This is a genomic window from Sphingomonas japonica (assembly GCF_006346325.1).
Classification (GTDB): Bacteria; Pseudomonadota; Alphaproteobacteria; order Sphingomonadales; family Sphingomonadaceae; genus Sphingomonas; species Sphingomonas japonica.
Map to the genome: position 1 here is coordinate 1 of NZ_VDYR01000001.1, position 222,022 is coordinate 222,022.

The 222,022-nt window shown below is 66.4% G+C and carries 233 protein-coding genes and 1 other annotated feature (1 of these 234 cut by a window edge); of the genes, 127 read left to right on the forward strand and 106 right to left on the reverse strand.

Annotation, left to right across the window (positions count from 1 at the left end; genetic code table 11):
* Window positions 1–90 precede the first annotated feature (90 nt).
* From FHY50_RS00005 to sucD (FHY50_RS00015), 3 genes are read left to right on the forward strand one after another with little or no spacing between them, the layout of a single operon-like run.
* Window positions 91–1,026, forward strand: a complete 936-nt coding sequence (locus tag FHY50_RS00005) for an electron transfer flavoprotein subunit alpha/FixB family protein (RefSeq protein WP_140046326.1) — start codon at window positions 91–93, stop codon at window positions 1,024–1,026.
* Window positions 1,023–2,219 (forward strand): ADP-forming succinate--CoA ligase subunit beta, encoded by a 1,197-nt coding sequence (gene sucC, locus FHY50_RS00010; protein WP_140046327.1) that lies wholly within the window; start codon window positions 1,023–1,025, stop codon window positions 2,217–2,219. Before FHY50_RS00005 ends, sucC begins: the two co-directional genes overlap by 4 nt.
* A complete protein-coding gene (gene sucD / locus FHY50_RS00015) occupies window positions 2,219–3,103 on the forward strand; it encodes a succinate--CoA ligase subunit alpha (protein ID WP_140046328.1) in 885 nt (294 codons plus the stop codon). The genes sucC and sucD (FHY50_RS00015) overlap by 1 nt, the downstream gene beginning before the upstream one ends.
* A gap of 29 nt (window positions 3,104–3,132) precedes the next feature.
* Here sucD (FHY50_RS00015) and FHY50_RS00020 read toward each other — a convergent pair whose 3' ends face one another.
* The gene (locus tag FHY50_RS00020) at window positions 3,133–3,744 is read right to left on the reverse strand and encodes an ankyrin repeat domain-containing protein (protein ID WP_140046329.1); all 612 of its coding nucleotides are present in this window, start codon (window positions 3,742–3,744) and stop codon (window positions 3,133–3,135) included.
* Window positions 3,745–3,815: 71 nt separating this feature from the next.
* Here FHY50_RS00020 and FHY50_RS00025 point away from each other — a divergent pair, with 71 nt between their 5' ends.
* From FHY50_RS00025 to FHY50_RS00035, 3 genes are read left to right on the forward strand one after another with little or no spacing between them, the layout of a single operon-like run.
* A complete protein-coding gene (locus FHY50_RS00025) occupies window positions 3,816–4,406 on the forward strand; it encodes an SCO family protein (protein ID WP_244935266.1) in 591 nt (196 codons plus the stop codon).
* The gene (locus tag FHY50_RS00030; RefSeq protein ID WP_140046331.1) at window positions 4,394–4,837 is read left to right on the forward strand and encodes a YcgN family cysteine cluster protein; all 444 of its coding nucleotides are present in this window, start codon (window positions 4,394–4,396) and stop codon (window positions 4,835–4,837) included. Before FHY50_RS00025 ends, FHY50_RS00030 begins: the two co-directional genes overlap by 13 nt.
* Window positions 4,834–5,508: a M48 family metallopeptidase gene (locus tag FHY50_RS00035; RefSeq protein ID WP_140046332.1), complete on the forward strand. Its 675-nt coding sequence runs from the start codon at window positions 4,834–4,836 to the stop codon at window positions 5,506–5,508. Before FHY50_RS00030 ends, FHY50_RS00035 begins: the two co-directional genes overlap by 4 nt.
* On the opposite strand, the gene FHY50_RS00040 is transcribed toward FHY50_RS00035, so the two are convergent.
* From FHY50_RS00040 to FHY50_RS00065, 6 genes are read right to left on the reverse strand one after another with little or no spacing between them, the layout of a single operon-like run.
* The gene (locus FHY50_RS00040) at window positions 5,484–7,622 is read right to left on the reverse strand and encodes a transglycosylase domain-containing protein (RefSeq protein WP_140046333.1); all 2,139 of its coding nucleotides are present in this window, start codon (window positions 7,620–7,622) and stop codon (window positions 5,484–5,486) included. The genes FHY50_RS00035 and FHY50_RS00040 overlap by 25 nt on opposite strands.
* Window positions 7,623–7,666: 44 nt before the next feature.
* Complete coding sequence (gene msrB, locus FHY50_RS00045) at window positions 7,667–8,080, reverse strand: peptide-methionine (R)-S-oxide reductase MsrB (RefSeq protein ID WP_140046334.1); 414 nt, start codon at window positions 8,078–8,080, stop codon at window positions 7,667–7,669.
* A 4-nt stretch (window positions 8,081–8,084) separates the two neighbouring features.
* Window positions 8,085–9,215, reverse strand: a complete 1,131-nt coding sequence (locus FHY50_RS00050; RefSeq protein WP_140046335.1) for an NAD(P)/FAD-dependent oxidoreductase — start codon at window positions 9,213–9,215, stop codon at window positions 8,085–8,087.
* Complete coding sequence (locus tag FHY50_RS00055) at window positions 9,194–9,886, reverse strand: methyltransferase domain-containing protein (RefSeq protein ID WP_140046336.1); 693 nt, start codon at window positions 9,884–9,886, stop codon at window positions 9,194–9,196. Before FHY50_RS00055 ends, FHY50_RS00050 begins: the two co-directional genes overlap by 22 nt.
* Window positions 9,883–10,953: a type III polyketide synthase gene (locus FHY50_RS00060; protein WP_140046337.1), complete on the reverse strand. Its 1,071-nt coding sequence runs from the start codon at window positions 10,951–10,953 to the stop codon at window positions 9,883–9,885. The genes FHY50_RS00055 and FHY50_RS00060 overlap by 4 nt, the downstream gene beginning before the upstream one ends.
* 52 nt (window positions 10,954–11,005) lie before the next feature.
* Complete coding sequence (locus FHY50_RS00065; protein WP_140046338.1) at window positions 11,006–11,626, reverse strand: class I SAM-dependent methyltransferase; 621 nt, start codon at window positions 11,624–11,626, stop codon at window positions 11,006–11,008.
* A 220-nt stretch (window positions 11,627–11,846) separates the two neighbouring features.
* Between FHY50_RS00065 and FHY50_RS00070 the strand changes: the two genes are divergently transcribed.
* On the forward strand, window positions 11,847–13,148 hold the full coding sequence (locus FHY50_RS00070) for an MFS transporter (protein ID WP_140046339.1): 1,302 nt from the start codon (window positions 11,847–11,849) through the stop codon (window positions 13,146–13,148).
* On the opposite strand, the gene FHY50_RS00075 is transcribed toward FHY50_RS00070, so the two are convergent.
* Entirely contained in the window at window positions 13,099–15,393 is a 2,295-nt protein-coding gene (locus FHY50_RS00075; protein ID WP_140046340.1) for a CDC48 family AAA ATPase, read from the reverse strand. The genes FHY50_RS00070 and FHY50_RS00075 overlap by 50 nt on opposite strands.
* 324 nt (window positions 15,394–15,717) lie before the next feature.
* Here FHY50_RS00075 and FHY50_RS00080 point away from each other — a divergent pair, with 324 nt between their 5' ends.
* Window positions 15,718–16,608, forward strand: a complete 891-nt coding sequence (locus FHY50_RS00080; protein WP_140046341.1) for a LysR substrate-binding domain-containing protein — start codon at window positions 15,718–15,720, stop codon at window positions 16,606–16,608.
* A gap of 23 nt (window positions 16,609–16,631) precedes the next feature.
* Here FHY50_RS00080 and FHY50_RS00085 read toward each other — a convergent pair whose 3' ends face one another.
* On the reverse strand, window positions 16,632–17,090 hold the full coding sequence (locus FHY50_RS00085) for a peptidylprolyl isomerase (RefSeq protein ID WP_140046342.1): 459 nt from the start codon (window positions 17,088–17,090) through the stop codon (window positions 16,632–16,634).
* A gap of 191 nt (window positions 17,091–17,281) precedes the next feature.
* Between FHY50_RS00085 and mgtE the strand changes: the two genes are divergently transcribed.
* Window positions 17,282–18,685, forward strand: coding sequence for a magnesium transporter (gene mgtE / locus FHY50_RS00090; RefSeq protein WP_140046343.1), 1,404 nt, complete (start codon window positions 17,282–17,284; stop codon window positions 18,683–18,685).
* Between the two features lie 31 nt (window positions 18,686–18,716).
* Entirely contained in the window at window positions 18,717–19,121 is a 405-nt protein-coding gene (locus FHY50_RS00095; RefSeq protein WP_140046344.1) for a DUF1489 family protein, read from the forward strand.
* Between the two features lie 35 nt (window positions 19,122–19,156).
* Here the strand turns inward: FHY50_RS00095 and msrA are convergent, their stop codons facing one another.
* The 4 genes from msrA to pabB all read right to left on the reverse strand — a co-directional run bounded on the left by msrA (window position 19,157) and on the right by pabB (window position 23,218).
* A complete protein-coding gene (gene msrA, locus FHY50_RS00100; RefSeq protein WP_140046345.1) occupies window positions 19,157–19,822 on the reverse strand; it encodes a peptide-methionine (S)-S-oxide reductase MsrA in 666 nt (221 codons plus the stop codon).
* 61 nt (window positions 19,823–19,883) lie between these two features.
* The gene (locus FHY50_RS14100) at window positions 19,884–20,039 is read right to left on the reverse strand and encodes a hypothetical protein (RefSeq protein ID WP_166745459.1); all 156 of its coding nucleotides are present in this window, start codon (window positions 20,037–20,039) and stop codon (window positions 19,884–19,886) included.
* Window positions 20,040–20,233: 194 nt separating this feature from the next.
* Window positions 20,234–21,433, reverse strand: a complete 1,200-nt coding sequence (locus tag FHY50_RS00105) for a pyridoxal phosphate-dependent aminotransferase (protein ID WP_140046346.1) — start codon at window positions 21,431–21,433, stop codon at window positions 20,234–20,236.
* Window positions 21,434–21,466: 33 nt separating this feature from the next.
* Window positions 21,467–23,218, reverse strand: a complete 1,752-nt coding sequence (gene pabB / locus FHY50_RS00110; protein WP_140046347.1) for an aminodeoxychorismate synthase component I — start codon at window positions 23,216–23,218, stop codon at window positions 21,467–21,469.
* A gap of 79 nt (window positions 23,219–23,297) precedes the next feature.
* On the opposite strand from pabB, the gene FHY50_RS00115 reads away from it, so the two are divergent.
* A complete protein-coding gene (locus FHY50_RS00115) occupies window positions 23,298–23,960 on the forward strand; it encodes an MBL fold metallo-hydrolase (protein WP_140046348.1) in 663 nt (220 codons plus the stop codon).
* Window positions 23,961–23,964: 4 nt separating this feature from the next.
* On the opposite strand, the gene FHY50_RS00120 is transcribed toward FHY50_RS00115, so the two are convergent.
* The gene (locus FHY50_RS00120; RefSeq protein ID WP_166745460.1) at window positions 23,965–24,405 is read right to left on the reverse strand and encodes an MAPEG family protein; all 441 of its coding nucleotides are present in this window, start codon (window positions 24,403–24,405) and stop codon (window positions 23,965–23,967) included.
* A 250-nt stretch (window positions 24,406–24,655) separates the two neighbouring features.
* On the opposite strand from FHY50_RS00120, the gene rpmF reads away from it, so the two are divergent.
* From rpmF to FHY50_RS00145, 5 genes are all read left to right on the forward strand, one after another.
* Complete coding sequence (gene rpmF / locus FHY50_RS00125; protein WP_140046349.1) at window positions 24,656–24,835, forward strand: 50S ribosomal protein L32; 180 nt, start codon at window positions 24,656–24,658, stop codon at window positions 24,833–24,835.
* Between the two features lie 32 nt (window positions 24,836–24,867).
* Complete coding sequence (plsX, locus tag FHY50_RS00130; RefSeq protein ID WP_140046350.1) at window positions 24,868–25,899, forward strand: phosphate acyltransferase PlsX; 1,032 nt, start codon at window positions 24,868–24,870, stop codon at window positions 25,897–25,899.
* Complete coding sequence (locus FHY50_RS00135) at window positions 25,896–26,858, forward strand: beta-ketoacyl-ACP synthase III (protein ID WP_140046351.1); 963 nt, start codon at window positions 25,896–25,898, stop codon at window positions 26,856–26,858. Before plsX ends, FHY50_RS00135 begins: the two co-directional genes overlap by 4 nt.
* A 73-nt stretch (window positions 26,859–26,931) precedes the next feature.
* Window positions 26,932–27,231: an integration host factor subunit alpha gene (locus FHY50_RS00140; RefSeq protein ID WP_140046352.1), complete on the forward strand. Its 300-nt coding sequence runs from the start codon at window positions 26,932–26,934 to the stop codon at window positions 27,229–27,231.
* A gap of 8 nt (window positions 27,232–27,239) precedes the next feature.
* Complete coding sequence (locus tag FHY50_RS00145; protein ID WP_140046353.1) at window positions 27,240–27,581, forward strand: MerR family transcriptional regulator; 342 nt, start codon at window positions 27,240–27,242, stop codon at window positions 27,579–27,581.
* Between the two features lie 6 nt (window positions 27,582–27,587).
* Here the strand turns inward: FHY50_RS00145 and FHY50_RS00150 are convergent, their stop codons facing one another.
* The 11 genes from FHY50_RS00150 to FHY50_RS00200 form a co-directional block, all read right to left on the reverse strand.
* The gene (locus FHY50_RS00150; RefSeq protein ID WP_140046354.1) at window positions 27,588–28,124 is read right to left on the reverse strand and encodes a SixA phosphatase family protein; all 537 of its coding nucleotides are present in this window, start codon (window positions 28,122–28,124) and stop codon (window positions 27,588–27,590) included.
* Between the two features lie 11 nt (window positions 28,125–28,135).
* Window positions 28,136–30,844 carry an ATP-dependent DNA helicase gene (locus FHY50_RS00155; RefSeq protein WP_140046355.1) on the reverse strand — a complete coding sequence of 903 codons (2,709 nt, stop codon included), beginning with the start codon at window positions 30,842–30,844 and terminating at the stop codon, window positions 28,136–28,138.
* A 40-nt stretch (window positions 30,845–30,884) separates the two neighbouring features.
* Entirely contained in the window at window positions 30,885–31,892 is a 1,008-nt protein-coding gene (locus FHY50_RS00160) for a cupin-like domain-containing protein (protein ID WP_140046356.1), read from the reverse strand.
* 38 nt (window positions 31,893–31,930) lie between these two features.
* On the reverse strand, window positions 31,931–32,677 hold the full coding sequence (locus FHY50_RS00165) for a sigma-70 family RNA polymerase sigma factor (protein WP_140046357.1): 747 nt from the start codon (window positions 32,675–32,677) through the stop codon (window positions 31,931–31,933).
* On the reverse strand, window positions 32,674–34,761 hold the full coding sequence (flhA, locus tag FHY50_RS00170) for a flagellar biosynthesis protein FlhA (protein WP_243846654.1): 2,088 nt from the start codon (window positions 34,759–34,761) through the stop codon (window positions 32,674–32,676). The genes FHY50_RS00165 and flhA overlap by 4 nt, the downstream gene beginning before the upstream one ends.
* Before the next feature lie 4 nt (window positions 34,762–34,765).
* Complete coding sequence (locus tag FHY50_RS00175; RefSeq protein WP_140046358.1) at window positions 34,766–35,665, reverse strand: lytic transglycosylase domain-containing protein; 900 nt, start codon at window positions 35,663–35,665, stop codon at window positions 34,766–34,768.
* 70 nt (window positions 35,666–35,735) lie between these two features.
* The gene (locus FHY50_RS00180; RefSeq protein ID WP_140046359.1) at window positions 35,736–36,047 is read right to left on the reverse strand and encodes a flagellar protein FlgN; all 312 of its coding nucleotides are present in this window, start codon (window positions 36,045–36,047) and stop codon (window positions 35,736–35,738) included.
* Window positions 36,040–36,336 carry a flagellar biosynthesis anti-sigma factor FlgM gene (flgM, locus tag FHY50_RS00185; protein WP_140046360.1) on the reverse strand — a complete coding sequence of 99 codons (297 nt, stop codon included), beginning with the start codon at window positions 36,334–36,336 and terminating at the stop codon, window positions 36,040–36,042. Before flgM ends, FHY50_RS00180 begins: the two co-directional genes overlap by 8 nt.
* A gap of 81 nt (window positions 36,337–36,417) precedes the next feature.
* Window positions 36,418–36,945: a flagella basal body P-ring formation protein FlgA gene (locus tag FHY50_RS00190; protein WP_140046361.1), complete on the reverse strand. Its 528-nt coding sequence runs from the start codon at window positions 36,943–36,945 to the stop codon at window positions 36,418–36,420.
* Window positions 36,946–36,971: 26 nt separating this feature from the next.
* Complete coding sequence (locus FHY50_RS00195) at window positions 36,972–37,502, reverse strand: flagellar motor protein MotB (protein WP_140046362.1); 531 nt, start codon at window positions 37,500–37,502, stop codon at window positions 36,972–36,974.
* Window positions 37,499–38,164: a motility protein A gene (locus FHY50_RS00200; protein ID WP_140046363.1), complete on the reverse strand. Its 666-nt coding sequence runs from the start codon at window positions 38,162–38,164 to the stop codon at window positions 37,499–37,501. The genes FHY50_RS00195 and FHY50_RS00200 overlap by 4 nt, the downstream gene beginning before the upstream one ends.
* Window positions 38,165–38,380: 216 nt before the next feature.
* Here FHY50_RS00200 and flgB point away from each other — a divergent pair, with 216 nt between their 5' ends.
* From flgB to FHY50_RS00265, 13 genes are all read left to right on the forward strand, one after another.
* Window positions 38,381–38,731, forward strand: a complete 351-nt coding sequence (gene flgB, locus FHY50_RS00205) for a flagellar basal body rod protein FlgB (RefSeq protein WP_140230954.1) — start codon at window positions 38,381–38,383, stop codon at window positions 38,729–38,731.
* Window positions 38,728–39,147 carry a flagellar basal body rod protein FlgC gene (flgC, locus tag FHY50_RS00210; protein WP_420030867.1) on the forward strand — a complete coding sequence of 140 codons (420 nt, stop codon included), beginning with the start codon at window positions 38,728–38,730 and terminating at the stop codon, window positions 39,145–39,147. Before flgB ends, flgC begins: the two co-directional genes overlap by 4 nt.
* 2 nt (window positions 39,148–39,149) lie before the next feature.
* Window positions 39,150–39,827, forward strand: a complete 678-nt coding sequence (locus FHY50_RS00215) for a flagellar hook assembly protein FlgD (protein ID WP_140046364.1) — start codon at window positions 39,150–39,152, stop codon at window positions 39,825–39,827.
* Window positions 39,828–39,852: 25 nt separating this feature from the next.
* Complete coding sequence (locus tag FHY50_RS00220; RefSeq protein ID WP_140046365.1) at window positions 39,853–41,121, forward strand: flagellar hook protein FlgE; 1,269 nt, start codon at window positions 39,853–39,855, stop codon at window positions 41,119–41,121.
* Between the two features lie 26 nt (window positions 41,122–41,147).
* The gene (flgF, locus tag FHY50_RS00225; protein ID WP_140046366.1) at window positions 41,148–41,894 is read left to right on the forward strand and encodes a flagellar basal-body rod protein FlgF; all 747 of its coding nucleotides are present in this window, start codon (window positions 41,148–41,150) and stop codon (window positions 41,892–41,894) included.
* Between the two features lie 14 nt (window positions 41,895–41,908).
* On the forward strand, window positions 41,909–42,697 hold the full coding sequence (flgG, locus tag FHY50_RS00230) for a flagellar basal-body rod protein FlgG (protein WP_140046367.1): 789 nt from the start codon (window positions 41,909–41,911) through the stop codon (window positions 42,695–42,697).
* A 1-nt stretch (window position 42,698) separates the two neighbouring features.
* Window positions 42,699–43,394 (forward strand): flagellar basal body L-ring protein FlgH, encoded by a 696-nt coding sequence (locus FHY50_RS00235; RefSeq protein WP_180345121.1) that lies wholly within the window; start codon window positions 42,699–42,701, stop codon window positions 43,392–43,394.
* 14 nt (window positions 43,395–43,408) lie between these two features.
* Entirely contained in the window at window positions 43,409–44,503 is a 1,095-nt protein-coding gene (locus tag FHY50_RS00240) for a flagellar basal body P-ring protein FlgI (RefSeq protein ID WP_140046368.1), read from the forward strand.
* On the forward strand, window positions 44,500–44,850 hold the full coding sequence (locus tag FHY50_RS00245) for a rod-binding protein (protein WP_140046369.1): 351 nt from the start codon (window positions 44,500–44,502) through the stop codon (window positions 44,848–44,850). Before FHY50_RS00240 ends, FHY50_RS00245 begins: the two co-directional genes overlap by 4 nt.
* Window positions 44,847–46,193 (forward strand): flagellar hook-associated protein FlgK, encoded by a 1,347-nt coding sequence (gene flgK, locus FHY50_RS00250; protein WP_140046370.1) that lies wholly within the window; start codon window positions 44,847–44,849, stop codon window positions 46,191–46,193. Before FHY50_RS00245 ends, flgK begins: the two co-directional genes overlap by 4 nt.
* Window positions 46,194–46,204: 11 nt before the next feature.
* Window positions 46,205–47,107 carry a flagellar hook-associated protein FlgL gene (gene flgL, locus FHY50_RS00255; RefSeq protein ID WP_140046371.1) on the forward strand — a complete coding sequence of 301 codons (903 nt, stop codon included), beginning with the start codon at window positions 46,205–46,207 and terminating at the stop codon, window positions 47,105–47,107.
* Between the two features lie 141 nt (window positions 47,108–47,248).
* Window positions 47,249–48,112 (forward strand): flagellar motor stator protein MotA, encoded by an 864-nt coding sequence (gene motA, locus FHY50_RS00260; protein ID WP_140046372.1) that lies wholly within the window; start codon window positions 47,249–47,251, stop codon window positions 48,110–48,112.
* Window positions 48,113–48,115: 3 nt separating this feature from the next.
* Window positions 48,116–49,021 carry a flagellar motor protein MotB gene (locus FHY50_RS00265; protein WP_140046373.1) on the forward strand — a complete coding sequence of 302 codons (906 nt, stop codon included), beginning with the start codon at window positions 48,116–48,118 and terminating at the stop codon, window positions 49,019–49,021.
* Here FHY50_RS00265 and FHY50_RS00270 read toward each other — a convergent pair whose 3' ends face one another.
* From FHY50_RS00270 to FHY50_RS00300, 7 genes are all read right to left on the reverse strand, one after another.
* Window positions 49,022–51,553: a TonB-dependent receptor gene (locus FHY50_RS00270; protein WP_208402855.1), complete on the reverse strand. Its 2,532-nt coding sequence runs from the start codon at window positions 51,551–51,553 to the stop codon at window positions 49,022–49,024.
* 104 nt (window positions 51,554–51,657) lie between these two features.
* A complete protein-coding gene (rpoN, locus tag FHY50_RS00275) occupies window positions 51,658–53,157 on the reverse strand; it encodes an RNA polymerase factor sigma-54 (protein WP_140046374.1) in 1,500 nt (499 codons plus the stop codon).
* A gap of 4 nt (window positions 53,158–53,161) precedes the next feature.
* On the reverse strand, window positions 53,162–53,938 hold the full coding sequence (gene lptB / locus FHY50_RS00280; RefSeq protein ID WP_140046375.1) for an LPS export ABC transporter ATP-binding protein: 777 nt from the start codon (window positions 53,936–53,938) through the stop codon (window positions 53,162–53,164).
* A gap of 140 nt (window positions 53,939–54,078) precedes the next feature.
* On the reverse strand, window positions 54,079–54,624 hold the full coding sequence (locus FHY50_RS00285; protein ID WP_140046376.1) for an LptA/OstA family protein: 546 nt from the start codon (window positions 54,622–54,624) through the stop codon (window positions 54,079–54,081).
* Entirely contained in the window at window positions 54,624–55,265 is a 642-nt protein-coding gene (lptC, locus tag FHY50_RS00290; RefSeq protein ID WP_140046377.1) for an LPS export ABC transporter periplasmic protein LptC, read from the reverse strand. Before lptC ends, FHY50_RS00285 begins: the two co-directional genes overlap by 1 nt.
* 30 nt (window positions 55,266–55,295) lie before the next feature.
* The gene (locus FHY50_RS00295; RefSeq protein WP_140046378.1) at window positions 55,296–55,916 is read right to left on the reverse strand and encodes a ribonuclease D; all 621 of its coding nucleotides are present in this window, start codon (window positions 55,914–55,916) and stop codon (window positions 55,296–55,298) included.
* Between the two features lie 67 nt (window positions 55,917–55,983).
* Window positions 55,984–56,796 carry a TerC family protein gene (locus FHY50_RS00300; protein ID WP_140046379.1) on the reverse strand — a complete coding sequence of 271 codons (813 nt, stop codon included), beginning with the start codon at window positions 56,794–56,796 and terminating at the stop codon, window positions 55,984–55,986.
* Between the two features lie 206 nt (window positions 56,797–57,002).
* On the opposite strand from FHY50_RS00300, the gene FHY50_RS14430 reads away from it, so the two are divergent.
* The 3 genes from FHY50_RS14430 to FHY50_RS00315 all read left to right on the forward strand — a co-directional run bounded on the left by FHY50_RS14430 (window position 57,003) and on the right by FHY50_RS00315 (window position 59,695).
* Entirely contained in the window at window positions 57,003–57,815 is an 813-nt protein-coding gene (locus tag FHY50_RS14430) for a cold-shock protein (RefSeq protein WP_140046380.1), read from the forward strand.
* An 83-nt stretch (window positions 57,816–57,898) separates the two neighbouring features.
* On the forward strand, window positions 57,899–58,684 hold the full coding sequence (locus FHY50_RS00310) for a glutaminyl-peptide cyclotransferase (protein WP_244935267.1): 786 nt from the start codon (window positions 57,899–57,901) through the stop codon (window positions 58,682–58,684).
* 60 nt (window positions 58,685–58,744) lie between these two features.
* Window positions 58,745–59,695: a glutathione S-transferase family protein gene (locus FHY50_RS00315; RefSeq protein WP_140046382.1), complete on the forward strand. Its 951-nt coding sequence runs from the start codon at window positions 58,745–58,747 to the stop codon at window positions 59,693–59,695.
* Window positions 59,696–59,704: 9 nt separating this feature from the next.
* Here the strand turns inward: FHY50_RS00315 and FHY50_RS00320 are convergent, their stop codons facing one another.
* The 5 genes from FHY50_RS00320 to FHY50_RS00340 all read right to left on the reverse strand — a co-directional run bounded on the left by FHY50_RS00320 (window position 59,705) and on the right by FHY50_RS00340 (window position 63,144).
* The gene (locus tag FHY50_RS00320; protein WP_140046383.1) at window positions 59,705–61,285 is read right to left on the reverse strand and encodes a cisplatin damage response ATP-dependent DNA ligase; all 1,581 of its coding nucleotides are present in this window, start codon (window positions 61,283–61,285) and stop codon (window positions 59,705–59,707) included.
* A gap of 89 nt (window positions 61,286–61,374) precedes the next feature.
* Window positions 61,375–61,560, reverse strand: coding sequence for a DUF1328 domain-containing protein (locus FHY50_RS00325; protein WP_140046384.1), 186 nt, complete (start codon window positions 61,558–61,560; stop codon window positions 61,375–61,377).
* 85 nt (window positions 61,561–61,645) lie between these two features.
* Complete coding sequence (locus FHY50_RS00330) at window positions 61,646–62,143, reverse strand: Dps family protein (protein ID WP_140046385.1); 498 nt, start codon at window positions 62,141–62,143, stop codon at window positions 61,646–61,648.
* A gap of 101 nt (window positions 62,144–62,244) precedes the next feature.
* Window positions 62,245–62,805: a TMEM165/GDT1 family protein gene (locus tag FHY50_RS00335; protein WP_208402856.1), complete on the reverse strand. Its 561-nt coding sequence runs from the start codon at window positions 62,803–62,805 to the stop codon at window positions 62,245–62,247.
* Window positions 62,806–62,820: 15 nt separating this feature from the next.
* Window positions 62,821–63,144 carry a hypothetical protein gene (locus FHY50_RS00340; RefSeq protein ID WP_140046387.1) on the reverse strand — a complete coding sequence of 108 codons (324 nt, stop codon included), beginning with the start codon at window positions 63,142–63,144 and terminating at the stop codon, window positions 62,821–62,823.
* Window positions 63,145–63,346: 202 nt separating this feature from the next.
* On the opposite strand from FHY50_RS00340, the gene rpmG reads away from it, so the two are divergent.
* Window positions 63,347–63,514: a 50S ribosomal protein L33 gene (gene rpmG, locus FHY50_RS00345; protein ID WP_140046388.1), complete on the forward strand. Its 168-nt coding sequence runs from the start codon at window positions 63,347–63,349 to the stop codon at window positions 63,512–63,514.
* A gap of 93 nt (window positions 63,515–63,607) precedes the next feature.
* Here rpmG and FHY50_RS00350 read toward each other — a convergent pair whose 3' ends face one another.
* Window positions 63,608–63,991 (reverse strand): response regulator, encoded by a 384-nt coding sequence (locus tag FHY50_RS00350; protein WP_140046389.1) that lies wholly within the window; start codon window positions 63,989–63,991, stop codon window positions 63,608–63,610.
* A gap of 38 nt (window positions 63,992–64,029) precedes the next feature.
* Here FHY50_RS00350 and FHY50_RS00355 point away from each other — a divergent pair, with 38 nt between their 5' ends.
* The 4 genes from FHY50_RS00355 (at window position 64,030) to FHY50_RS00370 (ending at window position 66,479) form a co-directional block, all read left to right on the forward strand.
* Complete coding sequence (locus tag FHY50_RS00355) at window positions 64,030–64,299, forward strand: DUF3572 domain-containing protein (protein ID WP_140046390.1); 270 nt, start codon at window positions 64,030–64,032, stop codon at window positions 64,297–64,299.
* Window positions 64,296–64,919, forward strand: coding sequence for an HAD family hydrolase (locus FHY50_RS00360; protein WP_140046391.1), 624 nt, complete (start codon window positions 64,296–64,298; stop codon window positions 64,917–64,919). Before FHY50_RS00355 ends, FHY50_RS00360 begins: the two co-directional genes overlap by 4 nt.
* 32 nt (window positions 64,920–64,951) lie before the next feature.
* Window positions 64,952–65,419, forward strand: coding sequence for a RidA family protein (locus FHY50_RS00365; protein ID WP_140046392.1), 468 nt, complete (start codon window positions 64,952–64,954; stop codon window positions 65,417–65,419).
* Window positions 65,420–65,630: 211 nt separating this feature from the next.
* The gene (locus tag FHY50_RS00370) at window positions 65,631–66,479 is read left to right on the forward strand and encodes a TorF family putative porin (RefSeq protein WP_140046393.1); all 849 of its coding nucleotides are present in this window, start codon (window positions 65,631–65,633) and stop codon (window positions 66,477–66,479) included.
* Between the two features lie 52 nt (window positions 66,480–66,531).
* Here FHY50_RS00370 and FHY50_RS00375 read toward each other — a convergent pair whose 3' ends face one another.
* The 11 genes from FHY50_RS00375 to FHY50_RS00425 form a co-directional block, all read right to left on the reverse strand.
* Window positions 66,532–66,942: a DUF3035 domain-containing protein gene (locus tag FHY50_RS00375; RefSeq protein WP_140046394.1), complete on the reverse strand. Its 411-nt coding sequence runs from the start codon at window positions 66,940–66,942 to the stop codon at window positions 66,532–66,534.
* The gene (lspA, locus tag FHY50_RS00380; protein ID WP_140230958.1) at window positions 66,935–67,468 is read right to left on the reverse strand and encodes a signal peptidase II; all 534 of its coding nucleotides are present in this window, start codon (window positions 67,466–67,468) and stop codon (window positions 66,935–66,937) included. The genes FHY50_RS00375 and lspA overlap by 8 nt, the downstream gene beginning before the upstream one ends.
* Window positions 67,468–70,434, reverse strand: coding sequence for an isoleucine--tRNA ligase (locus FHY50_RS00385; RefSeq protein WP_140046395.1), 2,967 nt, complete (start codon window positions 70,432–70,434; stop codon window positions 67,468–67,470). The genes lspA and FHY50_RS00385 overlap by 1 nt, the downstream gene beginning before the upstream one ends.
* A 32-nt stretch (window positions 70,435–70,466) precedes the next feature.
* A complete protein-coding gene (locus FHY50_RS00390; protein ID WP_140046396.1) occupies window positions 70,467–71,399 on the reverse strand; it encodes a bifunctional riboflavin kinase/FAD synthetase in 933 nt (310 codons plus the stop codon).
* 8 nt (window positions 71,400–71,407) lie between these two features.
* Entirely contained in the window at window positions 71,408–71,908 is a 501-nt protein-coding gene (locus FHY50_RS00395; RefSeq protein WP_140046397.1) for a dihydrofolate reductase, read from the reverse strand.
* Window positions 71,905–72,699 carry a thymidylate synthase gene (locus FHY50_RS00400; protein WP_140046398.1) on the reverse strand — a complete coding sequence of 265 codons (795 nt, stop codon included), beginning with the start codon at window positions 72,697–72,699 and terminating at the stop codon, window positions 71,905–71,907. Before FHY50_RS00400 ends, FHY50_RS00395 begins: the two co-directional genes overlap by 4 nt.
* 4 nt (window positions 72,700–72,703) lie before the next feature.
* Entirely contained in the window at window positions 72,704–73,468 is a 765-nt protein-coding gene (locus FHY50_RS00405; RefSeq protein ID WP_420030888.1) for a class I SAM-dependent methyltransferase, read from the reverse strand.
* 20 nt (window positions 73,469–73,488) lie between these two features.
* On the reverse strand, window positions 73,489–74,616 hold the full coding sequence (gene prfB, locus FHY50_RS00410; RefSeq protein WP_140046400.1) for a peptide chain release factor 2: 1,128 nt from the start codon (window positions 74,614–74,616) through the stop codon (window positions 73,489–73,491).
* A gap of 47 nt (window positions 74,617–74,663) precedes the next feature.
* On the reverse strand, window positions 74,664–77,177 hold the full coding sequence (locus FHY50_RS00415; RefSeq protein WP_140046401.1) for a penicillin-binding protein 1A: 2,514 nt from the start codon (window positions 77,175–77,177) through the stop codon (window positions 74,664–74,666).
* A gap of 69 nt (window positions 77,178–77,246) precedes the next feature.
* Window positions 77,247–78,731, reverse strand: a complete 1,485-nt coding sequence (locus FHY50_RS00420; protein ID WP_140046402.1) for a SulP family inorganic anion transporter — start codon at window positions 78,729–78,731, stop codon at window positions 77,247–77,249.
* Between the two features lie 40 nt (window positions 78,732–78,771).
* Window positions 78,772–78,825 (reverse strand) — a sequence feature (sul1 is cis-regulatory element that is thought to sense ions involved in sulfur or methionine metabolism; They are found in Alphaproteobacteria).
* 72 nt (window positions 78,826–78,897) lie between these two features.
* Window positions 78,898–80,127, reverse strand: a complete 1,230-nt coding sequence (locus tag FHY50_RS00425) for an N-acetylmuramoyl-L-alanine amidase (RefSeq protein WP_140046403.1) — start codon at window positions 80,125–80,127, stop codon at window positions 78,898–78,900.
* A gap of 475 nt (window positions 80,128–80,602) precedes the next feature.
* Between FHY50_RS00425 and FHY50_RS00430 the strand changes: the two genes are divergently transcribed.
* The 5 genes from FHY50_RS00430 (at window position 80,603) to FHY50_RS00450 (ending at window position 87,252) form a co-directional block, all read left to right on the forward strand.
* Window positions 80,603–83,248 (forward strand): Rne/Rng family ribonuclease, encoded by a 2,646-nt coding sequence (locus tag FHY50_RS00430; protein WP_218975203.1) that lies wholly within the window; start codon window positions 80,603–80,605, stop codon window positions 83,246–83,248.
* Window positions 83,249–83,426: 178 nt separating this feature from the next.
* Window positions 83,427–84,770, forward strand: a complete 1,344-nt coding sequence (locus FHY50_RS00435) for a M48 family metalloprotease (RefSeq protein WP_140046404.1) — start codon at window positions 83,427–83,429, stop codon at window positions 84,768–84,770.
* Window positions 84,767–85,492 (forward strand): DsbA family protein, encoded by a 726-nt coding sequence (locus tag FHY50_RS00440; RefSeq protein WP_140046405.1) that lies wholly within the window; start codon window positions 84,767–84,769, stop codon window positions 85,490–85,492. The genes FHY50_RS00435 and FHY50_RS00440 overlap by 4 nt, the downstream gene beginning before the upstream one ends.
* 63 nt (window positions 85,493–85,555) lie before the next feature.
* A complete protein-coding gene (locus FHY50_RS00445) occupies window positions 85,556–86,494 on the forward strand; it encodes an ABC transporter ATP-binding protein (RefSeq protein WP_140046406.1) in 939 nt (312 codons plus the stop codon).
* Window positions 86,491–87,252, forward strand: a complete 762-nt coding sequence (locus tag FHY50_RS00450; protein ID WP_140046407.1) for an ABC transporter permease — start codon at window positions 86,491–86,493, stop codon at window positions 87,250–87,252. The genes FHY50_RS00445 and FHY50_RS00450 overlap by 4 nt, the downstream gene beginning before the upstream one ends.
* A 6-nt stretch (window positions 87,253–87,258) precedes the next feature.
* Here the strand turns inward: FHY50_RS00450 and glpX are convergent, their stop codons facing one another.
* The 5 genes from glpX to recF form a co-directional block, all read right to left on the reverse strand.
* Window positions 87,259–88,227 (reverse strand): class II fructose-bisphosphatase, encoded by a 969-nt coding sequence (gene glpX, locus FHY50_RS00455; protein WP_140046409.1) that lies wholly within the window; start codon window positions 88,225–88,227, stop codon window positions 87,259–87,261.
* A gap of 73 nt (window positions 88,228–88,300) precedes the next feature.
* Complete coding sequence (gyrB, locus tag FHY50_RS00460; RefSeq protein WP_140046411.1) at window positions 88,301–90,832, reverse strand: DNA topoisomerase (ATP-hydrolyzing) subunit B; 2,532 nt, start codon at window positions 90,830–90,832, stop codon at window positions 88,301–88,303.
* Window positions 90,833–90,906: 74 nt separating this feature from the next.
* Window positions 90,907–91,314, reverse strand: a complete 408-nt coding sequence (locus tag FHY50_RS00465) for a Dabb family protein (protein ID WP_140046412.1) — start codon at window positions 91,312–91,314, stop codon at window positions 90,907–90,909.
* A 79-nt stretch (window positions 91,315–91,393) separates the two neighbouring features.
* Complete coding sequence (locus tag FHY50_RS00470; protein WP_140046413.1) at window positions 91,394–92,758, reverse strand: DEAD/DEAH box helicase; 1,365 nt, start codon at window positions 92,756–92,758, stop codon at window positions 91,394–91,396.
* Between the two features lie 186 nt (window positions 92,759–92,944).
* Window positions 92,945–94,006, reverse strand: a complete 1,062-nt coding sequence (recF, locus tag FHY50_RS00475; RefSeq protein ID WP_140046414.1) for a DNA replication/repair protein RecF — start codon at window positions 94,004–94,006, stop codon at window positions 92,945–92,947.
* Window positions 94,007–94,117: 111 nt separating this feature from the next.
* On the opposite strand from recF, the gene FHY50_RS00480 reads away from it, so the two are divergent.
* From FHY50_RS00480 to FHY50_RS00515, 8 genes are all read left to right on the forward strand, one after another.
* A complete protein-coding gene (locus FHY50_RS00480) occupies window positions 94,118–94,465 on the forward strand; it encodes a hypothetical protein (protein ID WP_140046415.1) in 348 nt (115 codons plus the stop codon).
* Between the two features lie 170 nt (window positions 94,466–94,635).
* Window positions 94,636–95,232, forward strand: coding sequence for a TetR/AcrR family transcriptional regulator (locus FHY50_RS00485; RefSeq protein ID WP_166745462.1), 597 nt, complete (start codon window positions 94,636–94,638; stop codon window positions 95,230–95,232).
* Complete coding sequence (locus FHY50_RS00490) at window positions 95,229–95,564, forward strand: hypothetical protein (protein ID WP_140046418.1); 336 nt, start codon at window positions 95,229–95,231, stop codon at window positions 95,562–95,564. Before FHY50_RS00485 ends, FHY50_RS00490 begins: the two co-directional genes overlap by 4 nt.
* A 72-nt stretch (window positions 95,565–95,636) precedes the next feature.
* Window positions 95,637–96,845 (forward strand): dual-specificity RNA methyltransferase RlmN, encoded by a 1,209-nt coding sequence (gene rlmN / locus FHY50_RS00495; protein WP_243846655.1) that lies wholly within the window; start codon window positions 95,637–95,639, stop codon window positions 96,843–96,845.
* 10 nt (window positions 96,846–96,855) lie between these two features.
* Complete coding sequence (locus FHY50_RS00500) at window positions 96,856–97,614, forward strand: sulfite exporter TauE/SafE family protein (protein WP_140046420.1); 759 nt, start codon at window positions 96,856–96,858, stop codon at window positions 97,612–97,614.
* An 81-nt stretch (window positions 97,615–97,695) separates the two neighbouring features.
* Window positions 97,696–98,481, forward strand: coding sequence for a cytochrome b/b6 domain-containing protein (locus FHY50_RS00505; protein WP_140046421.1), 786 nt, complete (start codon window positions 97,696–97,698; stop codon window positions 98,479–98,481).
* Window positions 98,478–99,236 carry a molybdopterin-dependent oxidoreductase gene (locus FHY50_RS00510; protein WP_140046422.1) on the forward strand — a complete coding sequence of 253 codons (759 nt, stop codon included), beginning with the start codon at window positions 98,478–98,480 and terminating at the stop codon, window positions 99,234–99,236. The genes FHY50_RS00505 and FHY50_RS00510 overlap by 4 nt, the downstream gene beginning before the upstream one ends.
* A 26-nt stretch (window positions 99,237–99,262) precedes the next feature.
* A complete protein-coding gene (locus tag FHY50_RS00515; RefSeq protein ID WP_140046424.1) occupies window positions 99,263–100,492 on the forward strand; it encodes an SAM-dependent methyltransferase in 1,230 nt (409 codons plus the stop codon).
* Here FHY50_RS00515 and FHY50_RS00520 read toward each other — a convergent pair.
* Window positions 100,477–100,899, reverse strand: a complete 423-nt coding sequence (locus FHY50_RS00520; RefSeq protein WP_140046425.1) for a DUF1801 domain-containing protein — start codon at window positions 100,897–100,899, stop codon at window positions 100,477–100,479. The genes FHY50_RS00515 and FHY50_RS00520 overlap by 16 nt on opposite strands.
* 105 nt (window positions 100,900–101,004) lie before the next feature.
* Here FHY50_RS00520 and FHY50_RS00525 point away from each other — a divergent pair, with 105 nt between their 5' ends.
* Both FHY50_RS00525 and FHY50_RS00530 read left to right on the forward strand, forming a co-directional pair.
* On the forward strand, window positions 101,005–102,222 hold the full coding sequence (locus tag FHY50_RS00525; protein WP_140046427.1) for an argininosuccinate synthase: 1,218 nt from the start codon (window positions 101,005–101,007) through the stop codon (window positions 102,220–102,222).
* A 140-nt stretch (window positions 102,223–102,362) separates the two neighbouring features.
* Window positions 102,363–104,036 carry a hypothetical protein gene (locus FHY50_RS00530; RefSeq protein WP_243846656.1) on the forward strand — a complete coding sequence of 558 codons (1,674 nt, stop codon included), beginning with the start codon at window positions 102,363–102,365 and terminating at the stop codon, window positions 104,034–104,036.
* On the opposite strand, the gene FHY50_RS00535 is transcribed toward FHY50_RS00530, so the two are convergent.
* Genes FHY50_RS00535 through FHY50_RS00555 form a run of 5 tightly spaced genes read right to left on the reverse strand, consistent with a single transcriptional unit; the run spans window position 104,023 to window position 110,066 of the window.
* Window positions 104,023–105,165 carry a GNAT family N-acetyltransferase gene (locus tag FHY50_RS00535; RefSeq protein WP_180345081.1) on the reverse strand — a complete coding sequence of 381 codons (1,143 nt, stop codon included), beginning with the start codon at window positions 105,163–105,165 and terminating at the stop codon, window positions 104,023–104,025. The two genes, FHY50_RS00530 and FHY50_RS00535, sit on opposite strands and share 14 nt — an antisense overlap.
* A 34-nt stretch (window positions 105,166–105,199) precedes the next feature.
* On the reverse strand, window positions 105,200–106,486 hold the full coding sequence (locus FHY50_RS00540) for a mechanosensitive ion channel family protein (protein ID WP_140046430.1): 1,287 nt from the start codon (window positions 106,484–106,486) through the stop codon (window positions 105,200–105,202).
* Window positions 106,483–107,739: a cystathionine beta-lyase gene (gene metC, locus FHY50_RS00545; protein ID WP_140046432.1), complete on the reverse strand. Its 1,257-nt coding sequence runs from the start codon at window positions 107,737–107,739 to the stop codon at window positions 106,483–106,485. Before metC ends, FHY50_RS00540 begins: the two co-directional genes overlap by 4 nt.
* Window positions 107,694–108,533, reverse strand: coding sequence for a 3-mercaptopyruvate sulfurtransferase (gene sseA, locus FHY50_RS00550; protein ID WP_140046433.1), 840 nt, complete (start codon window positions 108,531–108,533; stop codon window positions 107,694–107,696). The genes metC and sseA overlap by 46 nt, the downstream gene beginning before the upstream one ends.
* A gap of 48 nt (window positions 108,534–108,581) precedes the next feature.
* Window positions 108,582–110,066, reverse strand: coding sequence for a cryptochrome/photolyase family protein (locus tag FHY50_RS00555; protein ID WP_243846904.1), 1,485 nt, complete (start codon window positions 110,064–110,066; stop codon window positions 108,582–108,584).
* Window positions 110,067–110,140: 74 nt separating this feature from the next.
* On the opposite strand from FHY50_RS00555, the gene queF reads away from it, so the two are divergent.
* From queF to FHY50_RS00570, 3 genes are all read left to right on the forward strand, one after another.
* The gene (gene queF / locus FHY50_RS00560; RefSeq protein WP_140046435.1) at window positions 110,141–110,590 is read left to right on the forward strand and encodes a preQ(1) synthase; all 450 of its coding nucleotides are present in this window, start codon (window positions 110,141–110,143) and stop codon (window positions 110,588–110,590) included.
* A 152-nt stretch (window positions 110,591–110,742) separates the two neighbouring features.
* Window positions 110,743–113,013, forward strand: coding sequence for a glycosyltransferase family 4 protein (locus tag FHY50_RS00565; protein ID WP_140046436.1), 2,271 nt, complete (start codon window positions 110,743–110,745; stop codon window positions 113,011–113,013).
* A 55-nt stretch (window positions 113,014–113,068) separates the two neighbouring features.
* Complete coding sequence (locus FHY50_RS00570) at window positions 113,069–114,349, forward strand: glycoside hydrolase family 130 protein (protein ID WP_140046438.1); 1,281 nt, start codon at window positions 113,069–113,071, stop codon at window positions 114,347–114,349.
* A gap of 59 nt (window positions 114,350–114,408) precedes the next feature.
* On the opposite strand, the gene FHY50_RS00575 is transcribed toward FHY50_RS00570, so the two are convergent.
* The 4 genes from FHY50_RS00575 to hflK all read right to left on the reverse strand — a co-directional run bounded on the left by FHY50_RS00575 (window position 114,409) and on the right by hflK (window position 119,752).
* Window positions 114,409–116,043 carry a helicase HerA-like domain-containing protein gene (locus tag FHY50_RS00575; protein ID WP_140046439.1) on the reverse strand — a complete coding sequence of 545 codons (1,635 nt, stop codon included), beginning with the start codon at window positions 116,041–116,043 and terminating at the stop codon, window positions 114,409–114,411.
* 87 nt (window positions 116,044–116,130) lie between these two features.
* Window positions 116,131–117,639 (reverse strand): Do family serine endopeptidase, encoded by a 1,509-nt coding sequence (locus FHY50_RS00580; protein ID WP_140046441.1) that lies wholly within the window; start codon window positions 117,637–117,639, stop codon window positions 116,131–116,133.
* A 116-nt stretch (window positions 117,640–117,755) separates the two neighbouring features.
* Window positions 117,756–118,625: a protease modulator HflC gene (gene hflC, locus FHY50_RS00585; RefSeq protein WP_140046443.1), complete on the reverse strand. Its 870-nt coding sequence runs from the start codon at window positions 118,623–118,625 to the stop codon at window positions 117,756–117,758.
* Window positions 118,625–119,752, reverse strand: a complete 1,128-nt coding sequence (hflK, locus tag FHY50_RS00590; RefSeq protein ID WP_140046444.1) for a protease modulator HflK — start codon at window positions 119,750–119,752, stop codon at window positions 118,625–118,627. Before hflK ends, hflC begins: the two co-directional genes overlap by 1 nt.
* 70 nt (window positions 119,753–119,822) lie before the next feature.
* Between hflK and FHY50_RS00595 the strand changes: the two genes are divergently transcribed.
* From FHY50_RS00595 to FHY50_RS14435, 3 genes are all read left to right on the forward strand, one after another.
* Window positions 119,823–120,791: a P-loop NTPase gene (locus tag FHY50_RS00595; RefSeq protein ID WP_140046445.1), complete on the forward strand. Its 969-nt coding sequence runs from the start codon at window positions 119,823–119,825 to the stop codon at window positions 120,789–120,791.
* A gap of 4 nt (window positions 120,792–120,795) precedes the next feature.
* A complete protein-coding gene (locus FHY50_RS00600) occupies window positions 120,796–121,227 on the forward strand; it encodes a CoA-binding protein (RefSeq protein ID WP_140046447.1) in 432 nt (143 codons plus the stop codon).
* Window positions 121,228–121,313: 86 nt separating this feature from the next.
* A complete protein-coding gene (locus tag FHY50_RS14435) occupies window positions 121,314–121,448 on the forward strand; it encodes a hypothetical protein (RefSeq protein ID WP_279588136.1) in 135 nt (44 codons plus the stop codon).
* Here FHY50_RS14435 and FHY50_RS00605 read toward each other — a convergent pair.
* The 3 genes from FHY50_RS00605 to FHY50_RS00615 are packed head-to-tail and all read right to left on the reverse strand — an operon-like array spanning window position 121,445 to window position 123,455.
* Window positions 121,445–121,975: a flavodoxin family protein gene (locus FHY50_RS00605; RefSeq protein ID WP_166745463.1), complete on the reverse strand. Its 531-nt coding sequence runs from the start codon at window positions 121,973–121,975 to the stop codon at window positions 121,445–121,447. The genes FHY50_RS14435 and FHY50_RS00605 overlap by 4 nt on opposite strands.
* Entirely contained in the window at window positions 121,972–122,793 is an 822-nt protein-coding gene (gene dapD, locus FHY50_RS00610; protein WP_140046448.1) for a 2,3,4,5-tetrahydropyridine-2,6-dicarboxylate N-succinyltransferase, read from the reverse strand. The genes FHY50_RS00605 and dapD overlap by 4 nt, the downstream gene beginning before the upstream one ends.
* Window positions 122,778–123,455: a pyrimidine 5'-nucleotidase gene (locus FHY50_RS00615; protein ID WP_140046449.1), complete on the reverse strand. Its 678-nt coding sequence runs from the start codon at window positions 123,453–123,455 to the stop codon at window positions 122,778–122,780. Before FHY50_RS00615 ends, dapD begins: the two co-directional genes overlap by 16 nt.
* Before the next feature lie 151 nt (window positions 123,456–123,606).
* Here FHY50_RS00615 and FHY50_RS00620 point away from each other — a divergent pair, with 151 nt between their 5' ends.
* Window positions 123,607–124,605, forward strand: a complete 999-nt coding sequence (locus tag FHY50_RS00620) for an LLM class flavin-dependent oxidoreductase (protein ID WP_140046451.1) — start codon at window positions 123,607–123,609, stop codon at window positions 124,603–124,605.
* Between the two features lie 132 nt (window positions 124,606–124,737).
* Here FHY50_RS00620 and FHY50_RS00625 read toward each other — a convergent pair whose 3' ends face one another.
* The 3 genes from FHY50_RS00625 to FHY50_RS00635 are packed head-to-tail and all read right to left on the reverse strand — an operon-like array spanning window position 124,738 to window position 127,163.
* Window positions 124,738–126,123 carry a sensor histidine kinase gene (locus FHY50_RS00625; RefSeq protein WP_140046452.1) on the reverse strand — a complete coding sequence of 462 codons (1,386 nt, stop codon included), beginning with the start codon at window positions 126,121–126,123 and terminating at the stop codon, window positions 124,738–124,740.
* A 1-nt stretch (window position 126,124) separates the two neighbouring features.
* Window positions 126,125–126,811: a response regulator transcription factor gene (locus tag FHY50_RS00630; protein WP_140046454.1), complete on the reverse strand. Its 687-nt coding sequence runs from the start codon at window positions 126,809–126,811 to the stop codon at window positions 126,125–126,127.
* 34 nt (window positions 126,812–126,845) lie between these two features.
* Window positions 126,846–127,163: a hypothetical protein gene (locus tag FHY50_RS00635; protein ID WP_140046456.1), complete on the reverse strand. Its 318-nt coding sequence runs from the start codon at window positions 127,161–127,163 to the stop codon at window positions 126,846–126,848.
* A gap of 145 nt (window positions 127,164–127,308) precedes the next feature.
* Between FHY50_RS00635 and FHY50_RS00640 the strand changes: the two genes are divergently transcribed.
* Entirely contained in the window at window positions 127,309–129,087 is a 1,779-nt protein-coding gene (locus FHY50_RS00640) for an ABC-F family ATP-binding cassette domain-containing protein (protein WP_140046457.1), read from the forward strand.
* Here the strand turns inward: FHY50_RS00640 and FHY50_RS00645 are convergent, their stop codons facing one another.
* From FHY50_RS00645 to FHY50_RS00670, 6 genes are read right to left on the reverse strand one after another with little or no spacing between them, the layout of a single operon-like run.
* A complete protein-coding gene (locus FHY50_RS00645; protein ID WP_140046458.1) occupies window positions 129,088–129,978 on the reverse strand; it encodes a diacylglycerol/lipid kinase family protein in 891 nt (296 codons plus the stop codon). It abuts the gene before it with no gap.
* A 40-nt stretch (window positions 129,979–130,018) separates the two neighbouring features.
* Window positions 130,019–130,828: an ATP-binding protein gene (locus FHY50_RS00650; RefSeq protein ID WP_140046460.1), complete on the reverse strand. Its 810-nt coding sequence runs from the start codon at window positions 130,826–130,828 to the stop codon at window positions 130,019–130,021.
* Window positions 130,829–130,861: 33 nt separating this feature from the next.
* Window positions 130,862–132,940, reverse strand: coding sequence for a tetratricopeptide repeat protein (locus tag FHY50_RS00655; protein ID WP_140046462.1), 2,079 nt, complete (start codon window positions 132,938–132,940; stop codon window positions 130,862–130,864).
* Window positions 132,924–134,282, reverse strand: coding sequence for a PEP-CTERM-box response regulator transcription factor (gene prsR / locus FHY50_RS00660; protein ID WP_140046463.1), 1,359 nt, complete (start codon window positions 134,280–134,282; stop codon window positions 132,924–132,926). Before prsR ends, FHY50_RS00655 begins: the two co-directional genes overlap by 17 nt.
* Window positions 134,279–136,336, reverse strand: coding sequence for an XrtA/PEP-CTERM system histidine kinase PrsK (gene prsK / locus FHY50_RS00665; protein WP_140046464.1), 2,058 nt, complete (start codon window positions 136,334–136,336; stop codon window positions 134,279–134,281). Before prsK ends, prsR begins: the two co-directional genes overlap by 4 nt.
* 4 nt (window positions 136,337–136,340) lie before the next feature.
* Window positions 136,341–137,729, reverse strand: a complete 1,389-nt coding sequence (locus FHY50_RS00670; RefSeq protein WP_140046466.1) for a TIGR03013 family XrtA/PEP-CTERM system glycosyltransferase — start codon at window positions 137,727–137,729, stop codon at window positions 136,341–136,343.
* Between the two features lie 180 nt (window positions 137,730–137,909).
* Between FHY50_RS00670 and FHY50_RS00675 the strand changes: the two genes are divergently transcribed.
* Window positions 137,910–138,968, forward strand: coding sequence for a mannose-1-phosphate guanylyltransferase/mannose-6-phosphate isomerase (locus FHY50_RS00675; protein ID WP_140046467.1), 1,059 nt, complete (start codon window positions 137,910–137,912; stop codon window positions 138,966–138,968).
* A gap of 59 nt (window positions 138,969–139,027) precedes the next feature.
* Here the strand turns inward: FHY50_RS00675 and FHY50_RS00680 are convergent, their stop codons facing one another.
* From FHY50_RS00680 to groES, 3 genes are all read right to left on the reverse strand, one after another.
* Window positions 139,028–140,680: a DUF6311 domain-containing protein gene (locus tag FHY50_RS00680; protein ID WP_140046469.1), complete on the reverse strand. Its 1,653-nt coding sequence runs from the start codon at window positions 140,678–140,680 to the stop codon at window positions 139,028–139,030.
* A 106-nt stretch (window positions 140,681–140,786) separates the two neighbouring features.
* Window positions 140,787–142,433 (reverse strand): chaperonin GroEL, encoded by a 1,647-nt coding sequence (gene groL, locus FHY50_RS00685; protein ID WP_140046470.1) that lies wholly within the window; start codon window positions 142,431–142,433, stop codon window positions 140,787–140,789.
* 56 nt (window positions 142,434–142,489) lie between these two features.
* Window positions 142,490–142,780, reverse strand: coding sequence for a co-chaperone GroES (groES, locus tag FHY50_RS00690; RefSeq protein WP_140046471.1), 291 nt, complete (start codon window positions 142,778–142,780; stop codon window positions 142,490–142,492).
* Between the two features lie 248 nt (window positions 142,781–143,028).
* Between groES and sppA the strand changes: the two genes are divergently transcribed.
* Window positions 143,029–144,921: a signal peptide peptidase SppA gene (gene sppA / locus FHY50_RS00695; protein ID WP_140046473.1), complete on the forward strand. Its 1,893-nt coding sequence runs from the start codon at window positions 143,029–143,031 to the stop codon at window positions 144,919–144,921.
* The gene (locus FHY50_RS00700) at window positions 144,918–145,478 is read left to right on the forward strand and encodes a GNAT family N-acetyltransferase (RefSeq protein WP_140046475.1); all 561 of its coding nucleotides are present in this window, start codon (window positions 144,918–144,920) and stop codon (window positions 145,476–145,478) included. Before sppA ends, FHY50_RS00700 begins: the two co-directional genes overlap by 4 nt.
* Here the strand turns inward: FHY50_RS00700 and FHY50_RS00705 are convergent.
* A complete protein-coding gene (locus tag FHY50_RS00705) occupies window positions 145,450–146,118 on the reverse strand; it encodes a trimeric intracellular cation channel family protein (RefSeq protein WP_140046477.1) in 669 nt (222 codons plus the stop codon). The two genes, FHY50_RS00700 and FHY50_RS00705, sit on opposite strands and share 29 nt — an antisense overlap.
* Before the next feature lie 110 nt (window positions 146,119–146,228).
* Here FHY50_RS00705 and FHY50_RS00710 point away from each other — a divergent pair, with 110 nt between their 5' ends.
* The gene (locus tag FHY50_RS00710) at window positions 146,229–146,777 is read left to right on the forward strand and encodes a hypothetical protein (RefSeq protein ID WP_140046478.1); all 549 of its coding nucleotides are present in this window, start codon (window positions 146,229–146,231) and stop codon (window positions 146,775–146,777) included.
* A 112-nt stretch (window positions 146,778–146,889) separates the two neighbouring features.
* Here FHY50_RS00710 and lpdA (FHY50_RS00715) read toward each other — a convergent pair whose 3' ends face one another.
* The 13 genes from lpdA (FHY50_RS00715) to FHY50_RS00775 all read right to left on the reverse strand — a co-directional run bounded on the left by lpdA (FHY50_RS00715) (window position 146,890) and on the right by FHY50_RS00775 (window position 160,554).
* Window positions 146,890–148,281, reverse strand: a complete 1,392-nt coding sequence (gene lpdA, locus FHY50_RS00715) for a dihydrolipoyl dehydrogenase (protein ID WP_140046480.1) — start codon at window positions 148,279–148,281, stop codon at window positions 146,890–146,892.
* Window positions 148,282–148,326: 45 nt separating this feature from the next.
* Window positions 148,327–148,593, reverse strand: coding sequence for a GIY-YIG nuclease family protein (locus FHY50_RS00720; RefSeq protein WP_140230963.1), 267 nt, complete (start codon window positions 148,591–148,593; stop codon window positions 148,327–148,329).
* A gap of 68 nt (window positions 148,594–148,661) precedes the next feature.
* Window positions 148,662–149,918, reverse strand: a complete 1,257-nt coding sequence (gene odhB, locus FHY50_RS00725; protein WP_140046481.1) for a 2-oxoglutarate dehydrogenase complex dihydrolipoyllysine-residue succinyltransferase — start codon at window positions 149,916–149,918, stop codon at window positions 148,662–148,664.
* Window positions 149,919–149,958: 40 nt separating this feature from the next.
* Entirely contained in the window at window positions 149,959–152,922 is a 2,964-nt protein-coding gene (locus FHY50_RS00730) for a 2-oxoglutarate dehydrogenase E1 component (protein WP_140046482.1), read from the reverse strand.
* A 35-nt stretch (window positions 152,923–152,957) separates the two neighbouring features.
* On the reverse strand, window positions 152,958–153,842 hold the full coding sequence (gene sucD, locus FHY50_RS00735; protein ID WP_140046483.1) for a succinate--CoA ligase subunit alpha: 885 nt from the start codon (window positions 153,840–153,842) through the stop codon (window positions 152,958–152,960).
* Complete coding sequence (locus tag FHY50_RS00740) at window positions 153,839–154,033, reverse strand: hypothetical protein (protein WP_140046485.1); 195 nt, start codon at window positions 154,031–154,033, stop codon at window positions 153,839–153,841. The genes sucD (FHY50_RS00735) and FHY50_RS00740 overlap by 4 nt, the downstream gene beginning before the upstream one ends.
* A 71-nt stretch (window positions 154,034–154,104) precedes the next feature.
* The gene (gene mdh / locus FHY50_RS00745) at window positions 154,105–155,067 is read right to left on the reverse strand and encodes a malate dehydrogenase (RefSeq protein WP_140046487.1); all 963 of its coding nucleotides are present in this window, start codon (window positions 155,065–155,067) and stop codon (window positions 154,105–154,107) included.
* A gap of 127 nt (window positions 155,068–155,194) precedes the next feature.
* The gene (locus FHY50_RS00750; RefSeq protein ID WP_140046489.1) at window positions 155,195–156,016 is read right to left on the reverse strand and encodes a shikimate 5-dehydrogenase; all 822 of its coding nucleotides are present in this window, start codon (window positions 156,014–156,016) and stop codon (window positions 155,195–155,197) included.
* On the reverse strand, window positions 156,013–157,134 hold the full coding sequence (gene zapE, locus FHY50_RS00755; RefSeq protein ID WP_140046491.1) for a cell division protein ZapE: 1,122 nt from the start codon (window positions 157,132–157,134) through the stop codon (window positions 156,013–156,015). The genes FHY50_RS00750 and zapE overlap by 4 nt, the downstream gene beginning before the upstream one ends.
* Window positions 157,131–157,526, reverse strand: coding sequence for a PaaI family thioesterase (locus tag FHY50_RS00760; RefSeq protein ID WP_140046493.1), 396 nt, complete (start codon window positions 157,524–157,526; stop codon window positions 157,131–157,133). Before FHY50_RS00760 ends, zapE begins: the two co-directional genes overlap by 4 nt.
* 193 nt (window positions 157,527–157,719) lie before the next feature.
* Window positions 157,720–158,505, reverse strand: a complete 786-nt coding sequence (locus tag FHY50_RS00765) for a succinate dehydrogenase iron-sulfur subunit (protein WP_140046495.1) — start codon at window positions 158,503–158,505, stop codon at window positions 157,720–157,722.
* Window positions 158,506–158,507: 2 nt separating this feature from the next.
* The gene (gene creD, locus FHY50_RS00770; RefSeq protein ID WP_140046497.1) at window positions 158,508–159,911 is read right to left on the reverse strand and encodes a cell envelope integrity protein CreD; all 1,404 of its coding nucleotides are present in this window, start codon (window positions 159,909–159,911) and stop codon (window positions 158,508–158,510) included.
* Between the two features lie 70 nt (window positions 159,912–159,981).
* On the reverse strand, window positions 159,982–160,554 hold the full coding sequence (locus FHY50_RS00775; protein WP_140046499.1) for an ATP-dependent Clp protease proteolytic subunit: 573 nt from the start codon (window positions 160,552–160,554) through the stop codon (window positions 159,982–159,984).
* A 92-nt stretch (window positions 160,555–160,646) separates the two neighbouring features.
* On the opposite strand from FHY50_RS00775, the gene FHY50_RS00780 reads away from it, so the two are divergent.
* Window positions 160,647–161,423 (forward strand): transglutaminase-like domain-containing protein, encoded by a 777-nt coding sequence (locus tag FHY50_RS00780; RefSeq protein WP_140046501.1) that lies wholly within the window; start codon window positions 160,647–160,649, stop codon window positions 161,421–161,423.
* Window positions 161,424–161,468: 45 nt separating this feature from the next.
* On the opposite strand, the gene sdhA is transcribed toward FHY50_RS00780, so the two are convergent.
* Genes sdhA through sdhC form a run of 3 tightly spaced genes read right to left on the reverse strand, consistent with a single transcriptional unit; the run spans window position 161,469 to window position 164,093 of the window.
* Complete coding sequence (gene sdhA, locus FHY50_RS00785) at window positions 161,469–163,286, reverse strand: succinate dehydrogenase flavoprotein subunit (RefSeq protein ID WP_140046503.1); 1,818 nt, start codon at window positions 163,284–163,286, stop codon at window positions 161,469–161,471.
* A complete protein-coding gene (gene sdhD / locus FHY50_RS00790; protein ID WP_140046505.1) occupies window positions 163,283–163,675 on the reverse strand; it encodes a succinate dehydrogenase, hydrophobic membrane anchor protein in 393 nt (130 codons plus the stop codon). Before sdhD ends, sdhA begins: the two co-directional genes overlap by 4 nt.
* 1 nt (window position 163,676) lies before the next feature.
* Entirely contained in the window at window positions 163,677–164,093 is a 417-nt protein-coding gene (gene sdhC, locus FHY50_RS00795; RefSeq protein ID WP_140046506.1) for a succinate dehydrogenase, cytochrome b556 subunit, read from the reverse strand.
* A gap of 238 nt (window positions 164,094–164,331) precedes the next feature.
* On the opposite strand from sdhC, the gene FHY50_RS00800 reads away from it, so the two are divergent.
* Genes FHY50_RS00800 through FHY50_RS00825 form a run of 6 tightly spaced genes read left to right on the forward strand, consistent with a single transcriptional unit; the run spans window position 164,332 to window position 170,113 of the window.
* Window positions 164,332–165,657, forward strand: coding sequence for a methyl-accepting chemotaxis protein (locus FHY50_RS00800; protein ID WP_140230964.1), 1,326 nt, complete (start codon window positions 164,332–164,334; stop codon window positions 165,655–165,657).
* 25 nt (window positions 165,658–165,682) lie between these two features.
* Entirely contained in the window at window positions 165,683–167,047 is a 1,365-nt protein-coding gene (locus FHY50_RS00805; RefSeq protein WP_140046508.1) for a methyl-accepting chemotaxis protein, read from the forward strand.
* Between the two features lie 40 nt (window positions 167,048–167,087).
* Window positions 167,088–167,792 carry an SDR family NAD(P)-dependent oxidoreductase gene (locus FHY50_RS00810; RefSeq protein ID WP_140046510.1) on the forward strand — a complete coding sequence of 235 codons (705 nt, stop codon included), beginning with the start codon at window positions 167,088–167,090 and terminating at the stop codon, window positions 167,790–167,792.
* The gene (locus FHY50_RS00815) at window positions 167,789–168,724 is read left to right on the forward strand and encodes a 50S ribosomal protein L11 methyltransferase (protein WP_140046512.1); all 936 of its coding nucleotides are present in this window, start codon (window positions 167,789–167,791) and stop codon (window positions 168,722–168,724) included. The genes FHY50_RS00810 and FHY50_RS00815 overlap by 4 nt, the downstream gene beginning before the upstream one ends.
* Window positions 168,717–169,415, forward strand: a complete 699-nt coding sequence (locus FHY50_RS00820; protein ID WP_244935268.1) for a TIGR02117 family protein — start codon at window positions 168,717–168,719, stop codon at window positions 169,413–169,415. Before FHY50_RS00815 ends, FHY50_RS00820 begins: the two co-directional genes overlap by 8 nt.
* Window positions 169,388–170,113, forward strand: coding sequence for an esterase/lipase family protein (locus tag FHY50_RS00825; protein ID WP_140046514.1), 726 nt, complete (start codon window positions 169,388–169,390; stop codon window positions 170,111–170,113). Before FHY50_RS00820 ends, FHY50_RS00825 begins: the two co-directional genes overlap by 28 nt.
* On the opposite strand, the gene FHY50_RS00830 is transcribed toward FHY50_RS00825, so the two are convergent.
* Together FHY50_RS00830 and FHY50_RS00835 are read right to left on the reverse strand one after the other, a co-directional pair.
* Window positions 170,110–170,361: a hypothetical protein gene (locus FHY50_RS00830; RefSeq protein ID WP_140046516.1), complete on the reverse strand. Its 252-nt coding sequence runs from the start codon at window positions 170,359–170,361 to the stop codon at window positions 170,110–170,112. The two genes, FHY50_RS00825 and FHY50_RS00830, sit on opposite strands and share 4 nt — an antisense overlap.
* 11 nt (window positions 170,362–170,372) lie before the next feature.
* Window positions 170,373–171,332 (reverse strand): glycerophosphodiester phosphodiesterase, encoded by a 960-nt coding sequence (locus tag FHY50_RS00835; protein ID WP_243846659.1) that lies wholly within the window; start codon window positions 171,330–171,332, stop codon window positions 170,373–170,375.
* A gap of 116 nt (window positions 171,333–171,448) precedes the next feature.
* Between FHY50_RS00835 and FHY50_RS00840 the strand changes: the two genes are divergently transcribed.
* The 6 genes from FHY50_RS00840 to FHY50_RS00865 are packed head-to-tail and all read left to right on the forward strand — an operon-like array spanning window position 171,449 to window position 178,918.
* The gene (locus FHY50_RS00840) at window positions 171,449–171,964 is read left to right on the forward strand and encodes a 2Fe-2S iron-sulfur cluster-binding protein (protein ID WP_140046518.1); all 516 of its coding nucleotides are present in this window, start codon (window positions 171,449–171,451) and stop codon (window positions 171,962–171,964) included.
* A complete protein-coding gene (locus FHY50_RS00845) occupies window positions 171,961–172,941 on the forward strand; it encodes an FAD binding domain-containing protein (RefSeq protein WP_140046520.1) in 981 nt (326 codons plus the stop codon). Before FHY50_RS00840 ends, FHY50_RS00845 begins: the two co-directional genes overlap by 4 nt.
* Before the next feature lies 1 nt (window position 172,942).
* Window positions 172,943–175,162 carry a xanthine dehydrogenase family protein molybdopterin-binding subunit gene (locus FHY50_RS00850; protein ID WP_140046522.1) on the forward strand — a complete coding sequence of 740 codons (2,220 nt, stop codon included), beginning with the start codon at window positions 172,943–172,945 and terminating at the stop codon, window positions 175,160–175,162.
* A gap of 54 nt (window positions 175,163–175,216) precedes the next feature.
* Complete coding sequence (locus FHY50_RS00855) at window positions 175,217–177,427, forward strand: xanthine dehydrogenase family protein molybdopterin-binding subunit (protein ID WP_140046524.1); 2,211 nt, start codon at window positions 175,217–175,219, stop codon at window positions 177,425–177,427.
* A complete protein-coding gene (locus FHY50_RS00860; protein ID WP_140046525.1) occupies window positions 177,424–178,344 on the forward strand; it encodes an XdhC family protein in 921 nt (306 codons plus the stop codon). The genes FHY50_RS00855 and FHY50_RS00860 overlap by 4 nt, the downstream gene beginning before the upstream one ends.
* Window positions 178,331–178,918: a nucleotidyltransferase family protein gene (locus FHY50_RS00865; protein ID WP_140046526.1), complete on the forward strand. Its 588-nt coding sequence runs from the start codon at window positions 178,331–178,333 to the stop codon at window positions 178,916–178,918. The genes FHY50_RS00860 and FHY50_RS00865 overlap by 14 nt, the downstream gene beginning before the upstream one ends.
* 3 nt (window positions 178,919–178,921) lie before the next feature.
* Here the strand turns inward: FHY50_RS00865 and FHY50_RS00870 are convergent, their stop codons facing one another.
* Genes FHY50_RS00870 through FHY50_RS00885 form a run of 4 tightly spaced genes read right to left on the reverse strand, consistent with a single transcriptional unit; the run spans window position 178,922 to window position 183,704 of the window.
* Window positions 178,922–180,130: an ABC transporter permease gene (locus FHY50_RS00870; RefSeq protein WP_140046527.1), complete on the reverse strand. Its 1,209-nt coding sequence runs from the start codon at window positions 180,128–180,130 to the stop codon at window positions 178,922–178,924.
* Entirely contained in the window at window positions 180,130–180,849 is a 720-nt protein-coding gene (locus FHY50_RS00875; protein WP_140046528.1) for an ABC transporter ATP-binding protein, read from the reverse strand. Before FHY50_RS00875 ends, FHY50_RS00870 begins: the two co-directional genes overlap by 1 nt.
* On the reverse strand, window positions 180,842–182,233 hold the full coding sequence (locus FHY50_RS00880; protein ID WP_140046529.1) for an efflux RND transporter periplasmic adaptor subunit: 1,392 nt from the start codon (window positions 182,231–182,233) through the stop codon (window positions 180,842–180,844). Before FHY50_RS00880 ends, FHY50_RS00875 begins: the two co-directional genes overlap by 8 nt.
* The gene (locus FHY50_RS00885) at window positions 182,226–183,704 is read right to left on the reverse strand and encodes an efflux transporter outer membrane subunit (RefSeq protein WP_140046530.1); all 1,479 of its coding nucleotides are present in this window, start codon (window positions 183,702–183,704) and stop codon (window positions 182,226–182,228) included. The genes FHY50_RS00880 and FHY50_RS00885 overlap by 8 nt, the downstream gene beginning before the upstream one ends.
* A gap of 155 nt (window positions 183,705–183,859) precedes the next feature.
* On the opposite strand from FHY50_RS00885, the gene acs reads away from it, so the two are divergent.
* The 5 genes from acs (at window position 183,860) to FHY50_RS00910 (ending at window position 189,746) form a co-directional block, all read left to right on the forward strand.
* Window positions 183,860–185,800 (forward strand): acetate--CoA ligase, encoded by a 1,941-nt coding sequence (acs, locus tag FHY50_RS00890; RefSeq protein WP_140046531.1) that lies wholly within the window; start codon window positions 183,860–183,862, stop codon window positions 185,798–185,800.
* A 113-nt stretch (window positions 185,801–185,913) separates the two neighbouring features.
* A complete protein-coding gene (locus FHY50_RS00895) occupies window positions 185,914–186,576 on the forward strand; it encodes a DUF1013 domain-containing protein (protein WP_180345122.1) in 663 nt (220 codons plus the stop codon).
* Window positions 186,577–186,642: 66 nt separating this feature from the next.
* Window positions 186,643–187,518, forward strand: a complete 876-nt coding sequence (locus FHY50_RS00900) for a dienelactone hydrolase family protein (RefSeq protein WP_140046533.1) — start codon at window positions 186,643–186,645, stop codon at window positions 187,516–187,518.
* Between the two features lie 55 nt (window positions 187,519–187,573).
* On the forward strand, window positions 187,574–188,206 hold the full coding sequence (locus FHY50_RS00905; protein WP_140046534.1) for a glutathione S-transferase family protein: 633 nt from the start codon (window positions 187,574–187,576) through the stop codon (window positions 188,204–188,206).
* A gap of 133 nt (window positions 188,207–188,339) precedes the next feature.
* Complete coding sequence (locus FHY50_RS00910) at window positions 188,340–189,746, forward strand: carboxylesterase/lipase family protein (RefSeq protein WP_140046535.1); 1,407 nt, start codon at window positions 188,340–188,342, stop codon at window positions 189,744–189,746.
* 21 nt (window positions 189,747–189,767) lie between these two features.
* On the opposite strand, the gene FHY50_RS14320 is transcribed toward FHY50_RS00910, so the two are convergent.
* Window positions 189,768–190,607: a M15 family metallopeptidase gene (locus FHY50_RS14320; RefSeq protein ID WP_244935269.1), complete on the reverse strand. Its 840-nt coding sequence runs from the start codon at window positions 190,605–190,607 to the stop codon at window positions 189,768–189,770.
* Between the two features lie 10 nt (window positions 190,608–190,617).
* Here FHY50_RS14320 and FHY50_RS00925 point away from each other — a divergent pair, with 10 nt between their 5' ends.
* The 4 genes from FHY50_RS00925 (at window position 190,618) to FHY50_RS00940 (ending at window position 193,225) form a co-directional block, all read left to right on the forward strand.
* Window positions 190,618–191,268 carry an RluA family pseudouridine synthase gene (locus tag FHY50_RS00925; RefSeq protein WP_140046538.1) on the forward strand — a complete coding sequence of 217 codons (651 nt, stop codon included), beginning with the start codon at window positions 190,618–190,620 and terminating at the stop codon, window positions 191,266–191,268.
* A 42-nt stretch (window positions 191,269–191,310) separates the two neighbouring features.
* Complete coding sequence (arfB, locus tag FHY50_RS00930) at window positions 191,311–191,736, forward strand: alternative ribosome rescue aminoacyl-tRNA hydrolase ArfB (RefSeq protein ID WP_140046539.1); 426 nt, start codon at window positions 191,311–191,313, stop codon at window positions 191,734–191,736.
* Window positions 191,737–191,820: 84 nt separating this feature from the next.
* Window positions 191,821–192,306, forward strand: coding sequence for a GAF domain-containing protein (locus tag FHY50_RS00935; protein ID WP_140046540.1), 486 nt, complete (start codon window positions 191,821–191,823; stop codon window positions 192,304–192,306).
* A gap of 121 nt (window positions 192,307–192,427) precedes the next feature.
* Window positions 192,428–193,225, forward strand: a complete 798-nt coding sequence (locus tag FHY50_RS00940) for a hypothetical protein (protein WP_140046541.1) — start codon at window positions 192,428–192,430, stop codon at window positions 193,223–193,225.
* A 3-nt stretch (window positions 193,226–193,228) separates the two neighbouring features.
* Here FHY50_RS00940 and FHY50_RS00945 read toward each other — a convergent pair whose 3' ends face one another.
* Window positions 193,229–194,509, reverse strand: coding sequence for a M28 family peptidase (locus FHY50_RS00945; RefSeq protein ID WP_140046542.1), 1,281 nt, complete (start codon window positions 194,507–194,509; stop codon window positions 193,229–193,231).
* Window positions 194,510–194,612: 103 nt separating this feature from the next.
* Window positions 194,613–195,068 carry a universal stress protein gene (locus FHY50_RS00950; RefSeq protein WP_140046543.1) on the reverse strand — a complete coding sequence of 152 codons (456 nt, stop codon included), beginning with the start codon at window positions 195,066–195,068 and terminating at the stop codon, window positions 194,613–194,615.
* Between the two features lie 244 nt (window positions 195,069–195,312).
* On the opposite strand from FHY50_RS00950, the gene FHY50_RS00955 reads away from it, so the two are divergent.
* The 8 genes from FHY50_RS00955 to FHY50_RS00990 are packed head-to-tail and all read left to right on the forward strand — an operon-like array spanning window position 195,313 to window position 201,050.
* Window positions 195,313–196,626 carry a pyruvate dehydrogenase complex dihydrolipoamide acetyltransferase gene (locus FHY50_RS00955; RefSeq protein WP_140046544.1) on the forward strand — a complete coding sequence of 438 codons (1,314 nt, stop codon included), beginning with the start codon at window positions 195,313–195,315 and terminating at the stop codon, window positions 196,624–196,626.
* A 10-nt stretch (window positions 196,627–196,636) separates the two neighbouring features.
* Entirely contained in the window at window positions 196,637–196,849 is a 213-nt protein-coding gene (locus tag FHY50_RS00960) for a hypothetical protein (RefSeq protein WP_140046545.1), read from the forward strand.
* Complete coding sequence (locus FHY50_RS00965) at window positions 196,839–197,258, forward strand: acyl-CoA thioesterase (RefSeq protein ID WP_140046546.1); 420 nt, start codon at window positions 196,839–196,841, stop codon at window positions 197,256–197,258. The genes FHY50_RS00960 and FHY50_RS00965 overlap by 11 nt, the downstream gene beginning before the upstream one ends.
* A gap of 38 nt (window positions 197,259–197,296) precedes the next feature.
* Window positions 197,297–197,554 (forward strand): hypothetical protein, encoded by a 258-nt coding sequence (locus FHY50_RS00970; protein ID WP_140046547.1) that lies wholly within the window; start codon window positions 197,297–197,299, stop codon window positions 197,552–197,554.
* On the forward strand, window positions 197,555–197,983 hold the full coding sequence (locus tag FHY50_RS00975) for a PIN domain-containing protein (protein WP_140046548.1): 429 nt from the start codon (window positions 197,555–197,557) through the stop codon (window positions 197,981–197,983).
* Complete coding sequence (lpdA, locus tag FHY50_RS00980; protein ID WP_140046549.1) at window positions 197,976–199,376, forward strand: dihydrolipoyl dehydrogenase; 1,401 nt, start codon at window positions 197,976–197,978, stop codon at window positions 199,374–199,376. Before FHY50_RS00975 ends, lpdA (FHY50_RS00980) begins: the two co-directional genes overlap by 8 nt.
* A gap of 10 nt (window positions 199,377–199,386) precedes the next feature.
* Window positions 199,387–200,322: an aminotransferase class IV gene (locus tag FHY50_RS00985; RefSeq protein WP_140046550.1), complete on the forward strand. Its 936-nt coding sequence runs from the start codon at window positions 199,387–199,389 to the stop codon at window positions 200,320–200,322.
* Window positions 200,319–201,050, forward strand: a complete 732-nt coding sequence (locus tag FHY50_RS00990) for a sulfotransferase-like domain-containing protein (RefSeq protein ID WP_140046551.1) — start codon at window positions 200,319–200,321, stop codon at window positions 201,048–201,050. Before FHY50_RS00985 ends, FHY50_RS00990 begins: the two co-directional genes overlap by 4 nt.
* On the opposite strand, the gene FHY50_RS00995 is transcribed toward FHY50_RS00990, so the two are convergent.
* A complete protein-coding gene (locus FHY50_RS00995) occupies window positions 201,037–201,489 on the reverse strand; it encodes a GFA family protein (protein WP_140046552.1) in 453 nt (150 codons plus the stop codon). The two genes, FHY50_RS00990 and FHY50_RS00995, sit on opposite strands and share 14 nt — an antisense overlap.
* 74 nt (window positions 201,490–201,563) lie before the next feature.
* On the opposite strand from FHY50_RS00995, the gene FHY50_RS01000 reads away from it, so the two are divergent.
* From FHY50_RS01000 to secY, 33 genes are all read left to right on the forward strand, one after another.
* Window positions 201,564–201,992 (forward strand): MAPEG family protein, encoded by a 429-nt coding sequence (locus tag FHY50_RS01000; protein ID WP_140046553.1) that lies wholly within the window; start codon window positions 201,564–201,566, stop codon window positions 201,990–201,992.
* Between the two features lie 42 nt (window positions 201,993–202,034).
* Window positions 202,035–202,286: a hypothetical protein gene (locus tag FHY50_RS01005; protein WP_140046554.1), complete on the forward strand. Its 252-nt coding sequence runs from the start codon at window positions 202,035–202,037 to the stop codon at window positions 202,284–202,286.
* 167 nt (window positions 202,287–202,453) lie between these two features.
* Entirely contained in the window at window positions 202,454–202,993 is a 540-nt protein-coding gene (locus FHY50_RS01010) for a YciE/YciF ferroxidase family protein (protein WP_243846662.1), read from the forward strand.
* A gap of 291 nt (window positions 202,994–203,284) precedes the next feature.
* On the forward strand, window positions 203,285–203,656 hold the full coding sequence (rpsL, locus tag FHY50_RS01015; protein WP_140046555.1) for a 30S ribosomal protein S12: 372 nt from the start codon (window positions 203,285–203,287) through the stop codon (window positions 203,654–203,656).
* A 45-nt stretch (window positions 203,657–203,701) separates the two neighbouring features.
* Complete coding sequence (gene rpsG / locus FHY50_RS01020) at window positions 203,702–204,172, forward strand: 30S ribosomal protein S7 (RefSeq protein WP_140046556.1); 471 nt, start codon at window positions 203,702–203,704, stop codon at window positions 204,170–204,172.
* 194 nt (window positions 204,173–204,366) lie between these two features.
* Complete coding sequence (gene fusA, locus FHY50_RS01025; protein WP_140046557.1) at window positions 204,367–206,463, forward strand: elongation factor G; 2,097 nt, start codon at window positions 204,367–204,369, stop codon at window positions 206,461–206,463.
* Between the two features lie 107 nt (window positions 206,464–206,570).
* A complete protein-coding gene (tuf, locus tag FHY50_RS01030; RefSeq protein ID WP_140046558.1) occupies window positions 206,571–207,761 on the forward strand; it encodes an elongation factor Tu in 1,191 nt (396 codons plus the stop codon).
* Between the two features lie 173 nt (window positions 207,762–207,934).
* On the forward strand, window positions 207,935–208,210 hold the full coding sequence (locus FHY50_RS01035) for a PadR family transcriptional regulator (protein ID WP_140046559.1): 276 nt from the start codon (window positions 207,935–207,937) through the stop codon (window positions 208,208–208,210).
* Window positions 208,207–208,860 carry a hypothetical protein gene (locus FHY50_RS01040; RefSeq protein WP_140046560.1) on the forward strand — a complete coding sequence of 218 codons (654 nt, stop codon included), beginning with the start codon at window positions 208,207–208,209 and terminating at the stop codon, window positions 208,858–208,860. Before FHY50_RS01035 ends, FHY50_RS01040 begins: the two co-directional genes overlap by 4 nt.
* A gap of 42 nt (window positions 208,861–208,902) precedes the next feature.
* On the forward strand, window positions 208,903–210,000 hold the full coding sequence (locus FHY50_RS01045) for an alpha/beta hydrolase family protein (protein ID WP_140046561.1): 1,098 nt from the start codon (window positions 208,903–208,905) through the stop codon (window positions 209,998–210,000).
* An 11-nt stretch (window positions 210,001–210,011) separates the two neighbouring features.
* Window positions 210,012–210,494 carry a hypothetical protein gene (locus FHY50_RS01050; protein ID WP_244935270.1) on the forward strand — a complete coding sequence of 161 codons (483 nt, stop codon included), beginning with the start codon at window positions 210,012–210,014 and terminating at the stop codon, window positions 210,492–210,494.
* Between the two features lie 196 nt (window positions 210,495–210,690).
* A complete protein-coding gene (gene rpsJ / locus FHY50_RS01055; RefSeq protein ID WP_140046562.1) occupies window positions 210,691–210,999 on the forward strand; it encodes a 30S ribosomal protein S10 in 309 nt (102 codons plus the stop codon).
* A 286-nt stretch (window positions 211,000–211,285) separates the two neighbouring features.
* Window positions 211,286–212,035: a 50S ribosomal protein L3 gene (gene rplC / locus FHY50_RS01060; protein ID WP_140046563.1), complete on the forward strand. Its 750-nt coding sequence runs from the start codon at window positions 211,286–211,288 to the stop codon at window positions 212,033–212,035.
* A gap of 2 nt (window positions 212,036–212,037) precedes the next feature.
* On the forward strand, window positions 212,038–212,670 hold the full coding sequence (gene rplD, locus FHY50_RS01065) for a 50S ribosomal protein L4 (protein ID WP_140046564.1): 633 nt from the start codon (window positions 212,038–212,040) through the stop codon (window positions 212,668–212,670).
* A complete protein-coding gene (locus tag FHY50_RS01070; RefSeq protein WP_140046565.1) occupies window positions 212,663–212,977 on the forward strand; it encodes a 50S ribosomal protein L23 in 315 nt (104 codons plus the stop codon). Before rplD ends, FHY50_RS01070 begins: the two co-directional genes overlap by 8 nt.
* A 4-nt stretch (window positions 212,978–212,981) precedes the next feature.
* Window positions 212,982–213,833, forward strand: a complete 852-nt coding sequence (gene rplB / locus FHY50_RS01075; RefSeq protein WP_140046566.1) for a 50S ribosomal protein L2 — start codon at window positions 212,982–212,984, stop codon at window positions 213,831–213,833.
* A gap of 3 nt (window positions 213,834–213,836) precedes the next feature.
* Window positions 213,837–214,112 (forward strand): 30S ribosomal protein S19, encoded by a 276-nt coding sequence (rpsS, locus tag FHY50_RS01080; RefSeq protein ID WP_140046567.1) that lies wholly within the window; start codon window positions 213,837–213,839, stop codon window positions 214,110–214,112.
* Window positions 214,112–214,495, forward strand: coding sequence for a 50S ribosomal protein L22 (gene rplV / locus FHY50_RS01085; protein WP_140046568.1), 384 nt, complete (start codon window positions 214,112–214,114; stop codon window positions 214,493–214,495). The genes rpsS and rplV overlap by 1 nt, the downstream gene beginning before the upstream one ends.
* Before the next feature lies 1 nt (window position 214,496).
* Window positions 214,497–215,207, forward strand: coding sequence for a 30S ribosomal protein S3 (gene rpsC / locus FHY50_RS01090; protein ID WP_140046569.1), 711 nt, complete (start codon window positions 214,497–214,499; stop codon window positions 215,205–215,207).
* Between the two features lie 3 nt (window positions 215,208–215,210).
* Window positions 215,211–215,642: a 50S ribosomal protein L16 gene (gene rplP / locus FHY50_RS01095; RefSeq protein WP_140046570.1), complete on the forward strand. Its 432-nt coding sequence runs from the start codon at window positions 215,211–215,213 to the stop codon at window positions 215,640–215,642.
* A gap of 5 nt (window positions 215,643–215,647) precedes the next feature.
* Window positions 215,648–215,851: a 50S ribosomal protein L29 gene (gene rpmC, locus FHY50_RS01100; protein ID WP_140046571.1), complete on the forward strand. Its 204-nt coding sequence runs from the start codon at window positions 215,648–215,650 to the stop codon at window positions 215,849–215,851.
* 11 nt (window positions 215,852–215,862) lie between these two features.
* On the forward strand, window positions 215,863–216,135 hold the full coding sequence (rpsQ, locus tag FHY50_RS01105; protein WP_140046572.1) for a 30S ribosomal protein S17: 273 nt from the start codon (window positions 215,863–215,865) through the stop codon (window positions 216,133–216,135).
* 85 nt (window positions 216,136–216,220) lie between these two features.
* Entirely contained in the window at window positions 216,221–216,589 is a 369-nt protein-coding gene (gene rplN / locus FHY50_RS01110) for a 50S ribosomal protein L14 (RefSeq protein ID WP_140046573.1), read from the forward strand.
* The gene (rplX, locus tag FHY50_RS01115; protein ID WP_140046574.1) at window positions 216,589–216,906 is read left to right on the forward strand and encodes a 50S ribosomal protein L24; all 318 of its coding nucleotides are present in this window, start codon (window positions 216,589–216,591) and stop codon (window positions 216,904–216,906) included. Before rplN ends, rplX begins: the two co-directional genes overlap by 1 nt.
* The gene (gene rplE / locus FHY50_RS01120) at window positions 216,899–217,483 is read left to right on the forward strand and encodes a 50S ribosomal protein L5 (RefSeq protein WP_140046575.1); all 585 of its coding nucleotides are present in this window, start codon (window positions 216,899–216,901) and stop codon (window positions 217,481–217,483) included. The genes rplX and rplE overlap by 8 nt, the downstream gene beginning before the upstream one ends.
* Before the next feature lie 19 nt (window positions 217,484–217,502).
* Window positions 217,503–217,808: a 30S ribosomal protein S14 gene (gene rpsN, locus FHY50_RS01125; RefSeq protein WP_140046576.1), complete on the forward strand. Its 306-nt coding sequence runs from the start codon at window positions 217,503–217,505 to the stop codon at window positions 217,806–217,808.
* Window positions 217,809–217,818: 10 nt separating this feature from the next.
* Window positions 217,819–218,214 (forward strand): 30S ribosomal protein S8, encoded by a 396-nt coding sequence (rpsH, locus tag FHY50_RS01130; protein ID WP_140046577.1) that lies wholly within the window; start codon window positions 217,819–217,821, stop codon window positions 218,212–218,214.
* Window positions 218,214–218,747, forward strand: coding sequence for a 50S ribosomal protein L6 (rplF, locus tag FHY50_RS01135; protein WP_140046578.1), 534 nt, complete (start codon window positions 218,214–218,216; stop codon window positions 218,745–218,747). Before rpsH ends, rplF begins: the two co-directional genes overlap by 1 nt.
* Window positions 218,747–219,103: a 50S ribosomal protein L18 gene (gene rplR, locus FHY50_RS01140; protein WP_140046579.1), complete on the forward strand. Its 357-nt coding sequence runs from the start codon at window positions 218,747–218,749 to the stop codon at window positions 219,101–219,103. Before rplF ends, rplR begins: the two co-directional genes overlap by 1 nt.
* A gap of 2 nt (window positions 219,104–219,105) precedes the next feature.
* Complete coding sequence (gene rpsE, locus FHY50_RS01145) at window positions 219,106–219,825, forward strand: 30S ribosomal protein S5 (RefSeq protein ID WP_140046580.1); 720 nt, start codon at window positions 219,106–219,108, stop codon at window positions 219,823–219,825.
* 5 nt (window positions 219,826–219,830) lie between these two features.
* Window positions 219,831–220,007, forward strand: a complete 177-nt coding sequence (gene rpmD / locus FHY50_RS01150) for a 50S ribosomal protein L30 (RefSeq protein WP_140046581.1) — start codon at window positions 219,831–219,833, stop codon at window positions 220,005–220,007.
* Between the two features lie 93 nt (window positions 220,008–220,100).
* On the forward strand, window positions 220,101–220,655 hold the full coding sequence (gene rplO / locus FHY50_RS01155; protein ID WP_140230969.1) for a 50S ribosomal protein L15: 555 nt from the start codon (window positions 220,101–220,103) through the stop codon (window positions 220,653–220,655).
* Between the two features lie 249 nt (window positions 220,656–220,904).
* Window positions 220,905–222,022 carry the 5' portion of a preprotein translocase subunit SecY gene (gene secY / locus FHY50_RS01160; protein WP_140046582.1) on the forward strand. The gene runs 256 nt beyond the window's last position, so only the first 1,118 of its 1,374 coding nucleotides appear in the window; the start codon lies at window positions 220,905–220,907; its stop codon lies beyond the right edge, outside the window.

The following is a 222,022-nucleotide window of genomic DNA, read 5'->3' on the forward strand; positions in this document are numbered from 1 at the left end:
CTGGTCGCCAAGCTCAAGGCGCTGGGCGTCACGGGGTAATCATCCCCTCCGTTCGAAACGAACGGGGATGGGACGTAGAAAGGTAGAGACATGAAGACGTTGGTATGGGCCGAGCACGACAACGCCGCCCTCAAGGACGCGACGCTGGCGACCGTCACCGCGGCGGGCAAGCTGGGCGAGGTGCATCTGCTGGTCGCCGGTCATGACTGCGACAGCGTGGCGCAGGCCGCCGCGAAGATCGCGGGAGTCGCCACCGTCCACGTCGCCGACGATGCCGCCTACGAACATCCGCTGCCCGAAAGCGTCGCGCCGCTGGTGGTGGAGCTGATGGCCAGCCACGACGCGTTCGTGGTGCCCGCGACCACCACCGGCCGCAACCTCGCGCCGCGCGTTGCGGCCCTGCTCGACGTGATGCAGATCAGCGACATCCTGTCGGTCGAGGACGAGCGGACGTTCACCCGCCCGATCTATGCCGGCAACGCGATCGCGACGGTGACCACCTCGGACGCAAAGCTGGTGATCACCGTGCGCGGCACCGCGTTCGACAAGGCCGCGGCCGAGGGCGGGTCGGCGACGATCGAGCCCGTGTCGGCCGCAGCGCAAGGCCAGGACAAGGCGAGCTTCGTGTCGTCCGAGATCGCCGCATCCGAACGCCCCGAACTGACCAGCGCCAAGATCATCGTCTCGGGCGGCCGCGCGCTCCAGAATGGCGAGAATTTTCACAGCATCATCGAACCGCTTGCCGACAAGCTCGGCGCAGCGGTCGGCGCCAGCCGCGCCGCGGTCGATGCGGGCTATGTCCCCAACGACTATCAGGTCGGCCAAACCGGCAAGATCGTCGCCCCCGAACTCTATATCGCGATCGGCATCTCCGGCGCGATCCAGCACCTCGCCGGCATGAAGGACTCAAAGACCATCGTCGCCATCAATAAGGACGAAGACGCCCCCATCTTCCAGGTCGCCGACATCGGCCTGGTCGGCGACCTGTTCAACATCGTCCCCGAACTCACGGAGAAACTTGCATGAACATCCACGAATATCAGGCGAAGGAACTGCTCGCGAAATTCGGGGTACCGGTCCCTGCGGGCTTCGCCGCGATGAGCGTGGACGAAGCGGTCGCGGCAGCGGGCAAGCTGCCCGGCCCGCTCTATGTCGTGAAGGCGCAGATCCACGCCGGCGGACGCGGCAAGGGCAAGTTCAAGGAACTGCCGCCCGAGGCCAAGGGCGGCGTGCGGCTTGCCAAGACCGCGGACGAGGTGCGCGCGGCGGCGACCGACATGCTCGGCAACACGCTGGTGACGATCCAGACCGGTGACGCGGGCAAGCAGGTCAATCGCCTGTACGTCACCGACGGGGTCGACATCGCCAAGGAATTCTACCTGGCATTGCTGGTCAACCGCGCCACCGGCCGCGTGTCGATGGTCGCATCGACCGAAGGCGGGATGGATATCGAAACCGTCGCGCACGACACGCCCGAGAAGATCCACTCGATCGATATCGACACCGCGACCGGCTTCATGCCGCACCACGGCCGCGCGGTCGCGGCGGCGCTCGAGCTGAAGGGCGATCTCGCCAAGCAGGCGGCGAACGTCGCATCGAAGCTGTACGACGCGTTTCTCGGCACCGATGCCGAGCAGATCGAGATCAACCCGCTCGCCGTCACCGATGACGACAAGCTGATGGTGCTCGACGCCAAGGTCGGCTTCGACGGCAACGCGATGTTCCGCCACAGGGATTTGATGGAGCTGCGCGACGAGAGCGAGGAGGACCCCGCCGAACTCGAAGCGTCGAAATACGACCTGGCGTACATCAAGCTCGACGGTGACATCGGCTGCATGGTCAACGGCGCGGGCCTTGCGATGGCGACGATGGATATCATCAAGCTGAACGGCATGTTCCCGGCCAACTTCCTCGACGTCGGCGGCGGCGCGTCGAAGGAAAAGGTGACTGCGGCGTTCAAGATCATCCTCGCCGATCCGAACGTGAAGGGCATTCTCGTCAACATCTTCGGCGGGATCATGAAGTGCGACATCATCGCCGACGGCATCGTTGCCGCGGCGAAGGAAGTGAATCTGTCGGTGCCGCTGGTCGTCCGGCTCGAAGGCACCAATGTCGAGAAGGGCAAGGAAATCCTCAGCCAATCCGGCCTCGCCATCGTGCCCGCCAACGATCTCGGCGACGCAGCGCGCAAGATCGTCGCGGAGGTCAAGGCCGCCTGATGTCGATCCTCGTCAACGCTTCGACCCGGGTCATCACGCAGGGGATGACCGGCGAGACCGGCACGTTTCATACGCAGCAGGCATTGGACTATGGCACGGCGATGGTCGGCGGGGTGACGCCGGGCAAGGGCGGCACCACGCATCTCGGCCTGCCGGTGTTCGACACGGTGGCCGAGGCGGTGGCGAAGACGCAGGCGACCGCCAGCGTGATCTACGTCCCGCCGCCCTTTGCTGCCGATTCGATCCTCGAGGCGATCGATGCTGAAGTACCGCTGATCGTGACGATCACCGAAGGCATCCCGGTGCTCGACATGGTCAAGGTCAAGCGCGCGCTGAGTGGCAGCAAGTCGCGGCTGATCGGTCCCAACTGCCCCGGCGTGCTGACGCCGGGCGAGTGCAAGATCGGGATCATGCCGGGCAGCATCTTTTCCAGGGGCTCGGTCGGCGTCGTCAGCCGCTCGGGCACGCTGACCTATGAGGCGGTGTTCCAGACGACCAACGCAGGGCTTGGCCAGACCACCGCGGTCGGCATCGGCGGCGATCCGGTCAACGGCACCAACTTCATCGACGTGCTCGAGCTGTTCCTGGCCGACGAGGCAACGACCTCGATCATCATGATCGGCGAGATCGGCGGATCGGCAGAGGAAGAAGCGGCGCAGTTCCTCGCCGACGAGGCAAAGCGCGGGCGCAGCAAACCGATGGTCGGGTTCATCGCCGGCCGCACCGCGCCGCCCGGGCGCCGCATGGGCCATGCCGGCGCGATCGTGTCGGGCGGCCAGGGCGGCGCCGAGGACAAGATTGCGGCGATGGAGGCGGCAGGCATCACCGTCGCCGCGTCGCCGTCGGAACTGGGTTCGACGCTGGTCGAGATGCTCAAGGGCTGACGTACCCCGGCTTGCGCCGGGGTACCGACTTACAACACTGGCCCTGAAATCACTCGCGGCCGTTTGGTATCCTGTACCGGCTCGGCGTCGATCAGCTTCTGGATCGCGGGCGAGCGGGTATCGAGCCTGGCATATTCGCGGGCCGAACGGCCGGCGATGATGTCTTTCTGGTCGGGGTTCGCGCCCAGCTTGAGCAAGCGCCGCACCATGTCGAGATTGCGGCGCTGGACCGCTCGGATCAGCGGGGTCTCGCCGCTCGAATTGGCGAGATTGACGTCGGCCTTGTACAGCGCCAGCGTATCGACGCCCTCGCCGAAGCTGTTCTCGACCGCCAGCATCATCGGCGTATTGCCGTCCTTGTCCTGAAGATTCGGATTGGCGTTCTTCTGCAGCAGGAACCGCAGGTAGAGCGAATCGCTGCGCTTGGTGACGATATGCAGCGCGCCGTCGCCGGTCACGCGATCGCGGGTATTCACCACCGTCGTGCCGGGCTGGTTGAGAATCTCGACGATTTCATTGCCCTTGGCCCCGCGAACGGCGTCGAGAAACTTGTACCCGGCCGAGAAGTTCTGCGCGAAAACAGGGGCGGGGGCGATCAACAGGCTGGCGACGAGCGCAAGGCGTAGCGGGGCATAGTGCATCGGTGCGGCATTCCCGGATAAGCGACGATGGGTTGCACCATGGCTGCTATCAGATCATGGCTGGCGATGCCATGAACCAGATGAATTTCGCTCTTGCCGGCTTGCTGCTGCTGTCCGCGTGCAACGGCCAGCCGGCGCAGCCCGCTGCCGAACCGCCGCTGGCCGGGGCCAGCATCGGCGGCCCGTTCGTGCTGACCGATCAGACCGGCAAGACCGTTCGCGATACCGATTTCGCCGGTCAGTACCGGATCGTCTACTTCGGATATACCTTCTGCCCGGATGTCTGCCCGGTCGACGTCCAGAACATCGGTGCGGGGCTCAAGGCGCTGGAACGGTCCGATCCCGCAATCGCTGCAAAGATCACCCCAATCTTCATCACCGTCGATCCAGAGCGCGACACGGTGCCGGTGGTCGGACAGTTCGTGGCGGCGTTCCATCCGCGCATGGTCGGGCTTACCGGATCGCCGCAAGCGATCGCCAAGGTCGCCAAGGAATTTGCGATCTTCTATGAAAAGCGCCAGGCGCCGGGCGCGGCGGAATATCTGGTCGACCATAGCCGTCAGGCCTATCTGATGGACCCCGACGGCAAGCCGCTGGCACTGCTTCCGGCCGACGTCGGCGGCGTCGAGGTCGCGGCCGAGATCAAGCGCTGGGTGACGTGAGCGGGCGGTTCTGGGAAGATGTGCCGCTGGCAAAACTCGACCGCGCGCAGTGGGAAGCACTGTGCGACGGGTGCGGCAAATGCTGCCTGCACAAGCTCGAGGACGAAGACAGCGGCGCCCTCGCGGCGACCAACGTTGCGTGCCGCCTGCTCGACACGCATACCGCGCGTTGCACCGATTATCGCAACCGCCGCGCGTTCGTGCCAGACTGCGTGCGCCTGACCGCGCGCAGCGCCGATCGCATCCAATGGCTGCCCGGCACCTGCGCGTACAAGCTGCGCGCGAATGGCGAGCAGCTGCCCGATTGGCATTATCTGGTGTGCGGCGATCGCGAAGCGGTGCACCGTGCGGGCGAATCGACGCGGGGCTGGACGGTGTCCGAGGATCGTGTCGGCAATCTGGAGCACCATTTGATCGACCGTGATTTGTGACGTCGCCGATCGAGATCGTCCGGCATCCGCGCGCACGCCGCCTGCGGCTGTCGGTCGATCCTGCGACCGGCGCGATCCGATTGGTCATGCCACCGCGATACGCGGAACGCCGCGCGCTCGCTTGGGCGCAAGAACAGCAGTCCTGGATCGCCGAGCAGCGCGGCAGGTTGCCCCAGCCGCGACCCTTCGTCGACGGCGCGCGTGTCCCGCTGGGCGATGACGAAGTGACGATCGTCTGGCGACAAGATGCGCCGCGCCTGCCGAAGCGGGAGGCGGCGACGTTGGTGTGTGGCGGCCCGCCGGAACGCATTGCGGCGCGGATCGAAGCATGGCTCAAGCGGACGGCGCTGGCCGCGCTGACCGCGGACACGCTGCGTTTCGCAAAGCGGGCCGGAGTAGCGGTCGATGGCGTGGCGATCGGCGACCCGCGCGCGCGCTGGGGCAGTTGTTCGTCGCGCGGCAATATCCGCTACAGCTGGCGGCTGATCCTGGCACCGGTATTCGTGCAGGAAGCGACCGTTGCCCACGAAGTCGCGCACCGCGTCCACATGAACCACGCGCCGGCGTTTCATGCACTGGTGGCCGAACTGCTCGGGACCGACCCGGGTCCCGCCTATCGCTGGCTCCGCGATAACGGCGCTGCGCTTCACTGGTTCGGGCGCGCTTCCTGACTGCGGCGATCAGGCGGCGGGGGTAGCGGCGTACGGCTGCCCTGCACGGGTTCGGGATCGCTCGGCTGGTCGCGCCCCAGCACACGGTCGATCCATTCGCCGTCGAGGCGCTCCTGCTGCGGCTCGGGTGTCGGCGCCGAGCGCGGCGGCGCATAGGGATCATTGCCGAAATATTCGCCGGGCTCGTCGGGTACGCCCATTCCCGGCTCGACGATCGGGTTGCCGTCCTCGTCGACGAACAGGCCGTTGTCGGGCTCGCCATAATAGGACTCGGCATCGGGTTCGAGCTGCCATTCGGGCAGGGTGACCTTGGTGTCGAACTCTTCGATCGGGCGCTTGGCCGTCGCGGGCTTCATGAACGCTGCAAATGCCCGCGCCGGCGCGGTACCGCCCTGCAAGCTGCCGACGCGCTTGGCGTCGTCACGGCCCATCCACACGCCGGTGGTGAGGCCACTCGAAAAGCCGACGAACCAGCCGTCCTTGTTCGACGTGGTCGTGCCGGTCTTGCCCGCGACGGGGCGGCCGATCTGCGCCGCCCGGCCCGATCCCGACGCGACCGCGGTCTGGAGCAGGTCGGTCATCTGCGCAGCGACATAGGGCGCGACGAGCACGCGCGACGTGTCCACCTCGTGGCTGTAGATCACCTCGTCATTCGCGGTGACGCGGGTGATGCCATAGGGGGTCACCGCCACCCCGCGGCTTGCCACCGAGGCGAACGCGCGGGTCAGTTCGATCAGCCGGACGTTCGACGTGCCGAGCACCATCGCCGGGCGCGTGTTGATCTCGGTGGTGATGCCGAAACGGCGCGCCATGTCGGCAACGGTGCCGAAGCCCAGTTCCTGACCCAGCTTCGCGGCGACGGTGTTGAGCGAATAGGCGAACGCGGTGCGCAGCGACACCGTCCCGCTGAACCGGCCCGACGAATTGCGCGGGCTCCACCCCTGGATGGTTACCGGTCCGTCGACCACCTGATCTTCGGGCCGGTAGCCAGCTTCGAGCGCGGCGAGATAGACGAACAGCTTCCACGCCGATCCCGGCTGGCGTTCGGCCTGGGTCGCGCGGTTATAGATCGAGCTGACATAATCCTTGCCGCCGACCATCGCGCGCACCGCGCCGTCGCGGTCGAGGCTGACCAGCGCGCCCTGAGTGCCCGACGGCGTGTTGTTGCGTACCGCGCTGTCGGCGGAGCGCTGCATCGAGAGGTCGAGCGTCGTCCACACATCGAGCGGCGCCTGCGTCTCGTCGATCAATACCTCGAGCTGCGGCAGCGCCCAGTCGGTGAAGTAGCGTACGCTGTTCTGCCGCGGTGCGGGGGCCAGCTCGACGTCGGTCGGCCGGGCGGCAGCGGCCTCGCCAGCACTGATCGCGCCGGTCTCGACCATCAGGTCGAGCACCACCGAAGCGCGGCCGACCGCGGCTTCGGCATCGGCAGTCGGCGAGTAGCGCGACGGTGCCTTGACCAAGCCTGCGATGACCGCGGCTTCGGACAGGTCGAGCGTTTCGGCGGGGTGTGCGAAGAAGCGCCGCGAGGCAGCGTCGATGCCATAGGCGCCGCCGCCGAAATAGACCTTGTTGAGATAGAGCTCGAGGATCTGCTGCTTCGAAAATTTGCGCTCCATCGCCAGCGCGAGGATCATCTCGCGAAACTTGCGGCCGATGTCGTATTTGTTCGACAGGAAGATGGTCCGCGCGACCTGCTGGGTGATCGTCGAGGCGCCCTGCAGGCGGCGGTCGGTGCCGTAATTGTCGAACGCGAACTTGGCGATGCGCGCCAGCGCGACCGGATCGACGCCCCAATGCGAATAGAAGCGGCGATCCTCGACCGCGATCATCGCGTCGCGCATCACCTCCGGGATGTCGGCATAGGGTAGCCATTGGCCATAGCTTGGCCCGAGCGACACGATGATCGTGCCGTCGGCGGCGCGCACCCGGACCATCTGGCCATTGGGCGACGATTTCAGCTCATCATAGCTCGGCAGCGAATTGCGCGCGGTATAGACCGCCACGAACAGCGCAATCGCGGCGATCACCGCGCCGACGGCCCCGATGCCGACTGCCCATAGCAGATAGCGGCGCCACGCCGGGCCGCGCTTCTTGGAACGGGATGCTGGCATCAGTGCCGCCCCGGATACGCGCTACGCGGCGTTGTCACAAGGTATCAGTCTGCCCCGTTCCCCGCCGATCGCGCGCGGAAATCCAGCGCGATCGAATTCATGCAGTACCGAAGGCCGGTCGGCGGCGGGCCATCGGGAAAGACATGGCCGAGATGCCCGTCGCAGCGCGCGCAGCGTGTCTCGATCCGCGTCATGCCGTGGCTGGTATCCTTGTGATCGGTGACCGCTTCGGCAGTCAGCGGCTGGGTGAAGCTGGGCCAGCCAGAACCCGAATCGAACTTGTCGTCGCTGTCGAACAGCGCATTCCCGCATCCCGCGCAGCGATAGATGCCGTCGGCCTTGTTGTCGTTGTAATGCCCGGCAAAGGCACGCTCGGTCCCCGCCTCACGCAGCACGTGATATTGCTCGGGCGTAAGCCGCTGGCGCCATTCGGATTCGGAAAGGTTCAATTGGTCCATGCGCTCAGATGTGTGATGCCGATGCGCTGTCGTCAATCGGGATCGCACGGATGCGGGTCAACCGTGCGGCGGCGTCGGCGAGCATCGGCAGCGTGTCCATCGCCCGCACCAGCAATGCGCCGCCGACGCGGTGCTCCGCGAGCGTTCGCAGCAACCCGGCATTCCGTAGCGGCACGCGGGCGTCCCTGGCGAAGCGTGCCTGAAAACCCATAGCGCCGGCGCTACCGGCATTTCGCCAGCGCGCCACTGCCGCCGCCGCACTGGCGATCGCGATGCCGATGCCTTCGCCAGCCAGCGACGGGATCACCGCAGCCTGATCGCCCAGACGATAGTGCCCCGCACCGGTTTCGCATGCGCGCCAGCCATAGGGGACGTTGGCAACGGCATCGATCGGGGTGGCGTCGTCCCATGCCGCCAGCCGATCGCCCAAGGCGGGATGCTCGGTGCCCAGCGCCTGCAACAGCCGCACAGGATCACCTGCGGCGTCGAGGCGCGAGCGATGCACCGCCATGCAGATATTGGCGGTGCCGTCTTCCTGCAGCACGATCCCGGCATAGCCTCCAGTGAAGCAGTGCAGCTCGATCCGGCCTGCCAGGGTTTGCGCCATCGCCCTGCTGGGCGTCACGCGCACCCGGATGCCGAGCGTCGGATCGCGCCCGCGCGCGTGTGCCGGACGCGCAACACCGCGCAGGTCGTGCTTGCCGGTAGCAAGAAAGATCGTTTCGGGCGCGAGCGTCGCCCCGTCGGCAAGGTGCGCGCCGTCGCCATCTAGGGCGCGAATGCGGACGCCCAGTTCGATGCCCGCGCCTTCCCGCTGCGCAGCCGCGAGCAGTAGGGTGTCGAGGCGATGACGCGAAACGCCGCGCGCCGGGGCGGGCAAGCGGGCCTCGGCATGCCGGCCGGCAGCGAAGATCCGGACATGCGTGACGGGCACCGGGTTGAGGTCGTCTGGAGATACGCCCAGCGCTTCAAGCGCCGCAAGCGTGCGCCAGCTGACGAAGCCGCCGCAGATCGCGTCGCCGATTGCGCGCTGGCGTTCCAGCAGCACCGGGCGGGCGCCGACACGCGCCAGGCGGATCGCGGCGGCGGCGCCCGCCGGCCCGCCTCCCAGGATCAGCGGATCCGCGCGACGCATAGCCGGAACGGGAACCAGCGCTCGACGCGCGCACCGGTGATGCCTGCCTCCGCCAGCAGGGGTGGCCATTCGTGCGGGCGATAGGACCGCGCGATCGACAGTCGGCCGTCGTGGCGCACGATCGGGTGCCAGCGCATCGCCGCCGCGAGCACCGGAAAGCCGGCATGGGCCAGGCGATGGCGGTGGAGATCGTTGACGAACCAGCCGATCCGGGCCTGCGCCCGCATGAAACGCAAAAAGGCGATCAGCTGCATGCGATCCATATGGTGCGCGACCAGGCTCGACACCACTACGTCCCAGTCTTCGCCGGCTAGGTCGGCATAGTCGCCGCTGCGATAGGTAATGCGACCGCCGCCGTCGCCTTTGGCTTGTGCCGCAGGAGCACTGTGGGGATTGAGATCGATGCCGACCAGTTCCGCTGCGACGCCGCGGCGCGCGGCCCAGCGAGCGATCGTCCGCAGCATGTCGCCATCGCCGAACCCGACATCGAGCAGGCGCAGGTGCGTGCGGCTCGCGATCGCGCGATCAAGGAATCGCATCGTCGGACGCGCCGCCATCGTCACGCGATTGACCTTGGCGAGGTCGCCGAGGACGGCCGCGTAGACCGCCGGATCGAGGTCGGGCGCGTCCATCCTCTCATCCTCGATGGCGCGGGTGACGAGCCGGGTCATGCGCTCGAAAAACCGAACCCCTCGGCGGCAAGGCCGGGGCCGAATGCAAGCGCGACGCCGTTCTCGATGCGCGCGCCGTCGATCAGGTCGGCCAGCACGAACATCAGCGTTGCCGACGACATATTTCCGAATCGCGCCAACACCGATCGCGATGCCGTCAGCGCCTCGGGACCAAGACGGAGCGCGCGCTCGACGGCATCGAGGATGGACCGGCCGCCGGCATGGACCGCCCAGGCGCCGACTTCGGCAACGTCGCGCCCGCCGGTCACCGCCGAGGCGATGGCCGGATCCGCAAGCGCGGCGGCGATCCTGCCCGGCACCTCGCCCGACAGATGCATGCGAAACCCCTGGTCGGTGATCGCCCATTCGATCAGCTCCGCGCTGTCGGGCAGGGTCGTGGCGAAGGGCGCGTCGAGCCGCAACCCCGCCGGATCGGCCGAAACGAGTGCGGCAGCGGCGCCATCGCCGAACTGCAGCATCGCCAGCATCGGTTCGAGCGCCCGGGTTTCGGTGAGATGCAGGGTGGACAGCTCGACGCACAGTACCAGCACCCGCGCGTCGGGATCCGAGCGTACGATGTGCCGTGCGCTGCGCAGCGCGGCGACCGCGGCATAGCAGCCCATGAATCCGACCAGTAGCCGCTCGACGCTCGGCGGCAGGCCGATCGCGCGCGCGATGATCTGGTCGATGCCGGGCGCGACGAAGCCGGTGCAGCTGGCGACGACGAAATGGGTGATGCCGGACAAATCTTGTTTTGCGCGCAGGGCGTCGATTGCGGCGATACCGAGCCGCGGTGCCGCTTGCGCATAGACCTCCATGCGCGCCTGCGTCCCGGGAAGCACCGGTTCGGCATAAAATCCGCCGCGGGCAACCGGCGATCCCCCGCTTTGGGTCGGGTCGAGCACCGACCAGCGATGTTCGATCCCCGATCGCTCGGCCATGCGCTGGAACAGCTTGGCGTCGCGGACATCGTCGAAACGGCGCAGCGCCCAATCGACAAAGGCGGGATGAATATCGTGCCCCGGAACCGCCGTGCCGATCGCATTCACATAGGCATTGGTCGGCACGCGGTTCTCATTTCAATCGGCGGCTACCGCACGGCTGGCGGTCACCCCGCGATCAACGCTTCCATGCCCAGTAGAGTTGCGCAGGCGGGACGTTCCACCACTCCATAGCGTGGTCGATATCGTCGAAATGCGGCGCAATGAAGTCGCGGCACTTGGGCGAGAACTGATAGACCAGGAACGCGCCGCCGGGGCGCAGGACGTCGAACGTCGCCTTGCCGATCTGGTCGCCGACGCCCGCAGGCAGCGTCGAAAAGGGCAGGCCGGACAGAACATAATCCGCCGCCGCATGGCCGTGATCGGCAACGATGGCGCCGACATCGGTGGCCGAGGCATTGATCGCCGAAAAGCGGGGATCGCGGATGGTGCCGCGCAGATAGGCGACGAATTCGTCATTGGTGTCGATCGCGATCAGCTGGGCATCGGGCGCCATGCGATCGAGGATCGGGCGGCAGAAGGTCCCGACGCCCGGGCCGTACTCGACGAAAACCTTGGTCTCGGCCCAATCGACGCGCGACAGCATCTTGTCGATCAGCTTGGCCGACGAAGGCACTACCGATCCGACCATCACCGGATGCCGCACGAACCCACGCAGGAACATGCCCCAGGGCGATGGCGTGCCAGCCGGGCGGCGGACCCGCGTACGCGGGCGGGCTGTGGTCGATGAACTGTTCATGGAAATCCTGTGCAGACCCGGGAGACGACGCGCCGTCGCCAAATTGAAATGGCTGCGTCGCAAAGTTGCAACGAACATGCAAGCAGGCGAGTTGCATCGCGGCGGTCAAACGGGTTGCGCCGTGGCGGCAACCGCCTAATCCGGGCCGCATGACCACGGCCGCCCACGACCGGATCGCCGCGATCGTCCGCGCGGCTCGAGGCGCGAGATTGGCAACAAGATGACCAAGATCGACCGCAATTTCGGACTGTTGTTTCTGGTGATGCTGGCGATCGCGGCGGGCAATACCGCGCTGCAATCGGTGCTGCCCGCGCTTGGCCGCTCGCTCGGCCTGGCCGACAGCGCGGTGGCGGCGGCGTTTTCGGTATCGGCATTGCTGTGGGTGATCGCCGCGCCCTATTGGGCCAATCGAGCAGACCGGTTCGGGCGGCGATCGATGGTGGTGCTGGGCATGGCCGGGTTCGTGACGTCGCTGCTGCTGTGCGGCGCGTTCCTTGCGGCCGGCATCAACGGCTGGGTGTCGCCGGCGGCGGCATTCGTCCTCTTCGTGCTGGCGCGGATGATTTATGGCAGCCTGGGCGCTGCTGCGCCGCCCGCGGTGCAGGCGATGGTCGCGGGCAGCACGACGCGCGCCGAACGGACCAAGGCGCTGGCGCTGCTCGGCTCCGCCTTCGGCCTCGGCACGATCCTGGGCCCGGCGGTCGCGCCCTATCTGGTGCTCGGCGGGATCGGGGCGGTCGAGATCGGATTGTCCGGCCCGGCATTCGTGTTCGCGGGGCTCGGCGCGGTGATCCTGGTCGCGGTGCTGCGCTGGCTGCCCGACGACCGCCAGGTGGAGGGGAGGGGCGCCGCCGCCAGCTATCCGTCGATCGGCGGGCAGGCATCGGGCGCCAGCGTCACCGCCGCGACCGGCGAGCGCACCGAGCCGATCGGCTATCTCGACCGGCGCATCCGGTTGTGGGTGATCGTCGGGCTGGTGATGGGGCATGCCCAAGCGATGACCGGCCAGGCGATCGGGTTCCTCGTCATCGACCGGCTCGACCTGGCGCCCGCAGACGCGTTGCAGCCGACCGGCATCGTGCTGATGATCGGCGCGGGGGCGGCGCTGCTCGTGCAATGGGGATTCATCCCGCTGCTCGACCTCAAGCCGCGGGCGCTGGTGCTGGTCGGCATGGTGCTTGCCGCGCTGGGATGCGTTGCCACCGGCAGCGCGACGTCGCTCTATGGCATCGCGATGGGATTCGCGCTGGCGTGCCTCGGCTTCGGCTTCGTGCGCCCAGGCTTCACTGCCGGCGCTTCGCTTGCCGTCGGGCCGCATGCGCAGGGTTCGGTCGCGGGCAAGATCACTTCGGTCAACGGCGCCGCATTCGTGCTCGGCCCGTCGATCGGTGTCGGGCTGTACGAGGTGTGGCGGCCGCTTCCCTATCTGGTCGCGGCCGCCGCGCTCGCGCTATTGTTCGTGTATGCGCTGATCAGTCTGAACCTTTCGGACCGCGCCCCTGCACCATCCCCGGAGCGATGAAGCCGATCGGCTGCATCGACATCGCATCCTGCTTGAGCTTGGCGGAGATGGCACGATACTCCTCCTCCATCTCCGGCGTCACCGATGCACGCGATTCCTTGAGCGCCGCGGTGAAGTGGGCCATCGTCACGCGGACGTTGTCGCGGCTCTCGCGCAATGCGGTCAGGCCGGCGCGGCGAACGACGTCCTCCAGATCGGCACCGGTGAAGCGTTCGGTGCGGTCGGCGACGACGCCCAGATCGACATCGTCGGCCAGTGGCATCTTCCCGGTCTGGATCTTGAGGATGCGGGCGCGCCCTTCCGCGCTCGGAACCCCGACATAGATCAGTTCGTCGAACCGGCCCGGCCGCATCAGCGCGGGATCGATAAGGTTAGGGCGATTGGTCGCGCCGATCACCACCACCGACTGTAGCTCCTCCAGCCCGTCCATTTCCGCCAGGATGGTGTTGACGACACGCTCGGTGACCTGCGGCTCGCCCATGCCGCCGCCGCGTGCCGGCACCAGCGAATCGAGTTCGTCGATGAACACCACGCACGGCGCGACCTGGCGGGCGCGCGCAAACAGCCGGGCGATTTGCTGTTCGCTCTCGCCGTACCATTTCGACAATAGGTCGCTCGACTTGGTGGCGATAAAGTTTGCCTGCGCCTCGCGCGCGACCGCTTTGGCCAGCAGCGTCTTGCCGGTGCCGGGCGGGCCATAGAGCAGGAAGCCCTTGGCAGGGCGGATGCCGAGCCGGCGAAAGGCCAGCGGCTCCTTCATCGGCAGTTCGACGCCTTCCTTCAACCGCATCTGAGCGTCGTCGAGCCCGCCGATATCCTCCCAGCGAACGGTCGGCGTCTGGACCATGACTTCGCGCATCGCCGACGGCTGGACGCGCTTGATGGCCTCGACGAAATCGCTGCGCAGCACCGATAGGGTGTCGAGCACCTCGGGTGGGATGGTCTGTTCGGACAGGTTCAGCCGCGGCATGATCCGCCGCACCGCCTCGATCGCCGCCTCGCGCGTCAGCGCCGCGAGATCGGCGCCGACAAAGCCATAGGTGGTGCGCGCCAGTTCGCCCAGGTCGACATCCTCGGCCAGCGGCATGCCGCGGGTGTGGATGCCGAGAATCTCGCGCCGCCCGCGCTCGTCGGGGACACCGACGATGATCTCGCGGTCGAACCGGCCGGGACGCCTGAGCGCCTCGTCGAGTGCTTCGGGACGGTTGGTCGCCGCGATCACCACCAGATTGGCGCGCGCCTCCAACCCGTCCATCAGCGTCAGCAGCTGCGCGACGAGACGCTTTTCGGCCTCGCCCTGGACCCGGTCGCGCTTGGGCGCGATCGAGTCGATCTCATCGATGAAGACGATCGACGGCGCGTTGGCGGACGCTTCCTCGAACACCTCGCGCAGGCGCTTTTCCGACTCGCCATAGGCCGATCCCATGATCTCGGGACCGTTGATCAGGAAGAATTCGGCGTCAGATTCGTTGGCGACGGCGCGCGCCAGCCGCGTCTTGCCGGTTCCGGGCGGCCCGTGCAGCAAAACGCCCTTGGGCGGATCGACGCCCAGCCGCTGGAACAGCTCGGGATAGCGCAGCGGCAATTCGACCATTTCGCGCAACTGGTCGATCGTCGACGCCATCCCGCCGATATCGTCATAGGTGACGTCGGCGCGGCGCGCTTCCTTGGGCTCCTGATAATCGGCGCGCAGGTCGATCTCGGTCTCGGCATCGATATGGACGATACCTTTCGGCACGGTGGCGATCACCGCCAACCGGATTTCCTGCAAGGCATAGGCGGGCGCGCGCAGATGCTGCGTGACCATCGGCGGCATGTCGGACACCCGCTGCTGCCCCACCGTCGAAACGGTATCGCCCTGGCACAGCGGACGGCCAAGAAAGGTGCGCTTGAGCGCGTTGGCCGATCCCTGAAGGCGCAGGTTCTGCGACGCTGGCGCGAACACGACCCGGGTGGCGGGCTTTGATTCGACCTTGCGCACCTCGACGAAATCGCCCGATCCGACACCGGCGTTGGCGCGCTGCAATCCGTCGATGCGGATGATCTCGAGCCCCTCGTCCTCTGCATAGGGAAGCACCGCGCGCGCCGGGGTGGTACGCTTGCCGACGATCTCGACGACGTCCCCCTCGGCCAGCGCCAGGCTCGCCATCCACGCCCGCGGCAGATGCGCGATGCCGCGACCGCTGTCCTCCGGCCGCGAATTGGCGACCTGCAGTTTGCGGACCCGGGTGTCGTCGTCGGCCATCATGCGCTCCTTCGCCGGCGAGTGCCGGCCGGTATTGGAGCGGGTGAGATAGGGCCGAGGTTCCCCGATGACGAGGGGGCGCCCGGGATCGTCGGAGCATGGGCAAAAAAAAGGCCGGTCCCGAAGGACCGACCGTGAAAGTTTTAGGAGAGGATGCCTGAAAGGCCCGCTATAAGTGCGGGTGAAGCTGAATTTGTGCAAGTGCGAAATGAACGTTCGCGATTGCAAAAAATGCATGCAGATATCGCTACCAATGGCTGGTCGCGGGCGCATTAACCGGTTTCACGGGTCGACAATCATGACGCAGTGCAGCATCGTTGGATAATGCGCCGGCTTCCGCCCCTCACTGCGATCGAAGCGTTCGTCCAGGTGGCCAGGCTGGGCTCGGTCAAGGCCGCTGCCGAGGATCTCGCTTTGTCGTCCCCCGCGCTCAGCCGCCGTGTCCAGGCGCTCGAACGGTTCATCGGCAAACCGTTGTTCGAGCGTCGCCACCAGGCGATCCTGCTCAACGCCGATGGCGAGCGGCTGCTGGCGATGATCGCGCCCGCGCTCGACACGCTGTCCGACGCGGTGGAGGCGATGACCAGCGGCGAGGAAGTGCTGCGGCTGCGGCTGGGCGTGCTGCCGCTGTTCGCGTCGCAGCGGCTGATGCCCCGGCTCGGCGAGCTGAAGCGCCAGCATCCCGAATTGCATCTCGACGTCGATACCGCGGCGCATGCGATCACGCGCGTCGGCGACGGGCTCGATGCGGCGATCGTGCTGGCCAGCCATGTCGATGCGGCGCTGTACGCGCGAAGGCTGGATCGCAACCGGGTCTATGTGATCGGTGCGAGAACGCTGCTCGACGGCGACGACGCCATCGCCGATCCGCGCGATCTGGCGCGCCTGACTGCGCTGGTGCACCGTGACATGCCCGAAACCGTCACCGAATGGCAGCGATCGGCGGGGATACCCGAGGTCGAGCCGCTCGCGATCGACCATTTCGATTCGGGCCAGCTGATGCTCGAGGCGGCGGCGCAGGGGCTGGGCGTGGCGTTCATGCTCGAATCGCATTTCGCCGATGCACACGATCCGCGGCTGGCGCGCATCTTCGATCTCAGCGTGCCGAGCGATTACAGCTACTGGTTCGTGTGCCGGCCGCGCGCCTTGGCGACGCGGCCGGTAAAGCTGTTCCACGACTGGCTGATCACCGCGCTCGGCGCGCAGGACGTCTGACCGCCCGGCGCGCCGACGCAGGGTCAGGGCGCGGTGCGCGCCTTGACGATCTTGCCCGGCTCGCGCGGCGGCTCGCCCTTGGGCAGCGCATCGACGTGCTCCATCCCGTCGGTCACTTCGCCCCATACGGTATATTGCCCGTCGAGGAAGGTCGCATCGTCGAGGCAGATAAAGAACTGGCTGTTGGCGGTGTTCGGGCTCATCGTCCGGGCCATCGAGCAGACGCCGCGGACGTGGGGCTCGCGGCTGAATTCGGCCTTGAGATCGGGCAGCTTGGACCCGCCGGTGCCTTTGCCGGAAGGATCGCCGCCCTGCGCCATGAACCCGTCGATCACCCGGTGGAACACCACACCGTCATAGAAACCTTCGTCGGCGAGCGTCGCGATGCGCTCGACATGGCCGGGGGCAAGATCGCCGCGCAGCTTGATCGTGACGTCGCCGCCATCGAGCGTGAGGATGAGCGTGCTGGGCAATTCTGACATGGATGGGTTCACTCCGCGACCTGGGATGGTTGGTTTTCGTTTGCGCGCCGCCCTAGTCCGATGGAAACGCACATGCAACGACATGGATCACAGCTTAGCCCGTTCCGATCGCGCGACGGCGCGATTGTCGCGGCGATTCGGGCACGCTACAGCGGCGGCAGGTGAGCGCGGAAAAGCAGGAGGTCGCCCCCGTGAGCGAGACCGAATTTTCTGCCGCGCCTCCGCTGCCCGATACCGGGCTGGACGAGGATGATCGGCTCAAGCCCGAATTCGTCCGCGCCGTTCTCGATCTGGTCGAGGCGGGCGACGAGGCCGGCGCGCGCGAGAAGGTCGAACCGCTCCATCCCGCCGACATCGCCGACCTGATCGAGATCGTCCCCGCCGAGCAGCGCCGTGCGCTCGCCTCCGCCATTGCCGAGCTGATCGACGGCGACGTGTTCGCCGAGATGAACGACTGGGTGCGCGACGAGCTGATCGACGCGCTGACCGCCACCCAGGTCGCGGACCTCACCGCCGATCTCGACACCGACGATGCGGTCGCGATCATCGAGGACATGGACGAGGACGAGCAGCGCGCCGTGCTGCGCGCGCTCGATCCCGACGACCGTGCCGCGATCGAGGAGGCGCTGAGCTATCCCGAGGAGTCGGCCGGCCGCCTGATGCAGCGCGAGCTGATCGCGGTGCCCGAGCATTGGAGCGTCGGCGACGTGCTCGACTATCTGCGCGCCGACGATCAGCTGACCACTGATTTCTGGGAAATCTTCGTCGTCGATCCGGCGCATCATCCGATCGGCACCTGTAACCTCTCGTGGATACTGCGCACCCCGCGCAGCGTAGCCATCGCCGACGTGATGAAGCGCGAACAGACCCTGATCCCGGTCGACATGGATCAGGAGGAAGTGGCGCTGCGCTTCCAGAAATACGCGCTGATCTCCGCTGCCGTGATCGACGGCAGCGGGCGGCTGGTGGGGATGATCACCGTCGACGACATCGTCCACATCATCCAGGAAGAAGCCGGCGAGGATGCGCTGCTGTTGTCGGGTGCAGGCGATGGCGACATCAACGAGCCGGTGCGTGACACCTATTATGCGCGCGTACGCTGGCTGATCGCCAATCTGTTCACCGCGCTGGTGGCGGCGACGATCATCACCCAGTTCCAGGACACGCTGGCGCAGATGATCGTCCTCGCCGCGCTGATGCCGATCGTGGCCGGCGTCGGCGGCAATGCCGGGACGCAGACGCTGGCGGTGACGGTGCGCGCGCTGGCCACCAATCAGCTGACGCCCGCCAACACCTTGTGGGCGGTGCGCCGCGAACTGGCGATCGCGATACTCAACGGGGCTACGGTCGCCATCGTGATCGGAATCGCGGTGGGGCTGTTCTTCGCCAATCCGCTGCTCGGCGTCGTGATAGGATCGGCGATGCTCGGCAACATCGTCATCGCCGGGCTGGCGGGCGTGCTGGTGCCGCTCACCCTCGAGCGCTGCAACGCGGATCCGGCGATCTCGTCCTCGATCTTCGTGACGATGGTCACCGATTCGATGGGGTTCCTGGTCTTTCTGGGACTGGCGACGGTCAGCGGCCTGGTGGGTTGATCGCGAGCCGAGCCGACGCCAGATCGGCGCCGTGCCGCTTCATCTCACCAAGGTCGCATTCGGCGCCAACAGCGTCGAGGACATCCAGCGCTGGTTCGATGCGCGGCTCGAACGCGGCCCACTGACGCTCACCACCCGTTATCTGCCCAAGCGCCATGCCGAGGTGCTCGACGGCGGTTCGCTCTACTGGATCTTCAAGCATCAGCTGGTCGGGCGCTCGCCGGTCCTGCGCTTCGGAGAGGCAGACGGAGGCCGCGTCGCGATCGAGCTGGAGCCACGGCTGGTCCTGGTGCAGGCGCGGCCGAAGCGGGCGCATCAGGGCTGGCGATATCTGGAGGCGAACGACGCTCCGATCGATCTGGGGCAAGGCGCGGCAGGCGTCGCGGACATGCCGACCGCGATGGTCGGCAAATTGGCGGAGTTGGGACTGCTTTAGCGCGCGCCTGCACGGATTTCCCGGCGCCGATGCGATTACCGTGCCAGGGTCGGGAAGCCCGCTCGAAACGCCGCAACCTTGGGCTTGTCCCAGCGCACGATATAGGGATGCGCCGGGTTCTTCCGGAAGAAATCCTGATGATAGGGTTCGGCGGGAAAGAACTGGCCGCTCTCGATCCGGGTCACCAGCGGCTTGCCGCCCCACGCCTTTGTCGCGCCGAGCTGCGTGATGTAACGCGCGGCCACCGTGCGTTGCTGGGGCGATTGCGGGAAGATCGCCGAGCGATAGCTTGGCCCGCTGTCCGGCCCCTGGCGGTTCAGTTGCGTCGGATCGTGGGCGACCGAGAAATAGACGCGCAGCAAGGTCCCGTAGCTGACTTGCGCCGGGTCATAGACGATGCGGATCGCCTCGGCATGCTTGGTCGTCTCGGTGCTGACGGTCGCATAATCGGCCGTCTCGCGGCTGCCTCCGGCATATCCGGCCACTACCTGGCGCACGCCCTTCACATTCTCGAACACCGCTTCCATGCCCCAGAAGCAGCCGCCGGCGAACACCGCGACGGCGTTGCCTTTTTCGGCGGGGACATCTAGCTTCGGGGCAGGAATGCGCACCGCGCGCTCGGCATGGCCGGCGCCAGGGATGGCGACGAGGCCGATGGCTGCGACGGCGGCGGCGGCGGTGGCGATCAGCGGCTTGAGCATAAGTCTCTCCGATAGGAAGTGCCGCGCCAGGCGACGTACTTCCGGTTTATCCGAGATACGTTCAAAGCGCGCTTTCGGTTACTGCCCAGGACGTCTGGGCGGACATCGCCGGGCGACTCTCCGCGTCGGCGGTCTGCACCGCGACGAGGCCGATCGCGCCAAGCACGAAGCCGCTGAGAAAATAGCGAGTGAAGCCGCTGCGCAAAATGCCACGCATGAGATCTGTCCTGTTGAGTTCGTCGTTATCAGTCTGCGCTGCTCGACCGGCATTCCTAAACGATGGCGTTCAGATAGTGCCCGATTTCGAACTTGCAAGCCCTGTATAGCGACGTCCCCTTAACGAACGCTGGATGCGCCGTCTGTGCTCCGTTCAGAAACGGATCGTTGCGAGGCGTATCCGATGCCGTAGCGTCAGCGTAGCGCCGCACACGCCGCCTGGATGCGCGCACACGCCTCGGTCAGCAGCGCTTCCGATGTCGCATAGCTGATCCGCATCGCCGGCGAGAGCCCGAACGCCGCCCCATGCACCGCGGCGACGCGCGCGTCGTCGAGCAGATAGCCGATCATCGCCTCGTCGCTGTCGATCACGGCACCCTTTGGCGTCGTCTTGCCGATCAGCCCGGCGAATTCGGGATAGACGTAGAACGCTCCCTCCGGTGTCGGGCAAGTCATGCCGTCGATCGCGTTCAGCATCCCGACGACCAGATCGCGGCGCTGCTGGAATGCGGCGTTGCGTTGCTGGAGGAACAACTGGTCGCCGGTCAGCGCGGCCGTCGCCGCCGCCTGCGCGATCGAACACGGGTTGGAGGTCGATTGCGATTGCAGCTTGGCCATTGCTTTGATCAGCTGCGCCGCCCCCCCGGCATAGCCGATCCGCCACCCGGTCATCGCATAGGCCTTCGAACAGCCATTGACCGTCAGCGTGCGCTCATAGAGCGCTGGGCAGACCTGCGCGATGGTCGCGAATTCGAACCCGTCATAGACGATGTGCTCGTACATGTCGTCGGCCAGGACCCAGACCTGCGGATGACGTTCGAGCACCTCTCCCAGCGCCGCCAACTCGCTGCGGCTATATCCGGCCCCCGTAGGATTCGACGGCGAATTGAGGACGACCCATTTCGTGCGTCCCGTGATCGCCGCGTCCAGCTGTGCCGGCGTGATCTTGTAGCCCTGATCGGCTCCCGCGGCGACGAATACCGGCGTGCCGCCTGCAAATGCCACGATGTCGGGATAGCTGACCCAATATGGCGCGGGCACGATCACCTCGTCGCCGGGGTCGATCGTCGCCACCAGCGCGTTGAACAGCGTGTGCTTGCCGCCGACGTTCACGCTGATCTGGTCGGCCGCGTAGGTCAGGCCATTGTCGCGCGCGAACTTGGCGGCGATCGCGGCCTTCAATTCGGGCGTGCCGTCGACATTGGTGTACTTGGTCTTGCCTGCGCGGATCGCCTCGATCGCGGCATCTTTGACGAAATCGGGCGTATCGAAATCGGGTTCGCCCGCGCCAAGGCCGATCACGTCCACGCCTTGCCGCTTCAGCTCGAGGACGCGCGACGTCATCGCCAGCGTGGCAGAGGGCTGGATTCGGCCTAGCGCGGCAGACGTCTTCATTGCGGCACACCCCTGATGGAAAGCGGCGGCGCTTTAGCGGTCGTCCGGTGTCGTCGCAAGCCGCGCGCGCAACAATCCGCGCAGCGAGTTGCCGATCCAGAAATCTTGTTGCAAATCGGCGATGACCAAGTCGCGCTCGGTTGCGCGCCCGCTGGCGAGGAGCTCGCCGCGCAGGATGCCCGGCAACAGCCCGCGCGACAGCGGCGGGGTCGCCAATCTACCGTCGCGCTCGACGAACAGCGAGGTGAAGCTGCCTTCGGTCAGGAATCCGTCCGGATCGACATAGACCACCTCGAAGCATCCCGATGCGGCGCGGCTGGCGTCGTAGAAACGGCGGTCGCTGGTTTTGTGGCGGAGGCGGAAATCAGCGGACGCGACCGGCAGCGGCGCGATCGCCACCGCGACCGGCTCATCGGGCGGGGCGGGCAGGGGGGCAATCTCGATCGCGATCGCGCCGCTCGGACTGCCGGCAAGACGTACCTTCGCCGGCGCGCGCAGGCGAAAGGTCGCCGCCTGGAGCTCGTTGCGCACTGCATGCCGATCGAATGCGAAGCCGAAGCGCTCGGCGCTGGCGCGCATCCGCTCGAGATGTGCATCGAGCCGGGCAATCCCCTCGACCGGATCGAACGCCATCGTCTCGATCAGGTCGAACGCGCGTCCGCCGCTTTTCAGAAACGCAGCCTTGGTCAGGCATTCCTCCCATTCTGCAGGGCCGTTCGAATCGGCGACGATGCCCGAGCCCAGCCCCAGCGTGGCATAGCCATCGTCCCCGCGCACGGTCAGCGTGCGGATAGCGACGTTGAACTGGGCGCCGCCATCGGGATCGATGCGCCCGATCGACCCGGTGTAGATGCCGCGATCCGAGCCCTCGATCTCGGCGATGGTCTGGCACGCCCGCAGCTTGGGCGCGCCGGTGATCGACCCACACGGAAACAGCGCGGCGAGGACGTCGATCGCATCCTTTCCCGGCGCCAGGGTCGCGGTGACGGTCGAGACCATCTGCTGCACGGTCGGATAGGCCTCGATCGCGAACAGGTCGGGCACCGCCACGCTGCCGGGAATCGCCACGCGCGCGAGGTCGTTGCGCATCAGATCGACGATCATCAGGTTCTCGGCGCGCTGCTTTGGATCCTGGCGCAGCGCCTCGCGCGCCGCCGCATCCTCGCGCGGATCGGCAAGGCGCGGAGCGGTACCCTTCATCGGCTTGCAGGTCAGCTCGCCCGCTTCGAGCGCGAAGAACAATTCGGGCGACAGCGACAAGTAGCGGTCTTGCCCGGTATCGACATAGGCGCCCCAGCCTGCCTTCGACGCCGCGCGCAGCCGCGCGTATAGGGCGAACGGATCGCCCTCGAACTGCACCCTCGCCTGGAAGGTCAGATTGGTCTGGTACAGATCGCCCGCACGGATCAGTTCCTGGATCGCGGCCAGCTTTTGCAGATACGCGCTGCGCGCAATGCTCGGGTCGAGCGGACCGAGCCAGGCGCCGGCCGGGTCGGGCAGGTCGGCGGGATCGAAGACGTCGTAGCGCTCGAACAATCCGAACCAGAGCAGCGGATCGCCAGGACGCTGCGGCGCCGTTGCCTCGAACGCGCCGCCCGCGGAATAGGCAAGGAAACCGGCCGCGTGCAGCCCGGCGCGACCGGCCGCGCGGATGCGATCGAGCGCAGGCAAGATATCGCCGACCAAGCGCGCCTCGATCACCTCGACCGGATCGTGGTACAGCCGCGCCGCCGCGTCGCCGTCGCGCGCGTCGTCGAGCAGGACGAAAGGGGCGGTCGGGCGCATCGCCCGCGTGATGCAACCCCGCGCCTTGCTCGGCAAGCCCTGCGTTGCCCCAGGCGGCGTGCGCGACTAGCTAGCGGGAATGACCGATCATTCGCTCCGCGCCGCCGTCATCCCCGTCACCCCGCTCCAGCAGAACTGTACGCTGCTGTGGTGCACGCGCACGATGCGCGGCGCGTTCGTCGATCCCGGCGGCGATCTGCCCAAACTTAAGGCCGCGGCGCAGCAGGCCGGCGTGACCATCGAGAAGATCATCCTGACCCACGGCCATATCGACCATTGCGGCGAGGCCAAGCCGCTTGCGGAGCATTACGGCGTGCCCATCGAAGGTCCGCACGAAGCCGACCGCTTCTGGATCGCCCGGCTCGATGAGGACGGCCGCAAATGGGGCTTGAACGGCGTGCCGTTCGAGCCGGAGCGCTGGCTGGTCGAGGGCGACACCGTCTCGGTCGGCGACGTGACGCTCGACGTCTACGAGACCCCGGGCCACACGCCGGGGCACGTCGTGTTCCACCACGCGGCATCGAAGCTGGCGATCGTCGGCGACGTGCTGTTCGCCGGGTCGGTGGGGCGCACCGACTTTCCCCTAAGCGATCCGCAGGCGTTGATCGAATCCGTAGTGACCAAGCTGTGGCCCATGGGCGACGACACGGTGTTCCTGCCGGGTCACGGCGCGCACAGCACCTTTGCACAGGAACGGGCGAGCAATCCGTTCGTGGCGGACCGGGTGCTGGCACAGGCGTGACCGGCTAGCCCGCTCCGACGGCCGCAGGCGCTTCCATCTCGATCATGGCGGGCGGCGGCATGTGCGATACCGCGATCGCGTATATGCCCAGTCCCCCGGTTATCGTCAGTGTCGCGATCGTGCCGAACTGCCGCGCCTTCATCGCGCCGTCCATGCCGAACGCATGCGCGACGCGGCCAATCAGATAGACGATCCCGGTAAGGCCCAGCCACAAGGAAGTGCCGTGTGTCAGTTCGATCCCGCCCATCAGGATCAGCACGATCGGCGTATATTCCGCGAAGTTGAGGTGCGCCCGCATCCGCGCCGCGAGTGCCGGATTGCCGCCGTCGCCGATGCTGATCTTGTCGCGCAGCCGCACGCGAACGATGCGGGCGCCGAGCCAAAGGTTGAGCAGCGCCGCGAGCCCGGCGGTAGCCAGCGTCACCGGCAGCATGATCCCAGTCATCGAATAACCCCCTTCGAATTCCGTCCGCTCACGCGATCGGTTGCGGACCGAAACCGATCCTGCCACGCTGGTCTCCTGCTTGCAACGCAAGGCAAAATCGCTATAGGCACCCGCTCGCTTCGTGACCTGCCATTCCGCCGGTCCGGCCAGCGGCCGGGGGTCGGCGCTTGTCGGATGGACGGACGTAGCGTATCGCGACCCTGATATCCGCGTGTTGCCACGTATTTGAACGAAAAGAAGGTGTGCCGAAATGGCCGTTCCAAAAAGAAAGACGTCGCCATCCAAGCGCGGCATGCGTCGTTCGCACGATTCGCTCAAGGTCGAGTCGTTCCAGGAGTGCTCGAACTGCGGCGAGCTCAAGCGTCCGCATATCCTGTGCGGAGCCTGCGGCCATTATAACGGCCGCGAAGTCGTCTCGCTCGAGGGCTGAACCCGCACTTTTCCCTTGAGGACGCGCAGGACATGGCTTCCAGCACGGTAATCGCCGTCGATGCGATGGGCGGCGATGAAGGGCTGTCGGTCATGCTCGAGGGGGTGGCGCGCGCGCGCCGCCGCTTCGACGAGATGCGTTTCATCCTGGTCGGGGACGAGGCGGCGATTCGTGACGGGCTCAAGACCCATCCCAACCTCACCGCCGCATCGGAAATCGTCCATGCCGCGGGCGTGGTCGCATCGGATGACAAGCCCAGCCAAGCAATCCGGCGCGCGCGCACCACGTCGATGGGCGTCGCGATCGAACAGGTGAAGCAGGGCCGGGCCGGGGCGTGCGTGTCGTCGGGAAACACCGGCGCGCTGATGGCGATGGCCAAACTGTCGCTGCGCACGATGCCGGGCATCGACCGCCCCGCACTGGCCGCGCTGATGCCCTCGCTCGGCGAGACCGATACGGTGATGCTCGATCTCGGCGCCAATACCGAGTGCGACACGCGCAACCTCGTCCAGTTCGCGGTGATGGGTGCTGCCTATGCGCGCACCGCGCTCGATCTCGACCGCCCGCGCGTGGCGCTGCTCAACATCGGCACCGAGGATCAGAAGGGCACCGACAGCATCCGCGACGCCGCTGCGCAGCTGCGCGCCGCATCGCATCTGCCGCTGTCGTTCGAGGGCTTCATCGAAGGCGACCGACTGTCGCGCGGCGTGATCGACGTGATCGTCTGCGATGGCTTTTCCGGCAATATCGCGCTCAAGACTGCCGAGGGTACCGCGCGCTTCGTCGCCGACCTGCTGAAGCGGGCGTTCAGCAGCTCGATCCGCTCGAAGCTCGGCTTCCTGATCTCGCTGCCGGCGACGCGGTTGCTGCGCGATCATCTCGATCCCAACAACCACAATGGTGCGGTATTTCTCGGGCTCAACGGACTCGTGCTCAAGAGCCACGGCAAGGCGAACGCGCTCGGGGTCGAGAATGCGATCGCGGTCGCGGCCAAGGCGGTGCGCGACGATCTGTCGCGGCGCATCGCCGAGGATCTGAGTAATTTCGAGGCCAAGGCAGCGTGACCCGTCGCTCGGTCTTTCTCGGAACCGGTTCGGCGCTTCCGGCCAAGCGCGTGTCGAACGCGGAACTCGCCGAGCGCGTCGATACATCGGATGAATGGATCACCGAGCGCACCGGCATCCGCTTTCGCCACATCGCCGACGACAGCGAGACGACGGCGAGCCTCGCCACCGATGCCGCGCGCCGCGCTCTGGAATCAGCCGGGATCGAGGCGGCACAGATCGACCTGATCGTGCTCGCGACCGCTACTCCCGACCAGACCTTTCCTGCCAGCGCTACGAAGGTGCAGGCGGCGCTCGGCATCGACGACTGCGTCGCGTTCGACGTCGGCGCGGTATGCTCGGGCTTTCTCTACGCGCTGCAGGTCGCCGATGCGATGCTGACGAGCGGTGCCGCCAATCGTGCGATCGTGATCGGCGCCGAGACCTTCAGCCGCATTCTCGACTGGGAAGACCGCGCCACCTGCGTCCTGTTCGGCGATGGCGCGGGCGCGGTCGTGCTCGAAGCGGAGGAGACCGACGGGCGCGGCATCCTCGCCACCCGGCTCCACGCCGACGGACGCCATAACCAGCTCCTCTATGTCGATGGCGGTCCGTCGACCACCGGCACCGTCGGCAAGGTGCGGATGCGCGGGCGCGAGGTGTTCCGCCACGCCGTCGTCAACCTCGCCAGCGTCATGACCGAGGGGCTCGCCGCCGCCGGCCTGACCGCGGCCGATGTCGACTGGGTGGTGCCGCACCAGGCCAATGCCCGCATCCTCGACGCGACCGCGCGCAAACTCGGGCTCGCTCCCGAAAAGGTAGTCGTCACCGTCGATATCCATGCCAACACCTCTGCCGCTTCGGTACCGCTCGCGCTCGACGTGGCGGTGCGCGACGGGCGCATCAAGCGCGGCGATCTCGTCGTGCTGGAAGCCATGGGCGGCGGCTTCACCTGGGGCGCGTCGATCGTGCGCTTCTGATCGGAAGCGGTTCCAATTGCGCCAGCCATCCAGTGTGATACACTGGGTTTTTAACCCAAGGGAGCATCGGAACATGACGTCGGGGGGTACACTGACCAGGGCGGATCTGGCCGACGCGCTGCAGCGCGATGTCGGGCTGTCGCGCGCGGATTCGTCGCGCATGGTCGAACAGATTCTCGAACATATGTGCGAGGCGCTGTCCAAGGGCGAGAACGTCAAGATTTCCGGCTTCGGCAGTTTCATCCTGCGCGACAAGGGCGAGCGCATCGGACGCAATCCCAAGACCGGCGTCGAGGTGCCGATCGCGCCCCGCCGCGTGCTCACCTTCCGCGCGAGCCAGATGATGCGCGATCGCATCGTCAATCCGGCCTGAGACCCGGTATGGCCGGTCCCGACAAATCGGCGACGGCGTTCCGGACGATCGGCGAACTGGCGGACGAACTGGGCCTGCCGCAGCATCGACTGCGCTATTGGGAGACCCGCTTCCCACAGCTGCGCCCGCTCCAGCGCGGCGGGCAGCGGCGCTACTACCGGGTCGAGGACGTCGCGTTGGTCCGCCGCATCGACCGCCTGCTCAATCAGGATGGCTACACCATCCAGGGCGTCCAGAAACTGCTGGCCAGCGAGCGGCGGCGGGCGCCGAAATTGGTGAAGCCCGATGGCCTTCGCGCGCTGCGCGACATGCTGGCGCGCGCGCTGGCGGCAGATGGCGGCGGCGCCTGACGCGGTTCAATCGTCGTCGGGACCCAGCGCCGGGTCGAGATCGCGCGGCCGTACGAACCGCTCCAGCGTTGCCCGCCCGCTTGTAATCTGCGCCCAGTCGTCGATCGGCAGCGCCATCTCGGCGATCGCTGCGGTCGGGTATTTCTCCTCGACCGCTTCCCGCAGGGGTCCGCCCGGCGGCACCAGATCGAACACCAGGTCTTCCAGCCCGGGATTGTGCCCCACCATCAGCACGCGCTTCGCATCCTCAGGTGCCTCGCGCAGCACGTCGATCAAGGTCGCCGACGACGCCAGATAGATGCGCCGGTCCCACGTCGGAACGAATTTGGTGCCGAACCCCTGATAGAAATGCTCGAGCGTTTCGGTCACGCGGACGGCCGGCGACGCCACGACATGGTCGAACCCGACGCCTGCCTCGCGCAGATGCCGTCCGATCGTCGCTGCCGCCTTTTGCCCGCGGGCATTGAGCGGTCGGTCGAAATCGCGAAGCACGGGATCGGTCCAGGCCGACTTGGCATGGCGCAGCAGCGTCAGCGTTCGCATGGGGTCTCCCGTCAGGCCGTCTCCTGCGCGGCGCCATGCCCGATGGCGGCGGGGATGGAAAGGGCACGTACGCGCTCGATCGCTTCGTCGAGCGTGACGCGCGATACGGTCACACCCGGCGGAAAGGCGGTCAGCAGCCGCGACGGCATCGCTGCCGACAGCAGCACGAAGGCGCCCTTGTCGTCGGCGCGCCGGATCAGCCGCCCGAATGCCTGCGCCAATCGTGCGCGGACGATGCGATCGTCATAATCCTTGCCACCGCCCGCGAGGCGCCGCGCCGCGTGCAGTACGCTCGGCTTGGGCCACGGCACGCCCTCCATCACCACCAGCCGCAGCGACCGGCCCGGCACGTCGACGCCGTCGCGCAGCGCGTCGGTGCCGATCAGCGACGCGCGCGGATCGTCGCGGAAGATATCGACCAGCGTGCCGGTGTCGATCGGATCGACATGCTGTGCGAGCAGCGGCAGCCCTTCGCGTGCCAGCCGGTCGGCAATCCGCGCGTGGACGCCGCGCAGCCTTCGGATCGCCGTGAACAGGCCCAGTGTTCCACCGTCCGCCGCGACGATCAGGCGACCATAGGCATTGGCGAGCGCGGGCAGGTCGCCGCGCTTGACGTCGGTGACGATCAGCACTTCGCTGTGGTTGGCATAATCGAACGGACTCGCCGCTTCGAACTCGCTCGGCGCGCGGATCAGGTGGCTGGCCCCGCTACGCGCGCGCGCGACGTCCCAGTCGCCGCCGCTCTTGAGCGTGGCCGAGGTGACGACGACGCCGTGCGCGCTTTTGAGCACCGTATCGGCGAAGGGTCGGGTCGGGTCGATCCAGTGGCGATGCAGCCCGATGTCGTATTCGCGCCCCTCGATGCGATCGACCGCCAGCCAATCGACGAAATCGGCGTCGGCGGGGCCGCCGATCCGCGCGATCAGCGCCAGCCACGCGCCGACCGTATCGGCACGCCACGAAAGCGAGGCGATCGCGCCTTCGATCCGCGCACGCGCCGGGCCGTCCATCCAGTCGGGCGCATCGGTCAGTACCGCCTCGAGCCGCCGCCCCAGCGCGACCAGCGGCCGCAGCACCGCGTCGATCGAGGCTCCCGCCGGCCCCGCCGCTTCGACCAGCGCGCCGTCGGGCTCGGCCAATTCGGTTTCCAGGCCATATCCCGCATCTCCCGCGCCCTTGGTGTCGCGTGCGTACACCAACCCGCGCACGGCGCCGAGCAGCGCCTCGACCGGCCCGAACGGATCGCCCTCGGCGACGCGTTGCAACCATCCGTCCGACGGCAGTGCCCGTGCCGCATCGATCGCCTGCTCGATGGCGGCGGCACCCTGCTCGTCATAGCTCGCCACGTCGGACAGCCGGGCCGCCAGCCCGCGCCGCCGTCCGCGCCCGCCGCCTTCGGGACCGACGATCCAGCGCCGGATCTCGATCGCCTCCTGTCCGGTCAGCGCCACCGAGAACATCGCATCGGCTGCGTCGAACAAGTGGTGCCCCTCGTCGAACACGTACCGCGTGGGGCGCGTCGTCGCCTCGCGCCCGCGCGCGGCATTGACCATCACCAATGCGTGGTTGGCGATGACGATGTCGGCAGCCGCGCTCGCCCGCGCCGCGCGCTCGATGAAGCATTTTCGGTAATGCGGGCATCCGGCATAGATGCACTCGCCGCGCCGGTCGGTCAGAGCGGTCGATCCGTTGCGCCGGAATAGCGTCGGCAGCCAGCCGGGTAGGTCGCCGCCGACCATGTCCCCGTCGGCGGTATAGGCCGCCCAGCGCGCCACCAGTTGCGCCAGGATCGCAGCGCGCCCGGCAAAGCCGCCCTGCAGCGCGTCTTCGAGATTGAGCAGGCACGCGTAATTCTCGCGTCCCTTGCGCGTCACCACCCGCGCCTTGCGTATTGCGGCATCGGGGAACAGCCGTTCGCTTTCATGTGCCAGTTGCCGCTGCAGCGCCTTGGTATAGGTCGATACCCAGACCGCGCCGTCGGCCTTTTCCGCCCATAGCGATGCTGGCGCGAGATAGCCCAATGTCTTGCCGATTCCGGTCCCCGCTTCTGCCAGCACCATGTTCGGCATGTCGCGCACGTCGCGCGGCACGAAGGCGTGCGTGGCGGCGGCGGCGAACGCCCGTTGACCGTCGCGGGTTTCGGCACCCTTGCCGGTAAGGGTTTTCAGCCGCTGCTGCACGTCGCCAGGGTCAAGGCCGATCGTGCGCGGTGCGGGTCGGGGCGCCTGTTCATCCCATTCGGGCAGCATCGAATACAACCAGCGTTCGGGCTTTTCGGGTCTGGCGATGGCTTGCGTCACGATCGGCGCCCAGGACCAGCGCGCCCGGGCGAGCGATTGCGCGGCGTGCCACGCGCCTTCGCGCTCGGGCCAGTCGCGCTCGGCCGCGCCGAGCAGCGCCGCGGCGGCTTCACTCAGGAACGCCGCGACCGCATCGTCGCCGTCGGGCAGCGTCAGCCCGGTCGCAGCGGCCAGCCCCTTGGGAGTCGGCACCATGAAGCGCGCGGGAAACAGGAAGGCGAACAGCTCGAGGATGTCGAGCCCGGACAGTTCGGGATGGCCCAGCCGCTGCCCGACCAGCGGCGCGTTGAGCAGGATCAGCGGCGTGTCGGCGGCGATGCGGATCGCCTCGCCGCGCCCGATCGGACGCGTCCTTCCGCCTTCGGCGATCCACACGCCGCCATGGCTGGCGTGGAGGGCGGGGTAGGGAAGCGCCGTCATCTCTCCGGCTGTAGCGCGGACGGAACGAAAGCGAAACAGCTCAGCGCAGCAGCGCGTCGGCAAGCTGCTGGCGCAGCGCCGCCAGCGCCTCGGGCGTGCGCGTGCCCAGCACGCCGCGGGCGCTTTCGGGGACGTGCGCCATCGGGTCCCCGTCGGTCCGGAAGATATAATGGTCGAACAGCAGCTTCCAGGCCGCGCGCTCGTCGTCGGGAAGCTCGTGGATGGTCAGCGCTGCGTGCAGCAGCGACTGCATCGGCGTCATCGTCCGCGCCGGGCCGTCGCGCCACCAGTAGTTGACCATCGCTCCGACCGGGTCGAGGCCCTGCACGCCGTGCCACCACAGGCTGGGAAGATAGAGCGCATCGCCGGGTTCGAGCTCGGCGACTTCGGCGGCGTCCAGCGCGTCGGCAAAGCGCGGGAAGCGATCGAGGTCGGGCGCGTCCAGCTCGACCATGCTGGTCGGCTGTCCGGCCAGCGTGCGGTCGATCGGCCCGACATAGAGGTTGGCAAGCTGTGCGGTCGGAAACAGCGTGAACCGTCGCCGCCCGGCGACGACGCACGCTAGGTTCTGCGGCAGGTCCCAGTGGATCGCAGTGCGCGCGCGGTTGCCGAGCCATAGCGATACCAGCATGTGGCGATCGGCATCGAGCAGTGGCATCGGGTTGTTCACGGCGAAATCAGGGGCATGGCGGCGCAGCGGCAGAGCGCCGGCATATACCGACCACGGCTCGGCAACGTCGCGCTGACGCAGGATCAGGTCGAGCAGCTGCGCGATGGTCGCCCGCTTGCGATCGTGGTTGAACCCGGCAAAATCGTCGGTGAAACCGAACCGGCCCCGGATTTGGGGTGCGCCGAACCAGGCTTCGCCCGGGACATCGGTCGCCGCATTGCGCAGATAGTCGGCCAGCGCATCGGACGATTGCCGTGCGGCGCGCACTGCCGGCCAATCCGCGACCAGCCCGCGCAGCACCGCCGGGCGATGCCGCGGCACGATATCGCGTTCGAACGCGGTGCGATCGACATCGCGATATTCGGCAACCGGCGTCATCGGCCGGAACTAGCAGCGCCGCAGCGCGCCCGCCAGCCTCACCCCATCCGGCGCAGCATCGCCTTTTTCAGCCGGTCGTGCGCCGACTTCTTGATCTGGCAGATGCGCGCAGCTCCGACGTTCAGGACCTGGCCGATCTCTTCGAGATTGAGTTCCTCGACATAATAAAGCTGGATCACCTGCGCCTCGCGCTCGGGCAATTCTCCGATCGCCGCGATCAGCAAGTCGCGCGTGTCCGCCTCGGCGAGCGCTTCGAAGGCGTCGGGCTCGCTCGACATGAACCACGGCCCTTCGTCGGTATAGACCTCGTCGATCGAATCGAACCGTACCGGTTCGGCCGCAGCGTAATCGATGCGCAGCTTCTCGAGGCTGACGCCCAGCCGCTCGGCGACCTGATCCTCGCTCGGTCGCCTGCCGAACTCGGTGGTCAACGCCTCGACGGTACGGGCGTACTCGCGCTTGCGGCGCATCGCGCCCCGCGTCAGCGTCGCCTGACGACGCAATTCGTCGATCATCGCGCCGCGCAGCCGCGTCGACAGATATTGTTCGAAGGTCACCTGGCCGCGATCCTCGAAGCCATTGGCGGCCTCGACCAGCGCGATCATGCCGATCTGGATCAGGTCCTCGACCTCGATCAAGGTGCTCATGCTGCCATGGATGTGCCACGCGATGCGGCGCACCATCGGCAGGTGGCTGCGAACGAGCGCCTCGACATCGCGCGGTGCGGTACCGCTGCGGTCGTAGGTGAGGGGCGTGCCCTGCATCGGGCCGGTCATCGCGTTCATGCCGCCAGCGCCTGCGGAGCGCCGATCACCGCGACGACCTCGACCGACTTTTCTTCCGGAACTTCGAAGAAGCTCATCACCGGCGTGTCGGGCAGGACGGTGCGGACGAGCTTGCGGATCGCGAGGCGGATCGCGGGCTGGACGACCAGCGCGAACGGCTTGGCTTCGGCGACCAGCGGACCTGCCGCCTGTTGCAGCGCTTCGGAAATGCGACGGCCGAGATCGGGTTCGATAGTGTGGCGGCGCGACGGGTCCGAACGGACCGCTTGTCCAAGCAAGGCTTCCAATTGTCCCTCCAGCGTCATCACGCGCAGCGGCTCGCGCACGCCGCACAGTTTCTGGATGATCAGCGCGCCCAGTTCGGGGCGGATCAGTTCGACGATCTCCTCGGCATCGGCGCTGCGCTGCGCCGCGACGGCGATGGCGGCGGCGATGCGGCGGAATTCCTTGAGCGAGATGTTCTCGGCCAGCAGACCCTTGAGCACCTGGGTCAGCGTGGTCAGCGGCAGCGGCTGCGGGCATAGCGATGCCACCAGCTGCGCGGCGCGCTCCTTGAGCCCGTCGAGCAGCGCCTGGACCTCGTCGGGGCCCAGCAGATCGCTGGCATTCTGAACGAGCAACTGGTTGAGGTGCGTGGCGACGACGGTGCCGGGATCGACGACGAGATACCCCATGCCGGTCGCGGCATCGGCATCGCCCGCCGCGACCCACACCGCGTCCAGTCCGAAGGTCGGATCCTTGGCAGTCTTTCCGCGCAGCTTGCCCGATGCCTGACCGGTGTCGAGCGCGAGCATCTCGTCGGGCGATACGCTGTCCTCGCCGACGACGACGCCGCCGATGACGATGCGATAGGTATAGGGCGCAAGGTTGATGTCGTCGCGCACGCGTACCTGCGGCACGACGAAGCCGAGTTCCTTCGACAGCTGGCGGCGCACGCCGGTGATGCGGTTCATCAACGGACCGCCGCGGCGTTCGTCGACCAGCGGCACGAGCCCATAGCCGATGTCGAGCATGACGTGCATCTGGTCGGACACTTCGTCCCAGCCGATCTTCGACAGGTCGGCGGGCGTGGCGGCTTCGGGTTCGGCGACCGGCGGCGGACGCTTCTCCGCCTTGCGCAGATGCCAGGCGCCGAATGCAGCGGCAGCGGCGGCGGGCAGGATGATCAGGCTGGGCATGCCCGGCATCATTCCCAGCAGGCCAAGGATGCCTGCGACCGGCGTCCAGGTGCGCGGGCTTGCGAACTGGCTGCCGATCTGGCCGGACAGGTCGTGCGCCGAAGTGACGCGGGTAACGATCGCGGCGGCGGCGATCGACAGCATCAGCGCCGGGATCTGCGCCACCAGCGCATCGCCGATCGCCAGCATGATGTAGGTTTCGGCTGCGGCGCCGACCGCAAGGCCGTGACTGACCACGCCCAGGATCAACCCGCCGACGATGTTGATCCCCAGGATCAGCAGACCAGCGATCGCGTCTCCCTTCACGAACTTGGACGAACCGTCCATCGCGCCGTAGAAATCCGCTTCGGTACCGACTTCGATGCGGCGCGCGCGCGCCTCGTCGGGGGTCAGCAGCCCGGCGTTCAAGTCGGCGTCGATCGCCATCTGCTTGCCGGGCAAGGCGTCGAGCGTAAAGCGCGCCGCGACTTCGGAGACGCGGCCCGCGCCCTTGGTGACGACGATCATGTTGATGATCAGCAGGATCGCGAACACGAACAGGCCGACGACATAGTCGCCGCCGATCAGGAAATTGCCGAACGCCTCAATGACATGCCCCGCCGCCGCGCCGCCTTCGTGTCCGTGGACGAGCACGACGCGCGTCGAGGCGACGTTGAGGCCGAGCCGGAACAGCGTCGCGAGCAGCAGAACCGTCGGAAAGGCCGAGAAATCGAGCGGCTTCTGCGCGTTCAACGCGACCATCAACACCGCGAGCGAGATCATGATGTTGATGATGAAGAAGATGTCGAGCAGGAATGCCGGGATCGGCACCACCAACAGCACGACCAGCAGCAGGATCGCGACCGGCAAGGCCGACCCGCGCGCGGAGGCGAGCATATTCGCCCGGCCGAACATCGCCATGTTCATGCGCTCAGGCCCCCAGGTTCGCGAGCATCAGATATGCCAGCCGCGCGGTGTCGGGCGTCGGGCGCAGCGGATCGATCATGCTGCGCGCGAAAGCCTGTCCCTGCGGTTGCGCAGGGGTCTGCGGCGTCAGCACATTGAGGTTGGCCAGGGTGGTCTGGACCCAGTGATCGTCGCGCTCGACCGCGCCGTTACCGAGGACGACGTCGAGCGCGCCGATCGAATAGCTGGTGTCGGGCGCGGCAGTCGATGCCAGCGCCTGCGTTGCCGATCCACTGCCACCCGCCATCTGCGCGCCGCGATCGAGCTTGCTGCCGAAACGCTGGTAGATTTCGCCCAGTGAGCGCGGATAGCCGTTGGGACCGTAGAAGATCCCGCGATTGGCGCGCGCGGCGCTCGGAAACATCGCCGCGGCGTTACGTCCGGGATTGGTCTGCATCGCCGACAGGAACGACTTGGCGCCGCCCAGCCCCAGGAAATGGGCCATGTACAAGTCGGTGCCATTGGCGGGACGATCAAGCGTCGCCTCCAGTGCAGCCTTGTTGTCGGACGCGTGCTCGGCCGCCATCAGCGACGCGGCTTGCGGATTGGAGCGAAGTTGCAGGATCGCCTGCCGCGTCGCCGGATCGCTGACCATATAGCGGCCGCCCGAGGTCTGGCGGATGCTGTCGGCGGCCCACGCCATGCCGTGCTCGGCACCGTGCATCTTGACGACGCCGAGCCAGCTCTGCTCGATGAATTGATACAGGCCGGTCGCCGACGACGTTCGCGCACGCGCATTGGCCCGCATGCCGCTCTCGACCTGCGCCTGGCCGAGCAGATAGTTGAAATCGACGCCGGTCTTCTGACTGGCGTTCGCGATCGCGGATTGGACGTTGGTCGTGGAGGCGACTGGCGTAACGCTCATCGGGTCCTGCTGTGGCTATCCGTCATGCGGATCGTCCAGCAAGGAGCGTGCCAGCCGCGCCGGCGCGCGATCAGGCGTAGCGCATCGCGCCCGGGGCGTAGGGAGCGGCACCGGCACCGGCAATCGTCTGCAGGCGGCGGCGAACATTTGCCGCCATCAGGTTGACGTAGATGCGCGCGGTCTCGTTCAGCTTGTGGGCTTCGTCGGCAAGCGCGGTGATCTCGGGCGAGATCGGCTCGTCGTCGTTTGCGGCAACGGCCTCGATATGCACCAGCTTGGCTTCGGTCGCGGCTTCGAGCGCGGGCACGTCGTTCGCCTTGAGCGCTGCGATCTCGGCGTGCAGGCTCTCGATCACCGCGATCAGCGCGTCGCGCCTATTCATTGGGACGCCAGTTCAGCTTGAGGGCCAGCATGCGATCGGCGATCGTGGCGGGCATGATCGGGAAGCGACCATCCGCGATGGCCCTGCGGATCTCGGCCACGCGCTCGGTATCGACCGGTGGCGCGGCCGACAGCAGCCGTGCCGATGCCGCGATGCTGTCGCTGCTCGTCGCCTGCGCCTGGGCATCGGTCGAGGCTGCTGCCGCATTGCCGCCGGCAGCCGACGACACCCGCGCAACGCTGCGACGATCGACCGGAGTCGAGGGCTTGAAGCCGATAGGGTCCACCATGTCCGCGATCCTTCAATCGTGCTGACAAGGCTGGAAACGACCGGACGCGCGAGACCTTTAGAAGAAATAAATGCGCCGGTGTCATTCGGCCCAGCCCGGCAGCGTCGCATGCCCGGCTTCGACCGCGATGGCGTGGATCGGCGGCTTCTTGTCGTCGATCTTGACCAGCACGCGCGCGCCAACCGCTGCGTCGCCCATCGCGATGCCGTCGCGACTGATGCTGAAGCCGGGCGATCCGGCCTCCACGACGATCGGGTCGCCGCGCTTGATGACGATTTCGGGCTTGGCAATCGGCACCGGCGCGCTGGCGGCGAGCACGGCACGCGGTGCCGCCTTGGCGCCCTGAACCGGCACGAAGATCTTCCAGACCGGCGCCATGCAGCGCACCACGACGGCGTCATGCGCATCGCTGCGCCATTCGAACTGCGGCATCGCGCAGCTCGCGAGTTTGAGACGGGTATCGACAGCGGCGGTCGCGCCGCCGTCCTCGCCGATCGCCTTGCCGGTGAACTGGCCGACGGCGGTGTCGATCAGGCGGGTGTCCTGAAACCGCTGCTGCGCGGCGGCGGGGCTGGCGATCAGCAAAAGCGGAATGGCGAGGCGATACATCGTTGCTCTCCGAAGAATTGGCGGCGTCACGGGCGTTCTTCCGCGAGGCTGCCGGTGAAACCGATGGTCAGGGCGACATGCCCGCGCGTGCCCGTCGCGGCGGCGCCGATACGCAGCCGGGCGGGATCGATCGCGCCGGATGCGACGAGCTGCGCTGCTACGGCGCGGGCGCGGTCGATGGCGAGGATGTCGCGGCTGCCGGTGCGGGGATCGACGTCACTCGCGCTTCCCGTGACGCCGGTCAGGGTAACGGTGGTGCGCGGATCGCGTGCGGCATCGTCCAGCCAGCGCGCAATGTCTGTAACGCTGCCGGACACCAGTGCCGATCCGGATGCAAAACCACCGACGATGGCGAGGTCCACCGGCATCGCGGCCATGGCGGGCTCGCTGGTATCGCCGCCGAATGCCTGACGGACACCATCGACCATTCGGGCTTCGTCGATGCTGCGCGCCGCTTGCAGGAACACGAAGAAGCCGAGCAGCAACAGGCTGAGATCGGCAAGCGTGATCAGCCACAGCGGGCGCGCCACCGGTTCGTCGAAGCGGGCGAGAGTCATGCCGCCGCCACTTCGCGCAAACGCGGGCGTTCGCGGTCGGCCAGCGCCACCAGCGGCGCCTCGAGCCGGGCGCGTTCGAATGCTTCGGCGCGCGCAAGCCTGCGCAGGCGGGCGGCGACCGGGGCTGCGATCAACGCTGCGACCAGCGCGCCGTACAGGGTCGCCAGCAGCGCGATCGCCATGGCCGGGCCGATTGCCTCCGGATCGGTCATCGACTGGAACATGCGCGCGAGGCCGATCAGCGTGCCGATCATCCCCATCGTCGGCGCGATATCCGCAGCCGCGCTCCAGGTGTCGGCCACGGCAAGGTGGCGCTCGATGCGCGCGTCGCGGCACTCGGTGAGCGTACGCGCAACGGTTTCGGGCGGGCTGCCATCGACGATCGCATCGATGGCTGCGGCGATATCGGGGTCGGTGATTACCGAGCGGTCGAGCGCGATCACGCCGCTGCGCCGGGCGATCCGGCCGAGCGCGGCGATCTGCTGCAGGTGGGGGTCGGCATCGTAGCCGCGGCGCAGCACCAGGCGCACCGCCGCAAACGCGCGCAGCAGCAACCCGAGCGGAGTGCGCAGTACCAGCGCGATCAGGGTGCCGCCGCCGACGATCGCCAGCGCGACGGGATCGAAGAATGCGGTGAGCTCGGAAGGCAGGGCGATGGACATGTCCCCGCACAAGCAAGCGCCGGGCCAAGTGCTGGCAGCCGTGCCGCGTCCGGTTGTCCCGCACCGCGGAGGGCATCGCCTTGCCGCCGCCCCGGCAACATCTTGCCGCCGGTTGCCGCTCCGACGCGATATTCCAGCTTCTCCGCCGCTTCTGCACGAATTGGCACGGCCATTGCTTATTCGTGGGGACGACGTTTCACGCTGGAGAACCGCCCGATGGCGAACGACAGTATTTTCGGAGTTCACGGAGCAGCGCTCTCGGTGCGTTCGCAGCGCATGGGTTTGCTCGCGTCGAACATCGCGAACGCCTCGACCCCTGGCTACAAGGCCAAGGACATCGATTTCCGCGCGGCGCTGTCGTCTATGGAGCGGGCCGGCGGCAGCGAGCGTGCGATCGATCAGGCGACGATGTTCCGCGTGCCGACGCAGCCGTCGATGGATGGCAACACGGTCGAGCTCGCCACCGAGCAGACCGCCTTCGCCGAGAATGCGGTCGCATATCAGACCACGCTCGCGTTCCTGAACGGCCGGATCGGCACGCTCACGCGCGCGCTGAAGGGTGAATGACGATGCCTGATGCCGCTCCCATGAACATCTTCCAGGTATCGGGCCGCGCAATGTCGGCGCAGCTCGTTCGGATGAACACCACCGCGTCGAACCTCGCCAATGCGGGCTCGGTCGCGACCACCGCCGACGCGGCCTACAAGACGATGAAGCCGGTATTCCGCACGCATTTCGATGCGGCGAACGCGCTGGCCACCGTCGATGTCGAAAGCGTCGTCAATGCCGGCGAAGCGCCGACCAAGCGCTACGATCCCGGCAACCCGCTCGCCGATGCCGAGGGCAATGTCTTCGAAAGCGCGGTCGATGAGACCCGCGAGCTGGTCGACATGATGGAGGCCGCGCGCACCTACCAGAACAATGTCGAGGTCATGCAGACAGCCAAGACCTTGATCGTCGATACCTTGAAACTGGGACGCTGATCATGGCGACATCCTTCGACACCACGCTTTCGAACCTGGGCATCGGTCGTACGACCGAGAGTCAGGCGCCGGTCGGCAATGCCAAGACCACGCTGGGCCAGGACGATTTCCTTGCGCTGATGACCGCGCAGCTCAAAAACCAGGACCCGTTCGAGCCCGTCGACAACACCCAGATGGTCGCGCAGATGGCGCAATTCTCGTCGCTCGCCGGCATCACCGAAATGTCGTCGACGCTCAAGTCGATCGCGGACAAGCTCAATGGGACTACGCCGAGCGACGCGCTCGCCTGGGTCGGCCGGACGGTTCTGACCGAGGGCAATGTTGCGTTCGCGCGGACTTCAGGCGGGATCGAGGGCGGTGTCGAACTCGACGCCGGCGCCAGCAACGTCAACGTCACCATCACCGCGGCGAGCGGCGAGGTGCTCAAGTCGATCGAGCTGGGCGCACAGCCTGCGGGCACCGTCAATTTCGACTGGGACGGCAAGAACATGGCCGGCGAAGATGCCGGCGACGGCCCGTTCCAGGTCACCGTTTCCGCCCGCGACGGCGACAAGGCGATCGCCGCCCGTCCGCTCGTCTGGGCACCGGTCACGTCGGTCTCGATCGTGAACGGCGAACCCGTCCTCCAGCTTCCCGGCATCGGCCAGGTCAACTCCTCCGCCGTCCGCTCGGTCGGCTGAGCCCCTCAAGGAAAAGGAAAAACCCATGTCCTTCTATACGTCGCTGAGCGGGCTCCAGGCCTCGCAAAAGGAAATGTCGACGATCTCGCACAATCTTGCGAACGTCGCCACCGACGGCTTCAAGAAGAGCCGCACCGAATTCGCCGACGTCATCGCGTCGTCGGTCTCGTCGAGCCCGACCGCGCTGGTCGGGTCGGGTGTCGTCACCAAGGCGATCCGCCAGCAGTTCGCGCAAGGTACGCTCACCCAGACCGGCACCGCGCTCGATCTCGCGGTATCGGGCGACGGCTTCTTCGTGACCAAGGCCGATCCCGAGGCCACCAAGATCAACTTCACGCGCAACGGCGGCTTCCTTGTCGATAACGAGCGCTTTGTCGTCGACGGCCAAGGCGGTCACCTGCAGGTGTTCCCGGTGGATGGCAGCGGTACCGTCGTCGCCGCCGGCGTCGGTTCGACCGTCAGCCTGCGCTTGCCGCAGACCAGCGGCACGCCGGTCGCGACCGGCAATGTCGCGCTGAGCGTCAACCTCAACGCCGGATCGCAGGTTCCGATGGCCGATTTCGATCGCTTCGATCCGACCAGCTACAACCAGTCGACGCAGACCACGATCTATGACGGCACCGGCAATCCGCTGACGATGACCACCTATTTCGTGCGCGAGACCGCTCCGACCACGGCGCAGCCGACCAGCACCTGGTCCGCATACAGCTTCGTCGGCGATCAGCAGTTGCAGAGCGGCGGCACTCCCGACGCGCCGATCACGCTGACCTTCGACGATACCGGGACGCTCACGTCGCCGACCACCGCAACCGCCTATGACGCGTTCACGCCGACCGGCAGCACCGCGGAGCAGGCGCTGTCGCTTGATTTCGGCGTCGAAACGACACAGGCGGCATCGCCGTTCATCGTCAATGCCCGCACCCAGGACGGCCAGGCGGTCGGCCAGCTCGAATCGGTCGCGGTCGACAGCGAAGGCATCGTGCGCGCCAGCTTCTCGAACGGCGACAACATCGCGCTGGGCAAGGTCGCGCTTGCCAACTTCTCCAACCCGGCCGGCCTGCGCCAGCTCGGTAACAGCTCGTGGGCGGCAACCGGCGTTTCGGGCGAGCCCGTACTGGGCGAAGCCGGGATCGGGGGGTTCGGCAACCTGATGTCGGGCATGATCGAGGGATCGAACGTCGACATCACCGAGGAACTGGTCGCACTGATCGCGGCGCAGCGGAATTTCCAGGCGAATTCCAAGGCGCTCGATACGTCGAGCCAGATCCAGCAGACGATCTTCAACATCAACTGATCTGAAGCGGGAAGGGGGGACGCACCATGGATCGGCTGGTCTACACCGCGCTGTCGGGGCTCAAGAGCCAGATGTCGGCGCAGGCGGCGATCGCGAACAATATCGCGAACGCCTCGACGATCGGCTTTCGTCAGGATCGCGTCTCCTTTTCCAACCTGCTGCTCGACGGCACCGGGCTCGCGACGCGGGCTCCGTCGGGCGAGGAAGTTACCGATGCCGACCGGCGCGCCGGGGCGATCATGGCGACGGGCCGCCCGCTCGACGTCGCGGTCACCAGCGATGCGTGGATGACCGTCCAGGCGACCGACGGCAGCGAAGCCTATACCCGGCGCGGCGACCTCTCGGTCTCGCTCAGCGGCGTCTTGGAGACCGGCGACGGTTTCCCGGTGATGGGGTCGGGGGGCCCCATCACCGTCCCGCCGCACGAGAGCATCGCCATCGCCGACGACGGCACCGTATCGATCGTGCCGCTGGGTGCCGACGACGCGACGCCGCCGGTGGTGCTCGACCGCATCAAGCTGGTCAGCACCGACGGCACCAACACGATCAAGGGTCTCGACAACCTGCTGCATGTGAAGGGTGGGGGCATCCTGCCCGACGACCTCGATGCCAAGGTCCAGTCGGGGTCGCTCGAACAGTCGAACGTCAACCTGACGCAGGCGCTGGTCGACATGATGGAAAACCAGCGCGGCTACGAAGTGCAGGCCAACCTGCTCAAGGAAGCCAAGAAGATGGACGAAAGCTCCGCATCGCTGATGCGGATGCCGGGCTGAAGGGAGCCGACACCATGACCAACGCCGCACTCCACATCGCACGCACCGGGCTCGATGCCCAGGACATGCGCATGCGCGTGATCTCGAACAACCTCGCCAACGTCAATACCACCGGCTTCAAGCGCGACCGGGCGTCGTTCGAGACGCTGGCCTATCAGGTGGTGACGTCGGCCGGTTCTGCGAGCACGTCGGAAACCCAATATGCCACCGGCACCAATCTGGGCACCGGCGTGCGTATCCAGGGAACGTCGCGGATCGACACGCAGGGGTCGCTGCAGACCACCGGCAATGCGCTCGACATGGCATTGGACGGCAATGGCTTCTTCCAGGTGCAGTTGCCGGGCGGCCAGCTCGGCTACACCCGCGCGGGCAATTTCTCGCGCTCCGCAGAAGGCCTGATGGTCACGTCGGAGGGCTATCAGGTGATGCCGGGCATCACGATCCCCGAAGGCGCGACGTCGATCACGGTCGGCGCCGACGGTACCGTCTCGGCGGTCGTCCCCGGACAGACCGAGGCTGCGCAGATCGGCCAGGTGCAGATCGCGGCGTTTCCCAATGCCGCGGGGCTCCAGGCGATCGGCGACAATTATCTGACCGAGACCGCAGCGTCGGGCGCGGTCAACCTAGGCATCGCCGGACAGGATGGCCGCGGCCAGATCCGCCAGGGGATGCTCGAAGGATCGAACGTCAACGTCGTCGAGGAACTTGTCGACATGATCGAAACCCAGCGCGCGTACGAGGTCAATTCCAAGATGATCTCCGCGACCGACGAGATGCTGCAATATGTCAACCAGAACCTCTGAAATGGGCGCGCTCGCCAAGTTCGTTGCCGGCCTCGCCGCCGGCGGTGCCCTTGTGCTCGGCATGGCGATCGCCGCGCCGCCCGCCAATGCGCAGCTGTTCGGCAAGAAGAAGGACAAGGTCGCCTTCGTCGCGACGGCTGCCCCGGCCCCTGTCGCCGCACCCGCCAACGGCTCGATCTTCCAGGCCGGCGACGGCTATGCCGCGCTGTACGAGGGTCAGCGCGCGCGCCGCGTCGGCGACCTGCTGACGATCGTGCTGGTCGAACGCACCGTCGCCACCAAGTCCGCGGGATCGCAGCTCGATTCGTCGGGCGGTTTCGGCATCACCCCGCCCACTGTCGGGCCGTTCTCGTTCAACCCCGGCGCTGCCAAGGTCGGCGGTAACCGCGGCTTCGACGGTGTCGGTACCGCAGGCCAGGCCAACGCACTGTCGGGTGAGGTCAGCGTGACCGTCGCCGAGGTCTATCCCAACGGCACGATGCTGGTGCAGGGGCAGAAAAGCGTGACGCTCAACCGCGGCGACGAGTTCGTGCAGATCAAGGGGCTGGTGCGCACCGCCGATATCGACGCGAACAACCGCGTCGCATCGACTCGCGTAGCCGACGCCCAGATCGCCTATACCGGCAAGGGCGACGTCGCCCGCGCCAGCCGCCAGGGCTGGCTCAGCCGCTTCTTCCAAGTCATCAGCCCGTTCTGACCGGAGTGCGATCCATGATTCGCCTGTTTCTCGCGCTTCTTGCCAGCCTCCTGATCGCCGCACCCGTCAGTGCCGAGCGCGTCAAGGATCTCGGCAATTTCCAAGGTATCCGCACCAATCAGCTGACCGGATACGGCATCGTCGTCGGCCTGCCCGGCACTGGTGACGACAATCTCGAATACACCGTCCAGTCGATGAAGGGCGTCGCTTCGCGATTCGGGCTGCAATTGCCGGCGGGCGTCAATCCCGCGCTCAAGAATACTGCAGTGGTGCTCATCACCGCGGAACTGCCCGCCTTCGCCAAGCCGGGGCAGAAGCTCGACATCACCGTATCGGCGATGGGCAAATCGAAGTCGCTGCGCGGCGGCAGCCTGATCCTCACCCCGCTGATCGGTGCCGATGGCCAGATCTATGCGATGGCGCAGGGCAATCTGGCGGTCGGCGGCCTGGGGGCCGATGGCAAGGACGGATCGAGCATCGTCGTCAACATTCCATCGGCGGGCCGCATTCCCGAGGGCGCGACGGTCGAGCGTGCGGTCGATACCGGCTTCGCCACCGCGCCGACGCTGATGTTCAACCTCGCCCGCGCTGACTTCACCACGGCGCAGCGCGTCGCTGGTGTCATCAACGGCCGCTTCGGTGCGCAGACCGCCAGTGCGATCGACGCGGTGTCGGTATCGGTCGCGGCTCCGGTCGGTGCCGATGTCCGCGCGATGCTGATGAGCGAGATCGAAAATCTCGAGGTCGATCCGGCAGAGGCTTCGGCCCGCGTCATCGTCAATGCGCGCACCGGCACCGTCGTCATCAACTCGGCAGTGCGGGTGAGCCCGGCGGCGGTAACGCACGGTAAACTAACTGTCCGTATCGAGGAAAATCAGCAGGTCGTGCAGCCTGCACCGTTCAGCCAGGGCCAGACCGCCGTCGAACAGCAATCGGGGGTCGGGGTCGAAGAGGAGAAGCGCCCGATGTTCCTGCTCGATCCGGGCCCCAAATTGGCCGATGTGGTCAAGGCGGTGAACGCGATCGGCGCATCGCCCGCAGACCTCGTCGCCATCCTCGAAGCATTGAAGCAGGCGGGCGCCTTGAAGGCGGAGCTGGTCATCCTGTGACCAGCCCGATCGCCTCGACTGCGAAGGCCGGTGGCGGCGTGTCGATCGACACGTCGCGACTGGCGTCTGCGGAAAACCTGCAACAGGCGGGCGAGCGTTTCGAGGCGATCTTCACCAACATGATGCTGTCGTCGATGCGCAAGGCCAAGCTGGCCGACGGATTGTTCGAAAGCCAGGCGCTCGATCAGTTTCGCGACATGCAGGATCAGCAACTCGCCCAGTCGATGGCGCAGACCGCGCCGATCGGCATTGGCAAGGCGATGACCGACTTCCTCGCTAAACAAGCGGCGCTGCCGGCCGTTTCCCAGGCGAGTGCAACCGGGGCCGAGGCGGAACCTGAACCATGAGCGACATGCTCGCTATCGGCGCCAGCGGCGTACGCGCCTATCAAAGCGCGTTGACCTCCACGTCAGAGAATATCGCCAATGCGGGAGTCGACGGCTATTCGCGGCGCACGACCACGCTGCGCGACATATCGCCGTCGGGCTCGTCGCTCACCGGCGGCAGCGTCCGCAACGGTTCGGGCGTCGCGATCATCGACATCGAACGTGCCGGCGATCAGTTCCGGTCGGCCGAGGTACGCTCGACCAGCAGTGAACTCGGTAAGAGCGAGGCGGGGATCGTCTGGCTCGAGACGATCGAGCGCGCCTTGTCCGGAAGTCGCCTGACCGACGGTCTCGCCGCATTCTTTAACGCCGCGCAGAATGTCGCGGCCGACCCGTCGTCGCTGGCATCGCGCGCGGTGATGCTCGACAAGGCGTCGGGGCTGGCCGGAAGTTTCGCGAGCACCGCGACGACGCTTGCGACTGCGGCGGGCGATCTCGATGCCACCGCGAATCAGGCGGTCCGCGATCTCAATGTCCTGTCGGAAGCGCTGGCCAAGGTGAATGCCGGACTAGGGCGCGCCTCGCCGGGCACGTCGGGGCAGGCTGGCCTGCTCGACCAGCGCGATCGCCTGCTCGATTCGATGAGCGCGCTGATCGACGTCGATGTCCAGCTCGACGATTTCGGCCGCGCGTCGGTGCGCGCCGGCGGCGTCGCGGGACCGGTGCTGATCGCGGGCGAGGTCGCCGGGTATCTTTCCTATGCGCGCAATGACGAAGGCGCGGTTGCGCTGACGCTCAGCCGCAACCAGCAGGCGACCCTGGTCACCGCAAATTCCGGGGCGATCGCCGGGATCGCCGATGGGGCGCAGCGCATCGCCGACGCCCGTGCGATGATCGAGGATCTGGCGACCGAGTTCGTCGACGGCATCAATGCGCTGCAGGCGCAGGGCGACGACCTCACCGGTACCGCGGGCGCGGCGATGTTCGACATGCCCGCCGGTGCGTCGAGCATGAAGCTGACGCTGGATGACCCGCGCGGCATCGCCGCGGCGGCCCGTGGGGGCGGCACGCGGGACAACGCCAATCTCGCCGAGTTCGCGACGTTCCGCGACGAAGGTCGGTTCGAGACGCGCCTGACCGAGCTCAACCTGATCAATGCGTCAGCGCTGCAGGGGCGCAAGTCGGTGGCCGATGCGCAATCCATCATGCACGATCAGGCGGTGGCGGGGCGCGATGCGCTGACCGGCGTCAATCTCGACGAGGAAGCGGTCGACCTGATGCGCTTCCAGCAGGCCTATCAGGCATCGAGCAGGGTGATCCAGATCGCCCGCGAAACGCTGCAATCCATCCTTGATATCCGCTGAGGCCGACGATCATGCGTGTCACCACCGGATCCTTCTTCGATCGCACCTCGGGCCAGATGGCCCGGCTCAACCAGGCTGCGGAAAAGATCAACGATCAGATCGCGACCGGCAAGAAGATCACCGTGGCGTCGGACGATCCCGCATCGTTCCAGCGGCTGGCCTGGATCAAGCGCGCGGGTGCGGACAACGCCGCGTTCGCCGCGAACATTACGCTGGCACAAGGGGTGCTGGCGCAGGCCGATTCGACGCTGGCGACGATGGAGGAGCAGCTCCAGCGTGCCAAGGAACTGACGATCCAGGCGAATAGCGGAATCCTGTCGGATTTCGACCGCACCAGCATCGCCGTGTCGATCGATTCGATCGTCGAAGATCTGCTGGCGCTGTCCAACGCCAAGGACGCACGCGGCCAGCCGCTGTTCGCAGGCGCATCGGGAGACACCGCTTTCGCGCGCCAGGCCGACGGCTCGATCGCCTATGTGGGGGCCGACGATGCCGGCGACGTGCCGATCGGCGAGGGAGTTTCGGTCCAGGTCACCGAGAATGGCGGCCGCGTATTCGGCGGGACCGACGGCGGTGCCGACATGTTCGCGGTGCTGCAGGCGTTGAGTGCCGCGCTTCAGGCAGGCGGAGATATCTCCGGCGCGGCGGGCGACGCGCTCGAAGGACTCGACAGTGCGATCGACCAGACCGTGATCGCCCGTTCGTCGGTGGGTGCGCGCGCGTATCGCCTCGACTTCGAAGCGGATCACTTGACCGATCTCGGTATCGATTACGAAGCGCTGCGCTCGTCGATCGAGGATACCGACTTGTCGGTCGCGATCACCGAGCTGCAAAAGACGCTCACGGTGCTGCAGGCCACACAGGCGAGCTTCACCAAGCTCACCGGGCTGTCGCTGTTCGATTATCTGCGCTGAGCGCTCGCGGGCCACTGAAGCGGCTCGAATAATCGCACGGCAGTAACGATTTCGCGACGCTTTTCCGCGCAAGGTTGTCCTCAACCGGTCGTTATCCAAGTGAGGCGCCGGGTTTAGCTTGTTGGGGGGACGCGTGGTCCGATGTTCGTAGTAGTTGGCCTCGTCGTCCTGCTTGCCATGGTGTTCGGCGGCTTCGCGATCACCGGTGGCGCGCTCGGGCCGGTGATGCACGCGCTCCCGCACGAGATGCTGATCATCGGCGGCGCCGCCGTCGGCGCGCTGATCATCGGCAATTCGATGCGCGAGCTGAAGGCGATCGGCGGCGGCTTCATGAAAGTCGTCAAGGGCCCCAAATATAAGAAGCAGGATTATCTCGACGTCATCTTCCTCGTCAGCAAGCTGATGAAGATGCTGCGTACCGACGGGCCGATCGCTCTTGAGCCGCATGTCGAAGACCCGAAATCATCGGCGATCTTCGCCGAATATCCCCGCATTCTGGCGGATCATACCCTCACCAATCTCATCGCCGACACGCTGCGCCTCGTCGTGGTGTCGTCGGGCACGCTCGACGTGCATGCGGTGGAGGAGGTCATGGACAACTCCATCAAGACGCATCACCACGAGGTACAAGGACCGCAGGGCACGCTGCAGGGCCTCGCCGACGCCCTGCCTGCGCTGGGCATCGTCGCGGCCGTGCTCGGCGTGGTCAAGACGATGGGCTCGATCGACAAGCCGCCGGCGATCCTGGGCGGCATGATCGGATCGGCTCTGGTCGGCACGTTCCTGGGCGTGCTGCTCGCTTATGGTATCGTCGGCCCGCTCGCCACACGCTTGCAGCAGGTGATCGACGCCGATGCGGCGATCTACAATGTCGTCAAGCAGATCATCATCGCCTCGCTCCACGGCCATCCCCAGCCGCTGGTGATCGAAGCCGCGCGCTCGGGCATTCAGCATCACAACCAGCCCGGCTTCGCCGAGGTCTTCGACGGCCTGCGGGGGCGGTAGGAAATGGCCGCGCGCGCTCCCCATGGCAGCAACCAGCCGCCGAAGGTCATCGTCAAGAAAATCTATATCGAGGGGCATGGCGGTCATCACGGCGGCGCGTGGAAGGTCGCCTATGCCGATTTCGTGACGGCGATGATGGCGTTCTTCCTGCTGATGTGGCTGCTCGGCGCGACCAACGAGAAGCAGCGCAAGGCGCTGGCCGACTATTTCGCGCCGACGCTGGTCGATCTCAAACAGAACAGCGCGGGATCGAACGGGCTGTTCGGCGGCGAATCGCTGCTCGACGTCGACAATTATCCGCACAAAGCAGCGCAGACCGGGACGCGCTCGCTGACCGTTCCGGCCGGTGCCAAGGGCGGCGAGAAGGAAGGCAGCGGCGAGAAGGGCAGCCTCAAGGGCAACGAGGCGCTGGCGATCGAGGACCGCCGCAATTTCAGCCGGATGAAGTCCGAGGTCGAATCGAAGATGCGCTCGAACGCCAAGCTGGCCAAGCTCGCCAAGCACGTGCGGTTCGTGCGGACCCGCGACGGGATGCGGATCGACCTGCTCGACGACGCCGATTATTCGATGTTCGGGCTCGGCACGACCGCGATGGTCGCCGAAGCCGACAAGCTGGTCGGGCTGGTCGCCGAATCGATCGCGCCGATGGACAATCCGATCATGGTCCGCGGGCATACCGACAGCCTGGGCTATGGCGACCCGCGCACGATGAACAACTGGATGCTGTCGAGCGGCCGCGCCGAAGCGACGCGCCGCCGCCTCGCGTCGGGCGGAGTCAAGGAAGTCCAGTTCGAGCGCATCGAAGGCGTCGCCGACCGCGAACCGTTGATCGCCGAAAACCCCGGCGACCCGCGCAATCGCCGGGTGGCGGTGACGCTCCTGTATCGCAAGACCGCGTTCGGCGAATAATCAGAACAGCTTGCGCAGCTCCAGCCGGACGGTCCGCCCGATCGGATCGAGCAAGTCCGCCTGATAGCCGAGCGGCGTCGCGCCGCTGGCGTCGGTGACGCGCAGGCGCGTATCGAACAGATTGTCGGCACGCAGCGTCACCCGCGTGCCGCGCAGCCAGCGGTGGTTGCGCACCAGCGACGGCATCGCCCCTAGATTGGCGAACAGCCGAAGGTCGAACGTCGTCTGGTCCGAAAAGAACAGGGCCTCGCCCGATCCGCCCGGGCCGGCATCGACCTGCGTCGCGCTCTGCCAGTCGCCATTGAGGCGCAGGCCGAACCCATCCTTGGTAATGCCGGTGCGGACCTGAACCTGATGCCGCGGCTGACCCCCGCGGCTGCCGGTCGCCGATCCGCCAAGTAGATCAAGCTCGGGCAAGCCCTCCCGGATCTGGATCGTCTCCTGCAACCGCCAGGTATGGAAAGCCGAGAACTGGAAGCGGCCGCCGCCGTTGCCGCCGCCGCCGAAGCGTCCACCGCCGCCGCCGCGCCTGCCACCGCCGAAGCGGCGGGCGCCCCCGGGTTGCGGCGCAGGTGCCGCCGCGGCCTGGCCTTCGGGGGTGGCGGCTCCTTCGGCGGGCAGCGCGCCCGGCTGGTTGGCGCGTGCCGCGCGCCGCGCAGCGCGATCGGGTCGCCCGAACGCCTCGCGCAGCACCGAGCGCGGATCGCCGCCCGCCTCGCGTACGTCTTCGGCACGCTTTTGCAACGTGCCCTTGATCGGCAGCGACAGGTTGAACCCCCAGCGCAATTCCTGGCGTTCGCTCTTCAGGAAATTGACCGGGCGATTGTCGATCGACACCAGGCGGCCATTGCCGTCGCGCACGAAGCGCTCGGGAAACGCCGCCTCGATCTCGGCAGTGGCCGTCGGGAACGACGCGATCGGATTGTCGATCGCCTCGTTGATGTAATCGGCGCGCAGATTGAGATCGATATCGGCGAAGGGCCGCGCGTTCATGCCCAATTTCCATACCGTGCGGCTGTCGGCGAGCAGATTGGCGCTGCCGCCGTCGATTCGAGTGATCTCGACCGTTTCTCCGGTCAGGAAATCGAATACGCGCACATTGGGCGTGGCAATCACCGGATCGCCGACTTGCCCGGTGCTTGGTGCGCCTTCCTCGTGCGTCGCCGATACGATGAAGCGGATTTCGGTGATCGGCGACCAATTGAGACCGTAGCCCAGCGTCGTCAGCGTGCCGAAATCGGATAGCTGGTCGATCGCGGCATTGGCGTTGAACGACAGGTCGCCGATCGGGGCGAGCACTTCACGGCCGCGATCGGCGATCGGCACGTCGATGCTGATCTGGCCGTTGGCGCTGTCCCGGCCAAGCCCGGTTTCCTGGATCGTGCCGCGGCGCAGCGACACGCCGTCGAGCTGCGTCGTGCGGCCACCCAGCTTGATCGTCGTCGAGATATCGCCGGCGGGCAGCGCGACGATATCGCCGTTGAGGATGCCCTCGATCCGTCCGACATTGTTTATCGAACGCGCGGTGTCGTAGCTGCGCGGCCCCGCGGCATCGAGCGTGCGATCGGTCTGCGTGTTGGTCTGGTTGCGATCGTAATTGCCGGTCAGCGTCCAGCGCCAGTCGGCGACGTCGCCATTGGCCGAAGCGTTGAGCGTCAGGTTGCGCGTACTGGTGGTGCGGGTCAGCGGATCGGTCGCATCGGGCGACAATTCGGGGAGCCCCAGCAGGCTGCGGCTGTCGTTCGCATCGACGCCGACGTTGAAGCTGGTCGCGACGTCGCCAAACAACGTTCGTGCGATGGTACCGTCGAGTTCGATGCCCTCGCTTTCCCCGCGCAGCGAGCGAAAGCGCGGATCGCCCGTCTCCGCATCGTCGCGGATGATGTCGCGCTCGCTCTCGAGCAGCAGGCTCTGGCGCGTCGCTTCGATCTCGAACGTCGATCGGCCGTCGGGCGTCAGCCGCAGGATATTGGCTTCGGCCTCCAGATCGCTGGTGCCGCCCGCGGTGGGGACGGTGCCCTCAAGCTCGGCGGTGATCGCGCGAAACCGCTCGCGCAGGACGATGTTCACAACGCGCTGCGTGGCAGGATAGCCATAGCTGAGCGCAACTTCCTCGGGCAGGATCTCGACACGCTCGATCGCTTCGGTCGGGATCGAGCGGATTTCGCGGAAGCCGGAAATGCGCCGGCCCGACAAGAGCACCACCGGCGCTTCGCCGCCCCGTCCGCGTCCCGACCCCAGCTGAGGGCCGAGTTCGGTCAGCAGCTCATCGATCGAATTGACGCCATACGCGCGAATGTCGGCGGGATTGAGCGTCTGTTCGGGCGGGATGTCGCCGACCACCGATCCGCGCGGCCTCGATCCGGTGACGACGATCTCCTCGCCATAGACCTCGTCCATCATCGGATCGTCTTCGACCGGGCTCTCCTGAGCGGGCGGCTGGGTCGCGGCGGGGGAAACTTCCTGCGCCCACGCCGCACCCGGTGCCGCCGTCGCCAGCAATATCGCCCATGAAGATATACGCCGCACCATTACTCGCCCCGATCGTTACTGGTCCGCACCGATGCGGACGACCGGGGGATAACCCGCCATTGTCGCAAAACTATCCCGAGAATGTGGCGTTCGAACGGATTATTTCAGCCGACGCCTTCCAGCGCCTTTTGCCGCCGCCGCTGCACCGAACTGCCGATGCCGAGCGCTTCGCGATACTTGGCGACGGTTCGTCTGGCGATGTCGAACCCGCGCGCGTTGAGCAGGTCGACCAGCGTGTCATCGGACAGGATTTTCTTGGGGTCCTCGGCACCGATCAGCGCCTTGATCGCGCTCTTGACCGCCTGTGCCGACACCGCGTCGCCGCCGTCGGACGACTGGATCGCCGAGGTGAAGAAATATTTGAGTTCGAACAGCCCGCGCGCGCAGCTGAGATATTTGTTCGAGGTGACGCGGCTGACCGTCGATTCGTGCATTTCGATCGCATCGGCGACGCGCGCGAGCGTCAGCGGCTTGAGATGCGCGACCCCGTGCAGGAAGAACGCTTCCTGCTGCTTCACGATTTCCGACGCGACCTTGATGATCGTGCGCTGGCGCTGGTCGAGTGCCTTGACCAGCCAATTGGCGCTGGCGAGGCAATCGGACAGCCACGCCTTCGAAGCCTTGTCGCGATTGCCGGTCGCCAGTTCGACATAATAGCTGCGGTTGATCAGCACGCGCGGCAAAGTCGCTGCATTGATCTCGACCGCCCAGCCCTGGCCGCGGCGCGCAACAAACAGGTCGGGGACGACCGCTTGCGCCGATTCGCCGCCATAGCGACAGCCCGGCTTGGGATCGTAGTTGCGCAGCTCGCGGATCATGTCCGCAAGGTCTTCGTCATCGACCCGGCACAGGCGCTTCAATTGCGGCAACGCGCCGCGTGCGACGAGGTCGAGATTATCAATCAGCCGCGCCATGCACGGATCGTAGCGATCCGCCTCGCGCGCCTGGATGGCGAGACATTCGGCAAGGTTGCGGGCGCCGACGCCGGTCGGATCGAAGGTCTGGATCGTGCCAAGCACCCGCTCGACCTGGGCGAGCGGCACTCCCAGCCGATTGGCGACGTCGAGCAGCGACGCGCCGAGATAGCCGCATTCGTCTATCTGGTCGATCAGATGCGCGGCGACGAACAGATCGGGTCCGTCCAGCACCTCGCCCGCCTGATGCAGCAGGTGATCGCCCAGGCTGGTCTCGGGACCGGCGAAGCTGTCGAAATCCAAGCCGTCCTCGGAAATGCCGCCGCCGCTCGCCCCGCCGCTGAGGCTGAGCCCGCCGTCTAGCCCGCCGATCGCGTCGGTCGGGCCGTCATGGATGAAGCTCTCGCTGGCGAAATCGACGTCAAGCGCTTCGCCGTCGCCGCCGCCGTTGACGATCAGTTCGTCGGCGCTGGCCGGGCCGGAGGCTTCGGTGGGTGAGGCGGCCGGTTCTTCGGGCGGGCCGTCATCGCTGCCGCCCGAATCGAGCAGCGGGTTCTTTTCGATCTCCTCGGCGATGAAGCCCTCGACCTCGAGGTTGGACAGCGCGAGCAGGCGGATCGCCTGTTGCAACTGCGGCGTCATCACCAGCGATTGCGTCTGCCGAAGGTCGAGGCGCGGGGCGAGGCTCATATCGCTAGAGCGAGAAGCCCTCGCCCAAATACAGCCGCCGCACATTGGCGTCGGCGACCAGTTCGGCGGGCGAGCCGCTGAACAGCACGCGCCCGTCGTAGATAATGTAGCCGCGATCGACGATTTCGAGCGTCTCGCGGACGTTGTGGTCGGTGATCAGCACGCCGATCCCGCGGTTCTTCAGGTCGTGGACCAGATCGCGGATGTCGGCGATCGAAATCGGATCGATCCCCGCGAACGGTTCGTCGAGCAGCATGATCGACGGATTGGCCGCCAGCGCGCGAGCGATCTCGGCACGCCGCCGCTCGCCGCCCGACAGCGCCATCGCCGGGGAATCGCGCAGGCGGGTCAGTCCGAACTCGTCGAGCAGCTGATCGAGGCGGGCATGCCGCGCAGCCTTGTCGGGCTCGGCGAGTTCGAGCACCGCCAGGATGTTCTTCTCGACGCTCAACCCCCGAAAGATCGAGGTCTCCTGCGGCAGATAGCCGAGGCCCAGGATTGCTCGGCGATACATCGGCAGCCCGGTGATGTCATCGCCATCGAGCATGATGCGCCCGGCATCGGGCTTGACCAGTCCCATCACCGAATAGAAGCACGTCGTCTTGCCCGCGCCGTTCGGCCCGAGCAGCCCGATCACCTCGCCATGCCCGACCGACAGCGACACGTCGGACAGAACAACGCGCTTGTCGTACGACTTGGCGATCGAAACCACCGACAGCCCCGATTCGATCGGGGCTTCGACGACGGGCTCGATCGCTTCGAGAGTGGCGATATCGTTCATGATCGGACCGGTGCTCGCAGAAAAGGGTTACCGAAACAATAACTGGCAGGCTTCGTGCATGTTAAAACCGCACCGCCAGTTTGCGCCAGCCTTATTACCGAAGATAGAGGGTTTGCCCGCGAGCCCCGGCCAAACGACCGCTAGTTGCGGTCGGGCACCGAGAAGCGGCCGGTGACACGGCCATTCTGGCGGATGGTTCCATCGCTGTCGGTCTGCGTTCCCGTGCCGCCGACGGTCGATCCGTTGATAGTCGCGCGGCCGGTATCGAGATTGATCGACAGCCTGCCGCCGTTGATGGTGTTGCCGCTTTCATTGAGCGTGACGTCGCCGATCATGGTGATGACCCGGGCGTTGATGTCATACACCGCATATTGCGACCGCGCCTTCTGACCCGGACGATCGACCGTCACCCCGCCCGAACCGTCGAGCCGTGAAACCTGCGGCGACCCGTCGAGCACCTGTCCGGTGTAGGCCACCGTCATTCGTGCGGCGGTCAGCGTCATATTGGCTTGGCGGATCGTCACCCCGCCCGACAGGACGGCACGGTTGGCGCGGTCCTGCAGTTCGATCGTCTGCGCGGAAAAGTCGATCGGCGCCGTCGAATCGTGGCGCTGCGCGACCGCGCTTCCGGCAAATCCCATGCCGGCGAGAACGGGGAGGGCGATCAGGACGAGGCGGCGCTGCATCACCGCCTATTTGCGCTGTTTGGATCGATCCGCAAGCGGGCATTGCCTTCGAGCCGCACGGTGCGCTGTTCGAGATCGGCGGCCATGCTGTCGCCGCTGAAACTGCCTTGTGGAACCCGGCCGGTGACGCGGCGGTTCGCCTGCAGCCGCCGCGTCCTGAGATCGACCGTCGCGTCGCTTGTGTCGAGGGCATAGCCGTCGGCGGCGCGGAAGCGCACCGGCCCGTCGATCGCGACACGCTCGCTGTCCATGTCGTAGCGGCCCTGGTTAGCGCGCAGCAACGCCGGGCCGTCTGTCATCTCGATGCGCGCGGCGAGACTGTTGAGATCGACGATCGGTTCGGCCGAGCTTTTCTGAAGCGCCGAGCCGGCATTGAGCGTGAACGGCCGTCCCTTGGAATCCTCGCCGCGATAGACTGCGGATTGCAGCTTCATGCGCTCCTTGGCGACTTCGACCTTGTCCTTGTTGAGCACGAACGACACGTCGCCGCTCGAAAACAGCGGTGCCATGATCAGGAATGCCGCGAGCACGCCTATTGCCATCGGCAACACCACTGACAGGATCGCGACCAGCCGGTCATGGCTGCTGCCGGGCGCCGCCCAGCGCTGGCGCGGCGTGCGGGCGCGGCGCGCGTCGGTCATGCCGCGATGCGCGCGCAGGGTTGCCGGACGTCACGCATGTGCAAAGATGTCGACCTCCGGCCATCCGGCCAGGTCGAGTTCGGCGCGGTGCGGCAGGAAGTCGAAACAGGCCTGCGCCAGCGCGGTGCGGCCTTCGCGCGCCAGCCGCTTGTCGAGTTCGGTGCGCATCGCATGGAGGTAGCGCACGTCGGAAGCGGCATATTCCTTTTGCGCGTCGCTCAGCACCGGGCTGCCCCAGTCCGACGACTGCTGCGCCTTCGACAATTCGGTGGCGAGCAGTTCGCGCACCAACTCCTTGAGGCCGTGCCGGTCGGTATAGGTTCGCACCAGCCGCGATGCGATCTTGGTGCAATAGACCGGCGCCGCGACGACGCCGAGATAGTGACGGATCGCGGCGAGGTCGAAGCGGCCGAAATGGTAAAGCTTCACCCGCTGCGGATCGGCCAGCAGCGCCTTGAGATTGGGCGCGGCATACTCGCTCCCCGCCGCGAAGCGTACGAGATGCTCGTCGGGTCCGCCGTCGGACAACTGCACCACGCAGAGGCGGTCACGCGGCGTCAGCAGGCCCATCGTCTCGGTGTCGACGGCGATGTCGGCACCCGGGGCGAACAGATTGGCGGGGAGGTCTTCTTCGTGCAGGTGAACGGTCATCGACCCCGCATAGGCGCGTCGGCCTGAACGCTCAACAACTCAACGCTCGGCATCGCACAGCAGGCGCTCAATCGGGCGCGGCCGCAGTCTCCAGCGCCGCCTTCTTGCGCGCCCGCGCCTTGCGCGACACGATGTTGAGCGTTTCGACCAGCGCCGAGAACGCCATCGCCGCATAGATATAGCCCTTGGGAACATGCACCCCGAACCCGTCGGCGATTAGCACAGCGCCGATCATCAGCAGGAAGCCGAGCGCGAGCATCACCACCGTCGGATTCTTGTTGATGAAGTTCGCCAGAGGATCGGCGGCAACGAGCATGACGATCACGGTGATGATGACGGCAGTCATCATGATCGGCACCGCGTCGGTCATGCCGACGGCGGTCAGGATCGAATCGATCGAGAACACCATGTCGAGCGCGACGATCTGCGCGATCGCGGCATTGAAGGTGATCGACCCCGCGCCCTTGTGCTTGTCGAGCGTCTCGTCGCTTTCCTCGACATCCATCGTGTGATGGATTTCCTTGGTCGCTTTCCACAGCAGGAACAGCCCGCCCGCGATCAGGATCATGTCGCGCCACGAAAACTGCGTCTCGAAGGTCGGCTCGCCGTAATCGTTGAGCGGACCGACGATCCCCAGGTCGAACACTGGCGTCGTCAGCGAGATGATGAACGCGATCATCGACAGCAGTGCCAGCCGCATGATCAGCGCCAGCCCGATGCCGATCCGGCGCGCCAGCTGCTGCTGCTCTGGCGGCAGCTTGTTCGACAGGATCGAGATGAAGATCAGGTTGTCGATGCCGAGCACGACTTCGAGAACGATGAGCGTCAGCAGCGCCGCCCAGGCGGAAGGATCGGACAGCAAGGCGAGGATCTCGGTCATGTTCGCCGCTGTGCCGCGCGACCCCAAGGTCGGCAAGTAACATTCTGTGTCGAAGGGGTTGCGCGACGATTTCGTTCGCGATGCGACGGCTTTTGGGCTATGTCGATGTCGGAGCGGCAGGTTTCTGACGCTTAAAGACCTGCGTTCATCGTCCGGCGCTTTGGTTTTATGGTTCAAGACGGGCGAGCTGGAAGACGAACAGGGCAATGAGTTTCGATCGAGGGCGCCGTGGTGATCGCGGCGGGCGCGGCAGGGATAAGCGCGAATTTTTTGGTGACGAAGGCGGCGGCGGTGGCGGCGGCTTTCCGAGCTATGGCGGCGGCGGTGGCGGCGATCGTTTCGGCGGTGGCGGTGGCGGCGGTGACCGATTCGGCGGTGGTGGCGGCGGCTTCGGCGGCGGCGATCGCTTCGGCGGCGGCGGTGGCGGCGGCGGTTTCCGCAGCGGCGGCGGAGCAGGCGGCGGCGGTGGTCGCGGCATGCCCCCGCAAGTCGTCGGCGAGGGCACCGGGGTCGTCAAGTTCTTCAACGCGCAGAAGGGTTTCGGCTTTGTCGTGCGCGATGACGGCGGCGAGGACGTGTTCGTTCATATCAGCGCGGTCGAGCAGGCCGGGTTGACCGGCCTGGCCGAGGGCCAGCCGATGGGCTTCACGCTCGTCGATCGCGGTGGCCGCATTTCGGCGACCGACCTCAAGATCGACGGCGAGCCGCTTCCGGTTTCCGACCGCGGTCCGCCGCGCGATCGCGATGCCGGTCCGGGTGGCCCACGCGGCGGCGGCATGGGCGGACCGCAGCGTCAGCTGACCGGCGAACGCGCGTCGGGAACGGTCAAGTTCTTCAATGCGATGAAGGGCTTCGGCTTTATCCAGCGCGATGACGGACAGCCCGATGCGTTCGTTCACATCTCGGCGGTCGAGCGTGCGGGTCTGCCGACGCTCAACGAGGGCGACAAGCTCGAGTTCGAGATCGAGGTCGATCGTCGCGGCAAGCATGCTGCGGTGAACCTCAACCCCGTACAATAAGGGTTCAGGCGCGCCGTCGTCTTGGGAAACCGATGATTACGGCGCGCCTCCTTGTTGTCTTCCTTGCCGCTTCAGCCGGGGCCGTGCCGCTGCCTGCGCAGCAGGTCGCCGCTCCCGTCGAGCCGGCCACGACCGCAGCGGCCACGACGCCGGTCCGCTATGAGACCGCCACGGTGGTCGCACGCTATCCGCACGACCCGGCGGCGTTTACCCAAGGCCTGCTGTGGCACGCGGGCAAGCTCTACGAGAGCACCGGTCACGAAACCGAATCGGAAATTCGCCGCGTCGATCTCGCCTCGGGCAGGGTCGAGGCGCGCGCGCAGTTGCCCGCCGATCAGTTCGGTGAGGGTCTGGCGCGCTGGGGTGACGAACTGATCAGCCTGACCTGGACCGAAGGCGTCGCCAATCGCTGGGACATCGACACACTGCGCGCGGTCGGCGCGTCCCGCTACCCGGGGGAGGGCTGGGGGCTTGCCGCCACCGACGATTCCCTGGTGCTTTCGGACGGTACCGCCGACCTGCGATTCGTCGATCCGCAGACCTTTGCCGAGCGCCGCCGGGTGACAGTCACGCTGGAAGGCAGGCCCATCCCGCAGATCAACGAGCTGGAGGTGATCGACGGGCAGGTCTGGGCCAATATCTGGTTCAGCGGCTTCCTCATCGCGATCGATCCGGCAACCGGGCATGTCGTCCGCGCGGTCGATCTGCGCCCGCTGGTCAAGGAAGTCGGACTGGCCGACCGCGATGCAGTGCTCAACGGCATTGCATGGGACGCGGCCGGCAAGCGCCTGTTCGTCACGGGCAAGAACTGGCCAACCCTGTTCGAGATCAGGATCGACCCTGATCCGGTGCCGCCGCCGACCCGATAGCCGGGATCATCCAGCCGCGACGGCCGTTGTGGATCTGAGCCTGACCGGGGAGGATTGCCGATGGGAATGTTGCAGGACGGACGCTGGACCAACGAGACACCGGTCGCGCCGACCGATGCCAAGGGCGATTTCCAACGTGCCGAGTCGACCTTCCGCGACTGGTTGACCGCCGATGGCAGCGCCGGCCCCGACGGACAGCGCGGAGTGCGTGCAGAGGCCGGGCGCTTCCACCTCTATGTCAGCCTGGCCTGTCCCTGGGCGCACCGCACGCTCGTCGTGCGCGCGCTCAAGGGGCTGGAGGCGCTGCTGCCGGTGACGGTGGTCGGCCCGCTGATGGGCGAGTGCGGCTGGAGCTTTGAGGAGCGCTTCGGCGGAACGGGCGATCCGCTTTACGGGCTGTCGCATCTGCATCAGCTTTATACCCGCGCCGATCCCGCCATGACCGGCAAGGTCACTGTTCCGGTATTGTGGGACAAGACCGAGCAGCGCATCGTCAGCAACGAATCGGCGGAAATCATCCGCATGCTGAACACCGCGTTTGACGATCTCGGCGCATCGCCCGGCGACCTTTATCCGCCCGACCTGCGTGATGAGATCGATTCGGTGAACGACCGCGTCTATGGCGCGGTCAACAACGGCGTCTATCGCGCCGGCTTTGCCAAGCAGCAGGAGGCGTACGAGCAGGCGGCCCGCGCCCTGTTCGAAACGCTCGACTGGCTCGAGACTCGGCTGGATGGCCGCGAGTGGCTGGTCGGCGATCGCCTGACCGAAGCCGATATCCGGCTGTTCACGACGCTGGTCCGCTTCGACGCGGTCTATCACGGGCATTTCAAGTGCAACTGGCGGCGGATCGTCGATTATCCGCGGCTCCATGCGCTGCTCGGCCGCGTGCTGGCGCTGCCGGGGATCGCCGATACCGTCGACTTCGACCATATCAAGAACCATTATTATCGCAGCCATCCCGACGTGAACCCGACCGGGATCGTCCCGATCGGGCCAGCGGCGATCTGATCCGGTCGACTAGCCGATCATCGCCTCCAGCGCGGCGATCCGGTCGGCTTCGGCTGCAGGCTTGTCGCGCCGTATTCGTGCGATTCGGGGAAAGCGCATCGCCACCCCGGATTTATGGCGTTTCGACGCATGGATCGAATCGAACGCGACTTCCAGCACCAGCGTCTTCTCGACCTCGCGCACCGGCCCGAAGCGCGCCACCGTATGGTTGCGCACGAAGCGGTCGAGCCACTTCAATTCCTCGTCGGTGAATCCCGAATAGGCCTTCCCCACCGGCAGCAATTCTCCCGCTTCGGTCCAGCAGCCAAAGGTGTAATCGCTGTAGAAGCTCGATCGCTTGCCCGATCCCCGCTGCGCGTACATCATCACGCAATCGGCGACGAGCGGATCGCGCTTCCACTTGTACCACAGCCCCACGCGGCGGCCGGCGATATACGGCGAGTCGCGGCGCTTGAGCATGACGCCCTCGATCGCCGCGTCGCGGGCGCCGTCGCGAATGCGGCCGAGCGCCGCGAAGTCGGTAGCATCGATGGTTTCGCTGAGGTCGAAACGGTCTGCGTCGAGACCGGCGACGAACGCCTCCAGCCGCGCGCGGCGCTGCGTCCAGTCCAGCTCGCGCAAATCCTCGGCGCCGTCGTACAGCAGGTCATAGAGGCGCACGAAAGCGGGATAGTCCGCCTGCATCTTCGCCGAAACGACCTTGCGACCGAGCCGCTGCTGCAGCGCATTGAAGCTGGCCGCCGCACCTCCCTGCGCCTCGCCTTTGACGAGGAGTTCGCCATCGAGCACGCCCGGCGTGGAAAAGGCGGCGGCGACATCGGGGAAGCTGCCGGTGATGTCGTCGCCCGCGCGGCTGAACAACCGCGTCTCCCCCGCGACATGGACGATCTGGACACGGATGCCGTCCCATTTCCACTCCGCGACATAGTCGGCGAGATCGACGACGGTCTCCTCGAGCGGATGCGCTAGCATGAACGGACGGAACACCGGGACGTTGGCGGGTGACGGCTGCGCGCCGGTGCCTTCGCCCCATGCGAACAGGCTCGGATAGGGGGGCGCCAACCCGTGCCACACTTCCTCGACCGCATCGACGTCGAGCCCGAACGCCTGCGCCAGCGCTGTCTTGGCCAGCCGCGCCGACACGCCGACTCGCATCCCGCCGGTTGCCAGCTTGAGCAGTGCGTAGCGTTCCTCGGCGTCGCAGCGATCGAGCATCGCCGCCAATGCGGCCGGCGCGTCGGATCGCGACAGGCTGGCAAGCCGTTCGATCACCTCGGACAACCGCAGCGGTTCGGCAGGCAGGTGCGCCGCATCGATCGGTTCGGGCCAGAGCAACGCGACCGTCTCCGCCGTGTCGCCGACGAAATCGCGGCTCATCGCGAACAGCACCGGATCGGTGCGCTCGGTGATCAGCGCGCGGATCGCGGCCGATTTGACTGCTGGAATGTCGAGGTCGCCGGTCAGCGCGGCAATCGCCCAGCCGCGGTCGGGATCGGGGGTGGTACGCAGATAGTCGGCGATCAGCGTCAGTTTCGAATTGCGTGACCGGGTGTAGATCAGGCGGTCGATGAGGTCAGCGAAGGCGCGCATCGCTGCAAAACGCTCGATGCGCGAACCGTGTCCTTATTGAAAACGCCGTATGTCCTGTCCCTAAGAGGAGCGGACATACGGCGCCGATGTCAATCGATTGCGTCCTTCACCTTTTTCCCGGCAATCAGGCCAAGCACCAGCAGGATCACGAAGATCGCGATGGCGATGAAGAACAGGATCTTGGCGATCTCGACGAACGCGCCGCCGATTCCGCTGAATCCGAGCACCGCCAGAACCAGTCCGACGACGAGAAAAATGGCTGCCCAACGCAGCATGGCATATGCTCCCTGTTATGATGTGCCATGTGGGGAGCGTATCAGCGGGAACGGGGTTCCGTTCCGGCGCGAGTTACCGGAACGATCAGCTGTTGCGGCTGGCCTCGAACAGGAACCAGGCGCGTTCTTCGGCTTGGTCGGTCCAGTCGTCGAGGATGCCACTGGTCGCATTGTCCTTGGCGTCGTCGACGATGTCCTTCGCCTCGCGCAGCAACTCGACGAGCTTGAGGTTGTCCTCGCGCAACTCGGCCAGCATGTCGCCCGGTGCGACGAATTCCTTGTCGTTGTCGGCGATGGTCTGGTGACGGGCGATGTCGCCGATCGAGCGCAGCGTGGTGTTGCCGGTCTTGCGCACCCGCTCGGCAATATCGTCGGTAGTGGCAAGGATCTGCGCGGCCTGATCGTCGAGCATCAGGTGATAATCGCGAAAATGCGGGCCCGAGACGTGCCAGTGAAAATTCTTGGTCTTGAGATACAGGGCGAAGCTGTCGGCAAGAATGCCGTTGAGCGCCTCTGCAACGGTCTTGGCGGCGTTGCTCTGGAGGTCGGTGGGGGTGTCGAGGGCGGGGTTGGTCTTGGCCATTGAAGGGCTCCTGTCGGGTAATCGGTTCGCAACAGAAACGATAGCGCCGGTGCGGGGTTCCAGCGCGCTCGCAAGCATTTCCAATTGCTGCGATCGGCCGGCTAGATAATGCGAAAGGCGCTCAGCAGGGTGATCGCACCAGCCAACAGGAACAGCACGGCGATCGTCCAGCGCAGCGGTCGCAGCGGCAACCGCAGCCAGGCCTGTTCGCCGATCGATACCGGGGCCAGCAATGCAACCATGCAACCAGCGGTCGCTCCGATCGCGGCATGGACGCTGCCGGGCTGCTGCGCGGTCAGTCCGAGCACCAGGAATTGCGCGGCGTCGCCAAAGGCGAGGATGATGATTCCCAGGAAGGTTGTGGCGACGCTGCCGATCCGCCAGCCGCTCAGCCGGTCGGGCTCGCGCACCGGCAATAGCGCCCCCCCGCCCGCGAATAGCAGCGCGAGCGCAAGCATCAGCGTGCGCGCTTCGGGATTGAGCGTCGGCGCGATCAGCGTCCCGGCAAAGGCGGCGACGCTGTTGCCGACGGCGATCGCGGCGGCAGCGGCAATCAGCACGATCGCCGGACGCCGGTAGCGATCGGCGAGGATCGCCATCAGCCAAGGGCTGCGGTCGGTCGATTGCGCGAGGAGCCCGGCGATGAAGGCTGGAACCAGCATATCCACTAGCGGCGATTATCCACCCAGCCGGACCTGACAAGCGGCCGCGAACAGCGCGTCGCTCTGAGCATCGCACGCACCGCTGCCCACGGCATCGGCGAGGATCGCCAGCCAGCCGTGCACGATCGCGCCATGTTCGCCCCGCGAAAGCGCCGAATCGAGTGCGTGGATGACGGTGACTGCCGGGGAGAGTCCATGGGCTTGCGCGAGCGCACGCACAGCTTCGAGCTCGGCGGCAATGCGATGCGCAGGGCCGGCATCGGCGAGCGCATCGATCGCGAACACACGCTGCGCCAGTTCGGCGCGAATCATGTCCTGGCCTTGTCCGATATAGCCCATCGCCGTCCCCTGCTTCCGGCATCGGCCGGTAGCGCGCACCGTGCACCGTACATGGTAAATCTGGCGTAAACGCCGCGGTGCTTGCAGGCGTCGGGCGCCGTCGCTTGACTTTGATGCGGGGATGCCGCATGCGCCCGGCACAATTGGCGGCCGCCCAAGCGCGCGCCGCTTTTCGCGTTTTCAGACTATTGAGGAACGGGCGATGGCCAAGCCAGCCACTATCAAGATCCGGCTCGTCAGCACGGCCGATACGGGCTTCTTCTACGTGACCAAGAAGAACCCGCGCAACCAGACCGAGAAGATGAGCTTCCGGAAGTATGACCCGGTCGTGCGCAAGCATGTCGAGTTCAAGGAAGCCAAGATCAAGTAAGCCGCGGCCACCCGCGCCAGACGCGGACCCTGGTGCCGGCCGGGGACGAGGACTACAGAAACGTCGGCGGCCTGCCGCGTGCGTTTCGCCAGGTCACTCTTGCGCTGCCGCCGTCGGTACCAGTCCGCGCACTTCTTCCATGAATCGCGCGAGCGCGATCGGCTTGGTAACATAGGCGTTGGCGCCGACCGAGCGGATGCGTTCCTCGTCGTCGCGCCCGGCATAGGCGGTGACCGCCATGATCGGGATATGCTTGAGGCTGGGGTCACCCTTCATCCGGCCGATCAGTTCGATGCCGGTGACGTGCGGCAGCTGGATATCCATGATGATCAGGTCGGGGACGATCTCGCGCGCGCGCGCCACGGCGTCGCGCCCGTCGCGCACCGGCTCGGCGGCATAGTCATATGCGCGCAGCAGGTCGCAGAACAATTTCAGATTGAGTTCATTGTCCTCGACAACGAGTACCCGTTTCGCCACGCACACCTTCCATCCTTAATGTGTCGAAAGCTATAGCGATGCCCGGCCACGATACCAGCCACGCCGAAGCGATCGCGCTGCAGGCGCTGGCGTGGACGCTGGGCGATCCGGCGCGGGCCGACCGACTGCTGGCGCTGACCGGCCTCGACGTGCCGACGCTGCGCGCGCGAGCTGGAGAACGTACGACACTCGCCGCAATTCTGGGCTTTCTTGCCCAGCACGAGCCCGATCTCGTGGCGTGCGCCGATGCGCTCGCCATCCCGCCGCATGCGCTGATCGCCGCGCATGCCACGATGGAGAACGCATGAAACCGCTGCTGATCTGCGACTGCGACGAGGTGTTGCTGCATATGGTGCGCCATTTCGGGAAATGGCTGGACGAAACACACGCGATCGATTTCGATCTCAAGGGCGGTGACTTTACCTCGGCGATGAAACCGCGCGATGGCCGGGCGATTGCGCAGGACGAGATGTGGGGGCTGCTTGATGGCTTCTTCCCCGCAGAGATGGCGCGGCAGACGCTGGTGCCGCACGCCCGCGAGGCGCTAGGCGCGCTCGCCGACGTCGCCGACATCGTCATCCTCACCAATTTGCAGGACCACTGCCGCAGCCACCGCATCGACCAGCTTGCCAGACACGGCATCGCGCATCGCGTGGAATGCAATCAGGGCGGCAAGGGGGCCCCGGTGGCGCGGCTGGTTGAGGAATTGGGTGCAGGCGTGACCGTGTTCGTCGACGATCTGCCGGTGCACCACGACTCTGTGGCGCGTCATGCACCGCAGGTGCATCGCCTGCACATGGTGTCCGAACCCGATCTCGCGCCGCACATCGCGCCGGCGCCCGCCGCACATGCCCGGATCGATGACTGGCCGACGGCACAAGCCTGGATTTCGGAGCGGTTCGCAGCCGGGCTTCCCGCCGAGGCTTGACCGCGGGGCGGGCGACATGGTCAAGCCATGCCATGACTGCACAGATCGACGCGAAGCTGGCCGAACTCGGCCTCGAACTCCCTCAGGCCGCGGCACCTGTGGCCGCCTATGTCCCGGTGGTGGAGGCAGGGGGCATGCTGCACATCTCCGGCCAGCTGCCATTTCGCGACGGCGCGATCGTCACCGGGCGGCTGGGTGCCGACTGCAGCCTCGACGAGGGTGTCGATGCTGCGCAGCGGTGCGGTCTGATGCTGGTGGCGCAGATCAAGGCGGCGCTCGGCGGCGACCTGTCGCGGGTCAGGCGCATCGTCAAGCTCGGCGTGTTCGTCAATTCCACGCCCGACTTTACCGATCAGCCCAAAGTGGCGAACGGCGCGTCGGAGCTGATAGCGGCGCTGTTCGGCGAGGCCGGGCGGCACGCCCGCAGCGCGGTCGGGGTAGCAGTGCTGCCGCTCGGCGCCGCTGTCGAAGTCGATGCTCTGGTCGAGATCGCCCCGTAACAAAACCAACGGATTGACGGCCCGCTGTTGCCTTGACGCAACAGCATGTCGCCGAACGGTCGTATCGCGCAACATTAGGTGTTGTGCGGCGCAACATCGCATGGCATTCTGATCGGGCAATCGGGGTGACCGTGCGGGCCTTTGAGGTCCACACAGATGCGGCACTGGATCGCGCAGGAGAGAACCATCGTCTTTTTCAGAAAGGGACACGATGCGTTTCTCGACCATTTCCTTCGGCGCGCTGCTGCTCGCTGCTACCACCGCTGTGCCTGCCTTCGCGCAGGACGCTACCGATCCGCCCGAACCGATAACGGTCAGCGGTAGCGTCGCGCTGGCGTCCGACTATCGCTTTCGCGGCGTATCGCAGACCAACAAGGAATTCGCCGTTCAGGGCGGCGCGACGATCGCGCATGAAAGCGGGCTCTATGCCGGCTTCTGGGGATCGAACCTTGCCGGTTGGGGCACGTTCGGCGGCGCCAATCTCGAACTCGATCTGTACGGCGGGTACAAGGTGCCGATCGGCGACGGCGGTGCGCTCGACGTAGGGCTGACCTGGTACATGTATCCCGGCGGCGCCGACACGACCGATTTCGCCGAGCCTTATGTCAAGCTGTCGGGCACCACCGGGCCGGTGTCGCTGACTGCTGCGTTCTTCTATGCGCCGCAGCAGGAGGCCTTGGGCAACGTGTTCTTCACCGGCGCCGACGCGGTTGCGGGCATTCCCAACGATCCCGGCGACAAGGAAGACAATATCTATCTGTCGGGCGATGCGGTCGCGGCGATTCCGACCACGCCGGTTTCGCTGCGCGCGCATATCGGCTATTCGGACGGCAATCCCGGGCTCGGCCCCAACGGCACCAGCATCGCGCCGACCGGCAATTACTGGGACTGGACGCTCGGCGCAGACGTCGCGATCAGCGGGTTCACGCTGGGTGTGTCCTATATCGACACCGATATCAGCGAAGCCGACGGCGCCTATCTCGCGCCCAACTTCACCAAGGACGGAACCGACCCGATAGCCGACGCGACGATCGTGGTCTCGCTGACCGCGGCGTTCTGAACTAGCAAGGGGGCTGCACCGACTGCGGTGCGGCCCCTTGAGCACCCACGGCTTATTGCGGCGCGTTCGCCCGCGCATCCTGGCCATCGCCCTCGGGGGCGGCGATGATGTCCTGCGTCGTCGATCCCTTGTCGACCACATTCGTGCCGGCATCGCCGACTGCCGAGCGCACGCCGGGATCGGCTGCGTCGGCCCCGGCCGCGTCGATCGCACTGGCCTCGGTCGCGCTGCGCTGGGCAGGGCCGCCGAACAATGCCTCGAGCGCTTCGTCCTGGCCGCCGACCTGCTGCGGGCGCGCGGCACCGGGTTGCGGCGGGACCAGCGCGAAGTCGGGCGGGATCACCAGCGGCGCCTGACGCGCAACGGCGAACTCGTCGGGGCGATCGCGGTCGAGCCCGGTGGAGCCGCAGGCGGAGAGAGCAAGCAGCGCAGCGGCGCCGGAAGCGAGGACGGACTTACGCATTTTCGAGATTCTCCGTGGGGGTACGCGGCGTTTCGGCCGAGGAATCGGGCTTGTCGCGAACGAGCAGCGCGCGGATCACCAGCACCAGCACGCCGATGGTGATCGCCGCGTCGGCGACGTTGAAGACCAGGAACGGGCGCCATTCGCCAAAATGCAGGTCGGCGAAATCGACGACATAGCCGAATCGCGCGCGATCGAGGATGTTACCGAGCGCGCCGCCCAGCACCATCGCCAGCGCGACGCGGTCCTGCCCGTTCTTCTCTCGCGTCATCCAGATGCCGACGCCGATCGCAATGAACGCGGTCATCGCCACCAGCGCCCAGCGCATCGCCGGGCTGTCCGCAGGCAGCAGGCCCAGCGAAACCCCGACATTGGGAACGAAGCGCAGGTCGAAGAAGGGCAGCAATTCCATCGCGTCGCCGGGGCTTGCGATGCCAAGCAGATCGGTGACCACGAATTTGGTCAGCTGGTCGGCGATCAGGATCGCGACCGCGATGACGAAGCCGGAACGGGAATGCGAACGCATCATGCAACTACCTCTGCGCAGCGGTGGCACAGCGCGCCGTCCTCCGCAACTTCCGGCAGGTGCCGCCAGCAGCGACCGCACTTCAACCGGTCGGTACGTGCGACCGATACCGCATCGCCCTGCGTCACATCGGCGACGATGAAGATTTCGGCAAGCTCGGCGGCAGCAAGCGGCAGCACTGGGACGGTTATCTCTGCCTCCAGGCTGGAGCGGATCGTCTTCTCGCGGCGCAGCGGCTCGATCGCCTCGGTCACCGTTTCGCGCAAGGCCCGCACGTCGTCCCAGTTGGTCGCGAGCGGCGTGTCGCCTGCGACCGCGGGCAGTTCGGGCCATTCGAGGAAATGCACCGATCCGTCCTCGCTCGGGAAGCGCGCCTGCCACACTTCCTCGGCGGTGAAGCACAGGATCGGCGCGGCATAGCGGACCAGCGCGTGGAACAGCGTGTCGAGCACGGTGCGGTACGCGCGGCGCTTGGCGCTGCCCGGCGCGTCGCAATAGAGGCAGTCCTTGCGGATGTCGAAGAAGAATGCCGACAGGTCGTCCTGTGCGAAATCGGTCAGCGCGCGGGCATAGCGGTTGAACTCGAACGCCTCCGCCGCCGCACGCAGTTCGACGTCGAGCGTGCCCAACTCGCGCAGAACATAGCGTTCCAGCTCGGGCATGTCGCCGACCGCGACGCGCTCGTTATCCTCGAACCCCTCGAGCGCGCCGAGCAGATAGCGGAAGGTGTTGCGCAGCTTGCGATAGGTGTCCCCCGTGCCGGCCAGCACTTCCTTGCCGATGCGCACATCCTCGAAATAATCGGTCTGCGCGACCCATAGCCGCAGGATGTCGGCGCCCGATTCGCCGATGATCTTGAGCGGATCGACGACGTTGCCGACCGATTTCGACATCTTGCGGCCATTGCCGTCGAGCGCGAAGCCGTGGGTCAGCACCGCGTCGTACGGGGCGCGGCCGCGCGTGCCGACCGATTCGAGGAGCGACGACTGGAACCAGCCGCGATGCTGGTCCGATCCTTCGAGATAGAGGTTGGCGCGAACGCCTTCGCCATAGCGCTGCTCGATCGTGAACACGTGCGTGCTGCCCGAATCGAACCACACGTCGAGGATGTCGGTGACGACCTCATAGTCGCCTAGTGCATGGCCGGACCCGAGCAGCGCCTGATGATCGGCCGCGAACCACGCATCCGCGCCGCCGCTGCGAAAGGCATCGAGGATGCGGGAGTTGACGGCGTCGTCGCGCAGATAGTCGCCGGTCGCGCGGTTGACGTAGAGCGGGATCGGCACGCCCCAGGCGCGCTGGCGGGAGATCACCCAGTCGGGGCGACCCTCGACCATCGACCGGATCCGGTTCTGGCTGCGCGCGGGCACCCACGTCGTCCGCTCGATGGCGTCGAGCGCGAGTTCGCGCAGGGTTGGGGCGTTGCCGCCGGGGTTGACGACGGGGCCGAACCCGGCGGCGGAGGCGAAGGCGGGAAGTTCGTCGGGCGCAGCGCCTGGCACACGCTTCTCGACTTCGCTCGAAGCCAACGGTGGTGGGGGAGCGCTACCCTCAACCCCGTTCGTGTCGAGCGAAGTCGAGACACGCTGCCCGTCCATCGGAATGAACCATTGCGGCGTCGCGCGGAAGATGATCTTGGCCTTCGACCGCCAGCTGTGCGGATAGCTGTGCGCGAAATCGTCCGACGCCGCGAGCAGCGCCCCGGCATCACGCAGGTCCGAACAGATCGGCCCGTCGGATGCCACGAACTTCTTGTTGATGACCGACCCCTGGCCGCCCAGCCAAGCCCAATCCTCGCGATACATTCCCGCGCCGTCGACCGCGAACACCGGGTCGATGCCGACGCTCTTGCACAGCAGGAAATCGTCCTCGCCATGATCGGGCGCCATGTGGACCAGCCCGGTGCCGGCGTCGGTGGTGACGAAGTCCCCCGCGAGGAAGGTGCGGGGCCTGGCGAAGAAGCCACCGAGATGGTGCATTGGGTGGCGGGCGGTGGCGCCGGCGAGATCAGTGCCTTTGACCGACGCGTGTTCAGAGAAAGCTGTAAAGCCGATCCGAACCTTGGCAGTTTCGATAAGCTCGCGCGCGATAACCAGCTTCTTTGAGCCAACTGCTGATGCGTTGTCGAACGAACGATCGGTCAATTCGCGACCGTAGCTCGGAGTGAGCAGAACGTACTCGACGTCCTCCCCGTACGCCAACGCCTGGTTCACCGGGATCGTCCACGGCGTCGTCGTCCAGATCACTGCATGCGCGCCGACCAGTTCGGGGGCGTTGGGCGCATCCACAATCTCAAACGCGACGTCGATCTGGGTCGACACCACGTCCTCATATTCGACCTCGGCCTCGGCCAGCGCGGTCTTTTCGACCGGGGACCACATCACCGGCTTGGCACCGCGATACAGCTGCCCCGACATCGCGAACTTAAGCAACTCGCCCGCGATCGCCGCTTCGGACGCATAGTTCATCGTCAGATACGGGTCGGCCCAGTCGCCCATCACCCCCAGCCGTTCGAACTGCGCGGCCTGTACGCTGACCCACTTGGCGGCATACTCCCTACATTCCTGGCGAAACTCGGCCGCGGGCACCTCGTCCTTCGACCGCTTTTTGGCGCGGTAGGCTTCCTCGATCTTCCATTCGATCGGCAGCCCGTGACAGTCCCAGCCGGGCACGTACGGCGCGTCCTTGCCCATCAGGCTCTGCGACCGCACGACGATGTCCTTGAGGATCTTGTTCATCGCATGGCCCATGTGAATGTCGCCATTCGCGTAAGGGGGGCCGTCGTGGAGGATGAAGCGTTCGCGCCCGCTACGCTGCTCACGCAGGCGGTCATACACCCCGATCCGAGCCCAGCGTTCGAGGATCGCCGGTTCCTTGGCGGCAAGCCCGGCTTTCATCGGGAAGTCGGTCTTCGGCAGGAAGACGGTGTCGCGCCAGTCGCGCGTGGTGTCGCTAGGTTCGGTCATGGGTCGGCGGCGAATATCCCAACTCGGCGATTTCACAAACCCGAAAGGATCGCCCGCGCCGTGTCGCAATCACGCGCCATCTGCGCCTTCAATGCCTCCAGCCCGTCGAACTTCGCTTCCGCGCGCAGGAATTCGATCAGCGCGACTTCGATCATCTGGCCGTACAGATCGCCGTCGAGATCGAAGAAATAGGGTTCGAGCAACTCGGTCGCCTGCCCCGCGATCGTCGGCCGCACCCCCAGATTGGCGACTCCGCGCAGCACGCGGCCATCGGGCAGCCGTCCGGTCACCGCATAGATGCCGTAGCGTGGGCGCAGATAACTGCCCAGCGACAGGTTGGCGGTCGGATAGCCGAGTATGCGCCCCAGCTTCGCGCCATGCTCGACCACCCCCTCGATCGCGAACGGCCGGGTGAGCAGCGCGGCGGCCTCGCGCGGCTCTCCGGCGATCAGATGCTCGCGGATGCGGCTCGACGAGATCACGTCGCCGTGATCGCTGACCGGGTGTACCACATCCGCCGAGAAGCCGAGCTCGCCGCCCAGCGCCGCCAGCACCGCGACATCGCCGTCGCGCCCCTTGCCAAAGGTGAAGTCGGCGCCGGTGACGACACCGCCCGCACCGATCGCATCCACCAGCCGCTCCTGCGCGAACGCGCGCGCCGTCAGCCCGGCCAGCGCGCGGTCGAAGTGGAACACCAGCATCGCGTCGGCCCCGGCCGCAGCGAACAGCCGCTGCCGCTGGTCGAGGCTGGTGAGGCGGAACGGCGGCGCGTCGGGCTGGAACAGCCGCACCGGATGCGGATCGAACGTCGCGACGATCGCCGGGCGATCCTCGGCGCGGGCACGATCGATCGCGCGGCCGACCACTGCCTGGTGCCCGCGATGAAATCCGTCGAAATTGCCGAGCGCGACGATCGCGCCGCGCAAGGGGGCCGGAACCGCCGAGCCGCCGTCAAGCCGCTGCATGGCCGGGCCTATAAGGCGGACGACGGCGATTGGAAACGCTGGAGCGTGACGAAGGCAAAGCCCGGTGTGTCGGCATCGGCGGCATGTTCCTCGCGAAACGCCTCGCGCCATTCGACCGGTTCGAAGGCCGGCACGACCGCGTCCCCCGGCGGCGACGCGTGGACCTCGGTCAGTTCGATCCGGTCCGCACGCGGCAGCAGCAACGCGAAGATCTCCGCCCCGCCGATCACTGCGATCTCCGACGCACCACTTGCCAGCGCGATCGCCGCATCGGGATCGTGCGCGACTTCGGCGCCGTCAGCATGCCAGTCCGGGTCGCGCGTCAGCACGATGTGGCGGCGGCCGGGCAGGGGGGCGGGGAAGCTCTCAAAGGTCTTGCGTCCCATCACCAGCGGCTTGCCCATCGTCAGCGCCTTGAAGCGTTTCAGGTCGGCGGGGATATGCCAGGGCAGCCTACCGCCCAGCCCGATCACGCCATTGGTCGCACGCGCGAGGTAGAAGACGATCACACCGCCACCGCCGCTTTGATATGCGGCTGCGCCGTATATCCGGTCAGGGCGAAATCTTCATGGGCATAGGCGTCGATCGAGGGTGCCTTGCGCAGGATTTCCAGCTTCGGAAGCGAGCCGGGCGTGCGCGCCAATTGCTCGCGCGCCTGATCGAGATGGTTCGAATAGAGGTGGCAATCCCCGCCGGTCCAGATGAACTCGCCCACCTCGAGATCGCATTGCTGCGCCAGCAGATGCGTCAGCAGCGCGTAGCTGGCGATGTTGAACGGCACCCCCAGGAAGATATCCGCCGAGCGCTGATAGAGTTGCAGCGAGAGCTTGCCGTTCGCAACATAGGTCTGGAACAGGCAGTGGCACGGGCTGAGCGCCATTGCGTGCAGCTCGCCGGGGTTCCACGCGGTGACGATCTGGCGCCGCGATCCCGGGTCGCGGCGGATGGTGGCGATCAACTCGGCGATCTGGTCGATATGGCGGCCGTCGGCGGCCACCCAGTCGCGCCACTGCTTGCCGTACACCGGGCCGAGATCGCCGGCCTCGTCGGCCCATTCGTCCCAGATGCTGACCTTGTTCTCGCGCAACCAGCCGACATTGGTGTCGCCGCGCAGGAACCATAGCAGTTCGACGATGATCGAGCGCAGGTGCAGCTTCTTGGTGGTCAGCACCGGGAAGCCATCGGCAAGATCGAACCGCATCTGGTGCCCGAACACGCTGAGCGTGCCGGTGCCGGTGCGATCCATCTGCTCGACACCGTGATCGAGCACGCGCTGCATCAGGTCGAGATACTGCCGCATCGGATCAGCCGGGCATGTCGCCGGCAGGACCACCACCCTGCGGTGTGGCCGATGGCTGGGCGAGGCGACAGGCACGGATGGCGCCCGGCTCGGGCCGCTCGCCCGCTGCCTCGAACGCGGCGAGATAGCCGCCCGCCGATTCCATCTCCTGCATCTCGACCATCCGATAGCCGACCGCGGCGAATTCGCAGCGCAGCAGGGCTGGCGGCGTGCCGTGATTCTGGGTCGGACGATCGGCATCGACCACGATCACACGTCCGCCGGTGCGCAGCGACGGGCGAAGATTCCACAGGAACGCGTAGGGGTCCGAAATCTCGTGATACATATGGACCATCAACACGCGATCGAAGCTGTTCGCAGGCAGGCGCGGGTCTTCGGGCAAGCCGAGCCGTACCGAGACATTCTGCAGCCGCTCGCGCGAAACGCGCTCGGCCAGCGCGTCGCGCGTCTCCTCGACGATATCCTGCGCCAGCACGCGGCCTTCCTTGCCGACGCGCGCCGCCAGCCGAATCGTGTAATAGCCTTCACCGGCCCCGATGTCGGCAACCGTCATGCCCGGCGCGATGCCGGCCCGGTCCATCACCATCTCGGCTTCGTTGAGGCGGTCGCGCGCTTCTTCGGTCGACCAGCGATTCGATACGATCGTCGCGATCGGCCGGTCCGCGGCGGGAAATTCGTCGCTGACGGTGCTGCGATTCTCGGGGAGCTCGACCGCGCTCTGGCAGGCTGCCAGCGCCAGCGTCAGCGTCGCGGCGATCGTCAGCCCCATCATGCGCCTGCCCCCTGTGTTCAATCGACGTCCTCCACCTCGACCGTCTCGCCAGTCACGCGCTGCGACAGCGCCGCCGCCATGAACGGATCGAGTGCCCCGTCTAGCACGTCCGACGGCGCGGTCGAGGTCACGCCGGTGCGCAGGTCCTTGACCAGCTGATAGGGCTGCAGGACGTAGCTGCGGATCTGGTGGCCCCAGCCGATCTCGGTCTTGGCCGAATAATCGCTCAAGGCGGCGGCTTCGCGCTTCTGCAGCTCGGCCTCGTACATCCGCGCCTTGAGCATGCCCATCGCCGTCGCGCGGTTCTTGTGCTGCGATCGGTCGTTCTGGCTGGCGACGATGATGCCCGAAGGCACGTGCGTGATCCGCACGGCCGAATCGGTCGTGTTGACGTGCTGTCCGCCCGCACCCGACGCGCGATAGGTATCGATCTTGAGGTCGCTTTCGTTGATCTCGATCTCGATCGAATCGTCGATCACCGGATAGACCCACACGCTGGAAAAGCTGGTGTGGCGCCGCGCCGCGCTGTCATAGGGCGAGATGCGCACCAGCCGGTGCACGCCGCTCTCGGTCTTGGCATAGCCATAGGCGTTCTCGCCCTTGAGCAGCAGCGTCGCCGACTTGATCCCGGCCTGTTCGCCCGAATGATAATCGACCAGCTCGACCTTCATGCCCTTGCGCTCGGCCCAGCGCATGTACATCCGCTGCAGCATTTCCGCCCAGTCCTGGCTCTCGGTCCCGCCCGCGCCGGCATGGACTTCAAGATAGGCGTCGTTGGCATCCGCCTCGCCTGCCAGCAGCGCCTTGATCTTGTCCTGTTCGGCACGCTCGGCAAGCGCGGCGAGGCCCGCGACGCCCTCGGTCGCCATCTCGTCGTCGCCCTCGGCATCGGCCATCTCGATCAGCTCGGCGGTATCCGACAGTTCGCGCTCGATCGCACGCGTCGCAGTGATGGCGTTGTCGAGCCGCTGGCGCTCGCGCATCACTTCCTGCGCCTCGCGCGGATTGTCCCACAGGCTCTGGTCCTCGACGCGCGCATTGAGCTCATCAAGCCGCCGCAGCGCGCGATCCCAGTCGAGAAAGCGGCGCAGCAGGGCCAGCGCGTCGTTGATCGTGTCGATATGCGTCTGCGCTTCGGCGCGCATGGTCAATTCCAATGTCTAGCGGGGCAGGGGCGCACGGATTGGCCCCGTTAGTAAATCCCGCCCTCTCTTTGCAAGAAGTCGCTGTCGCGCGGCTGCGCCCTGGGGGCGGCCGCCTTCTTCTCGACCGGCAACGCCTTGGTCGCTTCGTCGCGGCGGCGCGCGCGGCGCGGCTCGCTCTCCGGCTTGAACGCTTCCCAGATCACCGGCGACAGCGGCGCGTCGCTCGGCCAGCCGCTCGACACAGGTCGGCCGCTACGCCGGTCGATCCGCACGATGCGCGTGCCCGGCGGCGCGCGGAACGGCACCACTTCCATCCCCTCATACGCCTTGACCGCGAAATCCTTGTAGATCGGCGCGGCGATCCGCCCGCCTTGCGCGTATCCGCCCAGGCTGACCGGCGTGTCGTAGCCGAGGTACAGCCCGGCGATCATCTGCGGGGTGCCGCCCACGAACCACACGTCGGTCGGGCCGGTGGTCGTTCCGGTTTTGCCCATCATCGGCCGCTTGAGATCGCGCAGCGTCGTCGCGGTACCGCGCTGGACAACGCCCTCCATAATATGCGTCATCTGGTAAGCGCTGATGGGATTCATGACGTTGCGGGCTCGGATCTGCGGGCGCGGCATCGGCTTGCCGTCCCAGTCAGGCATGTTGCAGCCTTCGCACGGGCGCCAGTTTTCCGGCAGGATCACCTTGCCGCGGCGGTCCTGGACATAGTCGATCACCGTCGGCTTCAATTCGCGGCCATTGTTGGCGAGCATCGAATAGGCATTGACCATGCGCAATACCGTCGTCTCGCCCGCGCCCAGTGCGAAGGCCAGATAGGGCGCGTATTTCTGCTGGCTGATGCCGGTCTTCTGCATCATGTCGACGACCTTATCCATGCCGGTGGTCGCCGCCAGCCGCACGGTCATCAGGTTGCGCGACTGTTCGATACCCCAACGCATCGTCTGCGGACCGGCGCCGCGGCTGTTGGCAAAGTTGCGAAAGCATTTGACGCCGAGCCGGGCACCCTGATTGACGCAATACGGGCCGTCGACGACGATCGACGCCGGCGTCATTCCGTTTTCGAGCGCGGCGGCATAGACGATCGGCTTGATCGTCGATCCCGGCTGGCGCAGCGCCTGGGTAGCGCGGTTGAACGACTGGATGCGCGAATCGAACCCGCCCTGCATCGCCAGCACCCGGCCGGTGCGCGGGTCCTCGACGACCATGCCGCCGGAAATCTTCGGCACGCTGCGCAAGGACCAGTCGCTGCCCGAAGGCGCGACGGCGATGACGTCGCCGGCCTTGAGCGCGGCGAACGCCGTGCCCCCTTCGCCGCGCACCGGCATCACCGCATTGCCGCGTGGCAGCGTGCCGGTGCTTCCGTCGACAAAGCCGATCTCGGCGTCGCTGCCGTCCTTGGCGATGACGATTGCCGCGCGCCAATCGTCATAATCGACGCCGATGTTGGACGATGCCAGCACGCCGCGCCAATTGTCGCCGTCGATCTCGGTCGTGCCGAGCGGACCCGACCAGCCGCGCCCGCGGTCGAAGCGCAGCAATCCTTCGCGCAGGGCATCGGTGGCATATTCCTGCAGCTTCGGATTGAGCGAGCTGCGCACCCAGAGCCCTCCGGCATAGACGCTGTGGGGGCTGTCCTTGTCGTCCTCGCCAAAGCGTTCGAGCAGTTCGCGGCGCACTTCCTCGACGAAATAGCCGCCGATCTGGGGCACGCGGCGTGCGCTGCGCTGGGTGGTGCCGAGCGGCTCCGCGACCGCCTGCGCATATTGCGCCTGGTCGATGAAATCGTTGCGGCGCATCTCGCCCAGCACCCAGTTGCGGCGATCGACCGCGCGATCGGCATTGCGCACCGGGTCGTAGTTGGCAGGGCCCTTGGGCAGGATCGCCAGATACGCCATCTGCGGCAGCGTCAGTTGCTCGACCGACTTGCCGAAATAGGCGTCCGCCGCGGCCTCGACGCCATAAGCGTTGCGGCCGAGGAAAATCTGGTTGAGGTAGAGCTCGAGAATCTGCTGCTTGGTCAGCGCATCCTCGATCCGCCACGCCAGCATCACTTCGCGCAGCTTGCGGATATAGCTGACCTCGTTGGTCAGCAGCAGGTTCTTGGCGACCTGTTGTGTGATCGTCGAGGCGCCGACCGGACGTCCGTCATTGCGGAAATTGGTGATCATCGCCGACACGATGCCGGGATAATCGACGCCGCCATGCTCGAAGAACGTCCGGTCCTCCGCCGCCAGGAACGCCTGGATCAGCTGGCGCGGATACTCGGCATAGGCGAGCTCGATCCGCCGTTCGCGCGCAAAGGTCTGGATCGGCGCGCCGTCGATCGCACGGATATTGGTGGGCAGCGGCGGTTCATAGGACTGCAGCTGATCGACGGAGGGCAGGTCGCGCGCGACCAGGAACCACAGCAATGCGCCGCACAGTCCCGCCAGCAACGCTCCCCACGCGAACAGCTTGAACCACCAGCGCCTGCGCCACTGGCCCAGTCGCGCGCCAGTCCCGGACAGCCCGCGCCGCAGCTTCAGGGTGATCGTCGATTCCGAATGTTCCGCCATGTGAAGCGCGGTTTAGCAAGTTTCGCGCGCGACGCCAGCGGCGGTGCGACGGGGCGGGGACGATGGCCCTCAATGCGGAACGGCGCCGATCTCGAACCCGGTCTTGTCGTGCAGCGCGAAGCGATCGACGATATCGGCGCTTGCCCGGTTGTACCCGACCATCTCCACCGTGCAGCCGTCACGCCGCAGCCGTGCGACCACCTTGTCGAGCGCGGCGACCGCGGAGATGTCCCAGAAATGCGCGGCGGTCATGTCGATCAGGACATGCCGGACCGGCTCGGACACGGCGAATGCGCGGGTGAAGCGATCGACCGACGCGAAGAAAATCTGACCGGCCACGCGATAGGTCACCGATTGTCCGCCTTCGGCGACGCAGCGTTCGACGGTGAACATCCGCTGCACCTTGCCGGCGAAGAAGATGCCCGAAAGCAGCACGCCGGCCAGCACACCCTGCGCCAGGTCGTGCGTGGCGACGACCACGACCACCGTCGTCAGCATCACCACAGACGATGGCCAGGGGTGTCGCTTGAGGTTGGGGATCGAATTCCAGCTGAACGTGCCGATCGACACCATGATCATCACCGCGACCAGGGCGGGCATCGGCACCTGCCCGACCAGCGGCCCCAGCACGGTGAGCAGGAACAGCAGGAACGCGCCCGCGACGAACGTCGACAGTCGCCCGCGCCCGCCCGAAGTCACGTTGATGACCGATTGGCCGATCATCGCGCAGCCGCCCATTCCGCCTACTGCCGCTGCCGCGATGTTGGCGATGCCCTGTCCGCCGCATTCACGCCGCTTGTCGCTTTCGGTGCCGGTCATGTCGTCGACGATCTGCGCCGTCAGCAGCGACTCGAGCAGCCCCACCGCCGCCATCGTCGCCGAATAGGGCAGGATGATGCGCAGTGTCTCCAGAGTAAGCGGCACGTCGGGCAGTACCAGTGCGGGCAGGCCGGCGGGAAGCTCCCCCATGTCGCCGACGGTGTTGACCGGAAGCCCGAACGCGATGCTGATCGTGGTCAGGACGACGATCGCGATCAGCGGCGACGGAACCGCCCTGGTCAGCCGCGGCACGCCATAGATAATCGCCAGTCCGGCAGCGACCATCGCATAGGCCTGCCAACCGACATTGGTCAGTTGCGGAAGCTGGGCGAGAAAGATCAGGATCGCCAGTGCGTTGACGAAACCGGTAATAACCGATCGCGACACGAACTGCATCAGCAGGTCGAGCCGCAGCAGCCCCGCGGCGATCTGGATCATACCCATCAGGATGGTGGCGGCGAACAGATATTCGACGCCGTGGTCGCGCACCAGCGGAACGACCAGCACGGCGACGGCGGCGGTCGCGGCCGAGATCATGCCGGGCCTGCCGCCGGTAAAGGCGATGACGATCGCGATCGCGACCGAGGCATAAAGGCCGACGCGCGGATCGACCCCGGCGATGATCGAGAAGCCGATCGCTTCCGGGATGAGGGCGAGCGCGACGACGATGCCGGCCAGCACCTCGGCACGCGGGTTCGAAAGCCATTCGCGGCGAAGCGAGGCGGATAGGTTCATTGAAAAGTCCGGGTAGCTATCGGCGGCGCACGGGCTGCCAGATGATCCCGGGGATAGGCGCCGGGCCGAGCCACCCGCGCAAAGCGGGTCCGTCGAACCGCTGCAATGCAACATTATGGATTTAAGGGCAAGGCTGCGGCGGGGAGTAGGTCCTCAAGCGGACGTGTTACCGTGACGCCATCCGCCTAGCGAAATGGATATCAACCGCGCGCTGGACGCTTTCGCCGATCTTCTTCTGACCTTCCTTCGATGCCAGGAATTTGGCGTCGTTGTCGTTCGAGACATAGCCCGTCTCGAACAGGATCGACGGCATGTCGGGGGCCTTGAGCACCAGCAGCGACGCCATGCGGTGAAAGCTGGGCTTGGTCGGGATCAGCGGCTGCGCCTCGCGGCCCAGCAGGCGGGCAAAGCTCGCCGAGCGGTTCATCGTCTCGCGCTGGGTCAGGTCGATCAGGATCGACGAGATATCGGACGGTTCCGCGCCCAGATTGACCCCTGCGATCAGGTCGGACTTGTTCTCGCGCGCGGCCAGCCGGGCGGCTTCCTTATCGGACGCGACTTCGGACAGCGTATAGGCGGTGGCGCCGGTCGCCTCGGGGTTGCCTGCGCTGTCGCAATGCACCGAGATGAACAGGTCCGCGCCCAGCCGCCGCGCCACGCCGAAGCGTTCGCGGTGAAGCAGGTAGCGGTCATCGTCGCGAGTCATCGCCACGCGCACCCGGCCGGACTTGACGAGCTGGTCGCGGATCGCGCGGGCGAGCGCCAGCGTCAGATCCTTTTCGCGCAGCCCCTTGTAGTTCGCGATCGCGCCGGGATCGTGGCCGCCATGTCCGGCGTCGATCACCACCAGCGGGCGGCTGTCGTCGGCGCCGATCACCTTGGGTAGCGGCGGCCCGCCGCGCGTCTCCGGGACGGTGACGGCAACCTTGGCGGGCGCGGACGCGGGGGGCGCGAAGCGCACGCTGCCTCTTGCCGCCTCGGCGGAAAAACGGCTCGCATCGACGCTGCGCAGTTCCAGGATCAGGCTGCGGCCGCGCTTGCCGAAGCTGCCGCTTTCGATCAGTGTCGGGCGCGACAGGTCGAACACGATCCGCGTGGCATCGCCGCGCGCTGCCTGCCGCACGCTGGCGACGGGGCCGGCGGCCCTGGGCAGCGCGCCGGGCTGGACACCGGCCAGATCGAGCGCGATCCGGTGCGGGCCGTCGAGCAGGAACGCCGTCGCATCGGCGATCCGCTCGTCAAAAGTGATGACGATGCGGTCGCGCTCGATCTGCACCGCCTCGATCGACGCGGCGACCGCAGGCGTGCCGCCAAGCCACAATGCCAATATTGCAAGGAAGACCGACACCCGCACGCTATGCCGCGCGCGGACCTTGGTGGTCCAGCCGAAAACCATGTTACCCCGCCCCGTTACCCTCGTGACGGGCTGGGGATAGCGGGGCGGCCTTCAATTCGTGATGAAATCATTCGGTTAATTTGGCAGTAGGCAATTTTTTGCCGTCCCTCGGCAAGTTTGCGCGGCAAGCGGCAAAAGCACGCGGTTGCCGCATCGTTTCGGCGGTGCTAGTCCATCTGCGTCGCTCCTTCGCCATCGTGCGCACGGGCACCCGCCGCCGCAACCGCGGGCCGCGGACTTCAGGTTGACGCTCGCATGCCGCACTTTCCGTCCCGCCCGAACCGCCACGCCGCCTCAGGCGTGCGCGCGGTGATGGCGACGGAGTTCCCGGGCCATGCGCCCGGGCGTGCGCACCGAGCAGAGGCAGTTTTCGTACCCTTCACGGCAATGGCGGGCATCCCCCGCCACGCCATCCCCATTGTTCGCGCGCCGGCACGTGCCGCAAGGCCGCCCGTGCGCGCTCGGAGAATCCATAATGACCATGCGCATGCTGATCGACGCACGCCACCGGGAAGAAACCCGCGTGGCGGTCGTCAAGGGAAACCGGATCGAGGAGTTTGATTTCGAAAGTGCCGAGCGCAAGCAGCTCAAGGGCAATATCTATCTCGCCAAGGTAACCCGGGTCGAACCGTCGCTGCAGGCGGCGTTCGTCGATTATGGCGGCAATCGCCACGGCTTCCTCGCATTCAGCGAGATCCATCCCGATTATTACCAGATTCCCAAGGAAGACCGCGAAGCGTTGCTGCGCGAAGAGGCGGAGCATGCCGCCGAGGAAGCCGCGCTGCGCGGCGACGACCTCGATGCCGAGCATGACGACGACGAAGACGGCGAGGTCGAGGTCGTCGAGCGCGACGACGACGACGCGGACGGTGATGCTGAGTCCGGCGAAGGCGAGGAAGGCGGCGATGCGCCGCGTGGCCGCCGCCGCAAGGGCGGCAGTGAGGATCCGGCGGTCGAGGCGCTGCGTCAGCGCCGGCTGAACCTGCGCCGCCGCTACAAGATCCAGGACGTGATCCGCAGGCGGCAGGTGCTGCTGGTCCAGGTCGTCAAGGAGGAGCGCGGCAACAAGGGTGCGGCGCTCACCACCTATCTCTCGCTCGCCGGTCGCTATTGCGTGCTGATGCCCAACACCGCGCATGGCGGCGGCATCTCGCGCAAGATTTCCAATGCCGGCGACCGCAAGCGGCTGAAGTCGATCATGGCCGACCTGCAATTGCCGCCGACGATGGGCTGCATCGTGCGTACCGCCGGGCTGCAGCGCACCAAGGTCGAGATCAAGCGCGACTTCGATTATCTGGCAAGGCTGTGGGACGGCATTCGCGAGGAAACGCTCAAATCCTCGGCGCCCGCGCTGGTCTACGGCGACAGCGACCTCATCAAGCGCGCGATCCGCGACATCTACAACCGCGATATCGAGGAAGTGATCGTCGAGGGCGAGGACGGGTATCGGCAAGCCAAGGACTTCATGAAGCTGCTGATGCCCAGCCACGCGCGGCGCGTGCAGAATTACGCCGACGCGGTGCCGCTGTTCCAGCGCGCGCATGTCGAGGACCAGCTGGCGGCGATGTACAATCCCGTCGTCCAGCTCAAATCGGGCGGCTATCTGGTTATCAACCCGACCGAGGCGCTGGTGTCGATCGACATCAACTCAGGCCGCTCGACGCGCGAGCACAATATCGAGCAGACCGCGACCGCGACCAATCTCGAGGCTGCGCAGGAGATTGCGCGCCAGTTGCGGCTGCGCGACATGGCCGGGCTGGTCGTGATCGATTTCATCGACATGGATCATTCGTCGAACGTCCGTAAGGTCGAGAAGGCGATGAAGGAGGCGCTCAAGAACGATCGCGCCCGCATCCAGGTCGGCCGGATCAGCGCCTTCGGCCTGATGGAGATGAGCCGTCAGCGGCTGCGCACCGGCGTGCTCGAGGCGTCCACCCGGCAATGCCCGCATTGCGAGGGCACCGGCCTGGTCCGCACCGCATCGTCGGCGGGCCTGAGTGCCTTGCGGCTGATCGAGGACGAGGCCGCACGCGGTCGCGGCTCGATCCTGACGCTGCGCGCCAGCCAGGAAGCGGCGTTCTACGTGCTCAACAAGAAGCGCGCCGACATCGCCGAGATCGAGGAGCGCTACGGCGTGTCGGTCGAGGTCGCGTCGGACGGCGAGATCGAGGGCGCGCGCATGTCGGTCGAGGCGAGCGGACCGCCGCCCGCCTATGCTCCGCGCTTCCAGGCGATTGTCGAAGAGCCCGACGACGAAGTCTATGACGAGATCGACGATGAGGAGGAGGTCGAGGAAGAGACCGCCGCCGAGGAAGCACCGCGTCAGCGCGGACGCGAGCGCGACGAAAACGATGGCGAGGCACGCGGACGTCGCCGCCGCCGCCGGGGCCGTCGGGGCCGTGGGCGCGACGAGGACGGTGCCGAGCGCACGGCCGATGCCGATCCGATCGCCGACGACTCGGTGGAAGCCGATGTGGCCGAAGACGATGGCGCGGAACCGCGCGAAGCCGCGCCCCGAGCGGACACTGCCGAAGAAGGCGAGGGCCGTCGTCGCCGCCGCCGCCGCGGACGCCGCGGCGGACGTCGCCAGGCGGGTGAAGAGACCCGCGCCGATGCGCCTGCCGAACCGGACGAGGCGGCCGATGCAACCGTGCCAGTGTCCCTGGAAATCGCCGAACCCGGACCCGAACCCGAACCGGCCGCCGACGCCAAGCCCAAGCGCACCCGCCGCCGCAAGGCCGATCTCGCCGAGGCTCCAGTCGAGGCGGCTCCCGAGCCGGAGGCGACCGTCGAAGCGCCAGCAAACGCCCCTGAAAAGCCGAAGCGTACGCGCCGCAAGAAGGCGGATGCGATCGATGCGCCGGTGGTAGGCGCGGTCGTCGAGGCGGTCGAGCCGGCCGAGGACGTACCGGCCAAGCCCAAGCGGACGCGTCGCAAGAAGGCCGATGTGACCGAGGAAGCGGTGCCTGCCGCTTTGCCGGAGCCCGTCGAGCAGGACCTTGCGCCGGTCGATCCTGTCGCCGCAGTGACCAGCGACGCCGCCATCGCCGAGCAGGCCGAAGCGGACGGTGAGGCGGGGCCACCCCGGCGCGGCTGGTGGCAGCGTACCTTCGGGGCGTGATCGCGCCTGACCTGAAGTAATCGTGCCAAAGGGGCCGTCGCTGTTCGCAGCGGCGGCCCTTTTCATGCGGCCAGCCATCGGAGGCACACAGCTTCATCGTCAATTCATGCGGGCTCGGCCACCGCTGCGCCGGCGCGGCCGGTTGTGCGCGGCTCCGCTTTGACCGATAGGGAGCGTCATGAAGCGGTTGATCACTGGGTTCGCGATGGCGCTCCTGCTATGGAGCCAGCCGGCAGCCGCCCAGTCGATCCTGCGCGATGCCGAGACCGAGGCGCTGTTCGCCGAGATGGCGAACCCGATCGCCGAGGCGGCTGGGCTCGACAAGCGCAATTTCCGTGTCGTCCTCATCAACGATAAGTCGATCAACGCGTTCGTGGCGGGCGGCCAGATCGTCTATCTTCACTCGGGACTGATCGACGCCGCCGACACCGCCAACGAGGTCCAGGGAGTGATCGCGCACGAGGTCGGTCATATTACCGGCGGCCACGTTCCGCTTGGCGATCGCATGGGTCGCGGGGCGATGGGCATCACCCTGCTCAGCCTGGTGCTGGGCGCAGCGGCGATGGCGGCGGGCGCGGGCGAGGCGGGGGCCGGCATCCTTGCCGCTGGCAACCGCGCCGCGCTCGGCAATTTCCTCGCATTTTCCCGCGTGCAGGAATCCTCGGCAGACGCCGCCGGCGCGTCGTTCCTCAACAAGGCGAGTATCCCCGGCAAGGGCATGCTCAGCTTCTTTCGCAAGCTGCAGGCCTATGAATACCGCCTCGCGATCCCGCAGGACAACAGCTACGAACGCTCGCACCCGCTGTCTGGCGAGCGCATCGCCAATCTGACCGGCAGCGTGCGCAGTTCGGCTGCCTGGGACAAGCCGCTCGATGCGGGAATGGAAGCGCGGTTCAAACGCGTCCAGGCCAAGCTGCGCGGCTATGTCAACGACCCCAAGACGACGCTTGCGCGGTATCCCGCAAGCGACCAGAGCGCTGCCGCCCACTATGCCCGCGCCTATGCCTATCACCTGTCGGGCTATCCCGTCGAAGCCGCCAAGGAGACCCAGGCGCTGGTCGCGACGTCGCCCGACGATCCCTATTTCCTCGAGCTCGAGGGACAGATCCTGCTCGAATCGGGAAAGCCCGAAGCGGCGATCCCTGCGCTGCGCGAAGCCGTCCAGCGCAGCGACAACGCGCCATTGGTCGCCGCGACGTTCGCACATGCCCTGCTCGCGACCGAGGATTCAAGCCATCTCGACGAGGCGGAGAAGGTGCTCAACCGCGCGGTGGCGCGCGACAACGAGAATCCCGGTGCGTGGGTGCAGCTGGCGATGGTCTATGAGCGCAAGGGCGATGAGGCGCGGCTGGCGCTGGCGCGCGCCGAACAGCTCCGCCTGCTCGGCTATCACACGTTGGCGCTGGCCAGCGCGCAGAATGCGGTCGCCATGCTTCCCCCGGGATCGCGAGAGGCGCTCCGGGCGCAGGACCTGGTGGTGATTTCCAGGACCGAGATCGATCTCGAAAAGGACCGCCGATGAAGCCGTTTTCGCTGGCGTGGTTTGCCAGCCTGGTCGTCGCGGCGTTGCTCGGAGCGGGCGCGTTCGCACTGCTCCAGCCGCTGGTCGTGCCGTCCGCGGCGCCGGGCTCGGCATCGGTGCGCGAAGCGATCCTTGCCGATCCTGCAATCATTCCCGATGCCATGGAGGCACTGCGCAGCCGCGAGACCGGCAAGGTGATAGCCGCCAACCGCTCGGCGATCGTCGATCCTTTCGGCAATGCCTGGAAAGGCGATCCGGCGGGCGACGTCACCGTCGTCGCCTATATGGACTATGCCTGCGGATATTGCCGTGCCAGCCTGCCGATCCTCGACCAGCTGGTCGCGGCCGACGCCGATGTGAAGATCGTGTTCCGCGAACTGCCGATCCTGTCGGAAGCCAGCCGCCGCGCGGCGCAATGGAGCCTGGCCGCCGCCGAACAGGGCAAGTTCCGGCAATATCACGACATCTTGTTCACGGCCGGGCAACTGAGCGACGCGACCATCGATGCGGCAATTGCCCGCGCCGGGCTCGATCGCGTTCGCGGCGAGCGGGTGGTGCGCTCGGAGGCGGTGCAAGCGGAGATCCAGCGCAACCTCGCGCTGGCGGGACAGCTGGGCATGACCGGAACTCCGGCTTGGGTCGTCGGCGACCGCGTCCTGTCCGGCGCGCTGCCCCTGCAGGCGATGCAAAGCGCGGTGGCATCGGCGCGCAGCGCCGGCTGACCTTGCCGTCAATCCCCCCGGACCCTATCTGGCGCGGACGCGGACATTCGGGGGGGGCATCGCTTGGAACCCATTTTATCGCTTGCCGGTGTCGGCAAGACGTATGGCTCGGGCCATGTCGCCCTGAAGTCGGTCGATCTCGACATCGCGAGGGGCGAGATTTTCGCGTTGCTGGGTCCCAATGGCGCCGGCAAGACCACGCTGATCAGCATCGTGTGTGGCATCGTCAATCCGACCAGCGGCACGATCACCGTCGATGGGCATGACGCGATCCGCGACTATCGCGCCGCGCGCAGCCGCATCGGGCTGGTGCCGCAGGAACTGGCGACCGACGCATTCGAAAGCGTGATCGACACCGTGCGGTTCAGCCGCGGCCTATTCGGAAAGTCCCGCAACGACGCCTATCTCGATCAGCTGCTCAAGGACCTGTCGCTCTACGAAAAGCGCAACGCCAAGATTCTCGAGCTGTCGGGCGGCATGAAGCGCCGCGTGCTGATCGCCAAGGCGCTGAGCCATGAACCCGATATCCTGTTCCTCGACGAACCCAGCGCCGGGGTCGATGTGTCGCTGCGCCGTGACATGTGGAAGCTTGTCCACCGCCTGCGCGACCGCGGCGTGACGATCATCCTCACGACGCATTATATCGAGGAAGCCGAGGAGATGGCGGATCGCGTCGGCGTCATCAACAAGGGCGAACTGTTGCTGGTCGAGCGCAAGACCGAGCTGATGAAGAAGCTCGGCAAGCGCGAGATGGACATCGCCCTCACCGATCCGATGACGGTCGTTCCAGACGAACTGGGCGATTGGCAGCTCAGCCTCGAGGACGAAGGCCACAAATTGCGCTATGTGTTCGATGCGCAGGCGGAAAGGACCGGGATCCCCTCGTTGCTGCGCAAGCTCGGCGAGATCGGCATCGGCTTCAAGGACCTCGAAACGTCCAAATCGAGCCTCGAGGATATTTTCGTCGATCTCGTCCAGGATCGGCAGGGAGCGGCGGCATGAACCTTCACGGCGTCTCGGCGATCTACGTCTTCGAAATGGCGCGGTTCAAGCGCACCATCTGGCAGTCGGTGGTCACGCCGGTGATCACCACCGCGCTCTACTTCATCGTGTTCGGCGGCGCGATCGGCAGCCGGATCGAGAATATCGATGGGGTGAGCTATGGCAGCTTCATCGTTCCCGGCCTTATCATGCTGACTTTGCTCACGCAGAGCCTGTCGAACGCCTCGTTCGGCATCTACTTCCCCAAGTTCACCGGCACGATCTACGAACTGCTTTCGGCGCCGGTATCGACCTTGGAGATGCTGCTGGGCTATGTCGGCGCGGCGGCGACCAAGTCGATGCTGATCGGCCTCATCATCCTGGGTACGGCGACCTTTTTCGTCGACCTGACCATCGCCCATCCGCTGATGATGGTGACGTTCCTGATCCTGACGTCGGTGACGTTCAGCCTGTTCGGCTTCATCATCGGCATCTGGGCCAAGGGCTTCGAGCAATTGTCGCTGGTCCCCGCGCTGCTGATCACACCGCTGACATTCCTGGGCGGCGCATTCTATTCGATCGACATGCTTCCCGAACCGTGGCGCACGGTCAGCCTGTTCAACCCGGTAGTGTATCTGGTCAGCGGGTTCCGCTGGAGCTTCTTCGGCCAGGGCGATGTCGCGGTCGGCGTCAGCCTGGGCGTGACGTTCGCGTTCCTGATGCTTTGCGCAGGGTTGATCGCTTGGATGTTCAAAACGGGGTACCGGCTGAAGGCGTGATAGCCTTCAGTCCAGTCGGTGCTCGCCCTTGACCCAGCGGACGGTGCCGGAGCTCGCGCGCATCACCACGCTTTCGGTGGTCATCACCTTGCCCTTGCGCTTGACGCCTTCGAGCAGCGAGCCATCCGTCACTCCAGTCGCGGCAAAGATGCAGTCGCCGCTCGCCAGGTCCTCGAGGTCGTAGACCTTGTCGAGGTCGGCGATGCCCCATTTCGCCGCACGCGCGCGCTCGTCGTCATTGCGGAAGAACAGCCGCCCCTTGAACTGACCGCCGACGCAGCGCAGCGCTGCCGCCGCCAGCACGCCCTCGGGCGCGCCGCCCTGACCCATATAGACGTCGATCGTGGTGTCGGGATCGCTGGTCGCGATCACAGCCGCCACGTCGCCGTCCGGAATCAGCATGATGCCGCAGCCACAGCCGCGCAGCTCGGCGATCAGCTTTTCGTGACGCGGGCGATCGAGCACGCAGGCGATGATCTGGTCGGGGCGCACGCCCTTGGCCGCGGCGATCGCCTCGACATTCTGGGTCGGCGTCCTGTCGAGATCGATCACGCCCGCCGGATAGCCCGGCCCGACCGCGATCTTGTCCATGTAGACGTCGGGCGCGTTCAGCAGGCAGCCCTCTTCGGCGATCGCCAGCACGGCCAGCGCATTCGGCCCGGCCTTGGCGGTGATCGTGGTTCCTTCCAGCGGATCGAGCGCGATGTCGATCTTGGGCCCCGATCCGATCGCCGATCCGACCTTCTCGCCGATATACAGCATCGGCGCCTCGTCGCGCTCGCCCTCGCCAATGACGACGGTGCCGTCCATGTAGAGCGAATTGAGCGCCTCGCGCATCGCCTCGACCGCGGCGGCATCGGCGGCCTTTTCGTTGCCGCGGCCAACCAGGCTCGACGCCGCGATCGCCGCGGCCTCGGTCACGCGCACCATCTCCAGAACTAGGACGCGATCGAGATTCTGGCTCGCGGTCTGCATGCTATCCACCCCAGGCTTGTTTGAAGCGGCGGATAGGGGAGGGGGACGGGGTTGTCGAGCGGATGCGGGGAAATCAAACGTCGAGGTTGGCCACGCTCAGCGCATTCTCCTGGATGAACTCGCGGCGTGGTTCGACGACGTCGCCCATCAAGCGGGTGAAGATTTCGTCGGCGACATCGGCCTGTTCGATCGCGACACGCAGCATCGACCGGTTCGCCGGGTCGAGCGTGGTTTCCCACAGTTGCTCGGCATTCATCTCGCCCAGCCCCTTGTAGCGTTGGATCGACAGGCCCTTGCGGCCCGCCGCCAAGATCGCCTCAAGCAGCTCGCTCGGTCGCGCGATCAGGCGCTCGCCCTTGGCCAGCGCGGGCAGGTCTTCGCCGTCGGCCGCATCCTCGCCATCGGCTTCCGGTTCGGCTTCCGCCTCGGCTGCAGCCGATGCGCGCACCGGCACCAGCTTGGCGAGCGTCGAATAGCTGTCGGCTTCCTCCGCTGCCAGTGCGTGAAGCTTGCGCCCTTCGGCCGATGCCAGGAACGCCGCCTCGATGATGTGGTGGTCGGTCACCCCGCGCCACACACGCTGGAAATGGAACCCGCCATCCTCGCTCATGCGCGCGGTCCAGCGGGCGTCCTCGTCGGTAGTGTCGAGCTTGCGCGCGACCTCGGCCAGCCGCCCCGCGCGCGTCTCCGCGCTTGCTTCGGGGTCCAGCGCGCCTTCCAGCGCCAGCGCCTCGACGATGCGCGGATCATAGCGGCGAGGAACATAGCGCATCAGCGTGCGCATCCGCCGCGCATGGTCAAGCATCACGCGCAGCCCGGGGCCGGCACGCGTGCCGCTTGCGGTCTCCAGCGCGCTCAACCCGACGCCCGCGGTCACGAGATATTCGTCGAGCGCCGCATCGTCCTTGAGATATACTTCGGACCGCCCCTTGCTCGCCTTGTAGAGCGGCGGCTGGGCGATGAAGAGGTGCCCGGCCTCGATGATCTCGGGCATCTGGCGGTAGAAGAAGGTCAGCAGCAGCGTGCGGATATGCGCGCCGTCGACGTCTGCGTCGGTCATGATGACGATCTTGTGATAGCGCAGCTTCTCGAGATTGAAATCGTCGCGACCGATACCGGTGCCCATCGCCTGGATCAGCGTGCCGATCTCCTTGCTGCCGAGCATCCGGTCAAAGCGCGCACGCTCGACGTTCAGGATCTTGCCGCGCAGGGGCAGGATCGCCTGGAAATGCCGGTCGCGGCCCTGCTTGGCGCTGCCGCCTGCGGAGTCGCCCTCGACCAGGAACAGCTCGGACTTGGCCGGATCGCGTTCCTGGCAATCGGCGAGCTTGCCGGGCAGTGAGGCGATGTCCATCACGCCCTTGCGCCGGGTCAGCTCGCGCGCCTTCTTGGCGGCTTCACGCGCGGCCGCGGCGTCGATGATCTTGGCGACGATCGCCCGCCCATGCGCCGGGTTTTCCTCGAGCCACTCGGCCAGCTTGTCGGCCATCAGCGATTCGAGCGGTTGGCGCACTTCGGATGACACCAATTTGTCCTTGGTCTGTGATCCGAACTTGGGATCGGGTAGCTTGACCGATACGATCGCGGTCAGCCCCTCGCGCATGTCGTCGCCGGTCAGCGACACCTTCTCCTTCTTGAGCAGGCCCGATTTGTCGGCATAGTTGTTGAGCGTGCGCGTCAGCGCGGCGCGGAATGCCGCCAGATGCGTGCCGCCATCGCGCTGCGGGATGTTGTTGGTGAAGGCGAGGACATTCTCGTAATAGCTGTCGTTCCATTCGAGCGCGACGTCGATGACGACATCGTCGCGGTCGCCATGGATGGCGATCGGATCGGGCATCAGCGGCGTCTTGTTGCGATCGAGATATTTGACGAACGCGCCGATGCCGCCTTCGTAGAACAGCTCGACTTCGCGGACGTCCTCGTGCCGGGCATCGCGCAGGAACAGCCGCACGCCGGAGTTGAGGAAGGCCAGTTCGCGATAGCGATGCTCGAGCTTGTCGAAATCGAACTCGATCTGATTGCGGAACGTGCCGCCGTCACCCGGCGCCCGCTCGATCGACGGCCAGAAGGTCACGCGCGTCCCCTTGCGATCGCCGACCGCGTCGCTGACGACTTCCAGCGGCGACACCGCATTGCCGTTCGCAAAACGAATGTAATGCTCGCGTCCGTCGCGCCAGATAGTAAGGTCGAGCCGCTCGCTGAGCGCATTGACCACCGACACGCCGACGCCGTGCAGCCCGCCCGAAACCTTGTAGGCATTGGTGTCCGACGTGTTGTCGAACTTTCCACCCGCGTGGAGCTGGGTCATGATGACCTCGGCGGCCGACACGCCCTCCTCGGCATGAATGCCGGTGGGAATTCCGCGGCCGTTATCCTCGACCGACACCGATCCGTCTGCGTTGAGCGTGATGATGATGCGGTCGCAATGTCCGGCGAGCGCTTCGTCGATGGCATTGTCCGATACTTCGAACACCATGTGGTGCAGGCCCGAGCCGTCGTCGGTGTCGCCGATATACATGCCAGGGCGCTTGCGCACCGCGTCGAGACCCTTGAGCACGCGGATCGACGACGCGCCATAGGCGTTTTCTTCAGGGGGTGTTGCCATGCCGATGATATAGGGTTTGCGGACGTGTAACGAAAGCGAAATACGCGATTTGAACCGGTTTCAGCGGCCAGATTTCACTCCGCGACCGGCACCGTGTCGTACACTTGCACGCGCTGCCACAGCGCCGAGTGCTCCTCGACGAACTGCAGGTGGATCGGATCGACCTGATAGGCTTGCTGATCGGCGGCGCTGTCGAACGTCAGCGTCCACGACACCGAGTAGGAGCCGTCGATGACGTCGCGGTCGGTGCCGGCGGGCTCACCGATCTGATAGCTGCGGATCGTGTCGACTGCCGACAGCTTCTCCAGCGCCGCGACCAGCCGCGCCTTGTCCGCCGCGCTGTCGGAATTCTTCAGCCAGAAAAAGACGTGATGGATGAACCGCGCATCGCGCCGGGCGGTGTCGGTCTTCGACTGCGCGAGCGCTGCTACGGGAAGAGTCGCGGCGGCCAGCGCGAGCAAGGCAGCATGGATCGGGCGCATCGTTCAGGCTCCAGCAACGAGAGGGGGCGATAGCGCGATACCGCTACCGCCCCTCGGTCGCTCGATCAACCGATCGCGATCAGCGCGACTGCGTTGCCGCCCGGTTGCCGCCGGAACGGCCACCGCCGCCGCCTCCGCCGCCCGGACGCCCGCCGCGACGGTTGCCGCCACCGGGACGCGCTGCGCCGCCATGCGCCGGTTTGGCGGCATGCGTCGCACGCGGGCGCCGCGGACCCTGCTCCTGACGCGGGCGATCGGGCCGTTCGGCGGGTACCGGACCGACGCGCGTCGATTTGATCCGATCGATCTCAGCGGTGAAGGTGGCGGGGAGGGCGACCGGCTCGATGCGCTGGCGAGTGAGCTTTTCGATCGTGCGCAGATAGGGCCGCTCATCTTCGGCGCAGAAGCTGAACGCGACGCCTTCGGCACCGGCGCGCGCCGTCCGCCCGATGCGATGGACATATTGCTCGGCCACATTGGGCAGTTCGAAGTTGAGGACGTGGCTGACGCCGGGAACATCGATGCCGCGCGCGGCGATGTCGGTCGCGACCAGCAATTTGACCTTGCCAGAGCGGAATTCGGCGAGCGCCTTTTCGCGCTGCGGCTGGCTCTTGTTGCCGTGGATCGCATTGGCGGCGATGCCGCTTGCCGCCAGCAGCTTCACGACGCGGTCGGCGCCATGCTTAGTGCGAGTGAAGATCAGCGCGCGTTCGATATCGTTGCGCTCGATGAACAGAGTCAGCAGGAACTGCTTTTCGACCTGGTTGACGAAGGTGACATACTGGTCGATCCGCTCGACCGTGGTCGCGGCCGGGGTGACGCGGACCTCGACCGGATCGGTCAGGAACTGGTCGGCCAGATCGCGGATGGTCTTGGGCATCGTCGCCGAGAAGAACAAAGACTGGCGATCGCGCGGCAGCATCGCCACGATCTTGCGCAACGTGTGGATGAAGCCGAGATCGAGCATCTGGTCGGCTTCGTCGAGCACCAGGATCTCGAGATCGGCGAGGCTGAGGCAGCGCTGCTCGATCAGGTCCATCAGGCGCCCTGGCGTCGCCACCAGGATGTCGACGCCCGCCGACGTGTCGCGGCGATTGCGCGCGATCGGGGTGCCGCCGAATACGGTAGCGACGGTCAGCTTGGTGAACTTGGCATAGGCGCGCGCGCTGTCGGCGATCTGGCTGGCAAGTTCGCGCGTCGGCGCGAGCACCAGCATGCGGCAACGCATCGGCTTGCGGCGCTCGTTCGCCTTCACCAGCCGGTCGATCGACGGCAGCATGAATGCCGCGGTCTTGCCGGTTCCGGTCTGGGCGATGCCGAGCAGGTCGTTGCCCTCGAGCAGCGCCGGGATCGACTGAAGCTGGATCGGCGTGGGGGTGTCGTAGTTCTTGAGCGCGAGCGCATCGAGGACGGACTTCGAGAGTCCGAGCGATTGAAAGGTCATGAGTGTCCTGGAATTCGGTGCCGGTGCGCGCGCGGTCTGGGCGCACGACGGGCGGGGTCATAAAAGACGCCCCGCGTGAAATGGGAAGCCGGTGGGAGCGACGCCGAGCTGACTCTGGGGAGCCGATCACGCTGCTGTCGGTAAGCGTCGCTGCGCTGCGGCAAATGGTCGCGATCGGCGCAAAAGTCAAGCGTCTGCAATAACGGAACCGTTTTCAACGACATAGCGCGTAGCAGCCCCGATCGCATCGAACAGTCCTGCCTCGGTTCCGGTCATCCATACCTGCCCCCTGCCCGAAAGCCGGTCGAACAGCGCGGCGCGGCGCAACGGGTCGAGATGCGCCGCCACTTCGTCGAGCAGCAATACCGGCGGCGAGCCGGTGCGATCGGCGACGAGATCGGCGTGCGCCAGAACGATACCGAGCAGCAGAGCCTTTTGCTCGCCGGTCGAACACAGCGCCGCCGCCTGATCCTTGTCGCGGTGGACCACGGCCAAGTCGGCGCGGTGCGGGCCGATCAGCGTCCGGCCGGCGACGGTATCGCGGCGGCGGCCCTCGGCGAGCGCGCGCGCGAGATCCGCGATCGGCTCGCTCTCGATCGCGAGTGCGGCGCGCGCGAACGGGCCGGGCTGCGTGTCGGCCAGCCGCTGCGACAAAAGATCGACCGCGCCGCGCCGGGCCACTTCGATGGCATCGCCATGCTCGGCCATCTGCGCTTCCAATGCAGACAGCCACTCCGGATCGGCAGGACGCTCGTCGGCCAGCAGCCGGTTGCGCGCGCGCATGGCTGCTTCGTAACGCGCGGCATGGTGCGCATGGGCGGGCGCCAGCGCCAGCGTCAGCCGGTCGAGGAAGCGCCGCCGCTCCGACGCGGGTTCGACGAACAGCCGATCCATCGCCGGGGTCAGCCACAGCACGGTCAGCCACTCGGCAAGCGTGGCGGCGGGAGCGGCGGCACCGTTGACGCGGACGATCCTGCGTTCGGGCGCCGACACCAGCGTGCCGGTGCCGATAGCGATGTCGCCGACAAGCTCGGCCGCCACCGAGAAACCGCCGGCGCCGTCTTGTCGCGCGATGCTCGACAGCGGTGCGCGGCGCAGGCCGCGGCCGGGCGCCAGCAGCGACACGGCCTCGAGGATATTGGTCTTGCCCGCGCCGTTCTCTCCGGTCAGCACGACAAAGCCCGGGCCGGCGCGAAGTGCGGCATGAGGGTGGTTGCGAAATTCGGTCAGGGACAGGCTGGTCAGCATCGCCGGGGCTGCCTAGCCGCTAATCGCGGTGATCGGAAATGCCACGCGTGCTGCCGACGCAACCTTACGCCGGTGCGCGGGTTGTTCCGCCAGCAACATGATGGAGCCGAAATGCGTTCGACCACCCTTATTCTTTGTGCGGCACTTGCGTTTGCGACTGTCGCCTGCAGCCAGCCGACGCCGCAGGAGCAGCAGGCCGATCAGATTCGCGACCAGGCGGACGCGCAGGGCGATGCGATCGAGGCCGCGGCCAACGACCGCTCGGCCAAGATGGAAGCCGATGCCGCGGCACTGCTCAACCAGGCCGGTACGTCGCAGAATTTCGATGCTCAGCGGCTTCAGGTGCAGGCGGATGCCCTCAAAAAGCAGGCCGAACTGGTCGAGCAGCAGGCCGAGGCCAAGGCCAAGGCGGTTCGCGCCGCGGGCGAAGCGCAGGCGACTGCCCTGCTCGCGCAATAACGCGTGCGTGCGCGAACATGGATCAGCGCTGATTAATCCTGGCGGGACTATGCTATGGCCGTGAATACCAGTGTCGCCATGAAAGGATGAAGTTGGCCAGTTGCTGCCCGACCCGCAAGATCAGGCCCGGAGCAGGGCGCCCGCGTGATCCCGCGAAGGAAGATGCGATCATGGCCGCCGCGCGCGATTCCTTTTTCGAACGCGGCGTCTCGGCATCGACGATCGAGGACATCGCCCAGCGCGCGGGGGTGTCCAAGGTCACCGTCTATAATCGCTTCGGCGACAAGGACACGTTGTTCGAGCAGGTGGTCCGTGCCGAGACCGGTCGGATGGCCGACGTTCTGGAGGCTGGATTCGATGGATCGGCCTCGTTCGAGGCGCGGGTCAATGCGTATGGCGAATCGCTGCTGGGGTTCATGTTCGCCAAGGATCATGTGGCCTTCGATCGCGTGGTGATGGCCGATCTTGCGCAGAACCCGGCGCTTTGCGAACGCTTCTTCGCCGCCGGACCAGGGCATTGTCGCGGGCGTCTGGCGGAGGTGATCGCGCAGGCACAAAAGGCCGGGCTGGTCGAGGTCGACGATCCCGAGCGCGCTGCCGAGGATCTGACCTCGCTGTGGAAGGGTTTTGCCGATGTCGAGCTGAAGTTCGGCGTGGTCAGCAACGTTTGTGAAGAGACGATTCGCGCCAAGGTGGCCCGCGGGACCAAGGTGTTCCTGCGTGCCTATGCTCCGCGCGCATCGGTCGAAAAGGAGAAGCACGAATGAGGACGCTGCTGGTTTTACTGGGTGGTCTTGCACTGGCGGCATGCGGCGGCGCGCCTGAAGCGACTGCCCCGGCCAACGACGTGGCCGCGACCGACGCAACCGCGCTCAATTTCCAGACCGAAGTCGCCGCATTGTCGCCCGCACAGCGCAACGGCGTGTTCATTCGTGCGATCCGCGACGCCGGGCTGCAATGCCAGGGAGTCGAGACGTCGGTCGAGAACCCGCCGGGCAGTTTCAACTACGCCGTCACCTGTCAGGACGGCAGCAAGCATCAGATCGCGATCGCCGCCAGCGGTGACGCCAAGGTGACCAGCGCGGCCGGAGCGCGGTAGCGCCGCGCCCCCGGCCGGCTCCTGCGCCATCAGCGATGGAAAAGGCCCGCGGCTTCGGGTATAGCGCGCGCCATGCAGACAGTTTCGGACCTCACCATGCCCATTCCCGGGCATATCGATCCCGTGCCGGTTCCGCGTGCGCCGGTGCAACGCGCCGACGGGCGCATCGACCTGCTCGGCCTGTCGAAGGACGATCTGCGCATGGCGCTCGAGACGGCGCAGCTCGAGCCGAAGCAGGCCAAGCTGCGTGCCAAGCAGCTTTGGCACTGGATCTACAATCGCGGAGCGACCGAATTTTCGGTGATGACCGACATTTCCAAGGCGATGCAGCCCTGGCTCGAACAGCGGTTCGTCATCAGCCGTCCCGAAGTGGTCGAGGCGCAGGTGTCGAGCGACGGCACCCGCAAATGGTTGCTTCGCTCGCCCGACGCGCAGGACTATGAAATGGTGTTCATCCCCGACGCCGATCGCGGGACGCTGTGCGTGTCGAGCCAGGTCGGCTGCACGCTCAATTGCCGCTTCTGCGCGACCGGCACGATGCGGCTGGTGCGCAATCTGACCCCCGGCGAGATCGTCGGGCAGGTGATGCTGGCGCGCGACGCGCTGGGCGAGTGGCCGAGCCAGCCCGAGGGGCGGATGCTGACCAACATCGTGATGATGGGGATGGGCGAGCCGCTCTATAATTTTGACCACGTCCGCGATGCGCTCCGGCTAGTGATGGACGGTGATGGGCTTGCGCTGAGCAAGCGCCGCATCACGCTGTCGACCAGCGGCATCGTGCCCATGATGGCGCGGGCGGGTGAGGAGATCGGGGTCAACCTCGCGGTATCGCTGCACGCTGTGACCAAGGAGGTGCGCGACGAGATCGTTCCGATCAACCGCAAATACGGGATCGAGGAACTGCTCCAGGCATGCGCCGACTATCCCGGCGCCAACAATGCCAGGCGCATCACCTTTGAATATGTCATGCTCAAGGACAAGAACGACAGCGATGCCGACGCGCACGAACTGGTGCGGCTGCTCAAGCAGTATCGCCTGCCGGCCAAGGTCAATCTGATCCCGTTCAACCCTTGGCCGGGCGCGCCGTACGAATGTTCGACGCCGGAGCGGATCAAGAGCTTTTCGTCGATCGTGTTTGCGGCAGGCATTTCCGCGCCGGTACGCACCCCGCGCGGCCGCGACATCGACGCCGCCTGCGGCCAGCTCAAGACCGCGTCGCAAAAGACCAGCCGCGCCGAGCTCGATCGGCTGGCGGAGGAGAAGATGGCGGCGCTGGGCTGAGGCCAGCGCAATGCCCGATCTCGCTTCGCTTGCGTTTCCGGCCGCGGCCGGTCTGGTCGGGGGCGCGATGAATGCGCTTGCCGGGGGCGGGACGTTCGCGACGCTGCCCGCGCTGCTTGCGCTCGGCCTGCCTGCCAACATCGCCAACGCCACGTCCAACGTCGCTCTGCTGCCGGGTGCCGCCGCCAGCGCCTGGACGTTTCGCGACGAGCTTGGTCCGATCGCAAAGGTCGCGATCCCGGTGCTCGCGGCGATCACCTTTATCGGCGGGCTGGCGGGCAGCCTGTTGCTGGTCGTCACGCCCAGCGACACGTTCGATATCCTCATTCCCTGGCTGCTGCTCTATGCGCTGGTCATCCTCGCCTTCGGTCGCCGCGCCGCCGACTGGCTCAGCCGTCGCACGACGATCGGCCCGCGCACGCTGGTCGTCGTGCAGGCGCTGCTTGGCGTCTATGGTGGCTATTTCGGTGGCGGCGTCGGGATCATGACCACTGCAACCTATGGCCTGCTCGGTGGCGTAAGCCCGCGCGACATGTTCGCCGCGCGTACCTTGATGCTGGCGCTGGCCAACCTCGCCGCCGCGATCGTGTTCGTCGCCTTCGCCATGGTGGCGTGGGACCGCTGCGCGCCGATGCTGGTCGGCGGGGCGCTGGGCGGATGGCTCGGCGCGTTGCTCGGACGGCGGCTGTCGCCGGGGCTGGTGCGCGGCTGGACGCTGCTTGTCACCGCGGCGACCACCGCCGCGTTCTTCTGGCGCGCATATGGCTGATCGCCTATCGTCGCGGCGGGCTGTAACCGATCGCCGCTCTTCCGCGAACCGGGCGCGATCAACCATTGCCGGGGGAGCCGGATGACCGACCTGCGCGCCGACCAAGCGCCGTTTGAAACGCCTCGCGCCGCGGGAAGGCGCGTCTATCGCCATCGACTGGCGACGCGCATCTGGCATTGGGTGAACGCGATCACCGTCATCGTGATGATCGGCAGCGGGCTGATGATCCTCAACGCGCATCCGCATCTATATTGGGGCCAGTTCGGCGCAAATCTCGATACGCCGTGGTTCAGTGTCAGCGAGGTGTTCGAAGGCGGGCGCGTGCCCGGCTGGCTGACGATCCCGTCGACCTACAACCTGGCGCTGGCGCGGCGCTGGCACCTGTTCTTCGCGCTGATCCTGGCCTTTGGACTGCTTGCCTATCTGCTCGTCAGCATCGCCAATCGCCATTTCCAGCGCGACATGAAGTTCCGCAGCGAGGAGCTGAGGCCTGCGCATCTGGCGCATGACGTCAGGGAGCATCTGGCGCTGCGCTTTCACGACCCGAAGCGGCCAGCCGACTATAACACGCTGCAGAAATTGAGCTATGTCGCGGTGCTGTTCGTGCTGCTGCCGCTGATCATCGCCACCGGCCTTACCATGTCGCCGGGGATCAACGCGGCCGCGCCGTGGCTGCTCGACCTGTTCGGCGGGCGGCAATCGGCGCGCTCGATCCACTTCATCGTGACGATGCTGCTGATCGGCTTCATCATCGTCCATCTCGCGCTGGTGATCCTGGCGGGGGTTTGGAACGAACTGCGGTCGATGATCACCGGCTGGTGGCGCTTGCCCTCGCCCGAAGCGCAGCCTGTGGAGCCCCGGCCATGACCATCCTCACGCGCCGCGCCGCGCTCACCGGACTCGCGGCCGGTGCCGGCGGGCTGCTCGCCGGCTGCGATGCCTTAGGGTCGAACGAGACGTTTCGCGGAGTGCTCTACACCGCCGACGGCATGCACCAACGGCTGCAGCGGCTGGTCAGCAATCGCGACGCGCTTGCTCGCGAATTCAGCCCCGAACAGATGTCGCCGGTATTTCGCGCCAACGGCACTCGTAATCCGAACACATCGTCTTACAATGCGCTGGCGGCCGGCAATTTCGCGGATTGGCGCATCGCAGTCGACGGGCTGGTCCAGCGGCCGCTGGCGATCAGCATGGCGCAGCTGCGCTCGATGCCGGCGCGCACGCAGATCACCCGCCACGACTGCGTCGAGGGATGGAGCGCAATCGGCAAATGGACCGGCCCGCGGCTTGGCCCGATCCTGCAACTCGCCGGGCTGCGCGACGATGCGCGGTTCCTGGTGTTCCACTGCGCCGATTTCTTCGGCAGCAACCGCTATTACGAATCGATCGACCTTACCGACGCCTTTCACCCGCAGACGATCCTGGCGTGGCGGCTCAACGATCAGCTGCTCGATATTCCGCATGGTGCGCCGGTGCGGCTGCGCGTCGAGCGCCAGCTGGGCTACAAGCATGCCAAATATGTCGAACGGATCGAAGCGGTTGCCAGCCTCGATGGCATCTATCGCGGCAAGGGCGGCTATTGGGAGGATGGCGCGGGCTATGAATGGTATGCTGGAATCTAGCGTTTCGGTACGCTAGGCGCCGCTTCATGCCCCTCATCGATCGCTTCCTGTCGCGGGCGTTTACCCGTGGCCAGCTGACCGTCACCTTTCCCGATGGTCGCACCGCACAGTATGGCAGTTCCGACCCGGACCTCGCGCCGGTGGCGATCCGCTTCGCCGACCGGCGGGTGATGGCGGGCATCCTCGCCGACCCGTCGCTGGGCGCGGCCGAAGCCTATATGGATGGCCGCCTGATCCTCGAACGCGGCGACATCGCCGATTTCCTGATGCTAGCCACCGCCAACAACCGCTGGGAAGAGGGCAAGGGCACGCTGAACCAGGGTCCGACGCGGCGCGCGTTCGACAACGTCCTCCACCGCATCGACCGCTTCAACATGGGGCGACAGGCCAAGCGCAACGTCGCGCATCACTATGACCTGAGCGACCGGCTCTACGACCTCTTCCTCGACGCCGATCGTCAATATAGCTGCGCGTACTTCACCGATGCCGCCAACAGCCTCGAACAGGCACAGGCTGACAAGAAGGCGCATATCGCCGCGAAGCTGGCGATCGAGCCGGGCATGCGCGTGCTCGACATCGGTTGCGGATGGGGCGGGATGGCGCTGTACCTCCACGCCAAGACCGGCGCCGACGTCACCGGGATCACGCTGAGCGAGGAGCAGCTCAAGGTCGCGCGCGCCCGTGCCGAGGCGGCGGGGGTCGCCGACCATGTCCGCTTCGAGCTGATCGACTATCGCGCGATGTCCGGCCAGTTCGACCGGATCGTGTCGGTCGGCATGTTCGAACATGTCGGCCCGCCGCAATATCGCACCTTCATGCGCAAGGTCCGCGAACTGCTGACGCCGCAGGGGGTGATGCTGCTCCACACGATCGGCCGTGCAGGGGGGCCGGGCGTGACCGATCACTTCACCGCCAAATATATCTTTCCCGGCGGCTACATCCCGGCATTGTCGGAAATCGTCCGCGCCAACGAGGGGCTTCGGATGTTCGTCACCGATGTCGAGGTGCTGCGGATGCACTACGGCTACACGCTCAAACACTGGTACGACCGCACCACCGCGGCGCGCGACGCGATCGTCGCGCTGTACGACGAGCGCTTCTTTCGGATGTGGCAATATTATCTGGCTGGATCGATGGTCAGCTTCCTCAACGGCGGGCTGGTCAATTATCAGGTGCAGTTCGCACGCGACCGCGGCGCGTTGCCGATCACCCGGGACTACATGGCGGCGGCGGAACGCACCTATATCGAGGGGTAAAGACGCTCCATCTCGGCGAGCGACTGTACCATCATCTCCTCCAGCACTTCCCGGTCGATGTCGCTGAGCCGCTTGATATAGAGGCAGGACTTGCCGACCCGATGCTTGCCGAGCAGGGTGAGAAGCTCTTCGAAATGCTGACTGCCGGGCTGGAGATACAGGACCAGTTCCGTCTTGCGCGGCGAGAAGCCGATCCGGCACATGTCGCCTTCGTGCCCACTGGCATAGCGGTAATGATAGCTGCCGAACCCGATGATCGACGGGCCCCACATCACCGGCGGCTCACCGGTCAGCCGCTGCATGGCGGCGCAGACCGTCCGGGCATCGGTCCGGCGCTGGGGATCCTCCACCGCGTCGAGGAAGGCGTCGACCGAATCGATCGTAGGCACGGTCTTGACGTCGGCCATCGCGCGTCTCCCGAGTCGCAAAGGGATGATATTGCCTAAAGCGGGCCGCAGCGCATAGAGCGCACGCCAGTCCCGCCATCCGGCCAGCTTTCGCGGAGTTCCTGCATGACCGACCAGATCAATCGTGTCGTCCTCGCCTATTCGGGCGGGCTCGATACCAGCGTCATCCTCAAATGGCTCCAGCAGGAATATGGCTGCGAGGTAGTGACCTTCACCGCCGATCTCGGCCAGGGCGAGGAACTCGAACCCGCGCGCGCCAAGGCCGAGCTGATGGGGATCAAGCCCGAGCACATCTTCATCGACGACCTGCGCGAGGAGTTCGTCCGCGACTTCGTGTTCCCGATGATGCGCGCCAACGCGCTGTACGAAGGGCTGTACCTGCTCGGCACGTCGATCGCCCGCCCGCTGATCGCCAAGCGCCAGATCGAGATCGCGCGTCAGGTGAATGCCGATGCGGTCAGCCACGGTGCGACCGGCAAGGGCAACGACCAGGTCCGCTTCGAACTGGGCTATTATGCGCTCGCCCCCGATATCAAGGTGATCGCGCCGTGGCGCGAATGGGACCTGACCAGCCGCACCGCGCTGATCGCGTTCGCCGAGGCGCACCAGATCCCGGTGCCCAAGGACAAGCGCGGCGAAGCGCCGTTCTCGACCGACGCCAATCTGCTGCACACCTCGTCCGAGGGCCTGGTGCTCGAGGATCCGTGGGATGAAGTGCCCGACTATGTGTTCTCGCGCACCGTCAATCCCGAGGACGCGCCAGACGCGCCGCAGACGATCACGATCGATTTCGAGCGCGGCGACGCAGTGGCGGTCGATGGCGAGGGGATGTCACCCGCGACGTTGTTGGCGAAGCTCAATGACCTTGGCCGTGCGCATGGTATCGGCCGCCTCGATCTCGTCGAGAACCGCTTCGTCGGCATGAAATCGCGCGGGATGTACGAAACGCCGGGCGGCACGATCCTGCACGCCGCGCACCGGGCGATCGAACAGATCACGCTCGACCGCGGCGCCGCGCATCTCAAGGACGAGCTGATGCCGCGCTATGCCGAGCTGATCTACAACGGCTTCTGGTTCGCGCCCGAGCGCGAAATGCTGCAGGCCGCGATCGACCACAGCCAGGAAAAGGTGACGGGCACCGTCCGGCTGAAACTCTACAAGGGCGGCGTTCACGTCACGGGCCGCAAGTCGCCGCACTCGCTCTATTCGGAAAAGGTCGTGACGTTCGAGGACGATCAGGGCGCGTATGACCAGCGGGACGCGGCCGGGTTCATCAAGCTCAACGCGCTGCGGCTGCGGTTGTTGGGGCGGCGTGATCGGTGACGCTCCGATCGGCTGGTAGCCATGCTGTATTCGGGAAGCGCGTGTCCGGGGTCTGAGTGACGCCGAGGCCGCGCGAATACCCCAAACGCTCTACCGCCGATCGCTTGTGCCGGTCGCAGCCGGGCTTATGGTGCGGCGCGATGCAGGGGGATGCACACACCGCCTTACGTTGGTGGCAGACACGCTGGTTCGTGGGCGCGATGGCGCTCGCCGCCGCGATTCCACTCCTGTGGCCCGACATTCCGCCGCTGGTCGACCTGCCCGGACATATGGGGCGCTGGCGCGTCCAGCAGGCGGGCGGCGAGGTGCCGTGGCTGGCGCAATGGTATGACTTCAACTGGATGCTGATCGGCAATCTCGGCATCGATCTGCTCATGGTCGTGCTCGAGCCGCTGCTGGGGCTCGAGCTCGCCGTCAAGCTGGTGGTGCTCACGATCCCGCCGCTCACCGCGTTCGGGCTGCTGTGGATCGCGCGCGAAGTGCATGGCCGGGTGCCGCCGACCGCGCTGTTCGCGCTGCCGCTGGTCTATGGCTATCCGCTGCAGTTCGGCTTTGTAAACTTCGCGCTGTCGATGGCGCTCGCGCTCAATGCCTTCGCCTTGTGGCTACGGCTGGCGCGGCTGGGCAGGCTGCAGTTGCGCGCGGCGCTGTTCGTGCCGCTTGGTGCGGTGATCTGGGTGTGCCACACCTTCGGCTGGGGTATGCTGGGCCTGCTCGCCTTTTCGGCCGAAGCGGTGCGCCAATATGACAAGGGCCAGCATCACGGGGGGACGCGCTGGTTCGCGGCGGTGTTCTGGGCCGGGATACATTGCCTGTCGCTGGCCCCGCCCGCGGCGCTGATGGTGTTGTGGCGCACCGGCGGCGGCGTGTCGGGGCAGACCGCCGACTGGTTTAACTGGCGTGCCAAGACGCTGTGGCTGATGATGGTGCTGCGCGACCGCTGGCTGACCTTCGATCTTGCCGGATTCGCGGCGCTGCTGATCGTCATCGGCGCGGCAATCCGCAGTCGCACGCTGACCTTTTCGCGCAACCTGGCATTCTCGGCGCTGGTCCTTGCGGCCTGCTATGTGCTGCTGCCGCGGATCGTGTTCGGGTCCGCCTATGCCGACATGCGGCTGGCGCCGTATATGTTGGCGATCGGGATCGTGGCGATCCGGCCCAAGCCCGACATCGCATCTGGCCGCGCGGTGCTGGTGGCCACCGCCGGGCTGGCGTTTGTCGCGATCCGGCTCGCCGCCACCACAGTCAGCTTCTATCAGTTCGACCGGGTCTACGATCGCGAACTGGCCGCGCTCGACGCCGTGCCGGTCGGCGCACGTCTGGTCAGCTTCATCGGCCATAATTGCCGCAACGACTGGAAGATGTCGCGGATCGAGCATCTACCGGCGATGGCGCTGGTGCGGCGGCTCGCCTTCTCCAACGACCAATGGTCGATGGCGGGCGCGCAGCTCCTCACCACGAAAATGCCGCAGGCACCGGGCTTTCGCTTCGATCCGTCGCAGATCACGACGCCGACGCGATGTCCGCGCGAATGGTGGCGCCCGATCGCGGTCAGCCTCACCTGGTTCCCGCGCGACGTGTTCACCCATGTCTGGCTGGTCGATCCGGGGCCATATGATCGCCGCCTCGAGGCAGGTCTCAAGCCGCTGTGGCGCGATGGACGCAGCGTAGTGTTCGAAGTCGAGCAGGGCGTCCCGGCGGCGACGCTTCGCCCGAACGATCTGGGTCCGCTCGGCCCGGAATTCCTCGAACGGATCGGCAAGCTGCGCGGCCATCCGCACATCGCCGAAACTGCCGCACTCAAGCCTTCCTGAACGGCGTCAGTTCGCACAGAAATTCCTGTTCCTGCGCAACGGCCGCACGCTCGCGCACCAGGAAATCGGCGATCGCGCGGCGGAAATTGGCGTCGGGGATGTAATGCGCCGACCAGGTCGCGATCGGCGAATAGCCGCGCGCCAGCTTGTGTTCGCCCTGCGCGCCCGCCTCGACGCGCTGCAGCCCGCGCGCAATCGCCGCATCGATCGCCTGGTAATAGCACAGTTCGAAATGCAGGAAGGGCACGTCCTCGCAGCAGCCCCAATAGCGACCGTACAGCGCGTCGTCGCCGATCAGGTTGAGCGCGCCTGCAATCGGCACCCCGTCACGCTCGGCGAGGATCAACAGCACGCGGTCACCCAGTGCTTCACCGATCAGAGGGAAGAAACTGCGTTCGAGATACGGCCGTCCCCATTTGCGGGCACCGGTGTCCTGATAGAATGCCCAGAACGCATCCCAATGACGCGCGGTGATGTCCGGTCCGGCGAGATGGCGGATCGCCAGCCCTTCGACCGCGGCGGCGCGTTCCTTGCGGATCGCCTTGCGCTTGCGGCTCGACAGCGCCGCAAGGAACCCATCGAAGTCCTGATAGCCGTCATTGGTCCAGTGATATTGCGTGCCTTGCCGGATCAGCCACCCGGCCGCTTCGAACAGGGCGATCTGGTTAGGCGCTACGAACGTGGCATGTGCCGACGACAGCTCGCTCTGGACGGTCACGGCCTCGATCGCGGCGATCAGCGCGGGGGCGAGTGCAGGATCGCGCAGCAGCAGGCGGCTGCCGGGCACCGGCGTGAACGGCACCGCGATCTGCAACTTGGGATAATAGCTGCCGCCGGCGCGCTCCCACGCATCGGCCCAGCCGTGGTCGAACACATATTCGCCCTGGCTGTGCGCCTTGGCATAGGCGGGCGCGATGGCCGCCGGTGCGCCATCGTCACCATCTACGACGATCGGCAATGCCTGCCACCCGCTGCGGCCACCGACCGACTTGGACGCTTCGAGCGCGGCAAGAAAGCCATGGCTTAAGAAGGGGTCGCCCGTTCCGGCGCACGCCTGCCACTGCGCGGCGGGGATCGAGGATACGCCGTCGGCGATGCGGGCGGTTATCGGGGGAGACGTCACCTGCATGAATCTAGGGCACGAAACGCAAAGGGGAAGGCCGTCAGTCGCCTGTCCGCGGGACGCTTGGCAGCGTTTTCACATACACGTCGCGCTTGGGATAGGGGATTTCGACGCCATGCTCCTTGAACAGCCACCATAGCCGGTTGAGCACGTCGGAGCGGACGTTGCCGATGCCGCCCTCCGGATCGCTGATCCAGGCGAGGATCTCGTGATTGACCGAATTGTCGCCATATTCGGTCAGCCAGATATTGGGCTTCGGCGTCTCCAGCACGCGCGGGCTTTCGGCCGCGGCGCGCAGCATCAGTTCCTGCGCCAGCTTGAGGTCGCAATCGTAACTGACCCCGACCTTGATCCGAACCCGCACGTTGCGATCGGAATAGGACCAGTTCTCGACCTGCTCGGTCATCAGATTCTCGTTGGGAATCAAATGTTCCTTGCCGTCGCGGGTGATGACGCTGACCGCGCGGACGCCGATCTTGTTGACCCAGCCGACATCCTCGCCGACGACGATGACGTCGCCCGGCTTGATCGAACGGTCCATGAGCAGGATGATCCCGGCGATCAGGTTGCCGACCGTCTTTTGCAGCCCGAAGCCGACCGCGAGCCCGAGCGCGCCCGAGAACACGGCAAAGGTGGTGAGGTCGATGCCGAGCATATCGACGCCGACGAAGAAGGCGACGACGATGATCGCCACCCCGGCGAGCTTCTGGAACAGCAGCTTCTGCGCCGGGTCGAAACCCTTGGCCTGACCGATCGCGTGGTTGATGACGCGGCTCGCCAGCCGCGCGACCGCGTAGAGGACGATCGCGGCGATCGCGACGGTGGTGACCGACAGCAGCGTGATGCGGGTGTCGCCCACCTCGACGCCGATATCGCCCAGGATGGTGGTGATCGGCGTGAGGCCGCCGACCGCGTAGCTGAACAGCGACACGAACGCGAACCCTGCCACCGCCCACGCCGCCCAGCGCGGCAGGTTGAGCCCGCGCAGGATCTTCATCGCGAACATCGCGGTCGCGGCGCTCCACGCCAGTCCGATCGGCAGCGACGCGATCGGCCGCCACGGCCAGCTTGCAAAGACGATCGCGAGCAACAGCGCGGCGACGAGGTGGCGCACCATCTGTGCGATGCGCGGCTGGAATGTGCCGCCCTTGAGACCCGCACGGTGCGCGGCGACCTCCGCCAGCCTTGGCCCGAGCGTGCGCGACGCGAGATAGCCCAGCGCGAGCGCGCCGAGCGTCAGCCCGCCGCCCACTGCCAGTTCGACCAGCTCCGGATTGGTTGGAATGGTCACCTCGCCACCGGCGAGCAGAGCCGACAGGCGGTTCATGCCGTCGCCCGGAACCGCGCCAGCCCGCGGTCGAGATCGGCGATCAGGTCGGCGCTGTCCTCCAGCCCGATCTGGAGGCGGATGGCGGGGCCGGGCGCTTCCCAGCGCGTGACGCTGCGGACATGCTGCGGGTCGATGGGGATCGCCAGGCTCTCATACCCGCCCCAGCTATATCCGATCCCGAAATGCTCAAGCCCGTCGATCAGCGCCGCGCGCGCCTGTTCGCCGCCGCCTTCCAGCACCACGCTGAACAGCCCGGCCGCACCCTTGAAATCGCGGTGGAACAGTTCGTGCCCTGGGCAATCGGGAAGGGCAGGGTGCAGCACGCGGGCGACGCCGGGCTGGCCCTTGAGCCACCGCGCAATCGTCAGTGCGCTCTCGCCATGCTGCTTCAGCCTCAGCGCCATCGTGCGCAGCCCGCGGCTGCCGAGATAGGCGTCGTCGGGGCTGACGCACTGCCCGAGCTGATAGGTCGCGGTGCGCAGCGCATCGTACCGCCCCTTGGCCGCGGTCACCGATCCGAGCATGGCGTCCGAATGCCCGACGACATATTTGGTGGCGGCGAGGATGGTATAGTCGATCCCCCGCGCGATCGCCGGGAACAGCAATGGGGTCGCCCAGGTGTTGTCGAGCAGCGTGACGATGCCGCGTGCCCTGGCGACGGCGACGATGGCGGGAATATCCTGCACCTCGAACGTCAGGCTGCCGGGACTTTCGAGGAAGATCGCGGCGGTATTGTCGCGGCACAGTGCGGCGATGCCTGCCCCCATCAACGGATCGTAGAATTCGGTCTCGATGCCCATCCGCTTGAGGAGCCCGTTCGCAAGGCTGCGCGTCGGGTCATACGCGCTGTCGGGCACCAGCAGATGATCGCCCGGCGACAGCACCGCCAAGAGCGCGCTGGCGATCGCAGCGACCCCCGACGGATAGAGCAGCGTCGCCTCGGCTCCCGGCTCGAGCTGGGTCAACGCGTCGGCCAGGCTCCACTGCGTCGGCGTGCCGCGCCGCCCGTAGAACAGCCGGTGATGCGTGTCCGGAGCGTTGTTCGCGCGCAGCGCCGCGACGTCGTCGTACAGGATCGTCGATGCCCGCCACACCGGCGGGTTGACGGTGCCAGTCCCCTGATTGGGACCCTGCGTCCATTCCTTGCGGCGTCCGGCGGCGACGACGCGCGTGCCGTCGCCAATCGCCGCCGGGCCGCCGTTGCTCACGCCGGACCCATCGCCTTTGGCGTAGAGCGATCGGCGCCCCATTCGGACCAGCTTCCGTCGTACAGCGCGGCCGACTGACCCAGCAGATGCAGCCCGAACGCCAGCACTGCGGCGGTCACGCCCGATCCGCATGTCACCGCGATCGGCTTGGTGGTGTCGATCCCGGCCTCGGCAAATGCCGCGCGAAGCTCCTCGTCCTGCTTCCAGGTGCCGTCGGAATGGAAGACCCGCCCGATCGGCAGATTCCTCGATCCCGGGATATGGCCGGCATGGGTTGCGGGGCGCGGATCGGGCTCCTCGCCGGTGAAGCGCGCTTCCGACCGCGCATCGAGCACCTGCTCGGCGCCGCTGTCGAGATTGGCCTTCATCGCGTCCAGATCGCGCACCTGCTTGCGGTCTTCCCAGATGGTGAAGTGGCGATGACGCAGCGTTTCCTTGCCGCTGGCGGTCGGGCGCCCTTCGGCTTCCCACTTCGCCAGCCCGCCATCGAGGATCGCGACGTCGTGCGCGCCAAAGGTACGCAACATGAACCATGCGCGCGCTGCGGTCTTGAGCGGAGAATTGTCGTAGAGAACGATACGGCTGCCGTCCCCCAGGCCCAGCGATTGCATGCGGCTGGCGAATTTTTCGGCAGGCGGCAGCATCATCGGCAGGTCGCTCGCGGTATCCCGCAGCTCGTCGAGGTTCATGAACACCGCACCGGGGATGTGCCCGGCCTCGTATTCCCTGGCCGGATCGCGGCCCTCGCCCGGCATTACCCATGTCGCATCGACCACGCGGAGGTCGGACGCCCCCAGTTCGCCTGCCAGCCATTCGGTCGTCACGAGCGCGTCCATGTCGGTCTCCTGCTTGTCGGGTCGCAATCTCTATCCGCCGCATCGACGCTAGTCGAGCGTGTCGAGGAACCCGGCGGCCTGGTTACGCAACGCGACCTGTGTCGCCGCGTCCATCCGGTCCCAGTTGCGGTACGGCATCGCCAGCCGCTGGTTGCTGCCCAGCTTGTCACGATTGCGCGCGAGGAAGTCCCAATAGAGCGCATTGAACGGACAGGCATCCGGGCCGGTGCGCTGTTTGACGTCGTAGCGGCAGTGTCCGCAATAGTCCGACATGCGATCGATATACGCACCCGAAGACGCATAGGGTTTGGAACCCAGCAGCCCGCCATCGCCGAACTGGCTCATCCCCAGCGTGTTCGGCGCCTCGACCCATTCATAGGCGTCGGCATAGACTTCCAGATACCAGCGCTGGACCTCTGCCGGATCGGCGCCGATTAGCAGCGCGAAATTGCCGGTTATCATCAGCCGCTGGATATGATGGGCATACGCGCTGTGCAGCGTCTGGCCGATCGCCTGGCTCAGACAGAACAGGTCGGTGTCCCCGGTCCAGTACCAGGCGGGAAGGAGGCGCCGGGCCTCGAGGAAATTGCGCGCCGTATAGTCCGGGCCTTCGCGCCAGTAGATACCGCGGACATACTCGCGCCAGCCGATCACCTGGCGGATAAATCCCTCGGCGGCGTTGAGCGGCACTTTTCCAGCGCGGTATCGCTTCTCGACTTCGCGGCACAAGTCGATCGGGTCGAGTAGTCCGCAGTTGATGTAGGGCGACAAGACCGAATGCCACAGGAACGGGACGTCGGTGAGCATCGCGTCCTGATAGTCGCCGAAGCCAGCCAAGGCGTGGTTCAGAAACGCCTTCTGCTGCGCAAGCGCGTCGGCTTCGGTCACTGCGAAGTCGAAGCCGTCGAGTGTGCCGGGATGATCGCCGAACCGCTCGGCGACCAGCGCGAGCACCTCTCGCGTGATCGGGTCGGGACTGAACGACAGCGGCTGCGGCATGGTCAGGTCGCGCTTTGCCGGCTTGCGATTCTCCTTGTCGAAGTTCCACTGGCCGCCTTCGGGCTGGTCGCCGTCCATCAACAGCCCGGTCTTGCGGCGCATTTCGCGGTAGAAATATTCCATCCGCAGCTGCTTGCGCCCCTCGGCCCACGCCTCGAACTCCGCATGGCTGGCCAGGAAGCGCGTGTCGGCGCGGATCTCGACATCTGCTTCGAACTTGTCCGGCCATTCCTCCAGCATCTGGCGCACGCGCCATTCACCGGCTTCGGTGACGACGATCCGGTCCGGGGCATGGCGCTCGGTCGCACGCGCAACCTCGCCGGTAAAGCTGCCGGAATTGTCGGGATCATCGAAGGCGACATACTCGACATGCCATCCGTCCGACCGCAGACGTTCGGCATGATGCCGCATCGCCGAGAACAGGAATGCGATCTTCTTGACGTGGTGCTGCACATAGGTCGCTTCGTCGGCGACCTCCATCATCAGCACGGTGCTGGCGTCAGGATTTTCTCCCTCCAGCGACGAGATCGCCATCGACAACTGGTCGCCCAGGATCGGGATCAGCGAGGTGCGTTTCAATCGGGCGGTCCGCTTCCTACATCGGCACGATGACGACACCGAAACATCTCGGCCAGACCAGCGCGCTTCCCGACTCGCCAGACGCGGCGGAGCTCGACTATGTTCCCAATCCGCGGCCCGGCAGCAACTATCTGGTCCGTTTCGCGGTTCCCGAGTTCACGTCGCTATGCCCGGTGACCGGTCAACCCGACTTCGCGCATCTGGTACTCGATTATGTCCCCGGCGACACCATCGTCGAGTCCAAGTCGCTCAAGCTGTTCCTGGGGTCGTTCCGCAACCACGCGGCCTTCCATGAAGACTGCACGGTCGGCATCGGCGAACGGCTGGTGGCGGAGATGAAGCCTCGATGGTTGCGCATCGGCGGCTATTGGTATCCGCGCGGCGGCATCCCCATCGATGTGTTCTGGCAATCCGGCGCGCCGCCCGAGGGAATGTGGGTCCCCGATCAGGGGGTTTCGGGGTATCGCGGGCGCGGGTGATGCCCGGTTCGTCGCGTGGCAAGAAACTACTGGCGCGACTCACTTTGTGCGGTGCAATATATCTGCAACCAACCAGTTCACTGAGCGTTCGGGGGAGCGACAACAAACTGATCGGCAACACTTTGTTGTCGTGAGCAAAAAAGGAACGGTCCGTGCGCACCACTGCAGCACCGGCACGCCTCGACCATATTGCGCTCCTCGGCAATTTTCTGCCACGCAAATGCGGCTTGGCGACCTTCACCACCGACACGCATCGTGCCTTGATCGAGCGCTTTCCCGAATTGACGGTCGATGTCTATGCGATGGACGACCATCCCGGGCGATACGACTATCCCGATGAAGTGACCGCGGCGATCCCGCAGGACGACCGTACCGGCTATCTCGCCGCGGCCCGCGCGATCGAGGCGAGCGGTGCACAGGCGCTGTGGGTCCAGCACGAATATGGCATCTATGGCGGGTCTGCTGGCGACCATCTGCTGGCCTTGCTCGACCGGGTGACGATGCCGGTGATCGTCACGCTGCACACGATACTCGAAAAGCCCAGCGCCGACGAGCGCCGCGTGCTCGAAGCGCTGCTGCGCCGTGCCGCCCGAGTGATCGTGATGGCGGAGCGCGGGCGAGAGATCTTGGTCCGCGTCTATGGCGCCAACAGCCGCACGATCCTGACCATTCCGCATGGCGTCCCCGATCGTGCGCTTGCCGATCCGTCCGAGTTCAAGCGCCGGTTCGGCTGGGACGGCCGGAAGGTCGTGCTAACGTTCGGCCTGCTTGCGCCGAACAAGGGCATCGAGACGCTGATCGAGGCGATGCCGGCGGTCGTAGCCGCACATCCGGACACCTTGTACGTCGTCCTTGGCGCAACCCATCCCAATCTGGTGGCGCATGAAGGCGAGGCGTATCGCGATCGCCTTTTGGCGCAGGCGGAACGGCTGGGCGTCGGCGAGAATGTCCGCTTCATCGATGCGTTCGTCGAGCATGACGAGTTGCTCGACTATCTGCAGGCGGCGGACATCTACGCGACGCCGTACAGCAATCCGGCGCAGATTACGTCGGGCACGCTGTCCTACGCGGTTGGCGTTGGCAAGCCGGTGGTGTCGACGCCCTATGTCCATGCGACGGAGATCCTTGCCGATGGGCATGGTATTCTCGTCAATTTTGGCGACAGCGCGGGGTTCGCCCAGGCGATCAGCGCATTGCTCAGCGATGATGCGGCGCGCCATGCGTTGGCCGAGCGGGCCTATGCGCGCGGGCGGACGATGCTGTGGCCTTGCCTGGCGGCACGCGCCATCGACGGAGTCGAGACGATGATCGCCTCGCAGCCCCGACGACTGCGCAAGTCTGCGCCGGACATGACCCCGCTCGCACCCGACCTTTCGGCAGTCGAGCGGATGAGCGACGCGACCGGCATGCTTCAGCATTCCATCTATTCGATTCCCGATCGTCGCCACGGCTATTGCATCGACGACAACGCCCGCGCGCTTATCCTGATGAGCCAGATGGCCGACTTGTCCGACGAGCGCCGCGACAAATGGACCAGCATCTATGCGTCGTTCGTGCAATATGCGTGGAACCCCGACGCGCGGCGCTTTCGCAATTTTATGAACTTCGATCGCACCTGGTGCGAAGATACCGGGTCCGAGGATTCCAACGGTCGCGCGATCTGGGCCCTTGGCGTCACTGCGCGCGATGCCAAGGCGCAAAAGCATCGTGACTGGGCGGCGCGGTTGTTCGACGAGACGGCGAGCCTCGCGTTCGATTTGGGCAGCCCGCGCGCGCATGCCTTCGCGATGCTGGGCGCCGCCGCAATGCTCGACGCGCATCCGGGGCACGCCTTGTCGCGGCGCATCCTCGAACGCTTCGGCGATGAGCTTATCGCGCTGTGCGACGCGGCTCGGCGTCCGGAATGGCAGTGGTTCGAGATCGTACTTGCCTACGATAATGCCCGCCTGCCCGAAGCTTTGCTCCGCGCCGGTAGGGCGCTGGATCGCCGGGACTTCATCGCCTGCGGCATCGATACACTGGAGTGGATCGTGGCGCGCCAGACCTCGCCCGAGGGACGCTTCCGCGCAGTCGGAACCGAAAGTTTCGGCAGAGCCTATGAGGAGCCGCTACCTTTCGATCAGCAACCGCTCGAAGCGCAGGCGACGATCGATGCGTGTACGGCGGCACTCGCCGCGACCGGAGATCCGCGTTGGGTAGATGAGGCGATGCGCGCCTATCGCTGGTATCTCGGCGGCAATGATCTCGACCTGCCCCTGGCCACCGCCGCCGACGGCGGCTGTTACGACGGACTGCATCCGAACGGGATCAATCAGAATCAGGGCGCCGAGTCGATTTTGGCGCTGCAATTGGCGTCCTGTGCGATATCGGCCCTTTCAAAGGTTGCTGCTCCCGTGGCAGGACTCACCCGCGCCGCTGTGTGACGCCTGCTGACTCGGCAGGCGTCGTGCCAGCCGATGAAGCCGGGAAGGGGTTCGCTTGCTCGATCTGTTCAACCATGCGCTGCGGCTGCATGCCGATCCCTCGCGCGTCGTGGTCCGCCCGTTCCACATCGCATGGCAATCGAATGGCAAGGGCCCGAGCCGCAGCGAGCGGCTGGTGCGCGAGGTGCTCGACATGGCGCCGTCCGAAGCGCGGCGACAGCTCGAGATCGTGCTCAAGGATTTCGAGGCGCGCCATTGGCAGACCCGGCGCGTGTTCATGACGCGCTATGATGAGATCGAGGCGCAGCTCAAGCTCGATGGCGGCGATATCGGCGACGAGAAGCGCCAGTTGATCGGCGCCTATTTCTGCCACGAATACAGCTATGCCGCCGCGGCGCTGATGAACCCCAGCGCCGTCGAGCATCATGACCAGTCGGGTATGCCCGATGGGTCGCTGCGCATCGTCATGTCGCTGCGCGCGGTGGGCGAGGGGCATATTTCCTCGGTGGCGTTCCGCGAAGGGATCATCACCCAGGACAACGAGCTCAAGCTCGCGCCGGAACCGCCGTTCGCGACCGCAGCCGACACGCATGGCGACGAGGAGCACATGCCCGAAGGGCCGGTGACGGTAAATCGCCACCGCGATTCGACGCTGTCGGGCACGGTAATTTTTCCGATCACCAAGGCGCAGTCGAACGGACTCGAGGACCTGCGCCTCGTCAAGTTCACGCACGACGACGGCAGCACCGAATGGCTGGGCACTTATACCGCCTATAACGGCTCGACGATTCAGTCGGAAATGATGCGCACCCGCGACTTCCGCGCGTTCGACCTCGTGCCCATGACCGGTGCGGCAGCGCGCAACAAGGGGATGGCGCTGTTCCCGCGCAAGGTCGGGGATCACTACATGATGATCGGGCGGCAGGATGGCGAGAACCTTTTCCTGATCAAATCCGACCGCATCACCCATTGGGATGAAGGCGAATTGCTGCTCACTCCTGAATTTCCGTGGGAGTTCGTCCAGATCGGCAATTGCGGCCCGCCGATCGAACTCGACGAAGGGTGGCTGCTGCTGACCCACGGTGTCGGCGCGATGCGCAAATATTCGATCGGCGCGGTGCTGCTCGACAAGAACGATCCCAGCAAGGTCATCGGCCGCACGCGCGAGCCGCTGCTGGCGGCGGCGAACCAGGATCGCGAAGGCTATGTCCCCAACGTCGTCTATTCATGCGGCGCGCTGCGCCACCGCGACACGATCTTCCTGCCCTATGGCGTGGCGGATTCGTCGGTCGCATTCGCCTTCGTGCCGATCAAGGCGGTGCTGGCGCAGATGTGAGTGGTTTCGACCACCGGGAGTTGCGGTTACGCCAATAGTTCGGGACGTGACGCCAATCCTCAGCCCCGGAACAGTCCGCCGAGCACTCCGCGGACTATGCGGGCGCCGAGCCCGCCGGCTCCGCGTTTCGATCCGAACACCGCCTTGGTGATCTCACCGGCGACGGTGCGCCCGACGGTCGAGGATGCCGAGCGCGTTGCCGACGTCACCGCCCGATTCCACGGGGAGTTGGCGGCTTCGCGCTCTGCCGCCTTTTGCTGGCGTTCGGCCTCGCGCGCGGCGGCGATGCGCGCGCGTTCGGCCTCCTTGGCGGCGCGCGCGTCCTCCTTGGCCTGGATTGCTGCGCGCTTCTCGGCCTCGACGGCTGCCCTCGACTGATCGGCGGCGGCGATCGCCTCGGCGCGTTTGGCGGCAAGCAGTTCCTCGGCCGATTCTCGATCGACCGTGACGTCGTATTTGTCGCCGATCGCATCGGTCGCGACCAGCACGCCGCGCTCGACCGGGGTCAGCACGCCGACCCGCGACGCCGGCGGCTTGACCAGCGTGCGCTCGACCGGGGACGGCGACCCGTCGGCCTGGAGCAGCGAGACCAGCGCCTCGCCGACCTTGAGTTCGGTGATGGCAGTCGCGACATCAACCCCGGGATTGGCGCGAAACGTCTCCGCCGCGGCCTTGATCGCCTTCTGCTCGCGCGGGGTGAAGGCGCGCAGCGCATGCTGGATACGGTTGCCAAGCTGGCCGGCGACGCCTTCGGGAATGTCGATCGGGTTCTGCGTGACGAAATAGACGCCGACGCCCTTCGAGCGGATCAGGCGGACGACCTGCTCGATCTTTTCGATCAATGCCGGCGGAGCCTCGTCGAACAGCAGGTGCGCTTCGTCGAAGAAGAACACCAGTTTCGGCTTGTCGGGATCGCCGACCTCGGGAAGCGTCTCGAACATCTCCGACAGCAGCCACAGCAGGAACGTCGCGTAGAGGCGCGGCGATGCCATCAGCTTGTCGGCGGCAAGGATGTTGACCACGCCGCGACCGCTATCGTCGGCGGCGATGAAATCATGGATGTCGAGCGCAGGCTCGCCGAAGAAATGCTCGGCGCCTTGTCCCCGCATCTGCAGCAGTTGCCGCTGGATCGCGCCGACGCTGGCCTTGCTGACATTGCCGTAGCTGGTGGAAATTTCATCGGCACGCTCGGCGCATTCGGTGAGCATGGCTTGGAGATCGTCGAGGTCGAGCAGCAACAGTCCCTCGGCATCGGCCAAGTGGAAGGCGATCGTCAGCACGCCTTCCTGCGTGTCGTTGAGGCCCATCAACCGCGACAGCAACAGCGGCCCCATCTCCGACACGGTGGCGCGGATCGGATGACCCTGTTCGCCGAACAGGTCCCACAACTGCACCGGGGTTTCGCGATAGGCCCATTCGAAATCGCCGATCTCGGCGGCGCGCGCGGCGAACGGCGCATGGGTCTTGGCGAGCGGCGATCCGGCCATGCCCAGACCCGCCAAGTCGCCTTTCACATCGGCGACGAACACCGGCACCCCGGCGTTCGAAAAGCCTTCGGCCAGCCCCTGCAGCGTCACCGTCTTGCCGGTGCCGGTCGCTCCCGCGATCAGTCCGTGGCGATTTGCGCGCTTGAGAACGAGCCGCTGGGCAGTCCCGCCGCCAAGGCCGATGAAAATGCCGTCCGCGTCATTCACGGCTGTTCCCCCGCCTAACGAGTAAGGGACTATGCCTCCAAGCTCAGGTGAGGGGCAACCGTTGAAACGATCGCCCCATAGCGCACCTTATTCCGCGATTTCGATCGGGAAGAAAGCGGGCGCTCCGCGCCCTCGCTGGATATAGAGCAGAACCTGATCCCGACCAGCACTTCGCGCGGCTGCAACCCCGCGTGTGATATCCGCGGCGCTGGTCACCGGTTGGCGGTTGATCGAAATAATCACGTCGCCGCGGCGGATGCCTTTCTGACCCGCGTCGCTTGATGGGTCTGCACCGGAGACCACGACGCCGCGCACCGACGGATCGACGCCGATGCTGCGCGCAATCTGCGGCGTCAGTGCCTGAACGCTCAAACCGAGCGTCGCGTCTGCGGTAGCGCCCGGATCGGGCATCGCCGGTTCGCCTTCCTCGTCCATCTGGAACCCGGCCAGTTCCTCCTGCGAAGGACGTGTGCCGACGGTGGCGGTAACAGTCTGACGGCGGCCGTCGCGGATCAGTTCGATCGGCAGGCGTGTGCCGGGACGGGTATTGGCGACGAGGATGCTGAGCGTCTGCTGCTCGGTCACTTCCTGCCCGGCAACGCCGACGACGATATCGCCGGGGCGGATGCCCGCGCGCTGTGCGGCCTGGTCGGGTTCGACCGAGCGGATGATCTCGCCGCGATCTTCCTCGAGCCCGAGCGCGGCGGCGATTTCCGGCGTCACTGGCTGGATGCCGACGCCCAGATACCCGCGCGTGACGGTATCGCCGCGGCGCAGCGTGGCGACGATCGGTGCCGCCTGTTCGGCAGGGATCGCAAAGCCGACGCCGACATTGCCGCCGGTCGGCGACAGGATCTGCGAATTGATGCCGATGACATTGCCCTGCATGTCGAACATCGGTCCGCCCGAATTGCCCTGGTTGATCGAGGCGTCGGTCTGGATGAAGCGGTCATAGGGGCCGGCGGCGACGCGGTTGAGCGCCGAGATGATCCCGGCAGTTACCGTGCCGCCCAGCCCGAACGGATTGCCGATCGCGACCACCCAGTCGCCCACGCGAGCCTGCTTCGAATCGCCGAAGCGCACGAACGGCAGGTTGTCGCCGTCGATCTTGAGCACCGCCAGATCGGATTCTTCATCCCTGCCGACTACCTTGGCGACATATTCCTTGCCGTCGGACAGCGTCACCGTCACCGATTCCACCGTCGCATTGCGTGCGCCCGGCGAAATGACGTGGTTGTTGGTGACGACATAGCCGTCTTCGGAAATGATGAAGCCCGATCCCAGCGACTGGCCTTCGCGCGTGGTCGGACGTCCGCCGCCGCCGCGATTGCCGAAGAAATTCTCGAACGGCGTGCCCGCGAACGGATTGCTGTTCTGAACCGTCACGCGCTGTGTCGTCGAGATGTTGACAACCGCTGGCTGAAGCCGCGCGACCATGTCGGCAAAGCTCGTCGGCGCGCCGGCGCGCGGCGACTGCGCCTGGATCGCGCCCGGCTCGTTCTGCGCGGTCTGCGCGCCGAGCGGGGTGTCCAGCGTCATCGTCGCGGCGGCGCCGCCGACCAGAAGGGCAGTGGTGATGGCGTAAGCGTAACGCACCGTAGGGTATTCCTCTCTAGTTTCGATCCGGGATGATCCGCCTGTGTGACCGGGTTGATACACCTCGTGGCTGAACGCCGATTGAATATGAACGATGCCGTCAGGATTTCCAGGCGTCAGTTTCCTCCGGCGCCGCTCTGGAACTGGCGCAAATAGCCGTTGTTCGGGCTCAGGATGATCGACGTCTCGCCGGTCGGCTCGCTGCCGTCGGCACCGAAGGTCCGGCGGTACGACTGCATCGAGCGGTAGAAGTCGTAGAAGCCGGGGTCTTTCCCAAAGGCTCCGGCGTAGACGCTGGCAGCCTGCGCGTCGGCGTCGGCGCGGATGATCTGCGCTTGGGTCAGCCCGCGTGCCTGGATCGTCAGCGATTCCTGACGCCGGGCAGTACGCATCCGCTCGAGCGCGCTGTCGAGCGGCGATCCGGTCGGCAAATCGGCGTGGCGGATGCGGACGTCGACGATCTCGACGCCGTAGTTGCGTGCTACCCGCTGCAGCCCGGCCTGGATGTTGTTCATCACCTCGCCGCGCTCGGGGCTGAGCAGCGCGGCGAACTCGCGCTTGCCGAGCTCGTTGCGCAATGCCGAGCCCAGGATCGGCTCGAGCCGGTTGATGACGTTCTCCTCCGACTGCGCGGTCACCACCATCCGCAGCGGATCGATTACGCGGAAGCGCGCGAACGCGTCGACCTGCAGCCGAAGCTGGTCGGTCGACAGCACCTGCTGGTTGTCGAGTTCGATGTCGAGCACGCGCTTGTCGACCCACACGATGCGGTCGAGCAGCGGAATCTTGGCGATCAGGCCCGCGCCGGTCCGTCCGAATTCCTCATTGGGTTCGTAGCGGTTGACGACGCCGCGCGGCTGCTGGACGCGCAGGATCACCGCCTGCTTCGTTTCGGGGACGATCACCAGCGTGTTGGCCAGCAGGATCAACAGCGCGAGCGCGAAGATCCCGAGCGCCATTGGGTTGCGAAACAACGACGCGCCCATCAGTTCGCTCCCCCCTGAACGACGACCGGCGGCGTTTGCGGCTCGGGAGTCGCTGCCGGGCGCGCAGCCGCATTGGGCAGCGGCAGATACGGCGTGACGTCGCCCGATTCGACGATCGTCTTGTTCGACTTGGCAAGCACCGCTTCCATCGTCTCGTAATAGAGGCGGCGGCGAGTCACTTCGGGCGCGCTGACATATTGCTCGTAGATCTTGTCGAACTCGGCAGCTTCGCCCTGCGCGCGGGCAATCACCTGCTGCGCATAGGCGCGCGCCTGGTTGAGGTTGGCCTGTGCCTGCTGCTGCGCCGCATTGACCGCCTTGAAATCCTCGTCGACCGCGGCCGGGGGATTGGCGGCGCGGATCGCAACGTTGCTGATGCGGATACCGGAGCGATATTCGTCGAGGATCTGCTGCATCAGCGCGAGCACCTGCGCCTCGATCACCGTGCGTCCGACGCCCAGCGCCTGGTCGAGCGTGACGCTGGCGACCGCCGAACGCATCGCGCTTTCCGCGACCGCGCGCACCGTCGCTTCGGGATCGGCGATTTGGAAGATGAAATTCTCGGGGCTGCGCACGTTCCACTGCACGGAATAAGCAAGGTCGATGATGTTCTGGTCGCCGGTCAGCATCAGATTGTCGGCGGTTGATCCTTGCGGAAACTCCTCGTTGCGGATCGCCTCGACATCGACCTTGCGCACCTGCGCGAAGGGCGAGGGCGCGGTCAGCTGGACCCCGGGCGACAATGTGCCGCTATAGTTGCCGAGTGTGGTGACGACGCCGCGCTGCTCCGGTCCGATCGAATGGATCGAGGTGAACAGGACCCATAGCAGAACGAGCAGGCCGGCGCCGATCCACCAGATCGAGCTGCCGCCGGGCAGCGGCAGGCCGGGGCGACCGCCGCCCCCGCCACCGCCGCCGCCGCGCGCGCGCTTGAGAAACTCGTCGAGCGATGTCGACGTGGTCGAACGCCCGCGGCGTCCTTCCGGGGGGAATGCCCATGGGTTGCGCGGACCGCCGCCCTCTCCCGGACTGCCGCCTTCGCCCTTGTTCCCACCGCCCCACGGGCCCTTGGGATTGTCGTTCCGAAGCACGCCAGCGCGTGCGATCCACCCCGAGATATTCAGCATATCCACCTTTATAGGGAGGCGCACGGCGAATTACAGTGGAATAGGCGCAAGGCGGGCCTATCTCGCCGACATGACCGATCGAACGACACTCGAAGCGCTGCTCGCGCCGATCGCTGCGGGCCGCGCGACGGCGCGGCTCGACGGAAACCGTGCCAGCATCGTCGTCGACGTGACCGGCCTGGGAACCGATGCCCAAGCCGCGCTCGAACGGGACATCCGCGCCGCGCTCGGCGATCTGCCCGGCATCGACGAGGTGCGCGTGCTGCGCACCAGTGAACGTATGGAGCGCCGCCTGATCGCGGTCGCCAGCGGCAAGGGCGGCGTCGGCAAGTCGACCGTCTCGGCCAATCTGGCGATCGCGTTGCACAAGGCGGGGCGCCGCGTCGGGCTCGTCGATGCCGATGTCTATGGCCCGTCGCAGCCCAAGCTGATGGGGGTCGAAGGCACACGGCCGCAGGCGCGCGACAAGGTGCTGCTGCCCGTGGCGACGCCGTTCGGCGTGCCGATGCTGTCGATGGGACAGTTGGTCGATCCGGGCAAGGCGCTTGCCTGGCGCGGACCGATGGCGTCGGGAGCGCTTGGCCAGTTGATCGACGGCGATTGGGCGGGCGCGGGCGTCGACACGCTGGTGATCGACCTGCCGCCCGGGACCGGCGACGTCCAGCTGACGATGGTGCAGAAGCACAAGCCGGCGGGGGCGGTGATCGTTTCGACGCCGCAGGATCTGTCGCTGATCGACGCCGAACGCGCGATCGACCTGTTCGCCAAGGTCGGCGTGCCGATCATCGGGATCGTCGAGAACATGTCGGGCTATGCCTGCCCGCATTGCGGCGAGACCTCCGATCCGTTCGGGCAGGGTGGGGCGGAAGCGGCGGCGGGCCGGTTGGGCGTGCCGTTCCTCGGCCGCGTGCCGCTGTCGATCGCGGTTCGGCGGGCATCGGACGCTGGACAGCCGCCAGCTGCAGGGAACGGCCCTGAAGCCGCCGCGTTCGTCGGTCTGGCCGCGCAGGTTTCGGCGTGGCTCGACGCGAAGGGATAAGGGCATGCCGCTGACCACCGACGACGAGATCCATGCGCTGCTGAGCGGTGCGCGCACCATCGCGATGGTCGGCGCCTCGGACCGCCCCGACCGTGCGTCGTACGGAGTGATGCGGTTCCTGCAGGATCACGGCTACCGCGTGATCCCGGTCAATCCGCAGATCACGGGCGAGCATGTCCACGGCGAATTCGTGTTCCGCGAACTCGGCCAGATCGGCGAGCCGATCGACATCGTCGATATCTTCCGCAATTCGGCGGCGGCAGGCGAAGCGGTCGATCAAGCGATCGCGGTCGGCGCCAAGGCGGTGTGGATGCAGATCGGCGTCGTCAACCAGGAGGCTGCGGCACGCGCCGAAGCGGCCGGCCTCGAAGTGGTGATGGACCGCTGCCCAAAGATCGAGATCGCGCGGTTGGGCATCGGTCGGGTCGAATCCTAACGGAAAAACGATGCGATCGCGCGGGGATCGCAATCGAACATTGGCGCGGATCGCGCGACATCGGGATGGTTCGTTGGAGGACCTCGATGCTCGACCCGTATTTCTCTTTCGCCTTGATGCTCATCCTGTGCAGCGCCGCCATCGTGCTCGTCGCGACCATGTCGCAGCGCGAGCGCCGGCGCCGTGCGGTCGAGCGGCTACATGGTCGCTTGCGCAGCTAGGCGCGGCCGCGTGCGATCCGTATCCGCCCGATAAACCGATTGAGCGCCGGGGCCGCATCGCCCATCCAGACATCGCCGCGCGTGTTGAAATATGCCGCGCCTGACCAGTTCATGCCGAGATAGCGCGACGTCCGCGCAAACGGCTCGGCGAACCCCGGCGGCAGCGCCGGATCAGTACCTACCGCGAGCAGCCAGGTCCGCCGCCCGGCGAACGCCCGCGCGCGGGGCTTGAGGCGGTCGTCGTGCAGCAGGTCGGTCAGCCGATCGAACACCGTCTTCATTCGCCCGCTCATCGCGTACCAATAGACCGGTGTGGCAAAGACGATATCGTCGCTCGCCAGCATCGCATCGATCACCGCCGCAAAATCGTCCGGCTGCCGTGTGGCGCCATAGGCAAACGGGGCGATGTCGATTTGCGACAGCGACACGACGACACTCGCGTCGAGCCGGTCGCGAACGCCGCGCACCAGTTGCGCGGTATCGCCGTCCTGCCGCGCCGATCCCTCGATCACCAGCGGTGGGTTCAATCGCGCAGCAGTTCGTTGATGCTGGTCTTGCTGCGGGTGCGTTCGTCGACCTGCTTGATGATGACCGCGCAGTAGAGCGCCGGTTTGCCGTCTCCCCCTCCGAGCGATCCGGGAACGACGACGGCATAGGGAGGCACTTCGCCCATATGGACTTCGCCGGTCGCGCGGTCGACGATCTTCGTCGATGCGCCCAGATACACGCCCATCGACAGCACCGCGCCTTCGCCGACGCGCACGCCCTCGGCGACCTCGGCGCGCGCGCCGATAAAGGCGCCATCGCCGATGATGACCGGATCGGCCTGAAGCGGTTCGAGCACGCCGCCGATCCCGGCGCCGCCCGACAGATGCACGCCCCGCCCGATCTGCGCGCAACTGCCCACGGTAGCCCAGGTATCGACCATCGTGCCCTCGCCGACATAGGCGCCGATATTGACGAAGCTGGGCATCAGCACCGCGCTCTTGCCGACGAACGCGCCCTGCCGAACGATCGCGCCGGGCACCGCGCGAAATCCGGCATCGCGGAACCGGTTCTCGCCCCAGCCCGCGAATTTCGACGGCACCTTGTCGAACCACGCGCTGTCGCCCGGACCGGGCATGACCTGATTGTCGTTGAGCCGGAACGACAGCAGTACCGCCTTTTTCAGCCATTGATTGACGCGCCATCCGTCGCCGTTCGGTTCCGCGACCCGCGCCGCACCGCTGTCGAGCAGGGCGAGCGCCTCGACCACGGCCTCACGCACTTCGCCGGTGGTAGCGATGGTCAGGCTGGCGCGATCCTCCCATGCGGCGTCGATCACCGGGATCAGTTGGTCGTGCATGCCGCGTCCTCCAATATGCCGGCCAGCCAATGGCCGATGTCGTGCGTGGTGAAGTCGATGACGTCGCGGTCGACCGCGCCCTGTTCCGAACCGTTATCGACCCAAACCGTCGTCATCCCGATCGCCTTGGCCGGCGGCAGGTTGCGCGCCATGTCCTCGGCGAACAGCGCGCGCGCGGGATCGATGTCCCAGGCATCGCACAGCCCGCGATAGGCTTCGGGCCAGGGCTTGGGGCGGTATGCGGTGGCATGGATGTCGTGGATGCCCTCGAACGTCTCGTCCAGCCCCAGCCGGTCCAGCACCCGCCGCGCATAGGGCGCGTCGCCATTGGTGAAGACCAGCTTGCGCCCCGGCAGGCGTGCGATTGCCCCGGCAAGGTCGGCGTTGGCTTCGATCGCGCCCATGTCGACGTCGTGGACGAATGCCAGGAACTCGTGCGGGTCGATGTCACGCTCCGCCATCAGCCCCGACAGCGTGGTGCCGTGGTCGAGGAACCAGGCCTTCTGCGCGGCATAGCCCGTCGTCCGGTCGCAGCCGAGCAAGGCGCAGACATAGTCGGTCATCCGCGTCTCGATCTGGGGAAACAGTCCCGAACCCGCCGGATACAGCGTGTTGTCGAGATCGAAGATCCAGGTATCGATATGGGCGAGTTGGGGCAGCATGCGGCTGGGGGCTTATGCGGCGAAACCCGCTGCGGCAAGATGGCTATGCCGCCGCAAGGCCCGAACGACGGGGGGTCCGCCGCTTTCTGCTTCTGGACGGCAAAGATTATGATTGGTGGCGAATGCGGTCGCTCGCTCCCATCTCCTATCCATGACCGGATACTCGCTGCTCGACCTCGTCCCCATCGTCCAGGATGGCACGGCCGCCTCGGCGCTTGCCAACGCCGCCGATCTGGCGCGTCACGCCGAGGGGCTGGGCTTCAATCGATACTGGGTCGCCGAGCATCATGGCATGCCGGGCATCGCCAGCGCCGCGACCGCGGTGGTGATCGGCCATCTCGCCGCCGCGACCAGCACGATCAAGGTCGGCGCGGGCGGCATCATGCTGCCCAACCATGCCCCGTTGGTGATCGCCGAGCAGTTCGGCACGCTCGACGCACTGTTTCCCGGCCGCATCGAATTGGGGCTGGGCCGCGCACCGGGATCGGATCACAAAGTAGCCCGCGCACTGCGCCGAACGCTGGAGAGCGATCCAAACGCATTTCCGCAGGATGTGCTCGAACTGCAAAGCTATTTCGCCGATGACGGCCAGACCGGCATCCGCGCGGTGCCGGGGGCAGGGGCTAAGGTGCCGCTGTGGATTCTGGGATCGAGCACGTTCGGCGCGCAGCTCGCCGCCGCGCTCGGGCTGCCCTACGCGTTCGCGTCGCACTTCGCGCCAGCCGCGATGATGGACGCGATCGCGATCTATCGCGCCGGCTTTCGTCCATCGGCGCAGCTCGACCGTCCGCACGTAATGCTGGGTTTCAACGTGTTCGCTGCCGACAGCGACAACGAGGCGCAGTACCTTGCGAGTTCGGCGCATCAGGCGTTCGTCGCGATCCGCACCGGCCAGGCGATCCAACTGCCGCCCCCGGTGCGCGATTTCCGCGCGGGCCTCGGCGCGCAGGGCAACGCGATCCTCAATCAGGTGCTCGAATGCTCGGCGACCGGCAGCCCCGCGACGGTCGCGCACCAGATCGCCGCGTTCGTCGAGCGGACGGGAGCCGACGAGCTGATGCTGACCGGCATGATCTACGATCCCGAGGCGAGAAAGAAGAGCTTCGGGATTGCCGCGCAGGCGATGCGCGAGTTGCAGCTGGCGGCTTAGTGTTTGGTCTGGCCGCAGGCAACATACAGCTGTGCTCCGGCGAAGGCCGGAGCCGTGGCGGTCCGAAGGCTTTGATTGCCACGGCTCCGGCCTTCGCCGGAGCACGGGGCCTGCAGATGGGCTGGATCGTATTCACCCCGCCGCAGGCAGCCGCAATCGCACCAGCAATCCGCCAAGATCCTCGCTCTCCTCCAGACTCACCGTCCCGTCGTATAGTTCCGCAACATCGCGAACGATCGCCAGACCCAGCCCGGTCCCCGGTTTGCCGCTGTCGAGCCGCACGCCGCGATCGAAGATGCGGATGCGGTCGGCCTCGGGGATGCCCGCGCCGTCGTCCTCGACCAGTATCTCTACGAACCCGGCATCCGCCTGCGCGGTGATGAACACGCTTCCGCCGCCATATTTTGCAGCATTCTCGACGAGATTGCCGAGCATTTCGTCGAGGTCCTGACGTTCGATATGGGCGACCAGATCCTTCTGACCATCAGTATCGATGCGGACATGCTGGTACAGTCGATCGACCGCGCGCTCGACCGCCTCGATGCTCGGCCAGATCGCGGCGCGGCTGTGCGCGCTGCCGCGGCGTCCGACGGCGCGGGCGCGCGCGAGGTGGTGATCGACCTGGCGCCGCATCGTCCGCGCCTCGCGCACGACCGTGGTCGACAGGTCGTCGGCATCGGCGGTCGCGGCATTCATGATGACGGTGAGCGGCGTCTTGAGCGCGTGCGCGAGATTGCCGGCGTGCCGCCGCGCCTCCTCTGCCTGGCGATCGTTATGCGACACCAGCGCGTTCAGCTCTTCGACCATCGGCGCCAGCTCGGCGGGCATGCCGCCTTCGATCCGGGTCGATTTGCCGGCGCGCAGCCGCGCGATCTCGATCCGCAACTTGCGCACCGGCAGCAGGCCGTACCAGGTCTGCAGCGCCGCCATCACGATCAGGCCGAGCCCGAGCAGGACGAAGCTGTAGGTCAGCGTCCGCCGCAGCGCGGCAATCTGGGCATCTAGAATATTGCGGTTTTGCGCCACCTGAAACCGCCACTGCACGGGTGATCCCGGCAGGCGTACGTCGCGTTCGGCAACGCGCAGGTTTTCCTTGGGGAACTGGTCCGAATCATAAAAATGCACCTCCATGTCGCCATGGTCGGCGTCGGCGCGCAATACTCGATCCCACAGCGACCGGGACGGAGCGGCATTGTATCCCTTGCCGCTGACCTGCCAGTACAATCCGGAATATGGTTCGAGAAATCGTTGGTCGGATAACTCGCGGCTGAACATCACTTCGCCGACCGGATCGATCTCGGCCGACAGGATCATCGAATCCAGGATATAGTCCAGCTGATCGTCGAAACTGGTTTGCAGCGCTGACGTCAGCACACGATCGAGCCCGAAAGCGCCCCCTGCCAGCAGCACGAAAATCCACGCGCTGGCGATCAGGATCATGCGCCGGCTGAGCGATCCGGTCGCCCGCACATAGGGCCGCGGCGGCGGAGCCCCCACCTCGATCGCCGCGTCGCTCATGTCAGGATTCGGCGGCGACCGGCGTGCCGTCGGGATCCTCGAGGCTGTAGCCCAGGCCGCGGATCGTCGTGATCGTATCCGCGCCCAGCTTCTTGCGGATGCGCGTCACGAAAACTTCGATCGTGTTCGAATCGCGATCGAAATCCTGGTCGTAAATATGCTCGATCAGCTCGGTGCGGCTGACGACCTTGCCTTTGTGATGGAGCAGGTACGACAGCAGCTTGTATTCCTGCGCGGTCAGCTTGATCGGCTCGCCGGCGCGGGTCACCTTGCCGCTGCGCGTGTCGAGACGGATGTCGCCCGCGGTCAGCTCGGCCGAGGCATTGCCCGACGCGCGCCGGATCAGCGCGCGCAGCCGTGCGATCAGCTCCTCGGTCTGGAACGGCTTGGCGACATAATCGTCGGCGCCGGCGTCAAGTCCGGCAACCTTGTCCGACCAGCTGTCGCGCGCAGTCAGGACCAACACCGGCGTCGCCTTGCCTTCCTTGCGCCAGCGGTCGAGCACGGTCAGTCCATCGACCTCCGGCAGACCGAGATCGAGGATGATCGCGTCGTAATTCTCGGTAGAGCCGAGGAAGTGGCCTTCCTCGCCGTCCGACGCGCTGTCGACGGCATATCCCGCTCCCTCGAGCGTGGACATCAATTGCTGGCGCAGATTGGGCTCATCCTCGACGATCAGAACGCGCATGAGTTTTCCCTTTATTGTCCTTGCAAGCGGTGCGTCAGCGCCCCGACCGACCCAGGATCGCCCCCGACCGCCCGTCGACATCCACCCAGATGACCTGTCCATTGCGCAGGAACTTGAGCGTGTAAATGGCAGGGCCCGAATCGAAGTCGAAGCCGAGATAGTCGGCCCCCTTCATCCGCGGCAACACCCGCCGCTCTATCTCGCGCAGCGGCAGCAGTCGGCCCTGGAGCCGCGCTTCGCGGGCCTGTTCGTGATCGCGCTTGAGCTTTTGCAGCGGATCCGCCGATGCCGCGCATGGCGCCGCCATCAGCACCGCCAGCATCGCCAAACAGGAGCGTCCCACCATCTTCATCGTGTTGGCATAGGGTCGCGGCGTTGAACAGCCTGTGAATATGGCTGAAAGCGGGCGGCAACTTCCGCTGTGGCTTCCGGGCAACAAGGCGCGCCGATCACGGACCATTGCCAGCACCCGGCCCAGATCGTAACGCGCCGACGCTATGGCTGCTCCCATCCTCGCCTTTGAAGGGCTCGGGCTCGTGCAGGGTTCGGGCTGGCTGTTCCGCAATCTCGACATCCACATCGGCGCACGCGACCGGCTGGCGCTGATCGGGCGCAACGGCGCGGGCAAGACGACGTTGCTCAAGCTGCTCGGCGGACAGGTCGATGCCGACGAGGGTCGCCGCGTGATCGTGCCGGGCACCAATGTGGTGATGCTCGAACAGGAACCGCGCATGACCGGGTGCGCGACGCTGATGGACTTCGTCCTGTCCGGCGAAGACGCGCCCGCGCGGCATGAGGCCGAAGCCATCGCCGACCAGCTCGGCATCGACCTGACCCGCGATGCCGCGACCGCCAGCGGGGGCGAGCGCCGCCGCGCCGGCATCGCCCGGGCGCTGGCGCAGGACCCCGATGTGCTGCTGCTCGACGAGCCGACCAACCATCTCGACATCCACGCCATCGAATGGCTCGAGGAATGGCTGCAGCGGTATCGCGGCGCGTTCGTCGTCATCAGCCATGATCGCACCTTCCTGACGCGGCTGACCAGGCAGACGCTGTGGCTCGACCGCGGGTCGATGCGCCGCGCCGAGATCGGCTTCGGCGGGTTCGATGCATGGACCGAGCAGGTCTATGCCGAGGAACAGCGCGCCGCGGAAAAGCTCGACGCGCGGCTGAAGCTCGAGGAGCACTGGCTCCAGCGCGGCGTCACCGGGAGGCGCAAGCGCAACCAGGGACGGCTGTCGAAGCTGTACGAAATGCGTGCCGAACGCGCGGCGATGACGGGGCCGTCGGGTGCCGCCAACCTCACCACCGCCGCCGACGATTCCAAGACTAAGGTGGTGATCGATGCAAAGGCGGTCACCAAGACCTATGGCGATCGTCCGATCATCAAGGACCTGACGCTGCGCATCACCCGCGGCGACCGGATCGGCATCGTCGGACGCAACGGCGCCGGCAAATCGACCTTGCTCAAGCTCCTGACCGGCGAGATCAGTCCCGACAGCGGCCATATCCGGCTGGCCAAGACGCTCGACGCGATCATCATCGACCAGCAGCGCAGCCGGATGCAGCCCGAAATGACGGTGCGCGAGGCGGTCGCCGACGGCGGGGAATGGATCGACGTGCTGGGGGTGCGCAAGCACATCCACGGCTATCTCAAGGAGTTTCTCTTCGAGCCGACCATGGTCGAGGCAAAGGTCGGGACGCTGTCGGGCGGCGAGCGTTCGCGGCTGCTGCTCGCACGCGAATTTGCGCGGCCGTCGAACCTGATGGTGCTCGACGAACCGACCAACGATCTGGACCTCGAAACGCTCGACCTGCTGCAGGAAGTGATCGCCGACTATGACGGCACCGTGCTGATCGTAAGCCACGACCGCGACTTTCTCGATCGCACCGTGACGATGACCATCGGCCTCGACGGATCGGGCTTCGTCGACGCGGTGGTCGGCGGCTATGCCGACTGGGAAGCCAAGCGCAAGCAGCGCACGACCACCAGGAAAAAGGAAGCCACGAAGCCCATCGCCGAAGCACCGCGCCCCAGGGCGGCGAAGCTGACCTACAAGGACCAGCGCGACTATGACCTGCTGCCCAAACGGATCGAGGAGATCGAGGCCGCGATCGCGCGCGACGAGGAAAAGCTCGCCGATCCCGACCTGTATGTGCGCGATCCGGACGCGTTCGACCGGTTGATGGCGGCGATCGCCAAGGCGCGCGAGGAAAAGGACGCGGCGGAAATGCGCTGGCTGGAACTGGCGGAACGTGCGGAAGCGCTGGGCTGATCAGCCCGGCACCACCACCTCGATCGCCCGCTGCGCCACCCGCACCGTCACCGGCGTGCGCGCCAATACCTCGCCGTCGATCGAGATGCGGTGGTGCGGGCGGGTGTCGAGGCGCAGTTCACGCCCCCGGAATTCCCGGATGCCGGCGTCCCGCGACCGCAGACGGAAGAACTTGCCGTACCAATCGACCACCAGCTTCCACAATTTGCGCCCCGCGACCACCTGGATCACCATGTCGCCGCTATCGACGTCAGTGGTCTCGGTCATCTCGACGCCGCCGTGGAAACGACCGTTGAGCATGCGCACTTCGGTGGCCCACATGCGATGCTCGCGCGTCCCATCGTCGATCATCAGCCGGAACGGGCGAAAGCGGAAGAAGCACCACACCGCCCAGCCGAGATAGCCGATCCGCCCGAGATATTTCTTGAGGTTGTGCGGCACCGTGTCGCCGATCATGGGCGACAGGCCCATCGCCGCGCAATTGGCGAAATAGTCGTCGTCGATCATGCCAAGGTCGATCCGCCGCCGCCGCCCGCTGGCGATCGCGTCGATCGCGCCGTCGAGGTCGAGCGGCAGCCCCAGCGTCCGCGCAAAGCTATTCGCGGTGCCGAGCGGAAGGACCGCGAACACGCAATCCTTGCCGACGACGTCGTCGACCACGCATGACAGCGATCCGTCGCCCCCGCCGACGATCACCATCGGTGCCCCCGATCGCACCGCACCGCGCACGGTGTCGTTGAGCTTTGCGGGATCGCGCACCGCATGGCAGTCGATCAGTTCGATACCGGCCGCGGCGATCTTTGTGCGAGCCTCGTCGAACATCGCTTGTCCGCGCCGCGACTTGGCATTGACGATGAGGACAGCCTGGCGGGGGACGGGACTCGTTAACATGGCGCAACAACTCCCGACCGGGGCGGGGTATCCGCGGCGTTCAGAGCGATTTGCCCGCGCGCCCGGCCAGTTCGGTGACATAGTGCCACGCCACCCGTCCCGAGCGGCTGCCCCGCCGCGTCGCCCATTGGACCGCTTCGGCGGGATCGAACGACAGGCCATAGGCCTGCGCATAGCCGCGCACGATCGCCAGAAACCCGTCCTGATCGATGGCGTGAAAACCCAGGCTCAACCCGAACCGGTCGGCAAGTGCGAGCTGATCGTCGATCGCGTCGCGCGCGTTGATCGCGCTTTCCTGTTCGGCGATGTCGCGGGGGATCAGGTGGCGGCGGTTCGACGTGACGATCAGTCGCGCGTTGGAAGGCCGTGCCTCGGCCCCGCCTTCGAGCAGCGAGCGCAGCGCCCGTGCGTCGGCGGCCGTGTCGAAGCCGAGATCGTCGATGAAGACGGCGAAGGCCCGGTCGATCGGTGCGATCGTGGCGAACAGAGCGGGCAGGGTCGCGAGCGTTCCCGACGTCGCCTCGACCAGCGCGAGATCGCCGCCACCGCTCTGGACGGCGCCGACCGCCGCCTTGACCAGCGCCGACTTGCCGGTCCCGCGCGCGCCCCATAGCAGGGCGTCCTGCGCCGCCGCGCCATTCGCGAAGCGCCGGAGATTCTCCAGCAGCACCGCTTTTTGAGCATCGATCCCCACCAGCCGGTCGATCGGCAAGGGATCGAACGCGCGCGCAGCCGTCAGCGCGGTTCCGCGCCAGACATACGCCCGATGCGCCAGCGGGTCCGCCGTGGCGGGGGCGGGGGGCGCAAGCCGGTCGAGCGCGTCGGCGATGCGGGAAAGCGGGTCGGTCACCCGGCCCCGGCTAGCACCGAAGCGGATCGCAGCTCAAGCGAGAGCGGCGAGCAGCGCTTCGGCGGCGGCACGCTCGCCGAACCCGGGATCGGCCAGCGCGGCTTGAGCCTGCGCGCGCGCGCGAGGATTCTGGCCGAGATCGGCATAGGCCTGCGCCAGATGCCAGCGCAGCATCGGGTGCCGCGGCGCGAGCGCCACGGCCTTCAACAGCAATTGAACCGCGCCTGCGGCATCGCCCCCTTCGCGCAGCGCCCAGCCATAGCAGTCGGCGACGGCCGGGTTGGCGGGGGCAATGGCATGCGCCGCCTGTGCGTAGATCAGGCCGCGCTCGGCGTCGCCCGCGCCGGTATACGCCGCGGCAAGTTCGGCGAGGACCACCGCATCGCGATCCCCGATGCGCAGACGCAGCGCCTCGAGCGTGTCGATCGCCGCCGCATATTGTGCGGCAGCCAGCTGCCAATGCGCGGACAGCCGCAGCGCCGCGATGTTCCACGGGTTTTGCGTCAGGAACAGCGCCAGCGTGCGGGCCGCAGCCGGACGGTTCCCGGCCAGGTCCAATGCCTCGGCCAACCGCAGCATTGTCGCTTCGTCGAGCCGGAGATTTCCGGCGCGGGCATAGGCTTGCGCGGCAGGGCGCGGCTGGCCATCGAGCATCAGCGCATCGCCAACCAGAAGATGCGCGGCAGGGGTGCCGGGATTGCTCGCGGCGAGCGCCTGCGCGCGTGCGAACGCCGCCGCCGGATCGCCGCTCGATTGCAGGCCGCGGATCAATGCGATGGCCGCGTCGGGATTGTCCGGCTGTTGCTGAACGGCGGCACTCAGCATCGGCAATGGCGACGTATCGCCGAACGGGCCGGCATTGCCGCGCACCGCACTTGCGGCGCGGTCAAGCAACGATGCCGCAGCGCCGCGATCGCCGATCCGCTCGAACGCGCGCGCCGCCAGCGTCAGCACGTAGCTGTCCGCGTCGCTGCGCGCGATCACCGGGCGCAGCACTGCAATCGCGTCACGCGATGCGTTGGCGCGGGCATAGGCCGTCGCGAGCAGGCTGCGCGCGGCGATGTTCATCGGCTGGCGATCGACCAGTGCGCGCAGCTGCTCGATCGCCTGTTGATAGCCGCCTGCCTGCAGGTCGAGCCCGCCGCTCAGCAGCAGCATCGCCGGCAGCCCGTCGAGCCGCGATCCGATCCGCTGCAGGATCGCGCGGGCGGTCTCGAACGCTCCGGCGCGGGCGGCGAGGACGGCCTGCAGGTAATAGGCCTGCGCGCTGCCCGGCCGGGCCGCTGCGGCGCGGCGCACGGCTGCCAGCATCGCCTGGGTCTGCCCGGTTTCGCCAAGCGTCGCGGCGTATTCGATGAGCATGTCGTGATTGTTCGGATCGCGTCGCAGCGCATCGGCGAACCACGGCAGCGCCGCGGTCAGGCCGTATTGCGCGCGCACCATTTCACCGCGCAGTGCGAGTGCATCGGCGGATTTTGGCGCAAGCGTGGCGGCGCGGGCCGATGCGGCGATCGCCCCGGAGATGTCGCCACCGCCGCGCAGGTAGCGGGCATAGGCGATCCAGGTCGCCGCATCGCGCGGATAGCGGCGCAGCGCGCTCTCGAACGCGTACCCTGCGCCGCCATAGTCGCCGCGCGCCATAAGCGCCTGCGCCCGCACCCGATCGCTGTAGCTGGCGTAGCGCGGATCGGCAGTTTCGAGCGTCTCGAGCGCGCGGTCGGGCTGTCCCTGGATGCGATAGGCATCGGCATAGAGGTGGCGTAGCCGCCCCGGATCGAACCCCGCCTTGACCGAGCGATCGAGCGCGGCTTCGGCGGCGATGCCGTCGCCCAGCCCCAGCTCACTTCGCGCAAGCACGGCGAGCGCCATCCCCCAGTCGCGGTCCAGGGCCACCGCACGAGCCGCTGCATCACGCGCCGCGGTCGGGCTGCCGCTCGCCAGCAGTCCCAGCGCGCGGGCGAGCTGCGATCGCGCTTCCGACACTTCGGTTCTGGCGTGTGGGACGATCGGCCACGCCGCGAGGATGCGCGCGCTCGCCGCGATCACCAGGATCGCGAAGGTGACAGCCTTCAATCGCCGCGGGCGGGGCGGCGCTTCAGGGCTGGAGGTCATAGCTCTTCATCAGGTCGTAGAGGGTCGGACGGCTGATACCGAGCAGCCTGGCGCTGCTCGAGATATTGCCATCGGTGCGCGCCAGCGCCTGGCGGATCACCTTGCGGTCGGCGGCTTCGCGCACGGCGCGCAGGTTGATGGGAAGTGCATCGGTAGCAGCGTCCAGATCGAGATCGGCGGCGGTGATCGCCTTGCCATCGGCCATGATGATCGCGCGCTTCATGCGATTTTCGAGCTCGCGGACATTGCCGGGCCAGCGCCACGCCTCGATCGCCGCCACGGCATCGGGCGCCAGCGACACGACGGCCGGATTCAGCGCGGCGAAGCGGTGCAGGAAATGGCGCGCGAGCAGGCCCGGGTCACCAGGCCGCTCGGCAAGCGAAGGAATGCGCACGACGATCTCGGCAAGCCGGTAGTAGAGATCGTCGCGGAACCGGCCGTCGCCGATCATCGCGTCGATATCCTGATGCGTCGCGGTGACGATGCGCGTGTCGACCGCGATTTGCTGGCGTCCCCCAATGCGCTCGATCACGCGTTCCTGGAGGAAGCGCAGCAGCTTGACCTGCAACGCCAGCGGCACGTCGCCGATCTCGTCGAGGAACAGGGTACCGCCTGCGGCCTGTTCGATCTTGCCTAGCGTCGTCCGGATCGCACCGGTGAACGCGCCTTTCTCGTGCCCGAACAACTCGCTTTCCAGCAGCGTTTCGGGGATCGCGGCACAATTGATCGCGACGAATGCCCGGTTCGCGCGCGGCGAGGCGTCGTGCAAGGCGCGCGCCAGCAACTCCTTGCCGGTACCGCTGGCGCCGAGCAGCATCACCGAGACGTCGGCAGCGGCGACGCGCTCGATCGTGCGCATCACCTTGAGCATCTCGGGCGATGCGGTGATCAACCCGCCAAGCTGTGACTGGCTGTGCGTCTGCGCCTGCTCGGCAAGGCGGCGATTCTCGGCTTCGAGCGCATGAACATGGAATGCTCGCGCGACGATCAGGCCGAGCTCGTCGATGTCGATCGGCTTCTGGTAGAAGTCCCAGGCGCCCGCGGCGATGGCACTGCGCGGACTTTCCAGCGCGGCATGTCCCGATGCGACGACAACCTTGGTATGCGGCTTGAGCGCGAGGATGGCCTCCAGCGCGGCAAATCCCTCGCTGGTGCCGTCCGGGTCGGGCGGCAGCCCCAGGTCGAGCGTGACGACATCGGGCTCCTCGGCGCGCAGCACCGCGATCGCCTGTTCGCGATCGGACGCGACGTGGATGTCATAGCCGTCATAGGCCCAGCGCAATTGTCGCTGAAGTCCGGGATCGTCCTCGACGATCAGCAACTTGCGCAAGGGCGCGGTCATGCCGCGCGGTCCATGCCGACGCGACCGGCAAGTGCAGCGGGTAGGGTGATGCGGAAGCGGCTGCCCTCACCCTCGCGGCTGGTGACGTCGATCCGGCCGCCCATTGCGAGGACCAGGTCTCGCGCTTCGTACGCGCCAATCCCGAAACCGCCCGGCTTGGACGAAGCAAATGGCCGGAACAGCTGGTCGCGGATGAACGCGGCGCTCATCCCGCATCCTTGATCAATGACATCGATCACGACGACGTCGGCGCGCGCGACGATCGCCACCGTTACCGGCTCGGATGGGTCGCTGGCATCGACGGCATTGCCGACAAGGTGCGACAGGATCTGCTCGAGCCCTGCCGGATCGGCGGCGGCGATGGCGACGCCGTCGGATACGACCGCGACCGGATGTCGCTGATGACAGGCACGGGCGACGCGCTCGGCGATCGGTGCGACTTCGGTCGGCCGAGCGGCATCACTTCGTGTCGCGCGGTGACGTTGCGACAGGCGTGCCAGCAGCTCGTTCATGCGCGCCGCGGATTCGGTCAGCGTGGCGACCATGTCGGCCCGAAATGCGGGATTGTCGGCGTAGCGCTCGGCATTGCGCGCAGTCAGGGTCAACTGGCTGACGAGGTTCTTGATGTCGTGCAGAATGAAGGCGAAGCGGCGATTGAATTCATCGAAACGCTGCGCTTCCATCAGCCGGGCATGCGCCCGCGCTTCGGCGAGATAGCTCGCGACTTGCCGCCCTGCGACCTTGAGCAGATCGAAATCCTCCCAGTCGAGCGCCCGGTCGAGCGCCGGTCGGCGCAGCACGATCGCACCGGCCAGGTGGTCGATATGCGGGAGCGGTACGACGACCCAGGCGTGGCTGTCGTCGATCATCCATTGCGGTACTGCCAAAAGGTCTTCAGCGGGCGCGGCCTCGGCCCGAACTGCATCGAGCTCGATGATCCGGTTGCTGCGTTGAAGATGATCGGCAAGACCGTCGTCGCCCGAACCGGTGCTTGGCGGATCGTCGTGCCAGTGCCAACTTGCGCCATGATCGAGGCGCGGGCCGTCGGCCACCAGCAATAGCCCGCCAGGCGAGTCGGTCAGGTCGGCGATCGCCTTGATGACCCGGGTCTCGAGCGCCGCGCCGTCCCCCGGATTGCCCAGTGTCGCGGTGAAGCGCGACCATTCTGCCCGATAATCGTAGCGATGGCGGAAGAAATGCTTGGCCAGCTTGACCTTGATCCAGCCGCGCAGCCACGGTGCCGACAGGCAGGCGAGCAGCGCCGCCGCCGATCCGAAGACGAATGCGGTCTGGAGCAACCGGGCGTGGCTGCCGCCGATTGCCGCAAGCGCGCCGGTGCCCAGCGCCAGCACCGTGCAATAGGCACCGATCGCGGCGATTGTCAGCGATTGCATCGCAACCGTTCGGGAAACCTGCAGCGGACGCTCCTCACGCAATGCGCCGACGCCGATCACGATCGCGATCACCGCGACGATGATGCCGCGTACTGCGGCAAGCTCGCTCGACCAGCGTTCCGCCAGATAGGCAAAGGTGACGAGGTTGAGGTCGATCAGCCACATCGCCCCCAGTGCAACTGCCAGTACGCGCAAGTTGCTGCTGGTCGCGCCGGCATAGAGGCTTTGGACGAGCACCAGGCAAGCCGTCGCGACAATCATCCTGAGCACCAGCGCCGATCCGATCACGAACGGATCGAATGCGGCCCCCGTTTCTGCGGCCAGCGTCAACAGCAACGCTGCGATGCTGACTATCGCCACGACGCCGTAGACTACCGCGATCGCCGCGCGCTCATGCGCCGAATGCGAGCGTCGGTGGAGCGTGCTCATCACGCCAAGCCACGCCAGATTGCGCAGCGTCTCGAATAGCGGCGTGACCGGATCGCCGAGCCCGATGCCGGCGATTGCCAACGCCCAGCACGCGGTCGTCGCGAGCGCGAGCAGCAGCGGCCAGCGTGGCAGCGCAGTGGGCGGTCGGCGCCAGCTCCACAATGTCAGCGCCGCGAAACCGAATGCGGCCAGCGCGTGCCCCCACAGGGTCAGAGCGGAAAGCCAAGCCATCGCCTTACCGAGCCCCTTCCGGCCACAGCACGACGCGCAGCGTCTGGAGCAGGATCAGCAGGTCGAGGAACGGCGAATAATTCTTGGCGTAATAGAGATCATATTCGAGCTTTTGCCGCGCATCCTCGATCGACGCGCCGTATGGATAGTTGATCTGTGCCCAGCCGGTGATCCCCGGCTTCACCATGTGCCGTTCGGCATAATAAGGCAGCTTGGCCTCGAGGTCCTCGACGAACTGCGGACGTTCGGGGCGCGGTCCGACGAAGCTCATCTCGCCCTTGAGCACGCTCCAGCACTGCGGCAATTCGTCGATCCGGGTTTTGCGGATCAGGCGGCCGATCCGGGTGATCCGCGGATCGTCCTTTTCCGCCCAGACCGCCTTGCCCGCGATCTCGGCATCGGTGCGCATCGAGCGCAGCTTCACAATATCGAAACCGACATTGTAGAGCCCGACGCGGCGCTGCCGGTAAAAGGCCGGTCCCTTGCTATCGAGCTTGATCGCTATCGCCATGATCGCGATTACCGGCAGCGCCAGGGTCAGCAACAACAGGCTGGCGGCGATATCGAACAGGCGCTTGAACGCGCTCGAGATCATCCGGCCCGACGAGAAGCCATCGGAGAAGATCAGCCAGCTGGGATTGACGCTGTCGAGGTCGACGCGCCCCGTCTCGCGCTCGAGAAAAGTCGAGATCTCGTTGACATGGACCCCGGTGGTCTTGATCCGCAGCAAATCCTTGAGCGGCAGCGCATTGCGGCGTTCTTCCAGCGCCAGCACGACTTCCGACGCGTTGAGCAGGACAACATGGTCGGCCAAATTGTAGATGGCGTCGCGGGCGATCGCTTCGGGGATGACGCGATTGGCTTCGTTCATCGCCACATAGCCGACGACGACGAACCCTGACCCGGGCACCTTGGAAAGCGCCTTGAGCCGCGCGGCGCGGGGCCCCGCGCCGAGCACGACGACGCGCCGTTTGAAAGCCTGGCTGCCCAGTGCCTTACCCAGCAGGATGCGCATCAGGATCTGCAAAACGGCCGCAGCGACCATCGCGTAGAGCAGGTTGGAGCGCCAGAAGCTAAGCGCAGGGACGAAGAAATAGAGAACGCTCAGGAAGATCGTGCCGAGCGATACCGCGACGATCAGCCGGGCGGCGGCGAAGCGCAGCGATTGCAATGCGTCGGTACCGTAGACGCCGACCGCGACCATGGCCGTCTGGAGCGATACGGCGAAGCTGAGGATTTCGGGGATGCGCGTGGCGATGCCATCGACATCCATGCCGATCTGATGCGCGCGAAACTGCCACCCGAATTCCGCCGCCGCGATCAGCAGTAGAAAGTCGAACAGACCGAGCAGCAGCACCGCATTGGGGACATAATGTTTGAACAGGCGAATCATCGCGCTGGCCTCGCAGGCGCCGGCATCATCCGAAGCGGTGTAAGTTCTGCCGACACCTCATGGCCTGTCGCAAAAATTGACGAAGAAATCCTGAATCAGGACGGGAAAGCTATGCGCTGCCGGGCGTTTGCCGCGGATACGCGATCCGCGTAGGGATCGCCATCCGGGAGTATCCATCGCATGTCCGCAGCCGATCCCATCGTTCCTGTCATCCTGTCCGGCGGATCGGGGACGCGGCTGTGGCCCATGTCCCGTCCCGAGCTGCCGAAGCAGCTTCTGGCGCTGACCGCTGCCGAGACGATGCTTCAGCTCACCGCGCAACGCACCGTTGCCGGCGAGCAGTTCGCGGCGCCGATCGTCGTCGCCAATGCGCGCCACGCCGATGTCGTCGAAACCCAGCTGGCCGAAGTCGGTGCGAGCGCGCAGGCGCTGATCCTCGAACCGGCCGGGCGCAACACCGCACCGGCAATCGCGCTGGCGGCGATCGCGGCGGGTGCGGGTGCGGCGCCGCTGCTGGTGATGCCGTCTGACCACGTCATCCTCGACGTCGCGGCCTTCCATGCTGCGATCGCCAGGGCGCTGCCGCTGGTGCGCGATGGCTGGCTGGTGACCTTCGGCATTGCGCCCGATGCGCCGGAAACTGGCTATGGCTATATCAAGGTCGGCGCGGAGCTGGCCGAGGGCGTTCACCGCGTCGATCGCTTCGTCGAAAAGCCGCCGCGCGAAGCTGCCGAGGCGATGCTGGCATCGGGAGATCATGCCTGGAATGGCGGGATATTCCTGTTCCGGGCGGATAAATATCTCGCGGCGCTCCAAAGCTTCGCGCCGACGATGCTGGCCGCGGTCGAGGCGGCGATGACGCGCGCAGTCCGCGACGCCGCGCGCATCTGGCCCGATGCCGAGGCGTTCGCCGCATCGCCCGCAGACTCGATCGACTATGCCGTCATGGAAAAGGCCGAGCGCGTCGCGGTGGTGCCGGTGAGCATGGGGTGGAGCGATCTGGGGTCGTGGGACGCGCTGCACGCGATCAGCGATTGCGACGCCGCCGGCAACGCCTGCCGCGGCGACGTGGTGGCGATCGAGACCACCAACTGCATGGTCCGCGCCGACACCGGCAAACGCATTGCGCTGGTCGGGGTCGAGGACCTGATCGTCGTGGCGAGCGGCGACGACATCCTGATCCTCCCCCGCGGGCGCAGTCAGGACGTCAAGAAAATCATCGAGGCGATGAAGGGGTAGCGCTCAGACTGCAGATGGCACCCGGTCGACGCCAGGTCTTTCGAAGGCGCAGCGGCGGATCATTCGCACGAGGCCGGCTTGGCGCGTGCACTGGGGGGAATGACGGCGACGCCGTCGATCACCTTGATGCGGTCGGCCAGCGCGGGTGGCACGCTGTCGCGCAACAACACGTATAGCCGCGTCGGATCGATCATCCCCTTGCGATATCCTGCGCGCTCGGATGTCAGGCGCGCCACTGCCGCGGGGGTCTGGCGTGCGGTGTAGGTGAAATTAACGGGTCGGCATGCGAGGATCGCGCGCAGGGTCACTTCATGCATCACCGGCAAATCGGCCCTGACTCGCGGGGGCTGGAAATCGATCCGCGCGGCGCTTGCCACCAACGCCTCCCAGCGCGGATCGGGAGTGCGTGGGTAATGCGCCGGCTGATCGGCCTCGGCGCTGCGGTGACGGATCGCGCCTATCATCGGGGCAAGGTCGATGAGTTGAATCGCGAGCGCGGCAGCAAGGATCAACGAGCCATGCCGCCATCGGACGACGATCAGGATGGCACTGAGCGCCAGCGCATAGGTAACGGGCCATGCGAGCCGACCCGCTGCGCGGACGGGATCCAGTGTATCGATCACGACTGTGGGGACGGGCAGCGTGAACAGCGGCACTCCGCGCCACAATCCTTGTGGCCCGATCGCGAGGAGGATCAGGACCAGGAACGCCGGGAGCAGCCAGCGCAGCCGGATCACCGCGTCGGGGATCGCCGTCCGGTCGCGGCGGATCGCCAGCAGCGCCGCCGCGGCGAGCACCAGCGTAAGCAGGCCCGCACCGAGATACTGTAGTCCTTCGAAGCCCCGCCCGTCATTTTCGGAACTTGCGGGGATAAGCGCGCTGTAGGTCGGGTGCGCCGGGTTCCACCAGGCGTCGAGCGCCATCGGAAACGCGCCGTAGTCACCGGTCGAAGCATAATGATTGCCGAATACCCCGTGCGTCGCTGCAGCGGCGAGGACGATCGCGCCAGTTGCCAGCGCAATCATCAACGTCTGCGCGCGACCGGGACCGCGAATGATATCGCGCAGCACCGCGCTGGCCCAGATCGCGCCGATCATCAGCAGCAGATAGTTGTGGATCAGCGCGGTCAGCACGAGCAGCGCCGCCCAAGCCAGCGGTCGCCGTTCGCGATCGCTTTCGATGAACAGCCACAGGCCCCACAGGATCAGCCACTGCGATGCGAGACTGGCATGGACCCAGCGATTGAGCAGCGGCGGGAACAATGTCAGCAATGCCGTGCCGAGCCATGCACCCAGCGCATCGGGCGCGTGAGGGCGGATCAGTTTCCAAGCGAAGAAGACATGGAGCAGCAGGCAAGCGAGATACCACAGCCCGACATATTGCCATCCGTCGGGCAGGATCGCGGCAAATGGTTTGAGGAGGATGCCGAGCAGCGGGATGCTGTCGGTCAGCAGCAGTGCGGTACCGTCCGGTGCACCGAGCAAGGGCGTGAGCGTGACCGGCCAGGCGCCACTGCCTTCGCGCAGATAGGCCGCGAGCCCGATCATTGCCTGGCCGCGATCGCTGCCGACCATCAGCCAACCGACATTGGACGGGTCGAGTACCGCAGGATGCATCCACAATGCGAATATGCCGACAGCCAGTGCCGTCAGCGCGATCGCGGGCAGGAACGTTGCGGGTGACACGCGCGGCATGGTCGTGGCTGATGCCACGTGATCACTCAGATGTGGTTAACGGACCGGCAAACGCCCTGCGCGAAAAAGGGCCGGGGATCGCGCCCCGGCCCTTCGCTCGACTGCTAGACGGATAGAGCGGGACTTAGAAGTCCATGCCGCCCATGCCGCCCATTCCGCCGCCGCCGCCCATCGGCATTGCGGGCTTGTCTTCCGGCAGCTCGCTCACCGCCGCTTCGGTGGTGATGAGCAGGCCGGCGACCGAGGCCGCATCCTGGAGCGCGGTGCGAACGACCTTGGTCGGGTCGATCACGCCGGCGGTGACGAGGTTCTCGTACACGTCGGTCTGTGCGTTGAAGCCCATCGACGGATCGTTGCCCTCGAGCAGCTTGCCCGAGATCACGGCGCCGTCGTGACCGGCATTCTGCGCGATCTGGCGAACCGGAGCGTAGAGCGCCTTGCGGACGATATCGATGCCGCGGGTCTGGTCGTCGTTCTGACCCTTCATGCCCTCGAGCGCCTTGGTGGCGTAGAGGAGTGCGGTGCCGCCGCCGGGGACAATGCCTTCCTCGACAGCCGCGCGGGTCGCGTGGAGTGCGTCATCGACGCGATCCTTGCGCTCCTTGACCTCGACTTCGGTCGATCCGCCGACCTTGATGACGGCAACGCCGCCGGCCAGCTTGGCAAGACGCTCCTGCAGCTTCTCGCGGTCATAGTCCGAAGACGTGACCTCGATCTGCTGGCGGATCGCGTCGGTACGGCCCTTGATCGCCTCGGCGTCACCAGCACCGTCGACGATGATGGTGTTGTCCTTGTCGATCGACACGCGCTTGGCGGTGCCGAGCATGCCTAGCGTCACCGATTCGAGCTTGATGCCCAGGTCTTCCGAGACGACTTCGCCCTTGGTCAGGACCGCGATGTCCTCGAGCATCGCCTTGCGGCGGTCGCCGAAGCCCGGTGCCTTGACCGCTGCGACCTTGAGGCCACCGCGCAGCTTGTTGACCACCAGCGTCGCCAGTGCCTCGCCTTCGATGTCCTCGGCGATGATCAGCAGCGGACGGCCCGACTGCACGACCGCTTCGAGGATCGGCAGCATCGCCTGAAGGTTGCTGAGCTTCTTCTCGTGGATCAGGATGTACGGATCGGCGAGCTCGACATTCATCTTTTCCGGATTGGTGATGAAATACGGGCTGAGATAGCCGCGGTCGAACTGCATGCCCTCGACGACGTCGAGCTCGAACTCGAGGCCCTTGGCTTCCTCGACGGTGATCACGCCTTCCTTGCCGACCTTTTCCATCGCTTCGGCGATCTTCTCGCCGACGACGGTGTCGCCATTGGCCGAAATGATGCCGACCTGGGCGATCTCGTTCGAACCGGAGACAGGCTTGGAGCGGCCCTTGAGATCCTCGACGACCTTGGTGACGGCAAGATCGATGCCGCGCTTCAGGTCCATCGGGTTCATGCCGGCCGCGACCGACTTCATGCCCTCGCGAACGATCGACTGGGCGAGCACGGTCGCGGTCGTCGTGCCGTCACCGGCGGCGTCGTTGGTCTTGCTGGCGACTTCGCGCAGCATCTGCGCGCCCATATTCTCGAACTTGTCCTTGAGTTCGATTTCCTTGGCGACGGTGACGCCGTCCTTGGTGATGCGGGGCGCGCCGAAGCTCTTGTCGATGACGACGTTGCGGCCCTTCGGCCCCAGCGTCACCTTGACCGCATCGGCGAGGATATCGACGCCGCGCAGGATGCGCTCGCGCGCGTCGCGGCTGAATTTCACGTCCTTGGCTGCCATGTGGCTACCCTTTCAAATGTGAAGTGGAGAAAGTGGAGAGTGTTGCGCGGAAGCGATCAGCCCTCGACGATGCCGAGGATGTCGCTTTCCTTCATGATCAGCAGGTCTTCGCCGTTGACCTTGACCTCGGTACCCGACCATTTGCCGAACAGGATCTTGTCGCCGGCCTTCACCTCGAGCGGATGGATGTCACCCGCGTCGTTGCGTGCACCGGTGCCCGCGGCGACGACTTCGCCTTCCTGCGGCTTTTCCTTGGCGGTTTCGGGAATGATGATGCCGCCGGCCGTCTTTTCCTCGGCTTCGACGCGGCGAACGAGCACACGATCGTGCAGCGGACGAAAGTTCATGCGCGCTTTCCTTTTCTTTCAATGGATGTCGGTTGGCACTCACTCACAGCGAGTGCTAACGGACGTGCATATGTGGGGGAGCACCGGCTTCGTCAACCGGTGGAGCGGTGTTTGTCGAGAATGTTTCGCCACGACGCTCCCGCATCGTGCCGAGCCGTTCGTGCAGCCTGTATTGGCGCTATAATACGCGGCGTTTACTCGCGCGGGTCCATGCTCTAGCGAGAGCGCGATAGCGAGAAGGATCGAATGTGAAGCTGGTACGCGGCGCATGGAAATTGCTGGTCGGAATCAAGGACGCACTGGTCCTGGCGTTCATGCTGCTGTTCTTCGTCGCCTTGTTCGCGGCGCTGTCGTTCCGGCCGACACCTGCGGCGATCAGCGACGGCGCCCTGCTGATGGCGATCGACGGCACCGTCGTCGAGCAACCCCAGGAGCTCGACCCGTTCGCCGCACTCGGGGGAGCAGGCAGCGTGGCGAAGGAACACCGCGTCCGCGATCTCGTACGCGCGCTCGATGCGGCGCAGGACGATGACCGCGTCAAGGCGGTGGTGCTCGACCTCGACCGTTTCCTGGGAGGCTATCCCGCCGCGGTCGCCGACCTCGCCGAAGCGGTCGGGCGCGTCCGCGCCAGTGGCAAGCCGGTGCTGGCCTATGCCACGGCCTATACCGATTCAGGCTATCTGGTCGCGGCGCATGCCAGCGAAGTGTGGGTCAATCCGTTCGGCGGTGCGCTGTTCACCGGCCCCGGCGGATCGCAGCTCTATTACAAGGGGTTGATCGACCGGCTCGGCGTCACCGCGCATGTCTATCGCGTCGGCCAGTTCAAGGCGGCGGTCGAACCCTATACCCGCAGCGATCAGTCGCCCGAGGCGCGCGCCGCCAACGAGGCGCTCTATGGCGCGATCTTCGGCCAGTGGCGCGAACGCATCGCGCGCGCCCGGCCCAAGGCCGACATCGCGCCGTTCCTCGCACGGCCGGATCAGGTGATCCGGGCGGCGAACGGCAACATCGCGCAGGCGAACCTGTCGGCCGGTCTGGTCGACAAGCTCGGCGACCGGGTCGCGTTCGGCAAGCGCGTCGCCGAGATCGCGGGCATCGACACGGCGAAGTCGGCGGGTACGTTCAAGGCGATCCCGATGAAGCGCTGGATCGCGGCCAATCCTGTGCCGACCGCCGGCGACGCGATCGGCGTCGTCACCATCGCGGGCGAGATCGTCGATGGCGAGGCCGATCCCGGCACCGCGGGCGGCGATACCGTGGCCAAGCTGCTGCTCGACGGGCTCGCCAAGAAGAACCTCAAAGCGCTGGTCGTCCGCGTCGATTCGCCGGGTGGATCGGTGCTGGCGTCCGAGCAGATCCGCCAGGCGATCCTGCAGGCCAAGGCGCAGGGGCTGCCGGTGGTCGTCTCGATGGGCTCGTTGGCGGCGTCGGGCGGATATTGGGTATCGACGCCCGGCGACGTGATCTTTGCCGAGCCCAACACGATCACCGGCTCGATCGGGGTATTCGGCCTGTTGCCGACGTTTGAGAACACGCTCGCTAAGATCGGCGTGACGTCGGACGGCGTGCAGACGACTCCGCTGTCGGGGCAGCCCGATATATTCGGCGGCACCAATGCGCAGCTCGACGCGATCCTGCAGTCGGGAGTGGAGAATGCCTATGCCCGCTTCATCGGGCTGGTCGCACAGACCCGCAAGATGACGCCGCAGCGCGTCGACCAGATCGCGCAGGGGCGGGTGTGGGACGGCGGCACGGCGCGCCAGCTGGGGCTGGTCGATCGCTTCGGCGGCCTCGACGATGCGGTGCGCGAGGCGGCGGTGCGCGCCAAGCTGGACCCCGCCAAGGTCCATGCGGTGTATCTCGACAAGGAACCGAGCGTCGCCGCGCAATTCGCGCAGATGTTCGCCGACAGCGAGGAAGAGGATGGCGACCGTGTCGATGAAGCGTCGCTCGACATTTTTTCGCGATTGGCAGGCGACCGGCGGATGCTGGCGGCGCAGGTATTGGGAGATATCCGCCGGCTGACGACGGCATCGGCGGTGCAGGCGCGGTGCCTGGCATGCGCGGGGATGGGGCCTGCGCAGGCCGATCGCCGTGATGTGCGGTTGCTGGATGTGCTGATGGCGAAGCTGAGCCTGTGATCGCGATCCGCTCCGCGCGCGCCGAGGATGCCGCCGCGATCGCCGCAATCTATGCGCCGTTCGTCCAGGGCGGCACGGTGTCGTTCGAAACCGACGCGCCCGACACCCGCGCGATGCGCAGCCGCATGACGGCGAGCGATGGCCTCTACCCCTGGATCGTCGCGACCAACGGCGATGCGGAGGGCGGCGTGCTCGGCTATGCCTATGCCACGCGGTTTCGCGATCGCCCGGCCTATCGTTACGTGGTCGAAACGTCGATCTACATGGCGGGCGATGCGCAGCGGCAGGGGGCCGGGCGGCTGCTCTACGAAGCGCTCGTCGACACCTTGCGCGCGCAGGGCTTTACCCAGGCGATCGGCGTGATCTCGCTCCCCAACGAAGCGTCGATCACGCTCCACGAACAGACCGGCTTTCGCCGCGCCGGCGTGTACCGCGAAATCGGGTTCAAGATGGGGCGCTGGATCGACGTCGGCTATTGGCAGTGCGTGCTCAATGCCAGCGCCGTGCCGCCGGTCGAACCGCGGCCGTTCAGCGCGGTGGGGGTGGTTCGCGACTGACGTCGGCCGGTTCGTCCCGCCGGCCCCGATAGGCGGGCAGCGCCAGCCGATAGCGGATCGCCATCCCGCGCAGTGCGAACCCCGCCACCGCCGCGATCGGGGCGGCAAGGACCGGGGCGACGCCGATCTCGCGCATCGCGATGTAGCTGAACGATGAAAGCGCGGCGGCGGTCACGTACAGCTCCGGCCGCATCAGGATCGATGGCTCGCCCGCCAGCATGTCACGGATGATGCCGCCCGTGCACGCGGTGATGACGCCCATCATCGCGGCGGGGACGGGCGGGATGCCGAAGCTGTACGCCTTGGCCGCGCCGAACACCGCATAGGCGGCGAGCCCGAAGGCATCGAGCCAGTCGAACACTGCGTCCGACCACCAGCGCTCGGGCGTGACCCATGCCAGCGCCGCCGCGCCGAGGCAGATCGCCGCGAAATTACGATCCTGAACCCAGAACACCGGCGCGTCGATGAGGAGGTCGCGGATCGTCCCGCCGCCGACCCCGGTGACGAGAGCGAAGAACGCCGCGGTGACGAACGTCTGCTGCCGCCGCGTCGCCGCCAGCGCCCCGGTGATCGCGAACACCCCGATCCCGAACCAGTCGAGCCAGGGGAGGAAGGTGCCGAACTGCCAGGCGGGTTGCATGGGGTGCCTGTAGCGGCCCATCGCCACGAGGCAAGCGTCAAGAATATGTTGACGAACGGCCGTCAATGTTGCATTGACGCGTGGTCAGTAGACAATCGAATGGAGCGACGATGGAAATGAAGCAGGAGCGGACGCTGCGTGAGCATGTCGCGTATCTGGCGATCGACTGGAACGAGCGCGAAGGACAGCATTTTGCTGGCGCGGACGCTGCCGAGTTCGGTGCGATGGTGACCACAGCTCATGTCATTCACGACGAGGCGCGGATCGCGCTGCAACGCTGGATCGACGCGGCGCGCCGTGCGGGCATGAGCTGGGCCGAGATTGGCGGATTGATCGGTATCAGCAAGCAGGCGGCCCAGCAGCGCTTCGGCGGAAAGACCGACGGTCCGGCTGCCGAGGGCGAACTGATCGAGATCGGCGGGATGACCGCGTTCAACGAGGAGAGCGAGTTGGCGCGCGCCGGCCGCGACGGGCTTGAATTGGCCGGCGTGGGCTTCCTGCGGCTGTGGTTGAGCCGGAGCGACCGGCGCTGGGAGTATCGCCGCGTCACGGCATTGTCGCCTGTCGCCGCGCTGCGCCAGGTCAGCGGACCGGGCTGGCAGCACGCTGCTTCCTGGTTCCCGTTTCATTATCTGAAGCGCGAAATACCGGATGCGTGAGGACGGCGCGTCCGACACAGGCAAAGCCAGTGCCGTCGGTCGGCGCAGTAGCACCGCCGGCCGGTCTGAGCCGGAGTTTGCTCAAAATCAGCTGCGCTGATTTCTTGCCGGCTCAAACGTGGATCGGCTTGCCCCGCACCGCCATCGCCGCTTCCTTGAGCGCCTCCGAATGCGTCGGATGCGCGTGGCAGGTGTAGGCGATGTCCTCGCTGGTCGCGCCGAACTCCATCGCCTGCGTCGCCTGCGCGATCATCGTGCCGGCGACCGAGGTGATGATCCACACGCCGAGCACGCGGTCGCTGTCGGCGTCGGAGATGATCTTCACGAAGCCGTCGGGTTCGTGGTTGGTCTTGGCGCGGCTGTTGCCTGCCATCGGGAACTTGCCGACCTTGATCTCGCCCTTTTCGCGGGCCGCTTCCTCGGTCAGTCCGACGCCGGCGATCTCGGGCATGGTGTAGACAACCGACGGGATCAGGTCGTGATTGACGATGCCGGTCTGCCCGGCGATGTTCTCGGCGACCGCGATCCCTTCGTCCTCGGCCTTGTGCGCGAGCATCAGCCCGGGCGCGACGTCGCCGATCGCCCAGATGCCGTCCACCTTCGTCGCAAGATCATGGTCGACCTCGACCTGGCCGCGCTGGTTGGTGGAGAGCCCGGCCGCTTCGAGGTTCAGGCCGTCGGTGTTGGGCCTGCGGCCGATCGCGACGAGGACGTTGTCGGCCTCGAGCGCCTGCGCCTCGCCGCCCTTCGCCGGTTCGACCGTCACCGTCGCCTTGTCGCCGTTCACCGCGACGCCGGTGACCTTGGTGCCCGTCTTGAACTCGATGCCCTGTTTCTTGAACAGCTTGAGCGCTTCCTTGCGCACGTCGCCGTCGAAGCCGGGCAGGATCTGGTCGAGATATTCGACGACGGTGACCTTGGCGCCCAGCCGCCGCCAGATGCTGCCCATCTCCAGCCCGATGACACCGCCGCCGATGACGACGAGATGTTTGGGCACCCGGGAAAATTCGAGCGCGCCGGTGGAATCGACGACGACCTTCTGGTCGACCTCGACACCGGGCAACGGCGTGACCGACGACCCGGTGGCGATGACGATGTCCTTGGCGGTCACCTTGCGGTCGCCGACCGACACGGTGGTCGCATCGACGAAGCTGGCGCGGCCCTTGAGCCATTCGACCTTGTTCTTCTTGAACAGGAATTCGATCCCGCCGGTCAGCCCCTTGACCGCATCGAGCCGCTGCGCGTGCATCGCGGCTAGATCGAGTTCGGGCGTTACCTTGATCCCCATCTTGGCCATCGCGCCATTGGCGGCGGCGTCGAAATATTCCGAAGCGTGCAGCATCGCCTTGGACGGGATGCAGCCGACATTGAGGCAGGTGCCGCCCAGCGTCTCGCGGCTCTCGACGCACGCGACGCGCAGGCCGAGCTGCGCAGCGCGGATCGCCGCGACATAGCCGCCGGGTCCGGCGCCGATCACCAGAACGTCATAGTCGTAGTCAGCCATTACCAAACCTTTTTCCGTGCTCCGGCGCAGGCCGGAGCGTTGGCCTCACGCGATAATCTCGCCGTAGAGATCTTTCCACCCAGGGTTGTGCTCTTCGATCAGCCGCAACTTCCAGGCCCGCTTCCATTTCTTCATTCGGTACTCGCACGCGCGGGCTTCCTGCAGGTCGTCATAATATTCGTACCAGACGAGCAGCGTGCAACCCTTGTCCTTCGAATGCCCGTCGAACAGCTTGTTGCGGTGCTGAAAAGCTCGCTGCACGAGATTGCTCGTTACTCCCAGATAGGTCTGTCCGCGGCGATGATTGGCCATGAGGTCGACGTAACCGCGCTTCATCCTGTTCCATCCAGCGCTCCGGCCTGCGCCGGAGCACGATGACGCTAGAGGTCGATCAGGATCCGCGTTGGATCCTCGATCGCATTCTTGAGCGCGACGAGGAACGTCACCGCCTCGCGGCCGTCGATCAGGCGGTGGTCGTAGCTGAGCGCCAAATACATCATCGGGCGCACCACGACCTGCCCATCGACCACCACGGCGCGGTCCTCGATGCGGTGGAGGCCGAGCACCGCCGACTGCGGCGGATTGATGATCGGGGTCGACATCAGCGATCCGAACACGCCGCCGTTCGAGATGGTGAAGGTGCCGCCCTTCATCTCTTCCATCTTGAGGCTGCCATCCTTGGCGCGTCGGCCGAAATCGCCGATCGTCTTTTCGACCTGCGCCACGCTCATCTTGTCGGCATCGCGGATTACCGGGACCACCAGGCCCTGCGGCGCGGACACCGCGACCGAAATGTCGGCATAGTCGTGATAGACGATCTCGTCGCCGTCGATCTGCGCGTTGACGCTGGGGATGTCCTTGAGCGCCATGCACGCGGCCTTCACGAAGAAGCCCATGAAGCCGAGCTTCACGCCATGCTTCTTCTCGAACAGCTCCTTGTACTTGGCGCGCGCCTCGATCACCGCGGTCATGTCGACATCGTTGAAGGTGGTGAGCAGCGCGGCGGTGTCCTGCGCTTCCTTCAACCGCTTGGCGATGGTCTGGCGCAGCCGCGTCATGCGGACGCGTTCCTCGAGCCGCTCGCCGCCGGTCGCCGGTGCGGCAGTGGCAGCAGGTGCCGGGGTGGGGGCAGGGGCGGCTGGCTTGGCCGAGGCGGCGGCGACGACGTCATCCTTGGTGATGCGGCCGTCCTTGCCCGATCCCTTGATCGTGGCCGGATCGACGCCGTGTTCGAGGATGGCGCGGCGCACCGACGGCGACAGCGCGGCGGCATCGACATTGGCGGGCGCTTCGGCAGTTGGCTCGCTCGGCGTCGGGGCGGGCGCAGGTCCAGCCGCCTGCTCCTGCGGGCTGGTGGTCGACGCCGGGGCGGGGGCCTCGGCCTGCTTGGGTGCGGCATCCCCCGCCTCGATCGACGCGATCACCGCGCCGACATTGACGGTATCGCCCGGCTGGACCTTGTGCTCGCCCATCGTCCCCGCGACCGGGGAGGGCACTTCGACCGACACCTTGTCGGTTTCGAGCGACGCGATCGGCTCGTCGGCGGCGACTGCGTCGCCCGGCTGCTTCAGCCATTCGCCGAGCGTCGCTTCGGTGATCGATTCGCCCAGCGTCGGGACGGTGACTTCGGTTGCCATGGCAATTCCTTTCGGGACGTCGCTGCGTCGCAAGATGGGGTCAGGTGCCGGGCTTGCCAGCGGTTTTGGCGTCTTCGCTTTTGCGCGCACGCCGGATTTCGCCTCGCACGCTGTGGCCGAGCGCATCGGCGACGAGCGCGCCCTGTTCGGCCTGATGGCGCTTCATCAGGCCGGTCGCGGGCGATGCCGCGGCGGCGCGCCCGGCATAGCGCGGCCGAGCGATGCGGCAATCGGCGGCGGCGAGCGCTTCCTCGATCAGGGGTTCGACGAAGAACCAGTAGCCGTTGTTCTTCGGTTCCTCCTGCGCCCACACCACTTCCTCGAGATTGGGCATCCGCGCCAGCCGCTTGGCCAGCGGTTCGCCGGGGAAGGGATAGAGCTGCTCGATCCGCACGATCTGGGTGTTGCGGTCGCCCGCCGCGTCGCGCGCCTCGATCAGGTCGTAGGCGACCTTGCCGGTGCACAGCACCAGCCGCTTCGTCTCGGCATCCGCGGCACCGCCGGTGTCCGACAGGATGCGCATGAAGTGGCTGTCGCCCTGGAACTCACTCGCCTTCGACACCGCCAGCTTGTGCCGCAGCAGCGACTTCGGGGTCATCACCACCAAAGGCTTGCGGAAATTCCGGTGCATCTGGCGGCGCAGCAGGTGGAAATAATTGGCCGGCGTGGTGCAGTTGGCGACCTGCATGTTATCCTGCGCACACAATTGCAGGAAGCGTTCGGGCCGCGCCGAGCTATGCTCGGGTCCCTGGCCTTCATAGCCGTGCGGGAGCAGCATGACGAGGCCGTTGGCGCGCAGCCACTTCGCCTCGCCCGACGCGATGAACTGGTCGATCATGATCTGCGCGCCGTTGACGAAGTCGCCGAACTGCGCCTCCCACAGCACCAGCGTCTTCGGGTCGGCGAGCGCATAGCCATATTCGAAGCCGAGCACGCCATATTCGCTCAAGGGGCTGTCGAGCACCTCGAAACAGCCATGCGGGATTTCGCGCAAGGGCACGAACTTGCGCTCGCTCGTCTGGTCGACCCACACCGCGTGCCGCTGGCTGAAGGTACCGCGACCCGAATCCTGGCCCGACAGACGCACACCATAGCCTTCGGACAGGAGCGATCCGAACGCCAGCGCCTCGCCGGTCGCCCAGTCGAAATTCTCGCCGCTTGCGAACATCTGCCGCTTGGCATCGAGAACGCGCGCGAGCGTCTTGTGGATTTCGAGATCGCCGGGGACTTCGGTCAGCGTGCGCCCGAGCGAATCGAACAATTTCGGCTCGATCCCGGTCTCGACGCTGCGGCGAGCGGTCTCGGGGTCGACTGGGATGTGCAGCCCCGACCAGCGGCCTGCGAACCAGTCGGCCTTGTTGGGCTTGTAGCTCGTGGCACTGTCGAACTCGCCTTCGAGCAGCTTGGTGAACTCGCCCACCTTGTTCGCGATGAAATCGCTCGCGATGACCTTCTGCTCGACCAGCTTCTTGCCATAGACTTCGCTGACCGGCGGATGCTGCTTGATCCGCGCGTACATCAGCGGCTGGGTGAAGCTGGGCTCGTCACCCTCATTATGGCCGAAGCGCCTGTAGCACCACATGTCGATGACGATGTCGCGGTGGAATTTCTGGCGGAACTCGATCGCCATCTTGCATGCGAAGGTCACCGCTTCGGGATCGTCGCCATTGACGTGGAAGATCGGCGCCTGGACGCCTTTGGCGACATCGGACGGATAGGGCGACGACCGCGCGAACTGGGGCGAGGTGGTGAAGCCGACCTGGTTGTTGACGATGAAGTGGATGCAGCCGCCGGTATTGTAGCCGCGCACGCCGGAGAAGCCGAGGCATTCCCACACCACGCCTTGCCCTGCGAACGCCGCATCGCCGTGGATCAGCACCGGCAGCACCTGCTGATGGTCGTCCAGGTCGTCGCGCACCGTCTGGATCGCGCGCGCCTTGCCGAGCACGACCGGATCGACCGCCTCCAGATGGCTGGGGTTGGCGACCAGCGACATGTGGACGTTGATCCCGTCGAACTCGCGGTCGGTCGAGGTGCCGAGATGATATTTGACGTCGCCCGATCCGCCGATGTCGTCGGGGTTGGCCGATCCGCCGGCGAATTCGTGGAAGATCACGCGCAGCGGCTTGGCAAGCACGTTCGCAAGGACGTTCAGGCGCCCGCGATGCGCCATGCCATAGACGATCTCGCGCACGCCCATCGCGCCGCCATATTTGATGATCGATTCGAGCGCAGGGACCATCGCCTCGCCGCCGTCGAGGCCGAACCGCTTGGTCCCGACATATTTGCGGCCGAGGAACTTCTCCCACTGCTCGGCTTCGATCACCTTGGATAGGATCGCTTTCTTGCCCTCGGGCGTGAAGTCGATCGCCTTGTCCTTGCCCTCCATGCGCTCCTGCAGGAACCGGCGTTCCTCGACATCGGAGATGTGCATGTATTCGAGGCCGACATTGCCGCAATAATTGGCGCGCAGGATATTGACGAGCTCGCGGATCGTCGCGGTCTGCAGCCCGAGCGTTCCGCCCAGATAGATCGGCCGGTCGATGTCGCTGTCGGGAAAGCCGTGATATTCGGTGCGCAGATCCTCGGGCATCTCGCGCTTGGTGAGGCCGAGCGGGTCGAGATTGGCGGCGAGATGCCCGCGCACGCGATAGGTACGGATCAGCATCATCGCGCGGATCGAATCGCCCGCCGCCTTGGCGATTTCGTCGGACGAGGGGGCCGGGGCGGCAGGCTTGGGTGAGGCACCGGGCTTTACGGGCTTGGGCGCAGGCTCCATCTGCGTCGGATCGAGCGCGGCGGTGAGCGCATCGGTGTCGGCCAGCGGCCAGTTGGCGCGCGCCCAGCTCGGCCCGGTGGCGGTCGATTCAAGCCCTTCGAACCATTGCCGCCACCCGGCCTCGACCGAATCGGGATCGGACTTGAACCGCGCATAGAGCGATTCGATGAAGGCGGGGCTGACGCCGCCGGCGATCTCGGTGAAATCCTGACCTTCGAAACCCATTGTCCACCTCACATGCCGCTCGCTACCGGAGCGGCTTAACGCTTGAGCACCTCGACCAGCGTCGAACCCAGTTCCGATGGCGACGCGGCGACGGTGATGCCTGCCGCCTCCATCGCCGCGATCTTGTCCTCGGCGCCGCCCTGGCCACCCGACACGATCGCGCCGGCATGCCCCATGCGGCGCCCGGGCGGCGCGGTGCGGCCGGCGATGAAGCCGACCATCGGTTTACTGCGCCCGCGCTTCGCCTCGTCGGCGAGGAACTGCGCCGCTTCCTCTTCCGCAGAGCCGCCGATCTCGCCGATCATGATGATAGAGGTCGTCGCCTCGTCGGCCAGGAACAGCTCGAGCACGTCGATGAAGTTGGTGCCGTTGACCGGATCGCCGCCGATGCCGACCGCGGTGGTCTGGCCCAGGCCGGCATTGGTCGTCTGGAACACCGCCTCATAGGTCAGCGTGCCCGAGCGGCTGACCACCCCGACCGATCCCTTCGAAAAGATGCTGCCGGGCATGATCCCGATCTTGCATTCGCCGGGAGTCAGCACGCCCGGACAGTTCGGCCCGATCAGCCGCGACTTCGAACCCGACAGCGCGCGCTTGACCTTGACCATGTCGAGCACCGGGATGCCTTCGGTGATCGTCACGATCAGCGGTACTTCAGCATCGATCGCCTCGAGGATCGAATCGGCAGCAAAGGGCGGCGGGACGTAGATCACGCTGGCGGTCGCCTGCGTCTTCGCCACCGCCTCGGCCACCGTGTCGAACACCGGCAGGCCGAGATGCGTGGTGCCGCCCTTGCCCGGCGTCACCCCGCCGACCATCGCCGTGCCATAGTCCAATGCCTGCTGCGTATGAAACGTGCCGGTCTCGCCGGTCATCCCCTGCGTGATGACCCGGGTCGAAGCGTTGACGAGGATGCTCATACGGTGCGTCGTTCCTTATTCCACCTGACCATCGCGATGATCAGCGACACCAGACTGCCGAACCAAAACGGCATGAAAGCCAACAGAATGTAGCCGTGCGGGCCAAGGCCAACGACCCACAAGAAGAGTACCGACAGGCCAGGCCAGGCCAGGCGAATGCGATCCACAATGCCGTCCTCGCCCTGGCCCATCGCAGCGCGGCCAGCCCGGGCAGCGCGCCGACGAGGCCGCACGCGGCGAAGAACGCCAGATCGCTCAAGGGTTAGCCAAGCGACCCGTCGATGCCCTTGCACGCCACCAGCAATTCCTTGACCGCGGCGACCGAGGTGTCGAAATTGGCCTTGGCCTCGCCCTTCAATTCGATCTCGACGATGCGCTCGACGCCACCTGCGCCGATCACGATCGGCACGCCGACATAGAGATCATCGACGCCGTACTGGCCGGTGAGGTGCGCCGCGCAGGGGAGCAGGCGCTTCTTGTCCTTGAGATAGCTCTCCGCCATCGCGATCGCCGAGGTCGCGGGTGCGTAGAAGGCCGAGCCGGTCTTCAAGAGCCCGACGATCTCGCCGCCGCCCGAACGGGTGCGTGCGACGATCGCGTCGATGCGCTCCTGCGTCGACCAGCCCATCTTGATGAGATCAGGGACGGGGATGCCCGCGACGGTCGAATATTCGATCACCGGCACCATCGTGTCGCCATGGCCGCCGAGCACGAACGCGGTGACGTCCTCGACCGAAACCTGGAATTCCTCGGCGAGGAAGTGGCGGAAACGCGCACTGTCGAGCACGCCGGCCATGCCGACGACCTTTTGATGCGGCAGGCCGGAGAATTCGCGCAGCGCCCAAACCATCGCGTCGAGCGGGTTGGTGATGCAGATCACAAACGCATCGGGGGCGTATTGCGCGATGCCCTCGCCGACCGCCTTCATGACCTTTAGGTTGATGCCGAGCAGGTCGTCGCGGCTCATCCCCGGCTTGCGCGGGATGCCGGCGGTGACGATGCAGACGTCGGCGCCCGCGATGTCCTCATAGCTGTTCGCGCCCTTGAGGTTCGCGTCGAAGCCCTCGACCGGGCCGGACTGGGCGAGGTCGAGCGCCTTTCCCTGCGGAATACCCTCGGCGATGTCGAACAGGACGATGTCGCCCAGTTCCTTCATCGCAGCGAGGTGGGCGAGCGTGCCGCCGATCATGCCGGAGCCGATCAACGCGATCTTCTTGCGAGCCATGTAATCTCCCTGGGCGAAAGGACGCGGGACCCATGCTCGAACCCGCAAAACGCAGGCGCAGTACGCCTATTGCGTTAACGGCACAACCATGTGCGCCAACTATCTTTGCAACTAATTCGCAAGTGCGTTAAGGAGCGAGCGCGAACGCTGCCGCTGCGGCAACCGCGCTTTCGTCGGGCTGGACGCCGGTATAGAGCACGAACTGTTCGCGGCCTTGCAGCACCAGCACCGCATCGCCGGTGATGACCCGCTTGCCCGCCGCGCGCGCGGCTGCGACGAATGGCGTCTCGACCGGGATGGCGACGACATCGAACACGATCGTGGCGGCATCGATCGCGGATTGCGGAAACGCCAGCGCCTGCGCTTCAGATCCGCCGGCCATGCCGACCGGAGTGGCATTGATCAGCATGGCAGTGCCCGCAGGGGTTTCGGCGGCGTACGCGTATCCGAGCTTGTCGGCGAGCGCCCGGCCGGTCGCGGAATTGCGCGCGACGATTGTGCCGCGGGTGTAGCCGTGATCGGCCAGCGCCGATGCGACCGCCTTGGCCATGCCGCCCGCGCCTGCCAGCGCGAACGCGGTATCGCGGGGCACGGCGTGCTGCTCCATCAGGGCGACGATCGCCAGATAATCGGTGTTGTAGCCGGTCAGACGACCATCGTCGTTGACGATGGTGTTCACCGCTTCGATCGCCGCCGCCGAGGGATCGATCGCATCGAGCAGCGGGATCACCGCTTCCTTGAACGGCATCGAGATCGCGCACCCGCGGATGCCGAGCGCACGGATGCCGCGCACCGCGCCCTCAATATCGTCGGATGCGAACGCCTTGTAGACGAAGTCGAGCCCGAGCGCGTCGTAGAGATGGTTCTGGAAGCGCGTGCCGAAATTGCCGGGCCGCGCCGACAGCGACATGCACAATTTGGTGTCGCGGGTGATCGCCAGCTTGCTCATGCGTCGTCCTCGCTGCCGTGGCCGAGCGCGAGATATGCCTCCGACCGCATCTCGTTCAACCGGCTGACGGTACGTTCGAATTCGAAACTGCCGTCGCCGCGCGTATAGAGTTGCTCGGGCGCGGCATCGGCGGCGGCGAGCAGCTTGACCTTATGCTCGTACAGCGTGTCGATCAGCGTGACGAAGCGGGCCGCTTCGTTGCGGTTCTCTGGCCCGAGGCGCGGGATGCCGACGAGGATGACGGTGTGGAAGCGCCGCGCAATCGCAAGGTAATCGGGCGCGCCGCGCGCCTCGCCGCACAGCCGCCTGAAGCTGAATACCGCGACGCCCTTGAGGCATTTGGGGACGTGCAGCATCCGCCCGCCGCCGACATCCATCTCGCAGACCGGGACGTGCGCGCGATCCTCGACCGGATAGTCGGTCAAGCGGAAGAATGCCGCCGACAGCGCGGCGGTCGCTTCTGGCCCGTTGGGCACCAGCCAGGTGTCGATGCGGCCGAGCCGATCCATGCGGTAATCGGTCGGACCATTGAGCGCAACGACGTCCGTGCGCTGTTCGATCAGGTCGATGAACGGCAGGAAATGCTCGCGATTGAGGCCGTCCTTGTAGAGATCGGCAGGGGGCCGGTTCGACGTCGCGACCAGCGTCAGACCGTGATCGAGCATCGCGGTGAACAGCCGCGACACGATCATCGCGTCGGCGGAGTTGGTCACGATCATCTCGTCGAACGCCAGCAGCCGGGTCTCGCCGACCATCGCCGCCGCCACCGGTGCGATCGGATCGCCGCTTTCCTTGCGCCGCTCCTCGTGCAGGCGAGCATGGACCTCGAGCATGAAGGCGTGGAAATGGACGCGGCGCTTTCGACCGATGCGCAATTGGTCGAAGAACAGGTCCATCAGCATCGACTTGCCGCGCCCGACGCCGCCCCACAGATAGATGCCGCGCGGCGGATCGGGCGCCTTGCCCAGCATGTTCCACAGCAAGCTGCCGCGCCTGGGCGTCGCTTCGAGCTCGGCGGCAAGCGTGTCGAGCCGCTGCGCCGCGGCCGCCTGTTCGGGATCGGCGCGCAGTTCGCCGCGCTTGACCAGCGCGTCGTAGCACGCACGTACGCGGCTCACCGCGCCGCGCTCGGCTTGCGCGCGGTGCAGGTGAAGCTGGCGCAGGTGGTCCACTCGCTGCCCGTGTCCTGTGCGATCAGCCCGCGCACGAAGAACAACCGTCCGGTTTCGCGCAGCAGTTCGATGCGCGCCTCGATCGGCCGGGCCGCATCGGCGCCCGCGACGAATTGCGCCGACAGGTCGATCGTCGACGATCCGCCCGCCGCGATGCCGAATGCACGCGCTGCAGCGAACACCGCCACATCCATGAAGCCGAGCAATGCGCCGCCGTGAACATGATCGCGCAGGTTCGAATGCCGGCGGGTCGGGTCCATCCGCACGCGGGCGATGCCGTCGTCGATGCGCACCGCGATCGGGCCGAGCGTGGCGTTGAAGCGGGTGGAATCGACCATTTCCCAGCGGTGCCAGCCGGGATGATCGGAGTCTTCGGTGTAGCGGAAGGGAGAGGGGTGCTGTTCGTTCAAACCGATGCCGTTCGTGCCGAGCGAAGTCGAGACACCTTTCCGCGCATGGCGAGTAGGTCTCGGCTGCGCACGGCAACGTCCCCCGACTTCGCTCGGGACGAACGGGAGTGGATCAAGGTCCTCAAACCACCCGTTCGGCTTCCATCTTCTTGATCTCGGCGATCGCCTTGGCGGGATTGAGGCCCTTGGGACACGCGTTGGCGCAGTTCATGATCGTGTGGCAGCGGTACAGGCGGAACGGGTCTTCCAGTTCGTCCAGCCGCTCGCCGGTCATCTCGTCGCGGCTGTCGGCCAGCCAGCGATAGGCCTGGAGCAGGATCGCCGGCCCCAGGAACTTGTCGCTGTTCCACCAATAGCTGGGACACGACGTCGAACAGCACGCGCACAGGATGCATTCGTACATGCCGTCCAGCTTGGCGCGATCCTCGGGCGACTGGAGCCGCTCCTTGCCGGAGGGCGGCGGCGTGACGGTCTGCAGCCAGGGCTTGATCGACGCATATTGCGCATAGAAATGGGTGAAGTCGGGAACGAGATCCTTGATCACATCCATATGCGGCAAGGGGGTGATGCGGACCTCCCCCTTGATGTCGTCGAGCGCCGTCGTGCAGGCGAGGCCGTTCTTGCCGTCGATGTTCATCGAGCACGAGCCGCAGATGCCCTCGCGGCATGAACGGCGGAAGGTGAGCGAGGGATCGGCATCGGCCTTTGCCTTGATCAGCGCGTCGAGCACCATCGGCCCGCAATCGTCCTGATCGATCTCGAACGTGTCGTAGCGCGGATTGTCGCCGCTATCAGGATCGTAGCGATAGATTTTTAGCTTCTTGACGCGCTTGGCGCCCGCCGGCGCAGGGTGAACCTTGCCTTTTTTGGAAATGACGCTGTTCTTGGGCAGGCTGAATTCGGCCATGTTCACTCTCGATTTGCGGCTCGGTCCGATGTGGCGCGCTGGGCACCCCAGTCAAGGTTGCGGGTCAGATACATGACCGACGCCAGCGCCGCAAACAGCAACAGCGATCCGATCAGCAGCGAATAGGCCTCGAGGCTGAGCAGGACGTACAGCACGGCATAAAGCGCCACCAGCAGCCCGGCGATATAGCCGGCGCGCCGCCTGCTGCCGAGGACTGCCGCGGAATAGGCCGACAGCAACGCGACGATCGCCGCGCCCGCGACCAGATAGGCGGCAGTGAATCCAATCACTTCGGCAAAGGCGAGCAGCATCACGAAGAACAGCACCAGCCCGGCGCCGACCAGCAGATATTCCACCGCCGACACGCGCACTCCGGCGACGATGTCGAACAGCAGAAACGCCATGAAAGTGAAGCCGATGAACAGGAACCCGTATTTCACTGCGCGATTGACCTGGCTGTAGAGATCGACCGGAGTAACGAGCGTCACACGCGCTTCGTACTCACCCGCCGGCGCGTCGGCAGCCGTCCGGGCATAGGGGTTGCCAGGCGCAGCGGCGGGAGCGGCTTCGCCGGCATCGACCAGCGAACGGCCTAGCGCAAGGTTGCCGACGCGATATATTGCGCTGAAACCGTCCGAGCCGATCCGGTGCTGTGCAGGCAGGAAGCCGCCCTGGAAGCTGGGGTTCGCCCACGGCGACATCACCGTCCAGCGCGTATCGCCTGCGCGCGGCGCAAGCGTCAGCGATCCGTTGCCGCGAAACGCATAGGAAAAGTCGGCGATCAAGGGTGCGCCGCGGATCGGACTTGCGTCGAGCCACGCGAAGAAGCCGGAGCCGCCGCTTTCGGCAGGCCCCTTGCCCGGCTGGAGCGGACGGGAAACGCCGCTGATGGTGACGCGCGGCGGCGGGCCGAACAGTCCCTTGGCATCACTCAGGCCGAAGCGCAGTTCGGCGCGGTCATAGGCGAGGGCATCGGCAGTGACGCCAAATCGCGCCAGATCGGCGGGCAGGAGAAAGCGGGCGCGGCCTTGGGTGTTCGCCGAATAGACTACTGCCTCGTAGATTGAACGCTGGCGGCGCTCGGGCTGCACCTGCGATGCGATCTCGACGCGTTCGGGCGCCAGCACCAGTTCGCGCCAGACAGTGTTGGTACGCACCACCTGCCGCCCGCCTTCGGTGACGGTCTCGGTCGCCTGGGCCTGATAGGGGATGACGAGAGTCGGCCCGGCGATCGTCTGAGGACCACCCCAACCCTCGGCGATGGAGGCGCGCGCAGTCGCCGACTGGTTTTCCCGATCGTAGACAAGCAGATAGACGGTAAAGAGCGGGATCGCGAGCAGCGCGCCGATCAGAATCGCGAAAGCGAGCTTCATCCCCGGCGTGCGTTCGGTGGTGGGATCGCGCATCGGCCTGGCTCCGTCGGTGACCTGTGGCATGCCATAGGTGCGCCGATCGCCGCGTCAATCGGCGATGCGATCAGATGACGTCGAGCACCAGTCCCAGGTCGCGCGCCTCTTCTGCTTCGATATACCAGTTTTCGGGCGCGCGCCGCACCAGCTCGTCGAAGTCGACCTTCGACCCCCTGACCAGTGCCTGGAAGCCCTCTTCCTCGATCTGGATCGAATGCTCGATCTCGTGCAGGCTGGCCTTGAGCGTGGCGGTGCACGTCTTGAGCGGTCCCGACAGGTCGATCTGCTTGCTGATGTTGCGCTCGTGGATCATGATCCGCGTGCCTTTGGTCAGAAAGCGCTTGTCGACCGGGAACGCCGCCATGAACGTCGATCCTGCCGAATAGACCGCAACCTTGCCGAGGAACAGCGCATCGCGGCCGGTATAGTCGCGCAGCAGCCGGATCTCGTCGCCCATAAGCCGCGCGACCTCGGGATCACCGCCCAGCGTGCAGATGGTGACGACCAGCGGGCCGTCGGCGGGCGCCTTGGCGATCTGTTCGCAGAAGCTGGCATACATCGCATAATCGACGGTTCCCGATAGCTTGACATGCGGGGCTGCGAGCAGCGGATAGTGGGTGGCGTGCGGCGAAGTGGTCATGCTGAGCGCAAAGCCGCCGGAGCAATGATAGTTCCGCGGACTTTCTTTTTCGCAACAAGGATCGACCGCGACCAGCCTTCGTTGCGCGCGGCATGAAACTGTCAATCCAATCCACGCTCGATTACCGCTTCGAGCAGCCCACCGACCTGCTGCTCCAGGTCGAGGCGGCGATCATCCCCGAGCAGGTCGTCACCGACGCCTTCATCGAACTGTCGCCGACCGAGCATTTCGCGCGCGTCGTCGGCCATGACCAGATCGGCGACCGCATCTGGCTGCGCGTCGCCGAGCGGCTGACCGTCCACTATCGCGCGGTGGTGACGACGCAGCGCCTGCTCGCCGACATCTCCGCGCTGCGGCAGGTGCCGATGCATCTGCTGCCGGGCGAGACGGTCGAATATCTGATGCCGTCGCGCTTTTGCCAGTCCGACCAATGCCAGCATTTCGTCGATGGCGAGTTCGCCGGGCTGGAGGGCGGGGCGCGCATCGACGCGATCCGCGCCTGGGTCGAGGACAAGTTCAGCTATGTCCCCGGCTCCACCACCGCCGAAACCACCGCGCTCGACACCTTCGTCAAGCGCGAGGGCGTCTGCCGCGATTATGCGCATGCGGTGGTGACGCTGGCGCGCGCGTGCGGAGTTCCGGCCCGCTATGTCAGTGCCTATGCGCTGGGCGTCGAGCCGCAGGATTTTCACGCGGTGGCCGAGGTGTTCCTCGACGGCGCATGGCATCTGGTCGACGCCACCGGGATGGCGCAGGCGGCCGGGATCGCGAAGATCGGCGTGGGACGGGACGCGGCCGACGTGTCGTTCCTGACCGCATACGGCCAGTCGCAATATCTGAACCAGCAGGTGTGGGTCAGCGGGGAATAGCGCCCGGTCGCCATCGCCGATGGCCGACCGGTGCGGGGCCTGCGCTCAATATACCCGCTTCTTCGGCTTGATATACTCGATATCGTCGGTCAGCGTATAGTCGTGGACCGGGCGGTAATCGATCCTGGTCGCGCCGCCCTTGCCGCCCCATCCTTCGAAGCTCGCAACGGTGTGCTTCATCCATTCGGCGTCGTGGCGATCCGGGAAATCCTCGTGCATGTGGGCGCCGCGGCTTTCCTTGCGGTTGAGCGCGGAGCGGATGGTGACCAGCGCCTGGCCCATCAGATTGTCGAGTTCCAAAGTCTCGACCAGGTCGGTATTCCAGATCAGCGAGCGATCGGTGACCGCGACGTCCTGCAGCCCGGAGTAGATGGCGTCCATCTCGGTGACGCCTTCCTGCATCAGCGCGTCGGTGCGGAACACCGCGGCATGCTTCTGCATCGTCTTCTGCATCCGCTCGCGCAGCGTCGCGGTCGGGGTCGCGCCCCTGGCGTTGCGGAAATGGTCGAGGCGGCCGATCGACAGCTCCTCCGATCCCTTGGGCAGGGGATTGTGCGGCGTGCCGGGCTTCAAGGTTTCCTTGATACGCAGACCGGTGGCGCGGCCGAACACCACCAGGTCGATCAGCGAGTTCGAGCCGAGCCGGTTCGCGCCGTGGACCGACACGCATGCCGCCTCGCCAACCGCATAGAGGCCGGGCACCACGGCGTCGGGATCGCCATCGCGGATATGCACGACTTCGCCGTGATAATTGGTCGGGATGCCGCCCATGTTATAGTGCACGGTCGGCACCACCGGCAGCGGCTGGCGCGTGAGATCGACGCCCGCGAAGATCTTGCCGGTCTCGGTAATGCCGGGCAAGCGCTCGGCGAGCACCTTGGGATCGATATGGTCGAGGTGGAGGAAGATATGATCCTTCTCCTTGCCGACACCGCGGCCCTCGCGGATCTCCATCGCCATCGAGCGGGACACGACGTCGCGCGACGCCAGGTCCTTGGCCGACGGGGCATAGCGTTCCATGAAACGCTCGCCTTCGGAGTTGGTCAGATACCCTCCTTCGCCGCGTGCGCCTTCGGTGATGAGCACCCCGGCGCCGTAGATGCCGGTCGGATGGAACTGGACGAACTCCATGTCCTGGAGCGGCAGGCCGGCGCGCAGCACCATCGCATTGCCGTCGCCGGTGCAGGTGTGCGCCGACGTTGCCGACTGGTAGACGCGGCCATAGCCGCCGGTCGCAAGCACGACGCTGTGCGCGCGGAAGCGGTGGATCGAGCCGTCGTCCATGCACAGCGCGATAACGCCGCGGCAGACCTTCTCACCATTCGCGCCGTCTTCCATGATGAGGTCGAGCGCGAAATATTCGATGTAGAAATCGGCGTCATATTTCAGCGACTGCTGGTAGAGCGCGTGCAGCATCGCATGGCCGGTGCGGTCGGCGGCGGCGCAGGTGCGCTGCGCGGGCGGTCCTTCGCCCATATTCTGCATCATGCCGCCGAACGGGCGCTGGTAGATCTTGCCCTCTTGGGTGCGGCTGAACGGCACGCCGGCATGCTCGAGCTCGTACACCGCCTGCGGCGCCTCGCGGCAGAGATATTCGATCGCGTCCTGGTCGCCCAGCCAGTCCGACCCCTTGACGGTGTCGTACATGTGCCAGGTCCAATGGTCCGGACCCATGTTGCCGAGCGAGGCGGCGATGCCGCCCTGCGCGGCGACGGTGTGGCTGCGGGTCGGAAACACCTTGGTGATGCACGCGGTCTTGAGGCCCGCCTCGGCGATCCCCATCGTCGCGCGCAGGCCGCTGCCGCCCGCGCCGACGACGACGGCGTCATAGGTATGGTCGATGATCTTGTAGGCTTCGGTCATGCCGGTACCGCTCCAGCCACGAAGGCGAGCTTGAGGATCGAGAACAGCGCGACCGCGCCGAGGCCGATCACGAAGAAATTGAGGAGCACCATCAGCACGACGCGGGTTTCGGCGTGGGCGTAATCCTCGATCACCACCTGCAGCCCCAGCCGGAAATGGTAGAAGACCGAGACGATCAACAGCGCCATCGGGATCGCTGCCCAGGCCGACCCCATCCACGCCGAGACGGTGGCGAAATCATAGGCCGGCAGCAGCGCGATCGATAGGATCAACCACAGCATCAGCACGAGGTTCGATCCCGCGGTCAGCCGCTGGTTCCACCAGTGGTGCGTACCTTCCTTGGCACTGCCCAAGCCGCGGACGCGGCCGAGATTGGTTCCGCCGCGCATGTTATTTGCCCACCGTGATAAACGCCCAGAACGCGATCGTCGCCAGCACCGACACGACCATCGTCAGCACCGCGCCGCTGCGGTTGGCCTTGAGTTCGAACCCCGCGCCGGTGTCGAGGAACAGGTGGCGCACACCGCTCGCCATATGCTGGAACAGCGACAGCGTCAGGCCGACGCCGATGACATATCCCAGGATATTGAGCGAGCCGTCGGCAAAGGTGAACCAGCCGGCGAACGCGGCATAGTGCGCTTCGCCCCCCGCCAGCGCGGCCAGCCACCAGACCATCAGCAGCGCGCCGACCGTCGCCATCCCGTCGCCGGTTGCGCGGTGCAGGATGGAAACCAGCATCGCCGGTCCCCAGCGATAATGGCTCAGATGCGGGGAAATCGGTCGTTTCGCGGTTTTGACGGTCGCCAAGGGATGGATTCCTTTCCGCGAGCGCTAATGGCCGGGCACGCGCGCCGATGCAACCCGCCGCGCCGGTGAAAAGCCCGCTTGGTGTGATCGACCGGCGGCGTTGGCTAACCGAGCCTTAACGCCTTGCTGCCACGGTCGCATCCGCAAGGACTGCTGCACGCGCGCGCGGCAGCCCGACAGCGAAGGGAGCACAGATTTCGTGAGCGGACACAGCAAGGAACTACCGGCCATCGGCACGATGGCGGCGCAGATCGACCTTGCCGGACGATTGCGCATCTTCGATTTCGACGGCAATCTGTCGCGTCAGGCGCGTAGTCTGTGGACGTTGCTCGAACCCGAAATCCGCAGCGTTTCCGAGGCCTATTGGCAGCAATGGTTGCGCTGTTTCGCCGAGGAGCGCGATTGGGCACCGCACGAAACGCAAAAGATGATCGATCTGGGCATCGATTTCCTGCGCGACCGCTTTCTCCATACGTCGGGGCGCGCGTGGGTCGAATCGATCGAGCGATCGGTCGCGGCTGCCTATTCCGCCGACATTCCGACGATGGCGTTGCTGTCGATGATCAGCGCCAGCGACCGCGCGGCGCTGGAGATCATCATCCGCAAGGTCGGCGCCGACCACGCGGAATTGCCCGGACTGATCGACACGCTGATGCGGCTGTCGGCGCTGGAAAGCGACATCACCGTCGCCACCTATCACCTGTATGTCGGCCACGGCCTGGCCTGCGAGCGCGAGCGACTGGCGGTGCAATTTCGCGAGAGCATCGGCGCGTCGCTCGAACATGCCAGCAGCGAAGGCGACAAGCTGCGCGGCCATGCCCAGACGACGTCTGCGTCGGCGCGGGGCATGCTGGGCAAGGCGAGTGAGGTCGCGGCGGCGGCGGAGCAGTCGGCAGTGGCGATGCGCGAGGCGGCGCAGACCGCGGCCGGGCTGATCCGGGCGATCGAGGACGCCCGCGGCGAAGTCGAGGCGGCGGCCGAGATCGCGACGCGCGCCAGCAGCCAGGCGGGCGAGGCGGTGCACATGTCGGAAGCGCTGAGCGATCATGCCAAGTCGATCGAATCGATCCTGGGGCTGATCCGCGAGATTGCCGGGCAGACCAATTTGCTGGCGCTCAACGCGACGATCGAGGCGGCGCGGGCAGGCGATGCCGGGCGCGGCTTCGCGGTGGTGGCGCAGGAAGTGAAGTCGCTCGCCAACCAGACCGCGCGCGCGACCGACGACATCGCCGCCAAGATCGCGGCGATCCAGGCTGCGACCCGCTCGACGGTGGCGACCAACGCCTCGATCCGCACCACGGTGAGCGAGGTGCAGCAAAGCGCCGACCGCATCCGCGGCGCGATGGAAGCACAGGCGCAGACCGTCACCGCGATCACCGCAGCCGTCGACGAAACCGCGCTCGCCGCCGATTCGATGTCGCACACAATCGCCGCGATCCTCGAGGATACCGAGAATGTCGCGTCGGAGATCGACCGCGTCGGGCAGGGTTTTACCGCGCTCGATGGCGAACTGGGCCAGCTCAAGAGCAATGCCGGAAACTTCGCGGTCCGGGTCGCAGCCTGACACGGCACGCAGGGGAGGGGAGGCAATGGCGGCAACGACCGCATCGGCTGGGCATTGGGGCGGCGAGGAACGGACGATCGCCGACCGCTTGCACGAATATGACTGGGACGGCATCGTCGTGCCCGGATCGGCCGAGATCAGCGAGTTGCTGGCAGGCGAAGAGGACGCGATCTCGCGCGTGTTCTGGAAGCATTATCTGACGCTGCCGGTCGCGGCGCATATCCGGGACGTCTATGTCGGCGATCGGCTCGCGCGGCAGATCGCCGAGAGCGGGCGCTATACCAGCGTAAAATATGCCGCACCGACCAGCAGCGAGTGGGAACGCATGGCGCAGGCGCACGCGCTGGCGTCGGAACGCGCCAATATCCCGCTGCCCGCGTTGTTGGCGTCGCTCGCCTATGCCCATAGCGCGACGCTCGATCGCATCGCGGCGAAGGTCGGCGACGACGTCGATCGCATGCGGCGGCTGGGCGACGTCGTCCAGCGGCTGGCGCTGATCGAGGCGGACGTCATGGCGACCTATCTCGCCCAGCGCGATGCCGACCGGCGGCTCGGCGAGCGTCGCCGGCAATCGCAGGCGTTTCGCGCCGATATCGCCGGATCGATCGCCGGGGCGTCGGCGCTCGGATCGGAAATCCGCAGGCAGGCGCAGAGCGCCTCGGCATCGGCGCGCGGCACGTTGGGCAAGGTCAGCGAAGTCGCGGCGGCGGCGGAGCAGTCAGCGGTGGCGATGCGCGAGGCGGCGCAGACCGCGGCCGGGCTGATCCGGGCGATCGAGGACGCCCGCGGCGAAGTCGAGGCGGCGGCCGAGATCGCGACGCGCGCCAGCAGCCAGGCGGGCGAGGCGGTGCACATGTCGGAAGCGCTGAGCGATCATGCCAAGTCGATCGAATCGATCCTGGGGCTGATCCGCGAGATTGCCGGGCAGACCAATTTGCTGGCGCTCAACGCGACGATCGAGGCGGCGCGGGCAGGCGATGCCGGGCGCGGCTTCGCGGTGGTGGCGCAGGAAGTGAAGTCGCTCGCCAACCAGACCGCGCGCGCGACCGACGACATCGCCGCCAAGATCGCGGCGATCCAGGCTGCGACCCGCTCGACGGTGGCGACCAACGCCTCGATCCGCACCACGGTGAGCGAGGTGCAGCAAAGCGCCGACCGCATCCGCGGCGCGATGGAAGCACAGGCGCAGACCGTCACCGCGATCACCGCCGCCGTCGACGAAACCGCACTCGCCGCCGATTCCGCCGCCGTCACCGTGGACATGATCCGCAGCGACACCGAAGGCGTCACCGAGCAGATCGATCAGTTGCAAGGTGCCTTCTCGCGGATCGACGATCAGTTGCTCGCGCTGCGCAGCGCCGCCGACGCGTTTTCGGCCGACCCCGGCTGACGGGCTTTTCACGACCGCCTGCCGCGCCTATCCGGGCGCGATGGACAAGACGCATATTCTGGTGACGGGAAGCAGCCGCGGCATCGGCGCGGCGATCACCGCCGCGTTCGGGAGTGACCCGGTCACGCTGGTCGGGCACGGCACGGCCAGCGGCATCGCCGCCGACTTCTCCGATCCGGCGGCTCCGACCGCGCTGTGGCGGCAGGCGCTGGAGGCGCTGGGCGGGCGCATCGACGTGCTGATCAACAATGCTGGGGTGTTCGAGGCGTCGCCGCTCGCTGCCGATCACGGCGACTGGGTCGCTGCCTGGGAACGAACGCTGCGTATCAATCTGACTGCCTCGGCCGAGCTGTGCCGACTGGCGGTGCGGCACTGGCAGGAACGGGCAAGCGGCGGGCGGATCGTCAATATCGCCAGCCGCGCCGCCTATCGCGGCGATAGCCCTGCGCACTGGCATTATGCTGCGTCCAAAGCAGGGATGGTGGCGATGACCAAGACCATCGCCAGGGGCTATGCGCGCGAGGATATCCTTGCCTTTGCCGTCTGTCCGGGGTTCACGATGACGGGCATGGCCGAGGATTATCTCGAAAGCCGCGGCGGCGATGCGCTGCTCGCCGACATCCCGCTGGGGCGCGTCGCGCAGCCGCAGGAGATCGCGGCCATCGCCCGCTTCGCAGCGCTCGACGCGCCGCCGTCGATGACCGGCGCGGTGCTCGACGCCAACGGCGCGAGTTATGTGCGATGACCGACAGCTGGAAACTCACGCTGCGCTGCAACCGCGCCGAGGCGGAGGCGCTGGATACCGAGAGCGCGGCATTGGCGGCGATCGATCCGCTGCCGGTGCTGATGACGCGCGAGGGTGTCGAGGACGATCCCGACAGCTGGGTGCTCGAAGCCTATTTCGAGGACAAGCCGCGCGCCGAGGCGATCCGGGCTGTCACATCGCTGGTGCCGTCGCATGTCGGCAAGCGCCCGCAACCGCAACGGATCGCGGACGCCGACTGGGTGACGATGAGCCAGGCCGGGATCGAGCCGGTCCATGCCGGGCGCTTCTATGTCCACACCGCGAGCAACCGCGGCGCGGTTCCGCAGGGGGCGAAGGCATATCGCATCGAGGCCGGGCTCGCCTTCGGCACCGGGCAGCACCAGACGACGACCGGCTGCCTGCTGACGCTCGACGCGATGAAGGCGCGGGGCGCGGTGGTGCGCAACCTGCTCGACTGCGGAACCGGCACCGGGCTGCTGGCATTCGCAGCCATGCATTTGTGGCCGCAGGCGTTCGCCGCGGCGTCGGACATCGATCCGGTGTCGATCGAGGTGACTCGCGAGAACGCGGCGGCGAACGGTGTCGCGCTCGGCGTAAATCGCGGGCAGCTGGCGCTGGCGGTCGCGCCGGGGCTCGACGATGCGATGCTTGTCGGGCGCGCACCGTACGACCTGATCATCGCCAATATACTTGCCGGGCCGCTGATCGCGCTGGCCCCGTCGATCGCCGCGGCGACCGCGGAGGGCGGGACCGTGATCCTTGCGGGCCTGCTGACCACGCAGGCCGATGCGGTCGCGGCTGCCTATCGGCGGCGCGGGTTCCGGGTGGCGGGGCGGGTCACCCTGGGCGACTGGCCGACGCTGCGATTGGTGAAGCGGCAGCGGTTTGCGCCGCTCCGGGCGAGTGCATAGCCGCCCATCCCGATCGCGAAGGATCGGCGGTGTCGTCGCCGCGCTGCTGCTCGCCATGGTCGCGATCGGCTATGGCTACGGCTTTGCCGGATGGGCCATCGCCAAGCTGCCGGCCAATCGCGACTGGCGACAGTCCGATGCGGGCGCCGCAATCTATGTCGAGGACAATGGCATCCACACCGGCATCGTCCTGCCCAAGGCGGTGCTGCCTCCCGGATTGCTGGCGCGGCTGCGTGCGGGCGACCTGCGCGATCCCGATTATACCCGGCATGACCATGTCGCGTTCGGCTGGGGCGACAGGGCATTCTATATCGAGACGCCGACGTGGCGCGACCTGGACGCGGCGACCGTCGCGCACGCGGCGACCGGCAGCGACGACACCGTGATGCATGTCGAGCACATCGCGCGGCCGGTCGCGCGCGAGGGCGTGCGGATGGCGCGGCTGCGCCCAGAGGAACTGGCAGGTCTGATCGCGTTCATCGAAGGCAGCTTCGATCCGGCAGGTCCGCCGCCCGAGCCGGGATATGGTCCGCACGATGCCTTTTATTCAGCGACCGGCCGCTACAGTGCGATCGTGACGTGCAACGAATGGACCGGTCGTGCGCTACGTCATGCTGGTGTAACAATCGGGGTCTGGACCCCGTTCTCGCAAGGCGTGATGCAATGGCTCGAGCCGCTCCCGATGGATTGACCGCTCCGCCGTTCCAGGGGCTGGCGCTCGAATGGCCAAGGGCGGTGGGTACGGCGGCGCGGCTGCCATTCCAATGGCGCGGCTTGATGGACGTGCCGCGCGGCGATGGCCGGCCGGTGATGCTGCTGCCCGGGCTATTCAATTCGGACCGGTCGAACATCGTGCTGCGGCGCTATTTGAACGCGATCGGATATGATGCGCAGGGCTGGCAACTGGGGCGCAATTTCGGGCAGCGCACGATCGGCGTGGACGCGATGAAATTGTCCGACCGGATCGCCGCCAGAGTCGAGGAGGCGGGCGAGCCGGTGACGCTGATCGGGGTCAGCCTGGGCGGGATCATGGCGCGGTTGATGGCGCATCGTCACCCCGATCTGGTGCGCGAGGTCATCACCGTCAGCGCGCCGTTCGCCGGCCCGGCGCGCGCCACCAACGTCTGGCGAGCATATGAGGTAATTTCGGGAACACGCATCGACGATCCCGAGGTGCTGGCGCTGGCCGAGGAAGCCGCGGCGCCGCTTCCCGTCCCGGCAACCGCGATCTGGAGCGCGAGCGACGGCTTCGTCAACGGCTATGCCTGCCGCGACGGCCACGGCGCGGCGATCGAGGTGCAGAGCAGCCATGTGTTCGTGCAGATGCACCACGACGTGATGCGCGCGGTGGCTGGGGTGCTGGGTAGCAGGTCCGACCGGCCGAGCTAGTCGTCCCGCTCCGCCTCGCGCCGTGCCCGCCGCTCTTCTTCGCGGCGGCGGCGGCCTTCTTCGGCCTCCTGCTTGCGGACCTTGCGGCCGTAATTGCGGTCCGATTCGTCCTGGCTGGTGGTCGCCCAATCGACCGCCTGGCCGGTCGCTTTCACGGGCAGCGTGGCGACGTCCCATGCGGTCTTGGCGAGGCAGCCGCCGGTCAGCATCGGAAGCACCAGTGCAGGCAATATCAATTGTTTACGCATGCACCGAACCCCTATCGGGCCGCGTCGCGGGCCTTTGCCCCCTGTAGCGGAAAATCGGTGAAGAAGCCATCGATGCCGTAGCTCAGCAGGCGGGCCATCTCGTCTGCCATGCGGCCGGTCGCGTGCGGGTCGCTGCCGCTGCGGTCGGCTGGGGGCAGGAAGACGTTCTCGGCGCGGAAGGTCCAGGGATGGACCTTGAGCCCGGCGGCGTGCGCGGCGGCGACGAGCCCGGTGTCGGCGCCGTCTCGTTCGAGCAATTCCTTTTGCGGGCCAAGGCCATAGGCATAGGTCGCGATATCGTCGAGGCCGGCGGCAGTCAGCATCGCGGCGTAGCTTGGCGCGGCGTCGTCGGCGGGGCCGCCTTCGCTTGCCACGAGCTGGATCAGGCGGATGCCGGTCATCGCCTTGAGCCGTTTGAGGTTCGCCACTTCGAACGACTGGATGAACACCGGCGCCGAGGCGTCGCTCCAGCCCGCCTCGCTCAGTTGCGCGACCAGTTTCTCCTCGAGCGGCAGGCCGATCGACGCGAAATAGCTGGGGTGCTTGGTCTCGGGATAGATGCCGACATTGTTGGCTTTAGCGAGCGCGATGATCTCGGCCAGCGTCGGGATCTCGAACCTGCCGTCATATGCGGCGTTGGCGGGACGCAGTTGCGGCAGGCGTTCCCTGGCACGCAGCGTCTTGAGTTCCGCGAGCGTGAAATCCTCGGTGAACCATCCGGTCATTTCGACGCCGTCGATCGTCCTGGTGGCGCGGCGCGCCGCAAATTCGGGATGCCGCGCCACGTCGGTGGTGTCGTCGATGCGGTTCTCGTGCCGCGCCACCAGTACGCCGTCCCTGGTCGGCACCAGATCGGGTTCGATGAAGTCGGCGCCCTGTTCGATCGCCAGCGTGTACGCGGCCAGCGTGTGTTCGGGACGCTCGCCGCTGGCACCGCGATGCGCGATTACGATCGGCAGGCCGTGCTGCATCCTCGCCTCCTGCGTCATCGCGCACCCGCCCGCCATTGCCGCCAAAATTGCAAGCGCGGTGCGGAAACCCCTGCGCAGTCGCGCGTTAGCAAACCGAGCCAAGGAGGGCACCCCCTATGCAATTCACCATCAACGGGAGGCGGTACGAGGCCGATCCCGATATCCGCACCTCGCTGCTCGACCTGTGCCGCGAACATCTGGGGCTGACCGGATCGAAGAAGGGCTGCGACCACGGCCAGTGCGGTGCCTGCACGATGCTGGTGGACGGGCGGCGGATCAATAGCTGTCTCACGCTCGCGGTGATGCATCAGGATGATGACATTACGACGATCGAGGGGCTGGGGACCGTCGACGACCTGCATCCGATGCAATCGGCGTTCGTACGGCACGACGGTTTTCAGTGCGGCTATTGCACGCCGGGGCAGATTTGTTCGGCGGTGGGAATGCTCGACGAGGTCGCACGGGGCTGGCCGAGCCATGTCAGCGAGGGACTGGCGGGCGATGTCGAGCTTTCGGATGACGAAATCCGGGAGCGGATGAGCGGCAATCTGTGCCGGTGTTCGGCCTATCCCAACATCGTCGACGCCATACGCGAGGTGTCCGGTCGCGAAGTCGCGGAGGCAGGGGCATGAAGACGTTCGACTATATGCGCGCCGAAAGCCCCGAAGCCGCGACGCGTGATGGCGGAGGCGAGGGCACCAGATTCATTGCCGGCGGTACCAACCTGCTCGACCTGATGAAGCTGCAGATCGAAACGCCGGGCAAGCTGGTCGACATCAGCCGGCTCAACCTCGCCAAGGTCGAGGAGACCGAGGAGGGCGGGCTGTCGATCGGGGCCTTGGTGGCCAACAGCGATCTGGCCGCGCATCCGATCGTGCGCGAACGCTATGAAGTCCTCAGCCGCGCGTTGCTGGCCGGAGCGTCGGGGCAGCTGCGCAACAAGGCGTCGACCGGGGGCAATCTGCTCCAGCGGACGCGCTGCTATTATTTCTACGACACGTCGGTCGGGTGCAACAAGCGCGAACCGGGAAGCGGTTGCCCGGCGCAGGGCGGCTTCAACCGCATCCTGGCGGTGCTCGGCACGTCGGACGCATGCATCGCGACGCACCCCAGCGATATGGCGGTGGCGATGCGCGCGCTCGATGCAACGATCGTGACGCTCAAGGCCGATGGCGACCGCCGGCGGATTTCGATCCACGATTTCTACTGCCTGCCGGGCGACACGCCGCATATCGAGCATGTGCTGGAACCCGGCGAATTGATCACCCATGTCGAGCTGCCGCCCGCGGCCAAAGGGCGGCACATCTATCGCAAGGTCCGCGACCGCGCCTCTTATGCCTTTGCGCTGGTGTCGATCGCCGCGATCGTCGCCGTCGAGGACGGGCGGATCGCGTCGGCATCGCTGGCGTTCGGCGGGCTTGGTCCGATGCCGTGGCGCGACGCCGCGGTCGAGGCGGCGCTGGTCGGTCAGGAACCGAGCCGCGCGGTGTTCGAAGCGGCGGCCGACGCGCTGCTTGCCGATGCACAAGGCTTCGGATCGAACGACTTCAAGATTCCGCTGACGCGCCGCACACTGATCGCGTGCCTAACCGAATTGACGGGAGGCTGATATGGCCGAGACCAACAGCCTGACGATGGACAAGCCGGTCGAGGCCAGCCTGCTCGACAGCGGTGCGCAAGGCGTGATCGGCAAGCCGCTGGCGCGGATCGACGGGCCGCGCAAGGTATCGGGCAGCGCAACCTATGCCGCCGAGTATCCGACCGAGAAGCTTGCGTACGGCTATCTGGTGCGCGCGCCGGTCGGCAGCGGCACGCTGACCGGGATCGACGCAGCGGCGGCCAAGGCGATGCCGGGCGTGATCGACGTCATCCACGACTTCGAAGGATTTATCCGCAACGCGCAGCAGGGCGGTGAGACCGACGCTCCGACGATGGGCGTGCGCGCCATCGCCTATGTCGGCGAACCGGTCGCGATCGTCGTCGCCGAAAGCTATGAGGCCGCACGTGACGCCGCCGGGCAAGTGCGCGTCGCGATCGACGAGGGCGTCGGCGATTACGGTTTCGACGAACGGCTGGGCGAGGCGGAGAAGCCAGCCGACGCGATGATCCCGGCGCATGATGCCAAGGGCGATCTCGATCGCGCGATGGCCGAGGCGGAAGTGACGATCGACGCCACCTATACCACGCCCAGCCAGAACAGCGCGGCGATGGAGCCGCATGCCTCGATCGCGTCGTGGACCGCGGACGGGCTGGTGCTGTGGGGCGCATATCAGATGCCGTCGTCGGACAAATTGCAGCTTGCCGACGCGCTGGGGCTGGAGCCCGATCAGGTGCGGATCGTCGCGCCCTATATCGGCGGCGGTTTCGGGTCGAAGCTGGGCATCGCGCCGGAGTCGGTGGCGGCGGCGATCGCGTCGAAGAAGCTTGGCCGTCCGGTAAAGGCGGTGATGACCCGGCCGCAGGTGTTCGAGGCGACCGTGCGGCGGTCGAACACCCGCCAGCGTGTCCGACTGGCGGCGGGCAGGGACGGCACGCTGACCGGCATCGGCCACGAGACGATCGTGTCGAACCTCGAAGGCGAGGACTTCTTCGAACCGGCCGGGCTGGCGACGCATTTCCTGTATGCCGGCGCGAACCGCACGATCACGCACGATATCGTCCGGGTGAACCGCGTGCTGTCGGGATCGATGCGCGCGCCGGGCGAAGCGGTGGGAATGCTCGCGCTCGAAAATGCGATGGATGAGCTGGCCGAGAAGCTCGAGATCGATCCGGTGGAATTGCGGAAGCGCAACGAGCCCGACAAGGACCCGTCGAAGGACATTCCGTATTCGGCGCGATCGCTGACGCAGTGCCTCGACGAAGGCGCCCGGGCATTCGGGTGGGCGGATCGCAATCGCACGCCGGGGAAAGCGTGCGACGGCGCATGGCTGATCGGGCAGGGCATGGCCGCGGCGGCGCGGTCGAACATGCTGCAACCGTCGCAGGCACGCGTGCTGCTCACCGCCGACGGGGTCGTTGTCGAGACCGACATGACCGATATCGGCACCGGCACCTATACCATCCTCGCGCAGATCGCGGGCGAGTTGCTCGGCATGCCGATCGAGCGGATCGACGTACGGCTGGGCGACACCGACTTTCCTCCGGGGGCGGGCTCGGGCGGTTCGTGGGGTGCAGGATCGTCGGGATCGTCGGTCTATCTGGCGTGCGAGCATATCCGCGCCGGGATCGCCGCCAAGCTGGGGGTCGCGCCCAATGCCCTGACGCTCAAGGACGGCGAGGCGATCGCCGACAATCGTCGCACGCCGTTCGCGGACATCGTCGGCGACGGGATCGAGGCGGTCGGCTGTATCGAGCCCGGCGACATGGAGGAAAAGTTCAATCAGGCGTCGTACGGCGCGCATTTCTGTGAAGTCGCGGTCCATGCCGTGACCGGCGAAGTGCGGGTGCGGCGATGGCTGTCGACCTTTGCCGCGGGGCGCATCCTCAACGAGCAGACGGCGCGGTCGCAGTGCATCGGCGGCGTCACCTTCGGCATCGGCGCGGCGCTGACCGAGGACCTGATCCACGATCCGCGCGACGGCAAGGTCGTCAACCGCGACCTCGCCGAATATCACCTGCCCGTCCATGCCGACGTGCCGCACATCGACATCCGCTTCCTCGAGGAGCGCGATACCAAGGCCAATCCGCTCCATGCCAAGGGGATCGGCGAGCTCGGAATATCGGGCGCAGGCGCGGCGGTGACCAACGCGATCTACAACGCGACCGGCGTGCGGGTGCGCGATTATCCGGCGACACTCGACAAACTTCTTGCGGGGTTGCCGGAGGTTTGATCGACCGACGCCGCTTCCTACATCGCGCATCATAATCCAGATCAAGGAAGCGGCATGACCGACAGCATCACCGAGCGCCCGGCACTGCACTCGCCGCTCGATCGGGGGGTACAGGGGGTGATCGGTAAGCCGATCGATCGTGTCGATGGCCCTGCCAAGGTCACCGGTGCGGCGCGCTATGCCTATGAAACCGACCCCGACGGTACTCTTTATGGCCATGTCGTCGGCGCGACGATCGGTCGCGGGCGGATCATTTCGGTCGATGCCGACGCGGCGCGCGCCGCAACCGGCGTCGTCGCGGTGATCGTCGACGATGCGCGGATCCCGTCGGATAGCGCCGGCGGCGCGGAGAAAGGGCTGCCGGGGTTCACCCGCGACATCTCCTATTTCGGGCAGCCGGTCGGCATCGTAGTCGCCGACAGTTTCGAGGCGGCACGCGCGGCGGCGCGGCTGGTGCGCATCGAATATGAACCGGGCGAGGGTCGGTTCGATCCGGCGGCGGTCGACGACGTCGATCCCGAACCGGCCAGCGCGTTCGTCAAGAATGTCGCGATCGGCGATCTCGACGCGGCGCTGGCGGCATCAGTGGTGACCTATGACGCGACCTTCACCACTCCGCACCACCTCCCGGCTGCGATGGAGCCGCATGCGACGACGGCGTCGTGGGACGGCGACCAGCTCGTGCTGCGATCGAGCCTGCAGGTGCTGGCGGGCGCGAGGAAGAAAGTGGCGGGAACGCTGGGCATTGCCGCCGAACAGGTGCGCATCCTCGCGCCGTTCGTCGGGGGCGGGTTCGGCGGCAAGACCGGAACCGGCACCGAGACGGTGATGGCGGCGGTCGCGGCGCGCGAGGTCGGGCGCCCGGTCAAGGTCGCGCTGTCGCGGCGGCAGACCGCACAATTGGTGCACCGCCGATCGGAGACGCAGCAGCGAATCCGCCTGGGTTGTGACGAGAACGGCAAACTGCTGGCCATCGCGCAGGAAAGCACGGTTTCGCAAAAGGACGGCCGCGGGTTCGTCGAGCCGGTGCCGTTCGGGTCGCTGCCGCTCTATGCCGCAGCGGCGCGGCGCTTTACGACCGGCCTGCGCCGCGTCGATCTGCCGACAAGCGGTGCGGTGCGTGCGCCCGGCGAGGCGATCGGCACGCTGACGCTGGAGACGGCGATCGACGAACTGGCCGAGATGATCGGGATCGACCCCGTCGAGTTCCGCCGTATCAACGAGCCCGCCAGCGATCCCGGCAGCGGCAAACCCTTTTCCACTCGGCGCATGACCGATTGCTATGCCGAAGGCGCACGACGCTTCGGCTGGGACGCGCGCGAGCCCAAGCCTGCGCAGCGGCGGGAGGGCGACTGGTGGATCGGCCACGGCATGGCCGCTGCGTTCCGCGGCAACTTCACCGTCGAATCCAGGGCGCGGGTGCGGCTGGGCGGCGACGGGCGGGCGGTGATCGAAACCGACATGACCGATATCGGCACCGGCACCTATACGATCGCGGCGCAGGTCGCTGGCGAGATGCTGGGGCTGGGCGTCGACGCAGTGACGGTGACGCTGGGGGATACCGACCTTCCCGAAAGCGCGGGATCGGGCGGATCGTTCGGCGCAGGATCGACCGGATCGGCGATCGCGCTGGCGTGCGAGACGATCATCGCCGAGCTGGCGCAGCGGATGGGCACGACGCCGGAAGACATGACGCTGAAGGACGGCCACGCGATCGCGGGCAATCGCAGGGTGCCGATCGGCGAACTGGTCGGGAACGCGCCGGTCGCGGCGGAAGGGCACGCCAAGCCGGGCGCGCATACGCCCAGAAGCTCGCAAGCGTCGCACGGTGCGCATTTTGCGGAAGTCGCGGTGCACGCGGTGACCGGGGAAGTGCGCGTTCGCCGCTTCGTCAGTGTGTGCGATGTCGGGCGCGTGCTCAATGCCAAGACTGCGCGCAGCCAGATCCTCGGCGGCATCATCTGGGGGATCGGCTATGCGCTGTGCGAGGAAGGCGTGATCGATCCGCGCACCGGGCAGTTCGTCAATCCCGATTTCGGCGAGTATCACATGCCCGTCCAGGCCGACATTCCGCATATTGACGTGCATTTCATCGAGCAACACGACGCGATCGCCAACGAGGTCGGCGCCAAGGCGGTCGGCGAGCTCGGGATATCGGGCGCGGGCGCGGCGGTGACCAATGCAATCTACAATGCCTGCGGCGTACGGGTGCGCGACTTTCCGATGACGCTCGACAAGGTGCTTGCGGGGCTGCCCGAATCATGACCGACAACGAGACGGTGCTTGCTGCCGCGCGCGCCTGGGCAGGGGAACCGATGGCGATCGCAACGGTGGTGTCGACCTGGGGGTCGGCGCCGCGGCCGCGCGGCAGTCACATGATCGTGCATGGCGATGGCCGGTTCGAGGGATCGGTATCGGGCGGCTGCGTCGAGACCGACATCCTCGCCACCGCTGCCGACGTCATCGCGGGCGCGCCGTTCCAGCGCAGGCAGTATGGCGTCGCCGACGACGCGGCGTGGGAAGTCGGGCTGCCATGCGGCGGCGAGATCGAGGTGATGGTGCAGAAGGTCGCGGCCGACGGCTTCGATCCCGAGCTGTTCGAGCGCATTGCCGAGGCACGCGCGGACGGGCAGTCGCTGACGGTGACGACTGACCTGGAAAGCGGGCAGTCGTCGCTGCGCCCCGCCGAGGGTGCGGCGTTCGTCAACCGGTATGACCCGCCGCGCCGCTTGCTGATCGTGGGCGCGGTGCAGATCGCGCAGGCGCTGGCCGGGCTGGCACGCGAACTAGGGATCGAAACGGTGGTGATCGATCCGCGCGCGCGCTTCCTGACCGAGGAACGCTTTCCGGGCGTGACGCTCGACGATCGCTGGCCGGACGAAGCGGTCGCGGCCTATGCGCCCGGCCCGGCGACGGCGGTCGTGACGCTGAGCCACGACATCAAGATCGACGACCCGGCGCTGGCCGAGGCGCTGCGGCGCCCGACCGGCTATGTCGCAGCTTTGGGGTCGCGCAAGAGCCATGCGGCGCGGCGCGAGCGGTTGTCGCAGCTCGGCTTCGATGCGGCGACGCTCGACCGCATCGACGGACCGGCGGGGCTGGATATCGGCGCGATCGGCCCGGCCGAGATCGCGCTGTCGGTGGCGGCGGCGATGGTGCAGGCATTCCATGCTCGCCCCTGAGACGACGGCGCTGGTGCTGCTCGCGGCGGGGCGTTCGGAGCGGTTCGGAGATACCGACAAGCTGGCCGAGCCGTTCCTGGCCGAGCCGCTCGCCTTTCATGTCGTGCGGGCACTGGAGTCGGTGCCGTTCCAGGCGCGGATCGCGGTGGTGTCGGGGACGAAGCTCGATTTCGCGGCACGCGGCTATCGTGTCGTCGAGAACCGGCGCGCGGATAGCGGGCAGGGCCATTCGCTGGCGCTGTGTATCGACGCCGCGCGCGAGACCGGCGCCAGCGCGGTGCTGGTCGCGCTGGCCGACATGCCGCGGGTGACGGCGGCGCATATCTACCGGCTGTTCGATGCCAGCGAGGGTCCCGACACCGCGGTCGCGTCTAGCGACGGGGTGCAGCCACGCCCGCCGGCGCTGTTTGGAGCGGCGCATTTTCCGGCGCTGATGGCGCTAGACGGCGATCAGGGCGCGCGGCGGCTGATCGCGCGCGGGCATCATGTCGTGACGTCGCCGGGCGAGCTGGTGGATATCGACACGCCGGAGGAACTGGCGGCGCTGCGCGCATTGTACGGGGTGGCGGACTGAACGCTATTCGTGGCGCAGCGCGTCGATTGGGTTGAGCGCGGCGGCGCGGCGGGCCGGGAAGAAACCGAACACCACGCCGATCACTGCCGAGATGGCGAAGGCGATGACATTGATCTGAAGGTCGAAGATCCACGGCACCTGCATCAGCGGGGTGAGCACCGCGATGACGATCTGCGCCAGCACCAGCCCGATCAGCCCGCCGAGCATCGACAGCACGATCGCCTCGACCAGGAATTGAAGCAGCACTTCGCGCGCCACCGCGCCGATCGCGAGGCGGATGCCGATCTCGCGCGTACGCTCGGTCACCGACACCAGCATGATGTTCATGATGCCGATGCCGCCGACCACAAGGCTGATCCCCGCCACTGCGGCGACGATCGAGGTGAGCAGCTGCGTCGTGCCGGTCAGTGTCTGGGTGATCTGCGCGGTGTCGAAGATGTTGAAATTATCTTCCTCGCCCGGCTCGATGTTGCGGCGTTCGCGCAAGAGATCGCTCAGCGCGGCCTGGACCTGCGCAGTGTCGAACGCGGCGTCGGTGCCGACCAGCATCACCGAGATGTCGCGCGACCCGGTGAAACGCCGCTGCACCGCCTTGATCGGCATGATGACGATATCGTCCTGATCGCCGCCGAACCCGGCCTGGCCGCGGGTTTCGAGGGTGCCGATGACGTCGCATGAAATATCGTTGAGGCGCATGCGTTCGCCGATGGCATTACCGCCACGAAACAGGTTCTGCCGCACGGTGTTGCCGATGATGCACACCGCCTTGCCCGATGCTTCCTCGGCCGGAAGGAAGATGCGGCCCGACGTCAGTTCCCAAGGCTGGACGTCGAAATAGGCGCTGGTGGTGCCGTTGATCGTCGTCGACCAGTTGGCGCCGTTGTAGATCGCGGTCGCCGAGGACTGCGCCTGCGGGGCTACTGCGGTGACCCCGGCTACCTGGCGCTGGATCGCGGTCACGTCGGCTTCCTCGAACGCGGGCGGGCGCGGGCCGCCGCCGCCGCGGCCAAAGCCCTGGCCAGGCCGGACCTGGAGGATATTCGTGCCGAGCGACGCGATCGACTGGGTGACGGCGGCGGTGGTCGCGGTTCCGAGCGTGACCATCGCCACCACTGCGGCGACACCGATGACGATGCCGAGGATCGTCAGGAACGAACGCAGGATATGGCGGCGGATCGAGCGGATCGCGAGGGTGAAGGTGGTCAGCAGCATCAGGCGAGCGCCGCGCGCTGCGCATGGCCGGCCTCGATGCGTTCGACCAGCCCATCCTTGAAATGGACGATGGTGCGCGCGAAGGCGGCCATGTCAGGTTCGTGCGTGACCATCAGCACGGTGATGCCGTTGGTCTGATTGAGGTCGGTCAGCAATTCCATGATCTCGACCGAGCGTTCGCTGTCGAGATTGCCGGTCGGTTCGTCCGCGAGGAGCACGTCGGGGCTGGTGACGATCGCGCGGGCGATCGCGACGCGCTGCTGCTGGCCGCCCGACAGCTCGGCGGGGGTGTGGTCCCACCAGTCGGCGAGCCCGACCTTGTCGAGCGCCGCCATGCCGAGGTCGTGGCGCGTCTTTTTGTCCTCACCGCGATAGACCAGAGGTAGCTCGACATTTTCGAGCGCGTTGGTGCGGCTGAGCAGGTTGAAACCCTGGAACACGAAACCGAGATATTTGCGGCGCAGCAGCGCGCGCTGGTCGCGGTCGAGCGTCTCGACGGGGACGTTACGGAAACGGAACGTGCCCCCGGACGGCACGTCGAGGCAGCCAAGGATGTTCATCGTCGTCGACTTGCCCGACCCCGACGGCCCCATCACTGCGACGAAATCACCCTGCGCGATGTCGAGATCGACGCCCTTGAGCGCCTGGAACGCGGTCGGCCCCTCGCCATAGGTCTTTACCACGCGGCGCAGGCGGATAATCGGTTCGGCGTCAGCCACCGCGCGCGCCCTTGGCCGCGCCGGCGCCTGCCTTGGTCGCGCCGTCTTCGCCCGAGAGCTGGCCAGTGATGATCTGCATGCCGGGGCGCAGGTCGCCGCCGGTGACCTCGGTCATGCTGCCGTCGGTGTTGCCCGTCGTGATCTGGACGGCGCGCGGCTGGCCGTCTTCACCGAGCACATAGACGGTCTGCTGCGACCCGCGGCCGATCGTTGCGGTGCGCTCGGGGCGGCCGCCGCGGCGGCGTCCGCGCGGCACGATCGCCCCTGCCAGCCCGCCGCCCTTTTCGGCCTCGGCACCGGAGGCGGCAGGCGTGAAGCGCAGCGCACCGTTGGGGACGAGCAGCACGTTGCGGCTTTCCGCCGTCACGATCTCCGCGGTCGCGGTCATGCCGGGGCGAAGCCGCTGCTCCGGATTGGCGACGCTCAGGGTGGCGGCGTAGGACACGACCTGGCCGGTGGTCTGGCTGGTGGTCGTCGTCGTCGACGACGAGCTTGCAGCCTGCGCCGACAGGTTCGACCCGACATCGACGCGAGTGATCGTCGCCGGGAAGGTTTCGCCGGGAAAGGCGTCGACCGCGAAGGTGGCGCGCTGGCCCTCCTTTACCGAGCCAACATCGGCCTCGTCGATCGCGACCTCCAGCTCCATCTGGCTGAGATCCTCGGCGATCACGAACAGGGTCGGGGTGTTGAGCGAGGCAGCGACGGTCTGGCCGGGATCGACCTGCCTTGCGAGCACGACGCCGTTGACCGGCGAGCGGATGATCGCGCGTTCACGCTGGGTCTGGCTGGCCGACAGCTGTGCGCGAGACGCCTCGACATTTGCCTGGGCGGTGCGGACCCCGGCGACGGCGCGCGCGGAAGCGGCGCGGGCGGTGTCGAGTTCGGTCTTGGCAGGGACGCGCCCGCCCGACAGGCGGCTCACTTCCTCGAACCGGCCGAGCGTCGCGCGCGCTTCCTGCAAGGTCGCTTGCGCCTGCTCGACGGCGGCCTGCTGCGCGGCGAGATTGGCCTGGTTCTGGCGGATCTGGTCGTCGAGCTGTTCCGGGTCGATCAGCGCGAGCGACTGGCCCGCGGTGACGCGGTCGTTGACGTCGACGACAACCTGCGTGACCAGTCCCGACAGCTGCGAGCCGACCGTGACCTGATTGGTCGGCGCGAGCTTGCCGGTCGCGGACACGGTGACGGTGAGCGAGCCGCGGCGCGCGGGCTGGGTGGCGTAGCCGGTCGCTTCGGCCGGAGACAGCACGCGCCAGGCGGTGAAGACGAGCAGCAGCACGCCGATCGCGACCGCGACCCATTTGAGGTTGCGGCGCCATGCCGGGGTCTGTTTCGCGCCCAGAAACTCGTCGAGCGCGGGGGAGGGGGCGGTTTCCTGATCAGCCATTGCCGTTCCTGAAGGTCGTCGAGGCGGACGCCCCGGGGAGCGTGGTCGAATCCCAGCCGCCGCCCAATGCGCCGAACAGCTGGATGAGTGCGGTGGTGCGGTCGGACTGCGCCGTGGTCAGGCTGTTGCGCGCCTGCAGCAGCGTGGTTTCGGTCTGGTTCAGCGTGGTGAAATCGGTGAGGCCGGCGCGGTACTGGCTGCGCGACAGGATCGCCGAATTATTTGCCGCGTCGAGCTGGATGGTGATCTCGGCCCTGCGGGCGTCGGCGGTGTTGAGCGCGACGATCGCATTCTCGATATCCTCGAGCGCGACCAGCACCGTCTGGCGATAGGCGAGGAACGCGGCGTCGGTCGCCGCTTCCTGCGCGCGCACCTGCGATCGGGTGCGGCCGCCGTCGAAGATCAGCTGGCTGAGCCCTGCGAACAGGCTGCCGGTGACGAGATCGCCGATGCGGGAGATCGCGGTGGCGTTGGTGTCGAGCCCGCCCGAGATCGACAGCGCCGGATACAGCTGGGCAGTGGCGACGCCGACCTGCGCGGTTGCGGCGGCGAGCTGACGCTCGGCGGCGCGCACGTCGGGGCGCTGGCGCAGCGTGTCGGCGGGGATGCCGACCGCGATCGCCTGCGGCCCGAGCGGAATCGGCAGCGGTTGTTCGAGGCGGGAGCGCAATGCACCCGGCGCCTGGCCGATCAGTACGCCCAGCCGTGCCACGGACTGCGCATAGCTTTGTTCGAGCGACGGGATCGTCGCGGCGGTGGCGGCACGCTGCGACCGGGCCTGTTCGGTATCGAGCGAGGAGACCAGCCCGGCCTGGATGCGGAAGCCCGCGATTTCGAGATTCTCGTCCTGGATGGCGAGGCTCAGGCGGGCATTGGCCAGCTGCGCCTGCGCGGCGCGGGCGAGGACGTAGTTGCGCGCCACTTCGCCCTGGATCGCGGTGCGGATGCTGGCGAGGTCGAACGCCGAGGCTTCGTAGCCGGCCGACGCGCCCTCGATCGAGCGGCGCACACCGCCGAACAGATCGACCTGATAGCTGGCGTCGCCGCCGATCGAGAAATTGTCCGAAGACCCCGCGCCGGTTTCGATGATCGTGCCGTCGGGGAGCTGGACGGTGTTGGTGCCGCCGACCAGATTCTGCCGCCGCGAATAGCCGCCCGACGCGCTGAGCGAAGGCAGCAGGCTGCCGCGCGCCTGTACCAGCGATTCGCGCGCCTGACGCAGCCGCGCGACCGCCTGGCCGACGTCGAGATTGTCGCGGGTCGCGGTCTCGACCAGTTCGCCGAGCAGCGGATCGTCGAATTGTGCCCACCAGCGGGTCAGATCGACCTGCGGCGCAGGCGGGGCGGCGACCGAATAGGCGTCGGGTACGCCGAGGTCGGAAGCGCTCGACGGGCGATAGTCGGGGCCGACACTGCAGCCGGCGAGCGCGAGCGCCGAAGCGGTGAGGACGAGGAAGGGCCTGGCGAACATGGCGGCACGAATGCCGCAGGCTTTACGTCGGCGTCCAGTAATTTAGTGTCGCAGAATGTATCGACGTCCCGCGCACCGGTCAGGATGCAACCCCCCGCGGTTTCGCCGGTTGGCGGGAAAACCCATAAAGCGATATGCGTTCAAGGAGATGCCGCATGGCCCAGCCCGACCTCTACCCGGTTCCGCCCGAATGGGCCGCGCGGGCCAAAGTCGATGCGGCAAGCTATGCGCAGCTCCACGGCCGCAGCCTGGCCGATCCGGGGAGCTTCTGGCTCGAACAGGCGCGGCGGCTCGACTGGGTCAAGCGGCCGGAGATCGCAGGCGACTGGTCGTTCGACGAAAAGGATTTTCACATCCAGTGGTTCGCCGACGGTAAGCTCAACGCCGCCGCCAACTGCATCGACCGGCACCTCAAGGAGCGCAGCGACGCGGTGGCGATCATCTGGGAACCCGATGAACCGGGTGAAGAAGCACGCAGTTTCACCTATCGCGAATTGCATGCCGAAGTGTGCCGCTTCGCCAACGTCCTCAAGGCGCTGGGCGTGGCCAAAGGCGACCGCGTCACGATCTATCTGCCGATGATCCCGGAAGCGGCGTTCGCCGTACTGGCGTGCGCGCGGATCGGCGCGATCCATTCGGTGGTGTTCGGCGGCTTTTCGCCCGAGGCGCTGGCCGGGCGGATCGAGGATTGCGACAGTAAGCTGGTGATCACCGCCGACGAGGGCCGCCGCGGCGGCAAGCGCATCGCGCTCAAGGCCAATGTCGACGAAGCCGCGGCGCGGGCGCCGAGCCTGGAGACGGTGCTGGTCGTCAGGGCGACCGGCGGCGAGGTGACGATGAGCGAGGGGCGCGACATCTGGTTCGACGCGGTCGCGCAGGGCGTCGCGGCGGATTGCCCCGCCGAGCCGATGGGTGCCGAGGACCCGCTGTTCATCCTCTATACCAGTGGCTCCACCGGCAAACCCAAGGGCGTGCTGCACACCACCGGCGGATATCTGCTGTGGGCGGCCATGACGCACGATCTGGCGTTCGACTATGTGCAAGGCGACGTGTTCTGGTGCGCCGCGGATATCGGCTGGGTTACCGGGCACAGCTATATCCTCTACGGCCCGCTCGCCAACGGCGCGACGACGCTGATGTACGAGGGGCTGCCCAACTGGCCCGACGCCAGCCGCATCTGGCAGATCGTCGACAAGCACAAGGTGCACACACTGTTCACCGCGCCGACCGCCCTGCGTGCGCTGATGAAGGACGGCGACGGCCCGGTGCGGGCGACCGATCGCTCGTCGCTCAAGCTGCTCGGCACGGTCGGCGAGCCGATCAATCCCGAGGCATGGCGCTGGTATCACGGGGTCGTCGGCGAGGGGCTCTGCCCGATCATCGACACCTGGTGGCAGACCGAGACCGGCGGGGCGATGATCGCGCCACTGCCGGGGGCGACCGATCTGAAGCCGGGCAGCGCGACCAAGCCGATGCCCGGCGTCGATCCGCAGATCGTCGATGCCGAAGGCCAGGTGCTTTCTGGCGCGGCGGAGGGCAATCTGGTCATCGCGCGCAGCTGGCCCGGGCAGATGCGGACGGTATGGGGCGACCACGACCGGTTCTTCCAGACCTATTTCACCACCTATCCCGGCAAATATTTCACCGGCGACGGCGCGCGCCGCGATGGCGACGGCGATTACTGGATCACCGGCCGGGTCGACGACGTCATCAACGTGTCGGGGCACCGCATGGGCACTGCCGAGGTCGAAAGCGCGCTGGTCGCGCATCCCAAGGTCGCCGAGGCGGCCGTGGTGGGTATGCCGCACGACGTGAAGGGGCAGGGCATCTATGCCTATGTCACGCTCAACGCCGGTGAAGAGGGCGGCGAGGCATTGCGCGACGAATTGCGGCAATGGGTGCGCAAGGAGATCGGCCCGATCGCCACGCCCGACGCGCTGCAGTTCGCGCCCGGCCTGCCCAAGACGCGGTCGGGCAAGATCATGCGCCGCATCCTGCGCAAGATCGCCGAGGGCGACGTCGGGTCGCTGGGCGATACATCGACGCTCGCCGAACCGGCGGTGGTGGGCGATCTGGTCGCGAACCGGGTGGCGTGACACGCGATCCTTGCCCTTGGCGGCCTTTCGCCCTAAATCGTAGATATTGGATCGGCCGCTCCGGGTAGGGGCGGCCCTTGTTGTTTCTGGAGAATATCGTGGCCCAGCCGCTGATGCCGCATGCGACCGCTTCCTGGCTGGTCGACAACACCGCGCTTTCCTTTTCGCAGATCGCCGAATTCTGCGGGCTGCACATCCTGGAAGTGCAGGCGATCGCCGACGATACCGCCGGGTCGAAGCTGACCGGGCGCGATCCGGTGCGCGCACACGAATTGACGATGGACGAGATCGAGAAGGGGCAGGCCGATCCCGATTACGTGCTCAAGATGTCGAAGGGGCCCGAACAGGTCCGCCGTACCAAGGGGCCGCGCTACACGCCGGTTTCCAAGCGGCAGGACAAGCCCGACGGCATAGCATGGATCATCCGCAACCATCCCGAGATTTCGGACGGCGCGATCGGCAAGCTGATCGGCACGACGCGTACGACGATCGGCGCGATCCGCGACCGCAGCCACTGGAACATCGGCAACATCACGCCCAAGGATCCGGTAACGCTGGGACTGTGTTCGCAGCGCGAACTGGACGCGCTGGTCGCCAAGGCGGCGAAGGCGGCGGGGATCGAGGCGCCGGTCGACACCACGCTCGACAGCGATCGCGAGAGCCTGATCGAGGAACTGCGTGCCGAGCGGATCGAGACCGCGCGGCTGGCCGAGATGGCCGAGCGCGGCGAGCTGCCTGCGCCCAAGCCGTTGTTCGAGGACCCGTTCAAGCGGTGACGTGACCGCGCGCAGTCGGCTTGCTAGGCTCGCCCAAACCGCCGGGGGGCGATTCGGGAGCATAGCATGTCCGACCTTCGTGCCCGCGCGATCCAAATCTACGACCAGTTCACCCACGAGCATCGCGACCGGCGGCAATTGCTGCGCGAGATGGCGCTGCTCGCCGGTTCGGCCGCAGCGGCCGAGGTGCTGATCGCGTCGATCGCGGCGTCGCCGGCGGCCGCGCAGCAGATCGATCCTGCCGATCCGCGGATCATCACGCGCAAGGGCGGCTATGCGATCGGCGGCGGCGAGATGCTGACCGGCTATTTCGCCGCGCCGCGCAAGCCCGGACGCAAGGTCGGCGCGGTGATCGTGGTGCACGAGAATCGCGGGCTGACCCGTCATATCGAGGATGTCGCGCGGCGTGTGGCGCTCGACGGGTTCTTCGCGGTCGCGCCCGACTTCCTGACGCCGCAGGGCGGCACCCCCGCCGACGAGGATCGCGCGCGCGACCTGATCGGCACGCTCGATTACGACCGGGCACTGGCGGGCGGCGTGGCGACGATCGCGCGACTGTCGCGGCTGAGCGGCGGCACCGGCAAGGTCGGCGCGGTCGGGTTCTGCTGGGGCGGGGGCTATGTCAATCGGCTGGCGGTCGCGGCGGGCAGCGCGCTGGCAGCGGCGGTGCCCTATTACGGCCCGGCTCCCGACCCGAGCGAAGCGGGAAAGGTCGAAGCGGCGATGCTGATTCAGCTGGCCGGCAACGACACGCGGGTCAACGCGACGGCGCTGCCGTGGGGCGAGGCGCTGGAGGCGGCGGGCAAGCGCGTGACCGTCGAGACCTATCCGGGGGTCGAGCACGCGTTCAACAACGATACGTCGGCGGAACGCTATGACGCCGCGGCGGCGAAGCTGGCGTGGCAGCGGACAACCGACCTGTTCAAGGCGACGCTCGCTTGACAGACAGGATTACAGATGTTCTTTATATGTTCCTGACCGACTCGGGAGGACGACCATGGCCGATACGCTGATCCTGTATACCAACCCGATGTCGCGCGGACAGATCGCACGCTGGATGATCGAGGAGGTCGGTGCCGACTATACGACGCAAATCCTCGACTATGGCACGACGATGAAGGGGGAGGCGTACAGGGCGATCAACCCGATGGGCAAGGTGCCCGCGATCAAACATGGCGAGCGCATCGTTACCGAGGGCGCGGCGATCTGCGCCTATCTGGCGGATGCGTTCCCGGATGCGGGGCTCGCTCCCGATGTGGCGGACCGGGCGGACTATTATCGCTGGATGTTCTTTGCCGCCGGACCGGTCGAGCATGCCGTGACCAATCGCTCGCTCGAGATCGCACCGACCGAGAAGCAGCAGATGATGGTCGGGTACGGGCAATATGACACGGTGGTCGAGTTGCTCGACGGATGGCTTTCGTCGCACGAGTATTTCGCGGGCGATCGCTTCACCGCGGCGGATGTCTATGCCGGGGCGCAAATCGTGTGGGGGGTCGGCTTCGGCACGCTTCCCAAATTGCCGTCGTTCGAAGCTTATGTCGCGCGGGTGAAGGCGCGTGAGGCGTATCAGCGGGCCAAGGCGATCGACGACGCGCTGATCGCGGAGATGCAGGGGGCGGGGGCATAAGGCGATCGGCGGCAGTTGGCCAGTGTCCGGCGCCCACGCCGACGCTTCAGGATCGCCGGTAATCGATAGCAACGATCCGACCAATCGTCGGTTCGAATGACAGCCGCGCCAGGGGCGGCACCGGGGGGAACGAATGATTTACAAGGCGCTTGCCCTGCTCGTTTTCATGGCGTTTCCGGCGATGGCGCAAACGGTGCCAACCGACAGTGGCCGGGTCTCTGGTAGCACCCAGGGAGGGGTGTCGAGCTGGAAGGGCATACCATTTGCCGCCCCGCCGGTCGGTGAACTGCGCTGGCGTGCGCCGCAGCCCGTGGCCAAGTGGAGTGGAGTTCGGCCAGCCATCGACTATGGGCACGACTGCATGCAGTTGCCGTTTCCCAGCGACGCCGCACCGCTCGGCACTACGCCGGCCGAGGACTGCCTGGTGCTCAATATCTGGAAGCCGGCCGGCGCAACGGACAAGTTGCCGGTGATATTCTGGATCTATGGCGGCGGCTTTGTGAACGGCGGAGCGTCGCCGCCCACCTATTCCGGGGCGAACCTGGCACGGCAGGGAGTGATGTTCGTCAGCGCCAACTATCGCGTCGGCCGGTTCGGCACCTTTGCGCATCCGGCATTGACCAAGGACGATCCCGACAACGGAATGCTCGGCAATTATTGGCACATGGACCAGTTGGCCGCGCTGAAATGGGTGCAGCGCAACATCGCCGCGTTCGGCGGCGACCCGGATAACGTAACGCTGACCGGAGAGAGCGCAGGCGGCATGTCGGTCAACGCGATCGTCACTTCGCCCGTGGCCGAGGGGCTGTTCGATCGCGCGGTCGTGATGTCGGGTGGCGACGGCCGGGGATCGGAGGCAAGCGGACTATCCGCAGCGGAGACGATCGGCATCGATTTCGCTGCGAAGCACGGCATTGCGGCGGACGATCCGCAGGCCCTGGACAAGCTGCGCGCGCTGACCGCCGACCAGATCACCGACGGGCTGAACCTGACGGCATTGTTCGCGCCGTCAGGCGGACCGCGCACCTTTGCCAGCCCCTATGCCGATGGCATCAACGTCGTCGACGTCGCCAAGGCCTATTCCGGGGGCGATTTCCCCAAGGTTCCGATGATGGTCGGCGCGACGGACAATGATATCGGCGGCGCGACTGGCTATATGGTCGCCGGTGCCCGGCAAGTGGCCGCAGCGACCGCTGCGGCTGGCGCCCCGACATATCAATATCGCTTTTCCTACGTCGCCGAGACGTTGGGGAAAACGGGGGCAGACCATGCATCCGAAATTCCCTGGTTCTTCGACACCGTGGCGATCAAGTACGGCGACAGGACAGCGCCGCGCGACCTGGCGATGGCCAAGACGGTGAGTGCGTATCTGGTCAACTTTGCCAAGACCGGCGATCCCAACGGCTCCGGCCTGCCGCACTGGCCGCGCTACGATCGCGCCGACGACCGGCTCATGGAGTTCGAGTCGAGCGGCGATGCGGTCGCAAAGTCCGATCCGCTCGGTGCCAAGCTGGACGCTGGTGCGGTGGCTGGAGAATGACGGGGCAGCGGCGTCGCTGCCCTATTGCTCCACGCGCGGGGTTGCCGGGAAGCGCGTGCGTGCTTGTGCGAAGACGCCGCGGGCTGCGGCGGCGCCCGGGGTGGTCGCGGTGGCGCCGACCCACCGCCAGTGCCACGGTTCCCACTTGACCTTTTGGGCGTTGCCCGCCGGAAAGGACAGCTCGAACCCGAATTTCGCGGCGTTGGCGAACAGCCATTTGCCGACCGGAGTGGTGCCGAAGCACGCCTCCGCATCGGGGCAGCCATTCGGGCTGCGGGTGCCGAAATCGACGACATAGCCGGTGGCGTGCTCGCTATAGCCCGGCGGCGCGGAGGCCCAGGCGCGCTCGGCGAAGCTGCCGCTTTCGTCGGCATTGATGCCGCCGCAGAAGGTCGCGTTCTGGAGCTGGTAGGAGCGGTGGCACGACACTGCCCTGATCTGGCCCGCGACCAGCGGATCGCTGCCCGCCGCGGCGAGCATGCGCGACAGGTCGGCGAGCATGGCCGGATGGACCTTGCACGAACCGTCGGGGGATAGCTGCGGCGGGGCGGAGACGAGCGCGGTGTCGCTGACCGGGGTGTAGGGCAGGTGATTGAACAGGCGACCATCGGAAGCCGAGTTGACGACGCCGCGTTCGCACAGGGCAAGGCGGCGCGGGGCGACGATTGGCGGAACATAGACGGGCGGCGGGGCGGCCGTGGGGGCGGGTGGCGCGGGCGCCGGGGCGGGGGGAGCGGGCGGTTCGGTGGCGCAGGCGGCGAGCGCGAGCAGCGATGCGCAAGCCAATGCGGGCAGTGATGCGCTCTGGCCTGCCAGCACGAGCAGCGATCGGCACTGGCCTGCCAGTGCGGGGCGTGGCACAGCGCGGGCCATGTTATCCGACAGAGTCCTGTTCATCGACGGCGAAGCGCTGGTGATCGATAAGCCGGCGGGGCTGCCGGTCGACGAGCCGCGCGACCGCAGCCCCAGCGTCACGTCGATGCTTGGCGAATTGACGTTCGGTTTCAAGCGCATTCCCCTGCCGGTGCATCGGCTCGACCGCGATACCAGCGGCTGCCTGCTCCTGGCGCGTAACCCCAAGGCGCACAAGCGGTTCCAGCAGGCGTTCGAATCGGGGGCGGTGCGCAAGCGCTATGTCGCGGTGCTCGACGGGGTGCCGGAGGCGACGGCCGGGCTGATCGACTTGCCGCTGGCCAAGGTTTCGACGCGCGAGGCGGGATGGCGGATGGTCGGCGATGCGAACGGCAAGGCGGCGCGGTCGCGCTGGAAGCTGATCGCGGTGCATGACGGCAGGGCCAAGGTGGCTTTTTATCCCGAAACCGGGCGTACGCATCAGATCCGTGTCCATGCCGCGGAGGGGCTGGGCATCCCGATCGTCGGCGATCCGGTATACGGAAAAGGCGGCGCGATGATGCTGCTGCACGCCGCCGAGCTGGGCGTGGTACGGCCGGGCAAGGACGACATCACCGCGCAGTCGGACCTGCCTGCGCGATTCGTCGCTGCGGGCTTCGGCGATGGCTGAGGAACGGCTCTTCGACCTGCGGGTTCGACGGATGCCGGAGCCATGACCGCGATCCACATCACCCGCTCGATCGCGATCGACAGCGGCGAACTCGAGGAAAGCTTCACGCGTGCGTCGGGGCCGGGCGGGCAGCATGTCAACACCACCGACAGCGCGGTGCAGCTGCGCTTCGACGTGGCGAACTCGCCCAATCTTCCAGAAGCGGTCAAGCTGCGGCTGGCGGATCTCGCCGGGTCGCGGCTGACCAGGGACGGGGTGCTGGTGCTGCGCAGCGACGGCGCGCGGTCGCAGGAGATCAACCGGCGCGAGGTGCGCGAGCGGCTGTGCGACCTGATCCGCGAAGCTACGTTCGTGCCCAAGAAGCGACGCCCGACCAAGCCATCGCGGGCCGCGAAAGCGCGCCGGGTGGACGCCAAGAAGGGGCGTTCGCAGATCAAGGCCGGGCGGGGGCGACCGGATCTGGATTAGCCGGCCGGACCGCCTATGTGCGCAGGCCGGGCTGGAAGGGTTCCCGACTCCGCTCGAACCAATGAACTTTGCTGGAGCCCGACGATGTACGACTTCACCGTTGCCGCCGACAGCAAGGCCGAGCTGTACCGCGACCTCCATTCCGCGCTCGACGCGCTGACCGCGGACGAGCCCGATGCGATCGCCAACATGGCCAACGCCGCTGCGCTGCTGTGGGAATATCTGCCGCAGCTCAACTGGGCGGGTTTCTATCGGCTGATCGGCGGCGAGCTGGTGCTCGGGCCGTTTCAGGGCAAGGCGGCGTGCATCCGCATCGCCATCGGCAAGGGCGTGTGCGGCGCGGCGGCGGCAACCCGCGCGACGCAACTGGTGGAGGACGTCCATGCCTTCCCGGGGCATATCGCCTGCGATGCGGCGAGCCGTTCCGAGCTGGTGGTGCCGATCATCGCCCATGGGAGGCTGATCGGGGTGCTCGACCTCGACAGTCCCGTTCCGGCACGCTTCGACGCCGAGGACGCGGCGGGATGCGAGGCGCTGGTGGCGTTGCTGGCGCCGCGCATCGCCGGCTGACCCGGAACGGGACAGGGGTCGGGACGTTGCCGCGGTGCGATCGGCGGCGTTCGTGTGTTACTGCGTGCATGACCCATTTCCGGTTTGCCGAATGCGGCGGATCGGCGCGAGGAGTGATGTGATGCGAGGCATGATGATCCCGGCGATCGCGATGGCGATCCCGTTCGCTGCGCTGTCCGGCACGGCGCAGGCACAGCAGAGCGGCAGTGCGGTGGCGGTCGATCCGCAGGGCAATGTCGTCGACACGCGGCCCGGCGTCACGTGGCAGGACGACGACTATTATTCCGAGCGCACCTATGACGACGGCGTCTATGACGATCGCGAGGACGATGACCGGGTAGTCTATCGCGACCCGCCACCGCCGCCGCCCGCGCCGATGCAGGATGCCGCCCCGCGCGTGACATTCGCGCCGCCGCAGGAAGTTGTGCAGGGACGCGCCGCGCCGACGGCACCGCCGCCTCCCCCGGTACGGCAGGCCGGCCCTCCGCCTCCGCCGCCCGCCGCTCCGCCGCCACCCCCGCAAGCGCGCGCCGATCGCGACGCGCCGCCACCGGTCCTGCGCCGCGAGCGCGAGGAGATGATGGCCGGAGAGCCGGGTGCACGCTATGCGCCGCCACCGCCGCGTGGGCATCGCGGGCATGACGCTCCGCCACCACCGCCCCCGCCCGGCTATTACGATGATGATGGCTATGCCGATGCGGGCGCCTACGATCGCTATTATGCCGATGGCTATGCCTATGCCGAAGATATGCGCGACTATCGCGAGCGCTATGCGCCGCCGCCGTCGGTAACGCATACCGGGCCGGGCCAGGTGACCACGACGACGACCTATTCGGGCGACGGATATATCGAGGACGGCTATTATTTCCCGCCCGCGGTTACGACGACGGTGGTCGTCAATAATGGCTGCAATTGCTGAGCGTCAGCGGCGCGGGGCGCGTTCCCCGAACGTGACGATGCTCTCGGCGCCGCTGGCGGAAAGCGCCGATACGCCGATGAAGTGATCGTCGACGACGATCGGCAAGGTCAGTTGCGTGCCGGTCACGTCGCGCTGGTCGGTCCAGTCCTGCGTATCGGCGCGGCGCCAGCGAACACGGTAGCGCGCCGCGCCGGGGACCTCGGTCCACGCCACCCTGGTATCGTAGGCAAGCGCGCCCTCGAGCGTGACCGTCCGAGGTGCGGCGGGCGCGCTGGCGAAGCGGCGTATCGCCGCGACGTTGAGTGCGGTGATCTTCGCGAGATAGGCGAAATCCATCTTTTCGGAGGTGTCGCCGTACGCGGTGCCATCCTCGCTGCGGACATTCTGGTGCTGGCCGCGATAGTTTTCGGCCGCAACCGAGAAGCGGACCGCGGGATAGCCGCGCGCCAGAAACGGTTCATGGTCGCCGCCGCGGCCGAAGCGATCGGGGCGGCGCACGAGGAAGGCATCGAGGCCGCCGGTTTCGTCGGCGAGCCCGTCGATCGCCTTGGCCAGCGCGCGCGAGGGGCCATCGTCTTCGCCGCCGATGGCGCGGCGCGCGCGGGCGGCGTCGCTGTCCTCGGCGCTACGGATGCCTTCGGAAAAGATGCGCACGGTGTCGGCGCGGACGGCGCCATTGCCGCCGATACTGTTGCCGACGATGTCGTTGTTCAGCACCGCCGACACGGTCCAGCCGCGCTCGGCAGCGATGTCCGCGAGCAGCGTGCCGCCCCACAGCCCCTGCTCCTCGCCCGACAAAAGCGCGTAGACGATCGTCGCGTCGAAGCGCTCGCGCGACAGGATGCGCGCAGCCTCGAGCACCAGCGCGGTGCCCGAGCCATTGTCGTTGGCGCCGGGTGCATCGCCCGCGGCATCCATGACGTCGCCGTTGATGCTGTCGATATGCGCCGCGACGATGACGACACGTCCGGGATCCGTGCCGCCCTGGAAGCCAAGCACGTCGACGACCTCGACCCCGCCGGGCGCACGCGGGCCGGTGAAGGTGCGCGCGACATTGGCGACGGTGATGCACTCGCCACATGCCTCGCCGATCTGGCCGAGGCGCTCGGCCGCCCAGCGCCGCGCAGCACCGATGCCGCGGTTCGGATCGGTAGTGCTCGACGCGGTGTGACGGGTGCCGAAATCCACCAGCGTCTCGACGTCCGCGCGCAGCCGGGCGGAGTCGGGAGCGTCCTGTGCGGCCGCGGGGGTTGCGAACAGGGCGAGCGGGACGAGGAGGCGCATGCGGCCAGGGTGGCGCTGAAGGGAGGTCAGGGCAAGGGCTACCAGCGAACGGCGTCGGGGGCGGCGAATGGCCTGGGGGGTGAACCGCCGGTATCCCTCGAGATCAGCTCAGCCGATCGATCGCTTCGGAATCGAGGCTGCCGGGGATGATCATCAGCGGCACGGTCAGCGCGCCGGCATCGGCACCGGCGAAATGGCTGACCAGCGCGCCTGGCGCGCCGGTTGCGGCGGCGCCGAGCACCAGCGCGGCGATTTCGGGATTGTCGCGGATCATCTCGCGGATGATCTTGGGGCCGTCGCCTTTGAGCACGGTGATCGAGGGTTTCAGCCCCGATTCCTCGAGCAATGTCCCGGCCGCGCCGGTGACCAGCGCTTCGGCGCGCTGGTGCGCTTCGGCCTCGATCGTCGCCATCACGCCGCCCCATTGCACGAAGTCGGGCGTGGGGATGAGCGCGAGGATTTCGACGCTGCCGCCGGTCTTGACCGCGCGGCGTGCGGCGAAGCGCAAGGCGATCTCGCTTTCCGGACTTTCGTCGATGACGACCAGATAGGTGCGCATGATCCTCAATCTCCCCCGTCTCAGCTAGTCAAGCCGGCACCGGCCCGCTCCCCCCACCCGGCCGCCCACGCAGAATATCCCAGATGGGCGGCCGGGTGGGGGAGCGGGCCGGTGCCGTTTGGCGCGACCACGCGTTAGGTGGCCCGAAGCGACGCTTTGCGCAAGACCGCGCCCTTGACCCGATCCGACGGTACGGCAAAGAGGGCGTTCGAACCGGAACCCAACGACAGGACCCCGCCCACCCATGTCGATCGAACTCAAAATGCCCGCGCTTTCCCCGACGATGGAGGAGGGCACGCTCGCCAAATGGCTGGTGAAGGAGGGCGACAGCGTCAAGTCGGGCGATCTGCTGGCGGAGATCGAGACCGACAAGGCGACGATGGAGTTCGAGGCGATCGACGAGGGCGTCGTCGCGAAGATCGTCGTGCCCGAGGGCACCGACAATGTGAAGGTCGGCGCAGTGATCGCGGTGATCGCCGAGGAAGGCGAAGACGCTTCGGCGGTCGAGGCGCCCACTGGCGAGGCCAAGCCGGCTGCGCGGGCGGACAAGAGCGACGCGGACGCGGCGCGCAAGGATGAAGTCGAGGCCGAGAAGGAAACGCCCGCGGCAAAGCCGGACGGGGCGGCGGCTGGCGATCGGGTCAAGGCAAGCCCGCTGGCGCGGCGGCTGGCGGCGGAGAAGGGGATCGAGCTGTCGGCGCTGTCGGGTTCGGGACCGAACGGACGGATCGTGAAAGCCGATCTAGAGGGCGCGAAAGCGGGCGCGGCACCGGCCGCCAAGCCTGCCGAATCCGCCAAGCAGGCACCGGCGGCCGCACCGGCACCGGCCGCGACGGGCGAGGCCAAGGCGGTGTGGTATGACGAGAGCATTCCGCACAGCGTCGAAAAGCTGTCGAACATCCGCAAGACGATCGCGCGCCGCCTGACCGAGGCGAAGCAGACGATCCCGCATATCTATCTGACGGTCGATATCCGCCTAGATGCGCTGCTGAAGCTGCGCGGCGAACTCAACAAGGGGCTCGAGAGCCGCGGCGTCAAGCTGTCGGTCAACGATTTGCTGATCAAGGCGCTGGGCGTTGCGCTGGAAGCGACGCCGAAGTGCAACGTCACCTTCCTGGGCAACGAGCTGGTGACATATCACCGCGCCGACGTGTCGGTGGCGGTATCGACGCCGACCGGGCTGATCACTCCGATCATCCGCGACGCCGCCAATATCAGCCTGTCGAAGATCTCGACCCAGATGAAGGACCTGGCCGGGCGTGCCAAGGAGGGCAAGCTCAAGCCCGAGGAATATCAGGGCGGCACCGCGTCGATCTCGAACATGGGGATGTTCGGCATCAAGCAGTTCGACGCGGTCATCAACCCACCGCAGGGCATGATCCTGGCCGTCGGTGCGGGCGAAAAGCGCCCCTATATCGTCGACGACGCGCTGGGCGTCGCGACCGTCATGTCGGCGACCGGCAGCTTCGACCACCGCGCGATCGACGGCGCCGACGGCGCGCAGTTGATGAAGCTGTTCAAGGAACTCGTCGAGAGCCCCTTGGGCTTCATCGCCTGAGCGAGCGGCAATGGCGATCGCGCGTGTCCTGATCCAGATACTGCATACGCTGGCCGGGCTGCTCGCGGCCGCGATGATCACGGGAGCGGCGGCGTGGGCGTATCCGCAGGGGCAGCGCGAAATCTGGTGGGTCGGCTATGCGGCGATGGTGGCGATCGTGCTGCTGTCGATCCCGCCGGTACGCCGCGCGGTAGAAGAGCGGGGCGTGCGCGATGACGGCTGAAGCGGCGAGCCCGCCGACCGGCCAGCCGGCGATCCGGGTGACGACGATGCCCGCCGACGCCAATGCCTATGGCGATATCTTCGGCGGCTGGCTGATGAGCCAGATGGACATGGCCGCAGGGCTGGTCGCGGCACGCTATTCTAAGGGCCGCGCGGTAACGATCGCGATGGACGGGATGCAGTTCCACGCGCCGGTCGCGGTCGGCGACGAGGTGTCGGTCTATGCCGATCTGGTCAAGGTCGGTCGCACGTCGATGACGATCCAGGTCGAGGCGTGGCGGCGCGACCGGCACCAGGAGGAGCAATGCCGGGTGACGCAGGCGCGGTTCGTGTTCGTCGCGATCGACGAGGACAAGCGGCCGCGGGTGATTGGACGGCTCGAGAACCCAGTTCTAGACGTAGCTCCGTAGAATATGTACCATCCGGTGACATTTTCGGAGCGGCGAGCGTGAAGATCGGGATCAAGGAATTTCGCGAGCGGTTGAGCGAGATTGCGCGCGGCGGGGAAGTCGTCGACATCACCAATCACGGGCGCATCATCGGAACTTTCACGCCCCGCGTTCGCGATGCCGACAAGATGCGCGCGGCGGCGGAGTCCATCCGTCGCTGGCAGGAAGATATGAAGGCCACAGGCGTCGATCTTGAGGCAGAGCTCGCTGCGCTAGGCCTCGACCCCTGGGGTGAGCCGCTGGACGCGCGTGCCTGAGTGCGGAACCTGGTCGTCGATGCCAATGTCATGGTCAGCGCGATCCTTGGTCGATCGCTGCCGCTGGTGCTCGACATCGCGCTAGAGACCGTGCTGATGGTGCCGACGCCGATGATCGCCGAGGCCAAGCGTAATGTCGCGAGGAAGCGCGGTGCCGAAGCGGCGGTGCACGTCGATACGCTGCTCGAACTGATCGCGCCGATCGACCCCTTCGCATTCGTGCATCTCGAACGCGAAGCGCGGGATCGGTTGGACGCCGGGGGCCAGAGCGACTGGCCGGTGCTGGCAACCGCGCTCGCCTTTGAGGCGGACATCTGGAGCCGCGACCGCGATTTCTTCGGAACCGGGGTTGCGGTTTGGGCCACGCGCAATATCCGGCGTTCAGCAGCGACGCCGACCAATTTCGATGACGGAGCGACAAATGCCTGACACCTACGACCTCATCGTGCTGGGCAGTGGCCCCGGCGGCTATGTCGCGGCGATCCGCGCGGCGCAGCTGGGGATGAAGACCGCGATCGTCGAGCGCGAATTGCTCGGCGGCATCTGCCTCAACTGGGGGTGCATTCCGACGAAGGCGCTGCTGCGCTCGGCGGAGATCCTCCATTATATGCAGCATGCCAAGGATTACGGGCTCAAGGCCGACGGGATCAGCGCCGACCTCGACGCGGTGGTCAAGCGCTCGCGCGGTGTGTCGAAGCAGCTCAACCAGGGCGTCACCCACCTGATGAAGAAGAACAAGATCGCCGTGCATATGGGCGAGGGCAGGCTGACCGGAAAAGGCACGCTGTCGGTGACCGACAAGGACGGCAAGAAAACCGATCTGTCGGCCAGGAACATCATCGTCGCGACCGGCGCGCGGGCGCGTGACCTTCCGGGCACGCCGGCCGACGGCAAGCGCATCTGGACCTATCGCCACGCGATGGTGCCGCCCGAAATGCCGACCAAGCTGCTCGTCATCGGATCGGGCGCGATCGGGATCGAATTCGCCAGCTTCTACAACGACATGGGCGCCGAGGTGACCGTGGTCGAGATGATGGATCGGATCGTGCCGGTCGAGGATGCCGATGTGTCAGCGTTCCTCGAAAAATCCCTGAAGAAGCAGGGCATGACGATCCTGACCGGCGCGGGCGTCAGCGACGTCAAGCCGGGTGGCAGCGGCGTGACGGCGAAGATCAAGGACAAGGCGGGGAAGGAGGAGACGAAGGAGTTCAGCCACGTCATCGTCGCGATCGGCATCGTGCCGAACACCGCCGATATCGGGCTGAAGGAAATGGGCGTCCAAATGGACGATCGCGGCTTCCTCAAGACCGACGCGATGTGCCGCACCAATGTCGAGGGGCTATGGGCGATCGGCGACATCACCGCGCCGCCCTGGCTGGCGCACAAGGCGAGCCACGAAGGCGTGATCGCGGTCGAGGCGATCGCGGGCAACCATCCGCACGCGATGGACCCGCTCAATATTCCGGGCTGCACCTATTGCCATCCGCAGGTCGCCAGCGTCGGGCTGACCGAGGCCAAGGCCAAGGAAGCCGGGTACGAGCTGAAGGTCGGGACCTTCCCCTTCATCGGCAACGGCAAGGCGATCGCGCTGGGCGAGGCGGAAGGCTTCATCAAGACGGTGTTCGACGCCAAGACCGGTGAATTGCTGGGCGCGCACATGGTCGGCGCGGAAGTCACCGAGCTGATCCAGGGCTATACTGTGGGCAAGACGCTCGAGACTACCGAGGCGGAGTTGATGGAGACGGTGTTCCCGCATCCGACGCTGTCCGAGATGATGCACGAGAGCGTGCTCGCGGCCTATGGCAAGGCGCTGCATATCTAGCGGAACCAGCATGACCGACCACGCCACCGGCACGCACGTCTTCACCCCCGATCCGCGCAACGATGCGGTGCTGATCGACGTCGACGGGGCGCTGCTGCCGCGACCGCAGGCGATGGTGTCGGTGTTCGATTCAGGCTTCATGCTCGGCGACGGGGTGTGGGAGGGCTTGCGTGTCCATCGCGGGCGGATCGCGTTTCTCGACCGGCACCTCGACCGGCTCTATGCCGGGGCCAAGGCGATCCTGATGGATATCGGCATCGACCGCGCCGCACTGACGCGACGGCTGTATGCGGCGCTCGATGCCAATGCCATGGACGGCGAGGGCGTGCATATCCGGCTGATGGTGACGCGCGGGGTTCGATCGACCCCGTACCAGGACCCGCGCGTCGTGATCTCGCCTGCGACGATCGTCATCATCCCCGAATGGAAGACGCCCGCGCCCGAAACCGCGACGCGGATGCTGAACCTGTTCACCGTGCATGTCCGAAGGGGCTATCCGGATGTGCAGGACCCCAAGCTCAATTCGCATTCCAAGCTCAACTGCATCACCGCGTGCATCCAGGCGGCGCAGGCGGGGGCCGACGAGGCGCTGATGCTCGACCCGCACGGGTTCGTGGCGACGTGCAACTCGACGCATTTCTTCATCGTGCGCGGTGGCGAGGTGTGGACCTCGAGCGGGGACTACTGCCTTGACGGGATCACCCGGCGGATCGTGATCGAGGTCGCGCGCGAAGCGGGGATCCCGGTGTTCGAGCGCAATTTCTCGCTGTCCGATGTCTATGGCGCGGACGAGGCGTTCACGACGGGCACGTTTGCGGGCGTCGCGCCGGTGGGCGTGGTCGACGGGCGGGTGCTGGGGACCGAGCGCGGGGCGATGGTGGCGCGGTTGCAGGCGCTGTACCGCGCGCGGATCGAGGCGGACGTGGCGAGCGCCGTGAGGCCATGACGGTTCGCATCGCGATGTGGTCGGGGCCGCGCAACCTGTCGACCGCGCTGATGCGCAGTTTTTCGAGCCGGGCGGACTGCGCGGTGAGCGACGAGCCCTTTTACGGCTGTTTCCTCAAGGCAAGCGGCGAGCCGCACCCGCTCGCCGCCGAAACCATCGCCAGCATGGACTGCGACTGGCGAACCGTGCTTGCGACACAGTCTGGCGATGCGCCGGGCGATCGGCCGATCTGGTATCAAAAGCACATGCCGCATCACATGATCGGCCCGGTGACGATCGCCGACATGCCGGCGCATCGCCATGCCTTCCTGATCCGCGCGCCGCAGCGTTTCGTGGCGAGCTATCGCGCCAAGAACGAGCTGCGAAGGCCCGAACTGCTCGGCTTTGCGCAGATGCGCCGCTATTTCGAGCGCGAGGCGGATCGGATCGGCCGCGCCCCGCCGGTGGTCGATAGCGACGATATCCTCGCCGATCCGGCAGCGCTGCTGCGCGTGCTGTGCGACGCACTGGCGATCCCCTGGGACCCGGCGATGCTGAGGTGGCGCGAGGGACCGCATCCCGAGGACGGCGTATGGGGCAGGCACTGGTACGACCAGGTCAACCGTTCCACCGGTTTCGGCCGCCCGCCTGGGCCGTTGCCGCGGCTGGAAGGCGATTATGCAGCGGTGGCGGATGCGTGCGCCGACGACTATGCGGCGATGGCAGCGCACCGGATCACCGCGCGCTGAATTCCTGAACGATCGGCCCCATTGCTTCGATCGGCGGAAACGCGTCGAACTTGTGGGGTGCGGGGGTGTCGGCCCAGGGAAGTTTCTCGGCAACGAAGGTTTCGACGAACGGCACGAAAGCCGCAGCATCGTCGAGTAAGGTAGCGCGGACGTTGATGAACCCCATGTCGCTGGCAAAGGTCGTGAACAGCCAGCTCTTGCAGGCATCGCAGTGATGGTGGTGCAGATCGCCGGTGCCGAGCCCGCCGCGCACCGTCTCACCCGCGACGACTTCGAAGCCGTCGGTCGGGATGGCGACGCTGGTCGAGAACGCGCTGCCGGTCATTTTCTGACAGCCGGTGCAGTGACATGCCATCGTCAGCATCGGCGCGGCGGTCACACGGAAGGCGACCGCGCCGCAGCGGCAGCTTCCCTCGGTAGGCTGGACGGGTTCGGCCATGCAATGCTCCTAGCTCGACGGATCGTCAGCGACCCGGCATCGTCGGCGCTTACCAAGAATCGGAAGGAAGTTCGATGGTGTTGCCGATCCTGTGGCCGACATTGGCGCTGGTCGCCCTGATCTTCGCGGTGTGGTTCACGCTGTTCGTCCAGCGCATCGGGCATATGCGGCGCCATCCCCCCACGGCCGAGGATTTCGCGAGCGGCGGAGCGGCACTGCGCTATTTCCGGCCGGTCGAGATGCCGGCCAACAACCTGGCCAATCTGTTCGAGATGCCGGTGCTGTATTTCGCGCTGGTGCCGCTGTTGCTCGTGACCTCGCATGCCGGGCATGTCCAGGTGACGCTCGCATGGGCGTATGTCGCGCTGCGCGCGGTTCACAGCTATGCGCATATCGCCGCCAAACAGGTCCGGCCGCGCTTCATGGCGTATCTCGCGTCATGTGCGGTACTGGCGGCGATGTGGATCGGCTTCGCGATCGACATGGCGCGCGCAACCGGTTGAGGCATCGTTGGTTGTCCGCGCATCCGACAGGAGTAAGTTGCCATGACCATTCGCACCGCCGCCCTGATCCTGCCGCTTGCCGCCCTGCTCGGCGCGTGCGGCGACGAGGCTGATGCCCCCGTCACCAACGATGTGGTGCTGACCGAACCGCTGCCGGATGCAGCGCCGGCGGCGGGTGCCATGCCCAGCCCACCGGCTAATAGCACTATGACGCGCGAACAGGTGTCGGACGCGATGGCCAGCGGCGACTGGAACACGACCGGAGCCGAACCGGCCCCAGTCAACGCGCAATAGCGAGCGGCTGCCGATCCAATCGCGATGTTGCGCCGACGGCCCGTCCGGCGGAGTGGATCAAGCGTTCATTCCTCGCGACGGGAGCGCTAAACATCGGAGAAATAATCGGAACATCCCGCCCGAGCATGCGCTTGTGGGGTCGCGGCCGGCGCAATGGCGCGCGCCGCATGACACCAACGGGAGACGCGATCATGGGCCTTTTCACCAAGGATATCGAGACGCTCGACGACCTGTTCGTTCATACGCTTCAGGACATCTATTATGCCGAGAACCAGATCACCAAGGCGCTGCCGAAGATGATCGAGAAGGCCACGGCCCCCGAACTCAAGGGGGGCTTCGAGACGCATCTGCGCGAAACCGAAGGCCAGATCGCACGGCTGGAACGCGCCTTCCAGATGCTCGATCTTTCACCCAAGGCCGTGACCTGTCCGGCGATCGACGGCATCATCAAGGAAGCCAATGAACTGGCGGGCGACATCGCCGACAAGTCGGTGCTCGACGCGGGGTTGATCGCATCGGCGCAGGCCGTCGAGCATTACGAGATCACCCGGTACGGCACCCTGGTCGCCTGGGCCAAGCAACTCGGGCGCGGCGATGTCGCGAGCCTGCTGGCCGAGACGCTTGAAGAAGAGCGCGCGACCGACGAAAAGCTGACAACGATGGCCGAGAGCCGCGTCAACCGGGCGGCCGAGGCCGTTACGGCATAGACCTTAAGCACCGGCGCGGGCAGGACGCCTGCGCCGGTCGCTGCCGCGGCGGCCTCCACCCCGCCCCCATTGACCACCTGTGCCCCCATTGTTAAAGGCGCGTCCGTCCCGCATCGGACGCTTGCCGATTCTTTCGGCGGGTGGCCCGTGGTCGCGGGGCAGAGCTGAACGTTGTTGGAGACGAAGGCCCGGGGGGTCGATTGACCGCCCCGGCCTTGCTGTATTTTTCAAAGTGGCTCCGACAAAGTAACCGCCGGCAAGTGGCCGGTAACTCAAAAGGTGAAGGGCTTCATGCCGACGATCAACCAGTTGGTCCGCAAGGGCCGCGACCCGCAGAAGGCCAAGAGCAAGGTCCCTGCGATGGACGCAAACCCGCAGAAGCGCGGCGTTTGCACGCGCGTCTATACGACGACTCCGAAGAAGCCGAACTCGGCTCTGCGCAAGGTGGCCAAGGTTCGCCTGACCAACCAGCGCGAAGTCATTTCGTACATCCCGGGCGAAGGCCACAACCTGCAGGAGCACAGCGTCGTGCTGATCCGCGGTGGCCGCGTTCGCGATCTTCCCGGTGTGCGCTACCATGTGCTGCGCGGCGTCCTCGATACCCAGGGTGTCAAGGATCGCAAGCAGTCCCGCTCGAAGTACGGCGCCAAGCGTCCGAAGTAAGCCGGCCCGAATGGGTCATCTGGCTGAAGTTAAGAGGAAACGAACATGTCACGTCGTCGTCGTCCCGAAAAGCGGGTCATCCTGCCGGATCCCAAATATGGTGATCTGGTGCTTTCGAAGTTCATGAACAGCGTCATGCTGGACGGCAAGAAGGCGGTTGCCGAGGGCATCGTCTATTCCGCGCTGGAAACGGTCGAGACGCGCGCCAAGAAAGACCCGATCGGGATCTTCCACGACGCGCTCAACAACATCAAGCCGGGCATCGAGGTCCGCAGCCGCCGCGTCGGCGGTGCGACCTATCAGGTTCCGGTCGAGGTGCGGCCCGAGCGAGCGCAGGCGCTGGCGATCCGCTGGCTGATCGCATCGGCGCGCAACCGCAGCGAGAACACGATGTCGGCGCGGCTGTCGGGCGAACTGCTCGACGCGTCGAACAATCGCGGCAATGCGGTCAAGAAGCGCGAAGACGCGCACCGCATGGCCGAGGCCAACCGGGCCTTTTCGCACTACCGCTGGTAACCTATATGGGGCGGGCAGGGTTCGTGCCCTGCCGCCCCCGCATACCCCGTTCGTGCTGAGCTTGTCGAAGCACCGTCCGCGTCTGGACGACTGAAGGCAGTACGGCCCTTCGACAAGCTCAGGGCGAACGGGAGAGGGCCAGTCCCCTCGCAATCTGTTTCAGCCCGCCGCACCGCGGCACCAGGAGTACGACCATGGCCCGCAGCCATCCGCTCGAGCGCTATCGCAATATCGGCATCATGGCGCATATCGACGCCGGCAAGACGACGACGACCGAGCGCATCCTCTATTACACCGGCAAGTCCTACAAGATCGGCGAAGTGCATGAAGGCACCGCGACGATGGACTGGATGGAGCAGGAGCAGGAGCGCGGGATCACGATCACGTCGGCTGCGACGACGTGCAAGTGGCGCGCGCAAGAGGGCAAGGGCGAAGAGCATCTGATCAACATCATCGACACGCCCGGGCACGTCGACTTCACCATCGAAGTCGAGCGTTCGCTGCGCGTGCTCGACGGCGCGGTCGCATGCTTCGACGGTGTCGCCGGGGTCGAGCCGCAGTCGGAGACGGTGTGGCGCCAGGCCGACAAGTACGGCGTGCCGCGCATGTGCTTCGTCAACAAGCTCGATCGCACCGGTGCCGATTTCTATTACTGCGTCGATTCGATCATCGAGCGGCTGGGCGCGCGTCCGGCGGTCCTGTATCTGCCGATCGGCATCGAGGGCGGGTTCAAGGGTCTGGTCGACCTGGTCGAGAACCGCGCGATCATCTGGCTCGAGGAGAGCCTGGGCGCGAAGTTCGAATATCAGGACATCCCCGAGGACATGGTGGAAAAGGCCGCCAAGTATCGCAGCGACCTGATCGAGATGGCCGTCGAGCAGGACGACGACCTGATGGAAGCGTATCTGGAGGGCAACGAGCCTTCGGTCGCCGACCTCAAGAAGCTGATCCGCAAGGGCACGCTGTCGATGGCGTTCGTGCCCATCGTGTGCGGTTCGGCGTTCAAGAACAAGGGCGTCCAGCCGCTGCTCGACGCGGTTGTCGATTTCCTGCCGAGCCCGCTCGACGTTCCCGCGATCAAGGGCGTGAAGCTCGACGGCGTGACGCCGGACGAGCGTCCGTCGTCGGACGATGCACCGTTCTCGGCGCTGGCGTTCAAGATCATGAACGATCCGTTCGTCGGCACGCTGACCTTCGCGCGCATCTATTCGGGCAAGCTCGAGGCCGCTTCGGTCGTAACCAATTCGGTGAAGGACAAAAAGGAAAAGGTCGGCCGCATGCTGTTGATGCATGCGAACAGCCGCGAGGACATCCAGGAAGCGTTCGCAGGCGACATCGTCGCGCTGGCGGGGCTCAAGGACACGACGACCGGTGACACGCTGTGCGCGGCGAATGCTCCGATCATCCTCGAGCGGATGGAGTTCCCGGACCCCGTCATCGAGCTGTCGGTCGAACCTAAGACCAAGGCCGACCAGGAGAAGATGGGCGTCGCGCTCAATCGCCTGGCGCGCGAGGATCCGTCGTTCCGCGTGTCGTCGGATGCCGAAAGCGGCCAGACCATCATCAAGGGCATGGGCGAGCTCCATCTCGAGATTCTGGTCGATCGCATGAAGCGCGAGTTCAAGGTCGAGGCCAATGTCGGCGCGCCGCAGGTCGCCTATCGCGAGTATCTCGGCAAGAAGGTCGATATCGACTATACCCACAAGAAGCAGTCGGGTGGGTCGGGCCAGTTCGGACGCGTCAAGCTGACCGTCGTTCCGGGCGAGCGCGGGTCGGGCTTCCAGTTCTTCGACGAGGTCAAGGGCGGCAATATTCCCAAGGAATATATCCCCTCGGTCGAGAAGGGCATGCGCGAGACGGCGGAAACCGGATCGCTGATCGGCTTTCCGATCATCGATTTCGAGGTCCACCTGACCGACGGCGCGTATCATGACGTCGACTCCAGCGCGCTGGCGTTCGAAATCTGTGCGCGCGGCGCGATGCGCGAAGCGGCGCAGAAGGCGGGCATCAAGCTGCTCGAGCCGATCATGAAGGTCGAGGTCGTCACTCCGGAGGATTATCTGGGCGACGTCATCGGCGACATGAACTCGCGGCGCGGACAGATCCAGGGCACCGACAGCCGGGGCAACGCCCAGGTGGTCGAGGCGATGGTCCCGCTGGCGAACATGTTCGGATATGTGAACCAGCTGCGTTCGTTCACGCAGGGACGCGCGCAATATTCGATGCAGTTCTCGCACTATGACGAAGTCCCCGCCAACGTCGCCGACGAAGTGAAGGCGAAATTGGCCTAACGCGCCGTGGCGCTTGGGCTGGCGTAACCAGCAAACAGTCGTTATGGGGCCGCGTTCGCGCGGTCCCGCTTAGCGGCAGGCGAATTCGAATCAGAAGGTAGGAAACAATGGCCAAGGCAAAATTCGAGCGGAACAAGCCGCATCTCAACATCGGCACCATCGGTCACGTCGACCATGGCAAGACCTCGCTGACCGCAGCGATCACCAAGGTTCTGGCGGAAACGTCGGGCGGCACCGCCGTCGACTTCGCCAACATCGACAAGGCTCCCGAAGAGCGCGAGCGCGGCATCACCATCTCGACCGCGCACGTCGAGTACGAGACCGCCAACCGCCACTATGCGCATGTCGATTGCCCGGGCCACGCCGATTATGTGAAGAACATGATCACCGGTGCCGCGCAGATGGACGGCGCGATCCTGGTCGTGTCGGCGACCGACGGCCCGATGCCGCAGACCAAGGAGCACATCCTGCTCGCCAAGCAGGTCGGCGTGCCGACGATGGTCGTGTTCCTCAACAAGGTCGACCTGGTCGACGACGAGGAAATCCTCGAGCTGGTCGAGATGGAGATCCGCGAGGAACTGTCGAAGCGCGAGTTCGACGGCGACAACATCCCGATCATCCGCGGTTCGGCTACGGCCGCTCTGTCGGGTTCGGATGCCAAGCTGGGCCAGGAAGCTGTGCTGGCGCTGATGGCAGCCGTCGACGAGTCGATCCCCGAGCCCGAGCGCCCGCTCGACAAGCCGTTCATGATGCCGATCGAGGACGTGTTCTCGATCTCGGGTCGCGGCACCGTCGTCACCGGCCGCGTCGAGACCGGCGTGGTCAAGGTTGGTGAGGAAGTCGAGATCGTCGGCATCACCAACACCCGCAAGTCGGTCGTCACCGGCGTCGAGATGTTCCGCAAGCTGCTCGACCAGGGCCAGGCCGGCGACAATATCGGCGCGCTGCTGCGCGGCGTCGGCCGTGAGGACGTCGAGCGCGGCCAGGTTCTGGCCAAGCCGGGTTCGATCACGCCGCATACCGACTTCAAGTCGGAAGTGTATGTGCTGTCGAAGGACGAGGGTGGTCGCCACACGCCATTCTTCGCCAATTATCGTCCGCAGTTCTACTTCCGCACGACCGACGTCACTGGCACGATCGAACTGCCCGAGGGCACCGAGATGGTCATGCCCGGCGACAATGTCGCGCTCGGCATCAAGCTGATCGCACCGATCGCAATGGACGTTGGCCAGCGCTTCACGATCCGCGAAGGCGGCCGCACCGTCGGCGCCGGCGTGGTGAGCGGCATCGACAAGTAATCGCACTGCCCCATTCGGGGGCATTGTGATCGACAAGGCCCGGCTTCCCCCAGGGGAGGCCGGGCTTTTTCGTGTTAACGGCTATCGCACCGGGCGCCGACGCACCGGCTTGACGATGAACTCTACATATGTAGGATATGGGCATGGTCCGAAGCCGCAAGCCGTCCCGCCAGATGTCGCGCCTGTTGGCCGCGCTGCATGATGCCGCGCCGGGATGGGTGCATGGGTACGACCTCATGAAGCGGACCGACTTGATGTCCGGAACGCTCTATCCGCTGCTGATCCGGATGGCCGAGCAGGATCTGGTCGAATCCGAGTGGCAGGATGCGGCGCAGCCCGGGCGGCCGCAGCGCCATGCCTATCGCCTTACCGCCAAGGGGATCGCCCTGGCCCGCGCCGTTCGCGACGATGCGCCGTTGCCGAGCGGTGCGAAGAGTTCCGCGGCATGACGGCGAAGCTCGCCCGGACGACGCTGAGCATCGCGTTCCACCTGATGCCGGCCCATCGCGCCGGGTGGGCAGCAGCAATGCAGGGCGAGTTCGATGCTGCGCTGTCGGATCGCCGGCCGCTGGCGTTCGCGGCGGGCTGCCTGTTGGCTGCTCTCCGCGACCTTCCCGCGCATATCGAAGGTCGCTTCGTACTCACCAGCCATGCGCTTGCATATGGTTTGCTGCTGCCATCGGCGGCGCTACTGCTTGTCAGTGGCCTGTCCGGCTATCCCTTTGTCGGGACGGCAGGCGGCGACCTGGCGGCGGTGCTTCCGGGGCATGGGGGCAGGGTGCTGTTGCTCAACGCCGGCAATCTGCTGTCGGCCCCGGCCTTCGTACTGCTGGTTCTGTTGCTGTCGGCGGTACATTGCCTGCTCGCCTGGTGGTTGATCGAGCGCGACTGGGCCCGGCTCGGCGCTGCGGCCCGGCTGGGAGCGGCGGTGATGACCACGCTGTTGCTGCTGGGAGCGATCACCGCACTTGGCGCAGTCGGCATGATCGTGCCGCTGCTGTGGATGACCGTGGAACTGCTGTTGCTGGGATTGCTGGTAGTCCGATACCGACAGTCGGTTGAGGAGGATCGGCTGCCGCCGAATGTCGTCGCCGGGTAAATCGGGCGTCCCGCAGGGGATTTGATACCAAGGAGGATATGGATGAGGATTTGCCGCGTGTTTCGCGGGGTGATGGCGTTCGCCCTGATTTCAGCCTCTTCATTTCCGGGAACATCGGCGCCCGCGGGCGCGGCGCATCGCATTCCCGGCCATCCCGCCATCCCGGAGCGGCGCGTCGATATGACCTTTCGCTCCGATCCCCTCGTCACGCTGGCCGGTACGCTGAGCCTGCCGGTGTCGACGGAAGGCGGCCCGGTTCCGGTGGTCCTGATCCTCCCTGGACATGGGCCGTGGGAAGGCGGCGGCTTTCCGGACCTGGTCGCCAGGCTGGCCCGGTTGGGCATCGCCAGCTTCGAATATGACAAGCGCGGCATCGGCCAGTCACTCGGGTCGTTCGACGACCGGATGGAGCCGATCACCCGCGATGCCGCGGCCGCGGTCGCCTTTCTGCGTACCCGGCCGGAGATCGACCCGCGGCGGATCGCCGTGCTAGGGATGAGCCAGGGCGGGGCGGTCGCGCCCGCGCTCGCAGCGGCCGATGGCGATATTGCGGCGGTGGTGACGCTCGCGGGACCGGCGGGGAAGCGCGGCGCAATGTTCCTCGATTCGATGCGGGAGGTGCTGCGTCGCGGTGGCATGGAGGCGGCGGCGGCGCAGCGGGTGGCAGTGGCGGCAGCGCCGCTGATGACCGCAATGTCGCAGCATGCCGCGCCTGCCAGCTTGGTGCCGTTGAAAGGCGCGGTCGCCGGCGCGCTGGTCGAGGCGGGCTGGAACCGCGAGCAGGCCGATGGGGCGCTAGCGACGCTGGCCGATCCCGTGGTGGTGTCGCAGTTCGGCGTCGGTACAAGCGAAGCGCTGAGCGCCCTGCGCGTCGGTGTGCTTGCGGTGTATGCCGCCGAAGACGACATCGTCTTGGGGACGATAGCCCAGCCTGCAGCGAGAGCGGCGCTCGCCGGAAATCCCGACGCGACGGTGATCGAATTGCCCGCGGTCAATCACGTATTTCAGCAGCGCTCCGTCGATCTGGCTGGACGACACTCCTTCTCTGGGCCGAGCGTGTCGGACGCGATGACGCTGGACGTCGTGAGCGGATGGCTTGCCCGGCGTCTTGCGCCGGTTTCCGCCATGGCCCGGGATTGAGGGAGGTGACGATGCGCTTCGCTGCAACGGCAATTATCCTCTGCATGCTCGCAAGCTGCGGACCCCCTTTGCCGCCGCCGCCGAACCGCGTGTTCGACGGCCTTCCGGTCACCGGCGTCCCCGCATTTGCCGAGACGCTGGGGTTCACGCCGTGCTTCGACACGTCCGACTCGCTTCGCTGCCGCAAGGATGCGGTGATGGTCATGGGCATCGGGCCGTTTCGCGCAGCGGTCGACGTGCGCGACGGCCGGTCCGGCTTCGACCAGCTCACCGTGTGGAACGATGGCAATCAGGACGCCTTGTTCGCCGTGAGCAAGCGGTTGGAGCAGTTGGGATGGCAGGTCTGCCGCACCGGACAGGAGGATCGCGGCGATCAGGCGATCTGGACCCGGGCGGGCGCACAAATCCGCTTTTCGATGGACCTGAGCTATTGGGGCAAGCGCCGGCTGCGGCTGCTGCCCGAACTCGGCCAGCCGACCGGGCGATGCTGGTAGCAGGCGGCGGGCAGGCGATCGGCATGCACCTGCGCGAAATATCGTGTCGCCGGGGTTGATCCCTGCCGCGACTGACTATACAGGCCCACCTTCGGTTTTTGAATGAACAGCAAGAGGCGGCCTTTCAGCCGTCGCCCGGCGTTGTCGGCGTGACGATTGGACTAGCTGCTCCGCTCTTTCGCATCGGTAGGGATCCATGGACACCAATATCCGCATTCGCCTGAAGGCGTTCGACCATCGCGTGCTCGACCAGGCGGCCGGCGACATTGCCGACACCGCGCGTCGCACCGGCGCTCTCATCCGTGGCCCGATCCCGCTGCCCACGCACATCGACAAGTTCACCGTCAACCGCGGCCCGCACATCGACAAGAAGTCGCGCGAGCAGTTCGAGACGCGCACCTACAAGCGCATGCTCGACATCGTGCAGCCGACCCCGCAGACGGTCGATGCGCTGATGAAGCTGGACCTGGCCGCAGGCGTTGACGTTGAGATTAAGCTGGCGTAATAGCGCGGCTTCCGCGAATTCCTAGGGATTCGCGTCACCCCGGCGCAAGCCGGGGTCTCGTTGAGGAGGGCGCTTCGCTCACCACGAGGAGATGCCAGCATCGCTGGCATGACGAACGCAGACACAAGGGATACCGCCGGCGCCTTCGGGTGCCGGGTCCGCGTCCCCCGTCATGCCCGGTTCGCCGGGCGCCAGCCCGGGACGGGGCACGCTATAGTTTAACGGGTTGAAGCACGCCCGCGTGGGAATCGTCCCTCGCGGGCCTCTGTATGAGGAGTGTTGGATCATGCGCACTGGCGTGATCGCGAAGAAAATGGGGATGACCCGCCTGTTCAACGACGATGGTCGGCACGTGCCGGTCACCGTCCTTGCACTCGAAGGTGTTCAGGTCGTTGCCCGTCGCGAAATGGACAAGGACGGCTATGTCGCGCTGCAGGTCGGCGCGGGCACGGCCAAGGCGAAAAACACCGCCAAGCCGCAGCGCGGACATTTCGGCAAGGCCGAGGTCGAGCTCAAGGCGCAGCTGTGCGAATTCCGCGTCGCCGACGACGCGATGCTCGATGTCGGCGCCGAGATCGGCGCGGATCATTTCGTCGCGGGCCAGATGGTCGACGTTTCGGGCAAGACGCAGGGCAAGGGCTTTGCCGGTGCGATGAAGCGCTGGGGCTTCGGAGGTCTGCGGGCGACCCACGGTGTGTCGCTGAGCCATCGTTCGCATGGTTCGACCGGCCAGCGCCAGGATCCGGGCAAGGTCTTCAAGAACAAGAAGATGGCCGGTCACATGGGCGACCGTAACCGCACCCAGCAGAATCTCGAGATCGTGTCGACCGACGTCGAGCGCGGCCTGTTGTTCGTCAAGGGTTCGGTCCCTGGCAGCAAGGGCGGCTGGCTGATCGTCAAGGACGCGGTCAAGGTGCCGCGCCACGCCGACGCGCCGTATCCGGCCGGCCTGCGCCAGGTCGCCAACAGCAACGAGGCTCCGGCCGAGCAGCCCGAGACGGCCGCTCCCGAAGCTACCGACGGCCAGGAGGGCTGAACGTGAAGATCAAGGTTCAAAGCCTGTCCGGCGCCGATGCCAAGGCCAAGGATATCGAGCTGAACGATGCCGTGTTCGGCGTCGAGCCGCGCGCCGACATCCTGCACCGCGTCGTCACCTGGCAGCTGCACAATCGCCGCGGCACCGCACGTCCGACGCGCGAGCGGTCGGAGGTGTCGCGCACCGGCAAGAAGTTCGGTCGCCAGAAGGGCGGCGGTACCGCTCGCCACGGCGATCGCCGCGCCCCGATCTTCATCGGCGGCGGTAAGGCGCACGGTGCCCGCTTGCGTGATTTCGACAACAGCCTGAACAAGAAGGTTCGCGCGCTGGGCCTCAAGATGGCGCTGTCGAGCCACGCCGCGGCCGGTTCGCTGGTGGTGCTCGACACGCTCGAGCTGAGCGACGCCAAGACCAAGGCGCTCAAGGGCGACTGGGCGAAGATGGGTTTCGGCAAGACCGCGCTCGTCATCGATGGCGACATGGTCGAGAACGGCTTCGCACTGGCAGCGCGCAACCTGCGCGAGATCAACGTGATGCCCGCGGTCGGCGCGAACGTCTACGACATCCTGAAGCATGACACGCTGGTGCTGACGCGCGCCGCGGTCGAAAAGCTGGAGGCGCGCTTCAATGGCTAAGGCTCCCAAGAAGGCGATCGACAATCGCCATTACGACGTGATCCTGGCGCCGCACATCACCGAGAAATCGACGATGATGTCGGAGCACAACGCAGTCGTGTTCAAGGTGGCGGGCGATGCGTCCAAGCCGGAGATCAAGGCAGCGGTCGAAGCGCTGTTCGACGTCAGCGTGCTGAACGTCAACACGCTGGTCCAGAAGGGCAAGACCAAGAAGTGGAAAGGCGCCCCGTATCGGCGCTCGGACATGAAAAAAGCGATCGTGACGCTGAAAGACGGCGACTCGATCGACGTGACGACGGGGATCTGAGGCAATGGCGCTCAAGAATTACAACCCGACTTCGCCGGCGCGGCGCGGCCTTATCCTGGTCGACCGCTCGGCGCTGCACAAGGGCGGCCCCGTCAAGGCGCTGACCGAAGGCAAGCGCAAGACTGGCGGTCGCAACAACAAGGGTCACGTGACCTCGCGCGGCATCGCCGGCGGGCACAAGCAGCGCTATCGCATCGTCGATTTCAAGCGCCGCCTGTGGGACGTCGAAGGCACTGTTGAGCGGCTGGAATATGATCCCAACCGCACCGCGTTCATCGCGCTCGTCAACTATGGCGCGGGCGAGGACGGCAAGGAGCGTCAGGTCTACATCATCGCGCCGCAGCGCCTGTCGCCGGGCGACAAGGTGGTCGCGGGCAAGAAGACCGACGTCAAGCCGGGCAACGCGATGGAACTGGGCCAGATGCCGGTCGGCACGATCGTCCACAATGTCGAGATGAAGCCCGGCAAGGGCGGTCAGCTCGCACGTTCGGCAGGCACCTATGTGCAGGTCGTCGGTCGCGACAAGGGCATGGTGATGATCCGCCTGAACTCGGGCGAGCAGCGCTATATCCGCAGCGACTGCATGGCGACGGTGGGCGCGGTGTCGAACCCCGACAACGCCAACACCAACCTCGCCAAGGCGGGTCGCAACCGTTGGAAGGGCATCCGCCCGCTGACGCGTGGCGTCGCCAAGAACCCGGTCGACCATCCGCACGGCGGTGGTGAAGGCCGCACCTCGGGCGGCCGTCATCCGGTCACGCCGTGGGGCAAGCCGACGAAGGGTGCGCGCACCCGTCACAACAAGTCGACCGACAAGATGATCATCCGGTCGCGTCACGCGAAGAAGAAGGGCTAAACCATGGCTCGTTCCGTTTGGAAGGGTCCGTTCGTGGACCTCAGCCTTCTCAAGAAGGCGCAGGCGACCCAGGAGGCCGGCGGTCGTTCGCCGATCAAGACCTGGTCGCGCCGTTCGACGATCCTGCCGGATTTCGTCGGCTTGACGTTCAACGTCTATAATGGCCGCAAGTTCGTGCCGGTGTCGGTCAACGAGGACATGGTCGGCATGAAGCTCGGTGAGTTCGCGCCGACGCGCTTCTTTCCCGGCCACGCAGCCGACAAGAAGGGTAAGCGCTGATGAGCAAGCCTAAAGCCCCCCGCCGCGTCGCGGATAACGAGGCGCTGTCGGTCGGCACGCAGATCCGTGGTTCGGCGCAGAAGCTGAACCTGGTCGCGGCGCTGATCCGCAACAAGCCGGCCGGCGATGCGATGAACATCCTGGCGTTCTCGCGCAAGGCAATGGCCGTTGATGCCCGCAAGGTATTGGCATCGGCGATCGCCAATGCCGAGAACAACCACAATCTCGACGTCGATGCACTGGTCGTGACCGAGGCGTCGGTCGGCAAGTCGATCACGATGAAGCGCTTCCACACGCGTGGCCGCGGCAAGTCGACGCGCATCCTGAAGCCGTTCAGCCGCCTGCGCATCGTCGTGCGCGAGCAGCAGGAAGAGGAAGCCTGATATGGGTCACAAGAGCAATCCAATCGGCCTGCGCCTGCAGATCAACCGCACCTGGGACAGCCGCTGGTTCGCCGAGGGCGCGGACTATGGCCGCCTGTTGCTGGAAGATCTGAAGATCCGCCAGTATATCATGAAGACGCTGAAGCAGGCGGCGATCTCGAAGGTCGTGATCGAGCGCCCGGCGAAGCTGTGCCGCATCTCGATCTATGCCGCGCGCCCCGGTGTCATCATCGGCAAGAAGGGCGCGGACATCGAGAAGCTGCGCAAGAAGCTCGGCACGATGACCGCTTCGGACGTGAGCCTGAACATCGTCGAGATCCGCAAGCCGGAAGTCGATGCGCGCCTGGTAGCGCAGGGTATCGCCGACCAGCTCGAGCGCCGTATCGCGTTCCGCCGCGCCATGAAGCGCGCGGTGCAGTCGGCGATGCGCCTGGGCGCAGAGGGCATCCGGATCAATTGCGGCGGCCGTCTTGGCGGTGCCGAGATCGCACGGTCGGAATGGTATCGCGAAGGCCGGGTGCCGCTGCACACGCTGCGCGCCAATATCGACCATGCTGAGGCCGAAGCGCACACCGCGTACGGCGTCTGCGGCGTCAAGGTCTGGATCTTCAAGGGCGAGATCCTGGGCCATGATCCGATGGCGACCGACCGTCTTACTTTGGAGGCACAGACCTCCGGCGTGCGTCCGGCACGCGACGACCGTAGGAACTAAGCCATGTTGCAACCCAAGAAGACGAAGTTCCGCAAGGCCTTCAAGGGCCGCATCCATGGCGATGCCAAGGGCGGTACCAGCCTCAACTTCGGCTCGTACGGGCTGAAGGCGATGGAGCCTGAGCGCATCACCGCGCGTCAGATCGAGGCGGCACGCCGCGCGATCACGCGTCACATCAAGCGTCAGGGACGCTTGTGGATCCGCATCTTCCCCGACGTCCCGGTGTCGTCGAAGCCTGCCGAAGTCCGCATGGGTTCGGGCAAGGGTGCGCTCGAATATTGGGCGGCGCGCGTGAAGCCCGGCCGCATCCTGTTCGAGCTGGACGGCGTGCCCGGTCCGCTGGCGGCGGAAGCGTTCGAGCGGGCGGCGATGAAGCTGCCGATCAAGGTCAAGGTCGTGGCGCGTCTCGGCGACACGTCGCACCTGGAGGGTTGAGGACAATGACCAAGGCAACCGATCTTCGGGCGAAGTCCGACGACCAGCTGGGCGAGGAGCTCGGCAATCTGAAGCGCGAGGGATTCAACCTGCGCTTTCAGGCGGCGACGAGCCAGCTCGAGAAGCCGAGCCGCGTGCGCGGGGTCCGCAAGGACATCGCCCGCATCAAGACACTGCAGGGCGAGCGTAGCCGCTCGTCGGCAAAGTAAGGGACGAAACCATGCCGAAGCGCGTGCTGACCGGGATGATCGTCTCGGACAAGACCGACAAGACGGTGGTCGTGAACGTGGAGCGCAAGGTCAAGCACCCGCTCTACGGCAAGATCATCCGCCGCTCGAAGAAGTATCATGCCCATGACGAGGGCAACGAGTATCGCGAGGGCGAGACCGTGCGCATCGAGGAGACCGCGCCCATCTCGAAGCTCAAGACCTGGAAGGTGATCGCGCGGGTCAACACCCATGCGACGCCCGAAGAGGTCGCGGCGGAAGCCTAAGCAGCGTCGGCTCATTTGAGCCGGATGATTTGGATGGAACCCCCGGGACGTGTCCCGGTAGGCCAAGAGAGAAGGAACCGGATCGATGATCCAGATGCAGTCCAATCTCGACGTCGCTGACAATAGCGGCGCGAAGCGGGTGCAGTGCATCAAGGTGCTGGGCGGCTCGAAGCGTCGCGTAGCCGGCGTGGGCGACGTCATCGTCGTCAGCGTCAAGGAAGCAGCACCGCGCGGCCGCGTGAAGAAGGGTGACGTGCATCGCGCCGTCATCGTCCGCACGCGCAAGGACATTCGCCGCGCCGATGGCTCGGTGATCCGCTTCGACGGCAATGCCGCGGTGCTGGTGGGAAAGAACGAGGAGCCGATCGGCACTCGCATCTTTGGCCCGGTGGTCCGCGAGCTGCGCTCGAAGGGCTATATGAAGATCATTTCGCTCGCTCCCGAGGTGCTGTGATGGCTGCCGCAAAGATCAAGAAGGGCGACCGCGTCGTCGTCCTGTCCGGTAAGGACAAGGGCAAGACCGGTGAGGTCGTCCGGGCGATGCCCAAGGACGGCAAGGTCGTCGTGCAGGGCGTCAACATCGCCGTGCGCCACAAGAAGCCGAGCCAGGCCGAGCCGCAGGGTGGGCTGGAGCGCCGCGAGGCGCCGCTGCATGCTTCGAAGGTCGCGCATGTGACCGCCGACGGCAAGCCGACCCGCGTTCGTTTCGAAACCCGCGACGGCAAGAAGGTCCGTGTCGCCGTGAAGACCGGGGAGGCCATCCATGGCTGATAAGTATGTTCCGCGGATGCGCGGCAAGTACGACTCTGAAATCGCCAAGGCGATGACCGAGAAGTTCGGCTACAAGAACGCGCTCGAGGTTCCGCGGATCGACAAGATCGTGCTGAACATGGGCGTTGGCGAAGCGACGCAGGACAAGAAGAAGGTCGAGGCGGCAGCTGCGGAAATGGAGCTGATCGCCGGCCAGAAGCCCGTCGTCACCAAGGCCAAGAAGTCGATCGCGCAGTTCAAGCTGCGCGAAGGCATGCCGATCGGCGTGAAGGTAACGCTTCGCCGCGAACGCATGTACGAGTTCCTCGACCGGCTCATCACCATCGCGATGCCCCGCATCCGCGATTTCCGCGGGCTGAACCCTAAGTCGTTCGACGGCCGTGGCAATTACGCCATGGGCCTGAAGGAACAGCTCGTATTCCCCGAGATCAGCTATGACCGCATCGACAAGGTGCGCGGCATGGATGTCATCGTCACCACCACCGCGAAGACCGACGAAGAGGCTCGCGAGCTCCTGCGTCTCTTTGGTTTCCCGTTCCCGATCGAGGCGAACGACGAAACCAAGCAGGCGGCATAGGAAAGGAAGAACTTAAGTCATGGCGAAACTGAGTTCGATCAACAAGAACGAGCGTCGGCGCATGCTGGTCAAGAAGTATGCCCCGAAGTACGCGAAGCTGAAGGCGATCGCGAACGACACGTCGCTCGACGACACCGACCGCTTGATCGCGCGGCTGAAGATGGCGGAAATTCCGCGCAACGGGAATCCGACGCGCATCCGCAACCGTTGCGAGCTGACCGGGCGTCCGCGCGGTTATTATCGCAAGTTCCGTCTGGCGCGCGTCATGCTGCGTGATCTGGCCAATAAGGGCCTGATCCCCGGCGTCACGAAGTCGAGCTGGTAAGGGTACGAAGATGGCTTTGACCGATCCACTGGGTGATATGCTCACCCGCATCCGCAACGGCCAGCGCGCGCGCAAGGACTCTGTCCTGACGCCTGCGTCGAAGCTGCGCGCCCGCGTGCTCGACGTGCTCGCCCGCGAAGGATATATTCGCGGTTACAGCGAGGAGGACATGGGTCCTGCCGCCGGCATCCGCATCGAGCTGAAATATTTCGAGGGACAGCCGGCGATCAAGCACGTCGCGCGCATCTCGAAGCCCGGCCGCCGCGTCTATTCGGGGTCGAAGGACCTGCCGACGGTGCGCAACGGCCTGGGCATCACGATCGTATCGACGCCTCGCGGCGTTCTGTCCGACGCGGAAGCGCGCGAGCAGAATGTCGGCGGCGAAGTGCTGGCGGAGGTGTTCTGATGAGCCGCATCGGCAAGAAGCCGGTCAGCGTCCCGTCGGGCGTGACCGCGACCGTCGCGGGCGGCGAGATTTCGGTCAAGGGTCCCAAGGGCACCCTGACGATGCCGCTGGCCGACGACATCAAGTACGAGGTTCAGGACGGCGGCATCGCGGTGACGCCTGCCAACGACACCAAGCGCGCCCGTGCCTTTTGGGGCATGCAGCGCACCCTGGTCCAGAACCTGGTCGATGGCGTGACCAATGGCTTCACCAAGAAGCTGCTGATCACCGGCGTCGGCTATCGTGCGACCGCCCAGGGCAAGAACCTCAAGCTGCAGCTCGGCTATTCGCACGACGTCAACTTCGCGGTGCCGGAGGGCATCGAGATCAAGACGCCCGACCAGACCACGGTCGAGATTTCGGGCATCGACAAGCAGAAGGTGGGTCAGGTCGCGGCCGAGATCCGTCGCTGGCGCAAGCCCGAGCCGTACAAGGGCAAGGGCATCAAGTACGACGGCGAGTTCATCTTCCGCAAGGAAGGGAAGAAGAAGTAATGACCAAGGGCATGTCTCTCTTCGAGAAGCGGCGTCGCCGCAACCGCACCGCGCTGCGCGCGCGGGGATCGGGCCGCGCGCGGCTGTCGATCCACCGTTCGGGCCAGCACATCTATGCGCAGGTGATCGACGATGCCGAGGGCAAGACGCTCGCGGCCGCATCGACGCTGGACAAGGATGTGCGCGGCAAGACGGGCGCGACTGCCGAAGCCGCTGCCGATGTCGGCAAGCGCGTCGCCGAAAAGGCGAAGGCGGCGGGCGTGACGCAGGTCGTGTTCGACCGCGGCGGCTTTCTCTATCATGGACGCGTCAAGGCGCTGGCGGATGCCGCGCGTGAAGGCGGATTGGAGTTCTGAGCATGGCGGATGACAACAACCAGACGGCAGCCCCTGCCGAGGCACCCGCGCAGGACTCTAATGCCGGTGCTCCGCGCGGTCCGCGTGGCGGCCGCGGGCGCGGCGGCCCGGGCGGCGGTCGCGACAATCGCGGTGGTGGCCGTGACAATCGCGGTGGACGCCGCGACAATCGCGGTGGCGGCGACGATGGCGGCGAAGAGCTGATCGAGAAGCTGGTCCACATCAATCGCGTGTCGAAGACGGTCAAGGGCGGCAAGCGCTTCGGCTTTGCGGCGCTGGTCGTCGTCGGCGACGGCAAGGGCCGGGTCGGTTTCGGCCACGGCAAGGCGCGCGAAGTGCCCGAGGCGATCAGCAAGGCGACCGCGGCAGCCAAGAAGGCGATGATCCGCGTCCCGCTTCGCGAAGGCCGCACGCTGCATCATGACGGCACCGGCCATTTCGGCGCGGGTCTCGTCTATGTCCGCACCGCACCTGCAGGCACCGGCATCATCGCCGGCGGCCCGATGCGCGCCGTGTTCGAGAGCCTTGGCGTTGCCGACGTGGTGACCAAGTCGACGGGCACGTCGAACCCCTACAACATGGTCCGCGCGACCTTCGAGGCGCTGGGCGACCAGTCGAGCCCGAAGGCGGTTGCCCAGCGTCGCGGCAAGAAGATCGCCGACCTGCTGGGTCGCGGCGGATCGCAGACCGCCGAGGCTGATGCCGCGGCACTGGTGGAGTAAGCGACATGGCGACCATCAAGATCACTCAGACCGGTTCGCCGATCCGCCGCGACCCGAGCCAGCGCGCGACGCTGATCGGGCTCGGCCTCAATAAGATGCACCGCACGGTGGAGCTGACGGATACTCCCGAGGTCCGCGGCATGATCCGCAAGGTGCACCACATGGTGAGCGTGGCGGAGTAATTCGCGACGTTCCCGGGTGACAGAACGACGGAAGGGGGCTAAGCGGCCCCCTTCCGATTTTTAGCGCGACAGAAGCGAAAGCGAGTGCACGACATGAAACTCAACGACATCCGTGACAACAAGGGCGCCCGCAAGGAGCGCGTTCGCGTCGGGCGCGGCATTGGTTCCGGCCTGGGCAAGACCGCCGGACGCGGCCAAAAGGGTGCCAAGGCACGCTCGGGCGTCGCGATCAACGGCTTCGAGGGCGGTCAGATGCCGCTCCACATGCGGATCCCGAAGCGCGGCTTCAACAATCCGTTCGCCAAGGACTATGCCGAGATCAATCTGGGCATGATCCAGAAGGCGATCGATGCGGGCAAGCTCGACAACGACGCGACGATCGATCAGGCGGCGCTCGACGCAGCGGGCCTGACGCGCGGCGGCAAGCATGGCGTGCGTCTGCTGGGCAAGGGCGAGTTTTCGGCCAAGCTCAAGTTCGTGGTCGCCGGTGCGTCGAAGGGCGCGCGGGAAGCGGTCGAGAAGGCGGGCGGATCGGTCGAGGTGATCGAGGTGGTCCCTGCTGCCGAAAAGGCCGCGGCCAAGAAGGGCAAGGCTCGCGAGGCACGCATCGCCGACAAGGACGCCAAGAAGACTGCCGCCAAGAAGTAAGGTTTGGGGAGGGCAGCGATGCTCTCCCCATTTCCGTTCGTCCCGAGAGCGATCGAGGGACATGGGCGAGCGCTGACGGAGCGCATGCCAGGCCTTCGGGTCGCCAGATAGCGTGTCTAGGCTTCGCTCGACACCGGCGGCGTGGAGGCGTGAGGAGCGCCGGGTTAGACATCCCGTCGCCATCGCCTATATGCACGTCCGACACGGGCGAAAGTTCCGCCCGATCTGATTCCCGGGACATACGAACACATGGCATCTGCAGCCGACAACCTCGCCACCAGCATCAGCCTGTCGAAATTCGGCAAGGCCACCGACCTCAAGAAGCGTCTGTGGTTCACGCTGGGCGCGCTCGTGATCTTCCGCATGCTCAGCTATGTGCCGCTGCCGGGGATCGATCCGACCGCGCTCGATCTGCTCGCGCAGCAGACGCAGGGCGGCGTGATGGACTTTTTCAACACCTTTTCGGGCGGCGCGCTCGAACGCATGTCGATCATCGCGCTGGGCGTGATGCCGTACATCACCGCGTCGATCGTGGTGCAGCTTGCGTCCTCGCTCAGCCCGACGCTGGCGGCGATCAAGAAGGAAGGCGAGAGCGGGCGCAAGAAGCTCAATCAATACACGCGCTACGGCACGGTCGGGCTGACCGCGGTGCAGGGCTATTTCATCGTCGTCGGGCTCGAGGCGTTCGGCGCTTCGGCGGGCGCGCAAGCGGTGGTCGAGCCGGGGCTGGTATTCCGCATCGGCGCAGTGATCTCGCTGATCGGCGGGACGATGTTCCTGATGTGGCTGGGTGAGCAGATCACCAGCCGCGGCATCGGCAACGGCATCTCGCTGATCATCATGGCGGGCATCGTCGCGCATCTGCCGACGACGCTGGTGCAGCTGTTCGAGGGGTCGCGTTCCGGCTCGCTCAACCCGATCAACGTCGTGCTGATCATGGTTGCGGTGGCGGCGCTGGTGCTGTTCATCTGCTTCATGGAGCGCGCACAGCGCCGCATCCTGATCCAGTACCCCAAGCGCCAGACGGCGCGCGGCGTCCAGGCCGAGCGCAGCCATCTGCCGCTCAAGATCAACACCGCGGGCGTGATCCCGCCAATCTTCGCATCGTCGCTGCTGCTGATGCCGCTGACGGTCAGCCAGTTCGCGGGGCAGGATGCGGCCGCGGGCGGAGGCAGCGGGTGGTGGAGCGAGTTTCTCATCACCATGAACCAGACGCTGCAGCACGGGTCGCCGACCTACATGCTGCTCTATGGCCTGGGCATCATCTTCTTCTCGTTCTTCTACACCTCGGTCGTGTTCAATCCCGAGGAGACGGCCGACAATCTCAAGCGCTATGGCGGGTTCATCCCCGGCATCCGCCCGGGCAA

Excerpts from the sequence above, each read along its gene's own strand:
- lptB (WP_140046375.1), bottom strand. The coding sequence starts at position 53,938 with ATGAACGATATCGCCACTCTCGAAGCGATCGAGCCCGTCGTCGAAGCC.
- FHY50_RS00490 (WP_140046418.1), top strand. The coding sequence starts at position 95,229 with ATGAGGACGCTGCTGGTTTTACTGGGTGGTCTTGCACTGGCGGCATGC.
- FHY50_RS00510 (WP_140046422.1), top strand. The coding sequence starts at position 98,478 with ATGACCATCCTCACGCGCCGCGCCGCGCTCACCGGACTCGCGGCCGGT.
- FHY50_RS00450 (WP_140046407.1), top strand. The coding sequence starts at position 86,491 with ATGAACCTTCACGGCGTCTCGGCGATCTACGTCTTCGAAATGGCGCGG.
- FHY50_RS00765 (WP_140046495.1), bottom strand. The coding sequence starts at position 158,505 with ATGGCCGAATTCAGCCTGCCCAAGAACAGCGTCATTTCCAAAAAAGGC.
- flgG (WP_140046367.1), top strand. The coding sequence starts at position 41,909 with ATGACCAACGCCGCACTCCACATCGCACGCACCGGGCTCGATGCCCAG.
- rplN (WP_140046573.1), top strand. The coding sequence starts at position 216,221 with ATGATCCAGATGCAGTCCAATCTCGACGTCGCTGACAATAGCGGCGCG.
- FHY50_RS00895 (WP_180345122.1), top strand. The coding sequence starts at position 185,914 with ATGCCGCATGCGACCGCTTCCTGGCTGGTCGACAACACCGCGCTTTCC.
- prsK (WP_140046464.1), bottom strand. The coding sequence starts at position 136,336 with ATGGCTTGGCTTTCCGCTCTGACCCTGTGGGGGCACGCGCTGGCCGCA.
- rpmC (WP_140046571.1), top strand. The coding sequence starts at position 215,648 with ATGACCAAGGCAACCGATCTTCGGGCGAAGTCCGACGACCAGCTGGGC.
- FHY50_RS00120 (WP_166745460.1), bottom strand. The coding sequence starts at position 24,405 with ATGACTGGGATCATGCTGCCGGTGACGCTGGCTACCGCCGGGCTCGCG.
- msrB (WP_140046334.1), bottom strand. The coding sequence starts at position 8,080 with ATGGACCAATTGAACCTTTCCGAATCCGAATGGCGCCAGCGGCTTACG.
- FHY50_RS00190 (WP_140046361.1), bottom strand. The coding sequence starts at position 36,945 with ATGTATCGCCTCGCCATTCCGCTTTTGCTGATCGCCAGCCCCGCCGCC.
- FHY50_RS00005 (WP_140046326.1), top strand. The coding sequence starts at position 91 with ATGAAGACGTTGGTATGGGCCGAGCACGACAACGCCGCCCTCAAGGAC.
- FHY50_RS00630 (WP_140046454.1), bottom strand. The coding sequence starts at position 126,811 with ATGCGCGTTCTGATCGTCGAGGATGAGCCCAATCTGCGCCAGCAATTG.
- FHY50_RS14430 (WP_140046380.1), top strand. The coding sequence starts at position 57,003 with ATGAGTTTCGATCGAGGGCGCCGTGGTGATCGCGGCGGGCGCGGCAGG.
- FHY50_RS00485 (WP_166745462.1), top strand. The coding sequence starts at position 94,636 with ATGGCCGCCGCGCGCGATTCCTTTTTCGAACGCGGCGTCTCGGCATCG.
- FHY50_RS00810 (WP_140046510.1), top strand. The coding sequence starts at position 167,088 with ATGGACAAGACGCATATTCTGGTGACGGGAAGCAGCCGCGGCATCGGC.
- FHY50_RS00425 (WP_140046403.1), bottom strand. The coding sequence starts at position 80,127 with ATGGTTTTCGGCTGGACCACCAAGGTCCGCGCGCGGCATAGCGTGCGG.
- rpsE (WP_140046580.1), top strand. The coding sequence starts at position 219,106 with ATGGCGGATGACAACAACCAGACGGCAGCCCCTGCCGAGGCACCCGCG.
- FHY50_RS00285 (WP_140046376.1), bottom strand. The coding sequence starts at position 54,624 with ATGCAGCGCCGCCTCGTCCTGATCGCCCTCCCCGTTCTCGCCGGCATG.
- FHY50_RS00945 (WP_140046542.1), bottom strand. The coding sequence starts at position 194,509 with ATGCGCCTCCTCGTCCCGCTCGCCCTGTTCGCAACCCCCGCGGCCGCA.
- flgC (WP_420030867.1), top strand. The coding sequence starts at position 38,728 with ATGACGATGCCTGATGCCGCTCCCATGAACATCTTCCAGGTATCGGGC.
- FHY50_RS00175 (WP_140046358.1), bottom strand. The coding sequence starts at position 35,665 with ATGAGCGTTACGCCAGTCGCCTCCACGACCAACGTCCAATCCGCGATC.
- FHY50_RS00740 (WP_140046485.1), bottom strand. The coding sequence starts at position 154,033 with ATGGGCCAGGGCGAGGACGGCATTGTGGATCGCATTCGCCTGGCCTGG.
- FHY50_RS00835 (WP_243846659.1), bottom strand. The coding sequence starts at position 171,332 with ATGCAGCACGGCCTGCCGATCGTAATCGCGCATCGCGGTGCCAGCGGC.
- FHY50_RS00615 (WP_140046449.1), bottom strand. The coding sequence starts at position 123,455 with ATGCTGCCCCAACTCGCCCATATCGATACCTGGATCTTCGATCTCGAC.
- FHY50_RS00385 (WP_140046395.1), bottom strand. The coding sequence starts at position 70,434 with ATGACCGAACCTAGCGACACCACGCGCGACTGGCGCGACACCGTCTTC.
- flgK (WP_140046370.1), top strand. The coding sequence starts at position 44,847 with ATGAGCGACATGCTCGCTATCGGCGCCAGCGGCGTACGCGCCTATCAA.
- rplB (WP_140046566.1), top strand. The coding sequence starts at position 212,982 with ATGGCGCTCAAGAATTACAACCCGACTTCGCCGGCGCGGCGCGGCCTT.
- FHY50_RS14435 (WP_279588136.1), top strand. The coding sequence starts at position 121,314 with ATGCTCGACCCGTATTTCTCTTTCGCCTTGATGCTCATCCTGTGCAGC.
- metC (WP_140046432.1), bottom strand. The coding sequence starts at position 107,739 with ATGGGGCGCCGATCGCTCTACGCCAAAGGCGATGGGTCCGGCGTGAGC.
- dapD (WP_140046448.1), bottom strand. The coding sequence starts at position 122,793 with ATGCACGACCAACTGATCCCGGTGATCGACGCCGCATGGGAGGATCGC.
- lpdA (WP_140046480.1), bottom strand. The coding sequence starts at position 148,281 with ATGGCTGACTACGACTATGACGTTCTGGTGATCGGCGCCGGACCCGGC.
- FHY50_RS00640 (WP_140046457.1), top strand. The coding sequence starts at position 127,309 with ATGGCTGCTCCCATCCTCGCCTTTGAAGGGCTCGGGCTCGTGCAGGGT.
- FHY50_RS00595 (WP_140046445.1), top strand. The coding sequence starts at position 119,823 with ATGACCGATCGAACGACACTCGAAGCGCTGCTCGCGCCGATCGCTGCG.
- FHY50_RS00750 (WP_140046489.1), bottom strand. The coding sequence starts at position 156,016 with ATGAGCAAGCTGGCGATCACCCGCGACACCAAATTGTGCATGTCGCTG.
- rpsG (WP_140046556.1), top strand. The coding sequence starts at position 203,702 with ATGTCACGTCGTCGTCGTCCCGAAAAGCGGGTCATCCTGCCGGATCCC.
- FHY50_RS00530 (WP_243846656.1), top strand. The coding sequence starts at position 102,363 with ATGCAGGGGGATGCACACACCGCCTTACGTTGGTGGCAGACACGCTGG.
- FHY50_RS01010 (WP_243846662.1), top strand. The coding sequence starts at position 202,454 with ATGACACCAACGGGAGACGCGATCATGGGCCTTTTCACCAAGGATATC.
- sucD (WP_140046483.1), bottom strand. The coding sequence starts at position 153,842 with ATGAGCATCCTCGTCAACGCTTCGACCCGGGTCATCACGCAGGGGATG.
- rplF (WP_140046578.1), top strand. The coding sequence starts at position 218,214 with ATGAGCCGCATCGGCAAGAAGCCGGTCAGCGTCCCGTCGGGCGTGACC.
- rplV (WP_140046568.1), top strand. The coding sequence starts at position 214,112 with ATGAGCAAGCCTAAAGCCCCCCGCCGCGTCGCGGATAACGAGGCGCTG.
- FHY50_RS00540 (WP_140046430.1), bottom strand. The coding sequence starts at position 106,486 with ATGAACCGCCTGTCGGCTCTGCTCGCCGGTGGCGAGGTGACCATTCCA.
- flgF (WP_140046366.1), top strand. The coding sequence starts at position 41,148 with ATGGATCGGCTGGTCTACACCGCGCTGTCGGGGCTCAAGAGCCAGATG.
- FHY50_RS00990 (WP_140046551.1), top strand. The coding sequence starts at position 200,319 with ATGACGGTTCGCATCGCGATGTGGTCGGGGCCGCGCAACCTGTCGACC.
- rpoN (WP_140046374.1), bottom strand. The coding sequence starts at position 53,157 with ATGAGCCTCGCCCCGCGCCTCGACCTTCGGCAGACGCAATCGCTGGTG.
- FHY50_RS00900 (WP_140046533.1), top strand. The coding sequence starts at position 186,643 with ATGTCCGACCTTCGTGCCCGCGCGATCCAAATCTACGACCAGTTCACC.
- sucD (WP_140046328.1), top strand. The coding sequence starts at position 2,219 with ATGTCGATCCTCGTCAACGCTTCGACCCGGGTCATCACGCAGGGGATG.
- FHY50_RS00340 (WP_140046387.1), bottom strand. The coding sequence starts at position 63,144 with ATGGGCTATATCGGACAAGGCCAGGACATGATTCGCGCCGAACTGGCG.
- FHY50_RS00470 (WP_140046413.1), bottom strand. The coding sequence starts at position 92,758 with ATGACCTTTCAATCGCTCGGACTCTCGAAGTCCGTCCTCGATGCGCTC.
- FHY50_RS00040 (WP_140046333.1), bottom strand. The coding sequence starts at position 7,622 with ATGCCAGCATCCCGTTCCAAGAAGCGCGGCCCGGCGTGGCGCCGCTAT.
- FHY50_RS00600 (WP_140046447.1), top strand. The coding sequence starts at position 120,796 with ATGCCGCTGACCACCGACGACGAGATCCATGCGCTGCTGAGCGGTGCG.
- FHY50_RS00070 (WP_140046339.1), top strand. The coding sequence starts at position 11,847 with ATGACCAAGATCGACCGCAATTTCGGACTGTTGTTTCTGGTGATGCTG.
- glpX (WP_140046409.1), bottom strand. The coding sequence starts at position 88,227 with ATGCAGACCGCGAGCCAGAATCTCGATCGCGTCCTAGTTCTGGAGATG.
- FHY50_RS00355 (WP_140046390.1), top strand. The coding sequence starts at position 64,030 with ATGCCCGGCCACGATACCAGCCACGCCGAAGCGATCGCGCTGCAGGCG.
- FHY50_RS00760 (WP_140046493.1), bottom strand. The coding sequence starts at position 157,526 with ATGGTCGATTCCACCCGCTTCAACGCCACGCTCGGCCCGATCGCGGTG.
- prfB (WP_140046400.1), bottom strand. The coding sequence starts at position 74,616 with ATGCGCGCCGAAGCGCAGACGCATATCGACACGATCAACGACGCGCTG.
- FHY50_RS00825 (WP_140046514.1), top strand. The coding sequence starts at position 169,388 with ATGGCTCGAGCCGCTCCCGATGGATTGACCGCTCCGCCGTTCCAGGGG.
- FHY50_RS00805 (WP_140046508.1), top strand. The coding sequence starts at position 165,683 with ATGGCGGCAACGACCGCATCGGCTGGGCATTGGGGCGGCGAGGAACGG.
- FHY50_RS00910 (WP_140046535.1), top strand. The coding sequence starts at position 188,340 with ATGATTTACAAGGCGCTTGCCCTGCTCGTTTTCATGGCGTTTCCGGCG.
- pabB (WP_140046347.1), bottom strand. The coding sequence starts at position 23,218 with ATGCGCCCGACCGCCCCTTTCGTCCTGCTCGACGACGCGCGCGACGGC.
- odhB (WP_140046481.1), bottom strand. The coding sequence starts at position 149,918 with ATGGCAACCGAAGTCACCGTCCCGACGCTGGGCGAATCGATCACCGAA.
- FHY50_RS00235 (WP_180345121.1), top strand. The coding sequence starts at position 42,699 with ATGGGCGCGCTCGCCAAGTTCGTTGCCGGCCTCGCCGCCGGCGGTGCC.
- FHY50_RS00300 (WP_140046379.1), bottom strand. The coding sequence starts at position 56,796 with ATGACCGAGATCCTCGCCTTGCTGTCCGATCCTTCCGCCTGGGCGGCG.
- FHY50_RS01050 (WP_244935270.1), top strand. The coding sequence starts at position 210,012 with ATGCGCTTCGCTGCAACGGCAATTATCCTCTGCATGCTCGCAAGCTGC.
- flgM (WP_140046360.1), bottom strand. The coding sequence starts at position 36,336 with ATGGTGGACCCTATCGGCTTCAAGCCCTCGACTCCGGTCGATCGTCGC.
- FHY50_RS00405 (WP_420030888.1), bottom strand. The coding sequence starts at position 73,468 with ATGGGGCTGACGATCGCCGCGACGCTGACGCTGGCGCTGGCAGCCTGC.
- FHY50_RS00145 (WP_140046353.1), top strand. The coding sequence starts at position 27,240 with ATGGCCGGTCCCGACAAATCGGCGACGGCGTTCCGGACGATCGGCGAA.
- FHY50_RS00780 (WP_140046501.1), top strand. The coding sequence starts at position 160,647 with ATGAAACTGTCAATCCAATCCACGCTCGATTACCGCTTCGAGCAGCCC.
- FHY50_RS00360 (WP_140046391.1), top strand. The coding sequence starts at position 64,296 with ATGAAACCGCTGCTGATCTGCGACTGCGACGAGGTGTTGCTGCATATG.
- FHY50_RS00925 (WP_140046538.1), top strand. The coding sequence starts at position 190,618 with ATGTTATCCGACAGAGTCCTGTTCATCGACGGCGAAGCGCTGGTGATC.
- FHY50_RS00935 (WP_140046540.1), top strand. The coding sequence starts at position 191,821 with ATGTACGACTTCACCGTTGCCGCCGACAGCAAGGCCGAGCTGTACCGC.
- FHY50_RS00705 (WP_140046477.1), bottom strand. The coding sequence starts at position 146,118 with ATGCAACCCGCCTGGCAGTTCGGCACCTTCCTCCCCTGGCTCGACTGG.
- FHY50_RS00620 (WP_140046451.1), top strand. The coding sequence starts at position 123,607 with ATGACCGGATACTCGCTGCTCGACCTCGTCCCCATCGTCCAGGATGGC.
- FHY50_RS14100 (WP_166745459.1), bottom strand. The coding sequence starts at position 20,039 with ATGCGTGGCATTTTGCGCAGCGGCTTCACTCGCTATTTTCTCAGCGGC.
- rpsH (WP_140046577.1), top strand. The coding sequence starts at position 217,819 with ATGGCTTTGACCGATCCACTGGGTGATATGCTCACCCGCATCCGCAAC.
- FHY50_RS00105 (WP_140046346.1), bottom strand. The coding sequence starts at position 21,433 with ATGAAGACGTCTGCCGCGCTAGGCCGAATCCAGCCCTCTGCCACGCTG.
- FHY50_RS00155 (WP_140046355.1), bottom strand. The coding sequence starts at position 30,844 with ATGACGGCGCTTCCCTACCCCGCCCTCCACGCCAGCCATGGCGGCGTG.
- FHY50_RS01045 (WP_140046561.1), top strand. The coding sequence starts at position 208,903 with ATGAGGATTTGCCGCGTGTTTCGCGGGGTGATGGCGTTCGCCCTGATT.
- FHY50_RS00515 (WP_140046424.1), top strand. The coding sequence starts at position 99,263 with ATGCCCCTCATCGATCGCTTCCTGTCGCGGGCGTTTACCCGTGGCCAG.
- rpsJ (WP_140046562.1), top strand. The coding sequence starts at position 210,691 with ATGGACACCAATATCCGCATTCGCCTGAAGGCGTTCGACCATCGCGTG.
- FHY50_RS00365 (WP_140046392.1), top strand. The coding sequence starts at position 64,952 with ATGACTGCACAGATCGACGCGAAGCTGGCCGAACTCGGCCTCGAACTC.
- FHY50_RS00085 (WP_140046342.1), bottom strand. The coding sequence starts at position 17,090 with ATGTCAGAATTGCCCAGCACGCTCATCCTCACGCTCGATGGCGGCGAC.
- FHY50_RS00655 (WP_140046462.1), bottom strand. The coding sequence starts at position 132,940 with ATGACCTCCAGCCCTGAAGCGCCGCCCCGCCCGCGGCGATTGAAGGCT.
- FHY50_RS00335 (WP_208402856.1), bottom strand. The coding sequence starts at position 62,805 with ATGCTGGTTCCAGCCTTCATCGCCGGGCTCCTCGCGCAATCGACCGAC.
- FHY50_RS00730 (WP_140046482.1), bottom strand. The coding sequence starts at position 152,922 with ATGGGTTTCGAAGGTCAGGATTTCACCGAGATCGCCGGCGGCGTCAGC.
- FHY50_RS01070 (WP_140046565.1), top strand. The coding sequence starts at position 212,663 with ATGGCTAAGGCTCCCAAGAAGGCGATCGACAATCGCCATTACGACGTG.
- FHY50_RS00430 (WP_218975203.1), top strand. The coding sequence starts at position 80,603 with ATGACCATGCGCATGCTGATCGACGCACGCCACCGGGAAGAAACCCGC.
- FHY50_RS00140 (WP_140046352.1), top strand. The coding sequence starts at position 26,932 with ATGACGTCGGGGGGTACACTGACCAGGGCGGATCTGGCCGACGCGCTG.
- FHY50_RS00880 (WP_140046529.1), bottom strand. The coding sequence starts at position 182,233 with ATGGCTGATCAGGAAACCGCCCCCTCCCCCGCGCTCGACGAGTTTCTG.
- FHY50_RS00625 (WP_140046452.1), bottom strand. The coding sequence starts at position 126,123 with ATGAGCGACGCGGCGATCGAGGTGGGGGCTCCGCCGCCGCGGCCCTAT.
- FHY50_RS00500 (WP_140046420.1), top strand. The coding sequence starts at position 96,856 with ATGCCCGATCTCGCTTCGCTTGCGTTTCCGGCCGCGGCCGGTCTGGTC.
- FHY50_RS00390 (WP_140046396.1), bottom strand. The coding sequence starts at position 71,399 with ATGCAGCGGCTTGACGGCGGCTCGGCGGTTCCGGCCCCCTTGCGCGGC.
- FHY50_RS00215 (WP_140046364.1), top strand. The coding sequence starts at position 39,150 with ATGGCGACATCCTTCGACACCACGCTTTCGAACCTGGGCATCGGTCGT.
- FHY50_RS00885 (WP_140046530.1), bottom strand. The coding sequence starts at position 183,704 with ATGTTCGCCAGGCCCTTCCTCGTCCTCACCGCTTCGGCGCTCGCGCTC.
- rplC (WP_140046563.1), top strand. The coding sequence starts at position 211,286 with ATGCGCACTGGCGTGATCGCGAAGAAAATGGGGATGACCCGCCTGTTC.
- hflC (WP_140046443.1), bottom strand. The coding sequence starts at position 118,625 with ATGGGCGCGTCGTTGTTTCGCAACCCAATGGCGCTCGGGATCTTCGCG.
- FHY50_RS00520 (WP_140046425.1), bottom strand. The coding sequence starts at position 100,899 with ATGGCCGACGTCAAGACCGTGCCTACGATCGATTCGGTCGACGCCTTC.
- FHY50_RS00635 (WP_140046456.1), bottom strand. The coding sequence starts at position 127,163 with ATGAAGATGGTGGGACGCTCCTGTTTGGCGATGCTGGCGGTGCTGATG.
- FHY50_RS00955 (WP_140046544.1), top strand. The coding sequence starts at position 195,313 with ATGTCGATCGAACTCAAAATGCCCGCGCTTTCCCCGACGATGGAGGAG.
- FHY50_RS00375 (WP_140046394.1), bottom strand. The coding sequence starts at position 66,942 with ATGCGTAAGTCCGTCCTCGCTTCCGGCGCCGCTGCGCTGCTTGCTCTC.
- FHY50_RS00270 (WP_208402855.1), bottom strand. The coding sequence starts at position 51,553 with ATGGTGCGGCGTATATCTTCATGGGCGATATTGCTGGCGACGGCGGCA.
- FHY50_RS00865 (WP_140046526.1), top strand. The coding sequence starts at position 178,331 with ATGCTCGCCCCTGAGACGACGGCGCTGGTGCTGCTCGCGGCGGGGCGT.
- FHY50_RS00905 (WP_140046534.1), top strand. The coding sequence starts at position 187,574 with ATGGCCGATACGCTGATCCTGTATACCAACCCGATGTCGCGCGGACAG.
- sseA (WP_140046433.1), bottom strand. The coding sequence starts at position 108,533 with ATGGACGCGCTCGTGACGACCGAATGGCTGGCAGGCGAACTGGGGGCG.
- mdh (WP_140046487.1), bottom strand. The coding sequence starts at position 155,067 with ATGGCTCGCAAGAAGATCGCGTTGATCGGCTCCGGCATGATCGGCGGC.
- FHY50_RS00200 (WP_140046363.1), bottom strand. The coding sequence starts at position 38,164 with ATGTCCATCGCCCTGCCTTCCGAGCTCACCGCATTCTTCGATCCCGTC.
- rpsL (WP_140046555.1), top strand. The coding sequence starts at position 203,285 with ATGCCGACGATCAACCAGTTGGTCCGCAAGGGCCGCGACCCGCAGAAG.
- rplE (WP_140046575.1), top strand. The coding sequence starts at position 216,899 with ATGGCTGATAAGTATGTTCCGCGGATGCGCGGCAAGTACGACTCTGAA.
- groES (WP_140046471.1), bottom strand. The coding sequence starts at position 142,780 with ATGAACTTTCGTCCGCTGCACGATCGTGTGCTCGTTCGCCGCGTCGAA.
- FHY50_RS01000 (WP_140046553.1), top strand. The coding sequence starts at position 201,564 with ATGGTGTTGCCGATCCTGTGGCCGACATTGGCGCTGGTCGCCCTGATC.
- FHY50_RS00050 (WP_140046335.1), bottom strand. The coding sequence starts at position 9,215 with ATGCGTCGCGCGGATCCGCTGATCCTGGGAGGCGGGCCGGCGGGCGCC.
- FHY50_RS00870 (WP_140046527.1), bottom strand. The coding sequence starts at position 180,130 with ATGCTGCTGACCACCTTCACCCTCGCGATCCGCTCGATCCGCCGCCAT.
- FHY50_RS00325 (WP_140046384.1), bottom strand. The coding sequence starts at position 61,560 with ATGCTGCGTTGGGCAGCCATTTTTCTCGTCGTCGGACTGGTTCTGGCG.
- FHY50_RS00065 (WP_140046338.1), bottom strand. The coding sequence starts at position 11,626 with ATGAACAGTTCATCGACCACAGCCCGCCCGCGTACGCGGGTCCGCCGC.
- FHY50_RS00675 (WP_140046467.1), top strand. The coding sequence starts at position 137,910 with ATGTCCGCAGCCGATCCCATCGTTCCTGTCATCCTGTCCGGCGGATCG.
- rplP (WP_140046570.1), top strand. The coding sequence starts at position 215,211 with ATGTTGCAACCCAAGAAGACGAAGTTCCGCAAGGCCTTCAAGGGCCGC.
- rpsN (WP_140046576.1), top strand. The coding sequence starts at position 217,503 with ATGGCGAAACTGAGTTCGATCAACAAGAACGAGCGTCGGCGCATGCTG.
- FHY50_RS00080 (WP_140046341.1), top strand. The coding sequence starts at position 15,718 with ATGCGCCGGCTTCCGCCCCTCACTGCGATCGAAGCGTTCGTCCAGGTG.
- FHY50_RS00830 (WP_140046516.1), bottom strand. The coding sequence starts at position 170,361 with ATGCGTAAACAATTGATATTGCCTGCACTGGTGCTTCCGATGCTGACC.
- creD (WP_140046497.1), bottom strand. The coding sequence starts at position 159,911 with ATGCGCGATCCCACCACCGAACGCACGCCGGGGATGAAGCTCGCTTTC.
- rplR (WP_140046579.1), top strand. The coding sequence starts at position 218,747 with ATGACCAAGGGCATGTCTCTCTTCGAGAAGCGGCGTCGCCGCAACCGC.
- FHY50_RS00855 (WP_140046524.1), top strand. The coding sequence starts at position 175,217 with ATGACCGACAGCATCACCGAGCGCCCGGCACTGCACTCGCCGCTCGAT.
- motA (WP_140046372.1), top strand. The coding sequence starts at position 47,249 with ATGTTCGTAGTAGTTGGCCTCGTCGTCCTGCTTGCCATGGTGTTCGGC.
- FHY50_RS00985 (WP_140046550.1), top strand. The coding sequence starts at position 199,387 with ATGACCGACCACGCCACCGGCACGCACGTCTTCACCCCCGATCCGCGC.
- FHY50_RS00400 (WP_140046398.1), bottom strand. The coding sequence starts at position 72,699 with ATGCGGCAGTATCTCGACCTGATGCAGCGCGTGCTCGATCACGGTGTC.
- recF (WP_140046414.1), bottom strand. The coding sequence starts at position 94,006 with ATGCTGACCAGCCTGTCCCTGACCGAATTTCGCAACCACCCTCATGCC.
- FHY50_RS00840 (WP_140046518.1), top strand. The coding sequence starts at position 171,449 with ATGCAATTCACCATCAACGGGAGGCGGTACGAGGCCGATCCCGATATC.
- flgL (WP_140046371.1), top strand. The coding sequence starts at position 46,205 with ATGCGTGTCACCACCGGATCCTTCTTCGATCGCACCTCGGGCCAGATG.
- FHY50_RS00165 (WP_140046357.1), bottom strand. The coding sequence starts at position 32,677 with ATGAACGCGATGACCGGCCCGATGCAGGGCACGCCCCTCACCTACGAC.
- FHY50_RS00555 (WP_243846904.1), bottom strand. The coding sequence starts at position 110,066 with ATGGCGATCTCGTCGCTGGAGGGAGAAAATCCTGACGCCAGCACCGTG.
- FHY50_RS01040 (WP_140046560.1), top strand. The coding sequence starts at position 208,207 with ATGACGGCGAAGCTCGCCCGGACGACGCTGAGCATCGCGTTCCACCTG.
- sdhD (WP_140046505.1), bottom strand. The coding sequence starts at position 163,675 with ATGCGCGGCGGAACCAATCTCGGCCGCGTCCGCGGCTTGGGCAGTGCC.
- rpmF (WP_140046349.1), top strand. The coding sequence starts at position 24,656 with ATGGCCGTTCCAAAAAGAAAGACGTCGCCATCCAAGCGCGGCATGCGT.
- FHY50_RS00150 (WP_140046354.1), bottom strand. The coding sequence starts at position 28,124 with ATGCGAACGCTGACGCTGCTGCGCCATGCCAAGTCGGCCTGGACCGAT.
- FHY50_RS01005 (WP_140046554.1), top strand. The coding sequence starts at position 202,035 with ATGACCATTCGCACCGCCGCCCTGATCCTGCCGCTTGCCGCCCTGCTC.
- rpmG (WP_140046388.1), top strand. The coding sequence starts at position 63,347 with ATGGCCAAGCCAGCCACTATCAAGATCCGGCTCGTCAGCACGGCCGAT.
- FHY50_RS00850 (WP_140046522.1), top strand. The coding sequence starts at position 172,943 with ATGGCCGAGACCAACAGCCTGACGATGGACAAGCCGGTCGAGGCCAGC.
- rlmN (WP_243846655.1), top strand. The coding sequence starts at position 95,637 with ATGCAGACAGTTTCGGACCTCACCATGCCCATTCCCGGGCATATCGAT.
- plsX (WP_140046350.1), top strand. The coding sequence starts at position 24,868 with ATGGCTTCCAGCACGGTAATCGCCGTCGATGCGATGGGCGGCGATGAA.
- sdhA (WP_140046503.1), bottom strand. The coding sequence starts at position 163,286 with ATGACCGAAGCCTACAAGATCATCGACCATACCTATGACGCCGTCGTC.
- FHY50_RS00025 (WP_244935266.1), top strand. The coding sequence starts at position 3,816 with ATGAACCAGATGAATTTCGCTCTTGCCGGCTTGCTGCTGCTGTCCGCG.
- FHY50_RS00960 (WP_140046545.1), top strand. The coding sequence starts at position 196,637 with ATGGCGATCGCGCGTGTCCTGATCCAGATACTGCATACGCTGGCCGGG.
- FHY50_RS00220 (WP_140046365.1), top strand. The coding sequence starts at position 39,853 with ATGTCCTTCTATACGTCGCTGAGCGGGCTCCAGGCCTCGCAAAAGGAA.
- lspA (WP_140230958.1), bottom strand. The coding sequence starts at position 67,468 with ATGCGTTCGCATTCCCGTTCCGGCTTCGTCATCGCGGTCGCGATCCTG.
- FHY50_RS00710 (WP_140046478.1), top strand. The coding sequence starts at position 146,229 with ATGGAAATGAAGCAGGAGCGGACGCTGCGTGAGCATGTCGCGTATCTG.
- groL (WP_140046470.1), bottom strand. The coding sequence starts at position 142,433 with ATGGCAGCCAAGGACGTGAAATTCAGCCGCGACGCGCGCGAGCGCATC.
- rplX (WP_140046574.1), top strand. The coding sequence starts at position 216,589 with ATGGCTGCCGCAAAGATCAAGAAGGGCGACCGCGTCGTCGTCCTGTCC.
- FHY50_RS00670 (WP_140046466.1), bottom strand. The coding sequence starts at position 137,729 with ATGATTCGCCTGTTCAAACATTATGTCCCCAATGCGGTGCTGCTGCTC.
- FHY50_RS00370 (WP_140046393.1), top strand. The coding sequence starts at position 65,631 with ATGCGTTTCTCGACCATTTCCTTCGGCGCGCTGCTGCTCGCTGCTACC.
- FHY50_RS00815 (WP_140046512.1), top strand. The coding sequence starts at position 167,789 with ATGACCGACAGCTGGAAACTCACGCTGCGCTGCAACCGCGCCGAGGCG.
- FHY50_RS00180 (WP_140046359.1), bottom strand. The coding sequence starts at position 36,047 with ATGAATAGGCGCGACGCGCTGATCGCGGTGATCGAGAGCCTGCACGCC.
- FHY50_RS00775 (WP_140046499.1), bottom strand. The coding sequence starts at position 160,554 with ATGACCACTTCGCCGCACGCCACCCACTATCCGCTGCTCGCAGCCCCG.
- tuf (WP_140046558.1), top strand. The coding sequence starts at position 206,571 with ATGGCCAAGGCAAAATTCGAGCGGAACAAGCCGCATCTCAACATCGGC.
- FHY50_RS00240 (WP_140046368.1), top strand. The coding sequence starts at position 43,409 with ATGATTCGCCTGTTTCTCGCGCTTCTTGCCAGCCTCCTGATCGCCGCA.
- gyrB (WP_140046411.1), bottom strand. The coding sequence starts at position 90,832 with ATGGCAACACCCCCTGAAGAAAACGCCTATGGCGCGTCGTCGATCCGC.
- FHY50_RS00055 (WP_140046336.1), bottom strand. The coding sequence starts at position 9,886 with ATGACCCGGCTCGTCACCCGCGCCATCGAGGATGAGAGGATGGACGCG.
- FHY50_RS00800 (WP_140230964.1), top strand. The coding sequence starts at position 164,332 with ATGGCGGCGCAGATCGACCTTGCCGGACGATTGCGCATCTTCGATTTC.
- FHY50_RS01035 (WP_140046559.1), top strand. The coding sequence starts at position 207,935 with ATGTCGCGCCTGTTGGCCGCGCTGCATGATGCCGCGCCGGGATGGGTG.
- FHY50_RS00965 (WP_140046546.1), top strand. The coding sequence starts at position 196,839 with ATGACGGCTGAAGCGGCGAGCCCGCCGACCGGCCAGCCGGCGATCCGG.
- FHY50_RS00950 (WP_140046543.1), bottom strand. The coding sequence starts at position 195,068 with ATGCGCACCTATCTGGTCGTCATCGACGAAAGTCCGGAAAGCGAGATC.
- sucC (WP_140046327.1), top strand. The coding sequence starts at position 1,023 with ATGAACATCCACGAATATCAGGCGAAGGAACTGCTCGCGAAATTCGGG.
- rpsC (WP_140046569.1), top strand. The coding sequence starts at position 214,497 with ATGGGTCACAAGAGCAATCCAATCGGCCTGCGCCTGCAGATCAACCGC.
- FHY50_RS00860 (WP_140046525.1), top strand. The coding sequence starts at position 177,424 with ATGACCGACAACGAGACGGTGCTTGCTGCCGCGCGCGCCTGGGCAGGG.
- hflK (WP_140046444.1), bottom strand. The coding sequence starts at position 119,752 with ATGCTGAATATCTCGGGGTGGATCGCACGCGCTGGCGTGCTTCGGAAC.
- FHY50_RS00480 (WP_140046415.1), top strand. The coding sequence starts at position 94,118 with ATGCGTTCGACCACCCTTATTCTTTGTGCGGCACTTGCGTTTGCGACT.
- FHY50_RS00315 (WP_140046382.1), top strand. The coding sequence starts at position 58,745 with ATGGGAATGTTGCAGGACGGACGCTGGACCAACGAGACACCGGTCGCG.
- FHY50_RS00115 (WP_140046348.1), top strand. The coding sequence starts at position 23,298 with ATGACCGATCATTCGCTCCGCGCCGCCGTCATCCCCGTCACCCCGCTC.
- FHY50_RS00075 (WP_140046340.1), bottom strand. The coding sequence starts at position 15,393 with ATGGCCGACGACGACACCCGGGTCCGCAAACTGCAGGTCGCCAATTCG.
- fusA (WP_140046557.1), top strand. The coding sequence starts at position 204,367 with ATGGCCCGCAGCCATCCGCTCGAGCGCTATCGCAATATCGGCATCATG.
- lpdA (WP_140046549.1), top strand. The coding sequence starts at position 197,976 with ATGCCTGACACCTACGACCTCATCGTGCTGGGCAGTGGCCCCGGCGGC.
- FHY50_RS00415 (WP_140046401.1), bottom strand. The coding sequence starts at position 77,177 with ATGGCGGAACATTCGGAATCGACGATCACCCTGAAGCTGCGGCGCGGG.
- FHY50_RS00195 (WP_140046362.1), bottom strand. The coding sequence starts at position 37,502 with ATGACTCTCGCCCGCTTCGACGAACCGGTGGCGCGCCCGCTGTGGCTG.
- lptC (WP_140046377.1), bottom strand. The coding sequence starts at position 55,265 with ATGACCGACGCGCGCCGCGCCCGCACGCCGCGCCAGCGCTGGGCGGCG.
- FHY50_RS00525 (WP_140046427.1), top strand. The coding sequence starts at position 101,005 with ATGACCGACCAGATCAATCGTGTCGTCCTCGCCTATTCGGGCGGGCTC.
- FHY50_RS00330 (WP_140046385.1), bottom strand. The coding sequence starts at position 62,143 with ATGGCCAAGACCAACCCCGCCCTCGACACCCCCACCGACCTCCAGAGC.
- FHY50_RS00845 (WP_140046520.1), top strand. The coding sequence starts at position 171,961 with ATGAAGACGTTCGACTATATGCGCGCCGAAAGCCCCGAAGCCGCGACG.
- FHY50_RS00535 (WP_180345081.1), bottom strand. The coding sequence starts at position 105,165 with ATGCAGGTGACGTCTCCCCCGATAACCGCCCGCATCGCCGACGGCGTA.
- FHY50_RS00265 (WP_140046373.1), top strand. The coding sequence starts at position 48,116 with ATGGCCGCGCGCGCTCCCCATGGCAGCAACCAGCCGCCGAAGGTCATC.
- queF (WP_140046435.1), top strand. The coding sequence starts at position 110,141 with ATGACGACACCGAAACATCTCGGCCAGACCAGCGCGCTTCCCGACTCG.
- rpmD (WP_140046581.1), top strand. The coding sequence starts at position 219,831 with ATGGCGACCATCAAGATCACTCAGACCGGTTCGCCGATCCGCCGCGAC.
- FHY50_RS00420 (WP_140046402.1), bottom strand. The coding sequence starts at position 78,731 with ATGAACCTATCCGCCTCGCTTCGCCGCGAATGGCTTTCGAACCCGCGT.
- acs (WP_140046531.1), top strand. The coding sequence starts at position 183,860 with ATGGCCCAGCCCGACCTCTACCCGGTTCCGCCCGAATGGGCCGCGCGG.
- FHY50_RS00720 (WP_140230963.1), bottom strand. The coding sequence starts at position 148,593 with ATGGCCAATCATCGCCGCGGACAGACCTATCTGGGAGTAACGAGCAAT.
- FHY50_RS00940 (WP_140046541.1), top strand. The coding sequence starts at position 192,428 with ATGCGAGGCATGATGATCCCGGCGATCGCGATGGCGATCCCGTTCGCT.
- rpsQ (WP_140046572.1), top strand. The coding sequence starts at position 215,863 with ATGCCGAAGCGCGTGCTGACCGGGATGATCGTCTCGGACAAGACCGAC.
- msrA (WP_140046345.1), bottom strand. The coding sequence starts at position 19,822 with ATGCTCAAGCCGCTGATCGCCACCGCCGCCGCCGCCGTCGCAGCCATC.
- rplO (WP_140230969.1), top strand. The coding sequence starts at position 220,101 with ATGAAACTCAACGACATCCGTGACAACAAGGGCGCCCGCAAGGAGCGC.
- FHY50_RS00440 (WP_140046405.1), top strand. The coding sequence starts at position 84,767 with ATGAAGCCGTTTTCGCTGGCGTGGTTTGCCAGCCTGGTCGTCGCGGCG.
- FHY50_RS00320 (WP_140046383.1), bottom strand. The coding sequence starts at position 61,285 with ATGCGCGCCTTCGCTGACCTCATCGACCGCCTGATCTACACCCGGTCA.
- FHY50_RS00465 (WP_140046412.1), bottom strand. The coding sequence starts at position 91,314 with ATGCGCCCGATCCATGCTGCCTTGCTCGCGCTGGCCGCCGCGACTCTT.
- flhA (WP_243846654.1), bottom strand. The coding sequence starts at position 34,761 with ATGAACATGGCGATGTTCGGCCGGGCGAATATGCTCGCCTCCGCGCGC.
- prsR (WP_140046463.1), bottom strand. The coding sequence starts at position 134,282 with ATGACCGCGCCCTTGCGCAAGTTGCTGATCGTCGAGGACGATCCCGGA.
- FHY50_RS00295 (WP_140046378.1), bottom strand. The coding sequence starts at position 55,916 with ATGACCGTTCACCTGCACGAAGAAGACCTCCCCGCCAATCTGTTCGCC.
- FHY50_RS00645 (WP_140046458.1), bottom strand. The coding sequence starts at position 129,978 with ATGTTAACGAGTCCCGTCCCCCGCCAGGCTGTCCTCATCGTCAATGCC.
- FHY50_RS00995 (WP_140046552.1), bottom strand. The coding sequence starts at position 201,489 with ATGGCCGAACCCGTCCAGCCTACCGAGGGAAGCTGCCGCTGCGGCGCG.
- FHY50_RS00160 (WP_140046356.1), bottom strand. The coding sequence starts at position 31,892 with ATGACGCCGGTTGCCGAATATCGCGATGTCGATCGCACCGCGTTCGAA.
- FHY50_RS00505 (WP_140046421.1), top strand. The coding sequence starts at position 97,696 with ATGACCGACCTGCGCGCCGACCAAGCGCCGTTTGAAACGCCTCGCGCC.
- arfB (WP_140046539.1), top strand. The coding sequence starts at position 191,311 with ATGACCGCGATCCACATCACCCGCTCGATCGCGATCGACAGCGGCGAA.
- FHY50_RS00435 (WP_140046404.1), top strand. The coding sequence starts at position 83,427 with ATGAAGCGGTTGATCACTGGGTTCGCGATGGCGCTCCTGCTATGGAGC.
- rpsS (WP_140046567.1), top strand. The coding sequence starts at position 213,837 with ATGGCTCGTTCCGTTTGGAAGGGTCCGTTCGTGGACCTCAGCCTTCTC.
- FHY50_RS00020 (WP_140046329.1), bottom strand. The coding sequence starts at position 3,744 with ATGCACTATGCCCCGCTACGCCTTGCGCTCGTCGCCAGCCTGTTGATC.
- flgB (WP_140230954.1), top strand. The coding sequence starts at position 38,381 with ATGGCGAACGACAGTATTTTCGGAGTTCACGGAGCAGCGCTCTCGGTG.